Here is a 227,963-nt window from a genome sequence, read left to right on the forward strand (position 1 = left end):
CGTATCGACGAGAGGACCTATCGGTGCCCCCTCTGCGCCGGCCGGACGGACGCGTCGCCAACCCCGCGAACCCCGTGATCCCCGGCTTCCACCCCGACCCCAGCGTCTGCCGGGTCGGCGACGACTACTACCTGGCCTGCTCCAGCTTCGAGTACTTCCCCGGGGTACCCCTCTTCCACAGCCGTGACCTGGTCCACTGGACGCAGATCGGCAACGCCCTGGACCGGCCGGAGCAGCTGCGTCTGTCGGACGCGTGGTCCTCCGGTGGGATCTACGCCCCCACCCTGCGCCACCACGACGGCCGCTTCTGGCTGATCGTCACCAACTGCAGCGAGGGCGGCGGCAACCTGATCGTCACGGCCACCGACCCCGCCGGACCGTGGTCGGACCCCATCCGGGCGCCGGGTGTCCCCGGCATCGATCCCGACCTGGTCTGGGACGAGGACGGCACCTGCTGGTGCACGGTCGCCGGGGTCTCGCAGGTCCGTCTCGACCCCTCCTCCGGGCAGACGTACGGGACACCGCACAAGCTCTGGTCCGGCGGGCCCGGCGCCAAGGCCCCGGAGGCGCCGCACCTGTACCGGATCGGCGACTACTGGTATCTGCTCATCGCCGAGGGCGGCACCGAGCGCGGCCACGGCGTGTCGATCGCCCGCGGCCGTACGCCCAACGGCCCGTTCGAGCCGTGTCCGGCCAACCCGATCCTCACTCACCGAGGGACCGACCACCCGGTCCAGAACACCGGGCACGCCGACCTCGTCCAGGGCCCCGACGGCTCCTGGTGGATGGTGCTGCTCGGCGTCCGACCGGGCGGCGGCACGCCGGGCTGGCACGTGCTCGGCCGGGAGACCTTCCTGGCCCCCGTGACCTGGGTGGACGACTGGCCGGTCGTCGGCGAGGTCGCCCTCGACCTGCCCGAGCTCCCGTGGCCGCTCTCCCCCGGCCCTGCCGAGGAGCACCGGGACGACTTCGAGCTCGCCGAACTGCGACCGTCCTGGATCTCCCTGCGCGACCGACCCGCCGAGCACTGCGCCACGAAGGAGCGCCCCGGATGGCTGACGCTCCGCGCGCGGGGCGACTCGCTGGACGAACCCGACGTGGTGTTCACCGGCCGGCGTCAGCAGCACATGTCGTGCCGGGCGCGCACTCTGGTCGACGCCGCGGAGGGAACCGGTGGCCTCGCCGTACGGCTCGACGAGCGGCACCACTACGGGGTCGAGGTGTCCGGCACGCAGGTCCAAGTGATCGCGCGTGTCGGCTCGTTGCGCACGGTTGTGGCCGCACAGTCCGTACCCGCCGGGCCGGTGGTCCTCTCACTCACGATCACGGACCCACCGCCACCGCACGGCCCGTGCACCGGACCCGACGTCGTCTCCCTCGGCGTCGAGCACCCCGACGGCACGTTCACCGAGCTCGCGGCCCTCGACGGCCGCTACCTGTCGACCGAGGTCGCCGGCGGCTTCACCGGCCGGGTCATCGGCATGTACGCCGCTCAAGGCACCGTCCGCTTCGACTGGTTCGACTACGAGCCCCTCGACAGCTGAACCAAGCCCCCTCCCGAACGGCCGACCGAAAGGCATGCCCCATGAAGGTCATACGGCAACCCGCACACCACCGCAGACGAGGCCCAGGCCGCCTGGCCGGTCTGCTGATGACGCTGCTCGTCGTCCTGGGACTGTCCGGCAGCACCGCGCTCGCGGCGCCCGGCGGCACGGCACAGCAGGCAGGGGCCAAGGTCAAGGTTCCGGCCCGCGCCATGGACGCCGTCGCCGCGATGCAGCCCAGCTGGAACCTGGGCAACACCCTGGACGCGATTCCGGACGAGACGTCCTGGGGCAACCCCAAGGCCACCAGGGAACTGTTCAAGACCATCCGGGCGGAGGGCTTCCGCAGCGTCCGCGTCCCGGTGACCTGGAGCGCACACCAGTCCGCCACCGCGCCCTACACCGTCGACGACGCGTACATGAGCCGCGTCAAGCAGGTGGTCGACTGGGCACAGGCCGAGAACCTCTACGTCGTGCTCAACGTCCACCACGACAACTGGCAGTGGGTCTCGAAGATCTCCACCGACCACGACAAGGTGCTCGCCCGCTACGACGCCCTGTGGACCCAGATCTCCGCCGCGTTCCGTGACGAGCCGCGCACCCTGCTCTTCGAGAGCCTCAACGAGCCGCGCTTCGACGACGCCACGGCCGCGCAGAAGACCCAGCTCATGAACGAGCTGAACACGTCCTTCCACAAGATCGTCCGCGCTTCGGGCGGCGGGAACAAGGGCCGCCTGCTCGTCCTGATCACACAGGAAGGCACCCCCTCCCAGGTCCTCATGGACGACCTGTACACCACGATCAAGTCGCTGCACGACAGCAATCTGGTCGCCACCGTGCACTTCTACAGCTGGTACCCGTTCAGCGTGAACATCGCGGGCGGCACCCTGTACGACGCCGCCGCCCAGAACGACCTCAACGACGCCTTCGCCCGCATGCGCGACACCTTCGTCGCCAGGGGCATCCCCGTCTACGTCGGTGAGTTGGGCCTGCTCGGCTACCCCGACCACAACCATCCCTCCCGCGTCGAGCGGGGCGAGGCGCTGAAGTACTACGAGCACGTCGGATACGCGGCGCGCCTCGTCGGTGTCACCACCGCGCTGTGGGACCCCGGGACTTGGGCCTATCTGAACCGGGAGACCCTGAAGTGGTCGGACCCCGCCCTGATGGCCTGGATCAAGTCGAGCTGGACCACCCGTTCGGCAACGGCCTCCTTCGACAAGGTCTTCTTGGAGAAGAAGGAGCCGATCACGGCCAAGGGGGTCACCCTGAATCTGAACGGGACCACGTTCCGGGGCCTGTGGCACGGTAAGACGAAGCTCGTCGAGGGACGGGACTACACCCTCTTCGACAAGACGCGGCTCGTCCTCACGGCCGGCGCGCTGACCCGCCTGTCGGGCGACCGCGAGTACGGGGTGAACGCCACGCTCCAGGCCCGGTTCTCCCGCGGACTGCCCTGGCAGATCGAGGTGGTCACCTACGACGAGCCGGTGTTGTCGGACGCCACGGGCAAGACCGACGCGCTCACGATCCCCACGCAGTACAAGGGTGACGCGCTGGCGACCATGGAGGCCAGGTACCCCGACGGCAGCTACGCCGGCCCGACGAACTGGACTGTGTACCAGGAGTTCAACGCGACCTTCTCGCCGGACTACCCGAACGGCACGCTCGTCCTGCAGCCCGAGTTCCTGAAGTCGCTGCGCGACGGCGAACTGGTGACACTGACCTTCGACTTCTACAGCGGCAAGAAGGTCATGTATCACGTCAAGAAGTCCGGAGACTCGGTCACCGGCACGCACGTCCCACCCCTCCCCTGACCGACCGCCCCTCGCCCTGGTTGCCGCCTCCCCGGCAACCAGGGCGCCGGCGTCATGCAGCGCGTTGGGCGCTGTCGTCAGCGCGCTGACGTGAGCGGGCCGTTCTCGTCCTTGCCATCATGCGACTCCCCTTCTCGACCACTGGGGCGGGGTCGCGGTGGCAGCGGGGGTGAACTGCCACCAGTTCATGTTGAGGAGGTAGCCGCTGCCGCCGGTGAACCGCAGGTAGAGATCCTGGGTTCCCGTCGCGCCGCTGACCGGGCAGGTCACCGTCCTCCAGGTCTGCCAGCCGCCGGTGTTCGGTACATCGCAACGGCCCACGACCGTCCCGCTCGGGGAGCCCAGGCGCAGTTCGGCGGCGCCGCCGCCGCTGCCCGAGGCCACGCGGGCGGTGAAGGAGGACGCGCCCGGCCCGAAGGCCACGCCCTTGACCTTGATGTAGTCGCCGTTGTCGATCCAGCCGACGTTCATCCCGCCTTCGGTGGACGGTTCGGTCTCGATCCCGGAACCCCAGGCGATCGTCTCGGCCTCCTGGCGCACATACGGATCGAGCGTGCCGGCCTGCGGGGCGCCCGTGGTCGTCATGTTGATCGTCGGGATCGTGCCGTCGGCGTTGTAGGAGAACCTCTCCACCGCGACCGAGCGGGTGAAGCCGCCGCCGCCAGGCAACGCGCCGTTGTGGTAGAAGAAGTATGAATTTCCCTTGAAGTCCACGATCCCGGGGTGGTTGGTGAAGCTGCTGCCCTGGGTGGGCATGACCGTGCCGCGGTAGGTCCACGGCCCGGTCGGGCCGGGCGCCGTCGAGTAGGCGATGAACTCCGAGCAGCACCTGGCCGCGAACACCAGGTAGTACAGGCCGTTCCGCTTGTAGACCCACGGTCCCTCTTCGTACAGGGTGGGGCGGTTGGGGTCGCCGGTGCGGGTACCGAACCCGGCGGTGGTGAGGGGGATCCTGGTGGGGCTGCCCGAGTAGGAGGTCATGTCGGTGTTCAGCCTGACGTACGTCAAGTTCGGGTTGCCCCAGTACAGATAGGCCTGGCCGTCGTCGTCGATGAAGACGGTCGGATCGATCTCACCGTTCTCCACCAGGGGGTGGCCGAGTGCGTCCCGGAACGGTCCGGTGGGGCTGTCGGAGACGGCCACGCCGATGGCCATCCGGCCGGTGGCCCGGTTCGTCACCGGCACGTACCAGTAGAACCGGCCGTTGCGCTGCACGGCCTGTCCCGCCCACGCGTCGGAGGAGGCCCAACTGAAGGTGGTCAGGCTGAGCGGGGAGCCGTGGTCGGTCCAGTTGACCATGTCGGCGGAGGACCACACCCTCCAGTCCTTCATGGTGAAGTAGGTGGAGCCGTCCTCGTCGTGTCCGGTGTAGAGGTAGACCCGTCCGTTGTGGACCAGCGGGGCCGGGTCGGCGGTGTAGACGTGCTGGAAGATGGGGTTGTCGGCGCGGGCCGCGGTGGGCTGCACCGCGGCGGGAACGACGGTGAACGCCAGCAGGAGGCTCACCACCCAGGCTGCTGCCCGGGTGATCCTCGTGCCGGTGTGGGGTAACGATCGAACGGTGCTCATGAGGGCCTCCGGTGGACATCGACTGACGGCTGAGCTGTTGGCCGGTGCGCGAGGCCTCTCAGGCGCGGTTCCACTTCTGGCCCGCCTGTCCGTTGCAGCTCCACAGGACCAGCGGGGTGCCGTTGGCGGTGCCTGACCCGTTGGCGTCGAGGCACAACCCGGCGTGGACGTTGCGGATCGTCCCGTCGGAGCCGATGGTCCACTTCTGGTTGTCCTGGCCGTTGCAGGACCAGGTGATGACCCGGGTGCCGTTGGCGGTGCCCTGGTTGTAGGCGTCCAGGCACTTGTCGCCGAAGACGCGGATCTCACCGCCCGCCCATGTGGTCCACAGCTGGTTGGCGGCCGTGTGGCAGTCCCAGATCAGTGCCGTGGCCCCGGCCGCGGTGGAGGCGTTGTCCACGTCCACACAACGGCCGGAGGCGCTGCCGCGCAGACGTGAGGTGGTGGCAGCCAGCGGGCTGCCACCGCTCACCCGGAACACGGCCACGCCATGCGCGGGGACGCTCGCCGAAATCTGCCCGGACGTGCTGGACGTACCGCCGGTCCACAGATCCGTGAGGGTGAACGGGCCGCCGGAGAGGCCGACTTGAGCGGCCGTGGTGGTGACCGTCGCGGTGCCCGCTCCCCGGTTGAACAGGCCCACCGCGACCGAGCCGTCGGACAGGGGCTTGGCGAACACCTCGGTGCTGCCGTCGTCGCGCACCCTGCGCCCGCCCGCGCCCAGCGGATCCTGGTTCACCGCCAGCAGACGCGGATTGCGCAGGATCGCGCTCACGTCGGCGGACATGGTGCGGATGTCGTTGCCGGCCATCAGCGGTGCGCTCAGCAGTGCCCACAGGGCGAAGTGGGAGCGGGACTCGGTCAGCGACAGGCCGGGACGGCCGACGACCAGCATGTCGGGATCGTTCCAGTGCCCTGGACCCGACTGCGCGGCCAGCGGGGCGGTGACGTCCAGGACGTTGCCGACGCCCATCGGATAGCTGTTGGTGTTGCCGTTCTGCCAGATGTCGAGCAGGTCCTCGGTCGTCCGCCACAGGTCGGCGACCTCGCCCCAGTTGTACGTGGCGCCGGTGATGGCGTGGAAGCTGTTGGGGTTGATGCTGTAGACGATCGGCCGCCCGGTCGCGCGCAGGGCGTCACGCATGAGCGAGAACCGCGCGACCTGCTCGTCACGGGTGCCGCTCGATGAACACCAGTCGTACTTGAGGTAGTCGACGCCCCACGAGGCGAACGTGGCGGCGTCCTGGGTTTCGTGTCCCCTGCTCCCCGTCGACCCGGGATAGGCACCGCTGGTCTGCGCACAGGTGCGTTCGCCCGGCACCTGGTAGATGCCGAACTTCAGGCCCTTGCCGTGGATGTAGTCCCCGAGGGCCTTCATCCCGCTCGGAAACTTGGTGGGATTGGCCCGAAGGTTGCCCGCGGCGTCACGCTGGGGGTCGAACCAGCAGTCGTCCACCACCACGTACCGGTAGCCGGCCTCGCGCATGCCCGAGGACACCATCGCGTCGGCGGCCTGCCGGACCTGCCCCTCGGAGACCCCGCATCCGAAACTGTTCCAGCTGTTCCATCCCAGCGGTGGAGTGAGTGCCGGGCTGCCGGGCGCGGCCGTGGCGGTGGAGTGGACGGCGGCCGTCACGGTCGCGGTGACCGTCAGCACGGCGGCCGCGAAGGTGCGAAGAAGTCGTCTGCCCGATCGTCTGGGCACGGTGGGCTCCTAATCCTTGAGTAAGCGGTTCCGGTTGGCTCCGTCAGGGGCGGCCCGGACTGTTGATGTGGTGCGGTTTGCGGCGGCCTCGTGGGCACCGGGCTGACCCCTCTGGGTTCCTGGTCCTCTGAGACCTTCTGAAAGACCGGTGGCGCCCGGTGTCTTCGGGCCGCTGCGAAACCCACCGGCCTGTGCCGAACGTTGATCGTCGTGGTGCAAGCCCTCCGCACGGTGACCCCCGCGTACTCCGCGAGCCGTTCGAGCTCTGATCGAGACCGGGGCCCGCGCGGTGCGCTGGTGTCGCGAACGGCTGGTGAGATGGCGGACCGTCGAGTCCTGGGATTAGGTCGCCGCGTGGCCCGCACAGGCTTGTCACCTGCGCAAACGCACGATGAGAGGGGAACGGCTTGAGCGTGTTCTGCGGGATCGACTGGGCCGAGTCGCACCACGATGTGGCCCTGGTAGATCAAGACGGCCAGCTGGTGGCCAAGCGCCGCATCAGCGACGACCTCGCCGGCTACCGGCTGCTGCTGGACCTGCTCGCCGAGCACGGCGACAGCCCCGAGACGCCGATACCAGTGGCCATCGAGACCTCCAGTGGCCTGCTCGTGGCCGTCCTGCGCACCGGCCGGCGGAAGATCTTCGCCATCAACCCGCTGGCCGCCGCCCGCTACCGCGACCGTCACGGCGTCTCGCGCAAGAAGTCCGACCCCGGCGACGCCCTGGTCCTGGCCAACATCCTGCGCACCGACATGCACGCCCACCGGCCACTGCCCGACGACAGCGACCTCGCCCGCGCCATCACCGTCCTGGCCCGCGCCCAGCAGGACGCCGTCTGGGCCCGCCAGCAGATCGCCAACCAGATCCGCTCGCTGCTGCGCGAGTACTACCCCGTCGCCCTGGACGCCTTCCTCGGCAAGCAAGGCGGCCTGACCCGGCCCGAGGCCCGCGCGGTGCTCGCCGTGGCGCCGACCCCGAGCACGGCGGCCCGGATGACCCTGCCGCAGCTGCGGGCCGCGCTCAAACGGGCCGGCCGCAGCCGCGGCATCGACGCCGAAGCCGAACGCCTCAAGACCGCCTTGCGGTTCGAGCAGGCCCACCAGCCCACGCTCGTCGAGGAGGCCATGGGTCGACAACTGCTCGCGCTGCTCACACAGTTGGATGCGGCCTGCAAGGCCGTCGAGGACCTCACCGAGGCGGTGGAGGCGTCTTTTCGTCGGCACCCGGACGCTGAAATCCTGCTCAGCTTCCCCGGCATGGGCATCCAGCTCGGCGCCCGGGTGCTCGCCGAGATCGGTGACGACCGCGCGCGGTTCGCCGATGCCCGGGCACTGAAGGCATACGCAGGATCGGCCCCCATCACCCGTGCCTCGGGCAAGAAACGCTTCGTCGGACGCCGCTACATCAAGAACAACCGCCTGACCAACGCCGGCCATCAGTGGGCCTTCGCCGCGCTCACGGCCTCGCCCGGAGCAGCTGCCCACTACCGGCGACGGCGCGACCGCGGAGACTGGCATGCCCAGGCCCAGCGGCACCTGTTCAACCGCATGATCGGCCAGCTCTACCACTGCCTGCAGACCCGGCAGCACTTCGACGAACAGCATGCCTTCACCTCCTCCTCGGCGGATCTGGCCGTAGCGGCTTGACTTCTTAGGCACGTGAGATGTCTTTCAGTGGATAGCTGCGACACATCCATTCCGATATGACACGTGCATGACATTCACGACACTCGCGGGACGTTCGAAATTTCGATGCTTTTTCGGATCGCCGCCGCCACGGATATTAGGCAGGCTGCTCAGCTTGTCAACTCCGTCGACCGTCCCGAGTTTCCTGGGCCTGGTCCGCACGGGAAGCGCAGAACTTCGAAACATTTCGGTTTACGGAACGAATCATGCGAGACATATTGACGGGAGCTCTCCACCCCCTACGATCCAGGATGCTCCCCGGTCGATTACCGTTCGCAATCTCGAACAGAGGGACCGACATTGGACATGTCATGCTCTCGTCAATACATGGACCGCCGTCGGGCCTTGGCCGTCGGCGCCGGCCTGGTCACCGGTGCGTGCCTCCCGCTGACCGGAGCCTCCCCGCCCGCCACAGCCGCTCCCTCCCAGGAGTCGCCCTTCGCGGCCGCCCCGGCGTACGCGAACCCGGTCATCTGGCAGGACTTCGCGGATATCGACGTCATCCGCGTCGGCGCCACCTACTACGCCTCGGCCTCGACGATGCACTACTCGCCCGGGGCACCCGTCCTGCGCTCGTACGACCTGGTGAATTGGGAGATCGCCGGTCACTCCGTGCCCGTCCTCGACTTCGGCGCCAAATACGACCTGAACGGTGCGCGTGGCTACGTCCGGGGCATCTGGGCGTCGTCGCTGGCCTACCGGCCGAGCAACAGGACCTTCTACTGGCTCGGTCAGATCGACTTCGCCAGGACGTACGTGTACACCGCCACCGCCGCCGAGGGGCCGTGGAGCAGACTGACGACGATCAGCACCCCGTACTACGACGCGGGGCTGCTCGTCGACACCGACGACACGCTGTACGTGGCGTACGGGAACACCACCATCAGCGTGGCCCAGCTCTCGCCCGACGGGCGCAACCAGGTCCGCACGCAGCAGGTCTTCACCACACCGTCGAGCGTCGGCACCCTCGAGGGCTCCCGCTTCTACAAGATCAACGGGCAGTACTACATCTTCCTGACCCGCCCGGCCAACGGCCAGTACATCCTGAAATCGTCGGGCGGCCCCTTCGGTCCGTACACGATGCGGCAGGTCCTCCTTGACCTGCGCGGGCCGATCCCCGGCGGCGGCGTCCCGCACCAGGGCGGGCTGGTCCAGACGCAGAGCGGCGCCTGGTACTACCTGGCCTTCGTGGACGCGTACCCCGGCGGCCGGATGCCTGCCCTGGCGCCGGTCACCTGGACCCCGGACGGCTGGCCCGTCGTCCAACTCGTCAACGGCGCATGGGGCACGTCGTATCCCAGCCCGACGGTGCCCACGCCACCCCGCCAGGTCACCCCGATGACCGGCGTCGACACCTTCGACGGTACGAGCCTCAAGCCGCGGTGGGAATGGAACCACAACCCGGACAACACCAAGTGGTCCGTCGACAACGGACTGACCCTGCGGACCGCGACCGTCACCCATGACCTGTACGGGGCCCGCAACACCCTCACGCACCGCATCCAGGGTCCCACCTCCACCGCCACGGTCCAGCTCGACTTCTCGGCGATGCACGACGGCGACCGGGCCGGACTCGCGCTGCTGCGTGACTCCTCCGCCTGGATCGGTGTCCAACGCGAGGGCGGCGCGACCCGGGTGTCCATGGTCAACGGACTGACCATGGACAGCAATTGGAACACCACCGGTACCGGAACCGAGGTCGCGAGCGCCCCCGTCTCCGGCAGCCGCGTCTGGCTGCGCGCGAGCGCGGACATCCGCCCCGGCTCGGCACGCCCCGGCACCTTCTCCTACAGCACCGACGGCACGAACTTCATCCGCCTCGGCCCCTCCTTCTCCATGGGCAACGACTGGCGGTTCTTCATGGGCTACCGATTCGCCCTCTTCAACCACGCCACCCTGGCGCTCGGCGGCGCGGTCCGCGTCCTGCGGTTCGAGCTGTCGACACCCTGATCCCATCCGATCGATCGCACAGCGCAACCCCCCACCCCACCGTACGAGGAGAACCATGAACCCGCTGAAACGGCTCGGCCGTCGCCGAGCCTCGGTGTTATCCCTGCTGGCCGTGGCCGCCCTGGTCACGCCCGGCGCCGCGACCGCCGCCCCCGACGCCGTCCGCGCCTCCACCCTGGGGGCCCAAGCGGCCCAGTCCGGACGGTACTTCGGGACCGCGGTGGCCGCCGGGCGGCTCGGCGACGGCACGTACACCGGGATCCTGGACCGCGAGTTCAACTCGGTCACGCCCGAGAACGAGATGAAGTGGGACACCATCGAGCGCTCTCGTGGCTCGTTCAACTTCGGCCCCGGCGACCAGATCGCCAACCGGGCCGCGTCGCACGGGCAGCGCCTGCGCGGACACACCCTGGTCTGGCACTCCCAACTGCCCAGCTGGGTCAGCTCCATCAGGGACGCCAACACCCTGCGCAGCGTGATGAACAATCACATCACCCAGGTGATGAACCACTACAAGGGCAAGGTCTACGCCTGGGACGTGGTCAACGAGGCCTTCGCGGACGGAGGCAGCGGCCAGATGCGCAGCTCGGTCTTCCGGGACGTCCTGGGCACCGGCTTCATCGAGCAGGCATTTCGCACCGCACGGTCTGCCGACCCGGCGGCCAAGCTCTGCTACAACGACTACAACATCGAGAACTGGAGCGACGCCAAGACCCAGGGCGTCTACCGCATGGTGCGCGACTTCAAGGCGCGCGGTGTGCCCATCGACTGCGTCGGCCTCCAGTCCCACTTCGGGGCGGGCGGACCGCCGTCGAGTTTCCAGACGACGCTGTCGAACTTCGCCGCTCTCGGCGTGGACGTCCAGATCACCGAGCTGGACATCGCGCAGGCATCCACGGCCGCGTACGCGAACACGGTGAGGGCCTGCTTGAACGTGGCACGCTGCACCGGGATCACGGTCTGGGGCATCCGCGACAGCGACTCCTGGCGCAGCGGTGAGAACCCGCTGCTGTTCGACCGGAGCGGCAACAAGAAGCCCGCCTACCAGTCGACGCTCACGGCGTTGGGTGGCAGCGCCGCGGCCCAGCGGACAGGCGCCCCTTCGCCCCGGTCCGCCACGGCACTCCCCTCCTCCTTCCGCTGGAGTTCGAGCGGACCCCTTGTCGCGCCCAAGCCGGACGCGACCCACAGGATCGCCGGGATCAAGGACCCGTCGGTCGTCTACTACAACGGCAAGTACCACGTGTTCGCGAGCACCGCGAGCCCCTCCGGGTACAACCTGGTGTACCTGAGCTTCAGTGACTGGTCGCAGGCCGGCTCGGCCACCCACCACTACCTCGACCGCACGGCCATCGGCGCCGGGTACCGGGCCGCGCCCCAGGTCTTCTACAACACACAGCAGCGCCTGTGGTACCTCGTCTACCAGACCGGCAACGCCTCGTACTCCACCAACCCCGACATCAGCAACCCCAACGGGTGGAGCGCACCCCGCAACTTCTACTCGTCGATGCCGGACATCATCAGGCAGAACATCGGCAACGGCTACTGGGTCGACATGTGGGTGATCTGCGACAGCGCCAACTGCTACCTGTTCTCCTCCGACGACAACGGCCACCTGTACCGCTCCCAGACGACTGTCGGCCAGTTCCCGAACGGCTTCACCAACACCGTCATCGCGGCCCAGGACTCCAAGTACGCCCTGTTCGAGGCGAGCAACGTCTACAAGGTGCAGGGCAGCAACCAATACCTGCTCCTGGTCGAGGCGATCGGCTCGGACGGACGGCGCTACTTCCGCTCCTGGACATCCAGCAGCCTCGCCGGATCCTGGTCACCCCTGGCCGCGTCCGAGAGCAACCCGTTCGCCAAGTCGAGCAACGTGACGTTCCCCGCCGGTACCTGGACCCGGGACATCAGTCACGGCGAGATGATCCGCGCGGGCTACGACCAGACGCTCACGATCCCGGCCTGCAAGCTGCAGTACCTGTACCAGGGCAAGGACCCCAACGCCGGCGGTGACTACGACAACCTGCCGTGGCGACTGGGCCTGCTCACCCAGACCAACTCGACCTGCTGACGGTACGGGCCCCGCACCGCGTGCGGGGCCTTCGCGGACCACAAAGCGCTGCGGGCCGAGGCCAGCCGCGCCCGAAGAAGGACGCGGACCGAGCCTCGGCCCCCTGGTGCCCGCTCAGCCGCCGCTGACCGTCAGGTTGTTGGTGGTGAAGTTGAGTCCGCCGGACGACGAGGTGATCTCATAGCCGAACTGCACGTCGCCGATGATCTCGTTGCCGGGCATCCAGCCCTTGGTGTAGGCGATCCAGTTGAGGATCGGCTTGACGTCCACGGTCCCCGCGTTGGAGTCGGACGTCCGCAGGAACGAGAACACCTGGTTCGACCCGTTGGTGCCCTTGTAGACGTTCCAGTTGTGGCCGCCGAGCGTGACGTTGGCCTGATAGGTGCCGATCGGGCCGACGGCTCCGTTGTAGTTGACCCACAGCATGATCTCGTACTGGTGGTCGTTGTCCCAGATGTCGTACGACGAGTTGTACGCGCCGGACGACGGGACGCTGACGTTGTAGTTGCTGGTGAGCCAGCCGAGGGAGTCGATCGTCTTGTTGATCGTTTTCGTCGAGTTGGCGTAGGACTTGATGCCGCCGGTGTTGGGGTGGTCGGCCCAGACGCCCCAGTTGGTCCCGGAGTTGGCCCAGACGCACTGGCTGCCGGCGCCGGAACCCCAGACGTTGTTGTACAGCTTGTAGCCGTCCAGACCGGTGCTGCCCCACCGGTCGCAGGAGTTCCAGACTGCTGCCGAAGCGGGGGCGGAGGCGAGGCCGACGATGGCACCGAGAGCCATCGTCGGTGCCAGCACGGCCATGCCGACCTTGCGTATCGCGCTTTTTACCATGGTGTCCCTTCCACGGGTGGGGGGAATTGTGGGGGTGCTACCACGCCCACTGACTGAGGACGTGGTCCTCTCCGGCGACGGGATCCATCGGCTGCGCGTCACCGGAAGAAGGTCTGGCAGAAGGACCAGTCGGTGGGGGCGACTGGAGAAGCCTCTCGGGTATCAGTGGGCGCTGCCGTTCTTGTCGATGAGCTGCTTGTACCAGTCGCGCAGTTTGTCGCCGCCGGAGGACTTCCACGTGGAGATGGCGGCCTGCACATCGGACAGCTTGCGGTTGCCGCGCACGTAGTCGATCTCCAGCTGCTCAAACTGGCTTTCGAGGTGGGCGTAGCGGGCCGGCTCGACGATGTTCATGCCGTAGATGGACGTCTTCTTCATGAAGGCCCCCATCCGCTGCTGCCACTCGACCTGCTTGCGGGCGACCTCGGGGAAGTCGGGGTGGGCGAAGTACGGAGCCGGAGCCGCCAGCATGTTCCAGGTGTTGATCACCTCGGTGTTGCCCTGGTCGTTCTTGACCGGCACGCCGTCCTTGACCGTGTAGTGGGTGCCCTCGACGCCGTAGTCGACGAGCATCCGCTCCTTGGTGCCGTAGGGCGCCGCCGCGAAGTTGGCTGCGGCCAGCGCGTTCTCGATCGTCGTCTTCGAGGCGCCCTTGCGGATCAGCGACCAGATGGTGGCGGGCGAGGACGCCCACAACGTGGGGTTGCCGCCGTCCGCGCCGAAGATGTCCATACCCTCGATCTGGAAGTCCGGATGGGCCTCGGCCTGTTCCACGGTCTGGGTGTACCAGGGGGTCATGTCGCCTTCGAAGACCAGGATCTGGCCGGCGGTGAAGCGCTGGCTCGCGTCGCCCGTGCGTGCCTTGTCGTCGGGGTGGACCACGCCCGCGTCGAACAGCTTGCGGGTCCACTCCAGGGCTTCCAGGTACTCGGGCCGCTCCTTGCCGTACCTCAGCTTGCCGTCGTCGTCGATGTTCCAGTCGGGACAGGCACCGAAGATGCTCCCGGAGACCCAGCTCATGTCTCCGCAGGCCCACACCTTGGCCTTGGCGCTGGTGGCCTCCTTGGCCCAACTGAGGAACTCGTCGGCCGACTTGGGGACGGACCAGCCCTTCTTGTCGAAGATGTCCCTGCGGTAGTAGGGCACTATGAAGCTTGCGGGGGCGGTGGGCATCGGTATGCCGCGCAGCGCGCCGCCGAAGATGCCCATGCGCCAGGCGTCGGAGGGGATCGCGGCCAGGTTCGGGTACTTCTTGACCTTGTCGCCCGCCAGGTAGGGGCCGAGGTCCATGAACTTCGCGGTAACCGCGTTCGCGATCTTGCCGACCAGTTCCCAGCTCGGCACGACCACCATGTCGGGAATGGAGCTGGAGGCCAGGACGGCGCCCAGCTTCTGGCCATAGGTGTTGCCGTCCTGGTTCTGCCAGGTGACCTTCGTGCCCGCCGCCGCGTCCAGCGCCGTGTAGTAGGCGCAGCCGGCCTTCGGCGGGGAGCCCCAGAACGGGGACATGATCTTGAAGGGGGCGCCGGTGCCGAGCTTCTCCGGGACCGAGGCCTTGAGGGCCGCGAGGTCGACCTTGCCGGTGTAGCCGGCGGCCGAGCCGTTCTTGGACGGCAGGTCCGGGTTCGCGACCGTGCTGGCGACGAAGGCCGGGAGCAGCTTGTCCGCGGCCTTGCCCGACGTGGTCCCTTCGCGCTCGCCGCTGTCCGAGCCGCCACAGGCGGCAAGCAGCGGCATCCCGCCCGCCACCGCTGCGGTGGCGACCGCGGTGGAGGCGAGGAAGCTTCTCCGGCTCGGCCCGGAAGGACCGGAGGAGGGGGCAGCGGCGTTCGGCGTCATTGCGTCAACCCTTCATGGCGCACCAGGACACCCGGCGGCGGACCGTCGGCTGCGGCGTCGTGACTGGAAATGGCTGAGCGAAAACTGACATCCAATCACTTCGCTGTAGTACGTAGTCGAAGCGCTTCGATGTTGCTGCGAGGTTAAGTGAACACCCAGGGGCGCACAAGGGTCGCTGCCAAGATCCTCCGAGACGGGAAGTCGGCCTACTTCGCGCCCTTGTTGGCACGACGGCATCGATGTCTCGGCATCGATCCTGCGCATGCCGAGCGTCGAAGCGCTTCGAACATGTGACCATTTTATCGCTATGAGATCCCATGTGTCCGCGCGCCCAGACCGCACACGGAGTCGTGGCGTGCCTGGGAGTCGCCGCACAAAAGCCCGGCACCGGAAGGCTTGGGTGCCGGGCTCGGTCGGGTCTGGAAGATCAGCGGGATTCGCCTGGTTTCCGCTGGGTCGCCATCAGTACGGTGACCAGTTCATTCAGCCCGTCGAATCGCCAATCGAAGGTGTCACGGCTCGTGGGCGGGTCCCCGACGGGCCGGTGGACGTAGGCGGTCCGCATCCCCTTCGCCCGGGCTCCGCGCAGGTCCCAGGCGTGGGCGGCCACCATGAGCACGCGGTCCGGCGCGCATCCGGCGGCGTCGAGGGCGAGTTGGTACACCTCCGGGGCCGGCTTGTAGGCCTGGACGGTTTCGGCGGACAAGGCCTGGTGCCAGCGGAGTCCGGCATGGGCGTTGAGCCGTAGCAGAGTGGTGCGTGCGGCGTTGGAGAGCCCGAGTACGGGGAAGTGCCGGGACAGTTGCTCGAGACCGGCCAGGGAATCGCCCCAGGGAGGCAGCCGCTGCCCTGCCGTGGCCAGCCGAGCCACGGCCCGCGGATCGGTGAACCCGGCGCGGGCGGCGACCAGTTGAGCCGCCTCCGCGTCGATGACCGAGGTGTTGGCGTATACGCGGCTTCCTTGGCCGATGCGTCGCTGCTGTCGCTCGCCGTACCGCTGCCACAAGGCGAGCAGTTCGCCGACCTGCTCCTCGCCGGACGCGGGCACCGCTTCACGGATCCCCGCTCGAAGCCCGCTCGGTTCGTCGACGAGGGTGCCGAGGACATCGAAGACGACGACCTCCACGTCGCGGACGGCGGCCATACGGACTCCCGTTCACACCGATGTCACCTACTCGACCGGTGATGATCCTGCCACCCGGAATCATCACCGGTCAAGGCGGTCACGTGCGGCTGGACGTGACCCGGAGCCGGTCAGCCGTTGGCCAGGAGCTCCAGCGTGTCGATCACGCGGTTCGAGAAACCCCACTCGTTGTCGTACCAGGCCACGACCTTCACATGGCGGCCCTCCACGCGGGTCAGGGCCGAATCGAAGATCGACGAGGCGGGATTGCCCGTGATGTCCGAGGAGACCAGCGGGTCCTCCGAGTACTCGAGGACGCCCGCGAGGGGCCCCTCGGCGGCGGAGCGATAGGCCGCCAGTACGTCCTCGCGGGTCACGTCACGCGCGACGGTCGTGTTCAGCTCGACGAGGGAGCCGACGGGGACCGGGACGCGGATCGAGTCACCGGACAACTTGCCGTCCAGGTTGGGCAGCACGAGGCCGATCGCCTTGGCGGCGCCGGTCGTCGTGGGCACGATGTTGACGCCGGCGGCGCGGGCGCGACGGGCGTCGCGGTGCGGGCCGTCCTGGAGGTTCTGCTCCTGCGTATAGGCGTGCACGGTCGTCATGAAGCCGTGCTCGATGCCGGCGAGCTCGTCGAGCACCGAGGCGAGCGGTGCGAGCGCGTTGGTCGTGCACGAGGCGTTGGAGACGATCGTGTGCACGTCCGGGTCGTAGGCGTCGGTGTTGACCCCGTACGCCAGCGTGACGTCGGCGCCGTCCGAGGGGGCACTGACGAGGACCTTCATGGCGCCCGCGTCGAGGTGGGCGCGGGCGGCCTTGGCCGAAGTGAACCGTCCGGTGGCCTCCAGCACGATGTCGATGCCGAGTTCGGCCCACGGCAGCTGCGCGGGTTCACGCTCGGCGAGCACGGTGATGCGACGGCCGTCGACGACCAGGGTGTTCCCGTCGACGGTCACCGGACGGCCGAGTCGGCCGGCCGTGCTGTCGTAGGCGAGCAGCCTCGCGAGGGTGGCGGGCTCGGTGAGGTCGTTGACGGCGACGACCTCCAGGGCGCTGTCGCGTTCGAGGAGCGCGCGCAGCACATTGCGTCCGATGCGGCCGAATCCGTTGATGGCGATGCGAGTCATGAATGGTGTCCCTTCCTTGTGCCCACCAGGCTCGCGCGCGGCATCGACCGCTGACAGTGGCGGGATCGCCATGGTTCAAAAGGATCGCGCCACGCTCGACCGGGAACGGGCCCCTCTGGGAAAGGAGTGGACGGAGCGATGCCCCGGCTTGTAGCTTGCGCTTGACCGCGACGCCGCCCGAGGAGGTGAGACCCATGAACGCTGTATCGATGTGGGTGCTCCCCCTTGCCGTCACGGTCGGGCGATTGACGTAGGTGTCGCCGGGAGTGCCTCCGCAACAAGGCACTCCCGAAAGGCAACACCTATGGACTCTTCGCCATTCTCCGACGCCGATCGCGCGCCCGTGTTCGACGTGATCATTGCCGGGTGCGGACCGACCGGCGCGATGCTGGCCGCCGAACTCCGGCTGCACGACGTGCGGGTTCTTGTCCTGGAGAAGAAAACCGAGCCCGTTCCGTTCGTCCGCATCGTCGGTCTGCACATGCGCAGTCTTGAGCTGATGGCCATGCGGGGACTGCTGGATCGCATGCTCGAACACGGACGAAAGCGTCCGCCGGCCGGATTCTTCGCCGCCATCGACAAACCCGCGCCCAAGGGCCTGGATTCCGCGCACGCCTATCTGCTGGGCATCCCGCAGCCGACGATCGAGCGTCTGCTCGAAGAGCATGCGACCCAACTGGGTGCGCAGGTCAGGCGCGGTGGTGCGGTGGCCGGTCTCGAGCAGGACGCCGAGGGTGTGACCGTCGAGCTGGCCGACGGCCAACAGCTGCGTTCGCGCTATCTCGTCGGCTGTGACGGCGGGCGCAGCACGGTGCGCAAACTGCTCGGCGTCGCCTTCCCCGGTGAGCCCTCGCGGACCGAGACGCTCATGGGCGAGATGCAAGTGGGTGTGCCGCAGGAGGAGATCGCCGCCAAGGTCTCCGAAATCAACAGGACCAACAAGCGATTCTGGCTCCGGCCCTTCGGCAATGGCGCATACAGCGTCGTGGTCCCCGCCGGTGGAGTCAGCGATCGCGCGAAACCGCCCACCCTCGAGGATTTCAGACAACAGCTGCGCACTGTCGCCGGAACCGATTTCGGCGTGCACTCTCCGCGCTGGTTGTCCCGCTTCGGGGATGCCACCCGGCTGGCCGAACGCTATCGGGTCGGGCGAGTGCTGCTGGCCGGCGACGCGGCACACATCCATCCGCCCACCGGCGGTCAGGGTCTGAATCTGGGCGTTCAGGACGCCTTCAACCTCGGTTGGAAACTCGCCGCACAGATCCGCGGCTGGGCGCCGGAAACACTGCTGGACACCTACCAGGCCGAACGCCGTCCGGTCGCAGAGGACGTGCTGGACAACACCCGCGCCCAGATGGAACTGCACTCCACCGAACCGGGCCCGCAGGCCGTGCGCAGGCTGCTCACCGAACTGATGGACTTCGACGAGGTGAACCGCCATCTCATCGAGAAGATCACCGCGATCGGTATCCGCTACGACTTCGGCGAAGGCCCCGACCTGCTCGGCCGCCGCCTGCCCGACCTCGACGTGAAGGGCGGACGCCTCTACGGTCTGCTGCATCGCGGCCGCGGACTGCTGCTGGACCGCACCGAACGCCTGACCGTCGGCGGCTGGGCGGACCGGGTCGATCACCTCACGGACCCCACTGCGGCACTCGATGTTCCCTGCGTTCTGCTGCGCCCCGACGGTCATGTCGCCTGGATCGGCGACGATCAGCAGGACCTGGACGCCCACCTCTCCCGCTGGTTCGGCAAGCCCGCCGAGTGATGTCGTTGGTCGGCCACGGGCGGCCGTGCGTTCATCCACGGCCGTCTGTCGAACATCGGCTCTCAGGGCTACTCGCCCCGGGTGAACGTACGGCGGTACTCGCTCGGCGTCGTCCCCAGGATCCGCTGGAAGTGCGTCCGCAGGTTCGCACCGGTGCCCAGCCCGACGTCGGTCGCGATCTGCTCGACACTCCGCTCCGAACGCTCCAGCAGCTCGCGGGCCATGTCGACGCGGGCGCGCATGACCCACTGCATCGGCGTGTATCCGGTCTCCTCGACGAAGCGCCGTGAGAAGGTGCGCGGCGAGACCGCCGCCTGGCTCGCCAGGAGGTCGAGGGTGAGGGGTTCGTCGAGTCGGTGCAGGGCCCATTCCCGGGTGGCGGCGAAGCGCTCGCCGAGCGGCTCGGGCACGCTGCGCGGCACGTACTGCGCCTGACCGCCACTGCGGTAGGGGGCGGCGACCAGGCGCCGGGCCGCATGGTTGGACGCGGCCACTCCGAGGTCGCCGCGCAGGACGTGCAGACACAGGTCGATGCCGGAGGCGGCGCCGGCCGATGTCAGCACGCTGCCCTCGTCGACGAACAGCACGTTCTCGTCGACCCGGACGAGGGGATGCTTCGCCGCGAGCGCCCTCGTGTAGTGCCAGTGGGTCGTGGCGCGTCTGCCGTCGAGCAGGCCGGTCGCGGCCAGCGCGAAGGCGCCGGTCGAGATGGCGGCCAGCCGCGTGCCCCGGCCGTGGGCCGCGACCAGCGCCTCGACGACGGCCGGCGGCGGGTCCTCCCGGTCCGGGAACCGGTAGCCGGGGATGAAGACGAGGTCCGCCCACGCGAGCGCCTCCGGGCCGTGGGCGACGTGGTACGACAGCCCGTCCCCACCGCTCACCAGCCCCGAGGCCGCGCCGCACAGCCGTACCTCGTACGGCATGCTCGCGCGCGTGCTGAACACCTGCGCGGGGATGCCGACGTCGAGCGGTTTGGCGCCTTCGAGGACGAGAACGGCGACGCGGCGAAGGCGGGAGGCGGACACGGGGACAGGCTACGCGGAGGTCAGGCGTCCTCGATCGTCGCCGTGACGGGCGTGCCGATCTCGACCGTGCGGCTGACCGTGCACAGGCGGTCGTGGGAGGTCTTCACCGCGCGGGGCAGGATGGTGCGGGCCCGGTCGGCGCCCTCTCCGTCGGGGAAGGCGACGGTGAAGGTGACCGCGAGGTCGGTCAGCCGGTTGCCGAGCTCGTCGTTGATCTTGTTTCCGCTCACCTCGACGGAGAAGGCGGTGGGCTCGGCGTGACGGCTGGTGGCGAGATCGACGTCGACCGCCGTGCAGCCGCCGAGCGCCGCGAGGAGCAGTTCGACGGGGGTGAACTCGCTGTCGGAGCCGGTGCCGAAGCTGATCGTGCCGCCGCGGGTGTTGGTGGCGACGAAGTGGCCGGTACTGGTGCGCTCGACCGTGACGGACCGTGCGGAGTTTTCGCTCATGCCGAGGACATTAGTCCGGGGTGCCGAGCGGTGCCCGCGGGCCCGGTACCTTGCCCGGATTGAGCAGGCCGCGAGGGTCGAGGGCGTCCTTGGGCAGGCCGACGCCGTGTTCGCCGGTGACGGTACCGCCGAGGGAGAGAGCGTCGGCGAGGATGCCGAGGGACGGTGACGCGATCCGCGGGCGGTCACCACTCGGCGTCCAGCGCCTCCACCAGCCGGGAGACGGCGCTCAGGTCGGGCACACTGCGCAGCTTGGCCACGGCCTCGCGGCTGCCGAACGCACGCTGCTCGGCCGTCATCGCCGGATCGACCGCGCAATCGGCCTGTACGTACACGTAGTTGAGGTCTGTCGCGAAGAGCATCGAGAACGCGTTCAGCTTCTTGATCACCGCGCGGCCCCCGGCGTCCCGGTAGGCACGCACCAGGCACCGTGCCGCATCGGCGTCGAAGCGGTTGCCGCCCGACCACACGTGGACGGCACGGGCCAGTTCACGCTCCGCGGAGACGGGCCCGGCGTTGTCCCAGTCGAGCAGGACCGGTCCGTCGGGGCCGACCAGGACGTTCTGCGGCCGCATGTCGAGATGGGAGGTCACCACGTCACCGGGAGACGACGGCGAGACATGCCGCGCCAGCTCAACGGCTGTCGTGGCGGCGAACCGGCTCAGCTCCCCCGCCCAGGGCAGACCGGCCCGCTCCACCTTCCCGAGCAGTTCGGCCCAGTCGGACTCCGGGTTGCACCGTTCGTACCAGCCACTCGGTGTCCCGCTCGTGCCCGCTCCCGCCTTGTGCAGGATGGCGAGCGTACGGCCGCACCAGCTCAGGGTCTCCGGGTCCGACGGATCGGCCGCGGTGCCGTCGACCCAGTCGTACAGCTTCACGTAGGAACCCTCGGGGAGCCGTACGACATGGGCGCCGGTGCGGTCGGGCAGGAGACGTGGCGCGGAGATGCCCAGCGTCTCCGCCGCGTCGCGCAGTGCGGACTCGGCGCCGACGTCCGGCTCGTCCTTCTCGAAGAGCAGCTCCTTCACCGCCCAGGCGGTGCCGTTCCCGGACAGCTTCCAGATCTGTCCCAGGGCACCGCGGGCGACAGGCGTCATCGTCCAGTCCCCCGCGCCGAGCGCATAGGCGTCCGCGATGAACTCACCCGTGTCCCGCATACAACTCCCCGCTTCCGCAGCCCAGTTGATCAGAGCCTATCCGCAGCAGCCCGACGGCTTGGCCGAACCGGCTTCCAGACCGCAGAAGCAGGACGCCTCGACGGCTACGTCAGCCGGCGCGGCGGCGATCCGCGGTTGTCCCCGTTCGAGTGGGAGGGCGCCGTAGGCATGGCGGTGTCGGCACACGTGTTGTTGGCGCGCTGCGGAACCGTCCGTGCCTCGCGGGTGCGCGCTCCGTCGGCGGGTTCGCCGGTGCGCAGGTCCTACGGCTGCCGGGGCGTGACGTTCATCAACGCGTCCGCCAACCGAGCTGCGTACGGCGCGTTCCACACCGCGCAGTCCTCGGCGGGCGTCGCCTGCGGGTAGCGGGCGCGGAGGGAGCGCGCAGTCGGGGTCGGCGGCGGCCGTCTTCTCGAAGCAGGCCACGGCCTCTGCATGCTGGAAGACGTATGCCCGCACCAGGCCGATCTGTCCTCAGAACGAACGCAGGTGCCGGAGAGGGGACTGGTGAAACCGTCAGTCCTCTCTCCGGCACCTGCCGGCCGGTGCTAAGCCGTCACACACGGAAGATCTCGAGGAAACTGCTCCAGAAGCCCTTCTTGACCGGCTTCTGCGCCGCGGGCGCGGGGACGCGTGCCGCGGGGGCGGGCTGCGGGACGACGGCCGGGCGGGGCGCGGTGGAGGACCCGTACGCCGATGCCATCCGGGTGGCCGGGGTGGGGCTGAACTGGACGGGGAGGGTGGCCAGGGCGCGGTGGAACGGTCCGGGACGCCACTCCAGTTTCTCGGCGGGGACGCTCAGCACCAGGTCGGGCAGGGCGTTGAGGATCAGCTCGATGGCGGTGACCGCGATGACCTGGGCCGGGCTCTTGGCCGGGCAGGCATGCGGGCCCGCGCCCCAGGCGAGGTGGGCGCCGCGGCTGTGGGCCTGGCCCGACGAGGTGAGCGCCGGGTCGCTGTTGGCCCCGGCAAAGCTGATGACCAGGGGGGAGTTCGCCTGCACCACCACTCCACCGAGGTCGACGTCCTGCACCGGGAAGTGCGTCGCGTAGTTGGCGATCGGCGGGTTGTTGAGCAGGACGTGGTCGAGGGCGTCCTCGATCTGCATGCTCGGCCCGTTGTCGCCCTCCCGGTCGAGGAGCAGCAGGAGGGCGTTGGCGATGAGGTTGCGCTCGGGCTCCACCCCGGCGCCGACCAGCATCACCAGCTGGTCCTTGAGCTCCTCGTCGCTGAGGCCGGCGGGGTGCTGGACCAGCCAGGAGGTGATGTCGTCGCCGGGTTCGCGGCGCTTGAGGGAGACCAGCTCCATGAAGCAGGCGGTGAGTTCGTCGCTGGCGCGCAGCGCGTCCTTGCCGTCGAACATGTCGGCCATCGCGCTCGTGACGCGGTCGCCGATGGCGGCGGGGCAGCCGAAGAGCTTGTTGATCATCAGCAACGGCAGCAGCTTGGCGTAGTCGTTGATCAGGTCCGCCCGGCCCCGCTCGCTGAACTGGTCGATGAGGTAGGCGGCGATCGGTTCGACGTCGCGGCGGATGCGGGTGACGTTGAGCCGGTCGAGGCTCTCGGTGACCGCCTTGCGCAGCCTCAGGTGCTGGGCGCCGTCGGTGAACAGGCAGTTGGGCCGGTACGCCATCATCGGCAGAACGGGGCTGTCGAGGGGAACGCGGCCGTCGTTGAGGGCGGTCCAGCGGCGGCCGTCGCGCGCGAACAGGGAGGGGTTCTGGAGCACCCGCAGGGCCGTCTCGTGTCCGACGACCAGGGTGGCGTCGACGCCGGGGGCCAGTTCTACCGGGCCCGCGGGTCCGTGCGCCCGCAGGTAGTCGTAGACCTTCTGCGGGTCTGCGGCGAAGGAGCCGTCGTACATGGGGCATCTGGCCGCACCGGTGGCGGCCGTGTCGTGAACGTCCATGTCTGTGTCCTTTGGTGGCCCGGACCGTGCGGTCCGGGCGGGGGGTGGTGGTTCAGGCAGCGCGGTCGAGGAGGTGACGCACGAGGGCGATCAGGGCGCGGGCGGAGGAGCGCTGGTCGCGGGCGTCGCAGTAGATGACGGGCGTGTCCGGAAGCAGGTCGAGGGCTTCGCGGATCTCGTCCTCCTCGAAGTGGCTGGTCTGCGAGAAGGTGTTGACGGCGATCGCGTACTCGAGGCCGTACTCGTCGATCAGGTCGATGACCGGGAAGGTCTCCTCCAGGCGTGAGGGGTCGACCAGGAGCAGGGCGCCGAGCGCGCCGCGGGCCATGTCCTCCCACAGCTGCATGAAGCGCTGCTGTCCGGGGGTGCCGAACAGGTACAGCACCAGCTCGTCGCTCAGGGTCAGCCGGCCGAAGTCCAGCGCCACGGTGGTGGTCGCCTTCTCCGGCGCCCCGCGCAGGTCGTCGACGTGCATGGACGCCTGCGTCATCTTCTCCTCGGTGCGCAGCGGAGTGATCTCCGACAGCGACCCGATGAAGGTCGTCTTGCCCACGGCGAAGTGTCCGACCACCAGGATCTTCGCGGCGGTGGTCACCTCGGCGGACACGTAGATGGAGCCGTTCGCCCCGGGGTCAGCCGATGTTGAGGGTTTCGAGTCCATGCAGAACCTTCTCGAGTATCGCTCGGGGAACGTGCTGGGCGGGGGCCGGTTCAGCGCGACGCAGGAGGTGCCCCTGCTCGAATAAATCGGACAGCAGCAGTCGGGCCACGCCGACGGGCAGTCCCAGATGACCGGCGACTTCGGCGACCGACAGGTAGCCGCCCGAACAGAGCTCCCAGATGGCCCGTACCTCGGGTCCGGCCCCGAGCGGCAGGGTCCGGTCGGGGGCCAGGCACACCAGCGTGTGCAGGGCCAGGTCGTCGTCGGAGGGGAGACGACGCCCGCCCGTGATGACGTAGGAGCGGACGAAGTCGCTGGTTACCGGAGCGTCCTCGCCAGGCCAGGTCATGCGTCTACGCCGGTGTTCTGGCGCGGAGTGGCGCTCATCGCCTTGGTCAGCGCGCCCACCGTCTTCTGCATCCGGATCGACATGGCCTCCATGTCGACGTCCAGAGCGGTCGAGACGGCGAGGTAGGAACCGCTGCCCCCGGCGATGAGGAAGATCCATCCGCCGTCGAACTCGATCAGTGTCTGCTTCCAGAGGCCCTTGCCGCCGCCGACGAAGGGGGCGACGCTGCGGCACAGGGACTGCAGGGAGCTCATCGCGGCGGCGTTGCGTTCGGCGTCGTCACGGACGATGCCGTCGGACCGCTGCATCAGCAGGCCGTCCGCCGAGACGAGGATGGCGTGGCGGGCTCCGCGCACCTCGAGCACGTCGTTCAGCACCCACGACAGATCGGGATTCACTGGTTCTGAGGTCCTTCCGTGTTGTCTGAGTCCCGCCCGAGCAGGGTTCCGCGAGCGAATGCCTTGAGCCGCGAGGCGGTCTCTTCGCCGGCCGCGTCCAGGTCGGGTACGTCCGCGCCGGGCGAGGCCACCACGGAGACGGAGCCGTTGCGCCGACGGCGGCGCTTGGGGAGGCCTCCGGCGGTCTGTCCGACGACGAGGGAGGCGACGGGAGTCGGCTTGGCCGCCACGGGCTCGCCCTCGTGGTCGTCGAGTTCGACGGGCGCGGGTGCGGGCACGTCCGCCGTCAGAAGGTTCTCGGGCACCCGGATCACGGCACGCACACCGCCGTAGGGGGAGACCGCGTCGACGGAGACGTGGAACCCGTAGTGGGCGGCGAGCTTCCCGGAGAGGGCGAAGCCGAACTTGGGCGGGTCGCCGAGGCTCGTGATGTCCACGGATCCGCCGGTGGTCAGCAGGGACGCGGCGCGGGCCTTGGTCTCCTGGTCCATACCGAGACCGGCGTCGTCGACGATCAGGCATATCCCGGTGGGTACGGCCTGGATGTTGATCTCGACGGGGGTGCCGGGGGCGCTGTACTTGGTGGCGTTGTCGAGCAGTTCGGCCAGGACCATCGCGACCGGTTCGACGGCGCGGCTGGTGATCGCCACGTTGGCCTGCGAGTGGACCCTGACCCGCTCGAAGTCGCGGATCCGCCCCTGGGCGCTGCGGGCGACGTCGTACACCGAGGCGTCCCGGTCGCGTCGCCCGAGCCACCCGCCGCAGAGCACCGAGATGCCCTTGGTACGGCGGCTGAACTGGCTGCCGGTGTGGTCGACCAGCATCAGGTCGGCGAGGACGGTGTGGTCGTCGCCGTACTTCTGCTGGAGGCCGTCGAGCAGGGCCAACTGCTCCTCGGCCAGGGTCGCCAGGGTGCCGACGGCCGACTTCAGGGTCGCCTTCGTCGCCGACTCGGCGTCCTTGCGCACCTCTTCCAGATCCGCGGCGTGCCGCGCGCTCACCGACGAGTAGGTCGTCTGGAGCTCGGCGAGCTGACCTCGCACACTCGCGACGTCGCCGTGCAGTTTGTTGTTGTTCGCGCGGAGCTGGATGTTGGTTCTCCGTGCGCGCATCACTGCGAAAATCGCAGCGATGAGTACCACGAGCAGGACCCACAGGAGTGGATCTTCGAACAATGACGTCATGAGACTCTCTTCAAGTCGCCTCGCGTCGGGAGACTGACCATGCATGGGCCCCCGGAATTGCCCGCCACTGTGCGGTGCGGGCCTTACCGGCGGACCAACCGTCACTCCTTCACGATGGGGCCGTTTTGGCTGTCCCCCGTACGCGCGTATGACGCGTCATCAGCCTACTGAAAAGTGTAATGATCTTATCAGCCGTCACAGTGTCAACAGGCGTATCAGGGGCCACACTTGACGACTCTCCACAAAGATCCCGCAAAGGCCCCATCGGCCACCGTCAGCAGTCGCCGCCGACCGCCCTCGCCCCGCTCACCGTTCCGTTCATGATCAACGCGCGCAGCCTACCAAGGCTGCGAGAACGCTCTCCGACCCCTCGGTGAAAACTCGTTTGCGGCCGCCGGGGCCGCCCCGGACCCTTGCCGCATGCCCTATCTCCTGCGCGCTGCCGCGCCCACCGACGCGCCGGCCGTCACCGAGTTGCTCAACGAGATCGACCGGATCGAGGTCGGACGGCCCGAGACCGATCTGCACACGGTGGAGTCCGATCTGGGGCACCCCGAGACCGACCTCGACCGCGACTCCTGGCTGGCCTTCGCCGGAGCCCGTCTGGTGGCGTACGCCCTGGTGTGGGACGACTCGAAGGGCGAGCGCATCAGCGCCGACCACTATGTGCTGCCCGACCACCAGCAGGCCGGCGTACTCCTGCTGGAGGCGATCGAGACCAGGGCACTGGAGAAGGCCCGCGCGAACGGCGCCTCGAAGGCCGTACTCCATCTGCACCTCAACTCGGCGCCCACGACCGACCTCGCGCTGATACGGGCGCGAGGCTGGTCGGCAGTACGGCGCTATCACGTACTGGAGCGGGCGCTGCGCAGGAGCGAGGACCGGTCGCCGGAGCCACCCGCGGGCGTGCGGGTGCGGGCCTGCGCCGACGAGGCGGACCGGAAGCAGACCCACGCCCTCTACCAGGCCACGTTCGCCGAGCACTTCGACTTCCAGCCGCGCGAGTACGAACAGTGGCTGCACGACATCCACGCCGACCGGCTCGACTGGTCCCTCGTGTGGCTCGTCTCCACCGAGGACCTCGGGTACGTCGGCTTCCTGATCGCCCGCGACGACCGCGAGGCCATGGGGTGGATCCGCAGCCTCGGCGTCGTCCGCGAGGCCCGCGGCCGTGGCCTCGGCGGACTGCTGCTGCGACAGGCCTTCGCGGCGTTCGCGGCCCGGGGGCGGGACACCGTGGGCCTCGGCGTGGACACCGAAAACGCAACCGGCGCCCCGGAGTTGTACGCCCGCAACGGAATGTCGGTCCATTACGCCGTCGACACCTGGGAAATCGTGGTGAGTTGAATTCCGATGGCCCGCGGGAGACCGCTATTGGTTTGTTCCGCGCAGCAATTCGCAGACAAAGTTCTCCTGAAGTGCACGCATTTTCCGCAAACCTTCCGCGTCGGCGGACTGGGTGATCTGGGCGGTGACCGAAAACGTCAGTGAACGACGGCCGTCGGGGGTGGCCGCGATCAACTGGGTATAACCGAGCGTGTTGCCGGTGTGGCCCAGGACGACGCCGCATCGCGTCTCGTAGCGGAAGAGGGCAAGACCCGCGGAGTTGCGGCCCGGCCCGGCGGGCTCGGACGCGCCCTTGACCCACTGCCGCTGCTGCTCGACGACCTTCCCGCCGTAGAGCCGTCCACCCGCGTAACCCCGGATGAAGTGGGTCATGTCGTTCGGCGTGGAGACGATGCCTCCGGAGGCCCAGACGCCCGACATGCCGATGACCTCGCTGACGTCCTGCGGGGACGCCGACGGGCTCACGTCATAGCCGTGCAGATAGGGCTTCGGCATCCGGTACCCCTGCGGGAGGCTGGTGGAGTGCAGGCTCAGCGGCGCGTAGACGCGTTGACGCAGGAGTTCTTCGTACGGTGTATGCGTCGCCGCCTCCGCCATGAGTGCTACGGCGATGTTGTCCGAGTTCGAGTAGCGGTACTGCGTGCCCGGCTTGAAGAGCAGGGGCTGGTCGGCGATGTAGTCGAGCAGGCGCCGGGAGTCGAAGTGGTGGCGCGGGTCGGCCCGCAGTTCGTCGAGGAACCCTGCGCTCCGGGAGTAGTCCGGCAGACCGCTGGTGTGGTTCAGGAGTTGACGAAGCGTCACTGAACCCCAGGCGGCGGGGAGTTGGGGCAGGCGCTTGCGCAGGGTGTCGTCCAGACGCAGGGTGCGGCGGTCGACCAGGGTGAGGGCGACCGCCCCGCTGAAGGCCTTGGCCGTGCTCGCGATGCGCATGTGGTCGTCGGGGCGTGGCGAGCGACGCGTGCTGATGTCGGCGACGCCGGCGCGCACGACTCGGGTCCCCTTCTCGGCCCGCAGGACGACGACGGCTCCGGGCGGGCCGCCGGGACGGCGCACGAAGTCGTCGAGCTGACGCCGCAGCGTCTGGTTGCCCGAAGCGTCGGCGGCGGTACAGCCCATCGCCGGGGACAGCGCGGCGAGGCAGGCCGCGAGGGCGGACGCCGCTCGCAGGCGGGATCGGCGTAGAGGCATGGAGGCTCCCGGGGTGGGACGTCATATCTCGTCAAGCCTCACCGGCAGCCACGGTCTCCTGCTTCCCGTGCTGCTGCATACGGACCAGTGGCGGGGGCACCGAGTGGTGCCGTGAATTCGCCCCGCCGGGATCAGCGGTCGCCCTTGTTCAACTTAGTTTGCGGGTACAACGGCATCTCCCGGGGCGGTCACCGGGGGTGCGGTCCGATTCGGTTTCCCGGCCCAGGAATGGCTCACGTCGATTTTCGAGGTGCCGCGTCGGCCACCGTTTGGGTGTTCGTCCCGGGTCCGTCGGTCGTGGGCTCGGGGTGCGGCGCCCGGCCGTCCGCTGAGCAGGGGTGGCCGTCCGCCGGTGGAGCTGCGCGGCGGACGGCCACCTCTGCTACTCGTGCGTGCCGGCCGATGTCACATCGAGCGGCGGCTGGTGCGTCGGAGGAGAACGAAGCCGGAGATCAGAAGGATCGCGCCCAGTGCGGCCGGCCACAGCTGGGTGCCGGTCTCGGCGAGACTGCTCTGGCTGCCCTGAGGCTCGGGCTGAGCGGCGACCGGGGGCTGGGCGACGGCTCCGGTGGTGCCGGTTCCGGGGTCGTCGGTCGCGGTGCCGTCCTGGGGGTCGGGCTGGTTCGCCTGGCCGTTGCCGTTGCCGTTGCCGTTGCCGGCCTCGGGTGACGGCGCGGTGGTGCTGTGGGCGGTGGGTGAGCTGTAGGTCTTCGGCTGGTCGGCGGCGGGGGCGGGGGCGGTCGTCTGGTCGCCGGCGGGGGCTTCGGTGGTCGGTGTGGGCTGCTGCTGCGGCTCGCCGTTGTTTCCGGGGGTGTCCTCGGAGCCGTTGTCGTCGCCGTTCCCGTTTCCGGGGTCCTGACTGGCACCGGGGTCCGGGGTGGAGCCGTTGCCGTTGTCGCCACCGGTCTCGCCGTTGCCGTTGTCGCCACCGGTCTCGCCGTTGCCGCCGCCGTTGTTGCCGTTGCCGTTGCCCGGGTCGTCCTGACCTGTGCCCGCGCCACACTGACGGCCGTCGTTGATGCAGCCGACCATCTCGTTCATCAGGTTCTCGTCGAAGACGTTGATGAAGTCGCCGTGGTCGGTGACGGGCTTGTGCAGCTGCTCCGGGAAGGAGTCGACCGCGAACAGCGGAGTCGTGCGGCCGCCGTCGTTCAGGCTCGGCGCGTCGACGTCGTAGACGATCCGCTGGACCAGCTGCGGAATGGCCTTGAAGCCGTTCGGGCAGGTGCCGTCGTTCTGGGCGAACGCCACGTGGGTGCGGTGATTGGCGCTGTCGATGTTGCGGCCGTCCCAGCAGCTCTGGAACTTGAACGTGCGCACCACGTCGCTGCCCTGCGGGCACAGCGGGTACTTGTCCTTCAGCTGCCGGTCCTCGAACCCGGTGCAGCTCCAGGACGCGTTGGCGTTGGCGGTGCCGTTGACGAAGGCCTTGGCGTCGCCGGTGATGATGCGCAGCAGACGCGGCATCGCGGTGACCTTGCTGCGGGGGTTGCCCACGAACGTCAGCGTCACTTCCTTGGGCGTGACGATCTGGCCGGCGTTGCCCTCGATGCCGCCGCCGGGCGAGTTGGCGTCCTGTTCCTGCGTTCCGTTCTGGAGCCGGATCACGGGCCAGTAGTACGTGGACTTGTCGCCCTGGTCGACACAGCTCGTCTCGGCGTTCGCCAGGTCCTGATCGCTCGCGAAGGCGGTGTTGGACTGGTTGCCGATGTAGTCGTGGAAGTGGTGGGCGCCGTTGGAGACACCCGGGGCGACGATGACGTTGTCCGAGTTGAACAGGCCGTTCGCGTTCACACCACAGCTGGTGACGAAGGTGCCACGGGAGGCGTCGCCCTGAGCCGGCGGCGCCTGCGCGGCGGACGGAGCACTGTTGATGTCGGCGTAGTCCGCGGCGACGGGGCCGTTGCCCGCCTGCCCGCCGTTGCCCTGCTGACCGTTCTGGTCCTGGCCGTCGCCCTGCTGGTCGTCGCCCTGCTGACCGTCCTGGTTCTGGCCGTCGCCCTGCTGGTCTCCCTGATCCTGGCCGTCACCCTGCTGCTGGTCCTGACCGTCGCCGTTCTCGTTCTCGGTCTCGCGCAGGGTGCAGCCGGCCATGTCGCCGAGGCCGTCCGGCTGCTCTCCCGTGTTTTCGAGCGCGGCGCTGATGCGCTGGATCGTGGCGGCGCGGTTCTCCTGGAGCGGGGCGACGATACGGCTCTGCGCGGACTCGCGGTCCTGCACCGACGGGTCCTGGAGTTGCTGGTAGGCCTCGGCTATCTGCTGGTCCAGCAGAGCGAGTTCCTTGTCGACGTCCGCCCTAGCCCCGTCCGGGACACTGGTGAGCGTGTCCCCGACGTCCGGGCAGTCGATCGTGACGGCTCCCCACGACGTCTGCTGTGGTGTGCCGCTCTCCGTGGCGGAGGCGTACACATTCACTGCGACCAGGCCACCACCCCCGAGCATCAACGCCACTGCGGCAAAGGTCGCACGTCGTGCGCCGGTCGGTCGTCTGCGATTGCTGCGTCCCACGGAAGTACTCCTGCGCGTGTCGGCTCTCCGGGCATGCAAATCCCTCGCCCCATACGGACGGTGGGCCCGCTGTGTTCAAACGTCTCGGAAATTCACAGCACTCTCATACGGAGCACCGGGTTCCGCCGCCCCCTCCCGAACCTCTGCGCAGGGAAAACGAGGTGACTCGTACACAACTGCGCCCTTACGGTTCTCGTCATGAACAGCGCGAGCCCCCAGCGCCTCCTGAACGTCGTGGACGTCGAAGCGACGTGCTGGCCCGGCTCCCCTCCCCCGGGCGCCGTCAGCGAGATCATCGAGATCGGGCTGACCGTCGTAGACCTGTCGACAGCCGAGCGGGTCGAACGGCACCGGATCCTGGTGCGGCCCGCCCGGTCCGAAGTCAGCGACTTCTGCACGGAGTTGACCGGCCTCACCCAGGACGAGGTCGACGGGGGGCTGCCGTTCCGGGAGGCCTGCCGGTTGCTGGCCGCCGCACACGCCTCCGGCGCGCGACCGTGGGCGAGTTGGGGCGACTACGACCGTCACCAGTTCACCCGGCAGTGCGGGGCGACAAGGACGCCGTATCCCTTCGGCGGGCGCCACACCAACGCCAAAGCGGTCTTCACCGAGGTACACGGCCTGCGCAAGCGCCCCGGGATGGCACAGGCCCTCGGCCTTGCCGGGCTGCCGCTCGAAGGACGCCATCATCGCGGCGAGGACGACGCCTGGAACATCGCCGCGCTGGTGTTGCATCTGGCGGGGCGGGACGGCTGGCCCGCGGAATGAGCGAGCACGTCACCGGGTCCGACGACGGCTCCCTCGTCGTGGCCGCCGCCGTGATCATCCGATCCGGACGCCTGCTCGTCGTCAGCAAGACCGCGGCCCCCGAGGTCTTCTACCTGCCGGGCGGCAAACCGGATCCGGGCGAGGACCTGGAGACGGCACTCGTGCGCGAACTGCGGGAGGAGCTCGGTCTCGTTCCCGTGGCCTTCCGCCCCCTCCAGGAGGTGCGGCACTCGCGGTGCTGGAGCGGATCCCGATGACGATGACGGTCTACGACGCCACGATCACCGGCCTGCCCCGCCCCGCCGCCGAGCTGTCCGCGATGCGCTGGATCACCGGCCAGGAGCCCGACCTCACCTTGGCCCCCGCCGTACGAGACCACGTCCTGCCGCTCCTGAGGACCCGGGGGCTGCTCGACTGAGGCCCCCGGGGCCGCTCGACTGATGTCCCGCCCGGCCGGACCCTGCGGTGACGCCTGGCCGGAGTAGACGCGTCCATGGCCGGAAGCCGAAGTGCGCCTTGGCGGGAGGCCGACCCCTCCCCTGGCCGGGGGCCAACGCTTCCACATCCGGAAGCCGATCCGCCCCAGCCGGACGCCGCCCCATCCACCCCCAGAAGCCGACCTGCCCCCGGCCGCACGCCGCCCCCTGCCGCAGGCTGACACGCCTCCTGACGGAAGGCCACCTGTTCCCTGGCCGGCGGCCAACGCTTCCCACCGCCGGAGTCCGGCACATCCACCGTCGAGGCCCACACATCCACCCGCCAAAGGCCGACCCGCGCCCCAGCCGGACGCCGCCCCATCCACCGCCGGAGGCCGACCTGCCCCCTGGCCGGAGGGCGACGCATCCGCCGACCGAAGGTCGGCCCTCCCCCGCCCCAAGCCGACCCGCCCGGAGACCCGTACACCCACCGCCCGCAGGACAACCTGCCGTGTCGAAGGCGGTGCCCCGGGTACTCGAGGCTCGCCGTCACGGCCCCTCGGGTGCGGGCCGGTGAGGAAGGGGGCACTGATGACGCAGCACGCCGACGACGACGTCGACCGCCACCTGGGCGTCGCCGGACTGCGACTGGCGACGGAGGGCGCCGACGCGCTCGCCTCGACGCTGCCGGTCGACCGCAACCAGGCGATCCTGGAGGCGGCCAAGCAGGTCGGCGCGATCCTGAAGCGGGAAGGGCACCCGTTCGCGCTCGCGGGCAGCGTCGCCGTGTACGCCCATGGCGGCGCTCAGAACCTTCAGCACGACGTCGATTTCGCCATCCTCCCCGAGGACGCGGAGTCCGTGGCCGAGACCCTCCGTGGGGCGGGTCTGGAGGTGCGGACGCCTCCGGAGGACTGGCTGTTGAAGGCCGACTGCATGGGCCAGCAGGTCGACCTGATCTTCGAGCTCGCGCACCAGGAGGTCACCACGGAACTGCTGGCGCGGGCCGACGACCTCTCCGTGGACTCGGTGTTCATGCCGGTGCTGTCCCCGACCGACCTGCTGCACAGCCTGCTGTCCGCTTTCTCCGAGCACCACTGCGACTTCGGGGCGGTCCTGCCGATCGCGCGCGCACTGCGGGAGAAGGTCGACTGGGAGGCCGTACGCAGGGACTGCGGGGACGCGCCGATGCCGGACGCGTTCTTCTACTTCCTGGAACGCCTGGAGGTCATCGAGCCGAGGACGAGGGAGGGACGGCCATGAGCGAGCCGGTGGCGCAACACTCCGAGGAGAACATCGAGTACCGCATCGCCCACCTGCGTGACCGGCTGGCCGCCGAGGAACTCGGCGAGCTGGGGATCCGCGCCGAGGTGCGGGCCGGGGCGGTCGTGATCAGCGGCACGGTGCCCTCCGCGCGGTGCCGGGAGACCGTGCTGCGGACCGTCCGCGAGGAGCTCGCCGGCCTCACCGTGCACACCGATGTGGTGGTGGCGGAGAACGTCACACCCGATCATGCGGAGGAGCTGCCGTGATCCGCGTCGCCGCCGTGGGGGACATCCACATGGGCCCCGAGAGCCAGGGCCTGCTGCGCCCCGCCTTCGACACCCTGCCCGAGTGCGCCGACCTGCTTCTGCTGGCCGGCGACCTCACCCGGCACGGCACGCCGGAGGAGGCCCGGGTGGTGGCCCAGGAGGTGCGCGGTCTCGCGGTGCCCGTCGTGGCGGTCCTCGGCAATCACGACCACCACGACGAGCAGCCCGAGAAGGTCGCCGCGCTCCTGGAGGACGCCGGCGTGCGCGTGCTGGAGGGAGAGGGGACGGTCGTCGAGTGCGGCGACACGCGCGTGGGGATTGCCGGGACCAAGGGGTTCGGCGGCGGGTTCGTGGGCCGCAGCGCCGGGGAGTTCGGCGAGCCGCTGATGAAGGAGTTCGTACGGTACTCACGGCGCTGCGCGGACGGACTGCGCACCGCGCTGGAGGAACTGGACGGGCAGGGCTGTACGACCCGGGTCGCACTCACCCACTTCTCCCCCGTCGCCGACACCCTCGCCGGCGAGCCGCCGGAGATCTATCCGTTCCTCGGCAGCTATCTGCTCGCCGAGGCGATCGACACCGCCGGAGCCGACCTGAGCGTGCACGGACACGCCCACGCCGGCACGGAGCACGGGATGACGGCCGGCGGGGTGCGGGTGCGCAACGTGGCCCAGCCGGTGATCCGGCGGGCGTTCAACGTGTACCACCTGAACACCGACTGACCACCTCGACTGACGGCCCACGCCGACTGACGGTCCACGCCGACTGACGGTCCACGTCGGCTGACGGTGTCTCAACTGCGGACGGACGCCCGGTCGTGGTGCTCCCACGCCTCGTCCCGCAGTTCCGGACGGAGCAGGACCTCCACGGCGGTGCAGGCCAGTGCCTCGGCGGCGGCGAGCATCACCTGACGACCCCGTTCGGAGCCGGCGGCGACGGCGAACTCGAGTGTGTGGTCGGATCCGCCCTCCTCCATGATCGCCACGAACGGATGGATGGCGGGCACCCGACCGCTGGCGTTCCCCACATCGGAGGAACCCAGGTAGACGCCCGGTTCCGGTGGTGTCACCGAGATGCCGGCCACTGCCAGATGCCGGGCGAACCGGGCAGACAGGGCCGTGCTGTTCCGGAAGCGCTCGTACCGCGGTGTCGCGCGTTCCACGGTGACCGTGGTCCCCGTCGCTCGCGCCACCCCCTGGGCGCAGGTCAGCAGCTCCCCCGCCAGGTCCTCCAGGGCGGCCGTCGTCACCGCGCGCAGGCCGAACAGGCCCTCCGCGTACTCGGGGACGATGTTGGTCGCCCTGCCGCCGTCCGTAACGATGCCCTGCACATGCGAGCCCTCGGGCAGCCTGCGTCCGACCACGGCCAGGGTGTTGAACAGCTGGATGAGCGCGGCGAGGGCGTCGATGCCCTCGGTGGGGTTCCCGGTGGGGTGGGCGGAGCGGCCGTGGAACGCAACCCGGTACTGGGCCTGCGCGGTGAGCGGCGCCCACTGCCAACTGTGCACGCCGGGATGGAACATCAGCGCCGCGTCGATGTCGTCGAACACCCCGGCGTCGGTCTCGGCGACCTTGCCTCCGCCGCCTTCCTCCGCGGGCGCGCCGATGGCGCACACGGTGCCCGCGTCCCGATCGAGTACGGCTCGTGCGGCCAGGGCGGCGCCCAGGCCCGCCGCGGCGATCAGGTTGTGCCCGCAGGCGTGGCCGAGGCCGGGCAGGGCGTCGTACTCCAGCATCAGGGCCACCGCGGGCCGGTGCCTCGTACCGGACCGTGCGGTGAACGCGGTGGGCAGCCCGGCCACGTCCCGCTGCACCGTGAACCCCGCCCATTCGAGTTCTCCGCACAGCAGCGCCGCCGCCCGGTGCTCCTCGAAGGCGTACTCCGGGTCGGAGTGCAGCATCCGCGCCATGTCCCACAGCCGACCCGCCCGTGCGGCCACCTCTCCGCGCACCCGCGCGAGCACCTCGTCCACGGCGTCGGTCACATCGGCCTCCTGGGAGCGTCGTACGCCTGCGTCCTGGTGCGGGTTCCATCGAGCGGCCCGCCTTACACCCGGGGCACCGTCACCGGTACCGGGGTCCGGGTACTCAGGAGCGGTCGGCGGCGTTGTCGGGGAGGCCTTCATGAGGCGGACCGGATTGCGGATCCCTGGGGTGCCCGGGTGTCGTACCGGCGGAAGAGCTGCTGCTCCTGCGCGACCTGCGGGCCCCGCACCTGGCCGCCACGGAGAACTCCCTGCACTGGGAGATGCTCGCGCAGGCCGCGCAGGCGACCCGGGACGAACGACTACTGGAGCTGGCGTCGGCGTGTCATCCGCAGACGCTGCGAGCAGATGCGCTGGACGACACGTTGATCAAACAATTGTCCCCACAGGTCCTCACAAGCCTCTGACCAGGCATAGGGAGGGCGGCCGAGGGCACTCGAGGGGCGGAGGTGAACGAACATGGGACACGGAGGAAACGTCATCGACGAGCTGGTGACCGATCACCGCGAGGTCGAGGAGCTGTTCGGGAAGATCGAGGCGCTGGCGCCCGGTGAGAAGAGCCGGAAGGTGTACGCCGATCAGGCCACCATCGAGCTGGTCCGGCACTCGGTCGCGGAGGAGGAGTACCTCTACCCGGCGGTGCGGGAGCACTTGGTCAATGGGAACACCTTGGCGGACCGGGAGATCGAGGACCACTCCAAGGCCGAGCAGCTCATGAAGGACCTGGAGAGGTGCGAGGCTGACGATCCCGGGTTCGACCGGATCGTGGGCGAGTTGATGAGCGAGGTCCGCTCCCACATCGCCGAGGAGGAGCAGACCCTCTTCCCGCAGCTGCGTGTCGCGTGCTCGGACAAGGAGCTGAACGAGCTGGGCGAGAAGGTGCGCCGCGCCAAGAAAATGGCACCGACCCGCCCCCACCCGTCGGCCCCGGACACCCCACCGGCGAACAAGCTGCTCGCTCCGGGGGCCGGCCTGGTCGACCGGTTGAGGGACGCCATGTCGGGCCGGGGCAAGGGCGACTGAACTTGGGGACGCGGCCAGCGACAAGGGCTCTGACAGGGCCCGGCCGACACGGCCGTCACCGGACGCCTCCGGCAGGACGCGGCTGACCCTCGGACATCTTCAGAGGGCCCCGGCATGACACAGCTGGGGCCCTCTGAACGTCACCCGAGGGTTCCGGCAGGCCACAGGCCGACCTCGGTCTCGTCAGCGAGCACCGGCAGGACACCGCGGCCTCGGGCGTCACCAGAAGACTCCGGCACCACACAGCCAACCCCGACCTCATCAGAAGACACCCACAGGACACCACAGCCCCGGACGACACCAGAAGACTCCGGCACCACACAGCCAACCCCGACCTCATCAGAAGACACCCACAGGACACCACAGCCCCGGACGACACCAGAAGACTCCGGCACCACACAGCCAACCCCGACCTCATCAGAAGACACCCACAGGACACCGCAGCCCCGGACGACACCAGAGGGTCGGCGGGACACAGCCGGCCCTCAGAGCGTCGTCAGAGGCCCGCGGCAAGGCACAGCTGGGCCCTCGCAACCTCACCAGAGGCCTCCGGCAGGACGCAGCCGACCTCGCTCTCGTCAGAAGACAGCAGCCAGGCACGGCTGACCTCGGTTTTGTCAGCGGGCACCGGCAGGACACCGCGGCCTCGGGCGTCACCAGAGGGCTCCACAGGACGCGGCTGAGACCCCGCTTCCGTCAGAGGACCGGGCGCACCAGACGGCCTGCCGGGAGCGCAGGCGGACGGCCAGCAGGACCGGCGAGGCTGCGCGCCGGTCGGAGGGGGAGGCGAGGACGTCCGGCGTGTTACACCCTGCCGGCCGCGCTTCAGGCGGCGAGCGTCTCGTCCGACCCCAGTCGGCCCAGCAGCGCGCCCCGGTGCAGGCCGGCCACCGACGCGAGCAGGTCGGGGTGGCGGAGCAGGGCGGCGGCATGCCGGTCCGTCGCGTCCGGGGCGAGCAGGCGGCGGAACACGGTCGGTGTGCCGGTCGTGTGCTCGCCCTCCGCTGTCCCGGCCACCGCCAGCTCGGCCAGGTCGGGGTCGGTGAGCAGACAGGCCGCCCAGCTGGCCACGACCTCGTCCACCCAGCTGCGCCAGGCATGCTCCTCGGCGTCCCGGTCGTCGGCACTGTCCGCGCCGGTGACCCAGTCGAGGCGGGCGGAGCCTCCCGGGCCCGCCATGCCGACCAGCGCGGCGTCCATCGCCGTCGGATAGCGCAGCCACGCGGCCACGGTCACGGCCTGCCGCGCCTGCACCTCGCACAGCGCGGCGGCCAGTGCGCCGCCCGACGGCGGAAAGGCGCGGGTCAGCCAGTGGGCGGTCGCCGCGATGACCGGGGAAAGATCTGCTTGCACTGCCGGGCCGCCCGAGGTGCTGGTGGGAGAGGGGACTGCGCGAAACGGTAGCCGCGGTCCCGCCACGAGGACATGGCTCCGGTCTCCCCCGGCACGTGGCTTCGACCACACCGGCCCGTTCGCGCGCCTACGCCTCCAGCCAGAACCGGGTGCGCCCGAGCCACAGGTCCAGCAGCTCCGAGTCGCCTCGCGTCTCGACCCCCGGCGCCGGGCGGGCGTAGAGGAACAGAAGCAGGTCCGTCACCGGCCCGCGCACCCTCACCGACGCCTCGCCGGTCCCGCGCCGCCATACCGGCCGCTCCTGGGAGAGGTCGAGCAGCCACTCCCCGGCCGACCCCGCGTCGAAGCGCAGGGCACGCCCGGGCCCCAGCACCTCCGGCACCCCCGGCAGGGGTGCGTAGGCCTCGGGAACGGTCGAGAACTCCAGCCACTCCTCCACGGCGTCCACCGCGAGAGACTCCTCGACCTCGAACTCCGCGCCGGTCACGAGCGCCGCGTCGGCGCGGTGCAGCAGGGTCTCGTACGTCATGCGCCGGGCCCAGAACCTCGCGGACTGCTCGACGAGCTGCTCGTCGGCGGGCGTCCACACCGGCATGTCGGGTCCGGCCGCCCGCAGGGTTCCGGCCAGCCGCGCGGCGCCCTCGACGAGCCAGTCGCCAAGGACGGAGTCGTCCAGGTGAGCGTAGGCGGAGGGGTCGTTGACCATGCCGTCGTCGATCGGCTCGGTGGCCCTGGTCCGCACGAGGTCCTCCGCCCACCGATGGTCCCCGCCCACATGCCGCAGCAGCCTGCCGAGGTCCCAGCCGGGGCAGGTGAGCACCGGAGCGGTCGGGTCCGCGCCCTCGACATGGCGGGCGAGCAGGTCGGTCTGGGCGGCGATCGCCTCGCAGTAGTCCTCGAAGCTCAACAACGTTGCCCCCCGCGCTGCACGATTCGTCTTTCCTGCCACCTAACCTGACTCCTTCCAGTACCACCACTGAATAGAGGGAGACACGGCCATGCTGGTCGGGGCGGGGAACACATGGCTTCGGATGGCCCATGTGGCGTTGCTGGCGGGTGTGCTGACGGGCTGTTCGGAGGCCGCAGAGGGGGACGGCTCGAAGGCGTCCGCGCGTCCGTCGGCAACGGCGGAGACCTCCGGTCCGAAGGACACGGCCGCGACCACGGCCGCGACCAGCGGCGGCACGGTCGGCGCCGCCGGCTCGGCATGCGAGCTGCCCGTCACGTTCGACATCGCCAAGAGCTGGAAGGCGGAGGCCGTCGAGGCGCCTCTGAGGCAGGGACCGGTCTCCTTGGCCTGCGAGATCGACGCGAAGCCCGCGGGCAACATCGGCTTCCTCCGCGTATGGGCCGGGACGTCCGGTGACGCCGACACACGGGCCGTGCTGGAAGCGTTCGTCGCGGCCGAGGACGGGGTGACCAAGGAGAAGTACCGCACCTTCACGTCCGGCGGCGTCTCGGGTGTGGAGGTCGCGTACCTGTACTCCAGCGAGCTCCTGGAGGAGACGAAGAAGGAGAGCGCCTTCGCCGTCACCACCGCGGACGGGCCGGTGGTGGTGCACCTCGGCGGGCTCGACACCGAGGAGCACGAGGAGATGCTCCCGGCGTACGAGCTCGCGCGCCGCACCCTGCGCACCGCCTGAGCAGGGGCCGCGGCGTCAGGCCTCCGTTCCGGTGTAGAACGCGATCGTCGCGGCCGTCGTCCTCGTCGCCGTCTCCTGGTCGACGCCGGAGGCGGCGTACGCCTCGCCCCACCCTTCGCCCGAGCCGGTGATGAACGCGCCGCCCTCGGGCGTGGTGTGCCAGGTCGCGGCCTCCTCCTTGCTGAGACCGCCGCCCGCGAGGTGCAGGGCGAGTCCGTAGAGCCCCAGGTCCCAGCCGACTCCGACGGCACCGGGTCCGAACTGGTCCCAGAATTCGTCCGGTACGACGGCCACGTGCTCGAGTTCGAGGACCGTGCGCTCCCCGTTCTCGGGCGTGAGGCGCACTTCGACCTCGCTGAAGCCGGGGTCGGGGCCGTACAGCCAGCTCACCCGCAGCCGCTCGGGTTCCACGCACTCGAGGATCTCGCCGCCGGCGTTGCCCTCCAGCTGGTAGCGGCCGCCGACCTTGAGCTCGCCACTGACCGGCATGAACCAGCGCGCGATCCGCTCGGGAGAGGTCACCGCGTCCCATACGTCGGCGATCTCGGCGTCGTACGTGCGGCGGAGCAGGACCGTCCGGGCCTCGCCGGTCTCGACCTGCCGGGTGCCGACCCGCCGGTGCATACGGTTGATCTCGTCGGCGATCTCACTCATCCTCGTTCACCTCTCCTTGTGTCCTGCGCTCGCGCTTTCCCCGCGCGAGCTCCGTTCCGAGCGCGTCGAGCCGCTGGTCCCAGAAACCCCGGAAGCGCTCCAGCCAGGCGTCCACCTCCCTGAGCGGCGCGGTCTCGACGGCGTACAGCCGCCGAGTGCCGTCGGCGCGGACGGAGGCGAAGCCGCTGTCCCGCAGCACCTTCAGATGCTGCGAGACGGCCGGCTGGGAGATCCCGAACTCGTCCCGGATCACGGCACTGACCTCGCCCGACGCCTGCTCCCCGGAGGCGAGCAGCTCCAATATCCGGCGCCTGACCGGATCCCCGAGTACGTCGAAGGCGTGCACGCGACCCACTATGCCATCCACCACTTATATAAGCCAAGGCTTAAAAAGGAGTCCGGGGCCGCGGAGTGTTCCACGGCCCCGGACGTTTGCCGACGGGTCAGGACGTGCCGGAGAGGGTCACGCCGGTACCCCCTCGGATCGCAGCATGGGATGGTGCGCCGTGACCTCCTCCGGCACGGCGAAGGCATCGGTGAGCGCCAGGGCGTGCGGCGCCAGCGCCGCGACGGTGGCCTCCAGCGCCTCCGGCAGGTAGCGGACCTGTTCGGCGGTCATCCGCTCGTGAGCGAGCAGTTCACCGCTGTGCGCGGCCACGTATCGCAGGGCGAACAGCCGGTGGAGGTGGTCCAGCAGGAGGCCCACCTGCGGGTCGGCGGCCTGCGCGGCCGCGGCGAGGAGTTCCTGGGCGGCCAGCCGGTGAGCGTGGGCGTCGACCAGGGACAGCGCCGCGCCGGAGGCGCCGTTCCAGCGGTCGAGGGGCGAGCCGGCCCGTTTCCCGCGCAGCCGCACACGGGCCCGCTCGTGACGTATTCGCTCCAGGTCCCCCAGCAGGTCGTGCAGGTGGACCGGATCGTGCAGGGACCGGGTGGCCGGAGGCACTTCGCTGAGGGGTCGCGGGGTGAAGCCGCCCAGCAGCATCTCCCCCGCCGCCTTGACCCAGATGACGGTGTTGTCGCCCTCCGCGGTGATCGTGCCCTCGTTGGCCGCGAGCTGACCCGCGATCCCGTTGGAGAGCAACAGGCCCTGTGCGCCGCAGCGTTCCCGGCACTCGGTCATCACGGCCCGGGCCTGCCAGGTGATCCAGCCCTTGGCGATGGCCACGATCCGCTCGGCCTCCTCCCGCTCACCTTCCGCCGCCTGCGCCCACCGCCGTACGACCCCGCGCTGCAGCAAGGTGGCGGCGTAGGTCGTGGCGAGCGCCTCCACGAGCGGGGCGTGGTGGGTGCGATGGGTGAACAGCGGCACGCGCTGTCCGCTGGTCATGCCCGAGGTGACCCGCCGGTGGGCGTGGCGTATCGCGACGGCCAGGGCGTGCCGCGTGACCCCGAGGCTGTAGGCGCTCATGCACAGCTTGCCCATCGTGACGCGGCCGATGGAGCGCAGGAACCGCTTGCGCGGACTCCCCAGGGAGGAGACGAGTTCACCCTCGGCCGTCAGCCGGCCGTGTTCGCCCTGGAGCATGGCCGTCCGCGGCAGCCGCACCCCGTGGAAGGAGGTGGCGCAGTGGTCGACCGGGCTGCTGGCCGTCTGGGGCAGCAACTCCACCTCCACGCCCGGCAGATGGCGGCCGTTGCCGTCGGTCAGCGAGGTCAGGAAGAGAAAGACGCCCTGGTCCTTGCCGTCGATCACCAGACGGGCGGCTACCAGGGCGTCCTTCGGGCCGCCGGCCACGGAGGTGTTGGGCATCCACTTGCGCGCCCCCCGCGTCGGCGTGGTGAGCACGAACCCGCCCGTGGCCCGGTCCAGGGTCGCGGTGGTCTCCAACTGGGGGGCGTCGTTGCCGTGAGCCTGCTCCGTGCACAGGAAGGTGCCGATGCGTTCCATCCGCAGGTACGGCCCCAAGTCCCGTTTCTCGTGGTCGTGTTCGAGCAGACTGCCGAGGAACAGGTTGTAGTGGATGCTGGCCATCGTCGTCATGCCGGCGTCCACCACCCCCGCCCATTCGTGCAGGGCGCTCAGGGCGACCGGGTCACGGGCCAGGGCCTGTGCGTCGGGGACCGCCGCGTTCACCACCCGTAGGCGTTGATAGGACAGTTCCGTGCGCTCCTGATGCGTCAGCCCCTCGTGGTAGGCGAAGACGTCGGAGCTGAACAGGCGGCGCCACGGCTCATGGGTCTCGGCCTGCGTACCGAAGAGCAGATGCCGAAGTGCGATGGTCTCGGTCAGCGGGGGTGACGTTACGGGGAGTTGAGAGGTGATCACAGCGGCAACGTAGCCCGGGGCGCCCCCTGATCACATCATGATCATCACCACGATTGAACACCCGCGCGCGGTGGTAGTTACCCCTTAAACGGCCTCTCTAATACCACAAGCCTCAATCTACACAAGGGTGATTCCCCTCCCAGGCCGCACTTTACGCCCGCGCATCGGAGCTTGACCGAATACCCCCCTCGGCGTGTCGCCATGGCGGGCATGCTCGACGAAAGGCCGGAGAGGCCGACGCACCCGGGGACTCCAACCGCCCCCCCCTCGCAAACAACCTTGACTCGTTGCGCCTCCAAATGTGCGCGGAATCCCCGCAATTGACGGAGAGGGCGGGGACAACGGGGCGAAACGCGTCGACAAGCGCGGCGGTTCACTCCTCGGTGATGTGCATCGGGCGACCAGCGGCGGGCCGGGATTCGGTTCGGCGGCGGCCACGAGGGAGCCCTTCACCTGTTTCTTGCGAGGAGGCTCCGGCGTTCACGCTGAGGAGAAGTCGCATCCCGTGGTGGCGACGCGGAGCGCCGCCGCGTCGGGTTCAGGGCGCGGAGCGCCCGTGCTGGTGTCGCCGAGACGATACGAACGGGTGTGCTGGTGATCGCTGGTCGGGGTGGTGACTGTGGGATGGAGGTGCGTTTGTGCGGCTGTCGTACGTACGGTCCTTCGGAGGGTTCGGCACAGCACAGTGTTCCGGCCGGAGGCCGTGAGGAGGCGAGATGGCGCAGGTGACGGCGGCTGTGGAGGCCGGGCATGCGCGCTACACCTACCGGCTGCGCGTGTCGTCCACCGCCCGCACGGCTCTGGGTGCGGAGTGGGACCGGTGCGCTGGGTGTGGAACGAATGCGTCGCCAAGTCCAGGGCCGTACACCTGCACACCAAGGCGACCGGCGAAAAGGCCACGCGCGGTCCGGCCCAGCTCGACCGGATGCTGACCGAAGCCCGCGCTCGCACGCCGTGGCTGCGTCAGGGCTCATCGGTTCCCCAGCAGCAGGTCATCCGTGACTTCGGCCGCTCCCGCGCCAAGGCGCACAAGGACATCCGCGAGCGTCTGGCCATGGCGCGCCGGGCCGGGATGCCGAAGTGGAAATCCAAACGCGAGGCAGCGCCGACCCTCAACTACACCAAGCGCGGCTTCCGGTTGAAGGACGGCCGGCTGCACCTCGCGGGCGGCATCGTCGTGGCGGTGGTGTGGTCGCGGGAACTGCCGGCCCAGCCGTCCTCGGTGCGCCTGTACCAGGACAGCCTCGGACACTGGTACGCCTCGTTCGTCGTCCCCGCCCACGCCGAACCCCTGCCCAGGACCGGCCGCGTACTCGGCATCGACTGGGGCGTGAAGCAGACCGCGACCACCACGTCCGACGCGCACGACCTCCCCCACGCCGGGCACGGCAGGAAGGCCCGGGCGCAGCTGGCCCGGTACGACCGGATGATGGCCCGCCGCAGACCGAAGAAGGGACAACCGGCATCGAAGGGCTACCGCGAGGCGAAGAAACTGCGGACGAAGGCGCACGAAAAGGTCGCCAGGCAGCGGGAGGACACCGGCCGCAAGTGGGCCAAGAAGGTGGTCCGCGACCACGACGCCATCGCGGTCGAGGACTTCCGCCCGAAGCTCCTGGCCAGGACCACCATGGCCCGCAAGGCCGCTGACGCATCCATCGCCGCCACCAAGGCCGCTCTGATCGAGATGGGCCGCAAACACCGGCGGGACATCCGCCTCGTCCACCCCGCGCACACCACGATGGACTGCGCGCACTGCGATGCGAGAGCCAAGCATCGCCTGCCGCTGGGTGAGCGCACCTACACCTGCACCGCGTGCGGAAACGTGTCCCCCAGGGACAAGAACTCCGCCCGCGTGATGCTCGTCCGGGCTGGTCTCAACCCGGCTGGCGCTGATGGCGCAAAACCTCCCGGAGCGCTGCTCCAAGAGGCGGCCTGAGCCAGGAATCCCCTTCCCCTCAGGGAGGGGAGGATTCAATAGTTGTAGACGCCCGGGACACCCCGAGCAGATCCGCGATGGTCTGCGCGGCGTCCCGCGAGTCGAAGTACCCGTCCTGGTGCAGCTGCCTTACGAGAGCCTTCTTGTCCGCTCTGCTCAGCGACCGGGGTGTGGCGGCGCGCTCCGTGGCCAACTCCTCCACAACCCGCCGCAGTTAGCGCGTGTTGCGGTCCCGCAGGGGCTCCAGGGAGTGCTCGCAGTGCTCGGTCTCCGTGGCGACCAGGTTGGCCAAGTTGGCCAGGGCGAGCGTGACCGGCGACAGCACGGAGACGTCCAGGTTCAGGCACAGGGCCGCGATGTACTCACCCACGGCGTTCCTGAGACCGATGGACGTGCTCTGCACGGGGCGGCCGTCGGGGAACCGGTGCGGGTGGTTCTAGGACGCTCGGGTACTCCGGATCGGCGATGCGCGCCGGCCCCCCGGTTCGGTCGCGGAGTCCCCGACCCGACGGCCGGAGCGGTTGTTCTCGATCACCCGGATCGCGTGCCGCGGATCCCTCAGATCGTGCAGCACCACCTCGCACAGCCCGGGAACCATCCGCCCGAGGGCGCCAGCGATCTTCTCGGCTCACCGATGAGGTGCTCGTCCGCACCGTCGACGACGCCTTCCGCCACCGGCACTCCGCCCCGGAACTTGGATGGACTTGTTATCCAGATCTGGATTTTTAAGCCCAAGATCCTGACCGGCAGGTTGTCCGGCAGGGTGACCGAGGTGTACATATGGGCCGCCCGGGTGCGGGCCGGTGTCCTTGTGGCGCATTCTTGCTGTGTCGCCCGCGGGACGGCGCACGGACGAGGTAGGGCCGATGACTGGGAGCGTCGAGGACGCACACCTGACGGCCGGGCGGCTGACGGCGCTGCTGATCGACGCTTCGACGGAGGCGATCAGTGCGGCCGGCGGCCACGCCGGAGGGGTATACCTGCGCTCCCGCACGCCCGGACTACTGCGGCTCGCCGTTCTGTCGGGGCTGCCCGGACCGCTGTTCCACCCCTGGTGGCGGCTGCATGCCGACCGCCCCTTCCCCGTCGCCGACGCCTACCGGCTCGGTGTCCAGGTGGTCCTGCCGAACGCCACCGAGACCATGCGCCGCTACCCGCAGTTCGCCGCCGGACTGCCGTTCCAGTTCGGCTCGCTGTATGTGCCCGTCGTCGGCGGTTCCACGACCTACGGTGTGCTGACCGTGCTGCGTCCGGCCGTCACCGACGCCGCCGAGGTGCTGTCCGAGCACGACCGGGTGGTGCGCCTCGCCCAGGAGCTGGGGGCGGCGCTGCGGGGCCTGGAGGACGCGCACCCGGACCAGGTCGCCTGGGACGGCGAACCCGTCTGTCTGCGGCCGCCGACCGCCTCCACGTCCTTGGGACGCGCCGGGCGCTTCGCCTGGGACCCCGAGACGGCCGACATCACCCTGGACGAGGACCTGCACACCCTGCTGGGCATGCCGCCCAGTGAGTTTCCCGGCACCGTCGAGGCGTTCGCCGAGGCCGTGGCCCCCACCGACGCGCACCGCATCCTGGCCACTCTGCGGGACACCGCCGCCGGCCGACCTCCCGCACTGCCCCTCTATCTGCGGGCCGAGGACGGCGCGCTGCGCCTGCTGGACCTGTGGAACGCCTACGAGCCGCCGGCCGCACCCGCGGTCCGGGGCGTCGTCGTGGCCCCGGGCCCCGGCCCCACGGCGGACTCGGCGGCCGACCTGCTGCCCGACGGTGTGTTCTGCGTGGACCGGCTGGGCCTGGTCGTCTACGCGAATCCGCGCGCCGCCCAGCTCCTCGGCCGCCCCCGCACCGAGCTGGTCGGCCGCGACCTGTGGGAGTCCGTGCCCTGGCTGCGCCGCCCCGACTTCGAGGACCACCTGCGGGCGGCGCTGCTCGCACCGGACCCGGTCCACTTCCATCTCGTACGCCCGCCCGCGCAGGAGTCCGAGACACGGCCGACTGCTCAGGGCACCGGATCACCGCTGTCCGCTCGGGACGCCGGGACACCGCTGTACGCGGGGGACGCCGGGGCACCGCCATCCGCCCAGGACACCGGGGCACCACCATCCGCGGGGGACGCCGGGACACCACGCTCCGCCCAGGACACCAGGCCACCACAGTCCGCCCAGGACGCCGGGGCACCACCGTCCACCCGGGACACCAGGCCACCGCCGTCGGCCCAGGACACCGGCCCCGCCCAACGGGCGTACGAAGGCGACTGGCTCGCGCTGTCCGTGCACCCCGGTCCGGACCGGCTGACCTGCACGGTCCGGCCCGCGAGCCGGGTGAAGGACAGTCCGGAGGGGCAGGAGACCGCCGAGTTGTCCGAGACGGGCATGAGCCCGCTCGCGCCCCTGTACCGTCCGATCGCTCTGGCCATCGCCCTGACCGAGGCGGTCACCGCCCGGCAGGTGTCCGCCGTCGTGATGCGGGAGCTGCTGCCCGCGTTCGGCGGCCGCAGGCTCGCGATCTACCTCCTCCAGGAACGGCACCTCTACCTGGAATGGGAGACCGGCTTCCCCAAGGGCTTCCTCGCGCCCTTCGAGGGAGTGGACCTGGGCACCCACCTGCCCGGCGTGGAGACCCTCACCACCGGCCGCCCGCTGTTCTTCGACTCGATGGAGCAGCTGACGGCCGCCTACCCCGGTATCCCCCTGGACGCGACCGAGGGCGCCCGGGCCTTCCTCCCGCTGATCGCCTCCGGGCGGGCGGTCGGCTCCTGCATCCTCGGCTTCGACCGGCCGCGCGGCTTCAGCACCGAGGAGCGCACGGTGCTCACCGCGCTGGCCGGACTCATCGCCCACGCCATGGAGAAGGCACAGCGCTACGAGTCGGAGACGGCACTCGCCCGGGGCCTGCAGCAGGCGCTCCTCCCCCGCCGTCTGTCGGCACACCCGCAGCTGGAGACCGCCGGGCGCTATCTGCCGGGTACCGCGGGGATGGAGGTCGGCGGGGACTGGTACGACGTCGTCGAGTCCGGTGACGGCCTGGCCCTGGTCATCGGGGACGTCCAGGGGCACGGCGTGCAGGCGGCGGCCACGATGGGCCAGCTGCGCAGCGCGGTCAGGGCGTTCGCGCTCGGCGACAGGCCGCCGGACGAGGTCATGAGCAGCACAAACCATCTCCTCATCGACCTCGATCCCGGCCTGTTCGCCAGTTGCTGCTACATCCGGCTCGACCCCGCCACCGGGGTGGCCAGGGCCGCCCGAGCCGGCCATCCGCCGCCCCTGCTGCGCAGCCCCGACGGCCGCACGCGGGTCCTGGACCTGCCCGGCGGCGTCGTCCTCGGCGTGGCCCCGAAGGCCCGCTATCCGGTGACCGAGCTCCAAATGGAACCCGGCGCGATCCTGGCGCTCTACACGGACGGGTTGGTGGAACGGCCCGGCAGCGACATCGACGAGGGGATCACCGCCCTGCGGGTGGCCCTGGCGAAGGCCGGCGCTCCGGTGGCCCGTCCGGGGGGACGGTTCCTGGCAAGCGTGGCGGACCGGCTCACGGCGACCGCCCGGCACGCCACGGACCGCCCGGACGACATCGCGCTGCTGCTCGCCACCCGGCGCACCGCACCCCCGCCCGGACCCCACTGAGAAGAGCCTGCCGCTGTCCTCTCACACCACGTGACGCCCCCCGCCTCCCGAGGCGCGGCAGCAACGACCGCCCGGCACGCCCGCACGACATCGCGCCACTGCTCACCACCCGGCGCACCGCACCCCCGCCCCGACCCCACTGAGAAGAGCCTGCCGCTGTCCTCTCACACCACGTGACGCCCCCCGCCTCCCGAGGCGCGGCAGCAACGACCGCCCGGCACGCCCGCACGACATCGCGCCACTGCTCACCACCCGGCGCACCACACCCCCGCCCCGACCCCACTGAGAAGAGCCTGCCGCTGTCCTCTCACACCACGTGACGCCCCCCGCCTCCCGAGGCGCGGCAGCAACGACCGCCCGGCACGCCCGCACGACATCGCGCCACTGCTCACCACCCGGCGCACCACACCCCCGCCCGTACCGCCCCGAGGAGGGTCTGTGGCTGTTCTGTCACACCGTGTGACGCCCCTCGCCTCCTGGGGCGCGGCAGTGTAGACATGGGCACATGGTCCGACTCCCGGGCCGTTCCGGGGGCGGGTCGGCCCGTCGCCCCGGCGGCCCCCGCCCGCCCCAGACACCCGACCCCGCTCACGACCAGCACGAGGGCCCGCTGAGGGGCGGTTCGCCCACGCGGGTGGAGCGGGACGGAGCCCGGACACGACGGTGGCCGGGAGCCCTGCGGGCGGCGGTCGGCGGTCGCAGTGTGGCCGGACAGGTGTTCGTCCTGCAGGTCGTGATCGTCCTGCTGCTCGTCGTGGCCGCGGTGGTCGCCCTGGTGCTCCAGGTGCGGCACGACAGCACCATCGAAGCCCGCAACCGTTCCGTCGCCGTGGCCGAGGCCTTCGCCAACGCGCCGGGCACCGTGGAGGCCCTCAGCTCCCCCGACCCGTCGGCGGTGCTCCAGCCGCGCGCCGAGGCGGCCCGCCGGGCGACCGACGTGGACTTCATCGTCGTCATGAACACCGACGGCATCCGGTACACACACCCCAAGCCGGACCGCATCGGGAAGAAGTTCGTCGGGAACATCGCCCCCGCACTGGCCGGGGGCGTCGTGACCGAGTCCATCACCGGAACCATCGGTCCGCTCGTGCAGGCCGTCGTCCCCGTCAAGGCGGACGACGGGAAGGTCGTCGGCCTGGTGTCGGCCGGCATCACCACGGCGAAGGTGGGCGGCACCGCGAACCAGCAGCTGCCGCTGCTCCTGATGGCCGCCGCCGTGGGACTCGCCCTCGCCACCGGCGGCACCGCGCTGGTCAGCAGACGGCTGCTGCGCCAGACGCACGGTCTGGGTCCGCACGAGATGACCCGCATGTACGAGCATCACGACGCGGTCCTGCACGCCGTCCGGGAGGGCGTGCTCATCGTCGGCGGCGAGGGGCGGCTGCTGCTCGCCAACGACGAGGCGCACCGGTTGCTCGACCTGCCCGCCGACGCCGAGGGCCGGCACGTCATGGACCTCTCCCTGCCTCCCGAGACCGCCGGGCTGCTGTCCTCCGGGCGGATCGCGACCGACGAGGTGCACCGGGTCAAGGACCGGCTGCTGGCGGTCAACCAGCGGCCCACCGACATCCAGGGCGGCCCACCGGGCAGCGTCGCCACCCTGCGCGACTCGACCGAGCTGCGCGCCCTGTCCGGGCGCGCCGAGGCGGCCCGCGAGCGCCTCGACATGCTGTACGACGCCACGGTGGGCATCGGAACGAGCCTGGACGTCACCCGCACCGCCGAGGAACTGGCCGAGCTCTCCGTGCCGCGGTTCGCGGACTTCGCCACCGTCGACCTGTTCGACGCGGTGCTCAGCGGCGGCCAGCCGGAGGCGGCGACCACCCTGCGCCGCACCGCGCTCAGCGGGATCCGTGGGGACGCCCCGCTGTACAAGGTCGGCGAGCGGATCCCCCTGGGCGACTCCGCTCCCCAGGCGCGCGGCATCAGCAGCGGCCGGGCCGTCCTGGAGCCGCGTCTCGCCGAGGCCACCGGGTGGCGCGCGCAGGACCTGGAGCGCTCCGCCCAGGTCATCGAGTACGGCATCCACTCGCTGATCGCCGTCCCCCTGCGGGTCGGCGACACCGTCCTGGGCACCGTCAGCTTCTGGCGCTCGGACAAGCCGCAGCCCTTCGACACCGACGAGGTCGCCCTCGCCGAGGAGCTCGTCACCCGGGCCGCGGTCTCCATCGACAACGCCCGCCGCTACACCCGCGAGCACACCATGGCGGTGACGCTCCAGCGCAGTCTGCTGCCGCGCCGGCTGCCCGAGCAGGACGCCCTGGACATCGCCTACAAGTACCTGCCCGCGCAGGCCGGGGTGGGCGGCGACTGGTTCGACGTACTGCCGCTGTCCGGTGCGCGGGTCGCGCTCGTGGTCGGCGACGTCGTGGGCCACGGGCTGCACGCCGCGGCCACGATGGGGCGGCTGCGGACGGCGGTGCACAACTTCTCCGCGCTCGACCTGCCGCCCGACGAACTGATCGCGCTGCTCGACGAGTTGGTCGCCCGGATCGACCAGGACGAGGCGGAGGAGAGCGGCGACTCCCCCGTCACCGGCGCCACCTGTCTGTACGCCGTCTACGACCCGGTCTCCCGGCTGTGCACGATCGCCCGGGCCGGCCATCCGCCGCCCGCCCTCATCCACCCCGACGGCAGCGTCGAGTACCCCGACGTGCCCGCCGGTCCCCCGCTCGGCCTCGGCGGCCTGCCGTTCGAGACGGCCGACCTGGAACTCGCCGAGGGCAGCCGCCTGGTGCTCTACACGGACGGGCTCGTGGAGGACCGCGAGCGCGACATCGACGTGGGCTTGGAGCTGCTCCGCACGGCCTTGGAGCATGCGGGACCCTCGCCCGAGGACACCTGCCGGGCGGTACTGGACGCGCGGCCGCCGTCCCGCGCCACCGACGACATCGCGCTGATCGTGGCCCGCACCCAGGCGCTCGCCGCCGACCGGATCGCCGAGTGGCAGGTGCCCGCCGACCCCGCGGCCGTCTCGGACGTCCGGGCGGCGGTGTCCCGGCAGCTCGCCCGCTGGGACCTGGACGAGCTCGCGTTCACCACGGAGCTGATCCTGAGCGAACTCGTCACCAACGCCATCCGCTACGGCGGCGACCCCATCCATGTGCGCATGCTGTACGACCGCACCCTGATCTGCGAGGTCTTCGACAGCAGCAGCACCTCACCGCATCTGCGGTACGCGGCGATGACCGACGAGGGCGGCCGCGGCCTCTTCCTCGTCGCCCAGCTCAGCGACCGCTGGGGCACCCGGTACACCCCGGACGGCAAGGTCATCTGGGCCGAACAGCCGCTGCCGTGACCCGGTTTGAGGGCCTTCGACACTCATAAGGTGATCTTATGAGCCCATAGACCGGACCCGCGTACCGACTTAGGCTTGCCTTAGCTTAGGCTTCCCTCGAGTTGATCTGTCACCGCTCGAAGGGAACCTGATCATGCCCCGCCCCCTGCGGGTAGCCATCGTCGGAGCCGGCCCCGCCGGGATCTACGCCGCCGACGCGCTGCTCAAGTCGGATGTGGCCACCGCACCCGGTGTCTCCATCGACCTCTTCGAGCGGATGCCGGCCCCGTTCGGACTGATCCGTTACGGCGTGGCTCCGGACCACCCCCGGATCAAGGGCATCATCACGGCCCTGCACCAGGTGCTCGACAAGCCGCAGATCCGCCTCTTCGGCAACGTCGACTACCCGACCGACATCAGCCTGGACGACCTGCGCGCGTTCTACGACGCCGTGATCTTCTCCACGGGCGCGACCGCCGACCGCGAGCTGCGCATACCGGGCATCGAGCTCGACGGCTCGTACGGCGCCGCCGACTTCGTCTCCTGGTACGACGGCCACCCGGACGTGCCGCGCACCTGGCCCCTGGAGGCCGAGAAGGTCGCCGTCCTCGGCGTCGGCAACGTCGCGCTCGACGTGGCGCGCGTCCTGGCCAAAACGGCCGACGAACTCCTGCCGACGGAGATCCCGCCGAACGTCCACGAGGGTCTCAAGGCCAACAAGGCGCTGGAGGTCCACGTCTTCGGCCGCCGTGGCCCGGCGCAGGCGAAGTTCTCCCCGATGGAACTGCGCGAGCTGGACCACTCCCCCAACATCGAGGTCATCGTCGACCCCGAGGACATCGACTACGACGCGGGCTCGATCGAGACCCGGCGCGGCAACAAGCAGGCCGACATGGTCGCCAAGACGCTGGAGAACTGGGCGATCCGCGATGTCGGCGACCGTCCGCACAAGTTGTTCCTGCACTTCTTCGAGTCGCCCACCGAGATCCTCGGTGAGGACGGCAAGGTCGTCGGTCTGCGCACCGAGCGCACCGCCCTCGACGGCACCGGCAACGTCAAGGGCACCGGCGAGTTCAAGGACTGGGACGTCACCGCGGTCTACCGCGCGGTCGGCTACCTCTCCGACAAGCTGCCCAAGCTGCCCTGGGACCTCGACTCGGGCACGGTCCCGGACGAGGGCGGCCGGGTCATGCAGGAGAGCGGCGAGCACCTGCAGTCGACGTACGTCACCGGCTGGATCCGGCGCGGCCCGGTGGGCCTGATCGGCCACACCAAGGGCGACGCCAACGAGACGGTCTCGAACCTCCTGGACGACTTCGCGAACGACCGTCTGCAGACCCCGGGTTCGCCCGAGCCGGAGGCCGTGGACGCGTTCCTCGGTGAGCGTGGCGTCCGCTTCACCACCTGGGAGGGCTGGTACAAGCTGGACGCCGCCGAGAAGGCGCTGGGCGAGCCGCAGGGCCGCGCACGCGTGAAGCTCGTCGAGCGCGAGGACATGCTGCGCGAGAGCGGCGCCTGATCCGCACGCGACGCCGGTCGTGCCGCGCCTCGCAAGGGCGGCGCGACCTGCGTCGCGCTGTTCAGTCGCGCTGTTCACGGAACCCTCGCCGCCGTCCGGTCGTTCCTTCCGTGTCCGTACGACCGTGCGGGCGGACGGGGACGAACGGGGCGGGTGTGACACGCGTACTGGTCATCGGCGGTGGCATCGCCGGTACGGCGGCGGCTCTGGCGCTGCACAAGGCGGGCTTCGAGACCGCCGTGCACGAGGCCCATCCGGACTCGGCCGAGGACATCGGCGCGTTCCTCACCCTGGCGAGCAACGGCATGCGCGCCCTGGCCCAGTTGGACGCCTCCGCGGCGGTGACGGCGATCGGCTTCCCGCTGACCTCGCTGCGGGTCATGGACGACACAGGCACCGAGATGGCGCAGGCGCCCATGGGCGAGGCCTCCGACCCGCTGCTGCGCTACCGGTGCCTGCGCCGCGGCGACCTCAACACCGCGCTCCAGGCCGAGGCCGCGCGCCGGGGGATCACCGTCCGGCACGGCGCACGGCTCGCCTCCGTCGAGGACGGCCCCGACGGCGTCACCGCGCACTTCGCCGACGGCACCACCGCGACCGGCGACCTGCTGATCGGCGCCGACGGCCTGAACTCCGCCGTACGACAGTCGATCTCGCCCGGGACGCAGCCGTTCTACGCCGGCCAGTACGTCTTCTACGGCTACACGCGCGCCGCGTCCCCTCCCGGGCCGGACGCGTGCATCACCATGGTCCGCGGCAGCGGGTCCGCCTTCGGCTACGCGGTGTCGCCCGACGGGGAGACGTACTGGTTCGCCCGGGTGACCGGAGACCCGCTGCCCGCCGAGGAGTTGGCGCTGGGCACGCCCGCACACTGGCGCGACCTGCTGCTGCCGCTGCTGCGCAAGGACACCACGCCGGCCGCCGACCTCGTCGCGGCAACCGGCGACGACCTGTTGGTCACCCATGCCACCGAGATCCCCACCGGCACCGCCTGGCGTTCCGGGCGGACCCTGCTCATCGGCGATGCCGCCCACGCGGCCTCTCCCGCTACCGGCCAGGGCGCCTCCATGGCCCTGGAGGACGCCGTGATCCTCGCCAAGTCCCTGCGGGACGCGCCGGACACGGATGCCGCACTCGCCCTCTACGAGAGCCTCCGCCGCCCGCGAGTGGAGCACAACATCACCGTCAGCGGCAACATCTCCCGGGGCACTCACACCCCCTCGGTCGCCGCCCGCCCCTCCGACGAGGACCTCGCCCGGCTCCTGGAGTGGGGCGGGGACCTCTGGGCCGAGCGGCAGGTGGAGAAGGGCTAGCGGCTGCGAGGGAGCGACGCCCTCGGGAGAGGCTCGCGGCGGGAAGCTCGGTGGCTTCCCGATTCGCCGGGCCCAGATGGCGGCCGTGACGCACATCTGCCCGGCCGCGTCCGCGGTGCGCCGGCACCTGGAAAACTCCGTGCGGCTCGTCCCCGACCTGACCCGGACGGCGTTCGTCATGCGAGTCGGAGCCCCCTGCTGAGCCGGGCCGGTCACCCCAGCGATGGGCCTTCGTGACGGCCGGCCTCAGCGACACCGAGTGCCGTGGCTTCGCGGAGGGGCCGTGCCGGGCGGCGCCGAGCCCGCTCCGCGGCGCAGCGGGCGGCGCCCCAAGGGCTGCCCCCTCAGGAGAACAGCGCCTGGATGTCCGGCTTCTTGCCGCCGAAGATGCCGTCCTGCTCACCGAGGGCGGCGAGCTTCTCCAGCGAGGCCGTGTCGACCTGGGGCGGCCAGCTCGGGAGGATGAGCTTGGTCAGTACATCGCCGCTGATCTTGGTGTAGACGGTGAGGATCTGCCGGGCCTCGTCCGGGTGGCCGGTGGCGTACTTCAGCGACTCCGTCATGGCCTCGGTGAACTTCTTCACCAGGTCGGGGTTCTGCTGCGCGATCTTCGTCGAGGTGAACCAGGTCGCCACCGTGAGTTTCGGGTCGGTCTCGGCGAAGGGCGAGGCGATGACCCGGGCGCCCTGCGCCTTGGCAACCGTCTGGGCCGGCTCACCCATCCACGCGGCGTCCACACGACCGCCGTCCAGCGCGGCCGGCATCTGGTCGAAGGGGATCTCGACGAACTTCACCTTCGCCGGGTCGCCGCCGTCCTCGCGCACCGACTCGCGGACCGTGGTGTCGCCGATGTTCTGGAGGGTGTTCACGGCGACCGAGCGTCCGGCCAGATCCTTCGCGGACTTCACCGCGCTGTCCTTCTTCACCAGGACACCGGTGACGTCGGCCCCCACCTTGCCGTTGGAAGCGGCCCCGTTGACCACGGACTTCACGGGGACGCCCTTGGTCTGCGCGAGCATCAGGGACGTGGTGTTGCTGAAGCCGAACTGGAACTGACCGCTCACCACTCCGGGAATGATCGCCGCGCCGCCCTGCGCGGTCACCATCTTCAGCTCGATCCCGCGACTGGCGAAGAACCCCTTCTTCTGCCCGAGATAGAGCGGCGCCACGTCGACGATGGGGATGACGCCAACCGTGACCTGGGTCTTCTTCGCTCCGCCCGCGGAGGACGTGCCGCCGCTCCCGGAGTCCGACGATCCGCATCCGGCGGCACCCGCGAGGGTCACCACCGCAACGGCAAGTCCGAGCACACGCCTTTGCATGGGGCCCTCCTGACGAGGCGCCAGAACGCCTCACGACCCGTCCACTGATGTTGTGCACATCATTGACGCCCGCAATGTACACGCCTACTTTCGCCGGTGTCAGTCCCCCCGACCGCAGGAAAATACGGACTGCCCCCCAAGGAGCCCACGTCTCGTGATGCACCGCATCCGCACCCGTACGCTCGTCACCGTCGCGGCACTGCTGCTCGCCGCTCCCCTCACCCCGGCCGCCCACGCCGCCGAGGACGTCCATGTCGAGGGCCAACTGCCGTCCGGCGCGACCTACCTCATGGATGTGCCGGCCGGCTGGAACGGCACGGTCCTCCTCTACAGCCACGGCTACACGCCGTCCGGCGTCCCCAACGCGGCACGCAACGCGCCCGACGACACCACGAAGTCGCTGCTGCTGAAGCAGGGTTACGCGCTCATCGGGTCCTCGTACGCCACCACCGGCTGGGCCGTGACCGAGGCCGTGCCCGACCAGCTCGCCACCCTCGACACGTTCACCGCCCGCTTCGGGCGGGCCGGGCGCACCATCGCCTGGGGCACGTCCTACGGCGGCCTCGTCACGACCGCCCTCGCGGAGCGCCACGCGCACCGTCTCACCGGGTCGCTGTCGATGTGCGGGCTGGTCCAGGGCGGCGTCGCCAACTGGAACAGCACGCTGGATCCGGTCTTCGCGTTGAAGACGCTCCTCGCGCCCGGCTCCGGGATCCGGCTGACCGGACTGCCGAGCCCGGCCGCCGCCACCCAGGCGTCCGACGCCATGGCCGCCGTCCTCACCGAGGCGCAGCAGAGCGCCGACGGCCGGGCCCGTATCGCGCTCGCCGCTGCCCTGCACAACATCCCCGGCTGGAACGACTCTTCACAGCCCCGGCCCGCGCCCACCGACTGGGAAGCCCAGCAGTCCGGCCAGTACCAGGCCGTCGTCGGGCTGGTGAAGTTCCCCGCCTTCGTCTGGCGCCAGGAGGCCGAGTCCCGGGCGGGCGGCACCATGTCGTGGAACTCCGGGGTCGACTACCACGCGATCCTCCGCAACTCCCCCTACCTCAAAGAGGTCAAGGAGCTGTACACGAAGGCCGGCCTCTCCCTGAAGTCCGACCTCAACACGCTCGACAGGTCCCCGCGCACCCACGCCGACAGGAAGGCCGTCGACTGGATGAGCCGTACCAGCTCCTTCACCGGCCGCCTCAGCAAGCCCCAGCTCAACATCCACACCACCGGCGACGCGCTGATCCCGGTACAGTCCGAGAGCGCCTACCGCCGGGCCGCCTCGGCCGCGGGCTCGGCACCCCTGCTGCGACAGCGCTATGTCGACAACGCGGGCCACTGCACCTTCAGCCCCGGCGAGCAGATCGCCGCCCTGCACGCACTGGAGGACCGGATCGCGACCGGCCACTGGACGGGCAGCGAACCCGCCGCCCTCAACTCACGTGCCGCCGAGGCCGATCCGGGATCACCGGCCCGCTATCTCCCGTACGCCCCCGCCCGTTACCCCCGCCCCTACGACCGGGCCCACCCTTCCGACGGCCACCGGACCTAGCCGTCGACGGTCACGGCTCCGAGGTCTCGGACTCGAGTGACGTGCGCGTCGCCTTGCCGTACACGCCGGACTCGTCCTGAAGGACGAAGCGGGTGACCTGGTAGGTGCGCACCGCACTCTGGACCTGCTGGTCGAAGTCGCCGTCGGCTTCCCCGTCGTACATGCCGACCTGCCGGAGGCGGAGCTGGAGTTCGACGACCTCGGGCCCCTGGTCGCCGAGACCGAGGACAGGCGGCCGGCCGCTCGACGCAGTCGGGCCGGGGGCCACCGTGGCGGTGGCGGCGGCGCTCGACGGGATCCCGGTCGGGGTGGCGGTACCCGTGGGGGACGCGCTGTCGCCGGACTCCGCGCTCGGCGAGGAGGAGGGCGGCCGGGACGACTGTGTCGAGATGGCCGTAGGAGAAGAAGCGGTGACGGACGGACCGCTCGACGACGGCTGCGACTCCGGTACACCCGCGCGCACCCCGCCGACCACGGAACCGTCCCGTGCCGGGCCGTCGTAGGTGAAGAACCCGCCGACGAAACCACCCGCGACCAGGACGGCGGCGGCCGCTCCCGCCCCGGCGACGATGACCGTCCGCCGCCTCCGACGGTCGGGGGTGCCGGCGGTCGGGGGCACCTCGGACGACTGCCGCAGAGACTCCTCTTCCGCGTCCGTCGCGACCTCGGTGACTTCACCCAAGTCCCCTGTCAGGCCTGCCGGTTCCGACTCGCCGACCGGGTCCGCCGGTTCCTCGCCGACCTCCACGAAGGGCCGTATGCGCACCGGGTCGAAGTCCTCCGCGGCCGCCGCCTCGGCGGTACGGGACTCGAGGTGGGCCTCGGAGGCGCGGTGCGCGCAGGTGCAGGAGGGAGTGCCGTCCGCTGCCCTGGGCGCCCCGCACTCCGGGCAGACGAGGACTGGTGGTTCACTCACGCGCGTTCCCTCTCCCTACGATCTTCATATCGTAGACAGATATGCCATGCGGAAATTCCACAACTCTTATCGATCTGGAGCCATGGCGTCCGCAGGGCCGAGATTCAGCCATCGCGCGTGAAGGAGAGATGAACGGTGGCGGGCGTGAGGTCCCAACAGCCGGTCAGCGGCAGGGGACTTGGCGGCAAAGGGGTACACGAGACCGCGACAACATGGGGTAACCGGCGGTAACTTCTGTCCCACCCGCTCCATTCACCCGCGCCACTCCGTCAGGAGACACTCCCCATGCGCAGACTCTTCGCCGCCCTGGCGGCGACCACCGCCGTCCTCGGCGGCCTCACCGCGGCCGCCCCCTCCGCCACGGCCGCCGACTCGGGCAGCTTCAGCGTCCTCAGCTACAACGTCGCCGGCCTGCCCGAGGCCGTCTCCAGCGCTTCGACACCCCGCGAGTCGAGCACGACGGCGATCGGCCAGCGCATAGCGCCCTACGACATCGTCCACGTGGAAGAGGACTTCAACTATCACGCCTACCTCTACGCGGGCGACACGAGCCACGCCTACCGCACCCCCACCAGCGGCGGCGCGGGCATCGGCAGCGGCCTCAACACCCTCTCGAAACTCCCCTACGACGGGGACGACTTCGAGCGGGTGCGCTGGAACTCCTGCCAGGTGGACTCGGGCGACTGTCTGACCCCCAAGGGCTTCACCTTCATGCGCGAGCGCCTCGCCGAGGGCGTCTACGTCGACTTCTACAACCTGCACACCAACGCGGGCACCAACGACGGCGACCTCGCCTCCCGCGCCGACAACCTCAACCAGCTCACCGCCTTCATCCAGACCCACTCCGCAGGCAACGCCGTCGTGGTCATGGGCGACACCAATACCCGCTACACACGCTCCGGCGACACCATCGCCGAGTTCGCCGCCGCCAACGGCCTCACCGACCCCTGGGTGAAGCTCATCCGCGGCGGCACCCCGCCCGCCAAGGGCAGCGACGCCCTGGTCTGCGACCAGACGGGCCCCACCGTCCCCAACACCTGCGAGGTCGTCGACAAAGTCCTCTACCGCAGCAGCAAACTCGTTTCGCTGAACGCCACCGCGTACAACAACGAACACGCCAAGTTCCTCACCGACGCCGGGCTGATGCTCTCCGACCACGACCCGATCAGCGTCGGCTTCACCTGGTCACGCAACGCCGCCTACCAGCTCAGCGACCAGTACGGCGGCCCGCACGGCGACTACTACAACGACATCGACAGCGTCCCCGCCGGCGCCCGCGCCACCACCGTCGCCCTGCGCGCCGGCTCCCGCATCGACCAGCTGAGCCTGACCCTGTCCAACGGCACCACCCTCGCCCACGGCGGGACCGGCGGCACCGCGTCCTCCCTCACGCTCGGCAGCGGCGAGTACGTGACCACGGCGAACCTGTGCCAGGCCGAGAAGGACGGCCACACACGGATCTTCTACGCCAGGTTCACGACCAACCTCGGCCGCACCCTGACCGGCGGCACCACCACCTCCGACTGCGTGACCCGCACCGCGCCGACCGGCTGGCAGATCGCCGGGTTCCACGGCCGTGGCGGTGAGGAGGTCGACAAGGTCGGCTTCATCTACACCCAGCGCTGACCCCACTCACCCCGGGGCGCTCCCGCGCCCCGGGGCGCACAGGAATCACAAAAGAGTGGCAGGACGATTGACGCGCTCATGGCCAGGCCCTACTTTCTGATCGATTTACCGAACTCTGTTCGAAATACCGGTCATTGAGGTGCCCCCGCACGCCACCTTGGAGAGCAAGATGAGCGCAAACCCCCACCTGTCCCGCCGCGGCCTCCTGGGCATGACGGCCGCCGTGCCGCTCGCCCTGACGCTCGGCGCGGGCACCGCGCAGGCCGCCGACTCGGCGTACGCGATGGTGTACTTCACCGAGTCGACCAACCTCGGCGACGGCACCGACTACGGCCTGCACCTGGCCGTCAGCCCCGACGGGCTGAACTGGACGCCGCTCAACCAGAACAACCCCCTGGTCACCCCCACCGCCGGCGCCCTCGGACTGCGCGACCCGTTCCTCATGCGCAGGCAGGACGGCACGTTCGTCGTGCTCGCCACCGACCTCAAGGGCACCGACTGGAGCTACAACAGCCAGTACATCCACGTCTGGGACTCCGCCGATCTGCGCACCTTCACCGGCTACCGGCGCCTGAAGCTGCACGACATGACGACCCACAGCTGGGCGCCCGAGGCCTTCTGGGACGCGGGCCGGGGCCAGTACGCGGTCATCTACTCCGCGGTCAACTCCAGCGGCCACAACGTGATCATGGTCAACTACACCAGCGACTTCGTCACCGCCTCGGCCCCGCAGGTGTTCTTCGACCCCGGCTACGACGTCATCGACGGCGACATGGCCGTGGGCGTGAACGGCTACAACTACCTCTTCTTCAAGAAGAACCAGACCCTGGTGAGCGCCAGATCCACCACCCTGAACCCGGGCAGTTTCACGGAGTACAGCGCGGGTGTGGCCCACGGCGGCACCGAAGCCCCCACCGTGGTCAAGTCCCTCAGCTCCGGCACCTGGTGGCTCTGGGGAGACACCTACACGCCCAACGGCGTCTTCTACGCCTGGCAGGCCGGCAGCCTCGCCTCCGGCACCTGGACCGCCCTCGACCAGAAGACCTACACCCAGCCGGTCAACTCCAAGCACTGCGGCATCGCGACGATCACCACGACCGAGTACAACAACCTGCTCGCGAAGTGGGGCGCCCCGGCCTGGAACCGGCTCAAGTCCTACAACTACCCGGCCCGTTACGTCCGCCACCACGACTACGTGGGCCGCATCGACGAGTACCCGGTCGAGCCGTACAAGGACTCCCTGTGGACCCTCGTCCCTGGCCTGGCCGACAGCTCCGGGGTGTCGTTCCGGTCGGTCAACTACCCCGACCGCTACCTGCGGCACTACAACTACGCCCTCCAACTCGACGCCAACGACGGCACGTCGACGTTCGCCGGTGACGCGACCTTCTACCGTACGGCGGGCCTGGCGGACGCGAGCTGGGCCTCCTTCCGCTCGTACAACAACCCGACCCGCTACATCCGCCACTCCAACTACGTCCTGCGCATCGACCCCGTCTCCACCACCACCGAGAAGCAGGACGCCACATTCCGAGTAGGTTACTGATTCAACCGAAAAGCCCCCCTTGGCGCCCCGCGTTGTATACGCTCCAGGTCTTCTTCACGAGACCTTCACAGGGGGGCTTTTCCATGCGCGGAGGACACATAGCCGTGGTCGCGGCCGCAGGCGCGCTGACCATGCTGGCCACGGTCCCGGCCCACGCCGCCGAGTACTCGTCGGCGCTGAAGATCAAGGGCGTCCAGTACGACGCCCCCGGCAGGGACTCCAACAGCTGCGCCACCGGCAACACCGACGAGGAGTATCTGACGATCAAGAACTACTCGCGGACCGCGACGGTGAACCTCAAGGGGTACGTCGTCAGGGACTCCACCAGCACCAACAAGTTCACGTTCACGAAGAACCACACGCTCCAGCCCGGGGACTACGTGAAGCTGCGCGGCGGCCGCGGTACCGACTCCGACGCGAACAACGTCGTCTACCGCAACAACTGCAACTTCATCTGGAACAACGACAAGGACACGATCTACCTCTACAAGCCCTCGGGGGCGCACGCCGACACCCACGCGTACACCAAGAGCGCCAACGACCGGGACGGCAACGGGTACATCACGTACCACGGCTGAGCAGGTCGCGTCCGCTCACGACGGCCAGCGCGGCGGTCAGTGCGACCAGGGCCGCCGCCTGGGTCAGGACACCCACGCGCAACGCGCCGGGCAGGACGTCGAGCCACGGGTAGACCGCGGTGATCCGGACCGCCAGGAGGAGCAGACCCAGCGCCGCGAGAGCCGCGGCCTCTTCGGCGGGGACGCGGTTCTCGCCCCGCGCGCGGTACAGCAGCCAGACGAGGGCCGTCACGAGGTAGCACGTCACGAGCGCCCAGACGGTGTCGACCCCGCCGGGCAGTGCCACCACGGAGCCGCCCATCAGCACGCAGCAGGCGGCGAAGACCAGGCCGGGCGCGCTCATGGGAAGAGCCGCCGGGGGCGCGTCGCGGTGATGGGCCGCACAGAGCGCCAGCGCCGTCGAACAGGCCAGCACGGCGGCCGCGACGACATAGGCGGAGTCCGAGGGGGCGAAGTCGCGAGCCCAGAGATCGACCAGCGGCAACAGCGTCGGCAGGGCCGCCACGAGCGCGGACGTCTGGGCGAGGCGGCGGTGGTCGCGCAGGAGGGCGAAGTAGGCGACCGTCCACAGCAACGGCAGGAACCACTGGGCGGCCGCGACGGCGCCGGCCCACACGCCGTGACCGGTGAAGCCGTCCGTGAACATGTCCCATTGGCTCCCGCCACGGGTCGACGCCCAGGTCAGTCCCAGCACCCGGTCGACCACGGCGGACGCCGCCTGCAGCAGCACGGCGAAGAGCGCGAAGAGGCGGACGGCCGAGCCGAGCACGGCGTAGCGGCGGGGCACGCCGCCCGCGCCGAGCCTGCTGCGCACGGCCAGCGCGACGATGCTCGCCACCTCGCCGAGGGTGGGCCGGCTCTGGTCCTGGGTCTCCTGGTCGACGTCCCAGAGGTAGGTCTCGACCATTTCCTCCTCGCGCTCGCGCCGGTAGTAGGCGGGCAGCAGCCGCAGGACGGAGCGGTAACGGGCCTCGAGCAACGTCGTCATGCCAGACCTCCGGCGAGTCCGTGGCCCGGGGCGGGCGCGCCGGTCGTTCCAGGAGCACTTCCGGGGGTACGCCGCCCGTCGGCGATGCGCTTCTTCGCTGCGCTGGCTCCGGCGGCCAACCGCTCCGCCTCGGCGTCCAGGGCCGCGGTGCCCTCGTCCGTGAGGCGGTAGTAGCGCCGGAGCCGGCCCTGCTGCACCTCCTCGCGGTCCAGCACGATCAGTTCGTCGGCGGTGAGCCGGTCCAGTACGCCGTAGAGGGTGCCGACGCGCATCTGTACGGCCCCTTCGGACAGTTCCTCGACCTCGCGCAGGATGCCGTAGCCGTGCCGCGGCTGATCGGCGAGGGCGGTCAGAACGAAGAACGCCGCCTGTGTCATGTTCCTCGGTGCCATGAAACAAGAATATATCGGCTCCCGATATATTCAGCGAGCCGAAACGCACGATCGGGTGGGAACGGCGAACAGGGCCCGCCTCAATGCGGATGGTGGGCGGGCCCTGTTCGGGAGGTCATTTTGGCGTGCGGGGTCCCGAACGGGGCACGAGTGAAGCGCGGCCGCTCTGTGCGGAACGTGTGCGCCCCGTGTGCGCGGGGCAGATCATGGGTCGGCGGGCACCGCACACCGGACGTGTCCGCCTGCCGGACCCCGCCTGGTCCGTACGGGTCGGCGGCGACGATACTTGGCCCCGGCACGCACCACTCCTTCTCACAGATGGACTCATGTCAAGCACTCCCACGGCACCTTCCACCGTCTGGCTGGCCCGCGGCCGCCATCTCGGATCCGACGCGGCCGACGTCCTGCGCCACACCCTGGAGCGACTGAAGGAGAGCGCGACCCTCGACGACTTCCAGGAGCCGTCCAGGACCGGGGACGACCCGGACCGCGTCTTCGAGGCCCGCTGGCGGGTCGCCGACGAGGTGACCGTCAGGGCCCGGCTCTCGCTCTCCCCCGTGTCGAGCGGCGGACAGGACTGGGTGCTGGCGGCCGAGGCGGAGCAACCGTGGGATCTGCGCTGGCCGTCGCCCGCGACCATGTTCTGGCCCGACAGCGCGGACGTCTTCTGGGACCGTGACGCCGCCACAGGGCTGCGCCTGAGGGACCTGAGCGTGCTGCCCGAGGAGGACAAGGACGTACGGCGACTGCTCCGGCAGGCCGTGCGGGGCAGCTGGGCCGTGCATGTCGTCGTCCACGAGGCCATGACCACCGACCAGCGCGGCCGCCGCCCGCTGGCGGACATGGTCCCGCCCGGTCTGCGCCACCGCGTGGTCGAGCACCGGGCGCAGCCGCACCAGCTGCGGGTCCTGAACTGGGCCGTGAAGGACTTCGGCGTGGAGGTGCCGCGCGGCGGTGCCGTGGTGCTGCCCGGGACGCCGGTGCCGCCCGGCTACGACGGCCAGGACTTCTCCGTACGCAGTGTGTTCCTCGACGGTTCTGAGCCCACCGAGCTCATCGCGACCGTGACGCGCTACGCCATGATGCCCAAGCCGCTGCCGGACGACGCCTGGGCGGCGGTGACCTCTCTGCGGGAGCAGTGGCAGCTGCTGACGCTGCAGGAGGAACTCGCACGCGAGCGCGCGCTCGTGACGATGTACGCCGATGCGCTGGAGGCCATGACGAAGTCCCGGGACCTGTACCGGGAGGCCGCCGAGCGGGCGAACGAGGCGCTGGCGATCTACCGCGAGAACGCCCCGGCACCGGAGCCCCGTGCGGATCCGGAGGCCACCTCGCCGTTGCAGCAGCTCTCCCGGACGTTCGGGCGCTGGAAGGGCACCTTGAAGCCCGCGGCCCGCGACGAGGACTCGGACCAGCAGATCAGCTGAACAGGCAGATCAGCTGAACAGCGGGAAGCGGTCCGCGTCCGCTCCGAGGGCCAGGCGTTCGGGGTCCGTGAGCGGTGTGCGTCCGGTGGCGGCGCGGGCGTAGTGCTCGTCACTTCAGTCGAGCGGAACGGGCCGGCCGAGGAGACCGTCGAGGGTGGCGCGCACCGCGGCCAGGCCGGCCGGGGACGGTCCGACGGCCTCCGGCAGGTCGGTGACGAGGTCGAGGTGGTGGATGGTGGCCTCGACGGCGAGGGTGAGCACGAGGTCCCCGGCCGTCAGCACATGGCCCTGCGTGGCGACCCGCAGATCCGGCCGGGCGTCCGCGGCGGCGTTCACGGCGGCCGCGGTGGTCTCCAGGTACAGGTCGCGCAACTGGCGGAAGTCGAGGAACATGCTGGCGCTCACCCGGTTCCAGCGCCGTCCGTTCGCCGCGCCGGCGGGGTCCGGCGCCCAGTCCCGCCAATAGGTCACGGCGTCCCGGTCGGGCGGTCCCGCCGCGGGCGTGTGCAGGGCGACCAGGGCCCGCTGGGCGTCCCCGGCACAGTGGAAGACCAGGTCGCGCACCGCCCAGCCCGCGCAGCCGGTGGGCCGCCAGGACTCCTCGTCCCCGAGGGGGCGTACGACGACCGCGAAGGCCTCGTAGGCGGCGCGCAAGACGTCTGCGTTCATGGCGCCAGCCTAGGCGGGGCTCTTTTCCCGGGGTGACGGGAGGTGTCGGTGGGCCCGCTGTGGATACGCGGTGGGGACAGCACCTCGGCCCGTCCGGAAGGTCACCGTCATCATGAGCGGCGAGAACAGCGACAACGCCACCTGCTCGGAGACGACGCTCACGGTCAACGGGAAACCCCACACCCTCCTCGTGGACCACCGGCGCGTCCTGCTCGACGTCCTGCGCGAGGATCTGGACCTGTGGGGTGCCAGGAAGGGTTGTGACCACGGTCAGTGCGGGGCCTGCACGGTCCTGGTGGACGGGCGCCGGGTCAACAGCTGTCTGCTGCTCGCGGTCGCCCTGGACGGGAGCGAGGTCCGGACCGTCGAGGGTCTCGGCGGCGACGGGGAGCAACTGCACCCCCTGCAACAGGCCTTCCTCGACCGCGACGCCTTCCAGTGCGGCTACTGCACCCCCGGCCAGCTCTGCTCGGCGCTCGGCATGCTCGACGAGGCCGCGGCGGGCCACCCCTCGCGCGTCACCGGCGAGACGCCGGCCGGCCGCCCCGTACCGCTGGACCGGGACGAGATCCGCGAGCGCCTCAGCGGCAACCTGTGCCGCTGCGGCGCCTATCCACGCATCGTCGACGCGGTCGAGGACGTGATCCGGTGAAGACCTTCGACTACGTACGGGCCACCAGCCCCGAAGAGGCGGCCGAGCTCGTCGCCGCCCGTCCCGGCGCCCGCTACCTCGGCGGCGGCACCAACCTGGTCGACCTGATGAAGCTCGGCGTCGAACGGCCGGAGACGCTCGTCGACGTCAGCCGCCTCCCCCTGGACGAGGTTCAGGAGCTCCCGGACGGCTCGCTGCGCGTCGGCGCCACGGTCCGCAACAGCGACCTGGCCGCCCATCCGGCCGTCCGCGCCCGCTACCCCGCCCTCACCCAGGCCCTGCTCGCGGGCGCCTCGGGGCAGCTGCGCAACGCGGCCACCACGGGCGGCAACCTGCTCCAGCGCACCCGCTGCCCCTACTTCCAGGACGTCTCCAAACCCTGCAACAAGCGGGCGCCGGGCAGTGGTTGCGGCGCACGTGAGGGCGTGCACCGGGACCACGCGGTGCTCGGGCACTCCCCGCACTGCATCGCCACCCACCCCTCTGACATGGCCGTCGCGCTCGCCGCGCTGGACGCCCGCGTCGAGTTGTACGGCACCGAGGGCGCCCGGAGCGTGCCCGTGGCCGCATTCCACCGCCTGCCGGGGGAACATCCCGAGCGGGACACCGAGATCCTCCCCGGCGAACTCGTCACCGGCGTGCTGCTTCCGGCGGCCTCGGCCGGGCTGCCGTCCGCCTATCGCAAGGCCAGGGACCGGGCCTCGTACGCCTTCGCCCTCGCCTCGGTGGCCGCCGTGCTGCGGGTGACGGACGGGGTGGTCGACCAGGCCGGGATCGCCTTCGGCGCGCTGGCGCACCGGCCGTGGCGGGCGCGGCGGGCCGAGCAGGCGCTGGTGGGCGCCGCGCCCACGGCGGCCGCGTTCGAGCACGCCGTCGACCTGGAACTCTCCGCCGCCGAGCCGTTGCGGGACAACGCCTACAAGCTGCCCCTGGCGCGCTCGCTCGCCCTGGACGTCCTGACCCGGCTCACCGCCGCCGCCCGGACCTGAGGAGGACGCCGTGGACGCCACGACCGCCCCTGCTTCCGCCACCGCTCTGGGCGCTCCGGTCGAGCGCCGCGAGGGCCGGGAGAAGGTCACCGGCACCGCCCGCTACGCCGCCGAACAGCCCTGTCCCGGCCGGGCCCACGCCTGGCCCGTGCCCGCCTCGATCGCCCGGGGCCGGGTCACCGGCATCGACACCGCGGCCGCTCTGGCCGTGCCCGGGGTCCTGGCGGTGCTCACCCACCAGAACGCGCCGAGGCTGTCCGAGCCGGAGGACGCCACGCTCGGCGTCCTGCGCGACTCCCGTGTCCCGCACCGCGGTTGGTTCGTCGCCCTGGTGGTGGGCGAGACCCTGGAGGCCGCCCGCGCCGGTGCCGCCGCCGTGCGCGTCGAGTACGCGGTGGAGGACCACGACGTCACCCTCACCGCCACGCATCCGGACGCGTACGCCCCCGAGCAGGCCAACGGCGGATACCCGGGAAACCGTGAACACGGCGACCCCGAGGGCGTGTTCGCGACCGCCGAGGTCCGGGTCGACGTCGACTACCGGGTGCCTCCGCTGCACAACCACCCGATGGAACCGCACGCCACGACGGCCGAGTGGCACGACGGCCGGCTCACGCTGTACACCTCCACCCAGGGCTCCACGGCCGTACGCACCGTCCTGGCCGGCCTGTTCGGCCTCCCGGAGGAACACGTCACCGTTCTCGCCGAGCACGTGGGCGGCGGTTTCGGGTCCAAGGGCACACCCCGTCCGGACGTGGTGCTCGCCGCGATGGCGGCCCGGCACACCGGACGGCCGGTCACCCTGGCGCTCCCCCGCCGCTTTCTGCCCGCCGTCGTCGGCCACCGGGCCCCGACCCTGCACCGACTGCGCCTCGGGGCCCACCCCGACGGACGGCTCACCTCCTTGATCCACGAGGTCACCACCCACACCTCGCGGATCAAGGAGTTCGTGGAGCAGGCCGCCGTACCCGCACGCGTGATGTACGCCGCCGCCGACTCCCGAACGGCGCACCGCGTGGCACCGCTCGACGTGCCCACCCCGTCCTGGATGCGGGCCCCCGGCGAGGCTCCCGGCATGTACGCCCTGGAGTCGGCCATGGACGAACTGGCGACCGAACTCGGCATGGACCCGGTGGAGTTGAGGATCGTCAACGAGCCGGGCACCGAGCCGGACAGCGGCAAGCCCTTCAGCAGCAGGCACCTGGTCGAGTGTCTGCGCGAGGGCGCCCGGCGCTTCGACTGGGCCGAGCGGGACCCACGGCCGTGCTCCCGCACCGAGGGCCCACTGCTGGTGGGGTCGGGGGTCGCGGCCGCCATGTATCCCGTTCTGGTGCAGCCGTCCACGGCGGCGGCACGGGCCCTGCCCGACGGGACCTTCCTGGTACGGATCAACGCCACCGACATCGGCACGGGCGCCCGGACCGTGCTCACGCAGATCGCCGCGGACGCGCTCGCCGTACCGGTGGCCCGCGTGCGGACCGAGGTGGGCAGCAGCGACCTGCCCGCCGCGTCGCTGGCAGGCGGCTCGTCAGGCACCGCCTCCTGGGGCTGGGCGGTGCACGAGGCGTGCACCCGGCTCGCGGATCGCCTCGCCGAAGGGCCGCTGCCTGCCGAGGGGATCGACGTCCGTGCCGACACGGCCGGCCGGGCTGACGCCGACAGCCCCTTCGCCCGGCACGCCTTCGGCGCCCACTTCGCGGAGGTCACCGTCGACACGGTCACCGGCGAGACCCGGGTCCGACGGCTGCTGGGGGTGTATGCCGCCGGGCACATTCTCAACTCCCGTACCGCCCGCTCCCAGTTCGTCGGCGGCATGACCATGGGGCTCGGCATGGCGCTGACCGAGGGCAGCACACTGGACGCCGCGTTCGGTGACTTCGCCGAGTCCGATCTGGCCGCGTACCACGTGCCCACGCACGCGGACGTGCCGGACATCGAGGCGCACTGGATCGACGAGGACGACTCCCGCCTCAACCCGATGGGCAGCAAGGGCATCGGGGAGATCGGCATCGTGGGGACGGCGGCCGCGATCGGCAACGCCGTCTTCCACGCCACCGGCGTGCGCCTGCGCGAGCTGCCTCTCACGCCGGACCGCGTGCTGAGCGGTATCCGGGAGAGGGGCGGCTCTTCAGCGAGCTAGGGCGCCAGCGGAGCGTCGGCGGCCTCACCACGGACCGGCTCCGCCGTTCGCCGCTCCGTGAGGACGCCGTTCGGCGGTGTCGGCGACGCGAGGTGCACCACCAACGCGGTCAGCGCGGACAGGGACGCGCACGCGGCCACCGTCCCCGCGAGCCAGGCCGGCGCGAGCGGCAACTCCAGGGCCCGGGCGAGCCCGTCGGAGCGGAACCGCCCGTCGAGCAACTGGCCCGCGGCCACTCCGGCCGGCACGACGACCGCGAGGACCAGGACCGGAAGGGTGGGCCGGATCATCAGCACGGCGAGCAGGACGCACAGGACCGACACCCCGAGCGCGAATCCGTACACCTGCAGGGACGCCCCGTACTGCTGCACGGGGAAGCACAGGACACCGCAGACCAGCAGCGCCAGGGCGGCGATCCTGCCCGGCCACGCCGGTGCCTTTCGGGGCCACCTCGGGGCTGGGGGATGCGGTGGCGGGGCCGGGAACACGCTCAAACCCGGCATCCAGGGCAGCTCCGGTACGGGCCGTCCCTCCCCGTCGTACGCCTCGTACGACGGCTGCGGGGGCGGCGGGGGCCTTTCCGTCGCCAGCCGTCCGATGAGCTCGACGAGTTCCTCCACGGGCCGGCCGGTCGCCGCCGCGCGCACCGCCTCCTGACCGCAGTGGGGCTGCAGTTCGGACCGGTTCAGCAGGGCCACCAGTCGGGTCACCTCCTCCACCGGACGGGACTCGGCGGCGGCCCGGATCGCCTCGTCGGCGCTGCCCGGGTCCCGTGGTGGCCGGGTCAGCAGGGCGACGAGCCGGGTGACGTCCTCCACGGACCGGTCGACGCCGACGGCGCGCAGGGCCGCACCGGTGGCCTGCGCGTACTGGGGCGACTCTTCCAGCAGGGTGATGAGATGGACGACGTCCTCCAGGGGACGGTCGGCCACGGCGGCACGCACCAGGTCGCCGACGGGATCGCCGTACGAGCCGTCCATCGGTATGGCGGAATCGTTCGGGTGAGCTGCTGACGGGCCGGTGGTCATGCTCTGCTCCAGACAAAGAGTGCGGTCGCTCCTACGCGCCCCCGTCGTGCGAGCGCGACGTTGAGATGACCCATTCGTAAGCGGGTACACGACGCCGTGCCACTCGGATGAGCCATGGGTGTGAGTGCCGACCTTCGGTGAGCCTTAGCGGGGCCGGATGCGGGAATCCGTCAGACAGCGCGCCGCATGGCGCCCGGAGGAGGAGGTCGGCCCGTGGATTCGACCACAGCACTGATCGTCGTCGTCGCGGTGCTCGCAGCGCTGGCGCTGGCGGTGGCCGTGGGACTGCTGGTGCGACTCGTGAGAACCCGGCGCGGTCTGCGACGGGCGGGGCTCCCCACCGGGCCCCGCTGGGTCTTCTGGGGCGCCCTGTTGTACTTCGTCCTGCCCACCGATCTGGTGCCGGACCCGGTGTACCTCGACGACATCGGTGTCCTGCTGCTCGCCCTGCGCACCCTGCGCGGCTCCCCCGCCGACCGGGCGGCGCTGCGGCTCGACGGACGGGACCGGGAGACATCCCGCCGACCGTGATTACGCAGTGTAAGGAAACCAATCACTCGTTCGATTCGTATAAGTCTCTGGAAGCCGAAGGAAGTCGGCTGACCTGACGGCGTCGTGGGGAGAGGCCGTCGGTGAGAGGCAGTACCGGCGAGGGAGAGACGATGCAACCGTTCGCGCTCAACTACGCACGTCCGGCAGCGACGTTGGAGGCGACCACTCCGTACGTCTACGACTCCGGGCTGCAGTTGAACGTGCTCATGGACGGCCGGGTCGCGGCCCGCGACCACGCGCTGATGAGGGAACTGGGGACCACCACCTCCACGGCGGGCTCCAAGACTCACTTCGACGACTGAACACAGGTCGCCGACCGATGACCGTGTTGATTCTTACCTGCGAAGAGGACGTGACGGCCGACATGGTCGTCGTACACCTCAACGCCACGGGGGTACCGGTGGTCCGGCTCGACCCGGCCGACCTGACCGACGGTGTCGCACTGTCCGGGGAGTACGTGCACGGCACCTTCCGCGGCCACCTGTCGGCCGGCGGCCGCCTGGTGGGCATCTCCGGGCTGCGCTCGATCTGGGTGCGCCGCCCGGGCACCCCCGCGGCGCGGGCGGCCGCGCCCTCCGAGTGGCTGACCGAGGAGTCCGCCCAGGCGCTGTACGGCATGCTCCGGGGCAGTGACGCCCACTGGATGAACCACCCCGACGCGGCCCGCCGGGCCCGTCACAAGCCCTGGCAGCTACGGCTCGCCCAGCGCTGCGGACTGCCCGTCCCGGCCACGATCGTGACGACGTTCCCGCAGGCCGCCCGGGAGTTCGCCGAGCGCTATCCCGACCTGGTGGTCAAGTCGGTCTCCGGCGCGCACCCGCAGGACCCGCCGAGGGCGGTGCCGACCAGCCGGGTCGCACCGGACGCCGACTTCTCGGCTGTCGCGTTCGGCCCCACGCTGCTGCAACGGCGGGTCGCCAAACGGGCCGACATACGCCTGACCGTGGTGGGCGAGACCATGCTGGCCGCCCGGAAGCTCACCGGCGACGATGACGAGGTGGACGTCCGTTTCGCCCCGGCCACCTCCTCCTGGCAACCCGTCGATGTCCCGCCGCGGGTGGCCGCCGCCGTCCGGGACTATCTCCGGGCGGCCGAACTGGCTTACGGCGCCTTCGACTTCGCCGAGGACGGGGACGGGACCTGGTGGTTTCTGGAGTGCAATCAGTCGGGACAGTTCGGCTTCGTCGAGGTGGAGACGGGCCAGCCGATCGCGCGCAGCATCGCCGAGTGGCTGGCCAGGCCCGGTCCGGACCCGCGCTCCCGTGCCAACGGGGCGAACACCACGGTGTCCTGAGTTCGGGTCAGTAGGGCCGCGGGGCGGCGGGCGGAAGGGCCGGCACCCATCCCTGACCGGGCGAGGCCGGCCGCTCGGGGACGGGCGGGGGCATGAGGGACTGCAGCGGCCGCATGACGTACTCCAGTTCCCTGCGTACGCGCTCGGCCTCCCTGCGGGTGAGAGCGGGGACGTCGCCGCGCTCGGCGACGAGTCGGTCGTAGATGGGGGAATCCTGGAACACCCGTCAACGCGCCTTTCGTTTTCGCGGGCCCACGCGCATGGGCACGGTTGACGAGTCTAGGCGCCTCCACGCACCGGCGTACGAATTCCGGTGTCGGGCTTGACGGCTCGCGGGCGGTCATGCGCCGGTGGTGGACCCCGGGCGGACGATCATCAGGACGGTCACGGTTGCCCACAGAAGGTTGAAGATGCCGGTGAACATGGCCAGTTGGACGGTGCTGCGGCGTTCGACGCTTCCCTGTCCGGTCAGTTCCTCGAGCAGTTCGCCCTGCCGGGGCAGGACGAAGGCGGCAAGGACTCCGGCGGCCGCGGCGGTCAGCGCCATGGACGTGGTCAGCCATGCGTCGCCCAGGACGCCCATCGCGGCTCCGGTGGCGATGCCGAGGACGGGGACCGCGATGCCGATGCCGGCGTAGACCCGGCAGATGCGGTGCAGCAGCCGTACCGTGCCGACCCCGGCCTCCTCCGCGTGGGCCCGGCGGGCCGCCGGTGGGAACATGCCGGCCGCGACGGTCACCGGCCCCACGGCGACGATGGCGACGAGGACGTGCAGGGTCAGCAGGAACTTGGTCATGGGGTGGCGTGTCCTTCTCCGGTGCGGTCGGCGGTGCCCGCTCACCCTAGGAATGCGCCGGGTGATCACACAGGGGCTGAAACGACAGGTTCCAACGAATTCCCGCCAACGCCTCCGACAGCGGATTCCCATCCGATCCTGTGCTCGTGGCGCTGGCGGGAATCCGCTTATCGTGGCGGTCATGCACTCCGTGGTGATCCTGGTTCTCGACGATGTGGTGCCGTTCGACATGGCGGCACCCATGCAGGTGTTCGACTGGACACGGCTTCCCGACGGCCGCCCCGCCTATCGCGTCCGGCTGTGCGCCGAGTCGCCGGAGGTCCGCGCGGACGGCGGTTTCACCCTGCGGGTCGAGCACGGACTCGACGCCCTCGCGGAGGCGGACACGGTCATCGTGCCGGGCTGCTCCCCCACCGCCGGGCCGCCCTCCCCGCGCGCACTGGCGGCACTGCGCAAGGCCGCGGCGGCCGGCACCCGGATCGCGTCCGTGTGCGTGGGCGCGTTCGTGCTGGCGGAGGCCGGGCTCCTGGACGGGCTGCGCGCCACCACGCACTGGGTGGCCGCGGACGAGCTGGCGCGGCGCTTCCCCGCCGTCGAGGTCCAGCCGGACGTGCTGTACGTCGACAACGGTCAGATCCTGACCTCCGCGGGTGCTGCGGCGGCCCTCGACATGTGTCTGCACATGATCCGCCGGGACCTGGGCTCGGCGGTCGCCGCGCACGCCGCCCGGATGTCGGTGATGCCCCTCGAACGAGAGGGCGGGCAGGCTCAGTTCATCGTGTACGACCACCCGCCGGTGCCCCGGGGGTCGACGCTGGAGCCGGTCCTGGAGTGGGTCGAGGACAACCTCGCCCACGAGATCACCCTGGGGGCGATGGCCGCCCGTTCGGGAATGAGCGAGCGCACCTTCAGCCGCCGATTCCGCGAACAGACGGGCAGCACACCTCTGCAGTGGCTGCTGCGGGCCAGGGTGCGGCGCGCCCAGTACCTGCTGGAGAACACCGGCCACCCGGTCGAACGGATCGCGCGGCAGGCGGGGTTCGGCTCCCCCACGGCGTTCAGGGAACGCTTCCGCCGGGTCGTCGGCACCACTCCGCAGGCGTACCGTGCGGCCTTTCACGCGAAAGAGGCCGTTCCGGCGGGGGCGCGCTCCTGACCGCCCGCCGGTCCGGCCCGGTGTCACCCGGCCAATGGCAGGCTGTTCTCGCCGTCCGGGTCCGCACATCCGGCGGCCGGCAACAGGGCGTCGGCCCTGGCGACCGCTTCACGGACGTCGGTGGTGCCCATCATGACGCACAGTGTGTAACTGACGTCCTCCAGCTCACGAGCCGCCGCCGGTCTCTCCCTCTCCGCCTGAGCGATCCTCAATGACGCATACCGGGTCAGCAGGGTCCTGACGGCTTTCGGGTCCGGAACGAGCACGAAGCGCCCCTCTCTCGAATTTTTCGCTGCGTATGCCCCATCTGCACCGGCTCAATCCCATCCGGTGCCGCCCGGCACGCGATTGGCGCAATACCGTGCGGTCGGACCCGCTTCCCCAAGCGCCGCAAACCGTTGAACAAGGGGCATCCCTCGCACATGAACGGTATACGCCCATGAACCGCTCTGCATGCCTCCTCAGCGCCCTCTACCTCGCGACGAGCACCGGACTGGCCTGGACCGCCGTCCTCGCGCTGCGTCACGACCCCCCGTGGGCCGTATGCCTGTTCGCCGCCGCGAGCCTGGTCCCGGTCATCGCGATCGTGCGGGAGAGCGTGATCTGCGACCAACGGCGTGCCCTGGCCGAAATCGGGAGGCGGGCGGCGGGTCCCGGTGCGGGGGCCGCCGACGACATCGTCCGTGCCGAGCTCGACACCGCGTGCTGTGAACGCTGGTGGACGAGCTGCGGCACCGACCACGACTCGGCGTGCCCCCGCCGGGTGCCCCGGAGCAGCGCTGCGTGACGCCCGGCAGGCGGGCCGGACTCAGGCAACCTGTCCGGCGTATGGTGCGGGGCATCGGACCGTCCAGGCCCGACCGGAGATTCGTCGGCGTGAGGAAACCCGCCCCCACATTCCCGGACCACGCACACGATGCGCGCCGCCGGGTCGTAGGGCGAAAGCGGGCGACCAGGGTGCCCAACACCGTTCGGGACACCCGGCTGAGCACGAATTCTGGCAACAGGACTCACTCCCGCTCGGCCTTTGGGAACGGTAGTTGACCAGCAGGATGAACAGGATGACGCCCGTGCTGGTCCAGAGCCGGGAGATCGGCTGGTGCTGGACGACGGTGTCGATGATGGACGCCGTGATCAGGGGCAGCAGCCACACCGGGCTGTGCTTGACGGTGAACACCGTGGCGGCCGCGGCCAGTCGGCGGCGGTCGGCGCGGAACAGGTAGGCGAGTGTGCGTATCGGGTGTTCGCCCCGGTAGCGGTGGTCGAGCGGTTTCTCCAGCGACGAGGCCATCGTCGGCGGTCCTCCCAGGTTGCCGATGCGAGGGCAAGCGCTGTCTCCTCCTCGTCGGCAAGCGATACACCAGGTGGTGGAGAGGACTCCTACTCGTCCAGAGTGCGGGCGAGTTCCGTGGTGGCGTGGGCGATCGCGGTGTCCTCGTCGGCCATCAGCCGACTGAGGACGCCGCTCTTGGCGCGGACGGCCTGACGGGCCTGGCGCTCCCACACCACGGGGTTCTCCCGGTGGTTGAGCAGCTTGGGGTAGACGGCCGCCGTGCTCTCCCACTGGCGGGCGCCGGCGATGCTCCGCAGCAGCTGGATGACCTCCGCCCGGCAGGTCACCTGGGGCAGTTGGGCGAGTTCCCAGAGGAAGGGGACCGTGGCGGCGGTGGCCTGCTCCACGACGAAGCCGTACTGGCAGATGCGCTTGCGCAGGTCGCCGAGTGCGGCACTGGCGGTGTCGGGGTCACCCCAGGCCACGCTGTTGAGGAGCAGGGGGATGGCCGCGGCGCAGCCGGTGGAGTCCTGGATCTCGGCCCAGGGGACCCGGCTCAGCGCCGCGAGAGGCGTGGTCGGCGCCACCCCTTTCGGGGGCACGGGGCGGCTGGTGCGCTCGTTGCTCGGCTGGTCCGGAGCGGTGCGCATGGCGTGAGACCTTTCCACGGCAGTCATGTCAGGGAGGAGGGGCGGTCGACAGCTTGGCCCAGACGGACTTGCCGGCCGGGGGCCGCGAGGTCCAGCCCCACTCCTGAGCCAGGGCGTCGACGATGTAGAGGCCACGGCCGTGCTCCCGCAGGGCGGTGATGTCGGCGGGCGTGTACGCGGGCGGCTCGTCACCGGGGTCGGAGACGGTCACCAGCAGATGGGCGGGGTCCAGGGACAACCCCAGCCACACCTCGGCCGCACCGCCCGCCGCGGTCCGGGGCACCGCGTGCGCCACGGCGTTGGCCGCGAGTTCGGTGATCACGAGGGTGGCGTCGTCGCTGCGGTGGTCGAGGGACCAGCAGCTCAGCGTCTCGCGGGTGAAGGCGCGGGCCCGGGCGAAACCCTCCCTGCTGCAACTGAGGAGCAGCGCGGCGGTGTCGAGGGGGCCCGGGCGCCGCTGCGCGTCGGCGGGGCCTGGACGCCGCACGGGCTCACCGGCCGGGCCCGCATCACCCGCCTCCGGCACAGCCTGGCTCGGCGGCCGGATCGCGTGATTCGCAGGTGACGACACGGCATCTCCTTGATGCGACGTCAAGACGGGGCGCAACCGCAGGGGTTGACGCTGGAGCTATTATCCACGCTGAAGGCGTCCGCGTGCAATTGCACGAGAAATTGCGCGAAGATTGGGTGGGGCCACGGAGGTTCGCAGTTGTGCACCCCTGTCCCACCCCGCACGGCCGGGCACGGCGCCCGGCGAAGAACGTGAACAGCAAGGAGACTGCAGTGCCACCAGTGCAGAACGGAGTGCGGGCGAGTTCGCTCGACGCCCGCTGGGTCAAGAGCCGGCACAGCAACGCCGAGGGCAACTGCGTCGAAGTGGCCACCCTCGTCGGCGGCGGCGTCGCGCTGCGCAACTCCCGTGATCCCGACGGCCCCGCGCTGGTCTACACACCGGCCGAGGTCGCGGCGTTCCTCGCCGGCGCGAAGGACGGTGAGTTCGACCACCTCCTGTGAGGTGCGGGCCCGAGGTGCCGGTGGCCCCAACTCCCGTGCCGCCACCGGCACCTACGGAATGATGCGGAACGGCCACACTGCGTGCGATAGTGTGAGTCGTCTCTGTGCCGGTTTACTGGGAGTCAGGATGTCTGCCGCGTCCCATCGCACCTCCCGCCTGGAACCGTATCTGGACCGGTCCGAGCCGGCTCCCACCCTGCTGAAGATGCTGGTCGGCGTCCAGTTGGCGGGATTCCGCGAGGATGCCGGGCTCGCCCAGGACCAGGCGGCACGGGCTCTCGGGTTCAGCCCGGCGAAGCTGTCCCGTATCGAGTCGGGCAAGGGCCGCAAGCCCCCGTCGGAGAGCGACGTGCGCGCCCTCCTCCAGCTGTACGGCACCGAGGACTACGAAGCCTCCGTGCTGCTCAAGCTGTTGCAGCGGGCCGGTGAGCCGGGCTGGTGGCAGCGGTACGACAAGCGGCTGATGCCCGAGTGGTTCGACCGGCTGGTCGGGCTGCAGGAGGCCGCCGCGGCCATCCGTACCTTCGAGATCCAGTACGTCCCCGGCCTGCTGCAGACCCCTGACTACACGCGGGCGGTGGTGGAACGCGGGCTGCCGACCGCGGCGGCCGGCGAGGTCGCGCGACGCGTCGAACTGCGCACGCGGCGTGCGCAGCTGCTGCATCGCGCGGACCCTCCGCAGCTGTGGGCGGTGATCGACGAGTCGGTGCTGCTGCGTGTGCTGGGCAGCCGGGAGGTCATGCGGGCGCAGCTGGCGCACCTCGTCGACATGGCCCAGCGCCCCCATGTGACGGTGCAGGTCGTCCCCTTGGACGTGACCAACGCGTCCGCCCCGGCCATCCCGATCACGTACCTCCGCTTCGGGGGCCTCGATCTGCCGGACGTCGTCTACCTGGAGCACATCAAGAGCGCGAACTTCCTGGAGGACCGGGACGAGACGGAGGAGTACCGGCTCGCCCTCGACCGGCTGGCGGACGACGCGCTCGAACCCCGTGATTCGCTGCGGCTGTTGCGGCAGACGATGGAGCAGCGTTACGGCGGCTGAGAACCGCCGCGGGCCCACGTTCTCTCAGTGGTCACGGCCGAACAGGCCTGCCCGGAGGAAGGGTTCGCCGAAGCAGGAGGAGTCGGAAGATCCGGCGCAGGGACGGGGCCGAGTAGGCGAGACCGCCGTCGAGTCGGCCCTGGCGATACATCTCCACGTCCGGCAAAGCCGATCGCATGGCCCCGTCGGCGAAGCGGACGAGGCCAGCGGCCACCGGGTGCGAGGTGCCGTTCCAAAGTGCCAGGTAGCTGACGCGATGGTGCGGCGGCAGATGGTGGAAGCAGCCGGAGTCGTAGATCAGGTCGTAGGGGCAGCCAAGTCCGGTGCCCGGCAGTGCGAAGGCATCGCCGCACACGAAGCGGACGTCGGCCGTCGTCTCGTGCGCACGCTCCCTGGCGACGGCGTCGACCTCGAAGCCGAGGTGCAGCGCGTTGCGGCCCGGCCCGCAGCCCAGGTCGAGGGCGCGGACCGGGGTGATGAGGCCTCGGTCGAGGTACGACCCCAGCTTCTCGTCCGGCCTCGGTCGAGGTACGACCCCAGCTTCTCGTCCGGCCTCGGTCGAGGTACGACCCCAGCTTCTTGTCCGGCTTCGGCACGAAGGAGGGAACGGGCTTGGAGCGGTCCGCGTAAGACCGTGCAGGAGTGGGCCCGGATCGGGCTGTTGCCGAACACGAGTACACCCGGCGCAGGACGTGCCCGCTCGTACCAGGGACGCTCGGGTCCGGGTCAGACGAGTCGGGCGACGCCGCCGAACTCGATCCACTCGTGGGTGAGCTGGCGGGGGGCCACGTCGGAGTCGGGGCGCCAGGTGGAGACCTCCACGAGGCCCGGTTCGATGATCTCCAGTCCCTCGAACCACTCGGCGACGTCCTTCTCCTCACGCACCCGGCCCCAGTGCCCCTGGGTCGCCTGGTCCATGAAGTCGGTGACGAAGTCCCGGACTTCGGGGTCCCCGCTGACCAGCTGGCACATCACCATGAAGCTGCCGGGCGCGAGCCGCTCGCGGACCCGGCAGGCCAGCGCGGCCGGCCCGTCCGTCTCGCTGTCGGGGATGCAGTGCATGACGGAGTTGAACAACACGGCGACGGGCTGCGAGAAGTCGATCAGCCGCTGGGTGTCCTCGTGGTCGAAGATCGCATCGGTCTCCCGCATGTCCGCGTGGATGACGGTGGTGCGCTCGTCCTGCTCGAGCAGCGCCCGGCCGTGGACGAGGACCATCGGGTCGTTGTCGACGTAGACCACGTGCGTGGTGGGGTCGATGCGCTGGGCCACCTGGTGGACGTTGTCCTGGGTGGGCAGGCCGGAGCCGTGGTCCAGGTACTGCCGGATGCCGTAGTCCGTCGAGAGGGTCCGCACCACCCGCTGGAGGAAACGCCGGTTGTTCACGGCGAGCCTGCGGGTGCTGGGGACGACCTTGTCGAGCGCCTCGCAGGCCGCCCGGTCGGCCGCGTAGTTGTCCTTGCCGCCCAGGTAGTGGTCGTACATGCGCGCGGCCGTGGGTACGGAGGCGTCGATCTCCGTGGACAGCTTCTTACCGGTGCTCATCTTTCCCCCAGCTTGTGCCGCCAACTGGCCCGGCAGGACAGGGAGTCCATCCTAGAGACACCACGATCGCCGGTGCCAGTCCGCACGCGCGCCGGGCCACGGAAGAGCGACGTGGCGGACGCGGCGGAAGGCACCGGCGGGGCCGGGCGGGCGAGGGTCAGGCGGTGTCCAGCTCCGCGAGTTCGTCCGCGCCGAGCACGAGATCGGTGGCGGCGAGGGAGTCGCGGATGGTCTCGGGGCGGCTGGCGCCCGGGATCGGCACGACCACCGGCGACTTGGCGAGCATCCAGGCCAGGCAGACCCGCTGCGGGCTCACTCCGTACTTCTCGGCGATCCGGGCGAACGGGGCGTGCGCCGACCCCAGTTCACCCGCGCGGGAGATGCCGCCCAGGGGGCTCCAGGGGAGGAAGGCGATGCCCAGTTCGTCGCACAGCAGCAGTTCCGGTTCGCTGGAGCGGAAGGCCGGGGAGAACTGGTTCTGCACGGAGACCAGTCGGCCGCCGAGGATCTCGTTGGCCAGCCGGATCTGGTCGGGGTTCGCGTTGGAGATGCCCGCGTTGAGGATCTTGCCCTCGTCGAGGAGGTCGCGCACGGCGCCGACGGACTCCTCGTAGGGGACCCGGGGGTCGGGGCGGTGGAACTGGTAGAGCCCGATCGCCTCCACACCCAGTCGGCTGAGCGAGGCCTCGCAGGCCTCCTTCAGATGCCGGGGGCTGCCGTCGAGCGTCCAACTGCCGTCCCCGGGGCGCAGATGCCCGCCCTTCGTGGCGACGAGGACGTCACCGCCGAGGTCGTGGGAGGCGAGGGCCTTGGCGATCAGGGTCTCGTTGTGGCCGACCTCGTCGGCGTCCCGGTGGTAGGCGTCGGCGGTGTCGATCAGGGTCACGCCCGCGTCGAGCGCGGCGTGGATGGTGGCGATGGAGCGTTCCTCGTCCGGCCGTCCCTCGATGGACATGGGCATGGCGCCCAGGCCGATCGAGCTCACTTCGACATCACCGATGCGGCGGGTGTGCATGACCTTGGACCTCTTTCGCCTGTCACGCGGATCTGGGCTCTCATCAGCCTGGCCGCCGCACACGCCGAAGGTCCAATAGAAGAATGAGAACGCATTCAGCGACGGGACTGCTGAATCCCGGACCGTGCCGTTCCCGAGCCGACCGGGTGGCGAGACGCGGTTGCGTGTCCGCCATGTGCGTGTGGCACGCTCACCTCGACCGGCGGATGATCCAGTCCGGTCGTCGTGAGGTTCCGCAGTACGGCGAGAGGCGGCGGCATGCGTATCGGACTGCTCGGCACCGGTCCCTGGGCCAGGATGGCCCACGCCCCCGCGCTCGGCGCGCATCCGGAGCTGGACTTCGCCGGGGTGTGGGGCCGTCGCACGGAGGCCGCCGAGGAGCTGGCCGCCGAGTACGGCACGCGCGCTTACGCCGATGTCGACGCGCTGCTCGCCGACGTGGACGCCGTGGCGGTCGCCCTGCCGCCCGCCGTGCAGGCCGAACTCGCGGTGCGGGCCGCGCGGGCGGGGTGCCATCTGCTGCTGGACAAGCCCCTGGCGACGACGGTCGAGCTGGGGCGGGCGGTGGTCGAGGCCGTCCGCGAGAGCAAGGTCGCCTCGGTGGTCTTCTTCACCTCGCGCTTCCTCACCGAGACCGAGGCGTGGATCGGTGAACAGGTGGGCGTGGACGGCTGGTTCACTGCGCGGGCGGAATGGCTGGGGTCGGTGTTCACCGAAAACAGCCCCTTCGCCGACTCACCGTGGCGGCAGGAGAAGGGCGCCCTGTGGGACGTGGGTCCCCATGCTCTGTCGGTGCTGCTGCCGGTACTGGGCGAGGTGCGTGAGGTGGCGGCGGCCGCGCACGGTCCCGGGGACACCGTCCATCTGGTTCTGAGGCACACCGGGGGCGCGTCGAGCACCTTGACGCTGAGTCTCACGGCTCCGCCGGCGGCCGCGGGAGTCGGCCTCGAACTGCGGGGCGCGGGCGGAGTCGTCCAGCTCCCGGAGTCGTCCGAGGGTGTCGAGGCCGCCGTGCTCCGGGCCGCCGACGGGCTGCTCGCCGCCGCGCGCACCGGGCAGGCACACCCGTGCGACGCCGCGTTCGGTCTGCGGGTCACCGAGATCCTCGTGGCGGCGGAGGCCCTGCTGGACGGCGGTACCGGCGCGCCCACCGCATAGACCGGCCGCTCAGACGCCCGCAGCGCCCCCGTCGAACGGCTCGCCCCTCCACCCGAACCAGGCCCGCTCACCCCACCGAACGACAAAACCGGCGCGCCCACCGCATAGACCGGCCGCTCAGACGCCCGCAGCGCCCCCGTCGAACGGCTCGCCCCTCCACCCGAACCAGGCCCGCTCACCCCGCTGGACGGCGGAAACGGCGCGCCCACCACTTAGACCGGCCGCTCAGATGCCCGCAGCATCCCCGTCGAACGGCTCGTCGCTCCACCGGAACCAAGCCCTGTCACCTTCGATGTGCAGCAGGAACTCGGGCACGGGGCCGCCCGGCGCGTGCAGCGACACACGTCGCCGGACCTCGTCGTAGGCCTCCTCCCACTCCTGCCGTCGCTCCTCGTCGTCCTCCTCCACGAGGGCGAGTTCGCGCGCGAACAGCTCGCGCACACCGGCGAATCCGGGTCCCGCCGTGAAACGGCCCGACAGCCACGGGAAGTCGGCTTCGTCGATCAGGATGTCCCCGACCGGTTCGTCACCGCTGCGTATCTTCCAGACGGCGCCCTCGAACCCCACCACGCCTCCCCGCGCCGAACCGACGATCACCACGCCGACCAGCATGGCACCCGGCACTGACAGCCGGACCGGCTGCCAGTGCCGGACGTGGGCTCAGCCGGCGTGCCGGGGACGGTAGTTCAGGCGTTCCCGTACGACGGGGTAGCCCGCCTTGGCGAAGTTCGCGGCCATGGGGAAGTTCCCCCGGTCCGTCGCGGCGGAGACGAACTCGGCGCCCCGCTCGACCAGATAGTGGGTGCACTCGGCCAGCAGGTCGTAGGCATAGCCGTTCCCCCGGTGTTCCGGCACCACCCCGATGAACCCGATGCAGGGCCCCGACGGATTGTGCGCGGGAATGTGGATCCCGGCCACGTCTCCCTGGGGGGTGTGGGCGATCTGCCACCACTCGCGCGGCGAGGGACACCAGTGGAAGAAGTCGAGTTCCTCCTGGGCGGCCCGGTCGAGTCCGTCCTCCTCGATGGCCTTGAGGGCGTGCGCGTCGAGGGTGGCGGAATGGATGCGCCGCAGCAGGTCGAAGAAGACCGCGTCGTCCGGTTCGGGCCTGAACTCGAGGCGTCCGGGCGGCTCGGGCAGCCCGTGCTCCGGCGTCCACCGGTAGAGGAACCGCTCGACCAGGAGCTCGTATCCGGCCTTCTGTACGGCGGTGAAGCGGGCCTGGGCGGCGGCCCGCAGCTCCGGATCCTCGCGCCAGCCCGCGGGCAGGTTCATCTCGAGCTCGACCTGCCAGGGGGCGGTGCGCAGGAGTTCGGCGCCGGCCTCCTCCTCGCCTTCGGCCACGTCGAACCAGTTGACGTTGAGGGGGGCGGTGTCGTCGGGGCCGCCCCACCAGGCGCCGCGTGCCACGACCTTGCCGTCGCGCAGGGCGACGCGCTTCCAGTCGGGGCGGTGCCGGGTGAGCCGGTGGGACTCACGGGCGCTGAGCGGGTCGGGCAGAGCGTCGAAGAGAGGGGCTTCGCGCTCGTCGAGCGCGCGGATGACCAGGTCGGTCATGGGTGGATTCCTCCGGGATGCGTACTGCGTGGAGCACTCCCGGTCAGACGAGGCACGCCGGGGCGACGGAGAGGGAGCGCTGAATGATGGTGAACTGCACGGCACTCGCCTCCTTCCGCTGGTCTCCGGGCGTGGCGGCTCACGCTACGGGATCTTCGGGACCGGCGTCCATCGGTTTTCGCGGCGCACGTCCGGTCCCCCGGCCTCCGCTTAATCGGTCCTTAAGGCCGGATTAAACGCTGTCCGCTCTGTATGCCGTGGAGCCCGCCGTCCGTACCATCGGGCCTCGTCCACATCGTGAGAGCGCTCTCAATTCTCCGAGGAGACCCCCCACATGACACCTCGTCACCAGCGCCACCTCGGCCGCCGCAAAGTCCTCTTCGCCCTTGGTGGGGTGATGGCGGCCGCACCCGCCGTCGCCGCACTGGCCCCCCACGCCCTCGCCGACGGCAACCGCACCACGGCGGCCGGAGCCCTGCCGCTGACCGTCGTCAACAACACCGGCGCCTTCGACAACGCGAACGTCCACGTCTACATCGTGGGCAACCTGGACGGCAGGCAGGTCCGCGTCACACCGGACGGGACCCTCGCCCCGATCGCCCTGTCCGACAACGGCGCCGACGGCTACACCGACTACGCGATAGGCCTGGCGGGCAGCGGCGGGACCAGCTTGTCCCTCCCCTACCTGTCCGGCCGTATCTACGTGTCCCTGGGCGCGAAGCTGAAGTTCAAGGTCGTCACCGACGGCAACGGCAACCCCGCCCTCCAGTACCCGGCCGGCTGGGTGAGCTCGGACCCCAACTACCCGGTGCTGCACGACTGCGCCGAATTCACGTACAACCCGGCGGGCATGTTCTGCAACACGACCATGGTGGACATGTTCAGCGTGCCGCTGAGCATCCGGCTGACCGGTGCGCGGGACCAGACGACGGGCACCCTGCGCGCCTCCGGGCGGGCCGGTGCCTTCGACGCCGTACGCCGGGCCGAGGAGTTCGCGCCCCTCGTGGTGGACGACACGCGGGTCATCGCGCCGGGTCACGGTCTGGACGCCGGCCTGTTCCCGTCGGACTACCTCGCGCCGTACATCGACGAGGTGTGGAGCACGTACACGGGCAAGGACCTGACCGTCACCACGAACGCGGGCACCTTCACCGGCCGGGTGCGCGGCGGGCAGCTCATGTTCGAGGGGCCCGCGCAGGTGTCCTTCGCCCGGCCGTCGACACGGGACGTGCTCTTCTGCGACGGCACGCTCGCCGCTCCCAACGACGGCACGACAGGGCCGGTCGCCGCGGTGCTCGGTGCCGGGTTCAACCGGTCGACGCTGGTGAGCACCCCCACCCAGCCGACCACCGACCCCGCCTCCTTCTACCGGACCGCTCTGACCAACCACTACGCCAAGGCCATGCACGCGGCCACGGAGGACGGAAAGGCGTACGGCTTCGCCTTCGACGACGTGGCCGAATTCGCCTCGTACGTCCAGGACACGGCGCCGACGGGGATCCGGCTGACGCTCACGCCCTTCTAGAGGTCGGTTCGGGGTGCGGGGCCGGTCGGGTCGTAGCAGCGTAGGGGTGTGAGCGGAGCGCGCGACCGGGACCGGCGGAGCTGGCTGCGGGGCGCGCCGCCGCCGGGGTGGGTGCGGGTACTGCCCGCGGTACTGCTGGCGGGTGTGTGCGTGGCGACCCTCGTCAGCCCCGGTCCGCTCGACATCGGGTTCCTGCTGGGCGCCATCCCGCCGCTGGCCGTGCTGTCGTACGGGCCGGCGGCGACCGCGGTGCTCGGCGTGTCCGTCCTGGTCGTGCTGAACGTGCCGGCCTTCCGGCTGAACGATCCGGGCAGCACGGATGTGCTGACCGTGGGCTTCGTCGCGGCGCTCAGTGTGCTCGTGTCGTTCGTACGGAGTCGGCGGGACGCCCAGCTGGTGACCGAGCGTGCGGTCGCGGAGGCCGCGCAGCGGGCCGTCGTGCCGCCGCTGCCGGGGCGGGTGGGAGGCGTGCGGTGTGCGGGGCTGTACCGGGCCGCGCAGCGCGGGACGCTGGTCGGGGGCGACTTCTTCGACGTCCGGGAGGGGCCCCGCGGGGTGCGGGTGGTCATGGGCGATGTGCAGGGGCACGGGCTGTCGGCCGTCTCGACGGTCGCCTCGCTGCTGGGGGCCTTCCGGGAGGCGGTGCTGGACCGGCCGGATCCCGAGTCGGTGGCCGCGCGGCTGGACCGCAGGCTGGTGGTCGACTCCGGGGTCGTACGGCACTCGGAGCTGTTCGCGACGGCGGTGGTGATGGACTTCGGAGTCGGAGCGCGGACCGTGCGGATCGTGGCGTGCGGGCAGCCCGGCCCGGTTCTGCTGCGTGACGGGCGGGCCGTGGAACTCGACGTCCCGGTGGGCACCCCGCTCGGCCTGGGCCTGTCCGACGCCTCGCCGCCGATCGGGGTCACGGTCCCGCTGCGGCCCGGCGACCGGCTCTTCCTGGCCTCGGACGGGGTCTGGGAGGCGCGGGACGCCGCCGGAGTCTTCTACCCGCTGCTCGACCGGATCACCGGCTTCGCGGGCGACCTCCCGGACCTCGTCGAGGAGGTCTGGGCCGATCTCGTGGGCTACGCCACGGAGCTCCAGGACGACGTCACGATGCTCGTTCTCGCTCCGGGGGATCCGGAGCCCCGCTGACCGCCCCGCCCCCCTCGGTGTCGATGTGCGGCAGCATCCGGTCGAGCCAGTGGGGTGTCCACCAGGCATGCCGTCCCAGCAGGGTCATGACGGCGGGGACCATGAGCAGCCGTACGACGGTCGCGTCGATCAGCACGCTCACCGCGAGGCCCAGTCCGAGCATCTTGACCACGATGTTGTCGCTGACGATGAAGGCCGCGAAGACGCTCACCATGATCAGGGCCGCGCAGGTGATGACCCGGGCGGTGATCTCCAGCGCGTGCGCGACGGAGGCCTTGGCGTTCCCGGTGCGCAGCCAGGCCTCGTGGATCCGGGAGAGCAGGAAGATCTCGTAGTCCATGCTCAGCCCGAAGATGATCGCGAACATCATCATCGGCACATAGCTCTCGATGGGCACCTTGCCGGAGACACCGAGCGCCGGCCCGCCCCAGCCCCACTGGAAGACGGCGACGACGACGCCGTAGGAGGCGGCGATGGACAGGACGTTGAGGACGGCCGCCTTGAGGGCGACGAGCAGCCCGCGGAAGACGGCGAGGATGATCAGGAAGGCGAGGGCGACGACCACACCGATGATCAGCGGCAGCCGGTCGGCGACGATGTCGCGGAAGTCGACCTGGGCCGCGGTCGTGCCGGTGACGTATCCCTTGGCGTCGGTGCCGGTGACCGCGGCGGGCAGGGTGGTGTCGACCAGGCGGTTGGTGAGGTCGGTGGTGGAGGCGCTCTGCGGGGACTGCTTGGAGTAGACGGTGGCGAGCAGGACGTCCCCGTCCTTGGTGGGGGTCAGCTGGGTGACCGTGGCGGCGCCGGACACGCCGCCGAGGGTCTTCTGCGCCTGGGAGGACAGGGACGAGCGCTGGGACGACGGTACGGAGGTCTGGTCGATGACGACGGTGAGGGGGCCGTTGGAGCCGGGGCCGAAGGCGTCGGTCATCCGGTCGTAGGCGCGCCGGTCGGTGAAGGACGTGGGGTCGGCGCCGTCGCCGATGTGACCGAGTTGGAGGGAGAAGACCGGGATGGCGAGGACGACGACGGTTGTCACGCCCGCGGCCAGGAAACGCCACGGCCGCCGCTCGACCCGCTGGGCATAGCGGTGCCACGTCCCCTGCGCCGTCTCGCCCTCGGCGGCGTCGGTCTCGGCGACCGGACGGCGCACCCGGTAGCGGTCGATCCGGGTGCCGATCAGTCCCAGCAGGGCCGGGACCAGGGTCAGGGCGCCCAGGACGGCGGAGACGACCGTGACGGCGGCGGCGAGCCCGAGTTTCGCGATGAACGAGACTCCGGACACGGACAGGCCCGCCAGGGCGATGATCACCGTGCAGCCGGAGACCAGGACGGCTCGTCCGCTGGTGGCGGTGGCCCCGCCGGCCGCGCGCACCGGATCCTTCCCGTCCATCAGGCTCTGGCGGTGGCGGGTGAGCTGGAAGAGCGCGTAGTCGATGCCGACGCCCAGGCCGATCATCGTGGCCAGGGTGGGCGAAACGGTCGCGAAGGTGAACGCCGAGGCCAGCAGGCCGAGGCAGGCGAGCCCCCCGATCACACTGATCAAGGCGGTCACCAGGGGGATTCCGGCGGCGATCACACTGCCGAAGCCGACGAGCAGGACGACGATCGCCACGGCGAATCCGATCAACTCGCTCACCCGGTCGTCGGCGTCGGGCCGCGCGAGTTCGCCGAGCTGTCCGCCGTACTCGACGTCGACGCCGGCCGCCCGCAGGGGCTGTACGGCTTTGTCGACACCGTGGAGGTAGCCGTCGCCCAGGGTCGAGGGCTGGACGTCGAAGCGGACGGTGATGTAGGCCGTCTTCGCGTCCGACGACAGCGGCCCGACCTTCGAGGCGGGCGCGGACAGCGGGTTCTGCACCGACAGGACGTGCGGCAGCTTCTGGAGATCGGTGACGGTCGTGGAGACCTGCGAGCCGAGCGAGGTGAGGGCCTTGTCACCGTCGTGGAGAACGATCTGGCTGCCGTACCCCCCGGCCGCCGGGTCGTGCTTTTTCAGGACGTCCTGGCCCTCCTGCGACTGCACGCCGGGCAGGGAGAAGTTGTCGGAGTAGTCCCCGCCGAAGGACCGGTTCAGGGTCTGCAGGGCGACCAGGGCCACGAGCCAGGCCACCAGGACGATCACGAAGTGTCGGGCGCACCACTCCCCCAGCCTGCGCAGGGCGCCCTTGGGCCTGTTACGGGTAGTGGACATGGTGTCGTCTTCCCTGCCGGCCCCGAGAGATCAGTACTCCCATTACACGCCAGCCGGATCATCCGGGCATCCCGGCACCGACCCGTCAAGGACCGCGGACGGGACCCGCTCCGGACGCTTCCGGATGCAAGGTCGGCCCGGGCGTTGAATGGTGATAGCGGACCCGTTGACACCACCGGGACCGCACAGCGATCCGGATCCGAGGAGCAGAGATCATGCCGACGTCACAGCCCGACGCGTCCCGGTCGTCCGAGGACCGCACCACCCCGGACGACCTGCTCCACACCCGTACCGGCACCGAGGTGTCGCCGGAGGACCTCGTCCTTGCCTCGGGCAAGGACATCACCCCGCGCAGTCTCGAATGGGCCCGGCGCAAGCTGGCGGCGGAGGGCCCGGCAGCGCTCGACAAGCTGCTGCCCTGACCACACCCAGTGGCCGTACGTCAGCCCCCGGACTCCTCGTCCAGGCACAGCACGTCGACCCGCTGCACGAGGTTGTTGGCGAAGCCGCCCCGGTTCCAGGGCTGTTCCAGCGGCTGGGTGTGCCCCTCGGCGTCGGTGGCCCGTGCGCTGAGTACGTACGCGCCGGGCTCCGCGCGCCAGTTGAAGCGCCAGCGCCGCCAGGCCCAGCGGTGACCGGCGTCCGGTTCGAGTTCCGCCTCGTGCCAGGACCGTCCCGCGTCGGTGCTGACCTCGGCACGGGTCACCGGCGCGCACCCGGACCAGGCGCGCCCCTCCAGCGTCACGGCCCCTGGCCGGACGACACGGGCTCGGGACATGAAGTCCGGGAATCCGGGCGGGACGAGCAGGGCGCGCGGCGCGATCCGGGTGACCGGCTCGCCCTCGTCCCCGGGGTGCTGTCGGAGCCGGTAGGCGACGGTCTGCTGGAACCCGGTGAACGGCGTGTCGGTGACGGTGATCTCGCGCAGCCACTTCACCTGGGCCATGCCGTACCAGCCGGGCACGACGAGCCGGAGCGGGTGGCCGTGCTGCGGGGGCAGCGGGGTGCCGTTCATCTCGTAGGCGACCAGTACGTCGGGCTCGGTACCGGTGGCCACGCCGAGGGGCAGGGCCCGCTGGTAGTCCTGTTCGACGCCGCGTTCCACTCCGTGGTCGGCGCCGGTGCACACCACGTCGACGGCGTCGGCCTCCACTCCGGCCTCGGCGAGCAGCAGCCGCAGCGGTACGCCGGTCCACTCGGCGGTGCCGACGGCCTCGACCAGCCAGGGCTGGCTGACCGGGCGGGGTGTGAGCAGGGCCCGACCGTTGCCCGCGCACTCCATCGTCACCCTGGTGGTGACCCGCGGCAGGGAGCGCAGTTCGGCCGGGGTCAGGGTGAGCGGGCGGCGGACCCTGCCTCCGATCCCGAGCTGCCAGGGGGTGTCCTCGGGGACGTACGGGATGTCGTAGTGCGTGAGGACGTAGTGCAGGCCGGGCGGGGTGAGGTCGTGGCGCATCGCCTCGAGCGGCAGACCGTGGTTGCGGGTGGCGAGCGCCAGTTCGTCCCGGCCGATGCCCTCGTCGGGGGCGGCGAGCCGGGCCGGGGTGCTCGTGTCGGCGAGTCGGTGGCCCATGGCCGCATTGTCCCGCGGTCCGGCTGAGCTGTCGCGGTCCGCGCGCCATCTCCGGCAGTCCCAGGACGGCTTCACCGTCAGCTGCGCCGGTTCAGGGGGCGACCGGTTTCCTGCTCACCCTTTCGAAAGGGACCCTGCGGCTGTCAGACTCCCGAGGGTGCCCGACTTCGACATGCTCGTCATCGGATCCGGTCCGGGTGGCCAGAAGGCCGCCATCGCCGCGGCCAAGCTGGGCCACCGGGTCGCCGTCGTCGACCGCCCCGACATGGTCGGCGGGGTCTCCATCCACACCGGCACCATCCCCTCCAAGACCCTGCGCGAGGCGGTGCTGTACCTGACCGGCCTCACCCAGCGCGATCTGTACGGACAGAGCTACCGGCTCAAAGAGGACATCACCGTCTCCGATCTGACCGCGCGCACCCAGCACGTGGTCGGCCGCGAGGTCGACGTGATCCGCAGTCAGCTCTCCCGCAACCACGTCGCCCTCTACGCCGGCACCGGCCGCTTCGTCGACCCGCACACCGTCGCCCTGCGCGAGGTCAACGGTCACGAACGCCTGCTCAGCGCGGAGAACATCGTCATCGCCACGGGCACGCGCCCGGCACGGCCTGACACCGTCGAGTTCGACGGCCGCACGATCATGGACTCCGACAACGTGCTCGCCCTCGAACGCGTCCCGCGCTCCATGGTCATCGTCGGCGCGGGGGTCATCGGGATGGAGTACGCCTCCATGTTCGCCGCGCTCGGCAGCAAGGTGACGGTCGTCGAGAAGCGGGCCGGGATGCTCGACATCTGCGACGTCGAGGTCATCGAGGCGCTGAAGTACCACCTGCGCGACCTGGCCGTGACGTTCCGCTTCGGTGAGACCGTCGCCGCGGTCGAGCGCCACCCCCGCGGCACGCTGACCATCCTGGAGAGCGGCAAGAAGATACCCGCCGACGCCGTGATGTACTCGGCCGGACGGCAGGGCCTGACCGACGAACTCGACCTGGACAAGGCCGGGCTGGCCGCCGACAGGCGCGGCCGGATCACGGTCGACGAGCACTACCGCACCGAAGTGCCGCACATCTACGCCGTGGGAGACGTGATCGGCTTCCCGGCGCTGGCGGCGACGTCCATGGAACAGGGCAGGTCGGCCGCCTACCACGCCTTCGGCGAGCCGGTCGGACAGATGCACCATCTCCAGCCCATCGGCATCTACACCATCCCGGAGATCAGCTTCGTCGGACGTACCGAGGACCAACTCACCGAGGACAGTGTGCCCTTCGAGGTCGGTATCTCCCGGTACCGCGAACTCGCCCGGGGTCAGATCATCGGGGACTCCCACGGCATGCTGAAGCTGCTGGTCTCCCCGGAGGACCGGACCCTGCTGGGCGTGCACTGCTTCGGTACCGGGGCCACCGAACTGATCCACATCGGGCAGACCGTGATGGGCTGTGGCGGCACGGTCGACTATCTGGTCGACGCGGTGTTCAACTACCCGACCCTCGCGGAGTCCTACAAGGTCGCGGCGCTGGACGCCACGAACAAACTCCGCCAGATCGACCGGATCGGGGACTGAACCGACGTCAGGGTTCCTCGGAGGGGTCCTCGACGATGTGCACGGCGGCCTCCTCCGCGCCTGCCGCGCCCGCGTCGATGCCCACGTCGGTGGCGACCTCGTCCTTCGTGGTGGTGGGGTGGGCGCCCTCGTCGGGGGCGACGAGACGGCCGGCGCGGTCGGCACCGGCCTCCGGGTCGATCGGTTCGCCCTCGCCGCCGGGCAGGTCGCCGATCTCGTCGCCGAGGGGCGCGGTCGCCTCGGGGGCCTCCTGGGCGAGGCGTTCGTCGAGGCTCTCCCCGTCGTGCTGTTCGGCCGCGGTGGTGCCGTACCGGGTGACGCCGAGGGGCTTCTCCGGTGGCGAGTAGCCCTCGTCGAGGGTGTCGTCGTAGGTCCGTTCGTCGACGGCGTCCTGGAGGTCGAGCGGGGCCGCGTCCTCCTGCTCCTCGTTGGTTCCGGTGGGCTGGTAGGCGTCGTCGGCCGGCGGCTCGGCGGGTGTCGGTTCGGTGCCCATGGGCTGCCTCCCTCGCGCGTCGCGTGCGGTTCGATGCGGTGTCCTGAACCGCGTTTCCCCGTATGCGCTCTCCAACCTCAAAAGGCTGCCGGAGTAAGGCATTCCACGGCCGGAAGGTTACCCCCCAGTTAATCTTGAAGGGTCAAGGAATACGGCTATCATCACTCGCATACACGGAGTGACCGGTCGTCCACGCAGCGGCCGTACGGTCCCCCGCGCACCCCTTCGGTACCCCTCTCCACCGCCCCTGCCCGAGGCCATCCCTCTCAGTGCCCGGGGCGGAGCCACCCCCACCCCTTTTGTGCCGTACGGTCCCCCTCCGCCGTGCGCCGTGCCCTACCGAAAGCAGCGCAACCATGATCAACAGCAGGGGCAGAGGGCTGCAGGCCAATGCCCTCGGTACCTTCGACACGGTGGTGATGGCCGTCGCGGGCAGCGCGCCGGCGTACTCGATCGCCGCGACCACCGCGGTCCTGGTCGGCTCGGTGGGCCTGGCCAGTCCGGCGGCTCTGCTGTACTGCGCGATCCCCATGCTGGGCATCGCGCTCGCGTTCAGCTATCTCAGCCGGATCGACGTCAACGCGGGCGCCAGTTACTCCTGGGTGGGCCGTACACTCCACCCCTTTCTGGGATTCGTCAGCGGCTGGGCGCTGGTGATCTCGGCGACCATCTTCATGGTGGCCGGCTCGCTGCCCGCCGGTTCGATGACGCTGGCGCTCTTCGACCAGGACCTCGCGGACAACACCGCGCTGTCGACCGTCGTGGGCGCGGCCTGGTTCGTGCTGATGCTGCTCGTGGTGCTCGGCGGTGCCCGACTGACCGTGCGCGCCCAGCTCGTCATGTCCGGCGTGGAGCTCGCGATACTGGCCCTGTTCGCGGTGCTCGCGTTGTTCCACACGGGCAACGCGCGCGCCTTCGACTGGTCCTGGCTCGGCTTCGGCCACTTCGACGGCATGCAGGGTTTCGCCTCGGGGGCGCTGATCGCCGCGTTCTACTACTGGGGCTGGGACGTCACCAGCAACCTGAGCGAGGAGACCCGCAACAGTCGGCGCACAACGGGACTCGCGGGGCTCATCGGGGTCGGCATCGTCTTCCTGCTGTTCGAGGTGTTCACCATCGCGGTGAACGTCATCCTCACCTCGAAGCAGATCGAGGAGAACGATGCCAACGTGCTCGCCGTCCTCGGTGAGGAGATCTGGCCGGGCTGGGGCGGCAAGCTGCTGATCGTCGCGGTGATGCTGTCGACCATCGCCACGCTCGAGACCACGCTGATCCAGGTCACGCGCTCACTGTTCGCGATGGGCCGGGACCGTACGATGCCGTCGGCGCTGGGCCGGGTGCACCGCCGCTGGAACACGCCGTGGGTGGCGATCGTGGTGGTCGGCGCCGTGGCGCTGATGATGTTCATCGCCTCCAACGCCCTGGGCTCGGTGGGCGACATCCTCTCCGACGCGATCTCGGCGATCGGGCTGCAGATCGCCGTCTATTACGGCCTCAGCGGCCTCGCGGTCGTCGTCGCGTACCGCAAGATGCTGCTGAAGTCCCCGGCGGACTTCCTGCTCGGCGGGCTGTGGCCGTTGCTGGGCGCCCTGTTCATGTTCTGGATATTCGTCGAGTCGCTGGGCGAGCTGAGCACGGCCGCGATCACGATCGGCGTCGGCGGGCTCGCGGTGGGCCTGATCCCGATGCTCTGGTACTGGAGGCGGGGCAGCGACTACTACCGGCCCGCGAGGCTTGACGCGAGCCGTACTGTCGAGGCGGACTACGTTCCCGACGGCGGGGCATCCGGGCCTTCACTCGTCCACGACGGTCTCCCCACCGACTTCTGAGGGGTTGTGCGATGGCGAGAGACCGTTTCGCCCCCGAGTTCGACCCCGACTGCGGGGATGTCCCGCTCACCACAGCCCGCCAGGACATCGTCATCGGTCGCTGGCAGGGCCTGCGGGAGCTGTTGCGCGCGACCGGGCCCGAGTGGCTCTCGCGGGGGCACCGGGTGCGGACGCTCGCCCAGGCCTGCGCGGGCAGTTCGACGGTGGAGTCCTGGCTGGCGGCCGAGCCGCACAACGGTGACGCGCTGGTGCTGCGGGCGGCCACGGAGACGGCCAGGGCGTTCAACCTGGCCATCGCCGCGGGCCGGGGTGTGCCGATCGACCAGCGCCGCATCGACGCCGCGGTGATGGCCTGTCTGCAGGCTGCCGAGGCTTTCGTGGACGACCCGACGCCGTGGATCTCCCTGATCTCGGTGGCGCGGCTGTACCCGGCCGGGGTGCGGCGGCAGGAACTGGGCCGCTGGTGGGACGAGTTGCACGGGCGTGACCCGTACAGCGTCGAGGGCCACCTCCAGGTGCTGCACTACTACTCGTCCCGCTGGCACGGCTCGCACGGCCTGATGTACGACTTCGCCCGCGACGCGGCCGGGGTGGCGCCACCGGGATGCGCGCTGCCCGTGCTCGTGCAGTACGCGCGGGTCGAGGAGTACCGGGCCGCGGCGGACGCGACCGAGGACAGGCGGACGTCCGTGGGGCTGGGGCAGCACTGGAAGAACGACGGGGCCGTCAGCGACGTACGGCGCACCTGGCAGCGCTGGATCATGGGCCGCACCGACCACACGGTGGCCCCGGGTGAGCTGCGCGACCTCAACTATCTGACCCACGCGGCCAGCCACGCCGGGCTCCATGAGATCGCCGTCCCACTTCTCGAGATGCTGGACCGCCGGGGCACCCGTACGCCGTGGTCGTACACCGGGGACCCGGAGCGCGAGTTCACGAAGTGGCGCAAGGAGTTCAGGGTGCGGGCCTGAGCGTGTCCCGGTGCGGGTGGCGCGGACCGACGAGGCCCGCACCGCCGGCCGGGTCAGCCGCCGGCCCGCTCCCCCGCCAACCCCGCCGTCCACTTCTCCTCGATCCGGCCGACCTTCCACACCACCAGCGCGACGACCCACGTGGCGAAGAACAACCCCACGATGACGAAGCCCAGGAGGTTGAGGTCGAGGCCGCTGATCCAGTCCCAGAAAGGGCCGTGCAGGCCGAGTTTCCCGGCGAGCAGGCCCAGGAGCTCGACCGTGCCGATGAGGAGGGCCACCGCGACGGACAGGCCGGTGACCGTGAGGTTGTAGTAGACCTTGCGGACCGGCTTCGAAAATGCCCAGCCGTAGGCGAAGTTCATGAAGGAGCCGTCGATCGTGTCGAGGAGGGACATGCCGGCGGCGAAGAGGACCGGCAGGGTGAGGATCGCGTACCAGGGCAGTCCGGAGGCCGCGCCCGACCCGGCCAGGACCAGCAGGGCGATCTCCGTCGCCGTGTCGAAGCCCAGGCCGAACAGGAGGCCCAGGGGGTACATCTGCCAGGGCTTGGTGATCGACTTCATGACACGGCCGAGCAGGCGGTTCATGAAGCCGCGGTTGTTCAGCTGCTCCTCCAGCGCGACCTCGTCGTAGCGTCCGGAGCGCATCCGCCGGAACACCTTCCAGATGCCCACCAGGACGACCAGGTTGACCGCCGCGATCAGATAGAGGAACACGCCCGAGACGGTCGTACCGATCAGCGCGGTCATGTCGTGGAGGCGGGAGTCGTCGTCGCGCACGGGTCCGGCGAGGGCCTTCACACCGAGCGAGAGCAGCAGCGCCAGGACGAAGACGACGCTGGAGTGGCCGAGCGAGAACCAGAAGCCGACCGACAGCGGCCGCTGCCCGTCTCCCATCAGCTTGCGGGTGGTGTTGTCGATCGCCGCGATGTGGTCGGCGTCGAAGGCGTGCCGCATCCCGAGCGTGTAGGCGGTCACGCCGATGCCGATACCGAAGGACTTCTCGCCGACGCCGTAGTGGTGCGGGGCGACGATCGCGACGAGGGTGAACCAGCCGATCACGTGCAGTGCCACCACGACCCCGGCCATGCCGCCCGCCCTGACCCACTCCTGCCGCGTCATGGAGCCACGGACGCGGTGCCATACCGAGCCCCTCGCGGGCCCGGCGGCGGGGAGGAGGGGCGGAGCGGAGTCAGGGGCGGCCGTCATCGGGCGGAGGATCCTTCTTCAGTGGGTACGGCCGCGATCAGCAGCCTTGTGCCATCCTCCGGCACCTGCAAGTCATGTGCAGTAAAGCCCGCGACAGGTCTTCCCCACGACTGGGGAAAGTGCCCTGTCAGGGCGTCGCGTTCGGCCCGTCCGGCCGGTCGCGGCGCTGCTCGACCATCTCGCGGCTGAGGGCTTCGGTCTCCGGCTCGGACAGGCGCTCGAAGCCGTCCTCGGTGATGACGGACACGATGGGGAAGATCCGGCGGTTGATGTCGGGGCCGCCGGTCGCGGAGTCGTCGTCGGCCGCGTCCCACAGCGCCTGGAGCGCGGCGAGGGCGGCCTCGCGGCGGTCGAGTCCCTTGCGGAACAGTTTCTTCAGGGCGCCTCTGGCATACGGCGATCCGGAGCCCTCGGCGTGGAAGCCGGTCTTCTCGTAGAGTCCGCCGGCGATGTCGAAGCTGAAGATGCGGCCGCGTTCGCCCTCGGGCGCGGAGGGGTCGTAGCCGATGAGGAGGGGGACCACGGCGAGACCCTGCATGGCCTGGCCGAGGTTCTGCCGGATCATCCCGGCCAACCGCCGTGCCTTGCCGTCGAGGGTCATGGCGACACCCTCGATCTTCTCGAAGTGCGTCAGTTCGACCTGGTACAGCTTGACCATGTCGAGGGCGAGTCCGACGGTACCGGCGAAGGCGACCGCCGTGTGGTCGTCGGCGGGGTGCACCTTCTCCAGGTCGCGCTGGGCGATGAGGTTGCCCATGGTGGCCCTGCGGTCACCGGCGATGAGGACTCCGTCGCGGTAGGAGAGGGCCAGCACGGTGGTGCCGTGCGGCACTTGGTCCGGTGCGGCCCGCACACCGTCGGGCAGGACGCGGCGGGTGCTGAGCCGTTCGGGGCGGTGGGCCAACAGGAACTCGGTGAAGGACGAGGAGCCCGGGGTGAAGAACTCCTCTCCCAACCGTCCGCCGTGCTCGTTCCATGTCATGGCACTCCCCCTCGCGTCGGGCCGACACCCGAAGTCCTACCAGAGGCACGGGGGGCCGGAAACGCCGGTCGCGCCCACCGCGCCCGGGGGCGACGCCGATCCGCTCGGACGTCATGACGGCCCGTGCTCGCTCACGTTCGGCGCGACGTGGATGTCCATCCCGGCGGCAGGCCGGGTGTGCCAGTCGCGGGCGTAGGCGGGTGGCGAACCGCCGTGGCGGGTGAGGACGGCGACCGGCATTCGGCGGGACGCGCCGACGATCCCGGACTCGGTGCTGTTGGCGTTGTGGCCGAACGCCGCCGCCGAGGTGCACCCGGCGTAGTACGCGACGGGGACCGACAGGTGGCCGGTGAGCAGACAGGGCGGGCGCACCCCGAGGCGGTTCAGCTCGGCCGCGGTACGAGCCCAGTCGCGGTGATCGCGCGTCGTCCGGTGCACCGCGCGCTCCAGCACGGCGTACTGCACCGCCAGATGCCCCGCCAGTCCGATCCCGAGCAGCACCGTTACGACCGGACGCCACCGGCCCGCCGGGGTGGTCGCCAGGTGGAACAGCGCGTCGGCGACCGGGATCGCGAGCAGGGCGTAGGCGGGCAGCAGGAAGCGGGGAGCCGCGTATCCGATCAGGAAGAGGTAGGGCACGGCGGCCGTCGCGGCACAGACCAGCGGGACGAGGGAACCGCGCGTGCGCCCCGCCCGGACCGCGACCGCGAGCCCGACGGCGGCCAGCAGCGGGAGCACGGCCCACCAGGCCATCACGGCGGGGTCCGGCAGCGGCCCGGTGCACGGGCGGCACAAGGCCCGGCCGCCCAGGCTGCGTAACTGGTCGTCGACGGCGAACTGCGGGCCGAGGCCGCCCTGGATGCGGGAGCCCTCATGCAGACGCTCGGCCAGGCCGCCGTAACTGACGTACGCCTCGATCACCCACTGCGCACCGCCCGCCACCAGTCCGGCCACGAGGGCGAGGGCGGACCGCGGACGGCGGCCGACGGCTGCGGCGACAAGCAGCGGGAGGGTGACCCACACGGCGTCGGTGGGCCGCATCCACGCCATGAGCGCAGCGCCCGCCACGACACCCCACAGCGCCCTCGGGCTCTGACGGGCCCGCAGGAAGCAGCCGACCGCGCCCAGCCCGCCGACGGCGACCCAGTAGTTGGGCATGGCCTGGGGGCCGTAGAACAGGGTGATCCACAGGGAGGCGAACAGGGTGCCGCCGACGGCGAGGACGCGGGCCGGGAAGAGGCCGCGCCAGGTGCGCAGGGCCAGGTAGAGGCCGAGGCCGGACAGCACCGCGAGATAGACGCGCAGGAGTTCCGTCGAGGTCGACCAGCTCGCGACCGGCGCCACCAGCAGGGACACGCCGCGGGCGCGCGGGGCGCTGAAGAAGGCGGCCGGGGCCTGGACGCCGACCTGGCTGACGTAGACCGTCTCGTCCCAGCCGAGACCCATGCCGGGGCGGACGAGGACGAGTTGGGCCAGGGTGAAGGCGGCGGCCACCGCGGCGATCAGCCGGCTGCCCCTCTCCCGCCGGGACGCGCCGAAAGCGAGCGATGACGTACGTCTTCGTTCGCCGACCAGCTGGGCGCTGTCGCCGTGAGCCATCGTCCACCCCTCACCCCCGTGTGCCGCGGGGACTGATCCATTACACAAAACATGGACAAAGTAACCCGCGGCAGCGGCGGGTGCAGGGTGGAGTTCGGCCAAGCGGTGCCTGGCCGGATCACGCTCTCGGGGTCAGCGGGGGTGGGGGCTGCGATGCGTCGGCTGGCCGGGGGCCGGGCGGTCCTGCGGTGGTGGGACGGGGCGGACGACCGGCCCGTCGCCGTTGACGGTCACGGCGTCGCCGTGGTGGCGGATCGTCAAAGGAGCACCCGACATCAGCGTGTACGTCGCCTTGTCCGGGCCGATCTCCACCCGCAGACAGCGCCCGAGGAGCTGGAGGTTGAAGGCGAGGCGGCTGAACCGTTCGGGCAGCCGGGGCGCGAAGCGGAGGGAGTCGCCGTCACGGCGCAGACCGCCGAATCCGGCGACGAGGGCCGTCCAGGTGCCGGCGAGGGAGGCGATGTGGAGTCCGTCGCGGGTGTTGTTCTCCAGGTCGGCGAGATCCATCAGCGCTGCCTCGGCCGTGTAGGCGTACGCCAGGGACAGGTGTCCGGCGCGGGCGGCGACGACCGCCTGGACGCAGGCCGACAGGGAGGAGTCCCGTACGGTCAGGGGCTCGTAGTAGGCGAAGTTGCGGGCGATCTGCTCCTCGTCGTGGAACTCCTCGAACCAGCCGCTGCACAGGTACATCGCCAGCACCAGGTCCGCCTGCTTGACGACCTGTTTGCGGTAGATGTCGAAGTAGGGGAAGTGCAGCATCAGCGGGTACTGGTCGGCGCGGGTGCTGTCGAAGTCCCACGGCTGGTACCGGGTGAAGCCCGCGTGCTGTTCGTGCACGCCCAGTTCGTCGTTGTAGGGGATGTGCACGGCCTCGGCCGCGTCCCGCCAGGCGGCGCTCTCCTCGTCGTCCACGCCGAGTGCGGCGGCCTGTTCCGGATGGCGGGCGCAGGCGGCGGCGGCCGCGAGGAGGTTCGCGCGGGCCATGAGGTTGGTGTACGTGTTGTCGTCGGCGATCGCGCTGTACTCGTCGGGGCCCGTGACGCCGTCGATGTGGAAGACGCCGTGGTGGTCGTGGTGGCCGAGCGAGCGCCACAGCCGGGCCGTCTCCACGAGGAGTTCGACGCCGGTGTCGCGTTCGAAGTCCGTGTCCCCGGTGGCCTCGGTGTAGCGCACCACGGCGTCCGCGACGGCGGCGTTGACGTGGAAGGCGGCGGTACCGGCGGGCCAGTAGGCCGATCCCTCCGAGCCCTCGATGGTCCGCCAGGGGAACGCGGCGCCGTTCAGGCCGAGTTGGGCGGCGCGGTCGCGGGCGGCGGGCAGGGTGTGCCGGCGCCAGCGCAGGGCCTCGGCGACGGCGCCGGGCTCGGTGTAGGTGAGCAGGGGCAGGACGAAGGTCTCGGTGTCCCAGAAGGCGTGCCCGTCGTAGCCGGACCCGGTCAGTCCCTTGGCGGGAATGGCCCGTTGCTCCGCGCGGGCGCCTGCCTGGAGTACGTGGAAGAGGGCGAAGCGGACGGCCTGCTGGATCTCCTCGTCGCCGTCGACCTCGACGTCGGCGCGGGCCCAGAAGTCGTCGAGGTAGCCGCGCTGTTCGTCCAGGAGTCCCTCCCAGCCGCTGTGGGCCGCGGCCGCCAGGGCCGCGTCGACCTGGTCGCTCATCGCGGGCCGGGAGCGGGCCCCGGACCAGCCGTGGGCGACCAGCTTCTCCAGCCGCAGCCGCTGTCCCGGCTCCAGGACGGAGGTGACGGTCAGCCGGGCCAGGTCCACCGTCTCCTCGCTGCTGGTGGTGGTGCGCTCGGGTCCTTCGACGACGTGGTCGGCGGCCACGGCGACCCTCAGTCCGCTGTGCCGGGTGCGGTGCACCAGCCGCAGACGGGTGCCGTCGGCGAAGCCCTCCTCGTGCTCCAGCGGCGACTTCAGGGCCTTGGCGGCGCGCGGGTCGCCGTTCGCCCCGGGCAGGCTCTCGTTGCTGACGAGTTCGGACTGGATGACCACGCGAGTGCGGCTGTCGACGGGCTCCACCTCGTAGGCCACGGCGGCGATCGCCCGCTGGGTGAGCGAGACGAGCCGGGTCGAGCGCACCCGTATCCGCGATCCCGCCGGTGAGATCCACTCGCAGGACCGCTCGAGGACGCCCCGGCGCAGGTCCAGGGTGCGTTCGTGGCCGACGAGACGGCCGTAGCGCAGGTCGAAGGGCTCGTCGTCGACGAGGAGCCGCACGATCTTGCCGTTGGTGACGTCGATGACGGTCTGGCCGGACTCCGGATAGCCGTAGCCGGCCTCGGCGTACGGCAGCGGGTGCAGTTCGTGGACGCCGTTGAGGTAGGAGCCGGGCAGGCCGTGCGGTTCGCCCTCGTCGAGGTTGCCGCGCCAGCCGACATGGCCGTTGGACAGGGCGAACACGGACTCGCTCTGGGCCAGGACGTCGAGGTTGAGGGAGGTCTCGCGGACGGCCCAGGGCTCGACGGTGTAGGCGCGGTGGGTGATCACGCGGGGCCTCCCAGTTCGGCGAGGCCCTTCACGACCACGTCGGCGCCGTGCTCGTAGAGGGCGTCGGCCTGTCCGACGCGGTCGAGGCCGACGACGTATCCGAAGCCGCCCGCGCGGCCCGCGTCCATGCCGGCGAGGGCGTCCTCGAAGACGGCGGACCGGGGTGCGTCCAGGCCCAGGTCGTGGGCGGCGGCGAGGAAGGTGTCGGGGTGCGGCTTGCCGGGCAGGTGCCGCTCGGCCGCGACCACGCCGTCGACGCGTACGTCGAAGAGGTCCTCGGCGTCGATCGCGCGCAGCACGTCGCGGCAGTTGGCGCTGGAGGAGACGATCGCGGTGCGCAGACCTTGTGCACGGGCCGCCCGGATGTAGGCCAGGGTGTCGTCGTAGGCCTCGACTCCGTCGGTGCGGATCTTCTCCAGGACGAGGGCGTTCTTGCGGTTGCCGAGGCCGTGGACCGTCTCCGCGCCCGGCGGATCGTCCGGATTCCCGTCCGGCAGTTCGATGCCGCGGGAGGCGAGGAAGGTACGCACGCCGTCGGCCCGCGGCAGACCGTCGACGTACTCGTCGTAGTCGTGGTCGTCGAAGGGCCGGAAGTCCTCGCCGTCGCGTTCCCGCAGGAACGCGTCGAACATCTCCTTCCAGGCGGCCGCGTGCACGACGGCCGTCCTGGTGACGACCCCGTCGAGGTCGAACAGGCAGGCCTTGATCTCTTCTGGCAGACCGAGCTCCGTCATACAGGACACGGTTCCCTGCAAAGCCCTGTGCCAACAGGCGGATTCAGTCGTGCGGGAAGGAGTGGTGCTCGTGGGCCACCAGCCAGCGGCCGCGCTCCTTGCGCAGACCGAAGGTGAGTCTGAGCCGGAAACCGGGGTGTTCGGCGAGTTCCTCCGGGGTGGCGCAGCGCACCAGGGCGTGGGCGTAGGCGACGTCGGAGCCGGCGGTGATGTCGAGGGACTCGATGTCGAAGCAGGCACCCTGGGCCTGCCACGCGAAGAAGGGCGGCCAGGCCGCTCGGTAGGCGGCGAGGCCCCGGATGCCGTGGTGGGGCGGCGGCACGTCGAACATCACGAGGTCCTGGGCGTGGTCGGCGATCACGCCGGCCAGGTCGCCGCGGTGGACGGCCGCGGCCCATCCCGTGATGAGGGCGCGGATCTGCGCCTCGTCGTCCGAGGCGTCGGAGGCGTCGGAGGCGTCGAAGTCCTGGGGCACGGCTGGGGCTCCTTTCTCCCCTTCCGTCCTCCAGGGTGCCTGGCCGACCTGTGGTCGACGAATGACACACTCGGCGTGTGCCGCTGACCTTTGACGACCTCCTGACCCGCGCCCGTTCCCTCGCCGGACCCGAGGGGCGCGCCGTCCTCGGTATCGCCGGTCCCCCCGGCTCGGGCAAGACGACCCTCGCCGAGCATCTGGTGCGGGCGCTGAACGGCTCCGGGGAGCCCTGGGTGGCGCACGTCCCCATGGACGGCTTCCACCTCGCCGACGTGGAGCTGGACCGGCTCGGTCTGCGTGACCGCAAGGGCGCGCCCGAGACCTTCGACGCGGGCGGGTACGCGGCTCTGCTGCGGCGGCTCCGCGAGGAGGTGGACGCCGACGTGGTGTACGCGCCGGGTTTCGAGCGGGTGCTGGAGCAGCCGATCGCCGGGGCGATCCCGGTGCCGCCGACGGCCCGTCTGATCGTGACCGAGGGGAACTACCTGCTGCTGGGCACCGGCGCGTGGACGCGGGTCCGGCCCGCTCTGGACGAGGTGTGGTTCTGCGCGCTCGACGAGGGCGAGCGGGTGCGCCGACTGGTCGCCCGGCACGAGGAGTTCGGCAAGACCCACGAGGAGGCGTCGGCGTGGGTGCTGCGCTCGGACCAGCGCAACGCGGAGCTGGTGGCGGCGACCCGGGACCGGGCCGACCTGGTGGTGCCGATGGCGACACTGCCGCGCGTCGACACCCGGGCGTAAGGCTTTCGAGCTGACGCGAGCGATCCACCTCATGACCACGGAGCTGCACCGCCGTCTGATCGAGGACGCCGCGGAGCAGTAACGGGCCCCACCGGGGAGCGGGTCAGGCTCCTAGACCGGAGAGGGGTTCGGAGTCGTCGATGAAGGCGCGGGCCACGTCGGCCAGGCGACGGTTGTGTGAGCGGGCATAGCCGCGCAGCGCGGTGAACGCCCGCTCCATGTCGATGCCCTGGCGTTCGGCGAGCTTCCCCTTGGCCTGCTCGATCAGCACCCGGCTGTTCAGGGCGGCCTGCAATTGTTCGTTCAGCACGGTGCTGCGCTGGGCGGTGCGTTGTTGCAGCAGGCTGATGGTGGCGACGTCGGCCAGAGCCTGGGCGACGAGGGTCGCGGGCGGGTCGAAGGGGCCGGGCGCGGCGCGGAAGAGGTTCAAGGCGCCCACGGTCTCGTCCCGCAGGCGCATGGGCAGGGCCTGGACGGCGCCGAATCCGCTGCGGTGGGCCGCCGTGACGAAGCGCGGCCAGCGGTCGATCTCCCGGGTCAGGTCAGGGACGATCACCGGTGCGCCGGTGCGGAAACACGTGAGGCAGGGGCCCTCGTCGTTCTGGAGCTGGAAGAGCTCCAGCACACGCACCTGTTCGTCGGAGGCGGCCATGACGCGGAGTTTGCCGTCCCGGTCGGCGAGCAGCACCCCGGCGGCGCTCGCGTCGAGCATGCCGACGCAGCGGTCGGTCAGCAGGCGTAAGAAGTCGATGAGGTCGAAGTCGGCGACCAGGTTGTCGGCCAGCTCGACGAAGGTCTTGGACAGGAGCTGTTGATCCATCGTGGGCACCCTCGATTGAGACTAGTCCCGGCCCGAAGGGGCGGGAAGTACAGCGCGTTCCTCGATCGGCACCAATGCGTCAGGGGTCCTCCCCGGTCTGGTCCGGCTCCGCGTCCGGTGGGAAACGAAGCCGACGGGCCACCACGTCCGCGGCCACGTCGCCCAGTCGGCGTCCCTGCGCGTAGGCGTGGGAGCGGAGCCGGACGAAGGCTTCTTCGATGCCGACGCCGAGCTGGACCGTGATCATCCCGCTGGCCTGGTCGATCTCCGCCCGGTACGCACCCAGGTCCTCGACGGGGCCATCACGCGGCCCGCCCGTCTCGTCGACGCGCGCATCGAGCAGCACCAGCGTCGCGAGATCGGCGAACGCCAGCGCGTCCGCCAGTTCCTCCGCGTTCAACCGGACCGGAACGCGGGCGTACAGGTCCAGGACTCCCGGGCTGATCGCCCCCATCTGCAGAGGGAGCGCGAACACCGCGCGTGCCCCGGCTTCCAGGGCCGCCTCGGCGAACGCCATCCAGCGGTCCTGCAGGTCACGGGTGAGCAGATCGGGTGCCAGCACGGCCGAGCCGTGCAGGAAGGCGTCCACGCACGGCCCCTCGCCCAGAGTGAGCTGGAGCTCTTCCAGTTGCTCGCTGACGCTGTCGGTGCTGCACAGCGGATGGCTCGGCGCGGTCCTGGACATCGCCGACACCCCGGCCCCGCCGACCGGCAGCGCGGCCACGGCCGCGGTGCACACATCCACCACACCGACTCGGGCACGGCGTCGTGCCGCCTGCTCCGCCACCAGCGTCCGAATCCGCTCCGACCGGTTCTCAGGGCCCACCCGGGCCACCGCCTCCCGGTATCGTGACAAGGTCCTCCAGTCTCGCCGCGGTACGTTCCCCGGCGGGAAACACCAGCGCGCGGAACGTGGCGGCGCCCAGGGGCCTGCGAAGCTCTCCGACGTCCAGCCACCCCCAGGAGTGGAGCGCGGCGAGAGCAGCGTGATCGGCCCCGACCACCAACGGGGCGCCGAGCGAGGCCTGGTGGTCGATCAGCAGCCGCTCCTGCACGCGACGGGCGAGACGCCGCTCCTGCGGGTGCGGGCGGATCAGGATGTCACCGAACGCGAAGGCCCTGCCGGACACCGTGAGTTGCCCGACACTGCGCGGCATCACTCCGTCGAGGCCGAGCCACCACGAGCCGTCGCCGCGCACCGGGAATCCGAAGGCGCATCCCATCAGGATGTCCGACTCGGCGATCACCATGGCGAATCCCGGGCGGCCCATGTCCGCGGTGACACGGTTCAGGAAGTCCTGGCGGCCGGGACGGCGGTACGCGTCACCCGGCGCCGTTACCCGGGAGTCCGCGTACAGATCCGCCAGATCCTCACGCATGCCCTCCACCAGCCGACGGTCCAGCTGACGCAACCGCACCGGAGCCTCGGCACAGGGCTCGCCGTCCCCGGACTTCCAAGGCTGTCCCCGCCTGGGCCCGGCCGTCATCGGACATCACCGGAGAGGACAGGTGCAGGGGGGACAGACCGGTGCGATGGGGCTGGAAGGGGCCTGGCCGGGGTGTCGCCGGCAGAAGGTGGCGGGAGGGCGAACCGAGAACCGAGGAGCAGGAACCCGCAGTCGGTGAGGCGGACGATACGCGTGAGCATCGGCGGCGGGTGGTGCAGTCGCAGGGTCCCGCCCGCGGCTGTGGTCTGCTGCGCAGCGTGGAGGAACGTGTTGAGTCCGGTGCAGTCGCAGAAGGTGACGAGGGCGAGGTCGACGTCGATGGTGCGGATGCCGTCGCGCAGGCACCACTCCAGGGACGCGCGCAGCAGGGGAGCCGATTCCAGGTCGATCTCCCCGACCAGGGTGATCAGCGTCCGTGTCCTTCGGTCATGGCGGTAGACGGTGAGTTGCGGCAGGGGCATGACGCCTCGGTTCAGAAGACCACCCGGCAGCGGCTCCGGCGGCGCCGGGGTTCCGGCCACCTGGGCGCGCTCCCGGCAGGGGCGTACGTTCGGCGGAGACAGAGCGAGGCCGGTCCGAAAGCCCGCACAGCAGGCCAGAAGACCACCCGGTTCCCTCCAGGGATGCGCCGGGTGACGGACCACGAGCCCGCTCCCAGCGCCATCTGTGTCGAGCAACGACAAGCCGCCAGGGTCTGGGACGTCTGTACGGCAGCATAGTCCTCGGCGCCGTCCGGCGGGGCCCGGTAACCCGCCTGTTCCCGGCGCCCGGACCAGGGGCCGGTTGTGACGCCGTACTCGGGCATGTCGGACGCGTGGCGCGCTACTGGGCAAGAGATGCGAAACGCGGCGGCCGACGGCCGCCGGGCACGTCAGTCCGTGCACGACCCGAGGAGGTGGCTTCGCATGACGGAACCGAACGGTTCGACCCTGTCCGAACCCGGCCCGGGAGAACCCCGCACCGACCTGGCCACGACACCGCACACCGCACGCCCCCGGCACCAGGAACGGGGGTCCACGGGCGGCCGTCGCGTCTCGATGCCCTGCGCGTGGCCGCGCGTCGGCGAAGCGGTCAGGTCCGGTTGACCCGGCCGGCCACCGAGTGACCGATCAGCAGGTGGACGGCAGCGGGCAGGCCGTAGTTGACCGCGGTGCGCCAGTTGTCCGAGTGGAGCGATGTCCACGATGATGGAGATGACCGTCTCCGCGGGACTTCCGCCGTTGCGTCTGGACATGTCCAACGACCAGCCCTGCCGGCGGAGTCCGAACAGGCTTGGGTGGCCGCGTCGCAGGCGGCGCCGACCGGCTGAGGCGAAGAATGAGACGCCGGGGAGAACCAGCCCGAGACCCGGCGACCAGCCCTTGCGTCCGAGGGAGGTCAGCGGCGCGCCAGTTGCCGTTCGCCTGCCGCGCCGGACTGGTAGGGCAGTCCGTAGTGCTTGAACACCGCTTCCTCCTGCTCGGCGGGCAACACGTCGTCGGTGCCGATCGAAGGGGCCTGCTTCACCAGCGTTCTGACATAGCCGACCCTGAGATAGCCCGGCCCGGCGATCGCGTTGTCGATGGGGACGAAGACCAGACGGTGCCGGGTGGGCAGTCCGGTCCGCACCGTGGCCATGGCAGGCTCGTCGGTGGTGGTGTCCACATAGATCGCCTCCAGGACGCCGATCTTGTGCGACTCGGCGTCGACGACATCGAGGTTGCGCCACTCTCGGACGTCAGCTGCGTGAATCATGACCTCTCCCTACCTGGACGACTTGCCTGGTTGTCGTGAGTCGCGCCCCTGGCCTTCCACATGAAATCGCCGCACCGTACGACGTAGCGCCCGCTGCATCTGCTCCGGGAGCGACTTGCCCTCCCAGGCGGCGACCAGGGACGCGGCCACCTCCGGAAGTTTGGTGTCGCACTGCCGCGAGATGTCGACCAGCAGGTTCCTGGCAGCTCCGCGGCTGCAGGGGGTCAGGACCATCACCATGCCGCGAGCCTGGTCGATGACCGCACGGCCGGCCGGCGCCCGCCGCAGCTGATCGTTCTCGGCGCGCAGTGCGACGAGGTCCTGCCCCGCCGATGCGTTCCCCCACGTGGCCTCGGCCCGCAGGTTCCACCAGTCCTCTTGGAGCACGGTTGTGCGTTGCATGGCCTGTACCTCTTCTCGCGTTCGGCCTCTCGGTCTGGAATGGAGCAGCCCCGGGTCGTGGCTGTCTGCCCAGGGCACGGGTCACCCGTGGCGTTATGTTCCCGACGGTCCTCGCGCCGCCGGCGCGCCCGATTCTGGCGGGTGTAGCGGCGGTCCCAGCGGCTCTGACGATCCCTGCGCTCCCGGTAGTCCTGGTAGTCCCGGGGCCCTCGATAGTCCCCAAGATCGGAACCGTTGCCACGGCTCAGGCCTCCGCCATGACCGCGGCCGTGTCGGGTGGCACCGTAGGCCAGCACCGCCGCGGCCACCCACCAGACGGGATGGAGGAAGCCGAAGCCGAACAGAACGGCGAAGAGGATGAGAAGCAGGACGAACACGGTGGGCCTCCCCGGGAGCGGGACACGGCATCGATACCGGGGACTGGGGCCTCACCGCACAGCTTAGTCCTGCCCGGCGGCTGCGGATACGGCGCGACGTAAGTGCGTCCTGCCCGGCACGGATGGCTACTTGACACCTGTCGGGAAACTGCCGGGAGGGCTAGCGTGCGACGTGCCGCCCCGGCCCCTGGCAGCGTCGCACCGCCAACGCGCTCCCCAGAGGGCGCACCCCGCGCATCGGTGCCGGACCCGCCGCGTCACGAGCGAGGCCGTGCCCGCACGCGCCTCGTCACGAGATCCCGGCGAAGCCCCGATGCGCCTCAAGCGGGCAACGACCTGCCGCCCGCCGCGTCGCAATGCATCCCATACCAGGCGGTACACATGTACGCGCTGATCGTTCCTGCTTCGACTCCCTTCATCCTGCTTGTTGTGGTGATGGCTCTTTCATGGTGGGAAGACCACATCCTGCCGTCGCCGCCGACCGAGCCGGCCGAATCCCCCGCCGAGGCTCCACTCACCCCGGCGCAGCTCCCGGAACTCGCCCGTGTCGACACCACGTTGACAGGGGAGGTTGCCAGGCGTTGACTGGCGGCACGGCGAAGGGCCATGCCGCTCCGGAAGATCGGGGCGAGGCATTCCTCCTCCCCGCTTCGCCCGGACCCCGCGGAATCAAGGAAATCCCCGCGATCTGGAGGCCCGGCGATGATCTGGATTCTTCTCCTTCTGCTGATCCTGGTGGCCTTCGGGTTCGGCTTCACGATGCAGATCCTGTGGTGGGTCGCCGCTGTCCTCCTGGTCGTCTGGATCGCCGCCTTCGCGATGCGTGGGCGCGGCCGTGGCCGCCGCCGGTAGTCCGTTCCGGAGTTCGACGCTGCCCGCAGGAACACACTCACCAGACAAGCAGGAGGCCGGCCATGAGTGTCGGACAGACCATCAAGCACAAGACACAGGCGTTCAAGGGAAGGGTCACCGAACGCATCGGCCGGACCACCCGCACCAGGCGACTGCGGCGCGAAGGCAGGACCGACCGGGTCTCCGGAAACCTGAAGCAGTCCGGCGACAAGGCCAAGGACGCCTTCAAGCCCTGACCACCAACGCCCCGGGTGACGCCCACGCCGGGCGGACACCACCCGGCATGGCATGCCCGAACGCCCGATCAGCCGACAGGAATCGACGGCAATGAAGCAGACCAGCGTGCGAACCGAGAGCCGGAAAGGCCCATCATGATCATCACCGTGATCATCGCCGCGGCCTTCATCGGCCTGGCCGTCCTCCTCTACCCCGGACGTGGACGAACCCGGAGCGGTGGCGGGCAGGGGCTGAAGCGCCGATTCGGCCCCGAGTACGCCCGCGCAGTCGCCGACCACGACGGCGACACCAGGGCCGCCGAACAGGAACTCGGCAAGCGTGTGAAGGAGCACGGCCTCCTCACACAGCAGCCGCTGACGCCCGCGGCCCGCGAGCGCTACATGACGCGATGGGCCGCCGTCCAGGAGCAGTTCGTCGCATCACCGCAGCAGGGCGTCATCGAAGCGGACGCACTGCTGGCCCGCCTGGCAAGGGACCGCGGCTTCCCCGACGGCGAGCGGTTCGAGGACCAGATCGCCGCCCTCTCCGTCCACCACGCCCGCTACGTCCAGGGCTACCGCAGCATGCACACGGCGGCCCACGAACCGAGCGGTACCGAGGACATGCGGGAGGTGATGGCCGACGCCCGAAGCCTCTTCGAAGAACTGGTCACCGAACAACCGGTCAGCCCGCCCCGGCCATCCGCCCCGACGGCCGAGGCAAAGCGGCGTGGCCAATGACCCGGCGTCACGCGAAGGGAAGCAGCACGGGATGTCCCACGACGCCGAATCAAGGTGGCGTTCACGTCGCGGGTGACCGGCCACGAAGCTGTGTGGAGGTTCAACACCACGTACAGCGACGTACGTGAGCTCGCCGGACTGATCTCCCGGCGTTCCGGTGTCCCGGTGACCGGCCTGACCGACCCGTGCCGGCTGTGAAGTGGCGTCGGTCAGGCCGTACTTGGCGATCCAGCCCGGCATCCTGTACCGGCACTTCCCCACCCGGGAAGCGCTGCCGGCGGCTGTGGTGCTGACGCGCTCCGAGGAGCTGGTGGCCCGCCAGGCGGACATCGATCAGGTGTCGCCGATGCCGTCAGGACAGTCGGGATGTTCGAGGTTGCCCTCGGGCGTCAGCCGGGCGAGGCCTGCTCGACGACATCGTCGAGGACGGTGTCGTACGCCTCTGGGGTGGCCATGGCGTGGTTCGTCGGGGTCACACGTCGAGTGCGGGCCGGCGGGCGTGCAGGGCGAGGTTAAGGGTTTGCGGGCCCTGTCCCCCGAGGTAGACACGGTTCCCGGTCGTCGCGTCGGTGCCGCCCACCACGGTGTAGTCCTGACCCGGGTCGTACCGCAGTACCTCGCTCCGGTCCGGCCCGGCGAGGGGTTCGCCCGCCTCGACACCGGCCTCGACGCGGATCTCGTCGTCGCCGACGCGGTAGGTCATCGGTCCGGTCGTCAGGCACCAGCGTCCGTCGCCGATCGGTACGGCGCCCTCGGTCACGCCGCCCGGCCGGAAGGTCAGTTCGAGGGCCCAGGGCACCCGTGGTCCGCTGATGTCGATCCGCAGGTCGGCACCGTCCTCCCGCAGGTCCACCTCGACGCGGGTCGTGTGCGAGACCTCGTCCCGAGGCCGGTCCGGGAAGGCCATCGAGGCCGAGAAGCGTCCGTCGTCCACCAGCCGGTAGACGCCGTCGTCCCGCCTCCGGTCCGGCGGGAGCGGTTGGTAGTAGGCGGCCGTGAGGGTTTCGGTGAGCCGGTAGCGGTTGTCGGCGAGCTGTTCCATGTCGGCCGCGCGGAACGGGCCCAGGTCGAAGAACCCCCGCGAGAGCCGGACCGCGTCGAGGACGGCGCCGCCGGCGAACAGCCGCAGGAAGGTCGGATTGCAGGCGAGGCCCGAGCGGATGCGCCGGTGCTCGGGCACGTCGGAGCCGCCGTACACCACCGTGTGCGCGGTGGCCGAGGCGCGTGCGGCGAGGCGCGCGGTGGTGAGGTACCGGTCGCGCGGAAGGGTCTCCGCGGTCGGGGCCGGCAGGGCGCGGCACAGGTCCGGGGTGAGGAGGGTCTCGGCCAGCAGGTCGGGGTCGTCGATACCGCCGGCGGCCGCCAGCCGCGCCACCCGGGCGAAGTCGCCCCGGCCGGTGCGGATCGCGAGCAGCCGGTAGTGCGGCAGGTAGGGCGCCAGCGGGAACGGGTGGTTCTGGTCCTGGCGTCGCGAGTGGACGGTCTCCACCGTGCCGTCCGGCCCGATCAGGTCCAGGGTCGTGGCGAGATTGCGTTCGACGGCGTACAGCAGGTCGGCACGGCCGAGCACTTCGGCCAGCAGCAACAGCGACGGGTTGGACACATGGGCCGCGTAGTTGGCGCTCCGCTCCGAGTACAGGCCCTCGGCGTCGATGTCGACACCCTCGGCGAGCCACTCCTCGATGCGGCCGAGCAGCCGGTCGTCGGGGAACGACCGGTGCAACCGGGCCAGCGCCGCGCACAGCTCCCAGCGGTGGTTCGGGGTGTGCACCCCACCGGTCAGAAGACTGCCGCGGGCGGCGCCGGCGATCTCGGCGAGCGCGGCCGTGACCTCGCTCAGCTCCGGCCCCGCGCCGGCCGCGAGGACGTGCGCGTCGCACACGTCGTTGACGGTGAAGGCGGAGTCCGGCGGTGACTGCACGTTGTCGCCGCCGGCGAAGAGGCCGGTGGTGGTCTGCGTGGCCCGCAGGGCGCGCAGGTGGGTCATCGCGGCGGCGACGGCCTGCCCGCTGCCGTGCAGTGCCGAGTCCGGGGAACGGTATGCCGCGACCAGGGTCTTCACCCGCCGCGCCAGACCACGGTGCGGCACACCGGCGGGCTCCTCGTCGGGGGCGGCCGCCAGCGGGACGGCCGACCGGTCGGCGGCGCGGGCGACCGCGCGGACGAACTCGTGGTCGAGCGGGGTGGGCAAGGTCAGTCCTTCAGTCCGGCGTTGATGTCGGCGCTCATGACGTAGCGCTGGAAGACCAGGAAGATGGCGATCAGCGGGATCATGGAGATGACCGAGGCTCCGAGCAGTACCGACCAGTTGATGTTCTGCGCGCCGACGATGCTCTGGATGCCGATCTGCACGGTGAACTTGTTGGGGTCGTTGAGCATCAGCAGCGGCCAGATGTAGTCGTTCCAGCGCCACTGGAAGGACAGGATGGCGAGGGTCAGCATGATGGGCCGGGAGAGCGGCACCATGATCCGCAGGAAGATCGACAGCTCGCGGGCGCCGTCGATGCGTGCGGCTTCGACCAGTTCGTCGGGAACCGTCAGGAAGAACTGGCGGAACATGAAGCATCCGGTCGCCGTGAGCACGGCCGGGAGGATGATGCCGGCGAACGAGTTGTAGAGGCCGAGGTTGCGGACCACCAGGAACTCCGGAGCGAGCATGACCTCGCCCGGCAGCATCGTGGTGGCCAGGATGCAGAGGAAGAACGCCTTGAGCCATCTGTTGTCGTACTTGGCCAGCGCATACCCGGTGCAGCAGCTGACACCCACCGTGAGGATCGTCGTGATCACGCACACGAGGGCCGTGTTGATGAAGTACTGGGAGAAGTTGGCGCTGTCCCACGCTGCCCTGAATCCCGACAGGGTGGGGTTGTGCGGGACCAGCGTCAGAGGATAGGAGAACAGGTCGCTGGCCGGCTTGAGGGAGCTGAGGACGAACCACAGCACCGGAAACCCGTACAGGCACGCCATGAGCCACAGCAGTGTCGTCGCGGACACCGCCTGCCGGAGCCCACCGGTGGCCGTCTTGCGGGACCGCTTTTTGGAGACTCGCCGTCCGGAGTCGACGTCGGCCGGGCGCGGGATGTCTGTGGTTGTCATCGGTTCTCCACCCGCCGGTTGACCATCAGCTGGACGACCGCGACGGCCATCAGGATGAGCATGAGCACGAACGACGCGGCGCTCGCGTAGCCGATCTGGCCCCGTTTGAAGCCGGTCTCGTAGATGTACTGGACGAGCAGGTTGTTCGACGTGCCGGGTCCGCCGTTGTTGAGGGCGACGAACACCGGGTACTCCTTCATCGAGTTGATCGTGTTGAGCAGGATGACGATGAACGAGGTGGGCGCGATGCTCGGCAGGGTGATGCTGATGAACTGGCGCCAGGGGCCCGCGCCGTCGAGCGAGGCCGCCTCGTAGTACGAGGTGGGCACGTTCTTGATCGCCGCGATGAACAGCAGCATCGTGAATCCCGTCCAGGCCCAGGCCGCCGCCATCACCACCACGAGCAACGAGAGGTCCGCGTTCGACTGCCACGGAACGGCGTCTCCGCCGAACTTCTCGATGATGTAGTTGACCAGTCCGAAGTTCTCGCCGAACATCCACCGCCACAGGACACCCACCACGATGGGCGACAGCAGCCACGGGATGAAGAAGAGGACGCGGGCGACCGACCCGCCCTTGGCGTGCTTGTTCACCACCAGGTTGGCGGCGAGCAGTGAGACCAGGAAGTTCAGCGGGACGAAGAGGACGGTGTACAGCAGGGTCCGGGTCAGCGCGTCGTAGAACGTGGAGTCCCCGAACAGGTTGTGGTAGTTGTCCAGCCCGACCCACTGGAACACCCCCACGCCCGTGTAGTTCGTGAAGGAGTAGATGAGCCCGATCACCGCAGGCCAGACGAAGAACAGCGAGAAGAGCACGACGTTGGCCGCGATGAGGACGAGCGGCGCAAGGGTGTACTTACTGCGTCTCCTGGGCGGGCTCGTGGACACGTCCGAGGCGCGTTTTGTCATCTTCCTGACTCCGTGCTGGTGGAAGGGATTGCGGTGGGTTCAGGCCATGAGCCCGGGATCACGTGGACCGCCAGGGCCGGGCGACGGGGTCGGGACACCGCCGCCCGGGCGCTTGCGGCCTGCGATCAGCCGCCGACCTGCTGGTTGTAGCCGTCCACGATGTTCTGAAGGGCCTTGTCGGCCGACTGCTGGCCGTTGATCGCCTTGCCGAGCTCCGTCTTGGTCGGGTCCTCGGTGATGGTCTTGCCCTTCAGCACCCAGTTCGTCTGCGCGCTGTTGAAGTAGCCGGAGATCGGGGCGTAGAGCGGGATCTCCTCGTTGTAGAGCTTGAACGCCGCCTGCGCCGCCTCGGACTTGAAGGGATACGTCGGGTTCAGACCGCTCTCGACCGGCAGGAACCCGGACGCCTCGCACAGGGCCTTGTAGTGGGCCGGCTCGTACAGCCAGGACAGGAACTTCGTCGCGGCCTTGGACGCGTCGCCGTTGTTGTTGAAGCCCACCACCATGCCGCCGCTGTTGACGTCACTGGCCTGCACCGGCTGGGCGGGGGTCGGGACGCTCGCCCACTCGAACTTCTTGATGCTGTCCGCGAAGGAGGCGACCTGCCACACGCCGGACCAGTACGCGACCACGTCACCGCTCTGGAACATGGCGGACGGGTCGGCGCCGCTGGTCCACACCGACTTCGGCATGGTCTTGTCGTCGTTCCAACCGACGAAGGTGTTCACGGCCTTCTTGGTCGCCGCGTCCACCGAGAACTTGCCGGAGGAGTCCGCGTGGACGTACTTGCCGCCCATCTCGTACACCATGGCGCGCAGCCGGGACGGCGACTGGTCGAAGGTGAGGGAGTACTTGGCGCCGGTCTTCTCGCGGACCTTGTTCGCCGCCGCGATGAAGTCGGTCCAGGTCCAGGTCTTCGACGGCGAGGCCGGGAAGGAGACGCCCGCCTTCTCGAACAGCGACTTGTTGATGAACAGGCCGGACGCCGTGACGTCCGAGGGGATGGACAGCACCTTCCCGGACGAGTCCTTCGCCAGGAAGTTGGCGTTGATGTTGTTGCTCTTCTTGTTGGCGATGGAGCTGAGGTCGAGCAGCTTGCTCGACCAGATCGGGTCCAGCGCCGGGACGGCGGCGACGTCGGGCAGGGAGTTGGCCTGCGCGGCGTTGTGCAGCTTCGTGGTGTAGCCGTCGTAGGGGATGTTGACGAGCTTGACGGCGACGCCGGTTTCCTTCTTGTACTGCGCCACCATCTTCTTCCAGCCCGCGTCCTGCCCCGGAACCGTGGAGATCCAGAACGTCAGGGACTTGGAGGTGCCGCCCGAGTCGGAACCCCCGCCGCAGGCGGAGAGCAGCATGACACCTGCCGTGGCTACGGCAGCGAGGGGGGCCAGACGGCGCATGCCGCCGCGGCCGAGTCGGCGGGAGCGCCGCACACCTACAGTGGTCATCTTCGATCCCTTTTCGTGGTACGGGACGGAGCACGGCGCCGACGGAGGCGGCACGGGTGCATTGTGCAGGAGGGGTCTGCTTTCCGAGGGCGCGGCCTCGCCCGGCCGCGTCATCCTGAAGAGCGAGGGTCCCCGGCCGTCATGGCCGCTGCCGCACCAGCACGCCCTGGTGCGGTTGCCGTACGTCGAGTACGGGCGGGACGCTCGCCCCAAGCCGACGTCCCGGCCGACTTAGAAAGCGCTTGTCCGGACATTGGCAGACCGAGTCCGAAACCGTCAATGCTTCGTCCGCGCTGCCTGGGTCACGGTTTGGACTCCTCGGGCGACCGCGAGCCGGGCGGCGCCCACGACGGTGCCGAGATCACCGACCTGGCTGCTGACCACCTCGGTGGGCCAGCTGAGCCGCTCCAGCTCGGCCCGCACACCGGGCAGGAGCTGCGGATACGCGCCGGTGCTGCCGCCCAGCACCAGCAGTCCCGGGTCCAGTACGGCGGTCACGGCGGCGGCCAGCCGGCCCACGTCCACGGCGTGTCTGTCGACGACCGCGCGGGCCGCGGCACTGCCCTGTCCGGCGAAGGCGAAGAGCTGCTCGGCCGTGCGGGGGCACGCGCCGTCGGATGCGGGCCAGGCCTCGGCGGCCCGGCGCAGCAGGGACCGGGACCCGATGTAGTCCTCCAGGGCCTCATGGCGGGGCTCCAGGCCGTCGTCCCAGGGGTAGGGCAGCCGGGCGACCTCGCCGGCCGCGCCGTTGGCCCCGGCCAGCACATGTCCTCCCACGACGATGCCCAGACCGATACCGACGCCGATCCGCAGATAGCCGAAGGTGTGACGGCCACGGGCCGCGCCCTCGTGCAGTTCCGCGAGCGCGGCGCAGTTGACGTTGTTCTCGAGGTGGACGGGCACCCCTGGCGGCAGCGCGACGGCCACCGCGTCGAAGACGGGGCCGGCCTTGGCGGTCGCCGGACGCACGGTGCCCTCCTCGGCCCGCGCGGTGACGTCACCGACGGCCACGACGATGGCACGCAGCGGAGCGTCGGACCGCAGCGCGGACAGGGCGTCGCGCACCACGTCGGCGCCCTCCTCCCGGGGGCCGGCGGCCTCGGCGAGGAGGGTGCCGTCCAGGGCGCAGGCGCGGACCCGGGTGACGGCGGGGCCGAGGTCGACGGCGAGCACGGCACCCGCGGCCGGGCCGAGGCGGTAGACGGCGGCGCTGCGGCCCGTACCGCCGGAGGAGGTGCCGGAGTGGGCGGCGAGGTGGACGCCCTCCAGTTCGGCGACGGCGGAGGAGACCGTCGGCTTGGACAGCCGCGCGAGGCTCGCCAGCTGCGGCCGGGTCGCGGTACCGGCCTGGGCCAGCACGGCGAATACGGCGCCGGCGCTTTCGGTCAGACGGGGGGCTCCAGCCACGTCGTGTTCCACACTTCCCCCAGGTCACAGGCCACTCTCCCGGGCCGAACGGCTCGGCGGGAGGCGGCGATGGGTTGCTCCGGCGTCCCGCGTTCCCGCCCGGGGCCCAGGGCCCGGGAAGACGGGTGCGTAACGCCTATTGACACGCACTGTACTTCGTTAGTTAACTTCCTAACGAACGTCACGGTACTCGCCTGCCGTGGTCCGTCAGAGGCCCGTCCCGGGGCTTCCCTAGTTCTCCAACTGCCTTGCCCTCCGGCACGGTTCGCCCACCGTCGCAGCACACAGCGCAACGACGAAAGAGGTTCCGTGCAGGACACCGCACCCCTGGTTGTCGGCATCGACGTGGGCGGCACCAAGACACAGCTCCGCGCGTTCGCGGGCGACACCCTTGTCGCCGATCACGTCCGGTCCAGCAGCGGCTGGCGGCCCCACGACCCGGTGGCCGCCGCCGGGTGGCTGGCCGCACTGACCGCGGACGCACTTCCCGCGGGCGCCCGCCCGTCCGCCCTCGCCGTCGGCGGGCACGCCTGCGAGACCCCGCGCCAGTGCGCCCAGATCCGCACCGCTCTCCAACTCCACTTCGACGCGCCCGCGCTCGTCGTGGGCGACGCCGAACTGCTCGTTCCCGCCGCGGGACTGGACAAGGGGGTCGGCCTGGTGGCCGGCACCGGATCCGTGGCCGTGGGACGGTTCGCCGACGGCACACCGGTCCAGGTCGGCGGCTGGGGCGCGCTCCTGGGCGACGAGGGCGGAGCCGCCGGCCTCGTCCGCGAGGCCGTACGAGCCGTATGGGCGGCGCACGACCGCGGGGAAGAGCCCGACCCGCTGGCGCTCGGCCTGCTGTCCGGGTTCGACGTCCCCGAAGTACCCGCACTCGGCGCCGCGCTGGAGCACGCCTCGGCCGCCTCCGCCGAGTGGGGCCGGCACGCCCCGGCCGTCTTCGCCGCCGCCGAGGCCGGATCCCCGCTCGCCCGCACCGTGATCGCCGAGGCGGGCCGCGCCCTGGCCGGGCTCGTCGAGCGGCTCGCCGCCCGCGGGGTGGTGGTCGACGATGTCGTGGTCGCGGGCAGTACCGTCCTCGCCCAGCCGTCCCTGTACGACGCCTTCGTGTCGGCGCTGGCCGACGGCGTGCCGTCGGCACGGCCGCGTCCCCTGCGGGCGCCGCCGGTGGACGGCGCGGTGGCGATGGCCCGTTCACTTCTGTGACATCCGCCGGTCGCCGAGTCTCCTCCGGTCCGACATGACTCGCCCGTAGATCTTCGCTCGTACGACTTCAGAAAGCGCATTCGGCGCACACGTCGCCTGACGCATCATGAGTCGCATCCGCACCACCGCCCCCGGCCGTACGGCCGCAGAACTCCAGAGAGGCAGATCCATGCCGTCATCCGCCGGGCAACACTCCCCCGCGTCGCTCACCGAACGCGCCGTGAAGCGAAGGGGATTCCTCAAGACGTCCCTGGGCGCCTCGGCCGGCATCCTGGCCGCGCCCACGTTCGCCTCCTGGCTGGGCGCCGCGGACGCCAAGGCCGCCACCGCCCCCGCCGCCTTCGTGGACGACTACAAGTCCAACGTCATGGCGAACCTGACGCCCGAGACCAACGCGGTGGTGCGGGCCCTCGGCGGTTTCGCCCGTATATGGAAGACCGGCGGCGCCTGGAACACCGGCACCCCGCTGCGGCCCGAGGTGCTGCGCGCCAACATGCGCTACTGCGCCCGCATCACCCGGGCGCGCACCGAGGCGCAGGCGAAGGAGGCCTTCCTCTACGACCGCCAGCACCAGAGCTACGCCATGATCGGCGGCCTCGGCCCGCTCGCCGGCCTCTACCGGTCCGGCGCCAAGGCGGTCACCTCGATCACCAGCGCCCCCGACACCACCCCGCCGACCACGATCAGCGACGCCGTACCGGCCGACGCCCCGGCGGGCTCGGCGCTCGGGGCGGGCTCCTACGACTCCTCGCTGGGCCAGGTGGCCAAGCTGGTCGACACCGTGCGCGGCCCGTACGCCTCGGGCAACCCCGGCAAGTACGCCTTCCAGTACCCGCGCCCTTGGCGCATGAACGAGGACAGCGAGGTCGTCGACACGGGCGCGAAGGACGCGCTCGGCTTCCCGGTCTACGACTCGGAGGTGGTCGTCGCCCCCCAGCTGCTGCGCCAGCGCAGCACCTCGCCGGTGGACGACGGCGGCTTCCCCAGCGGCCACACCAACGCCTTCCACCTGGCGGGCCTGGCCTTCGCGTACGCCGTACCGGAGCGCTTCCAGGAACTGGTCACCCGCGCCTTCGAGCTGAGCCACACCCGGATCATGTCCGGCATGCATTCGACGGTCGACGTCATGGGCGGTCGCATCATGGCCACCGCACTGGCCGCCGCCACCCTGGCCGACGCTGCGAACGCCGACCTCAAGGCCGCGGCGCGGGCGCAGGCGCTCACGTACTTCACCGAGCAGACCGGCACCACGGCCGACACGCTCTTCGCCTACGCCCACTCGGACGGCGCAGACGCGTACGCGGACCGGGACGCCAACGCCCGTTCCGTCAAGCCCCGGCTGACCTATGTGCTGAACCGGGACGGCGGCAACAAGCCGTTCACCGTGCCCAAGGGCGCGGAGGTGCTGCTGGAGACGCGGCTGCCGTACCTGGACGCGGCGCAGCGGCGTGAGGTGCTGCGGACCACCGGGCTGCCCTCGGGCTATGTCCTGCTGGACGGCTTCGAGCAGTGGGGCCGGCTCAACCTGTTCGCCGCGGCGGACGGGTACGGCTCCTTCGACTCCGGTGTGACCGTCACGCTGGACGCGGCCTCGGGCGGCTTCCACGCGGCGGACGCCTGGCGCAACGACATCGACGGCTGTGGCGGTCTGACCAAGAGGGGCAGCGGCACGCTCACGCTGACGGGCCACAACCGGTACACCGGCGGCACCGTACTCAAGGAAGGTGCGCTGGTCGCCGGTTCGGCGCACGCGCTCGGCCACGGAGACGTGCGGGTGCAGGGCGGGAAGCTGACGGTGGGCGGCAAGTCGCTGCAGGTCCACGGGACGTACAGCCAGGAGGGCGGCGCGCTGGAGCTGACCCTGCGGTCGGGTCAGGAGCCTGCCCTGGAGGTGACGCGGCGCGCGGTGCTCGGGGCGGGCAGCGTCCTGTCGCTGAAGCTGGACGCGGACAAGCCGCCGACGGCCGGGCGCACGGTCCGTGTCCTGGGCTGCCAGGGACTGCGCGGCCAGTTCGACCGCGTCGAACTGAACTCCGACACGCTGCGGGCCGTACCCGTCTACACGACGGAAGGTCTGTCGGTACGACTCCTGAAGCGGTGACGCCCGCGCGGGGCGGGAGCTGATGCGAGAGTGGCCCTCATGAGGTGCCTCCGGATCGCTCCCGCCGCCGCCCGGCCGGTCTCACCGCGGGGCGGATGATGGCGAGCGAGCAGCAGACGGTCCTGGACCCGGTCCCCGAGTCCGGGGCCCGCGACGACGAGGTGCGGCAGCCACGACCGGCCCGGCGGTGGCTGGTGCCGCTCCTCGTCGTCGTGCTGCTCGGCCAGATGGCCGCCGTCATGGTGACGACCGCCGTGCAGCAGACCCCGACGATCGACGAACCCGTCTACGTGGCGACGGCCGCCGAGTACCTCCACGGTCAGGGCATCCGCTACAACCCCGAGCACCCGCCGCTCGGCAAGCTCGTCGTCGCCGTCGGGGTGGCGGTCGCCGACCCGCACGTGGACACGGCGTTCGACGGGCCCCAGATCGACCTGGGCCCCCACCTGCTGTACGAGTCGGGCAACGACCCCTGGCGGCTGATGTTCTGGGCCAGGCTCCCGGTGATCGTGCTGACGCTGCTGTTCGGCCTTGTCGTGTTCGCCTTCGCCCGGGACCTCGCCGGTAGGGCGGCGGGCCTCACGGGGCTCGCCCTGTACGCCTTCTCCCCCGATGTCGTCGCCCACGGTTCCCTGGCCACGCTCGACGTGCCCATGGCCGGGTTCCTGCTCACCTCGGTGTGGCTGCTGTGGCGGGCCCGCCTGCGGCCACGGCGGTACGTGCCGCTCGCCGGTCTGGCGCTCGGCGCGGCGCTGGCGACGAAGATGAGCGCGCTGCCGGCCGTGCCGGTCCTGCTGGCACTGGCCGCTCTCTCGGTGTGGAGCGCGCGTCGCGGTGACGAGACGCGCCGACGGCTGCTGCGCGTCCTCGCGGGGGCCGCCGTGGTGGCTCTGGCCGCCGTCGCCGTCGTATGGGCCTCGTATCTGGTGGTCGATCCGCGGCTGCGGTGGACGTCCCAGGACCAGGTGCCGGTGGTGCACGGGCTGCGGGGGACCCTCGCCGATCTGCTGCCGTTCCCCCAGGCCTACGCGGACGGGATGCGCCTCCAGTTCCGTTTCGAGAACCACCCGTGGGAGGGCTTCCTGTTCGGGCGGATGTACACCGGGCACCTCTGGTACTACCTGCCGGCGGCACTCCTGGTGAAGACCCCGCTGGGCCTGCTCGCCCTGTGGGCCGCCGGTGCCGTGGTGCTGGTCGCGGTACGGCGGCTGCGGCCCGCCGCGCCGTATCTGCTCGTGCCCGCCGGGGTGCTGCTGGCCTCGGCCATGACGGGGTCACGCGACTTCGGCACCCGGTACGCGCTCTTCCTGCCCATGTTCCTGACGGTGGCCGCCGGGTGCGTGGTGGCGGTGCGCCGACGCCTGGCGAGGGTCGTGACCGGGGCGCTGGTGCTGTTCGTCGCGGTCAGCTCACTGCTGACGTTCCCCTTCTATCTGCCGTACTCCAACGAGGCGTTCGGCGGACCGGCCCGCACCCATCTGCGGCTGCACGACTCCAACGTCGACTGGGGACAGGACCTCGGCCGGCTCGCCGACCGGCTGCGCGAGCGCTATCCGGACGAACGGATCTGGCTCGTCTACAAGGGCAGCGGGCTGCCGTCCGCCTACGGCATCGAGGCGTCCGATCCGCGCGGGGTACCGGTGGAGGACGTGCGCGGACTGCTGGTCGTGTCGGACTCCTCGGTTGCCAAAGCGAAGGGGCGACTGGCCGAGCTGATCGACAGCAGCCGTCCGGTCGACGAGGTCGGTCACTCGATCACGATCTATCGCCGATGATCACCGCACTGGGCGTGGGACCCGTCCGCTCAGCGGATCGCCTGCTGGAATCCCTCGGCGCTCACATGCGGCATCGCCCCGCTCGTCACGCGGTAGCGGCCGTTGGGCACATGGTCGGACCTGGAGATGTGCACGGTGAGCGGGCCCGCCCATTCGTAGCCCTGCCGCTCGCCGTGCCGGGCCAGGCTGTCCGTGAGCGCCTGGCCCACACTGCTGCCCCGGCGCACCAGTTCGTCGTAGGCGAAGTCCGCGAGTTCCACGTCGTAGGCGTTCGGGACCACCACCCGGCTCTCACTGCACACGACCACGTGGCTGTCGCACTCGCGCCGCAGCGCCTCGAGGAGTTCGACGGGCTCCCGGTCGAGGAGCCGCGCCCACAGTGCCTCCCATCCGTGCTCCATGGCCTGTTCCAGCGTGCTCAGCGCACCCATTGCGTCTCTCCTGCCGAAAGATCGGGTTTCGCGTGCGGCGTCATTCCTGGGCGAAGTCGTCGGGCTCCACCCGCGCCTCCTCGAACGCCTCGCGCAGCGTGCGGCCGCTTCCGCCGGGGGCCTGGGGTGTGTCCTCGTCGCCGGTCCGCTGCTCGGGCCGGTCCTTCTCGGGGACGGTCATACGGGACTGCTCCTCGGATGTCGTCGAAGGGTGTGCGCAGGGGCGGGTTCCCGTCCGGCGGCCACGTATCCGTCCCTCCCGGTGGTAGCCGGAAGCTTTCGTACAAGCGCTGGTCATCGGGGGGTGTGAGCTATGTTGACTCCCCGTGGCAGACAAAGGAGGCGCCTCGGTGTCATCGCCGCAGCAGGCACGCGCACAGGCATCCGCGATCACCTCGGGCAAGACCGCACCGGAAGCGGAGGCCGCCCCGGCCTCCCAGCTCAGGACCCTCTTCGACAGGCCCCGGCTCTCCCCGGGGCAGCGACGCATCGCGCAGTACCTGATCGAGCACATCACCGAAGCGGCGTTCCTCTCCATCACCGATCTCGCCGAGCGCGTCGGCGTGAGCCAGCCCTCGGTGACGCGGTTCGCCGCGGCCGTGGGCTTCAGCGGCTACCCCGCCCTGCGGGAGAAGCTCCAGTCGATCGCGCTCAGCACCCTCGCGGGCGGCCCGGTCGCGGACGACGAGTCGCGCGGCAACGAACTCCAGGCCGCGGTCGACGCGGAGATCGAGAACCTGGAGAACCTGCGCCGCGACTTCGCCGACCCCGACCAGATGATCGAGCTCGGCCGCAAGCTGTCCGAGTCGACCCCGCTGACCATCCTTGGCCTGCGCATCTCGGCGTCCCTGGCCGAGTACTTCGCCTATGCGGCACGCCGTATCCATCCCGACGTACGGGTGGTCACCCGCGGCGGCAGTGTCGCCTACGACGCCCTCCTGCAGTCGCGCGAGGCGGGCGGCACCTGGGTGCTCGCGTTCTCGATGCCGCGGCACGCCCAGGAGACCCTCACCGCTCTGCGGGTCGCCCGCAGCGCCGGCCTCAAGGTCGCCCTCGTCACGGATCTGGCACTCGGGCACGTGGCGGACGAGGCGGACGTCCTCTTCACCACCGGCACGGGCTCCCGGCTGGTCTTCGACTCCTACGCGGCACCCGGTGTGATCGCCGCCGCCCTGCTCCAGGCCATGACCGACGCCGACCCCGAGCGCACCCAGGCACGGCTCGAGGAGTACGAACAGATCTCCGACCAGCACCAGTTCTTCCTCAGGGACTGACCCTTCCACCCCGGCCATACGGCTTCACAAGGGGACCATCCGTAATAAATCGAGCATGAATGTTTTCATACTCCTTGCCAAGCGGACGGCATATATAAATACTTCTCACGGATCACCCCGGGGATCACCCCGGGACCCGCCCGCACCCCTGTCCCCGTCCTCACCCCCCACACCGCCCGAGAGGGCTCCTGTACGGACATCCCGAGCCGTCGTCACCTACCCGCGTCGGCGCCCGGGATGTTCGATGGGCCTCGCCTGCACGCGAGCCCTTGGCGGCCCCGGTCATCCCCTAGACCGGGGCCGCACAACCCCTCGCACCACCCGCACGACGCCGTACACCCGGAAGCGAACACCATGCCCCTGACGACCACGCGGACCACCACCCGCACCGGCCCGGACTGGCCGTGCCAGGTCAAGACGCCCGGCAGCTACGACTGGGAGCGCTCCGCGGCCAAGTGGCTGCGCGAACTGGTGCCGGCGCGGTACGCGAGCTACCCGGCCCTGATGCGGCACACCGTACTCCTCGCCCGGCACGCGCAGATCCAGGTCCAGCACGAGATCCGGGTCGCCCGCACCGCACTGCAGACCGCCCGTGCGGACCTGCCGTCGCTCGGGCTGCCGGAGTCGGTCATCGAGCACACGATCAAGCTGTACGCCGCCGAGGTCCTGCAACTCCAGCACATCGCCCGCAGCATCCGCGCGGTCACCCAGGCCCTGGTCGACCACCACCACGGGCGCTGACCCTCCCCGAGGGCATGACCCACGCCGTACGTGGGACCCGTGGTGACCATGAGCACCACCGAAGTACGGCGCGGGGATCCGGTCACGACGGTCCTCACCTGGGAGGTGCGCCCCGGCCGGGAGCAGGAGTTCGAGCGCTGGACCCGCGGGATCACCCGCTGCGCCAGACGGTTCCCGGGCAATGAGGGCGTGTCCTGGCTGCGCCCCGAGGACGGTCACCGCTTCCACGCGGTGCTGCGCTGGTCCGACGCGCACCGGCTCACCGCCTGGCTGGAGTCGGACGAGCGGGCGGCCTGGCACGCACGGATCGACGACATCGCCGTCGAACTCGGCAGCGAACGGCAGTCGACCACCGGCCTCGAGACCTGGTTCAGCCTGCCCGGCACCACGGTGCGGCCCCCGGTCCGCTGGAAGATGGTGCTGACCACGTTCCTCGGCGCCTTCCCCTGCACGCTGCTGATCCAGTGGCTGGTCACGCCCCGCACGGCCGCCTGGCCGCTGCCGGTGCGGGCCGCGGTGTTCCCGGTGGTGCTGCTGCCGGTACTCACGTACCTGGTGATGCCACTTCTGAGCCGGCTGCTGCGAAGGTGGCTGTACCCGCCGCCCGATCACTGACCCCGCCGCGAACCGGGGCGCGCGGCCGGTTCCGTCAACCGGCGGGCTCACCGGTGCGTGGGACGTCTGGTGACAAGGGCACGATCGGCGCGTGGCGCATGTGCGATGCTCAACGCGTGATGAGCGAGTTCACCGACCCTTCACACGCCGGTATCGCGCCCGACATTGCCGCGCTGGCCAAGGTCGTGGCCAGACAACGTGCGGAAATGGACCGGTTGCGGGACCAGGTCGCCACCTCGGCGGTGCTGGAGCGGACCAAGGGCGCTCTCATGGCACTGACCGGGTGCACTCCGGACGCGGCCGGCGAGGAGCTGCTCCAGCGCGCCAAGGCCGGCAACCGCACCCCGCTGGCGGAGTGCTGGATCACCCTCGGCGCCCTGATGCCCCCGCTGCCCGGCGCCGCTCAGGATCCCCGCCCCGCCCACGGTTTTCCCGGCATACCCCTGGCCGCGGTTCCCGGGCCGGCCGGTCCGCGGGCCGTTCGGACCGGCGCCGCCGTCCCCACCGGGCGGGACACCTGCGACCCGGACGACGGCTTCTCCGCGCTCGGCCGCCTCGGCAAGGCCCTCGTCCATGTCGCCACCCCCCAGGACCTGGCCGCTTGTCTCCTGGAGGAACTCGCGGCGGACGTCGACGCCGACGCTCTCCTGCTCTTCCGTTCGCTGCCGGCCGGAGGGCTGGAAATGATCGGCCATGCCGGCATCGAAGCCACCCTGGCCACGCAGTGGGCCCGGGTTCCCCCGCTGAGCGGCATCCCCGCGCTCGACGCACTCCGGGCGCGGGAGCCCTGCTGGCTGGAGGACTTCGCGCGGGACCGGGAGCAGCACCTGCTCATAGGGGACCCGCCCGAGCGCTGGCTGTCCCGCGCCTGGCTGCCGGTGCCGACCGGCGACGGCGTCGATGTCTGCATGGGGATCCTGCGCGTGCGAGGCGGGCCGTTCTCACCACCGGCCCGGCAGCTGCTGCGGGCAGTCGCCCGGCTGTGTGCCGGATGGCTGCGGTCCTTCGGCCCCCGGTCGGAGCGCAGTACCGCCGCTTCGGTCGCCGCCGCCCAGGCCGTGTTCGACTCGCTGCCGGGCTCGGCGATGCTGCTCACGCCGCTGCGTGACCCCTCCGGAGAGGTCGAGGACTACCGCATCGACGCCGCCACCGCGGAGGCGGTCGACGTCGCGGGCCGCACCGGCAGGCAACTGCTCGGCCGACGGATCCTGGAGTGCTTCCCGAGCATGGCGCAGGAGGCGGTGTGGCACGGCTGCCTGCGCACGCTGGCCAGGGGCGAGCCGTTCGAGGGTGAGCCGTTCGCCTACCAGGAGGTCGTGGACGGCACCGCCGCACTGTCCACATACGCGGTGCACTCGGCCCGCCTCGGCGGCGCCCTGGTCGTCACCTGGGTCCGGCACGACTCCTCCGACCGGCAGGAACAGCGGCTGGCGGACGTGCAGCGGCTGGGGAACCTGGGCTGGGTCAACTGGAACCTGGTCACCGACGAGGGCAGCTGGTCCTCCCAGGCGTTCCTCGTCCTGAACCGGGATCCGGCGCTCGGACCGGTCCGGCTCGCCGACCTGCCGGAACTCGCGCTGCCCGAGGACGCCCCCGTGCTGGCCCGGGCCGTGCGCGACCTCGTCCTGACGGGGCGGCAGTTCGACGTCCCGTTCCGGGTCCGGAGCGGCGGCGGCGAGGTCCGCCATCTGCGGATGGTCGCCGAGGTGGTGGCGGACACCGACAACAAGCCCGCCGAGGTGCACGGCTTCGTCCAGGACCTCACCGCGCAGCGCAGCGCCGAGCTGGCCCTGGTCGAGAGTGAGCAGGCCATCGTGACGCAGCACGGCGTGCTGCGCGCCGAGCGCACCCTGGCCGCCCGCCTCCAGCACGCGCTGCTGCCGCTGCCGACCCGGCCGGTCCGCCTCGCCGGGCTGCGGGTCGAAGTGGCCTATCTGCCCGCCCAGTCGGGCATCCACGTCGGCGGCGACTGGTTCAGCGCCATCGAACTGCCCGACGGCGACGCCCTGTTCGTCGTCGGTGACGTCGCCGGCCACGGCATCGACGCCGTGGCCACGATGGCCCAACTGCGCTTCACCGCCAAGGGCATGGTCATCACGGGCTCGTCGCTGACCGGAGCGCTCGCCCGTCTCAACACCCTGCTGCTGCACTCGCGCGACTCCCACGGCACCGCGACCATGGTCCTGGCCCGCTACGACCCCGCTGAGCACTGCCTGGTGTGGGCCCAGGCCGGCCATCCGCCGCCGCTGCTGGTGCGGGACGGAGAGGTGCGGTATCTCCACCGCCCGCTCGGCATGCTGCTGGGGGCGTGCTCCGATCCGAACTTCGAGGAGGCGCGCTGCGTCCTGGAGCCGGGCGACCGGGTCCTCCTTTACACGGACGGCCTGGTCGAGCGCCCCTCGGAGGGCATCGACCGCGGTCTGGACCGGCTCGCCGCGGCGGTCGCGGCACACCACACGGACGAGCCCGGCACCCTGGTCCCGCTGCTGACCTCGGTGCTGGAGGGCGAGCGGCGCGACGACGTCTGCGTCGTGGACATCCGGGTGCCGTCCGGGCCGGAGTGAACCCCCGGGACGCGCACGGTGCTTCGGTCCCGGCTCAGTCCGCCGGGTGGCCGGGCGAGATGGAGGTCGTGTCGGAGAGCCGCAGCAGCTTCGCTCCCCCGGTGTCCTCGCGCTCGCCCCACACCTGGGGCTCCAGGACGAACCCGACGTGGTCACCGCCGTCGGCGCGCAGCACGACCGTGCCGACGAACCAGGCCGCCGCGTCCTCCAGTACGACGGCCCCGCCGGCCTCCTCCCGCCACGGGACCCGGGCGAACTTGTCCGTCCTGTCCCCGGTCTCCCCGCCGAACAGCTCAGCGAGACCACGCTGTTCGCGGGTGAGGAGATGGACGGCGAGGCGGCTCGCGGTGCGGGCGACCCGATAGGTGCGATTGGCCTTCGACAGCCACACCACGTACCGCACGGGCTCGATCGAGCACTGGGAGGCGAATCCGACGAGACAGCCCGCGCGGTCGCCGTCCGTCGCGGCGGTCACGACGCACATGTCGGGGTCGAGCCGGTCGATGAAGGCGTCCATGACCGCCATCCTCTTCGATCAGCCGCCGCCCGTGCGGGACTCCAGGTCGCGTCGTGTGTCGTCGCCGTACACCCCGTCCTCGTCGCCGCGGATGCCGTACCAGAGCTGGAAGCGGGCCACGGCGGCGGTCAGGGTCGAGTCGTAGGTGCCGTCGGTGGAGCCGTTGTCGTAGACGTTCGGGATACGCAGCAGGCGCTCCTGCAGGTCGGTGACTTCGGGGCCGTTGTCTCCCTCGCGGAGGGTGCCGGGCCCGTCGGGGTCGGTGGCGCCGGAGGCGGTCGGGGTGGGTGTGGGGGTCGCGGAGGCGGTAGCGGTGGGCTGCGGGGCCGCCGCCGCGGTGCTCTCTCCACGGTCGGCCAGCAGGAGGGCACCGCCGAAGCCGATCACCGCGGCCGCGGTCACGGCCGCCGCGATCGCCGTGCGGCGCAGTCCGGGCACCCGCCCGCGGGGGATGTCACGGGAGCGGCGGGTGCGGTCGTGGTCCCTGACCGGTGGCAGTTCCTGGGTCGCGTCCTCGGCTCCCGACGGCGGACCGGGCAGCGCGATGGACTCGTATCCGACGGCCGCTCGGGGCGGCAGGTCCTTGAGCAGCTCCGCGAGCGCGTCGGTGCGGCGCGGGCGCAGCACCCGGATGGGTTCGATGGGCTGCCCGTCCGGCGGCGCCCCTCGGTCGGACGGTGTCGGCATCCTGGTCTCCTTCCGTCCCGTGCACACGGGTCTGGGCCGTCCCCCAGGGAGTGATACGGCGCCGCGGGCCCGGGAGTTCAGCGCTTGCGCTCTGTTCGCCCGGGCGTCCGCTCACCTGGACACGGAGGCGAGGAACCCGTGCAGGGATGCCTTCATCACCGCGACGAAGGCGTCCCTGCCCCCGTCGTCGAGGGCGTCCAAGGACAAGTACGGATTGAGGTCCTCCAGCTCGACCAGCAGGAGTGCGCCGTCCGGGGCCCGGCAGGCGTCCACACGCTGGATGCCGTGGCCGAGGGCGTTCCAGTGGATGAAGCGCCGGGCGAACTCCAGGTCCTCGGGGGTGGGCCCGTACGGCTCCAGCGCCCAGCGCCGGTCGGCGTGCGGGGCGTACAGGGCGTACTGGAAGTCGTGGTCGACGAAGTAGAAGGACACCTCGTAGGCGAAGTCGACGCACGGCTGGACGAGGACGTGCCCGTCGATGTGGTCGCGCACCTCGTCGGCGGGCACGATCCGCAGTCCTATGGAGTCGGCGCCGAGTCTGGATTTGACGACGTACCGGTCCGTCACGGGCAGCCGGTCCAGGTCCTCGGCGCGGTCGACGGTCGGGATGACCGGGTACCCCGCGGCTGTGAGGTCGAGCAGGTACTGCTTGCCCGCCATGTCGGCCTTGCCGGACAGGGGGTTGTACACGCGCGTGCCGTTTCGCAGCGCCCGCTCGCGGAAGGCGTCGTACGCCTCCTGGTAGGCCAGGACCGGCCCGCTGTTGCGGACGACGACGGCGTCGAAGCCGTCCGCCAACGCGGACGCGTCCCGGGGATGGCACAGGGCGAGGTCGAAGTCCTCCCTGAGACGCGAGGTGAGGAAGATGTCCTCGTCGCAGTAGCGGCGCCCGCGGGCCTGGTAGGCCAGATCGGTGACGTACAGGAGAGTGGGGCGGGGCATGTGGGCTCCTCGGCGGGCGGGAGCCGATCGTATGCGGCGGCCCTCCTACCGGACAACGCCAGCAACAGCACTCAGTTCCCTCATAGGACTGCACCCAGTGCCATGTGACCGGTTCAGGTGCTACGTTCGCGACCATGAGCTCCACCAAGCCCGCCATGCGGGACGCGCTGGTCGCGGCCGCCTTCCAGCTGTTCCTGGAACGGGGTTACGAGCAGACCACCGTCGACGACATCGTCGCGCTCGCCGGAGTCGGCCGCCGCTCGTTCTTCCGGTACTTCCCGTCCAAGGAGGACGTGGTCTTCCCCGACCACGAGCGCTGCCTGGCCGACATGACGGCCTTCCTGGCGGCGAGCGACCCCGGGTGCGACCCGCTCGAGCGGGTCTGCGAGGCGGTGCGGCTGGTCCTGCGCATGTACACCGAGAACCCGACCTTCTCCGTGCAGCGATACCGCCTCACCAAGCAGGTGCCCGGCCTGCGCGCCTACGAGCTGTCCGTGGTGTGGCGCTACGAGCGCGCCTTCGCGGAGTATCTGCGCGGGCGCCTGAAAGGGCTGCACGACGGGACGCTCCGGGCCGATGTGATCGCCGCCGCCGTGGCCGCGGCGCACAACAACGCCCTGCGCTCCTGGCTGCGCTCGGACGGGCACGGCGACGCGGAGCAGGCGGTGGAGCACGCGCTCGGCTATGTGCAGGCCGCGTTCGGGGCGGCGGGCGCGCCGTCCGCCGACGAGCCGCCGGAGGACGTGGTGGTGATCGTCTCCCGCCGCGGCGCCCCTCTGTGGCGTGTGGTCCAACAGATCGAGTCCACGCTCGAGCGGGACTGAGCCGGACCGGGCGGACGGCACAGGGAACCGTGCCGCCCGCCCAGCGGCCGCTCAGGTCTGGCACTGCGCCGCGCCGGCGGTGGACCAGCCGCTCCAGACGCCCCCGTCGGCGCGGGCGTGTACACGGATCTCGACCTTCACGGGCCCGCACACCCGGGTCGAGCTGCCCACCTCCGCGGGCTCGACGGTCCCCCCTGCCGGGACATAGGTGCGACCACTGCCCAGCTTCACCCAGTGACCACCGTCGACGACCCGGAAGAACGCCTCGGCCCCGTGTTGCGCGCCTTGACGTACGCCGTCATCTCCCGCGTGGAGATGGGGCCTTCCTTGCCGCGCTGGGCACTGATGCAGCCATTGACGGCCACCCGGCCGGTGGACGCGACCGCGCTCAGGACCGTTCCGATACGCCGGACATGAATCTTCACTCCAACGGAAGATGAGGGTACCGAGTACCTTTACGGCCGACACTCAGTGCCATACGCTGAAGCCGTGCACGGTGGCACAGGGAGCCGCGCACGTCCGTGCACGGTTACCCGAGCACGTGGGATTCCGGCCGAGCGCAGGGAGTTGACCAGCGTGTACCACCACTCAGGAAACATTGCTCGTCGGACAGCCGGTTCCGCGACGGGCGTACTCGAGCCCGTCGCCCCGGCCACGGACGCGATCCTCTTCCAGCGCTGCACCTGGTGCGGCACGGCGATGTACCACCGCCTGCTGTGTCCGGTCTGCCAGTGCGGCGACCTGCGCACGGAGCGCAGCGAGGGCGTGGGCACGGTGCGCCACTCCACGGTGGTCCACCGCAACACCCCCGTCGCGCGCAATGTGTCGCTGATCGAGCTGACCGAGGGCTTCGTCGTCCGGGGCCGGGTCATGGGTCCGCCCGCCGCGATCCACAGCGGTGACCGGGTCCGGATGTCGACGGTCAAGGACCCGGTCCGCGGCGAGCCGGTCTTCCAGCTGCTCGACGAGCCCTACCGCGCCTGGCACTGACGAGACGTCAGCCCTTTTCGGCGCACCGGGACTTCGGCCTCACCACACCCCCGGGATCAGATCCCGCACCCGCACGGGCCGCCCCGTCTCGAAGCACCGGTTGGCGGCGAGCCCCACCCCCAGCGCCAGGGCGCCGTCCCGTTCGGTGGCTGTCGGATGGGTCGCGGCACCGGCGTCCTCACGCACCGGACCCCTACCGGGCTCCACGGGCCCGAAGAGCGCGTCGAGCATGCGTGGGTCGCCCCCGCCGTGGGCCTCGTGGGCGGTGACGAGCGGGACGTCGACCGGGGGCTGCCACAGGGGCCGCAGGGTCAGACGCGCGCCGCCCGCGTGGTCGGCCGCGGTGTCCCCGTGCACCGCGCCGCTCGCCGAGGTGACACCGGTCAGGGGTGTCTGCCAGCGGCTCTCCTCCACCTCCAGTTCCAGACGGCCCCCGCTGCCGTTGAACATGACCCGGTAGCCCTCCCACGGGGAGTAGGCGGTGAGGTGGTACGTCATCGTCGCGCCCCGGGTGTGGCGGACGAGGAGCGCCATGTCGTCCTCGATGGTGACGGGCCCGTCGAAGACGTTGCGGTCGCGGACGTATCCGTCGTCCCGCTCGGCGTCCAGGTACAGGGCCCGCAGGGTGTCGTCGGCGGCGAGGTCGAGGGCGAAGGGGTCGTCGGCGGCCGGATCCGCCCCGTGGGCCCGGGTGTAGTCGCGGCGCAGACCGTGGCGTTCGCCCGCCGCACGGCCGTAGAAGCCGAGCCGCCCGAAGCCGAAGACGTCCTGCGGCTCGTCGGCGAGCCACCAGTTGACCAGGTCGAAGTGATGGCTCGCCTTGTGGACCATGAGGCCGCCGCTCAGGTGCTTCTCGCGGTGCCAGCGGCGGAAGTAGTCCGCGCCGTGCCGGGTGTCGAGGAGCCATTCGAAGTGGACGGAGAGGATCTCGCCGATCGCCCCGTCGGCGATCAGGGCGCGGACCTTCTCGTGCACGGGGTTGAAGCGGTAGTTGAAGGCGACGGTGAGGGAGTTGCCGGTGGACCTGACCGTGTCCAGGATGCGGGCGCAGCGGTCCGCGTCGACGGTCATCGGCTTCTCGGTGACCACCCGGCAGCCCGCTTCCAGGGCCGGGACGATGTAGCGGTCGTGCTCGGCGTCGACGGTGGTGACGACGACCTCGTCGATGCCCTCCTTGGTGAGGAGCTCGGTGAAGTGTTCGGGCTGCCACTGGGCGGCGGCGGGTTCGCCGGCCTCGGCGAGCAGCCGGTTGTGGAAGGCCATACGGGTCGGGCTGGGATCGCACAGGGCGGCGACTTGGTGGCCGGGGCGGGCGGCGAGGGCCCGGGTGAACAGCTGTGCGCGGTGGCCGGTGCCGACGACGGCCGCGCGGAGGTGAGGAGTTCGGCTCATGGAAAGCGCTTCCCCCGTCGTGTGATCCGCTAGTCCCCACGACTGCGCTGGCTTGATCGCGTCGCTCGCCCGCGATCGGTGTCTGCGCACAGACAACCCACAGACGCCCCTCCCCCGTCCTAGGTGACGCGAGAGGCGCCCGGGACCGACGGGACGTCTGCGCACGGGGATTTGAGGAGAGAACCATTGATCCGTGCCCGGCGAATATGTGTGACCGCCGTGGCGGTGCTGGCGGCCCTGGCGGGCTCGCCAGTGCTGGCCCAGGCCGAACAGCCGCACAAATCGGGGACGTTGAGCGCGACGGACGACAACCCGCTTCCGCCCGGGTGGCGGATCGACGGGGAGAGCGGGGCGCGTGAGCTGGTCTGGCGGGCGCCGAAGACGGTGCCCATGGGGGATGCGCGGGTCGAGTTCCGCACGGGGGACCGGCTGCTCGGGGTGCCGAAGCCGGCAAGGGACGGGCGGACCTTCCGTCTGGCCCTCGACGAGGCGCGGCCCGCGCAGCTGTCGGATCTTCAAGTGACGGCCGCGGGGCGCCGGTTGGACGCGGCGGACGATGACACGCACAAGTCCGGCCCGCGCGGGGCACGGGTGCCCGCGCAGGCGCCGGCGAACGGCGTTGATCCGGGCAGACCCGGCTCGTACCGCACCGTCACCGGTGAGTACGACCTCGACCCCGTGCGCCTGCCGGGGTTCGCCACTCCGGTCGAGATGCGTGCCCAGGTGGTGGCACCGAAGGGTGCCACCGGCAGCCGGCCGCTCGCGCTGTTCCTGCACGGCCGCCACAGCACCTGCTACAAGCCGGGCACCGAGGACGACATCACCGGCGACTGGCCCTGCGCGGACGGCTACAAGCCGATCCCCAGCGACAAGGGCTACCTGGCCGACCAGCAACTGCTGGCCTCCCAGGGCTATGTGACGGTGTCGATCTCGGCGAACGGCATCAACGCCCAGGACTGGCAGGCCGAGGACGCCGGCGCGCAGGCGCGTTCCTCGCTGGTACGCCAGCACCTCGCCCGCTGGGCCGACTGGTCCGCCCACCGCTCCACCGCCCCGGCCGTGGTGCGCGAGGCCGCGAAGGCCGACCTCTCCCGGGTCCTGCTCGTGGGCCACTCGCGCGGCGGCGAGGGCGTCAACCGGGCCGCCATGGACAGCCTCTACCCGCCGCCCGCCGCCGAGGACGGCTACAAGGGCCCGGTGCGCTGGAAGGTGCGCGGGACGGTGCTCGTCGGACCGACGATCTTCGGCCAGAATCCGGTCGCCGACGTGCCGAACGTGACGCTCCTGCCCGGCTGCGACGGCGATGTGTCGGACCTCCAGGGCGAGGACTTCGTCGACGGGACCCGTGGCGTCAGCCGGGGCACCGCGTTGCACAGCGCGGTCTACATCGTCGGCGCCAACCACAACTACTTCAACAGCGAGTGGACCCCCGGCGTGGCCGAGGCGCCGGCCTCGGACGACTTCTGGACCGACCCCGAGCAGTCGGACCCGGTGTGCTCGCCGGGCGCCGCGACCCGGCTCACCGCCGCCCAGCAGCACAAGGCGGGCTCCACGTACATCGCCGCCGCGGCCCGGCTCTTCCTCGCCGGGGACGACCGGGTACGTCCGCTGCTCGACGGTTCCGGCAAGCGGGCCCCGTCCGCGGACCCGGCCCGGGTGCTGACCCACGCGGTCGGCGGCCGCCGCAGCGGTGGCTTCCTGCCGGACGGCGGGGCGAAGGTGACCGGCGCCCGGCTGTGTTCGGCGATCGATCCCGACCCGGCCGTGGCCTGCCTGGACCCGGAGACCCCCGGATCGTCACCGCACTTCGCGTTTTGGGAGACGGAACAGGAGACCGGCCGCAGCGCGGTGGACCTGAAGTGGTCCGCGCCGGGCACGGCCGCGCGTATCACCCCGGCCAAGCCGCTCTCCCTGCGCGACTCCCAGAAGCTCGCGCTCCGGGTCTTCGTACCGCCGAACACCACCGGCACCAAGTTCGACGTGTCCGTCACCGACGCCTCCGACCGCCGGGTGACGCTGGGTTCGGTCCAGGTGGACGGACTCCCCGGCACCGAGAGCACCGCCTCCTACTGGGCGCAGGAGCTGCGCGTCCCGCTGACGGCGGCGACCCGGGCCGGACTCGATCTCCGGCACGTCAAGTCCCTTGAGCTGACGCCCCGTTCGCCGTCCGGGCGGGCCTGGCTGATGGACGCCTGGGGCTGGGCGCCCGGCACTGCGGCGGTGAAGGCGGCCGCACTGCCGCGCGTCGACGTGGGCCGCACGATCGTCAAGGAGGGCGACTCGGGCACCCGCACCTACCGGATCCCGGTCAAGATCTCCGGGCACGGCAGCGGACAGGTCCGCGTGTACCTCCTCGACCCGGACAGCGGCCGGGCCGAGAACCGCCTCGTGACCGTACGGCCCGGCAGCGACGCGATCGACGTGCCGGTCCAGGTGAAGGGCGACACGGTCTACGGCGACGACGTGGAGCACGACATCGCCGTCAAGGCCGTCCACAACGCCGTCGTCGGCAAGCACCGGGGCGGGCTCACCGTCGAGAACGACGACCCCGAGCCGGTGATCACCCTGTCGCCGGTCGCGGACCGGGTGACCGAGGGAGAGACGCTGACCTGGCGGCTGTCCGTGGACGCGCCCACGGCGGCGGACATCTGGACGCCGGTGCGGGTGCTTCCCGTCACCGAGGGCGCCGAGCTGTCCACCAAGGACGTGGACCCGCAGTGGCTCCAGGACTGGTCGGGTGACGTGCCCGACCCCGAGCGGCCGCTGTCCGACGCGAACCTGTGGGTCTGGCTGAACATCCCGCCCGGGAGCACCAGCGTGGATTTCGTCGTGCCGACCGTGCGGGACCAGGTGGCCGAGCCGACGGAGTCGATGCGCCTCGCGCAGACCGACAGAAACGCCGAGCCGCTGCCCGACAAGCCGGTGCTGACGGGGACGGTGCTCGACACGCCGTAAGCACGATGTACGAGGGTTCGTGAGCACCCTCTTGTGCGGGGTCCGGTGCGACCGGGCCCCGCACTTCACAAGGTCACGCGGATCCCGACCGTCCCGTCCGCTCCGCGACGCAGCCTGCTGCCGAGGAGCGAGAGCCGCCCGACGATGCCGTACTTCCGGGCCAGGAGCTGCCGGAAGCGGGCGGTGGTCGCCGCGTCGCAGATCTCCGCCATGGCCGGGATCTGGTCGCCGGTCGGGTTGCCGCGCAGGTCGCAGGGACCGACGAGAACGTCCGCGCGGGCCCGGATCCGCTTCACCTTCCAGGCGTCGGCGGCCGACCAGACGCCGAGCGTGTCCCCGTCGCGGACCACCCACACCGGGGTGGCGACCGGGGTGCCGTTCTTGCGAAAGCTGGTGAGCAACAGGTACTTGCCCGAGCCGAGCCGCTCCAGCGGCGTGTCGTCCATGACGGAAGTCTAGGCAAACACGTTCGACCCGCACAGACGCGGTACGCGATGGTGGTCGTGGAGCAGGAGATGGGGAGCATGGTCGTGACCTGTAGCCGTGGCGACGAAGAGATCGTGTGCGACGAGTCCGGCTCGGACGGCGAGAACCTCCTGACCGGGAACACGACATGTTCGCGCACGGGAGCGTACGGCTGCCGACGGACGTCGCCGCGGAATGCTTCCGTGAGCTGCGGCATCGGATCCGCTCCCCCGCCGAGGAGTACAAGGCGAACCATCTGGTGCGGGAGAAGCACCGGGCGGTACTGGAGTGGCTGCCGGCGCCCGGCGGGCCGGTCCACGGGCATGCCCACGTCCATCTCATCGACAAGGCGTTCTTCGTCGTGGACCGTGCCGTCGGCCTGCTGCTCGACGGCGACGACGGTGACCGCGGGCTCGACGCCGTCACCCTGTACCGCGCGGGGCCGCACACCCTCGGCGACGCAGGGTGGCAGGACTTCCTCACGGCGGCCCACCGGTTGCTGCGCGTCAGGACCGACCAGGGCCCTTCGGTCCCCGTGGACGCGTTCTTCCGTGTGGTGGACGAGCTACGGCGCGCGGTCGGCCGTACGACCGTGTCGGCGGTCCTCGACCGGCTCGCGGCGGCCCGACCCGCGGCGGAGGACTACCGGGCGCGGATCGCGGCCGCGGGCCCGCCGCTGATTCCGCTGCTCGATCCGCTGCTGCCCGCGGTGGTCGCCACGGTCCGGCACTGGAGTGCGGGCGGTCCGGGCCCGGTGCGGCTGGTGCATGACCGGCAGAACATGCTGACGCCAGAGCGCATGGCCTGGGTCGCGGAGTCGGTGGGGCCGACCGGGGCGGGCCGTGTCGAGTTGCGGCTGGTGGAGGCCAGGCTGGACGTGCGGGCGCAGTCGGCGGACGTCCTCGCCGGAATCGCCCGCAAGGTCGCCTCCGACGAGCTGGGCGGCCGCGGCGACGCACGGCTCACCGCGCTGTTGCGCCCGTACATCGATCCGCGATCCGTGTGGGGCGACGCGCCCAGCTGGGCCCGGATGCGTGGGAATGCGGCCAACACGGGCCTGTGCGTGGCTGGTTGAGACGCCTCAGGAGGATCCGGCGGCACCGGATCACCGGCTGTCGTGAACGCGCCCGGCCCCGGCCACGTATGCAAGGAGGGCACTCAACGACCGGAGGGCCCTGCGGTGCAGACACCGCATTTTCGGGTTCGGGAGCCATGCATGAGGCACGCACGACGACGGGTCGTCCGGCGAGTGACACGGCTGGCGGCAGTCGGCGGACTCCTCCTGGGAGGGGTGATGGTCACGCGCGCCGTCGCGAGCGAGACTCCCCCCAACACCGCCGTGCCGCACACCTACGCCATGGAGGCCGGGCAGACGGGGGCGGATCTGGTGTCGCGGCTCGGCTCCTCCCGTACGGCCGGCACCTGGATCGGCACCGACGGCAAGCCGGTCGTCGCGGTCACCGACGAGCAGGCGGCCGCCGAGGTGCGCGAGGCGGGTGCCAGGGCGAAGGTCGTCGGGCACAGCATGGACGAGCTCAAGTCGGCGGCGAAGACGCTGCGTTCCGCGCCCCGGGTCGCCGGAACCGCCTGGTCCATGGATTACCGGACCAACGAGGTGGTGGTGCAGGGGGACAGCACGGTCTCGGCGTCCGACTGGTCCGCCATGACCAGGGTCGCGGACGGTATCGGCGGCTTCGTCCGCATGGAGCGCACCGAGGGCACCTTCACTCCCCGCCTGAACGGGGCGCAGCCGATCCTGTCGACCGGCGGACGCTGTTCGGCGGGCTTCAACGTGACCAACGGCCAGAGCGACTTCATCCTCACGGCCGGGCACTGCGGTCCCGCCGGTTCGATCTGGTTCGCGGACACCGGGGGCAACAACCAGCTCGGCAAGACGGTCACCCAGAGCTTCCCGGGCAACGACTTCTCGCTGGTGCAGTACGCCAATGGGAAGGCGGGGGAAGGAGCCGGTGTCGTGTTCATCGGCAACGGCAAGGGCGTGCAGATCACCGGCTCGGGCGATCCGTCCATCGGGCAGCGGGTGTTCCGCAGCGGCAGCACCAGCGGGCTGCGCGACGGTCAGGTGACGGGGGTCAACTCGACGGTGAACTACCCGGAGGGCACGGTCACCGGGCTGATCGAGACGAACGTGTGCGCCGAGCCCGGGGACAGCGGCGGTCCGATGTTCTCCGAGGGGATCGCGCTCGGCATCACCTCGGGCGGCAGCGGTGACTGCACCCAGGGCGGTACGACGTTCTTCCAGCCGGTGACGAAGGCGCTGACGGCGCTCGGCATGCAGTTGATCGTGTCGAACCCGGCCGCCGGCGGGGCGTCTCCCGCTCCGTCGGCCACCTCGGCGCAGGCGCAGGGCTCGATCGCTCCCGGTGCGGCCTCTCCCGGCTCCTCGGCGGCGGTGGAGGGTGCACAGGGCACGCCCCTGCTGAGCCGGCTCACGGACACCCGGAATGTCGGGCCCGGTCTGCTGGTCGTCGGGGGAAGTCTGATCGCGCTGGTGGCGACGCGGTACATCCGCTCGGAACAGGATCGCAAAGCGTATCAGCGGTACTACTCGGCGACTTGGGGCTGAGCCGCCGGGTGCTTCATCCCAGACTCAGTAAGACCGTGGCAACCCCCGCCCCCGCGAGGCCCACCACCTGCTTCCTGTTCAGCCGCTCATGCAGCAGGGCGAGTCCGAGGATCACGGGGAGGGCCGGGTAGAGGGAGGCCAGGACGACGGCGACGGCCAGCAGCTGCCGCTGGGCGGCGAACAGGAAGAGCAGGAGTCCGAGGGCCGCGCCCGCTCCGACCAGTACCGCTTGCACGGCTCGTACGGGTGGCAGGCGCAGGCGCCCAGGATTTCGGGCCGCCACGGGCAGCAGGACGAGTACGGCGGCCACCCGTCCCGCGGCCACCGGCCACAGTCCGCCGGCGGCACCGGCCTGCGCGAGGGCGATGTACTGGAGCGCGACGCCGACACTGGCGAGCAGCCCGTCGGGGACTCCTCCGCCGCCGTCCGTACCACCGCCGCAGACCATCCACAGGGCGGGCACCGACAGGACGATTCCCAGCCAGGCCACGGTGGTCGGCCGGTCACCGAGCAGCACTCCGCACACGACGGAGAGGGCGACCCCGGTGACGGCGCTGACGGGCACGACCACGCTCATCGCACCGTGGCTGAGGCCGCGGTTGAGGAAGTGCATGGCGGCGCCGCTTCCGACACCGGAGAGCGCGCCCCAAAGGAGGTCGACGGGGCGTACGGCGTCGGCCGGGAGGAAGAGCGCGGCAGAGGTGGCCAGGAGCAGGCCGCCGATCTGCCCGAGGAAGGTGACGGTGGCGAAGTGGGCGCGGCGGGACAGCAGACCGCCGGTGAAGTCGACGATGCCGTATAAGACCGCTGAGGCCAGTGCGAGGAGAGGGCCCATCCCGTCAGGGGTGCCCAGGGACGGGGCGGTGATGCCCCGCGTCGATCGTCGGGGTCAGGCCGCCCGGACCGGCTGCGGAGCGGCGGCGGCCCACTCCAGGACGAGGCGCTGGTACTCCTCACGCTGCTCGCCGCTCAGTGTCCCGCCCGCCCGGAGCCACAGGGCCCGGATCTCCTCGTTGACCTCGTCGGCCGATCGATCGGTCACGGGTTCAACAGTGGTGGACATGGTGTGAAGCATACGGCTACGGAAGTGAAGGCGCCGTGAGTAATCACACCAGAAAAGGACATAGCGGACCGTGTTGCTGATCACGTCCATCTGTGAAGGCGCGTGTCAAGGGGCGTGACCCGGTTCACACTTCGGCCACACCCAGGACCAGTACCTGGATCGCCAGCACGGCGGCTCCGCGGGCCCAGTCGTGGAAGTCGGACACCCTGGTCTCCAGGTCGACCGGACCGGCCAGGGGGTGGCGGTGGGCGCGGATCGTGTCCTCCACGGTCTTGCCCGCCACGTCCATCAGACCGACACCCTCTCCGGCGAGCATGATCTTCTGCGGCATGGCGAAGTTGGCGATCTGGGCGACCAGGACGCCGAGGGCACGCCCGGCCTCGTCGATGACGCGGGCGGGCATGGGGTCGCCGGCCGCGGCGAGGGCGAGGATCTCCTCGTAGGTGTGGTCGCGGCCGGTGGCGGCATGCACCTGGTAGCGGATGTTGGGAATGGTGAGCAGGGAGACGGCACTGCCGCGGTTGCCGTCGGGCGTGAGGGGCCCGTTGGGGTCGATGATCCAGTGCCGTCCGAAGCCCCGGTCCTCCTCGGCGTAGGGGACGCGCCGGCCGCCCAGGACCAGGCCGTAGCCGATGCCGGCGCCGATGGTGAGGACGACGAAGCGGTCGAGGCCGCGGCCGGCGCCGAACCAGGTCTCGGACTCGACGAGGGCGGCGACGTCGTTCTCGACCACCACCGGCAACCCCGTGCGCTCCTCGACGAGTTCGCCGAGGGGGACGTCCCGCCAGTGCAGGAACGGGGACTCGCCGACCACGGCACGCTCCTGGACGAAGCCGCCGACCCCGATGCCGACGCCGGCGAGCCGCGGGTACGCGCGGGCCAGTTCGCGCGTCATCTCCGCGAGCAGGTCGGCGACTTCGGCTGGGTCATGGCTGACGAGGGGCCGGTCGTGGCGAGCGACGATCTCGCTCCGGAGGGTGGTGACGACGCCGTAGACCATGTCCTCGGTGATCTTGAAGCCGATGAAGGACCGGGACTCGGTGACCACGTCGAGGGGCTGCGACGGGCGCCCCTGGCGCACCTCGGCCGGGGTGCCCGCCTCGGGGACCTCGATCAGCAGACCCGACTCGATGAGCGGCTTGGTCAGCCGGGTGAGGCTGCCCGCGGAGAGGTCGAGGCGGCGGGCGAGTTCGGTGCGTGACAGCGGGCCGTGGACGAGCACCTCGATCGCCACCGAGCGCTCGCCGGTGCTCAGGGGTAGCCAGCTGGCGGCAACTGTGGTCATGAAGGTCAGACTCCCACATGATTTCTTTCGCCATAAAAGCAATGTGACCATGCTACGAGGTCCACGGCGGCCCTGAAAAGATGTTCGCAGGCCCCTTGACGCCTGGATTCTTCCGCGACAAAAGTAAGTGGCCGAGGACGAGCCACCGAAGACGAGGGAGTCTCCCGATGACCATCGCCTCCAGCAGCCCTCCGTCGCGTCTGCCGCTCAGCGGCGCCGAGGGGGCACGGACCGAACCGAGCACGAAACGGGGCTCAGGCGGGTCGAGCGGGGGCGACGGTCGCCTGGCCGCGGTGTTCATCGCCCCGGCCCTGGTGGGCTTCGTGGTCTTCCTGCTCTGGCCGACGCTGCGGGGCATCTATCTGAGCTTCACCCGCTTCAACCTTCTGACCCCGGCGGAGTGGGTGGGCCTCGCCAACTACGACCGGATGATCCACGACCCCATCTTCTGGGAGTCGCTGAAGGTCACCGTCGAGTACGTGGTCATCAACATCGGGGTGCAGACGGTGTCGGCCCTCGCCATCGCCGTCCTGTTGCAGCGCCTGACCCAGTCGGCGGTGCTGCGCGGCATCGTGCTCACGCCGTATCTGATGTCGAACGTGGTCGCGGGCCTGGTCTGGCTGTGGATCCTCGACAACCAGCTCGGCATCGGCAACGAGATCATCTCCGGGCTCGGCTTCGACCGCATCCCCTTCCTCGCGGACGAGACCTGGGCGATCCCGACGATCGCCCTGATCAACGTGTGGCGGCACGTCGGCTACACCGCGCTGCTGCTGTTCGCGGGGCTCATGGCCATCCCGAACGACATGTACGAGGCGGCGAAGGTGGACGGCGCGAGCGAGTGGCGGATGTTCTGGCGGATCACGATGCCGCTGCTGCGGCCGGTCCTGGCGGTCGTCCTGATCATGACGGTGATCGGTTCGTTCCAGGTGTTCGACACGGTCGCCGTGACGACCGCGGGCGGCCCGGCGAACGCCACCAACGTCCTCCAGTTCTACATCTACCAATCGGCCTTCGGCCGCTTCCAGTTCGGCTACGCCTCCGCGATGTCCGTCGCCCTCCTGGTGGTGCTGAGCGCGATCACCGTCCTGCAGTACCGGCTCACCCGGGCCGGCCAGACCGATCTCGGCTGACCCGGAAGGAGTCGACATGGCTGCCGTGACCACCACCACGACCACGACGACACGTGTACGGCCCACCGGGCGCCGCCCCCTCACCCCCGGCCGGGTCCTGGCCTGGACGGCGATGGGTGCGATCGTGCTCGTGACCCTGCTGCCGTTCTACTGGATCCTGCGCACCGCGCTGTCCACCAACTCCGGGCTCGCCGCCCACGCGTCCGACCCCCTGCCGGTGAACCCGACCGGCACCGGGTTCGCCCGCGCCCTGGGCCTGGAGTCCACCAAGGAGGCGATCGCGCAGGGCGGCGCGGGCGGCGGACTGAAGTTCTGGCGCTATCTGCTCAACTCGGTGATCGTCTCCACCCTGGTGACCGTCTGCCAGATCTTCTTCTCCGCGATGGCCGCGTACGCCTTCGCCCGGCTGCGCTGGCGGGGCCGCGACAAGGTGTTCGCGCTCTTCCTGGCCGGGCTGATGGTGCCGACCATCTTCACGCTGCTGCCGAACTTCGTGCTCATCAAGGAACTCGGCCTGATCGACAACCTGTTGGGCATCGCGCTGCCGACGATGTTCATGACGCCGTTCGCGGTGTTCTTCCTCCGGCAGTTCTTCATGAATGTCCCCCGCGAGGTCGAGGAGGCCGCCCTGCTGGACGGCGCCGGGAAGGTGCGGATCTTCTTCCGGGTCCTGCTGCCGATGGCCTCCACACCGGTCCTCACCCTGGCCGTGCTGACGTACATCACGTCCTGGAACGACTACTTCTGGCCGCTGATGGTGTCCTACAGCGACAACTCACGGGTGCTGACCGTCGCACTGGCCATCTTCCGCGCGCAGACCCCGCAGTCCGGCGTCGACTGGTCGGGCCTCATGGCGGCGACGCTCATCGCCGCGCTGCCGATGCTGGTGCTGTTCGGCTTCTTCGCCCGCCGCATCGTGTCCACCATCAGCTTCACCGGGATCAAGTGAGGGACTTGTGATGCGACTTCGTACGCTGACCGCGCTGGCCGGCGCACTGGCCCTCTGTCTGACGGGGTGCGCGGAGGGCGGCTCCGCCGGGTCCTCCTCGAAAACGGTGACGTACTGGCTGTGGGACTCCAACCAGCAGCCCGCCTACCAGGCCTGCGCCAAGGACTTCGAGCAGCAGAACCCCGGACTGCACGTGAAGATCACCCAGTTGGGCTGGGACGACTACTGGACCAAGCTCACCGCGAGCTTCATCGCGGGCACCGAGCCGGACGTGTTCACCGACCACATCCAGAAGTTCGGCCAGTTCGCCGACCTGAAGGTCCTCGAGCCGCTCGACGACGTGGGCATCGACGATTCCGCCTACCAGCCCGGCCTTGCGGCCAACTGGATGGGCCAGGACGGCCACCGCTACGGCGCCCCCAAGGACTGGGACACCGTCGCCCTTTTCTACAACAAGAAGATGACCGACGCGGCCGGGCTCACGCCGGCCCAGCTGAACGATCTGGCCTGGAACCCCCAGGACGGCGGCACCTTCGAGAAGACCGTCGCCCACCTCACCGTCGACAAGAACGGCAAGCGGGGCGACGAGCCGGGCTTCGACAAGAACAACGTCAAGGTGTACGGCCTCGCCACCAACGGCGGCGGGGACGGCGACGGCCAGACCCAGTGGAGCACCTTCACCGCCTCCGCCGGCTGGAGCTACACCGACAAGAAGCGGTGGGGCACGAAGTACCAGTACGACAGCCCCGCCTACCAGTCCGCCGTCAAGTGGTACTTCGGACTGGCGAAGAAGGGCTACATGGCGCCCTTCACCGACTACAACTCCCAGTCCAACCAGGCCAACACCCAGGTCGCGGCAGGAAAGGCGGCCACAGCCTTCGACGGCGCCTGGATGATCTCGACGTACGCGGGGTTCAAGGGCCTCGACATGCGCACCGCCGTCACCCCCGAAGGCCCCACCGGCAAGCGCGCCACCATGATGAACGGCCTCGCCGACTCCATCACCAAGAACGCCCGCAACAAGGACGGCGCCCGCAAGTGGGTGAAGTACCTGTCCTCGGACGAGTGCCAGAAGACGGTGGGCAGTTACGGCATCGTGTTCCCCGCCACCCCTGACGGCACCGCGGCCGCCGTGGCCGCCTACAAGAAGAAGGGGCTCGACGTCACGGCCTTCACCGAGCCGGTCGCCGACAAGAAGGACTTCACGACCTTCTCCTACCCCATCACCAACTACGCCGCCGACGTGTACGCGTTGATGCATCCCGCCATGCAGGACATCTTCGGCAACGGCAGGTCCGTGACCAGCCTCGACCAGACCAACGACCAGATCAACCTGATCCTCTCGCAGTGATTTCGCGACCAGTGAAGGGCACGCACGTCATGACGTTCTCCCTCGGCATCGTCGGCGCCGGCCAGTTCTCCGGCCAGTTCGCCACGCTGTTCCAGGCCCACCCCGGTGTCGGCGACGTCTACGTCACCGATCTGCTGCCCGAGCGGGCCGAGCAGCTCGCCACGGCGCAGGGACTGGCCGGCACCTTCCCCACGTACGAGGCCATGCTGGAGTCGAAGGAGGTCGACGCGGTCGCGATCTTCACCCAGCGCTGGACGCACGGCCCCCTGGTGCTCCAGGGCCTGGACGCCGGCAAGCACGTGTACTCCGCGGTGCCCATGGCCATCACCACCGAGGAGATCTCGGCGATCATCGACGCGGTCCGGGCGACCGGGCTGACGTACATGATGGGCGAGACCAGCCAGTACAACCCGGCGACCGTGCACGCCCGCAACCAGATCGCCGAGGGCGCCTTCGGGCGGCTCTTCTACGCCGAGGGCGACTACGTCCACGACATGGACCTCGGGTTCTACGAGGCGTACCAGTACAGCGGCGGCGAGAAGTGGAAGGAGACCGCCAGCTATCCCCCGCTGCTCTACCCCACGCACGCGGTCGGCGGGGTGCTGGGTGCCTGGCAGACGCACGCGGTGAGCGTGTCGGCGATCGGTGTGGTCGACGACCGCGGGGACGGCGTGTTCGACAAGGAGGTCAGCCAGTTCGGCAACGACTTCTCCAACGCGACCGCGCTGTTCGAGGTGGCGGGCGGCGGGTCGTTCCGTACGAACGAGTTCCGGCGGGTGGGCTATCCCTCCCACATCCGGGAGTCGCGTTTCCGGTTCTTCGGGACCGAGGCGAGCATGGAGCAGCTCGCCACGGTCGCCCTCTGGCAGGACAAGAAGGGTGTGAAGGACATCAGTGAGCTCCTGGAGCCCAAGCCGACCATGGCTCCTGACGATCCGTCACTCCAGCACATCGCGCCGGACCTGCGGGCGGCGTTCACGTCCGGGTCGGCTCCGGTGCACGACCGGGCGCGGCTACCGCGGGAGTTCGACCACCTGCACAACGGCCACGAAGGCAGCCACCACTTCCTGGTGGACGACTTCGTGACCGCGGTGAACACCCGCACCCTGCCGTCGGTGAACGCCTGGGTGGCGGCCCGCTACACCTTGCCGGGCATCATCGCGCACGACTCGGCGCGGCAGGGTGGAGCCAGGCTGGAGATCCCGGACTTCGGGGACGCGCCCGAGGCGTGACCATGGCCTCGTGCCGGGCGCCTGGTGTCTCAGGTGCCCGGCTTGCGGCCGTACACGAAGACGTCGTCGCCGGTCTTGAGCAAGGACCAGTACTTCTTGGCGTCCTTGGGCGTCATGTTGGTGCAGCCGTGCGAGCCCGGCGGGTTCCACATGCTGAGGTTCACCGAGTGGAAGGCCTGGCCGCCGTCGAAGAACTGGCTGTAGGGCATCGGCACGTTGTAGATGTTCGACACATGGTCGATGTCACGCCAGTAGATCTTCTTGAGACCGGTGCGGGTCTCGTAGCCGTTGCGGCCCGTGCGGACCGGGACGGGGCCGTAGACGAGCCGGTCGCCGTCCTGGATCCAGCTCAGCTGGAGGGTGAGGTTGACGCAGGCGATGCGGCCCTTGTTCGTCGGGCACTTGCCGTCCCTGTTGGGGTTGGTGCCGACGGCCTTCTGCTTGTTCATGAGGTCCATCACGCCCCAGGTGACGGATCCGGCGTAGCCGATGTTCGGTGTGATGCCGTGCTTGGTCTGGAAGGCCTTGATCGCCTTGCAGTCGGCGGTGGACTGCCTGCCGTCGACCGGGCGGCCGAGGAACTTCTCGACCTTCTTCTGGTACGGCCCCGCCTGCGTGGTGCAGCTCGCCGCCTGCGCGGGCGCGGCGCCCAGCGCGATGGTCAGCGGTGCGACGAGTCCGGTGATCCCGAGTGCGACGGCACCCCGTCTGCGTATGTCCCCCATGGCCCTGTCCCCTTCGTAAGGTCCTGCGATCTCTACCAGCTAGACGGGTGTGCCTGCCCGTTCGTTGTACCGCTAGGCACGCTGGGACGGAACGGTGACAATGCTCACGACGGAGCGCCCCTGTCCGGATGGACCGCCGCGTGGAATCCGGTGTTGACCGCGGTGAGGCCGCCGTCGACGACCAGCGTGGTGCCGGTGATCCACGCCGCGTCGCGGGAGGCGAGGAAGGCGACGGCTGCCGCGATGTCCTCGGGGTCACCGACCCGGCCGAGAGGATACAGCCGTCGCATCTCGGTGAGCTCGGCCTCGCGCCCTTCCCAGGCGGAGGTGCGGACCGTGCCCGGGACGACCATGTTGACGCGCACCCCGCGGCCGGCCGCGTGCCCGGCGAGGGTGCGGGTCAGGGAGCCGAGACCCGCCTTGGCGGCGCTGTAGGCGTGGTTGCCGAAGTCCTGGAGGCCGTTGACGGAGCCGATGTTGACGATCGCACCGCGACCGGAGGCGACCAGGTGCGGCAGCGCGGCGCGCGAGCAGCGGTAGGGACCACTGAGGGTGATGTCCAGGTCACGCGCCCACTCCTCGTCGGAGTCGTCCTCGAAGAGCGGGGTCTCCGGGGTGCACCGGGCGGCGCTGTTGACCAGGACGTCGAGCGAGCCGAACGCGTCGGCGGCGTGGGCGACGGCCGCCTCGACGGCCGGGCGATCCGCCACGTCGCACTCCAGGGCCTGTGCGGGAAGACCCTCTTCCCGCAGGCGCGCGGCCGTCCTCTCCACGGCCGCCCCGTCCCGGTCGGTCAACAGGACCGCGGCTCCCTCCTCGGCGAGGCGGCGGGCCGTCGCCGCACCGATGCCGCGGGCGGCGCCCGTGACGAGAACTCCGTGTCCCTCAAAGCGCTTGGTGTGCGTCATGAGGCCGAAGGTAGTCCCTCCCCCCGCACGCACCGGCGTCGCAGGGCCCGCCGGATCAGCGGTAGCCGGTCACGTCCGCCGGCTTTCCCGCGTCCTGGACCTCGACCATGTAGCGCCAGGCGTCGGGACGGCTGCCGTCGAGGTCCGTGAAGCCGTACGTCCGGGCGAGCGAGCCGCTGTCGAGGGACTCGCCGTTCCAGCGGGCGACGTCGGGGTCGGCGGCCAGCGCGGCGACCGCGCGGCCCACGTAGTGCGGGGTCTCCGAGATGGCGAAGTGGGGGACACGGTCGAGGGCGTCGCGCCAGGTGTCCTCCCGCACCCCGAAGTTGTCGAGCATCATCTCCGAGCGCAGCCAGCCCGGAGTGAGCGCGACGGCGGTCGCGCCGCGCGGGCCGAGTTCGTGTCCCAGGGCGAAGGCCATGCGGATGACGGACGTCTTGGCGAGGTCGTAGAAGAAGGAGAGACGGTAGTTCTCTCGGTTGTAGGCGTCGGTCCCGTCGGTCATCTCGACGACCAGGCCACCGGGCCGACGCAGCAGCAGGGGCAGGGCGAGGTGGTTGGTGATCGCGTGGGTCTCGATCGCGAGCCTGAGCAGGCGCAGGCCGTTGTCGAGGTCGTGCTCCCACACCGGGCTGTCCCACTCGAAGAGGTGTTCACCGCCCCAGATGTCGTTGACGAGGATGTCGAGACGGTCCTGCTCGTCGGCGATCCGGTCGACGAGCGTGCGGACCTGCGCCGGGTCCAGGTGGTCGGTGGGTACGGCGATGCCCTGGCCGCCGGCCGCGGTGACGAGGTCGGCGGTGTCCTCGATGGTCTCGGGGCGGTCGTACTCGGAGCGGCGGGCGCGGGTGCTGCGTCCGGTGACGTACACGGTGGCGCCCGCCACTCCGAGTTCCACGGCGATTCCGCGTCCCGCTCCCCGGGTCGCTCCCGCGACCAGCGCGACCTTGCCTTGCAACGGCTGTGACATGTCCGACCTCTCGTTGTGCCCGATGTCTCTTCGAGCATGACCGGGAAGCCGGACAACCTCTGTCGTGATTTACGGGCGGGTCACCCGCTCGGCGTCAGTGGCCGCGGTCGATCCATTCCTGGAGGTGCGGGGCCTCGGCGCCGATCGTCGTCGGGTCTCCGTGGCCGGTGAGGACCTTCGTCTCGGGTGGCAGGGCCAGCAGGCGGTCGCGGATCGAGTCGATGATCGTCGGGAAGTGGGAGTAGGAGCGGCCGGTGGCGCCGGGGCCGCCCTGGAAGAGGGTGTCGCCGGTGAAGACGGCGGCGAGGCCCGGGTCGTAGAGGCAGACCGCGCCCGGTGCGTGCCCGGGGGTGTGCAGCACCCGGAGGTCGGCGCCCGCGGCCTCGATGACCTGGCCGTCGCGCAGGTGGGCGTCGGGGTCGCGGTCGGGGTGGGTCTGCTTCCAGAGTGGCAGGTCGTCGGGGTGCAGCCAGATCGTCGCGCCGGTGCGGTCGGCGAGGGCGGGCGCGGCGTCGATGTGGTCGTTGTGGGCGTGGGTGCAGACGATCGCGGTCAGCCTGCGGTCGCCCACGGCTTCGACGATGGCGTCGGCGTCGTGGGCGGCGTCGATGACGATCGCCTCGTGGTCGTCGCCGACGATCCAGACGTTGTTGTCGACGTCCCAGGTGCCGCCGTCGAGGCTGAACTGCCCGGAGGTGACGAGGCGTTCGATGCGGACGGCCATCAGAGCACCACCACCGAGCGCAGGACGTCGCCGTGGTGCATGCGCTCGAACGCCTTCTCCACCTCGTCGAGCTGGATGGTCTCGGTCACGAACGCCTCCAGGTCCAGGCGGCCTTGCAGATGCAGATCGATCAGCATGGGGAAGTCGCGGGAGGGCAGGCAGTCGCCGTACCAGGACGACTTGAGCGAGCCACCGCGGCCGAAGACGTCGAGGAGCGGCAGCTCCAGCTTCATCTCGGGCGTGGGCACGCCGACGAGCACGACCGTGCCGGCGAGGTCGCGGGCGTAGAAGGCCTGCTTGTACGTCTCGGGGCGGCCGACCGCCTCGATGACGACGTCGGCGCCGAAGCCGCCGGTCAGGTCACGGATCGCCTCGACCGGATCCGCGTCCTTCGAGTTGACGGTGTGGGTCGCGCCCATCGTGCGGGCCTTCTCCAGCTTCCGGTCGTCGATGTCGACGGCGATGATCTTCGCCGCGCCCGCGAGGTGCGATCCGGCGATCGCCGCGTCGCCGACGCCACCGCAGCCGATGACGGCGACGGTGTCGCCCCGGCCGACGTTCCCCGTGTTGATCGCGGCGCCGATTCCGGCCATCACTCCGCAGCCCAGCAGCCCCGCGACCGCAGCCGAAACCGAGGCGTCGACCTTGGTGCACTGTCCCGCGGCGACCAGCGTCTTCTCCGCGAAGGCGCCGATGCCGAGGGCGGGCGAGAGCTCGGTGCCGTCGGTGAGGGTCATCCTCTGCTTCGCGTTGTGCGTGTTGAAGCAGTACCAGGGCCGCCCGCGCAGACAGGCGCGGCAGTTCCCGCACACGGCACGCCAGTTGAGGATCACGAAGTCGCCGGGCGCGACATCGGTCACCCCCTCGCCGACCGACTCCACCACGCCGGCGGCCTCATGGCCCAGCAGGAAGGGGAAGTCGTCGTTGATCCCGCCCTGCTTGTAGTGCAGGTCGGTGTGACAGACCCCGCAGGCCTGCACCTGGACGACGGCCTCACCCGGCCCCGGGTCCGGAACCACGATCGTCTCCACCCGCACCGGCTCGTCCTTGCCGGGTGCGATCACTCCGCGTACCTCCTGCGCCATGGCCCTGACCCCTTCTGTCGCCCGGTGTACGTCCCTGCGACCCTACGCGCGACTGATCAGTAACGGCACCGGTTCCAGGAGGCGAAAATACCCCCCGGGGTACCTCTGCTACGGTGGAACACATACCCCCGGGGGTAATTGACCCCGGGGTTGTCGCGAGGAGAGGAGCGCTGTCGTGTACTTCGTCGACACCATCGAGGTGCCCGGCCTGGGCAACCGCGGCTACCTGGCGGGCGGCGCCGGCAGCGCCGTGGTGGTGGATCCGCCGCGGGACGTGGACCGGGTGATCGGGGCAGCCGCCGGGCGCGGGGTCCGGATCACCCACGTCGTCGAGACGCACGTCCACAACGACTACGTGACCGGCGGCCTGGAGCTGGCCCGGATCACGGGGGCCGCCTATCTGGTGCCGGCCGGGGCGCGGGTCGCGTTCGATCGGACGCCGGTCGCCGACGGGGACGTGGCGGAGATCGAGGACGGGCTGGCGCTGCGGGCGCTGGCCACGCCCGGGCACACCCCGCACCACATGGCGTACGTCCTGGAGGCGGCCGGGCGGCCGGTGGCCGTCTTCAGCGGCGGCTCGCTGCTGATCGGCACGGTGGGGCGGCCCGACCTCGTGGAGCCGGCGCTGACCGGCCGGCTGGCCCGGGCCCAGTACGACTCGGCTCACCGGCTGGCCGCGGAGCTGCCGGACGAGACGGCGGTGCTGCCCACGCACGGGTTCGGCAGCTTCTGTTCCGCCACGCAGGCGGCCGGTGGCGCGGCCACGACCATCGGGCGGGAGCGCGGCTCCAACGAAGCTCTGGTCAAGGACGTCGACACGTTCGTCGCCGAGCTGCTCGCGGGGCTGGACGACGTGCCCGCGTACTACGCCCACATGGGGCCACTGAACACGCGGGGGCCCGCCCCCGTGGATCTGACCCCGCCCCGCCAGGCGGACGCCGAGGAGATCGCGGCGCGGCTGGCGGCCGGTGAGTGGGTGGTGGATCTGCGGAACCGGCGCGCGTTCGCCGAGGGGCATGTCGCCGGGGCGTTCAACTTCGAGGCGGAGGGACAGCTCGCCACGTATCTGGCCTGGCTGGTCCCGTGGGGCAGGCCGGTGACGCTCCTGGCTGCCTCGCCCGCTCAACTCGCCCACGCCCAGCGGGAACTGGTCCGCATCGGCATCGACCGGCCCGCCGCCGCGGCGACCGGTTCGCCGTCCGAGTGGGTACGGGAGGGGGAGTCGCCGCGCTCGTTCCCGCGTGGCTCGTTCGCCGAGCTGGCCGCCCGGGGTTCCAACGGAGTCGTGGTGCTGGACGTGCGGAGGGACTCGGAGCGGTCGGGCGGTCACATCCGGGGCTCGCTCCACATTCCGTTGCATCGGCTGCGGGAGAGGCAGTCGGAGATACCGGACGGCACGGTGTGGGTGCACTGCGCGGGCGGGATGCGGGCGGCCATAGGGGCCTCGATCCTCGACGCGGCAGGACGTGACGTGGTCGCCGTCGACGACGCGTTCGCCTCCGCGGCCGCGGCCGGGCTCCCGATGGCGAGGATCACGGCCGAGGAGGCTCACGAGCGGACCGGGGCGGAGGCGGAGGCCGTACTCCTCGACGTGCGTGAGCAGGCGGAGTGGGCGGCGGGGCACGCGCCCGGGGCTGTCCACGCTCCGCTGTCCGAGCTGGCGTCCGGTGGCCGACTGCCCGGGGCCGCGGAGGACCGCCCGGTGGTCACGATCTGCCGCTCGGGCAAGCGGTCCCGGGAGGCGGCCGGGCTGCTCGCGGCGCGGGGAGTGGACGTGGTGGACGTCCTGGGTGGGATGCGGGCCTGGATGGAGGCGGGGCTCGGCGTGGTGGGGGGTTCGTCGGGCGGCCGGTCCGCGCCGGGGAGTCCGCCCGGCGCGAACGGCGGCTCCGACACGGTTCCCGGGGCGGACGGTACGCCCGCCACTGACGGCGACCACGGCACACTTACGGTGACGGACGGTTCGCCCGCCGCCGACGGCGACTCCGACAGGCGTACCGGGGCGGACGGTACGCCGGGTACGTCTCGCGCACACTCCTCGGCGAACGGCTCCTCGGCACCCGGCGGCCCCTCCCCCGCGCCGAGCCCCGTGGCACACGGCACCCCGGCCGCCCGAGCCACGGCCGACGCCCGCCTCACGTGAGCATCCTCGTCCTCGCCCTGCTCGCCGGCGGCCTCACCGGTCTGGCGCTCGGCGCGCTCGGCGGTGGGGGCAGCATGCTCGCCGTGCCCGCGCTGATCTATCTGCTCGGCTTCAGCCCGGCCGCGGCCACCACCGCCGGACTCGTCGTCGTCACCCTCACCTCCGTGACCGCGCTGGTCACCCACGCCCGCGGGGGCGCGGTGCGCTGGCGCGAGGGCGCCCTGTTCGCGACGGCGGGACTCGTGCCCGCGGCGATCGGCGGGGCGGTGTCCGGGCGGCTGCCGGCAGGCGTGCTCACGGGCGCGTTCGCCGTGGTCGCCGCCCTCGCCGCCGTCCGTATGCTCAAGCCGTCGGCATCCGTACGGCCGGACGGTCTGCCGGTGCGCACGAGTCGCGTCGCCCGGGCGGGGGCGGGGCTCGGCGCGGTGACCGGTCTCCTGGGCGTGGGCGGCGGGTTTCTCGCGGTACCGGCCCTGGTGAATGTCGTCGGACTGCGCATGAGAGCGGCCGTCGGGACCAGCCTCCTGGTCATCACCGTCAACTCCCTGGCCGCGCTGGCGGCCCGCGGCGGCACGAGCGTGGACGTCGACTGGGGTGCGGTCGCCCCGTTCGCGGCGACCGCGGTGCTCGGCGCCTGGGACGGCAGGCGCTTGGCCGCCAAGGTGTCGGCAGGCGCACTGCAGCGGACGTTCGCCGTGGCACTGCTGGCCGTGGCCGCGTTCATGCTGGCGGACGCCGTCCGGTGAACGTCACGCCAGGGACAGGAACAGCTTCTCCAGCCGGGCCTTCATCTGCTCCGTCGTCTCCCCGTCGACGCGGTTCCCCTCGGGGTCGGTCAGGCACTGCTGCAACCCGGTCGCGATGATCGCGAAGCCGGCCCGGTCGAGGGCGCGGGAGGCCGCGGCGAGCTGGGTGACCACGTCCTCGCAGTCCCGGCCCTCCTCGATCATCTTGATCACTCCGGAGATCTGACCCTGCGCCCGGCGCAGTCGGTTCAGCACGGACTTGAGCTCATCGCCCTCGAACTGAAGCTCCACCATCACTCCTCTGCATACCCTTGGGGGTATTTTACCTCCTCGGGTCGCCCTCTCGTCCCATCAGCCTCTCAGGAAGGATCACGCACGACATGACCCCCACCGCTCTCGACGCCTCGCAGGCGGGCGCCCGGCTGGACGAACTGACCGTCCTCGACGTCCGCACCCCGGGCGAGTACGCCTCCGGACATCTGCCCGGCGCGCTCAACATCCCCCTGGACCAGATCAGGCGGGCCCTGCCCGCGCTCCGGGAGGTACCCGGCGAACTGCTCGTCGTCTGCGCCTCCGGCGCGCGTGCGCTGAGCGCGTGCGAGGTCCTCTCCGAGCACGGCATACGGGCCCTCTCCCTGACCGGCGGCACACAGGGCTGGGCCGCGGCCGGACAGCGGCTCGACCGGCCAGCCGCGGGCGCCCGTGCCGTCTGGGCCATGGAACGCCAGGTCCGCTTCACCGCGGGCACCGTCGTCCTGGCGGGGCTGGGACTCGGACTCCTGCACCCCGCCTGGCAGTTGCTCTGCGCGGGAATCGCGGGCGGCCTGGTCTTCTCGGCGCTCACCAACACCTGCGGCATGGCCACCCTGTTGGGGAAACTGCCGCACAACCGGACACGGCCCACCGACCTCGACGCGACCCTGGCCGCGCTCGCACACCGCTGACCCCGTCAGTGCGGGAAGTCCGGACGTAGCCTGAAGTCTCCGCACGCCGCCGGGCCCGAAGGAGCACCGTGAGCATCACCGAGACGGAGACCGGCCCGCCGACCTGGCGACTGCTCCTCGGATACGTACGGCCGCACCGGTGGACCCTGCTGGCGGGTGCCGTTCTCTCGCTGCTGACGGGCGCCACCGGTCTGCTGCTGCCGCTGGTGGCCCGGGAGTTGATCGACGACCTGTCCCACGACCGCACGATCACCGGTGCGTTGTTCGTCATGTCGGGGCTGGTGATCACCAACGCGGCGGTGGGCGGGCTGGGTTCGTACGTGCTGCGGCGCACCGCGGAGTCCGTGGTGCTCGGCGCGCGGCGCGCGCTGTCGTCGTATCTGCTGCGCCTGCGCATCGCGGCCGTGGACCGCACCGAACCGGGCGACCTGATGGCCCGGATCACCTCGGACACCACCCTGCTGCGCGAGGTCACCACCGACTCGCTCGTGGGCCTGGGCACCGGCGGGCTCACGCTGGTCGCGACCGTCGTGATGATGGGCCTCGTCGATCCGGTGCTGCTGGGCGTCACGCTGGCGGTCATCCTGGCCGCGGGCACGGTCCTCGGGGTGATCGTGCCCCGCATCAACCGGGCGAGCCGGCAGGCGCAGGACGCGGTCGGGGTGATGGGCGCCTCACTGGAACGCATCCTCGGCGCGCTGCGCACGGTGAAGGCGTCCGGCGCCGAGCACCGCGAGGAACGGACGCTGCACGCGGCGGCCGAGGAGTCGTGGCGGCAGAGCGTGCGGGCCGCCAAGTGGTCGGCGGCGGCAGGCAACACGGCCGGGCTCGCGATGCAGATCGCGTTCATCACCGTGCTCGCGGTGGGCGGGGCTCGGGTCGCGACCGGGGCGATAGACGTCGGCACGCTGGTCGCGTTCCTGCTGTACGTCTTCTATCTGATGTCGCCGATCCAGCAGGTCGTCGGGGCGATCACGCAGTACCAGACGGGGGCCGCGGCTCTCGCCCGCATCCAGGAGGCGCTCCGGCTGCCCGCCGAACCGGCCGCTCAGCCCGCGCCGTTGCCCACCGACGGGGCGGAGCCGGCTTCCGTCGCCTTCTCGGACGTCCGATTCCGGTATGCCGACGATCTGCCGTACGTCCACCACGGGGTGACCTTCGATGTGCCCGCGCGGGGGATGACGGCGTTCGTCGGGCCGTCGGGGGCGGGGAAGACCACGGTGTTCTCGTTGATCGAGCGGTTCTACGATCCCGAGGCCGGGGTCGTCACGCTGGACGGACGGGATCTCTCGGAGTGGGATCTTCCGCAACTCCGGTCCGCGATCGGCTATGTGGAGCAGGACGCGCCCGTGCTGTCGGGGTCGCTGCGGGAGAATCTGCTGCTCGGGAATCCCGAGGCGGACGAGGACGCGGTGTCGCGCGTACTGAAGACGACCCGGCTCGACGGTCTGGTGACCAGGCTGCCCAGGGGGTTGGAGACGCTGGTCGGGCATCGGGGGACCAAGTTGTCGGGTGGGGAGCGGCAGCGGGTGGCGATCGCCCGGGCGTTGTTGAGGCGGCCCCGGCTGTTGCTGCTCGACGAGGCCACGTCCCAGTTGGACGCGGTGAACGAGGCGGCGTTGCGGGACACCGTGGCGGACGTGGCGCGTACGACCACGGTGCTGGTGGTCGCGCACCGGCTGTCCACGGTGACGATGGCGGACCGGATCGTGGTCATGGACGCGGGACGCGTCCGCGCGGTGGGGACCCACGGGGAACTGGTCGCCGGAGATCCGTTGTACGCGGAGTTGGCCGCCACACAGTTCCTGGCGACCGCTGGTTGAGACGCGTCCGCGGCACCGCTGACGGATGCATGCGTCGAGGGCCGCCCGGTCGTCCGGGCGGCCCTCGGTCTCCGTGCGGGAGACTCAGCCTCCGACACCCGGCAGCAGCCCGGTGACGGGGGCGACGAGGTCGGTGAGCTGGTGCAGCTGGTTCAGCTTCTTGACCTGGTCGAGCGCCGCCAGCTGCTCGGAGACGCGCGGGATCTCGTCCTGGTGCTCCGCGGGGATGTCGCTCACCGCGAGCGAGTCGATCACCGAGATCGGGCTGAGCCGCCCGGCGTCCGGGGCGCCCGCGTCGGCCGCGTGCGCGAGGGGGGCGGTGAGGCCGGTGACGCCGACGGCGAGACCGACGGCGGCGACGATACGTCGAGTTGAGATCATGTCTGCAGCAACGCGGGCGGGGTCTCCACCGACACGGCCGCCCGGCGCCGCTCACCCGTCAGGCGGAGCGCCCGGCCTGCGCTTGCCGTGGCCGCCGGGGCGGAGGAGTCTCGAAGAAAGAGGCCCTACGGCCCGCTCCTTGTCGGCCGGGGCCTTCGAAGGAGGTCATCATGGGCACCGCGGCACGACCCGGCTTCGACACCGACATCCTGCGCCAGGGCATCGAAGGACACACCGCGGAGACGCTTCTGTCTCTGTACGCGGACGACGCGGAAATACGCCTCGTCAACCGGAACGCCACACCCAGCAACCCCAAGGTCCTGCACGGCCGTGACGAGATCGGCGCGATGCTGACCGACGTCTACAGCCGCGACATGACCCACAAGCTGGAAGAGTGCGTGGTCCAGGGCGATCGCGCGGCCTACAGCGAGTCCTGCCAGTACTCGGACGGCATGCGCGTCCTGTCCGAGTCGATGGTCACCCTGCGCGACGGCAAGATCTCCGAGCAGATCATCGTCGAGGCATGGGACGAGTAGGAGCCAGAGCCGGGAGGGCCCCGTCACATCACGGCTGACCTGGGCCTTCCCGGCTCGTCCGGGGCGGACTCGGCGGCCACGACCAGCTTCCGCAGCAGGTCCGCGAGTGTTCGCCGCTCTGCCGGGGTGAGTGCCGAGAGCAGTGCGAGCTCACCCGCTTCCTCCGAGGCGACCTGCTGTTCGAACGCGGCGTGCCCGGCTTCGGTGAGCCGGACCCGCACCCGTCGCCGGTCGTCGTCCTCGTGCGTACGGACGATCAGCCCGGCGTCCTCCAGCGGCGTCAGCCGGGCCGACAGGGCTCCCCGGGTCAGTCCGAGGTGGTCGGCGAGGAGCGAGGGGCTCCCGGTGTACGGCGGGCCTAGGCGACGCAGGGTGAGCAGCACCTTGTACTGCCAGTTCCGCAGTCCGTCGGAGTCGAGGGTGTCGCGGCGGGCCTGGGACGCGTACCGGGCCAGGATGGCCAGCCGCGCGAAGATCGCCTCCTTGACGGGATCCATCCAGTCGAGTTCCTTCGCCCACACCTCGACGTGCCGGTCGACCGAATCCCGCATTACCCGCCCCCTGCAATGGTTTTCTTGTGGATGGTTTTTCGTCTGACTACCTTCCCCTGTCATGAAGAACACCACGGGCACAACCGTCGAATTCGACGAACTCCTCGCCTCCGCACGCGAGTTGTCACTGGCGGGACGGTGGGAGCGGGCACTGCGTCTCCTGGACGCGACGACCTGTGACACCGCCGCGGACCGCGCCCGGCTCGCTCTCGCGGCGGCCGAGGTCGCCCTTCAGAGCGACTGGTTCGGCGGTACGGATCTCACGGCCGGCCGTGCCGAGCAGGCGGAGAAGATGTCGTCGGGCGCCGACTGGGATCTGGCCTTCGTCCGGCTGCGGCACGCCTACTTCCGGCTGCTGCGCAGCGAGGGCCACTTCCGGCCCGGTCCCGAGGGCAAGGACCCCGAGGCACTCGCCGGCCTCCGGCGCATCGCGCACGACCTGCGCGAGGACGCCCCGGACGAGGTGCGGCGCGGCTGGGCCTCGATGTACCTGGGGCTGATCGCCGACAATCTCTTCGCCGAGCGTACGGCCGCCCCCGCCCACTACGAGGCCGCCCTGGGCGCCGGTGAGTCGGGCGGCGACGATCTGCTGGTCCGGGAGGCGCTGCGGCATCTCGGCGACCACGACCACGACGCCGGCGATCACGAGGGCGCCCTGGAGCGCTGGCGGCGGGCCACCGCCCTCGGCGCTCGGGCCGGGATGGTCCCCGGCGTGCTCACCCAGCAGATGCTCCTCGCGGTCCTGGCCCGCGACACCGGTGACGAAGCCGGGGCGACCGCGCTGGCACGGGAGATCGCCCGCTGGGCCAAGGCGATCGGCGCCGATCACGTCCACTCCCAGGCGGCCGGCTTCCTCGCGGGGGCGGATCCGACGGCTGCGCCCCAGGAGAGCGGGGCGTGACCGCCGTAGCGCGTCGGCTAATCTGAGGTACGGACCGTGACTGGCGCTGAGGTGGAGCACCACCGGGGAGCGGTCCGCACACCCGATGCCGTGCGCCTGGGCGATTCCTTCGATCGGCTCAGGAGTGGATCATGTCTCAGGCACGGCTCATGGACGGCACCGCGCTCGCCGGGCGCATCCTCGAGGAGACCGCCGAGCGGGCGGCCGACCTCACCGAGCGCACCGGACGGGCACCCTGTCTCGCGACGGTGCTGGTGGGCGACGACCCCGCCTCGGTCACCTACGTCCGGATGAAGCGCAACCGCTGCCGCAAGGCGGGTATCGAGTCGCGGCACGTGGAGCTGCCCGCGGCCACGACCACCGAGGAACTCGTCCGCACACTGCGGGAGTTGTCGGCCGACCCCACCGTGCACGGCATCCTGCTCCAGCACCCGATGGGCCCGCACATCGACGAGCGGGCGGCGTTCGAGGCGATCGCTCCGGAGAAGGACGTCGACGGTGTCACCTTCGCGTCCTTCGCGACGATGAGCTTCGGACTGCCGGGCTTCGTGTCGTGCACGCCCGGCGGGATCATGCGGCTGCTCGACGAGTACGACGTCGACCCGGCCGGCAAGCGGGCCGTGGTCGTGGGCCGCAGCGCGATCCTCGGCAAGCCGGTCGGCATGCTGCTGCTCGCCCGGGACGCCACGGTGACCTACTGCCACTCCCGTACGGCGGACCTGTCGGCGGCCGTACGGGAGGCGGACATCGTGGTCGCCGCGGTGGGCCGGCCCCGGCTGGTCCGGGGCCGGGACATCAAGCCCGGCGCGGTCGTCGTCGACGCCGGGTACAACGCCGGGAACGTCGGTGACGTCGACTTCGACTCCGCGGTGGAGCGGGCCTCGCTGATCACGCCGGTGCCGGGCGGGGTCGGTCCGATGACCATCGCCACGCTGCTGGAGCAGACCGTCGACGCGGCGGTGGCCGCCGCCCGGCAGAGCTAGATCAGTTCAGCGTCCACTTCTGGTTGGCCTGGCCGTTGCACGACCACAGCACCATCTGGGTGCCGTTGGTGGTGCCCGCGTTATAGGCGTCCAGGCAGAGACCGGCGTTGACGTTGGTGATCGTGCCGTCGCTGTTCACGTTCCACTTCTGGTTGTTCTGGCCGTTGCAGTCCCAGATCACGACCTTGGTGCCGTTGGTCGTGCCGAGGTTGTAGGCGTCCAGACACTTGTTGCCGTACACCACGAGTTCCTTGCGCGAGGTGTACGTCCACTGCTGGTTCTGGCCGCCGTTGCAGTCCCACAGCTCGGCCTGGGTGCCGTTGCCGATGGTGTTGTCGTAGAGGTCCAGGCAGCGGCCGGACTGGCTGCCGACGGCGAGGGTGCTGTTGGTGCCGGGCAGCGGGCGGACCGTGATGTCGGCCAGAGTCGGGGCGCCGGTGAAGGTCAGCGTGTTCGAGGAGCCCTTGGACAGGCCGACCTGGACCGAGACGGTGCCCTGGGAGGAGCCGGTCGGCGGGAAGGAGACCGTGGTCGCGCCCTGGCCGTTGACCTTGAGGGTCGCGGTGCGGGCCGCCGAGGTGTTGTTGGTGTAGGCGACGTCGACGGTCTTGATCCCGGTGTTTCCGGCGACCACACCGGTGAAGCTCGAGGTGCCCGTGTACGTGCTGCTCGCCGCCTCCGTGCCGCCGGTGACCGTGAGCATCACCGAACCGCCCGCCGGGACACTGGTGGTGTAACCCGTGCCGTACGAGCCGACGTCGGAGCGCGTCCAGAGGTCACGGACGGTCGCGTTGGCGTTGGTCAGACCGAGGTCGGACCAGCGGACGGTGACGTTCTGGGCGGAGGAGGTGCGGTTGAGGAGGACGACGGCTCGGTTTCCGGTGCCGGAGAGGACCTTGCCGTAGACCTGGAGTCCGGTGGTGTCCTCGGCGACCTTGACGCCCTGGAGACCGCGCGGGTCCTGGTCGACGGCGACGACTTCGGGGTTCTTGAGGATGTTCGCGGTCTCGGTGGTCATGGTGGCCAGGTTGTTGCCGGCCAGGAGCGGGGCTCCGGAGATGGCCCACAGGTTCATGTGGGTGCGGTTCTGTGCGGCACTGAAGCCGTCCATGCCGACCATCAGCATGTCCGGGTCGTTGTAGTAGCCGGTGTGCTGGGCCGTGGGGTGGAGATTCCGGTCGAAGTTCGTCAGCAGGTTCGTCATCGACGGCTTGTTGCCGTAGAAGATGATGTCGTCGTTGGTCCGCCACATCGCGCCCTGCCCCGGGGCCCAGTTCCACGGGTTCTGCCTGCCCCAGTTGCACAGCGACAGGGTCATCGGACGGCCCGTGGTGGCAGTGGCCCTGGCGATCGCGTCGCTGATCGACTGGTAGGTCGTCTTCGCGTCGAGTCCCTCCACGTCACCACCGCACCAGTCGACCTTCACGAAGTCGAAGCCCCACTGGGAGAACTGGAGCATGTCCTGGTCGTAGTGGCCCTCGCTGCCGGAGCCGGGGGCGGCGGGGCGGCCCGTCGGGTAGTAGTAGCCGCAGCCGTCCTTGCCCGCGTCGGTGTAGATGCCGGCCTTGAGGCCCTTGCTGTGGATGTAGTCGGCGATGGCCTTCATACCGCCGGGCCACTCGGACTCGTCGACCGTGATGTTCCCGGCGCTGTCGCGCGTGCCCTGCCACCAGCCCTCGTCGATGTTGATGTACTTGTATCCCGCCGCGGGGAGACCGGAGGCGACGAACGCGTCGACCTGCGCCTTGATCACGGTGTAGTCGATCTTCGCGGCGAAGCTGTTCCAGGACGCCCAGCCCATCGGCGCCGAGGGGACCGCTGTCTGCCGGGTGGTCGCGGCCTCGGCGGGGGTCGGCTGGGCGAAGAGCAGCGCGGCGGTGGCGGTCAGGGCGAGGACGAGAGCACGGACGGCGACGGCTCCGACACGTCCTGTGAGACCTCTGCGGGTCGTCAGCGGCGGGGGGTACATGCGGCTCCTTCTGGCGGGGGGCACCGAACCGGTCGAAATATCGAACGAGGATCGGCGATTCGAACACCATGCGCGCCGAAGCTAGAGTCCCCAGAGGGTGAAGTCAACGGCTGCGACAGGGGTGAACCGGCCGGTGTGAACGGTTCGTTCGCGCGGGACGGTGGGCACGGCGCCATACTGTCCGTCGTGCGGGTCGCGATCATGACAGCGGGTTCCCGGGGCGATGTGGCCCCCTTCACCGGTCTGGGGCACGGCCTGGCGCGGGCCGGACACCAGGTCACCGTGGTGACACACGGCCGCTTCGAGCCGCTGGCGGCGCGGGCCGGCATCGGCTTCCACGCGCTGCCGGTCGATCCCCGGGCGGAGTTGGAGTCCTCGCGCGGCCGGGCCCTGCACCGCAGTACGACCGGCGTGGGCAAGCTGGCGCGGGTGGTCGCGATGGCGCGGGCGCTGGCGGTGGAGATGGCCGACGACCTCGTGGCCGCCGCCCGGGTGAGCGACGCGCTCCTGCTCTCCGTGTCAGGAGCGGGCACGGACGGTGGGCGCGCAGATCCGAGCGGAGGACGGCATGGTCCCCGTGGTGGAAGCGGTGAACCGGCTGGGAAGCTGACGACCGCGCGCCTGGCTGGGCGCGGGGTCACCCTCGAGCGGGCTCCCACCCGGGCGGCTGCAGAATCCCCAGCAGTTGCCGCACCAACTCCTCGACAACCTCGTCCAGGGTCGCGTCCACCCACCCCGCACTCCAGTCGTGCAGCAGCCCGTTCACACTGCCGATGAACCCGGTCGCCGCGAGCCGATAGTCCCGCAGCGCCGCCTCCCCCCTGACCACGGCCCGGTTCGCCTCGGCGCACACCAGATCGACCCAGAGCGCCCGACGGGCCAGCCGCTGCTCCTCCAACCGGGCGCTGACGCCGATGATCTCCACGAACGTGATCCGCACGCGCCGCGGATCGGAGGTGACGTTCGCCGCGTAGGCGCGGAAGATCGCGGCCGCGCGCTCCGCGAGCGGCAGACGGTCCGCATCGGCCACCGCGGCCAGCACGGCAGCCGTCGCCCAGTCGTTGACCTCGAGGTGCAGCTCGGCCAGGACGTCCTCGAGGGTGCGGAACTCCTCGTAGAACTGGCGGGTGGAGAGGCCCGCGGCCTCGCTGAGGGCAGCGACGGTCGTGGCGCGGTAGCCGGGCGCGTCCCCGAAGAGCTGGAGTGCCGCGTCCAGGAAACGGCGGCGCCGCTCGGCCTGCCGCTCCTCGGCTGTCTTGCCGCCGTAGCGACCGGTCGGGGCCCTGAGTCTGCCCGTCACCGCACCTCCCACCCGGGCCGGAGCGTCCGGCCTCCCGTAGAGCCCCAATTTTGTCGTGTACGCAGTCTTGTGGAGAAGGGCCCCCCTTCCTTACTTTGCAGTAAGTTCAATCTGAAAGCACGCGTCTTCAGTTTTGCCACCTTGGCATGCCCCCGTCACGAGCCGCTCCCGAGGGAGACCCGTCATGCCTGTTCCGAGAACCAGACACCTGTGGGCCATGGCCGCCGCCGTCGTCCTGACCGTCACCGCCCCCGCGACCACCGCCTCCGCCGCGGACGCCGCCGCCCTGCGCGAGGTGCTGTTCGTGGCCAACAACTGGGACGGCACGGCCGACGTCATCAAGTCCTCCGGCGACCTGGCGAAGATCGGCCGGGTCAACGTCATCCCCGACAAGGACGCCCGGATGGCGGCGATCAACGCCGATCCGATCAAGTGGATCTACTTCATGGCGATCCGCAACAGCGTCGGCGAAGGCCACGACCAGTTCGCCGACGACATGTACTCCACGCCGGACGGCAAGTCGGTGGTCGTCTCGCGGCCGAGCTTCGCGGACGTGGTGTCGATCGACCTGGCCACCGGAAGCATCAACTGGCGCTTCCCGGTGTCGGGTTACCGCGCGGACCACATGGCGGTCTCCCCCGACGGCACCCGCGTCGCGGTGTCGGCCTCCACCGCGAACACCGTGCACGTGCTGAACATCGACACGGGCAAGCAACTCGGCTCCTTCGCCACCGGCGACAAGCCGCACGAGAACATCTTCACCAAGGACGGGAAGTACATCTGGAACATGGGGATCGGTGACGTGAACACCGACTCCGACGCGCCCTGGCTGGACTGGACTAAGGGCGACCGGCACATCACGGTGGTGGACGCGACCACCTACAAGCAGGTCAAGACGATCGACATGCGGGACAAGCTGAACGCGATCGGCCTCACGGACTACTCCGACGCCGTCCGGCCCGCCGTGTTCTCGCCGGACGAGTCCAAGCTGTACTTCCAGGTGTCGTTCTTCAACGGCTTCTTCGAGTACGACGTCGCCACCGACAAGATCACCCGGACGAAGACGCTCCCGAAGAACCCCGCGACCAGCGACGACCGCACCACCATGGTCAACGACTCGCGCCATCACGGCATTTCGATGAGCCCGGACGGCAGCAAGCTGTGCGTGGCGGGCACGATGGACGACTACGCGACCGTCGTGAACCGCACCACCCTCCAGGAGGGCCCGCTCGTCCCCGCCTCGAAGCCCTACTGGGCCACCGTCAGCGGTGACGGCAAGAGCTGTGTCGTCTCGGAGAGCGGTGCCGACCAGGTCACCGCGATCGACTTCGCGACCGGGCAGAAGACGGTGTCGGTGCCGGTGGGCGACCATCCGCAGCGGGTGCGGCTGGGTCATGTGGCCGCCGCCTGGACGAGCCCCTCCTCCTAGCCGGAACGCGACCCGCGCGGTCCTGGCGGATGACGCAGCCGGGCCGGCCTCCTCCCGGAGGCCGGCCCGGCTGTCCGGGCTGAGCGGGGTCAGCCGAACTTCTGCGCCACCCAGGTCGCGAGCTCCGACCTGGCCGCGCTCAGCAGTGACGCGGAGGGCGCGGTCGTCCGGTTCGTCACCAGCGCGTAGTGCAGGACACCGGAGTCCGAGTCGGTGAGCAGCAGCCGTCGGCTCCCCGTGCCGCCCGGTTCGGGGGCCGCTCCGACCGGGGTCGACGAGCCGTACGCCGGAGGGCCGTAGACCGTGCCCAGGTCGGAGACCACCGTGGTCGTCGAGTTCGGGAAGGACGCGGGCAGGTGGAGTTCGGTGGGCGCGGAGCCGCTTCCCGAGCGCCACACCAGCACCGAGTACTGGCCGGTCCCGACCAGCGACGACATGTTCGGCAGGCTGCTCGGCACCGGGTTCCAGGTCAGGGTGGTGGAACCGTCGCGTGAGCGGTCCTCGTAGGTGAAGGCGAGGGTCGTCCCCGCGGTGGCACTGGGGTAGATCCGGTCGAGGAGCCGGGCGTCCTGGCGGAGCACCGGCGTGCCCGAGTCGTCGAGCTTCACGGCCGACAGGTCCTCGTCGTTCCAGGCGTCGCCCGAGGTGAGGACCTTGTCGGGGTTGTCGTTCATCAACTCGTGGTGGCGGCCGTTGTAGAGGTCCCACTGCCATTGGGTGCCGGAGAGGACCGGCCCCGAACCGGCGGGCGCGGACCACCAGTTGGCGCCCTTCACCCGGGAGTCCAGAGCCTGGTACATGGCCTTGAGGACGGTCGGGGCCTTGCCGGCGGTCGAGCCGTTCAGCGGGTGCCCGAACTCGCTGACCACGGCCGTCGTCCCGGCGGCCGTCGCGCGGTCGCGCACCGTGCCGAAATCGGTGACGTACTGGCCGTCGGAGGCGTTGCCCCACATCAGGATGCCGGAGATGGCCTTCTGGTCGTAGAAGTGGGTGTTGAAGACATACCCGGAGCCGAGCGTGCCCGCGTCGAGAAGGCCACCCTCCTCCTTGCTGACGTTGCCGTTCCAGAAGAGGTTCGGCTCGACCATGGCGGGCTTGTCCGTCCAGCCCGCCGCGTCCATCCGGGCCCGGAACTTCACGTAGAACGGCCAGAGCAGGTCGCGTTCCCAGGTGCGGCTGTTCTGGCCGGAGTCGTAGGTGCCGGCGTAGGGCTCGTTGTAGGGGTCGAAGCCGACCACGCCGGCGAACTCCTCGGTGGCGAGGTTCGCCTTGAGGTACGCCATGGTCTTCTGGGCGGTGACCAGGAAGGAGTCCTGGAGGCCGTGGTTGTTGTGCCAGAAGTCGTACTGGGCGGCCTTGACCGCGCCGTTCTGGGTGATGTTCTGGCCCCACAGCAGGCAGATGCCGCAGGACTCGGCGGGGTAGTTGCCGAGTGCCACGGCCCACGCGGGGGCGCCGTCGCCGGTGTACCAGCTGCCCGAGTTGAACAGCCAGCGGGAGTACAGGTCCTGGTGGAAGTCAGGGTAGACCCGGATGCCCGCGTCGAGGAACGCGCGCATCTGCGCGGTGGCGTTCGCCAGATACGTGGTGTCGACCTGGCCCTTCACCGGTTCCGCGTAGGCCCAGGACAGCAGGAAGCGCACGGAGTTGCCGCCGCCGAGGGTTCTCAGCGCGGTCGCCGACTTCTTGGCGTCGGCGACCGAGGCGAAGGGCAGGCCCTTGTTCTCGGCGAGCTTGGTCTCGCCGGAGACGTTGTAGCCACGCAGCACGACCTCGCGGCCGTTGCCGTCGACGAACCGTCCGTTCTGGACGGTCAGGGGGGTGTCGTCGAAGGAGAGGGAATCGGTGAGGGCGTCGGCGGGGGCGGGCCGGGCGCCCGCGACCGTCAGGAATCCGCAGAGGACAACCAGAACAACGAGCAGACGTGCGCGTTTATTCGGCATGTCCATTACAGTCCGACCATTTCGGTACAACGTCAACACCATCTGACTGATGAGTAAGTTTCACTTTCGTCGCATCTGACGCCTCACCCGCCGACTCGACGCGTCACGTTCAACAGATACTCCTTCCGGTTGAGGGGGTTGTGATCACTGCGTGGGCGACGCGGAACGGTTCCGTGGGAGACCGGCGCGTAGTGGTCGAATCCGCTGTCCAACTCCCCCTCGCCACGGGTGAGTCCGGGCAGGCGCTGCTCCAGTGCGTGCACCCGGGCGGCCGGCACCGCACCCTCCAGGACACAGCGGTCGGCGCGCGTCTCGGTGGTCTGCGGTACGGCCCGCAGCGCGGCCAGCACCGGCAGCAGCGCCCCGAGGGTGTCGGCCGGGGCCTCGATGCGGAACCGGTGCATCGGTTCGTACACCTGGGTGCCCGCCCGGCGCAGCGCCTCGACGAGGACCAGCGGGGTCAGGCCCCGGAAGTCGGCTCCGGTGCTGGACATGCTCTTGTCGAAGCCCTGGTGGGCGTGGCTCTGCCGGGGGCAGTAGCCGGAGTGGGTCATGGTGACCGTGCAGTCGGTGACCTGCCAGCCCTCCAGCCCCTGGTGCAGGGTTTCGCGCACGGTGTCCTCGACGGCCTTGAAGAAGGCGTACGGCATGGCGCCGAGCTCCACCTCCAGCCGGAAGGCCACGCCCGAGCCGACCGGGGCCGGGTCGACGCGCAGGCCGACGGCGGCGAGGAAGGGGTTGGCGTCCTTCTTGATGAACTCGGCGGCCGTTCCCGACCCGGCCGGGCGCTCGATGCACAGGGGCGTGGTCTCGCGGAAGGTGACGTCGAGACCGAACTCCTCGGCGAGCGTGGCCTGGACGACCTCCTTCTGGACCTCGCCGTAGAGGGAGACGGAGGTCTCCTGGCGGACCTCGTCGTGGCGCAGGTCGATCAGCGGGTCCTGCTCGGCGAGCTGGGTGAGGGCGAGGTGGAGGGACCTGGCGTCCGTGTCCGGGCCCGGGACGACGACCGTCTCGAGGGAGGGCGGGGCGAAGAAGTGGCCGTGGGCCTTGCGGGGTTCGCCGAGGGCGTCGCCGATGCGGATGTCGGCCAGGCCCCAGAGCTTGGCGATCCGGTGCGCCGGGACCGCTTCCCGGCGGGTCTCGGTGCCGCCGTCGAAAACGCTGATCGCGGTGATACGGCCCTCGGTGCGCGCCTCGCCGAACGGCACCCGGTCGCGGATGCCGAGCGTGCCGGAGAACAGGCGTGCGTACGCGACCTTCTCCCCCGCCGGGCCCCGGTCGACCTTGAACACGGTGCCGGAGACGGGCCCTTCGGGGTCGCCGTCGGCGGCGGGCAGCAACTCCTTGATGCCGGTGATCAGTTCGGGCACGCCCGCGCCGGTGACCGCCGATCCGAAGTAGACCGGGTGCACCAGGGCCTGCCGGGTCTGCGCGACCAGGGCCCGGTGCAGCAGGTCCGCACCGACCCGCCCCTCGACACAGGCCTCCAGCAGGTCGTCGTCATGGTCCGCGAGAACGTCGTAGGCGCCGATCCCAGGGATGAAGCGGGCCTCCCGCGCGCCGAGTCCGGCGACCGTCCCCATCGGCACGACGGCCGGGGTGAGGCGCTCGGCGATGGCCCGCAGGACACCGTCGTAGCGGGCGCCCCTCCGGTCGATCTTGTTGACGAAGACGAGGGTCGGGATGCGCAGGCGCTGGAGGGTCCGCATCAGGACGCGGGTCTGGGCCTGGACGCCCTCGACGGCCGAGACGACGAGCACGGCGCCGTCGAGCACTCCGAGGACGCGCTCCACCTCGGCGATGAAGTCGGGGTGGCCTGGGGTGTCGATGAGGTTGACGGTCACGTCGTCCACCGCGAAGGAGACGACGGCGGACTTGATGGTGATGCCGCGCCGACGCTCGAGGGCGAGGGTGTCGGTCTGCGTGCTGCCGGCGTCGACGCTGCCGATCTCGTCGATGACTCCGACCGAGTGCAGGAGCCGCTCGGTCAGGCTGGTCTTACCGGCGTCGACGTGGGCGAGGATCCCGAGGTTGAGCAGGTGCACGAAGCGTCATGTCCTTTGGAGAGAGGGAGATTCCTTCCGGGGTGGACATGGACGCAGTGCGCATGACGGCTCCTGGATCGTGCGACGGCAAAGACACGAGAAGTGCAGCAGGCGCGAGCCCCCGACGGCAACGGATTAACGCTCAACCAGTCGCGTCCCCGACCCTCGCCCCCTCGTGCTCCTCGTGGACGTCCGCGGCTCGATGGCGCCGTACGCCGACGCGCTGCTGCGCTTCGCCCACGAGGCGGCCCATGGCGGCCGCAGCACCCGCACCGACGTGTTCACGATCGCCACGCGGCTGACCCGCGTCACCCGCGAGCTCTCGCACCGCGATCCGGACTGACGCGGGGGTACCCGGGTCGGTGAGCTGCTGCGGGAGTCCTGAACCGCTGGGGCAGCGGGGCGCGGCACGCGGGGCGGTCTGGTGGTGCTGTCGGGCGGCCGGGAGCGTGGCGATCCGATGATGCTCGCGGCGCAGATGCGACGCTTGCACCGGCTGGCGCACCGGGTGATCCGGACCGTCCGCGCAAGGCTCGTCCCGGTTACGCGCCCCTGGCCGCCGGGATGGCGGCCGCGCCGGAGCGTCTGACGGCAGTGGTGAAAGGAGCCGACGATGCGTGACATCCTCCCGGTGCTGAACGGCTGGTACACGGCAGGGGTGCCGTTCGGACTGGCCACGGTGGTCTCGATGAGCCGCAGCGCGCCGCGCGATCCGGGCGCGGCCATGGCCGTGGGTCCGGACGACGAGGTCGTCGGCAGTGTGTCCGGCGGCTGTGTCGAGGGGGCCGTGTTCGAGCTGGCCCAGGAGGTCGTGGCGAGCGGCGAGGCCCGCCTGGAGACCTTCGGGTACAGCGACGAGGACGCGTTCGCGGTGGGCCTCACCTGCGGTGGGGAGCTCACGCTGCTCGTACGTCCCGTGACGGCCGCCGTCGATCCCGCGTTCGGCGAGATCGCGGAGTCGGTCGCGGCGGCCCGCCCGGTGACCGTGGCGACGGTGACCGACGGACCCGCACCCCGCGGAGCCACGCTCGCCGTGTGGCCCGACCGGGTCGCGGGCACCCTCGGCACCACCGGCCTGGATGTGGCGGTCACCGCCGACGCGCGCGGCGAACTCGCCCTGGGCGCGACGGGGTCGAGGCACTACGGTCCGCACGGAGAGCGGCGCGAGGACGCGGTCACCGTCTTCCTGCACTCCTTCGCCCCGCCGCCCCGCATGCTGGTCTTCGGCGCGATCGACTACGCGGCCGCGGTCGCCCGGATCGGCGCCTTCCTCGGCTACCGGGTCACGGTCTGCGATGCCCGCCGGGTCTTCGCCACGCCGAAGCGCTTCCCGGAGGGCGTGGAGGTCGTCGTGGACTGGCCGCACCGCTACCTCGGCGGCACCGAGACCGACGAACGCACCGTGATCTGCGTCCTGACCCACGACCCGAAGTTCGACGTGCCCCTGCTGGAGGAGGCGCTGCGCCGGCCCGCGGCGTACATCGGGGCGATGGGCAGTCGGCGTACCCACGACGACCGGATGAAGCGGCTCGCCGAATCGGGGCTGGCCGAGGCCGAGTTGTCCCGGCTGCGCTCGCCGGTCGGCCTCGACCTCGGTGCCCGTACACCGGAGGAGGTCGCCGTGTCCGTGGCCGCCGAGATCGTCGCGCTGCGCTGGGGCGGCAGCGGCGCCCCGCTGACGGCGACGGCGGGGGCGATCCATCCGTCTTCGTGAAGCCTGCCTGGAGGAGGACATGGAACTGCACCACGAGTTCACCGTGCCGGTGTCGAAGACTACGACGGCAAGACCGTGACCGGCTCCGTGAAGGTCAAGGTCGAGCCGATCACTGTGACGTACCGGGGGACCGCCGACGGGTGTGAGTCGCGCTCGAAGGGGTAGGCGACGAGCAACGGGAGAGGGCGTCCGAATCCCTCGCCCCACCTCCGATCGGGAAGGAGGTCCGTGAGAACGCACACTCGTTGCGTCCGGGCCGCTCCCCTGCATTCGGAGCGGCCCGGACCTCATGAGCGCCGGTGTGTCGGTGTCAGGGCTCCGGGCAGCAGAGTCAGCGCCGGCACCGCGGCGGCCGCGTAGAGGCAGGCCGAGCCCAGCGCGACGGCATGGCAGCCCCGCAGGAAAACGCGCCTGGTCGCCGGGCTGCCCCGCGACGGAGCCCGCCACCGCGATGCCGATCGCGGCGACCGTGGGGGGGCAGCAGTCCGCAGCCGGTCCCCCACAGCAGGAACGCCGGCAGCAGATCGACGTATCCCGAGTGGGCCTCGGAGCGGGTCAGCAGTGCGAGCCCGGACGCGGCCACCAGCAGCCCCGCCGCCGCGGGCAGCCGGGGGCCGAACCGGCTGGTGATGCGCCCTCCGACGGGCGCCATGACCGCGAGCGGGGCGAACAGGGGGACGACGGTCAGGCCCGCGAGCAGGGCCGGGCGGTGCTGCACCGACTGGAGGAACAGCATCAGCACGAACAGCGTGACGAGGGTGCACAGGTTCATGATCCCCGCGGTGGTGTTGGCCGCGGTGAAGGCGGGACGCCGCAGGAGCGTGGGCGGCAGCATCGCGTCGTCGCCGCGCCGCAGTTCCGCCGTGGCCAGTACCGCCTGAGCCGCCACGCCGACGGCCGCCGCCGTGAGGACCTGGGGTGAGCCGGCGCCGGAGCGGCCGCCCTCGATGAACGCGTAGGTCGTGGCGAGCAGCAGCACCCCGCCGGACAGCATCCCGGGCAGGTCGAGGGGCCGAGGGGCCTGGCCCGGCCCTCCCTGCTCTCGCGGACGACCGCCGTGGACCACAGCAGGGCGAGCAGCACGACCGGCACGTTGATCAGGAAGACGGCCCGTCGGCCGAGTCCGTCGACGAGGGCACCGCCCACGAGGGGTCCGGCGGGCAGGGCGAGACCGCGGAAGCCCGCCCACACGCCGATCGCCCGGGCCCGGGCCGCGTCGTCGGGGAAGGCCCGGCCGATGAGGGCGAGCCTGCCCGGCAACAGCGGGGGGTGCTCGTGGCCGCCCTGGACCACCCGGGCGGCCACGAGCACCCCCCGCTCTGGGCGAGACCGCAGGCCAGGGAGCCGGCGCCGAAGACGCCGAGGCCGGTCAGCACGACCCGCTTGTGGCCGTACCGGTCCCCGGCCGCGCCGCTGGTAGCACGAGGGAGGCGAGCGCCGGCGCGTATCCGTCGACGACCTCCCCCAGCGGGGGTACCCCCAAGCCCGCCGACGTCGGTGCCGAGATCCGAGCCGATGGCCGGCAGGGCGACGTCGACGACGGTGACGTCGAGCAGCACCAGGAAGTATCCGGCGCACATCACGGCGAGGACGGTGCGCGGCGACCCGGAGTTCCCGGGGGACACCCCGCGTCGGAGCAGCGTTACCGGTGCAGCAGCCCTGTTTCCGTCGTATCAGGCGGCACTGACAGTCCCGGGTGCCCGTGAGCCCTACGGCGACACGATCCGCGGAGGCAGGCGGTGCAGGGTCACGTCCGTGAGGCGGCCGTCGGCCGCGGTCGCCGTCATGTAGGTGCAGTGGGGCTGGCGGCGGCGGTCGGTCGGCGAGCCGGGGTTGAGCAGCCGCAGTCCGCCGGGGGCGGTGGTGTCCCAGGGGATGTGGCTGTGGCCGAAGACCAGGACGTCGGCGTCGGGGTAGCGGGCGGCGCAGCGGGCCTCGCGGCCCTGGGCGGCGCCGGTCTCGTGGACGACGGCGAAGCGCAGGCCGCCGAGTTCGGCGTACGCCACCTCGGGCAGCCGCGCGCGCAGTTCGGGTCCGTCGTTGTTGCCGTAGACCCCGACGAGCCGTGCGCTGCGGCTCTCCAGCAGGTCGAGGGTGGCGGTGTCCACCCAGTCGCCGGCGTGGAGGACGACGTCGGCGTGCGGGAGTTCGGCGAGCAGCGGGGTCGGGAGCTGCTTGGCGCGCTTGGGCAGGTGGGTGTCGGACATCAGCAGCAGACGCACGGGATCACCCTAGAGCGGCTTGCGGCCCACCCCGCACCACATGGGCAGCGCGCCGGGGCCGGAGTCGGCCTCGGGACGCCACTCGGGCAGCTGGACGAATGGACGCGGCGACCTCCTCGGCCCCGATGTCGGCATCCCGGACCACTCGCCAAGACGGCCTGCTGACGCGGGACTTACCCGTCGGCGTTAACATCGGGCCACAAAGCGTCGATCCGTGACGCAAGCCACAAGCCACCCAAGGAGTCCGGACACCGATGCCGGTCAAGGTCAGCGTCGTCATCCCCGTCTACAACCCGGGGAACTACATCGAGGACTGCATCGCCTCGCTGCTCAGGCAGTCACTGCCCCCCGACGAGTACGAAGCGATCTTCGTGGACGACGGTTCGACCGACGACACGCCCGCCCGGCTGGACGCGGTGGCCGCCGAGGTCGCGAACATCAAGGTGATCCACCAGGAGGCATCGGGCTGGTCGGGCAAGCCCCGCAACGTCGGGATCGCCGCCGCCCAGGGCGAGTTCGTCATGTTCGTCGACAACGACGACTACCTCGGCGACGAGGCCCTCGAGCGGATGTACGACTACGCGGTCGCCAACGGCGCCGACGTGGTCGTGGGCAAGATGGCCGGCAAGGGGCGGGGGGTGCCGGTGGAGCTGTTCCGCCGCAACCACCCCCGTGCCACCGTCGACAACGCCCCGCTGATCGACAGCCTGACACCGCACAAGATGTTCCGGCGGGCGTTCCTCGACCGGATCGGCCTGCGCTTCCCCGAGGGCAGGCGCCGGCTGGAGGACCACGTCTTCGTCACGGAGGCGTATCTGCGCGCGGACAACGTCTCCGTGCTCAGCGACTACGTCTGCTACTACCACCTCAAGCGCGACGACGCCTCCAACGCGGGCTTCCAGCGCTTCGACCCCGTGGGCTACTTCCAGAACCTGCGTGAGGCGCTCGACGTCGTCGAGAAGTACACCGAGCCGGGGCCGACCCGCGACCGGTTGTTCCGTCGCTGGTTGCGCAACGAGATGGTCGAGCGGATGCGCGGCAGGCGGCTGCTCGCCGCGCCCGAGGACTACCGCAAGGAGCTCTTCACCGAGATCCGCGGGGTGGTCGTCGAGCGCTTCGGCCCCGGTGTCGCGGCCGGCCTCCAGCCCACCCAGCAGGTCGTCGCCGCACTGATCGCCGACGGCCGGCTCGACGACCTCGTGGCGTTCGCCGAGTGGGAGGCCGCCGTCGCTTCCCAGGTCGAGCCGGACGGCGTCGAGTGGGAGAAGGGTGTGCTGCGGGTCGGCCTGTCCGCCGAGCTCGCGTCCCGCGGTACGCCGATGACGTTCCCCGCCGAGGGCAGCGCCGCCCCGCTCACCGAGCCACCGGCCTCCGTCGAGCAAGCCGTGGACTGGGTCGGCGCCCACAGCATGGCCGGCTTCAAGCGCGCCACGGTCGATCTGCTGCTGCGCGAACGCGCCAGCTCCGCCCAGTACTTCCAGCCGGTGGAGTTCACCCGGGAGACCGTTCCTGCCGAGGACGGCAGGGTGCGGCTGGTGCTGCGGGGCACCGTGGCCGTGGACCCGGCCACCGCGGCCGACGGCGGCCCGCTCGGCGCCGGGCTGTGGGACGTGTTCGTCCGCGTCAAGCTCGGCGGCTGGACCAAGCAGTCCCGGCTGGGCCCGGTCTCCCTCAAGGGGCGTACGGCCGCGGACGCCGGTGTGGCGGGCTGCCGGGTCGTGCTGCCGTACTGGACGGCGAAGCAGGGCACGCTCGCGCTCGACGTCGACACGGCGGGCGAGCGTCTGGAGCTCGGGCGGGTCACCCCCGGGGAGGTCACGATCTCCGGCGGGCGCGTCGAGGTGCCGGTGCCGTTCCACGTGCCCGGTGACACACCGGTGCTGCTGAAGCTCACCCGTGGCTCCGGCGCCGCGTCCGCGGAGGTGCCCGGCACCCTGCGTCCCCAGGGCTCCGCGGCCCTCCTGGAGGCGGAGCTGCCGGTCGCCGATCTGACCGGAGGGCCCTGGCGGGTCGCGCTGAGCCCGGCACCCGACGCGTCGGAGCCCCGCTTCCATCCGCTGGCGTTCGCGCTGCGGGTGAAGGCGGGCAGGGTCCAGGTCGTGACCGTGCGCCCGCCCCGGCCCGCTGCCGGAAAGCGACTGGTCCGCAGGGCGCGACGGGTGGCCGGGAGGCTGGTCGCCGGGCTCCGGGCACGCGGCAGGTAGAAACAGATCCGGGGAGGACGCCGACGCGTCCTCCCCGGTTCACCGCCGATCGCTCAGCCGGCGTCGCTGAGCTGCTTCAGGCTGGTGCGCAGGTGCTCCCAGCTGCGGTCACGCTTGCTGCCGCGGTTGCGGGCGTTCACCAGGGCCTTCCAGAAGGCCGCGTCGATCAGCGTCTCCGGCTTGATCGCCACCGTCCGGTCCAGGACCGTCTCCGGCACCTTCTGCGGGTCGGGGACCACGTACTCCGCGATGATCTCGTCGTACTTGTCCTTGAGCACCGTGCTGCTCGGGTCCGCGCCGAAGACCACGAGCTGGCCGGTGGGCTCGGTGTCGACCAGGACCGTCACCAGGTCGGGCCGGTAGCGGTTCAGGACCTCGATCACCTTGTAGACGTCACCGGTCCAGGCGTTGGTGTGCCGGTCCCGGGCCGCCTCGTCCACGTTGCGCGGCAGCATGTCGTCGAAGACGATCACACTGGCCCAGTCCGAGTACTTCTCGACGTTGATGAAGTCGCGGAGCGCGTACTCGAACAGGTGCATGCCGTCGATGAACGACAGGTCGAGCGTGACGTCCTGCCAGTAGCCGAACGGGCTGCGGTTGCGGACGATGTTGCGCAGCGGGTGACGGCCGCCCTTGAGGTGCTGCAGCGGGTTTTCGCGCGCGAAGAAGTCGTCGCTGGTGGCCTTGGCCAGGTGGACGTCGCAGCGGATCTCCGAGACCACCTTGAACGCCGGGTCGATCGCGATGCTCGGTACCCGGGAGAACGTCAGGCTGCGGCCGTCGTTGACGCCGATCTCCAGGTAGTTGCGGTTCGCGCTGGCTTTGTGGAGCCCCCGCAGGAACTCGTGACGTTTCACTGGGAAATCTCCTTGCGGATGTGTGACAGTGCTTCGTGCAGGGCGGACCGCCGGTCCCGGCGCGAGGCCGGCGCGGCCCCCGTCCACCGGTCGTGCCCGAGGGCACCGATGGCGGGGCGTGGTGCGGGCCCGTCGAGGGCCGCGCTGCTGGTGGGGTCGGCCCGGCAGGGGTCGACCGAGGTGCCGGAAAGCTCCCCGCAGCGGTCCGTACCGGCTCCCCTGGCCAGAACCGGTTCCGTGGAACATACCTGCTGTGAGCTCCCCATGACAGGACTTCGCGCCGAGGAGCGTGATCCTGAGGGAAAGGGCTTGCAAAGCGCGGGAGGACGGAAGGAGGCCTTCCGGGTGAGGGACGCGGTGCTCGGCCCGCCGGAGCGGGCGTGGTCGGCGGCGGGAAAGCTCATGAATGGATCTGCACCTTGCTGTGGTCTCCGAGCACGAGGCGGTGGGCCCTGGGCACGCTCGGCGCCGGGGTCACCTCGACATGGCGGCCGATCAGCGAGGACTCGACCCGGGCCACTCCCTCGATCGAGGCGTCCCGCAGCACGATGGAGTACTCGACCTCGCTGTCCACGATCCGGCAGTCCTGCGCGACGGAGGTGAAAGGGCCGACGTAGGAGTCGCGGACCTCGGTTCCGGCGCCGATGACGGCCGGACCGACGATGCGTGAGCCGGTGACCCGCGCGCCCTTCTCCACGACCACCCGGCCGACCGTCTCGGTCTCCTCGTCGACCTCGCCGTCGATGCGGCGCTCCAGGCCTTCCAGGACCGTCCGGTTGACCTCCAGCATGTCGGTGACGTTGCCGGTGTCCTTCCAGTAGCCCGCGATGACCGTGGAGCGGACGTCGGCGCGCACGTCGATCAGGTGCTGGAGGGCGTGGGTGATCTCCAACTCGCCCCGCCAGGACGGCTCGATGGCCCGTACGGCGTCATGGATCGCCGGTGTGAACAGGTACACGCCGACGAGGGCGAGGTCGCTCTTGGGCTGCTGCGGCTTCTCCTCCAGACCGATCACCTGGCCGTCCGGGCCGAGTTCGGCGACACCGAAGGCGCGCGGGTCGGGCACCTGGGTGAGCAGGATCTGGGCGTCGGGGCGGCTGCCGCGGAACTCGTCGACCAGGTCGGTGATACCGCCGACGATGAAGTTGTCGCCGAGGTACATCACGAAGTCGTCGTCGCCGAGCCAGTCCCGTGCGATCAGCACCGCGTGGGCGAGCCCCAGGGGCTGTTCCTGCGGGATGTAGGTGATGTCCAGACCGAACGTGGATCCGTCGCCGACGGCCTCCTGGATCTCGGCGGCGGTGTCGCCGACGATCATCCCGACCTCGGTGATCCCCGCGTCGGCGAGGGATTCGAGGCCGTAGAACAGGACAGCCTTGTTGGCGACGGGCACCAGCTGTTTGGCCGAGGTGTGCGTGATCGGCCGCAACCGTGTACCGGCCCCGCCGGACAGCACGAGAGCCTTCATCTGCGACACCTTAGCCCGGATCCGGAGGAACCGGCCAAGGCAGGGGGGCGACTTGGGAGTGACGCGGCGTGGACGCTCAGTCCTCGCCGCGGAAGATGTTGCCCTCCCCGGTGCTCACCGTGACGGTTGCGCCCCGGTCCTCGATCGCGGGCAGGCAGGTCCGCAGGTCTCCCTTGCCGTGCAGGCGACGGGTCCTGGACCAGCCCGTCTCGGGCCGGCGTGCGACGGGTTTCTCAACGGTCTGCGAGGTCACGGCGGTTCACCGTCCTTCCATGCCGCCCTCCGGGTCCCCGGGCAGGCTCGGGACAAACGAGCCGGGAGGCCCGTCAGCCCCTCGCCGCCGCACACACATTCGCCGGGGATCGGGCGCACCGGAGCTTGACGGCCGGGCCGAACCGGCCTGCTTGGCTCAGGTGTTGGGCCGCGCGACGCTGATGTCGCCCAGGGCCGATCCCGGATCGCGTTCCATGGCCGCGTCGCCGAGGGCGACGATGCCGACGGGGTGGCCGTGGTCGACGACCGGGATCCGGCGCACGGCGTGTTCGCGCATGAGCTCGATGGCGTGGTCCAGGTCGTCCTCGGGCGTGACGGTCACCAGATCGTCGCTGCACGCGCCGACCACGGTGGTCTGCTCCGGATCGCCGCCGCTGGCGAGGGAGCGCACCACGAGGTCACGGTCGGTGACCAGACCGCGCAGTTCGTCGCCGTCGGTGACCAGGACGGCGCCGAGGTCCTGGTCGCGCATGATCCTGGCAACGGCCGTGACGGAGGTCTGCGGTTCCACGGTGACCGGAGCGCTGGTCATGATGTCGCTGACGTGCTGAGTCATGACGTACCTCTCTTCTGCGGGGTGATGCGCTCCGGGTACCCCGCCTCAGTCGTCCAGTGCGATTTCGCTCCACACCTGCTTGCCGCCGCTGACGGGGACACTCCCCCAGGCCGCCGACACGGCCTCCACGAGGAGGATGCCGCGGCCTCCCGTGGCCTCCCAGCCGATGTTGGTGGGCTTGACGGGGGTGCGGGGCGAGGCGTCGGCGACGGAGACGCGCAGCCGGCCGCCGACGAGGGTGAGGGCGAGGCGGACCTGGCCGCCGGTGTGCACGAGGGCGTTGGTGACGAGCTCGGAGACGACGAGCAGGGCGGTGTCCATCGCGTCCTCGGGGACGCCCCAGACGCGCAGCGTGCGCCGAGTGAAGCGGCGGGCGTGCCGGGCGGCCTCGGGGACCCGCCAGACGGTCCAGCTCTCCCGGAGCGGATGGGTGTCCATGCCGTCGTAGCGCAGCAGGAGCAGGGCGACGTCGTCGCTGCGGCGGGCGCCTCCGAGGAGGGCGTCGGCGACGAGGCCGAGGTGGTCGGGGTCGGAGGCGGCCAGCCCGTGGGCGAGGCGGTTCATGCCCTCGTCGATGTCGGCCTCGGTGGACTCGACCAGGCCGTCGGTGGTCAGGGCGATCAGGGTGCCGGGCTGCAGCCGGAGCGGGGTCATCGGGAAGTCGGCCTGGGCCACCACGCCGAGCGGGGGGCCGCCGTCCGCCTCGGCGATCTCCGTGGTGCCGTCGGGGTGGCGCAGCACCGGCGGCAGATGTCCGGCACGCACGCACCAGGCGGTGCCCTCCTCCAGGTCGAGGTCCAGATAGACGCAGGTGACGAAGAGGTCGGTCTCCAGGTCCATCAGGAGGCGGTTGGCGCGGGCGACGACGACGTCCGGCGAGTGACCCTCGACGGCGTAGGCGCGCAGGGCGGTGCGCATCTGGCCCATGAGGGTCGCGGCGGCGGCGCTGTGGCCCTGGACGTCGCCGATGACCAGGGCGACGTGGTTGTCGAGCAGCGGGATCACGTCGTACCAGTCGCCGCCGAGCTCCAGGCCCGCGGTGCTGGGCAGATAGCGGGCGACGGCGATCGCGCCGGGCAGTTTGGGCAGGCGGCGGGGCAGCAGCTGGCGCTGGAGCATGCCGACGAGTTCGTGCTCGGCGTCCAGGGCGTGGGCGCGCATCAGGGCCTGTCCGGCGAGGCCTGCGGACGCGGTGAGCAGGGCGCGTTCGTCGGGGCCGAAGTGGTGCGGGGTGTCCCAGCCGATGAGGCAGGCGCCGGCCATGCGGCCCGCGGCCGGCAGCGGAAGGACCGCGAGGCCGCCGGGGCCGACGTCGGCGAGGGCGGGTTCGAGGACGGTGCCGGCGGGCCAGATCTGGGCGCGGCCCTCCCGCAGGGCCGTGGCCAGGGTGGGCATGGCCCGCACCGGCGCCTCGGGCCACTCGCTGCGCCACTCCAGGCGCCACAGCTCGGGCCAGGACTCCGGTTCGGGCGGGTCGAGGACGGTGACGACGAGCCGGTCGTTCTCCAGCTCGGCGAGGGCGATCCGGTCGGCCCTGAGCGGGGCGCGGAGCGCGGAGACGACGGCCTGGCTGACGTCGCGGACGGTGCCGGCCATGGCGAGGGCGGCGGCCAGGCGCTGCACGCGTGCCACGTCGGTGACGTCGGAGCGCAGCGTGGAGGCGTCGGCGACGGTGCCCACGAGCTGGGAGGGACGGCCCTCGTCGCCGGGCAGCATGCGGCCGCGCAGCCTGAGCCACTTGGGTGGCCCCGACAGCTGGAGGATGCGGAACTCCAGCTCACGGTCGCCGATGGACATGTGTCCGGCCTCGAACAGGGACATCAGCGAGGGCAGGTCCTCGGGGACGGTCAGGCCGAGCAGGGTCTCGACCTTGCCGTCGAACGCGGCCCGGCTCATGCCGAACAGCTCCAGGATCCCGTCGCCGACCTCGATGCGACCGGTGTCCATGGCGAGGCTGAAGGCGTTGGAGGGCACTTCCGTGCCCTCCACGGCGACCGCGGGGGCGGGGCAGACGATCGCGTCGGCGATCAGTTCGAGGCACTTGCGGTCCTCGTCGCCGAAACCGTGCGGGTCCTCGTTGACGGCGACGAGACAGGCTCGGCCGTCGTCGCCGTGCGCGGGCAGGACGGCCAGGTGGAAGTCCCGCCGGCCCGCCCCGAGGGGCTCCGAGCAGGCGGCGGCTTCCTGCGGGCCGAGGAAGAGCGGCCGGCCCGAGCGGTGCGCGTCGGCGGGCGGGGAGGCGCCGGAGCTCGGATAGCTGTCACGCAGCCCGTAGACCGTTCGGGGGACGCCGGCCGACGCGACGAGACCCAGCAGGTCCCCGTCCTCGCCGGGCGTGTACACGGCGGCGAGGGAGGCCCCGGCGAAGACGAGCGCCTGTTCGAGGACACGGCGCAGCCTTTCGGGCGATCCAGGACCGTCCGTGACCGATGTCAGGGCATTTTCGGCACGCAACGCTCTCGTTCTGCGTCCCGCAGCGCCCTCACTCACCACTTCGCCATTACAGCGCTTATACGGCAGGTGCGCAGCCCCTGTGAGCGTTCCGTGGCGCCTCAGCGGGCAGGCACGCTCGAAACCCTTCGAACACTTCTTGACGCATGCGTTCCGCACGGTGATCTCGTGACAGCCGTGACTGTCCGTGGCCACCGCCCCGCTGGAAGGCTCGTTGGCGGGCCACGGAAGGGGACGCATGGACAAGCGCTACGAGGTGTACGCGCTCGCCGACAGACACTTCTACGAGACGCCCGACCGGATCTCGGCCGGCGAGGCGCCCGTCTACGAGACGGCGCGCCGCGCGGTGCCGGACGGCTGGGACGCGGCACGCATCGGCGACTGGCTGACACTCACGCCGCTCGACCCCGACGGGAAGCTGGTGCCGGGCCCGTCCCAGGGGTGGAAGATCCACGCCTCGGCCACCCGGGCGAACGCGGAACGGATCGCCGCGATCGTGTGGGACTACTGCGTGCCCCGGCGCATCTCGTTCAAGTTCGTCCCGGGCCCGCATCTGCTGCACCTGCGCAACACCAAGTACGCGGCCCGCGACACCAGCGGCAAGTTCGTCACCGTCTACCCGGCCGACGAGAAGCAGCTGCACGATGTGCTGCGGGAGCTGGGCGAGCTCCTGGAGGGCTTCGAGGGGCCGTACATCCTCACCGATCTGCGCTGGTCCGAGGGTCCGCTCTACGTCCGCTACGGCGCGTTCGCGCGCACCTTCGTCGTCGACGACCGCGGCTCACTGGTGCCGGCGGTACGGGACGGCGAGGGCAAGCTGGTGCCGGACCGCCGGGCGCCGTCCTTCCAGGTGCCCGAGTGGGTGACGCTGCCCGCCTTCCTGGAGCCCCACCTGGAGGCGCGCAACACCACGACGGTCGGCGAGCTGCCGTACCGCATCGAGAAGGCGCTGCACTTCTCCAACGGCGGCGGGGTCTACACGGGTACCGACACCCGCGACGGGCGCAAGGTCGTCCTCAAGGAGGGCCGGCCGCACGCGGGACTGGCGGCCGACGGGGCGGACGCGATCGCCCGGCTGGAGCGGGAGAAGGCCGCCCTGGAGCAGGTCGCGGGGACCGGCGTGGTGCCCGAGGTGCGGGACTGGTTCACGCTCGGCGACCACTGCTTCCTCGTCATGGACTTCCTGGAGGGGCGCCCGCTGAACTCGTTCTTCGCCGAGCGGCATCCGCTGCTCACCCCGGACCCCGATCCGCGGGCCGTGGCCGACTACACGGCGTGGGCGGTGCGGATCCACGGAGCGGTGGAACGGGCGGTGGAGGCGGTGCACGCACGCGGGATCGTCTTCAACGACCTGCACGTCTTCAACATCATGGTCGGACCCGACGAGGAGTCGGTCTCCCTGCTCGACTTCGAGGCGGCGGCGCCGGTCGAGGAGAACGGCCGCCAGGTGGTCGCCCACCCCGGCTTCTTCGCCCCGCCGGACCGCAAGGGCATCGACGTCGACCGCTACGCCCTGGCCTGTCTCAGGCTCGCCCTGTTCCTGCCGGTGACCACGCTGTTCGTGGTCGACCGGGGCAAGGCGGCCCATCTGGCCGAGGTGATCCTGCGTCAGTTCCCGGACGTGCCGAAGGAGTTCCTCGACGAGGCGGTCGCGGAGATCACCCGGGACACCGCCACACGGGGCCCGGGAGACGCCGGCGGCGAGCGTGCGGCCTTCCGCGCCGAGATCGCGCCGTCCTTCGTCGAGCCCGGCGACTGGCCCTACAGCCGTGACTCCATGGTGAAGGCGCTCCTCGCCTCGGCCACTCCGGAGCGCGAGGACCGGCTCTTCCCCGGTGACATCACGCAGTTCAACGACGGCGGCGGCCTCGGGCTGGCACACGGCGCGGCCGGGGTCCTGTACGCGCTGGACGCGGTCGGCGCGCAGCGGTACGAGGAGGGCGAGCGCTGGCTCCTGGCCCGCACCGCACCACCCCCGACGGGCACACCGCTCGGGCTCTACGACGGTCTTGCGGGCATCTCCCACGTCCTGGACCGGCTCGGCCACCGGCAGCGCGCCCTCGACCTGGTCGAGCGCGTCCTCGCGGAACGCTGGCAGAACCTGTCCTCCGACCTGCACGGCGGCCTCGCCGGTCTCGGTCTGGTTCTCGGTGAACTGGCCGCCACCACGGGGGAGTCGGAGCTGCGGGAGCGTGCCGCCGAGGCCGCCGACGTCCTCGTACGACGACTCGCGCAGCCCCTCGCCGACACTCCCCAGCGGCGCCGGGCCGGGCTGCTGCGGGGGTGGACCGGGCCCGCGCTCTTCCTGCTGCGGCAGTACGAACGCACCGGTGAGCCCCTGCTGCTGAGGGCGGCGGAGGTGGCGCTGCGGCGGGACCTCGAGTGCTGCGTGACGCACCCCAGCGGCTCGCTCGAGGTCGACGAGGGCTGGCGGACCCTGCCCTACCTCGGTGAGGGAAGTGCCGGCATCGGAATGGTCCTGGACGACTACCTCGCCCAAGGGACCGACCCCGACGGGGAGTTCGAACGGGCGCGGGCCGGGGTTCTGACCGCCGCCACCAGCCGCTTCTATGTACAGCCCGGTCTCTTCCAGGGCCGCGCCGGGATGATCCTGCACCTGGCGCGCACGGACACCCCCGGCGCGACCCGCGAGCGGCTCGCCGAACAGATCGACGGGCTCGGCTGGTTCTCGATGGACTACCAGGGCCAACTGGCCTTCCCCGGCCACCAGATGATGCGCCTGTCGATGGACCTGGGCACCGGAACGGCAGGGTGCCTGCTCGCGCTCGGCGCGGCCCACGCGGCCCCCGGCGCTCCGGTCACCGCGCACCTGCCGTTCCTGCCGCCACCCGGGCGGCCCCTCCTACGCGGTTCCGCGACCTGACGGAGCCGTGACCCAACCCCGTCCCCACGGGTGGACGACACCGAAGAAAGGAAACCGAGATGGCACTTCTCGACCTGCAGACGATGGAGTCCGACGAGCACACCGGCGGCGGCGCGAACAGCACCCTCAGCCTGCTGTCGTGCGTCAGCGCGGCGAGCGTCACGCTCTGTCTCTGACAGGCATCGTGCGCCCATGACTCCGGGCGGTCCACTCCCGCGAGGGAGGGGCCGCCCGGGGTTCTGCACATCTCCGGAAGGCGCCGTATGACGACTCCCACCTCGCCGCGCGCCCCGCACGGCCTTCTGGGTCCGGCCCCCGCCCGCTGTCTGGTCCTGTGCCTGGTGAGCACGGCCGCCACCGGCGCCGGACTGCTGCTGCCGGCCGCCCTCGGCCGCACCCTGGACCTGCTCCTGGCGCAGGCACCGGCGACCTGCTGGGTGCTGTACTGCGCCGCACTGGTCCTCCTCATCGCCCTGCTCGACGCGGCGGAGACCGTGCTCGGCGGCGCCATCGACGCCCGCACCACCGCCTGGCTGCGCCGCCGCCTCACCGGACACGTCCTGGCCGTCGGCCCCCGCGCCACCGCCCGCTTCGGTCCCGGTGACCTCGTCGCCCGCCTCGTCGGCAACGCCGCTCAGGCCGGCACGGCACCGACGGCCCGCGCGGCACTGCTCGCCGCGCTCGCCGGACCGGTCGGCGCCGTGGTGGCCCTCGGCCTCGTCTCGCCCTGGCTCGCGGCCGTGTACCTGGCCGGAGCGCCGGTCCTCGCCCTGCTGCTGCGCGCCTTCGCCCGTGACACCCGGGAATGCGTGACGCGCTACCAGGAGGTGCAGGGCCGGATCGCGCAAGCGCTCTCGGAGGCCGTCGGCGGACACCGCACCATCCGGGCCGCGGGCACGGAGGACCGGGAGACGGCCCGCATCCTGCGCCCGCTGCCCGAGCTGTCGGAGGCCGGTCACCGCATGTGGCAGGTGCAGGGCCGGGCCTCGGGCCAGTCCGTCGCCGTGGCCCCGCTGCTCCAGCTCGGTGTCGTCGCCGTGGCCGGAGTGCTGCTCGCCCGGCACCGGGTCACGGTGGGCGAGGTCCTCGCCGCCTCCCGGTACGCGGTCCTCGCCACGGGGGTCGGCGCCCTGGTGGGACAGCTCGCCGGCCTGGCCAGGGCCCGGGCAGCGGCGGGACGTCTGGACGAGGTCCTCGCGGCGTCCCCCCTCGGACACGGCGAACGCCGGCTGCCGCCCGGTCCGGGGCGGCTGGAACTGCGCGGCGTCACCGCCCTGCGCGGCGCACGTGCCGTGCTCGACGGGGTCGACCTCGTCGTACCGGGCGGGACGACGCTCGCGGTGGTGGGCCGGTCGGGGGCGGGCAAGTCACTGCTCGCCGCGGTCGCCGGCCGGCTCGCCGAACCGGACGCCGGGGAGGTCCTGCTCGACGGGGTGCCGCTGCGCGAGCTCACCCACGACGAACTGCGCCGTTCCATCGGGTACGCCTTCGAACGCCCCGCTCTGCTCGGCGGCACCGTCGAGGAGGAGATCGGTCTCGCCCTCGGGTCCCCCTCCCCCGCCCGTGTCCGGGAGGCCGCCCGCACGGCCCACGCGGACGACTTCGTGCGCCGGCTGCCCGACGGTTACGACACTCTCGTCGCCGACGCCCCACGCTCCGGCGGGGAGTCCCAACGGCTCGGTCTCGCTCGGGCGTTCGCGCACGGCGGCCGCCTGCTCATCCTCGACGACGCCCTCTCCAGCCTCGACACGGTGACGGAGGCCCGCATCGCCGAGGCCCTGGTGAACGGCGGTGCGGGCGGCACCCGCCTGCTCGTCGCCCACCGCACCGCCACGGCGGCCCGCGCGGATGCGGTGGCCTGGCTGGACGGGGGGCGAGTGCGGGCGGTGGGGCCGCACGAGGAGCTGTGGCGGGCGGCGGAGTACCGCGCGGTGTTCGGGAGCGGGCCGGAGCGGACGGACGGCTGGGACGGGGGGCCGTCATGAGCCACGGCCCGGCAGGGCGCCGCGCCCGAGGTCGGCGGCCCGAAGGAGGCCGGGGACGGTGACCGACGGGATCCACGCACGCGGTCTCCGGTTCCTGCGGGCCCGGTGGCGGGTTCTCGTCCGGCTCGGTGGGTGGTCCGTGCTGGAGACCGCGCAGACCTTCCTCACCGGGTACGCGCCCGCCCGCGCCCTGGACGAGGGGTTTCTGGCCGGGCGGCCCGGCGTCGGACTCGCCTGGCTCGGGGTGGCCGGGATCGGGGTGCTCGTGGGCGCCTGGGGGACGGTACGGGTGTACGCCGCCGTCGCCGCGTTGGTCGAGCCGCTCCGGGACGTCCTGGTCGGGCGGGTGGTCGAGCGCGGGGTGCGGGAGGCGGACACGGGGGCGCTGTCCGGGCTGACCCAGCAGGTGGAGATCGCGCGGGACACGTTCGCCGGGCTCGTGATGGTGTCGCGTTCGTTCGTGTTCACGGCCGTCGGCGCCGTCGTCGGACTGGCTTCGCTCGACCCGCTGCTCCTCCTGGTCGTGGTGCCGCCGCTCGCCGCGGGACTGGGCCTGTTCGCGGCCACGCTGCGTCCGCTGGCCCGCCGCCAGGAGGAATACCTCGTGGCCGACGAGGCGCTGGCCGAGGGTCTCGGCAGGGTCTGCCCGGGGCTGCGGGACATCACGGCGGCCGGGGCGGAGGACCGGGTCGCCGCCGGCACGGGCCGACTTGTCGACACCGAGCAGCGAGCCGCGTACTCCCTCGCCCGCTGGTCCGTCCTGCGCGTGGTCTCCCTCGCCCTCGGCGGCCAGCTCCCGATCGTCCTCCTCCTCGCCTGCGCGCCCTGGCTCCTGACGCGGGGCGTCACCACGGGCGCCCTGGTCGGCGCCCTCGCCTACGTCACCCAGTCCCTGCTCCCCGCCCTGCGCAACCTGGTCCACGGGCTGGGAACGAGCGGCTCCCGGCTGGTGGTGGTCCTGCGGCGACTGGTCCGGGAGCCCGCCGCCGAACCGGGCGCCGAGGAGTCGGTCCGGCGGACGGGATCACACGACGCGAACCCTCTGCCCACCCACGCCTGCACCCCCGGCCCGAACGGCGGGAGGCACCCCCTGGCCCACGACCCCGCCGTCACCGCGGGCGCTACGCCGGAGTCGGACGCGGGTACCGAGGAGTCAGCCGAGCGGACGGGATCACACGACGCGAACCCTCTGCCCACCCACGCCTGCACCCCCGGCCCGAACGGCGGGAGGCACCCCCTGGCCCACGACCCCGCCGTGACCGCGGGCGCTACGCCGGAGTCGGACGCGGGTACCGAGGAGTCAGCCGAGCGGACGGGATCACACGACGCGAACCCTCTGCCCACCCACGCCTGCACCCCCGGCCCGAACGGCGGGAGGCACCCCCTGGCCCACGACCCCGCCGTGACCGCGGGCGCTACGCCGGAGTCGGACGCGCGCGACGCCGAGACCGACGACGGCCTCACCGACGCGAGGCCCGCCGACCGGCATGCCGAGCCGGGCCACCGCCTCACCCCGCGCACCCGGGCTCGGGCGGCGGACCACGAGTGCGACACCAGCCCCACCGAGGCCGCCGCCGCACACACCCCCACACGCGAGGCAGCCCCCGACTCCGACACCAGCCCCACCACAGCAGACACCCCGCACCGCACCGCACCGCACCCGACACATCGCACCCCTACCCCCGCCCTCTCCCTCACCTCCGTCTCCTTCGCCTACGGCCCCACCGCCACCCCCGTCGTCGACCGACTCGACCTCGACCTCGCACCCGGCGCCCATCTGGCCGTCGTAGGCCCCAGCGGGATCGGGAAGTCCACGCTCACGGCCCTGATCGCAGGGCTCCTGCACCCCACCGGCGGCATGATCCGGCTCTGCGGGCACCCCGTCCCCTCCCCCGACGCGGCCGCGCTGCGCGTGCTCATCCCGCAGGAGGCGTACGTCCACACCGGCACCCTCGCCGAGAATCTCGGGCATCTGCGGCCGGCCCCGGTGCCCGAGCCGGAGCTGCTCGCGGCTGCCCGGGCGGTCGGACTCACCCCGCTGCTCGAAGCCCTCGGCGGATCTCGGGCGACCGTCGACCCGGCCGCCCTCTCCGCCGGTGAGCGGCAGCTCGTCGCGCTGACCCGGGCCTATCTCTCGTACTCCCCCCTCGTTCTGCTCGACGAGGCCACCTGCCACCTCGACCCGCAGGCCGAGGAACGCGCCGAGCGGGCCTTCGCCGGCCGGCCGGGCACCACGCTGGTCGTCGTCGCCCACCGGATCAGCTCCGCCCGCCGCGCCGGGCGCGTGCTGCTGATGGACGGCCCGCGCACGGCGTACGGCACCCACGAGGAGTTGATGCGCGACTCTCCGGCGTACCGCGAACTCGTGGGCGGCTGGACGGCCGTGGTCCCGAAGCGGTCAGAGCCAGCCCTGCCCCTGGGAGATCCGGATCGCGTCGATGCGGTTGCGGGCCCCGGTCTTGCGGGTGATCGCGGCCATGTAGTTGCGCACGGTCCCGTGGGACAGGCACAGGCTCCCCGCGATCTCCGCGATGGAGGCCCCCTCGGCCGCGAGGGATAACACGCTCAGCTCCCGTCTGGTCAACGGCATCTCGGCGGCCTGGAGGAAGCCGAAGCCCAGCGAGTCGTCGACGAAACGTTTCCCTTCGGCGACCCTCCGGATCCCGCGCGCGAGTCGCTCCGGTGCCGCCCCCTCCTTGTCGACGTACCCGAGCGCCCCCGCCTCGACCGCACGCTTCAACAGCCCCGGCCGATTGGCGCTGGCCATCACGAGCAGGCGCGGCGGACTCCGGTCCGGCTCGCGCAGGGATAACTCGCCCAGCGGCGGAATGCCGTACGCGTCGGAGCAGTCGAGGTCGGCCGCGCAGACGTCGGGACGTACGGCGCGCAGACGGCCGGACGCGGTGTGCCACGGGGTGTCGAACACCCCGAGGTCCGGTTCCCGGCGGAGCCACTCCGCCAGGGCCGATCTCACCAGACACGCGTCGTGCACCAGAAGCACCCGGATCACTGCTCGTCCCCCTCGACTCGCTGTACTTGTTTCCGTGACATGAACGCGTGCCCCATTGTTCGGGTCCTGGACCGCCCTCGGGCGCGAAGAACTGGCCATCAGGATGCGCGGGGGCGCACACAGGGCGCCCGTGTACCGTCGCGCGCTTCCACTGAGGGGGCATGACCCGGGGCCGAGGGGGTAGGCGGTCGCCCTCGCCGTCGCGCGGGCACCCGTGTGTCCGCGCGAGGGAGCGCTCGCCGTGCGGGACCCGCCGTGAGGGGGGAGATTTGATCCCTGGGGGCCCGGCACGCGACAGCGGCCCGCGCCCCTTCCGGGACGCGCCCGTGCGAGGAGGTGGTCGGCGTGTCCGACGGGCATAGGTCCGCCCAGGCACCGGCGAGCGCACGGACCCGGGTGGGACGGCCACTGCTCTCCCTCGCGCTGGCGTCGATGATGGACGAGGTGCACGCCCACTCCGGCGCGGTGTATCTCGTGGCCGCCGACGAACCCGTGCTGGAGATGGCGGTGATGGCCGGCCTGCCGCGGGCGTTCGCGGCGCCCTGGGAGCGGGTGGGGCTGAGCGCGCCGATCCCGGTCGCGGAGGCGGTACGGGAGCGGCGGCTGGTGTGGGTGGGCGGCGAGCACGAGATGGCGCGCCGCTTTCCGCGGATCGCCGTGGTGCTGCCGTATCCCTTCGCGCTGGCCGCGGTGCCGGTGGCGACCTCGGCGAAGGTGTACGGCGCCGTCTTCGTGACCTGGCCCGGTTCGCACCCGCCGGACCTGTCCGACCGGGAGCGGGAACATCTGATCGCGGCCTGCGGACGGCTCGCGGTGCGGCTGGAGCGGGCGGTGGAGGACAACCTGTCGCCGCACGCCGAACCGGATCTGCTGGGCGGGGCCCAGGTCGGCAGCCCGGCCGCGACGCTGGGCACGGTGGAGGCGGCGCGGATGGTGGCGAGGCTGCCGTACGGGCTGTGTTCGCTCGATCTGCACGGCCGGATCTCCTTCGCCAACGCCGCGGCGGCCGAGCTGATCGGTGTCCCGGTCTCCCAGTTGCTGGGCTCGCAGCTGTGGGCGGCGGTGCCCTGGCTCAACGACCCGGTCTACGAGGACCGTTACCGGGCCGCGCTGCTCAGCCAGCACAGCACGTCGTTCGTGGCGCTGCGGCCGCCCGGGGACTGGCTGTCGTTCCGGCTGTACCCGAGCACGACCGGGCTGAGCGTCCGGGTCAGCCGGGCCCGGGCGGTGACGGAGATGAACCGGTCCGGTCCGCAGCCCGGCGACTCGCCGCCCCGACTGGTCACGATCTCGCAGCTGCTGAGCCTGGCCGGGGCGCTGACCGAGGCGGTGGGCGTGCAGGACGTGGTGCAGCTGGTGGCGGACGAGATCGCCCCGGCGGTGGGAAGCCAGGCACTGGTCGTGCTCGGTTCACGGGCGGGGCGGCTGCGCGTGCTCGGGCATCGCGGGTATGCGGACGCGCAGGTCGTGGAGCGGTTCGACGGGCTGCCGCTGTCGGAGCCGACGCCGGGGACGCATGCCCTGACCACCGGGGTGCCGGCGTTCTTCGACTCCCGGGAGCAGTTGGAGCGCCTGTATCCGAGGCGGCACGCCACCCCCGACGGGTTCGAGGCCTGGGCCTATCTGCCGCTGATCGCCTCCGGGCGCCCGGTGGGCACCTGTGTGCTGGCCTACACCGAACGGCACCCCTTCCCCGCGGACGAGCGGGCGGTGCTGACGAGTCTCGGCGGGCTGATCGCGCAGGCCCTGGAGCGGGCCGTGCTGTACGACGCCAAGCACCAGTTGGCGCACGGCCTGCAGGCGGCCCTGCTGCCGCACAGCCTGCCGTCGCTGCCCGGCATCGACGCGGCGGCCCGCTATCTGCCGGCCACGCAGGGCATGGACATCGGCGGCGACTTCTACGACCTGGTGCCGGTGGACGCGCTGGCGGCGGCGGTGATCGGGGACGTGCAGGGACACAACGTGACGGCGGCCGGCCTGATGGGGCAGATCCGGACGGCGGTACGGGCGTACACGACCGTCGGCCAGACACCGGCGGAGGTCATGCGCTCGACGAACCGGCTCCTGATCGACCTCGGCGCCGAGCTGTTCGCCAGCTGCCTGTATCTGCGGCTCGATCCGCGACGGGGGCGGGCCGTCATGGCCCGGGCCGGGCATCCGCCCCCGCTGCTCCGACGGCCGGACGGCCGGGTGCGGGTGCTGGACCTGGCCGGGGGCCCGCTGCTGGGCATCGACGGCTCGGCCGTCTACCCGACGACGGAGGTGGACCTCGCGCCCGGTTCCGTCCTCGCCCTCTACACCGACGGTCTGATCGAGTCCCCCGGTGTCGACATCGAGGACGCGCTCGCCGATCTGGGACGGCAGCTCGCCGAGGCCGGTGACCGTCCGCTCGACGAGCTGGCCGACGAACTGGTCCGGCGCAGCGCGGCCGCACGGGAGCGGATCGACGACGTGGCGTTGCTGTTGCTGCGGGCCGGCGACTGACACGGGCGGAAAGCCGACGGCCCGCCCGATGGAAACACGCCGGTCCGGCCCTCCCGCCGGACGGCCCGCCCGATGGAAACACGCCGGTCCGGCCCTCCCGCCGGAGGGCCGGACCGTTGCACCTCCCGGGCCGGAACCGCGGTGTGGCCGGAAGGTGGTCGTGCGGGCCGGCGTCGGCAGCGGAGGGTGGGGGGTGGGCCGCTGCCGACGCGGCCGGTTCAAGGTGTGGCGTCAGACCGACGGGGTCAGTTGTGCGTCTGGCCCGCGGCATCACCCGCTGCATCGCCCGCGGCGTCGCCCGCGCCGTTGCCGGTCTGCTGGCCGTTGCCGGCCTCTTCGCCGCCGATCACGTCACCGCCGGCCTGCTCGCCGCCGACTTCCTGACCGGCGCCGGCCTCCTCACCGGGGCTCGCGCTTGCGTCGCCACCGGCACCGGCCTCTTCGCCCGCACCGGCCCCGGCGTCGCCACCGGCGCCCGCCTCGTCACCGGCACCGGCACCGGCACCGGCACCGGCACCGGCACCGGCACCGGCCTCCCCGCCGCCGGCCTGGTCGTCGCCCGCGCCCGCGCCGCCGGCCGCGTCACCCGCGCCGAGCGTGGCGCCGACCGCCTGCAGGGCGGTGGTCACCGGCTGGAAGAAGGTCTCGCCGCCGACGGTGCAGTCGCCGCTGCCGCCGGAGGTCAGGCCGATCGCCGAGCCGTCCTGGGTGAACAGCGAACCGCCGCTGTCGCCGGGTTCGGCGCAGACGTCGGTCTGGATGAGCCCGGTGACGGTGCCCTCCGGGTAGTTGACGGTGGCGTCGAGTCCGAGGACCTGGCCGTCGGCGAGGCCCGTGGTGGAGCCCATCCGGAAGACCTGGGCGCCGACCTCGGCGTCCGCGGCCTGGTTGATCGCGACGGTCTGGCCGCCGCCGACGTTGACCTCGCTGGGTGCCTGGGTCGCCGGGTCGTCGTACTTGACCAGGGCGAAGTCGCCGTCGCCGGGGAAGGTGGCCTGGTCGACGGTGGCGACCGGCTGGCCGTCCTGGGTGTCCGACCACTGTTCGGCCGCGACCCCGCAGTGACCTGCGGTCAGGAAGGCGGGGCTGCCGTCACCCGCGGTGACGTTGAAGCCGAGCGAGCAGCGGGCACCGCCGCCGAAGATCGCGTCACCGCCGGAGACGAAGGTCTTGAAGGTGCCGGCCGACTTCTTGATGGTCGCCATGTCGGAGCCGAGGCTCTTCACGGTCGACTCGATGGTGTTCCACTTGTCGCCCGTGACCGTGCTGTCGGCGGTCACGAGAATCTTGTTGGTGCGCGGGTCGACCGCCCAGGACGTGCCCGGGATGGTCGCCTGCTCCTTCAGGGTCTTCGCGCCGGCCGCCAGTTCGGTGAGGCTGTTGTCGACCTCGCGGACCTTCGCACCGGCCTTCTTCGCCTGCACGACGACGTTCTTGTCGCCGGATATGACGTTCACGACGAGCTGCCGGCTGTCGGAGTCGTAGTAGGACCCGGCGAAGGCGTCGCCGAGCATCTTCTCCAACTGCGAGGCGAGGTCCGAGGCGTCCGTCGCCTTCAGAGTCTTCGGCGCGAGGGCCGCCGCGTCGTTCGACGAACCGTCCTGGGACGCGTTGGCGTTGGGCAGCAGAATCGCGGCCGCTCCGAGCGCCACCACAGTGCCTGCCGCGAACGCGGCCTTGCGCTTCGGAATTCGCTTGTGACTCAAACTTCTCGACCTCCTGGGGGACCGGAGTCTGTAACCGCCGTATGGCAGTTGGTTGTTCGGGGCGCCTGGATGGCCATGGGTACGCACGGTGCACGCGGTGCGTTCAATGCCGTTTCTTTACGCCCCGATTGCCACGCCGATTCGGCCACCGGCCGTGCCGGGCGGGCCGCGGGCGGGAAGAATCCCCCATATGACGATGACGCCCGCCGAAGCCGACAAGGTCCTCGCCGACAACTTCGCCCCTTGGGTCCTCGACCTCGGCCTGTCGGTCGAGACGCTCGGCGACGACCATGCGGTCCTGCGACTTCCCTGGTCACAGCGATTGGCGCGGGAGGGCGGCGCGTGGTCGGGCCAGGCCCTGATGGCCGCCGACACCGCCACCGTGATCGCCGTCTCGGCGGCCAGAGGCGCCTGTGGACCGATGACGACAGTGCAGCAGTCCACGAACTTCCAGCGGGCGGTGTCCGGTTCGATGTCCTGATCAAGGCGGTCGTCACCAAGCCGGGCCGCCGCATGGCGTTCGCCGACACGTTCGGCACACGGTCGGCGACGGTCCGTTGTGAAGAGCGCCCCGAATCCCCCCTCCCGCGAATCTGCACATCGAATGCGCAACCAAGTCACCCCGAGCGGAAGTTCTGCACAAGCACGGACCGGCGCCCATGTCATTGGCGAGGTGTGTCGCATTCGCCATGACGACGGCAAGGGTCACTTCACGCCGCCGCAACATCACCTGTGAAGAAGTCGGCACCAAGGCGTGCGCAAGCCTGCACGGATAGAGGCTTCTGTGACTCAAGTTCCCTGGTGAGACGGGTGGTTAATTGGAAGGGCGGAGCCGCCGCGTGCTTTGATCCATCGCACCGCAGGGCCGCCGGGGTTTCCGGAAACGGGATCCGGTGCCCTGCGATTGCGGCCGTCATCTGTCCCCAGAGGGGGCCGCTCCCCCCTTGCGAAATACCCATACGAAGGGAAGTTCCATCATGAACTCCACCCCCCAGGTTGAGACCGTCGAGATCTCGGACGCCGACCTCGACAACGTCTCCGGCGGCCTGCAGCTGAACGCCCTCGGCACCGTCACCGGCCTGGTGGACGGCGTTGCCCCGGTTTCCGGCCTGGTCAACACGGTCGTCGGCACGGTCGAGGGTGCGACCGGTCTGAACACCGGCGCGGTCACCGGCCTGGTCGCCGGCCTCTGATCACCTTTTTCGTGATTTGATCACTATCTTGTGGTCGACCCGTCCCGGAGCCGCAAACCGGCGGTTCCGGGACTCTTGGGTGCCGTAATCAGGCCGGCTCGCGCGAGTCGGTCCTTTCTCATTGGCAGCATTCGCAGCTTTCGCAGGTGAGGGAAGACCCGTGCAGTTCCGCCAACAGGCCCTCGCCAAGCTCCAGTCACCGGAGGAGCTCGACCTTCCGGTGCGCTTCGCCCGTCCGCAGGGCTGGCTGGTGATGTCGGTGACGGTGGTCGTGATGGCCGCCGCCTCCGTGTGGGCGGTGACCGGTTCGGTGGCCTCCACGGTGAGCGCGCCCGCCATCCTCACGCACGGGCAGGGCAGTTACATCCTGCAGAGCCCGGTCGCGGGGCAGGTCACGCAGGTGATCGCCAAGGAGGGCACCCAGCTGCCGGCCAACTCCCCCGTACTGAAGGTCCGTACGTCCGAGGGCGACACCGTCGTCCGCACGGTCGCCGCGGGTCGGCTCACCGCGCTGGCGGCCACCATCGGGCAGATCATCTCGACCGGCGCTAACGTCGCCGCCGTGGAGAAGGTCTCCCACGCCTCCGATCCGATGTACGCCACCGTCTATGTGCCCGCCGAGAACGCGGCCTCCATTCCCGAGGACGCCGCCGTGGATCTGACCGTCTCCTCGGTGCCCAGCCAGGAGTACGGCGTGCTGCGCGGTCATGTGAAGTCGGTGGACCGCTCGGCCCAGTCGGCGCAGCAGATCGCCGCGTTCCTCGGGGACAGCCAGCTCGGCGAGCAGTTCACCAAGGACGGCCGGCCGGTCGCCGTACTCGTGAGGCTGGACAAGTCCAGGAGCACGAAGAGCGGTTACCGGTGGTCCTCCGCCGAGGGCCCGCCGTTCGCCCTCACCTCCATGACCGTGGCCTCGGGTTCGATCCGGCTGGCCGATCAGCGTCCCGTCGATTGGCTGCTGCCGTGAGCACCGCACAGGACACCCGGAGCAGGCGCCGCTCCGCCCCGCCCAGACGCCCGATCCCCAAGGGGAAGGCGAAGACGGTCCGTACGCCGACCGTCCTCCAGATGGAGGCCGTGGAATGTGGCGCCGCCTCTCTCGCGATGGTGCTCGGCCACTACGGCAAGCACGTCCCGCTGGAGGAGCTGCGCATCGCCTGCGGTGTCTCCCGGGACGGCTCGCGCGCCAGCAATCTCCTCAAGGCGGCCCGCAGTTACGGCCTGACGGCCAAGGGCATGCAGATGGACACGGCCGCACTCGCCGAGGTCAAGACGCCGGCGGTGCTGTTCTGGGAGTTCAACCACTACGTCGTCTACGACGGCATGGGCCGCCGCTTCGGCCGCCGCGGTGTCTACATCAACGACCCCGGCAAGGGCCGCCGTTTCGTCCCGATGGAGGACTTCGACGGCAGCTTCACCGGCGTCGTGCTGGTGATGGAGCCCGGCGAGGGCTTCACCAGGGGCGGCCGCAAGCCGGGTGTTCTCGGCGCGATGCCGGCCCGGCTGCGCGGCACCGCGGGCACCATGCCGACGGCGGTGCTGGCGAGCCTGCTGCTGGTGCTGGTCGGCGCGGCCACTCCCGCGCTGAGCCGCACCTACATCGACATGTTCCTGATCGGCGGGCAGACCTCGCTGCTCGGCGTGCTGTTCGCGTCGATGGGGGCCTGTGTGGCCCTCACCCTGGCCCTGACCTGGCTCCAGCAGGCGAACCTGCTGCACGGCCGCATCATCTCCTCGACGCTGTCCAGCGCCCGCTTCCTGCGCCATCTGCTGCGCCTGCCGGTGACGTTCTTCTCCCAGCGCAGCCCGGCCGACCTGGTGCAGCGCCTCCAGTCCAACGACCAGGTGGCCGAGACCCTGGCCCGTGACCTCGCTGCGGCCGGCGTCGACGCCGTGGTCGTCGTCCTCTACGCGATCCTGCTCTACACCTACGACCCCCAGCTCACCTATGTCGGCATCGGTGTGGCCCTGCTGAACGTGGTGGCCATGCGGGTCGTCATCCGCCTGCGGGCGACGCGCACGGCGAAGCTGCGCGCCGACAGCGCCCGCCTCACCAACACCGCCTACACCGGCCTGCAGTTGATCGAGACGATGAAGGCGACCGGCGGCGAGGACGGCTACTTCCGCAAGTGGGCCGGGCAGCACGCCACCACCCTGGAGGAGCAGCAGCGGCTCGGTGTGCCGAGCGCCTGGCTGGGCGTGGTCGCCCCGATGCTGGCCACCTTCAACAGCGCCCTCATCCTCTGGATCGGCGGCATGCGGGCGATCGAGGGCGGTATCTCCGTCGGTCTGCTGGTCGCCTTCCAGGCCCTGGTCACCCGCTTCACCGCGCCGATCACCCGCCTCAACGGCGTGGCCGGCCGCATCCAGGACTTCGCGGCCGACGTGGCCCGGCTGAAGGACGTGGAGAACTTCAAGGCCGACCCGCTCTACGGCCGCCCCGGCGCCGGCGACTCGACGCGCAGGCTGCACGGCCATGTCGAGCTGCAGAACATCACCTTCGGCTACAACCCGCTCGACAAGCCCCTGCTGACCGGCTTCGACCTGACCGTAGGACCCGGCCAGCAGGTGGCGCTGGTCGGCGGCTCCGGCAGCGGCAAGTCGACCGTCTCCCGGCTGATCTCGGGGCTGTACACGCCCTGGGAGGGCGTGATCCGCATCGACGGACAGCGCCTGGACGACATTCCGCGCGGCGCGCTCGCGTCCTCGGTGTCCTTCGTCGACCAGGACGTCTTCCTCTTCGAGGGTTCGGTCCGCGACAACGTGGCGCTGTGGGACCCGTCCATCCCGGACGACGCCGTGGTGGACGCACTGCGGGACGCGGCCCTGTACGACGTGGTGATGCACCGCCCGGGCGGCATCCACAGCAGGGTCGAGCAGGACGGCCGCAACTTCTCCGGCGGGCAGCGCCAACGTCTTGAGATCGCGCGGGCGTTGGTGCGCCGGCCCAGCATCCTGGTCCTCGACGAGGTGACCAGCGCGCTGGACGCGGAGACCGAGCTGGTCGTCATGGACAACCTGCGCAAGCGCGGCTGCGCCTGTGTGGTGATCGCGCACCGGCTCAGCACCGTGCGCGACAGCGACGAGATCGTCGTCCTGCAACACGGCACGATCGTGGAACGCGGGCGGCACGAGGAGCTGGTGGCGCGCGGTGGCGCGTACGCGGCGCTGGTCAAGGAACGGTGACATGACCTCCCCCCAAGACGGTGACCTGGTCCTCAACGCGCTCGGGCAGATGGGCACGCGGGTCGACTGCGCCGGTTTCAGCCGTATCGACCTCGAGGGGCCGCAGGTGCTCTGGCTGGTCGTGTCGGGCGCGGTGGACCTGTTCGCGGTCGACGCCGGACAGCAGGGCCACTGGCACCACCTGGGCCGTCTGGAGCCGGGCGCGCTGCTGCTCGGGCCGGTGGCGGGGCCGGAGCACACCCTGGTGGCACGGCCCCTCAGGGACTGTGTGGTGCACCGCATCGGCCTGCGCGAGCTGTACGAGCCCGCGCACACCCAGACGTGGTCGTACGACGAGTACGGCAACCCCCAGTACGTACCGCCGACGACGAGCCCGCTGGAGTACGCCCTCGCACTCGGAGTGGGCCGGAGCCTGTCCATCCTCTTCCAGGCGCCGATGGCCGACGAGCGGGCCGCCGCCCCGACCGACGACGACGTGTTCTGGATGCAGGTGCCGCCGGGCAGCGTGCAGTACGGCTCGCTCTACGGCGCCGAGGCGGCCGCCGACCTGCTGATGGACCCGGCGGTCTGGCAGTCCATGGTCGACCAGCAGTACCGGCTGCTGACCACGCTGGACCGCTGGATCGAGCAGCTGGAGCGCACCCACGAGACCCGGACGGCCGCGGGTATCAAGGCGGGTGAGGCCGTGCGCGCCCAGGCCGACCGGACCCTGCTGGCGTCCATCGGCAAGTCGAAGCAGCGCACGACGACGGCCGACGCCGACGCGAGTTACGCGGCCTGCAAGCTGGCCGCCGACGCGGCCGGGATCCCGCTCGCCGAGAACGCGCACAGCGGCACCGAGAGCGACCGTCTCGATCCGGTCGAGCGAATCGCCCTCGCCTCCCGCGTCCGGATCAGGTCCGTGCGCCTGGACGGCGGTTGGTGGCGCGACAACGTCGGCCCGCTGGTGGGCCACCGGGCGCTGTCGGGTGCGCCGGTCGCGCTGCTGTGGCGGCGCGGCGGCTATGTGGCCGTTCATCCGGCGACGGGACGCGAGACGCCGATCGAGAAGGACAACGCGGAGGAGTTCGAGCCGCGCGCGGTGATGTTCTACCGCCCGCTGCCCGACCGGAGGCTCAGCCCGCTCGGGCTGCTGCGGTTCAGCATGCGCGGGACCAGCGGCGATGTCACGAACCTGCTGCTCAGCGGTCTGGTGACGGTGGCGATCGGCGCGTTGGTCCCGATCGCGACCGGCAAGGTGCTCGGCGAGTTCGTGCCGAGGGCCCAGACCGCTCTGATCGTGCAGGTGTGTCTGGCCGTGATGGTCAGCGGGGTGGTGACGGCGGCCTTCATGCTGTTGCAGAACCTCACCATGCTCCGTCTGGAGGGCCGTATCGAGGCGACCCTCCAACCGGCCGTCTGGGACCGGCTGCTGAGGCTGCCGACGAAGTTCTTCACCGAGCGTTCGACCGGCGAACTGGCCAGCCAGGCCATGGGCATCAGCTCGATCCGCCGGATGATGGCGGGCATCGGCCCCACCGTCGCCCAGTCGGTGACCGTCGGCGCGATGAACCTGGGACTGCTGTTCTGGTACAGCGTCCCGATGGCGATGGCGGCGATCGGCATGCTGGTCGTCATCGCCGCCGGCTTCCTCGGCCTCGGGCTCTGGCAGGTGCGCTGGCAACGGCGACTGGTCGTCCTCAGCAACAAGCTGAACAACCAGGCCTTCCAGACCCTGCGCGGTCTGCCCAAGCTGAGGGTGGCGGCGGCGGAGAACTACGCGTACGCGGCCTGGGCCTCGGAGTTCGCCCGCAGCCGCGAGCTGCAGCAGAAGGTCGGCCGGATCAAGAACCTCACGTCGGTGATGGGATCGGTCTATCTCCCGCTGTGCACCCTGCTGATGTTCATGCTGCTCGCGGGCCCGGCGCGCGGGTCGATGTCGGCGTCCGAGTTCCTCACCTTCAACACCTCGGTGACGATGCTGCTGACCGCGGTCACCCAGCTCACCGGCGCCTTCGTCTCGGTGGTGGCCGCGCTGCCGTTGTTCGAGGAGATCAAGCCGGTCCTGGACGCGCAGCCGGAGGTGCGCACCGCGAGCACCCGGCCGGGGCCGCTCACCGGCGCGATGGAGGCCCGCAGGCTGTCCTTCCGCTACTCCGAGGACGGTCCCCTGATCCTGGACGACGTGTCCTTCGAGATCCGCCCGGGTGAGTTCGTGGCGATCGTCGGCCCGAGCGGCTGCGGCAAGTCGACCCTGCTCCGGCTGCTGATCGGCTTCGACCGGCCGGTCTCCGGGAGTGTCCTCTACGACGGCCAGGACCTGGCCGCCCTCGACCAGTCGGCGGTGCGCCGGCAGTGCGGTGTCGTCCTCCAGCACGCGCAGCCGTTCACCGGCTCCATCCTGGACGTCATCTGCGGCACCGAGCCGTACACGCCCGAGGAGGCGATGGCGGCGGCCGCAATGGCAGGGCTCGCGGAGGACATCCAGCGGATGCCGATGGGGCTGCACACCATCGTCTCGGGCAGCGGGGCGATCTCCGGCGGCCAGCGTCAGCGGCTCATGATCGCCCAGGCGTTGATCCGGCGGCCGCGGATCCTTTTCTTCGACGAGGCGACCAGCGCCCTGGACAACGACACCCAGCGCACGGTCATCGAGTCCACCAAGGCCCTCAACGCCACCCGGATCGTCATCGCCCACCGGCTGTCGACGGTGCTGGACGCCGACCGGGTGATCGTGATGGAGAACGGCAAGGTCGCCCAGCAGGGGCCGCCCGCACAGCTCCTCGCGGACACGGGCGGCCGGCTGCACGAACTGGTGCGGCGGCAGATGGCGTGAGGGGTCGGCCCGTCCCCGGTCAGTCCATGCCGGGGACCGGTGCGCCGGAGGGGACTCCGGCGTCGACGTACGCCTGGTAGAGCTCCTTCCACTGCGGCTCTTCGAGGCTCCGGCCGTGGGCCCGCGCGTCGAGGCCGGCGAGGCACACGTCCCAGCCGGCGCCGTTGCGGGCGGCGGTGTCGGCGGCGCTCAGCACGTTGGTGAGCGTGAAGCGCGTCCGCTTCTCGTCGAGCGGCTCCAGGTCGAAGTGCAGCTCGTCGCCGCCCCACGCGAAGGAGAGGTGCCGGGGCTCGTCGAGGGCGATGACCCGGCCCGTGGAGTCCTCCATGTGCGGGTCGCCGCTGAACTTGATGGTGCCGCCGGGTCGCAGCTCGATCTCGGCGCGGGACGGGAACCAGTGGGCGAGCTCGTCGGCGTCGGTCACGAACTGCCACACGCGCGCGACCGGGTGGTCGTAGGTGCGGACGAAGCGGACGGCCGGGCCGCCGTCGTCGAGGGTCAGATAGGTGCCGGTGGGGTCTGCGGCCATGGTGGATCAGTCCTTCGGAGCGGTTTCCTCGCGCGTCCTGCCGTACCTGGACCCAGATTACGCATGCCTGCCCTCCCCTCCTCAGCGAAACGTTGCCGTTTCGCTCGAAGTGCTCTAGCCTCCATGTGTACGAAACGGTTTCGTTTATGGGCCGGAGCCCAGCCGACTTTCCCTGGAGTTGTCCCATGTCCCAGAAGACTCTGACCGAGAGCGGACAGGAGGGCGCCGTCGAGGCGCCGACCGACGCTTCGGCCAAGCGGTGGTGGATTCTCGCCGTCGTCGCGCTCGCCCAGTTGATGGTGGTCCTGGACGCCACCATCGTGAACATCGCCCTGCCCTCGGCCCAGGCCGACCTCGGTTTCTCCGACGCCAACCGGCAGTGGATCGTCACGGCCTACGCGCTGGCGTTCGCCTCCCTGCTCCTGCTCGGCGGGCGGATAGCCGACCTCTTCGGCCGCAAGACGGCCTTCCTCATCGGTGTCGTCGGCTTCGCGGCCGTCTCCGCGCTCGGCGGCGCCGCCACCAACTTCGAGATGCTGGTCACCGCCCGCGCGCTGCAGGGCGCCTTCGGCGCGCTCCTCGCGCCGGCCGCGCTGTCCCTGCTCAACACGACGTTCACCGACGCCCGCGAGCGGGCCCGGGCGTTCAGCGTGTACGGCGCCATCGCCGGTGCCGGCGGTGCGGTGGGTCTGCTGCTCGGCGGCGTCCTGACCGACGCGCTCGACTGGCGCTGGACCCTGTACGTCAACGTCGTCATCGCCGTCGTCGCCTTCGCGGGCGGCTGGCTGCTGCTGCACAACCACCGTGACGCCGCGAACTCCAAGCTGGACGTGCCCGGCACGCTGCTGGTGGCCGCCGGTCTCTTCTCCCTGGTGTACGGCTTCTCCAACGCCGAGACGCACGACTGGGGTTCTCCCGAGACCTGGGGCTTCCTGGTCGCGGGCGGAGCGCTGCTGGCCGCCTTCGCCTGGTGGCAGACCCGTGCCGCGCACCCGCTGCTGCCCCTGCGCATCCTGCTGGACCGCAACCGGGCGGCCTCCTTCCTGGCCGTGCTGATCTCCGGCGGCGGCATGTTCGGTGTCTTCCTCTTCCTCACCTACTACCTCCAGCTGAACCTGGGCTTCAGCCCCACCAAGACGGGTGTGGCCTTCCTGCCGATGGTCGCCGCCCTGATGGTGGCGGCCCAGGTCAGCACCACCATGCTGGTCCCCCGGATCGGTCCGAAGGTGGTCATCCCGCTGGGCTTCGCGGTCGCCGCGGTCGGCATGGCCTGGCTGACCGGGATCGGCGTCGGCTCCAGCTACCTGTCCGCCGTACTGCCGCAGCTGATCGTGACCGGCTTCGGCCTCGGCCTGGTCATGCCGCCGGCCATGCAACTGGCCACCGGCGGGGTCGCGGCCGAGGACGCCGGAGTGGCCTCGGCCACCGTCAACGCCATGCAGCAGGTGGGCGGTTCGATCGGCACCGCGCTGCTGAACACGCTGGCCGCGAGCGCCGCCACCGACTACCTGGCCGGCAAGGACCCGACGAACAAGCTGGTCCAGGCCCGGGCGACCATCGAGAGCTACACCACCGCCTTCTGGTGGTCAGCCGGCCTCTTCGCCGTCGGCGCGCTGATCACCTTCCTGCTCTTCCGGCGCGGGGTGCCGGAGCAGGACGCGGACGCCGCACCCGTCGTACACATGTAGGAACCGCAGCAGGAGCCGCTTGGTCCGAGGGGCCGCCGTCAGCAGGGAGACGGCGGCCCCTCTCGTGGTTCTCCGCCAGGTGGCCGGGCGCGCCTACGGGAGATATCGACGCGGCGTGCCGAACCGGTGGCCGAGAGCGACGCCCTGACGGGACGACCGGCGTTGGAGGCGGTCGTCCCTGGGTACCCACACGTCCATGCGGATAAGCGTGGTGGATGTGGGGTCGAACACGGTCCGGCTGGTGGTGGCGGACGCCGAGGGCGGAGTGCCACTGCCGGTGCACACGGCGAAGTGGCGACTGAGACTCTCCGATCATGTACGGCCGGGCGGACCGGTCCCCGAGGAGGCCGTGGAGCGGCTGGTGGAGGCGGTGGAAGGGGCGAGCCGGACCGCCGCCAGGTGGGGTGCGGCCGGGCCGCTGGCCTTCGCGACCGCCATTGTGCGGTCGGCGCCGAACCGTCAGGAGGTGCTGCGCACCGTCCGTACCCGGACCGGTGTCGGGCTGTACACCCTGCCGGGCGAGATGGAGGCGGAGCTCACGTTCCTCGGGGCACGGCGCTGGATGGGCTGGCGTTCGGGGCCGCTCGCGCTGTTCGACATCGGCGGCGGGTCGCTCGAAGTCGCCTTCGGACGCGGCCGGTTGCCGGACTACGTGGCCTCGCTGCCGCTGGGCGCGGGCCGGCTGACCCATGAGTTCTTCGAGGGGCAGGACCCGCCGCCCCCGGAGGCGATGCGGGCACTGCGCCGCAAGGTCCGGCACCAGCTGCGGGACGTGGCGTCGCGGATCCGCTGGGAGGGACCGCGCACCGCGGTGGCCACCTCGCGCACCTTCGAGCAGCTGGGACGGCTGTGCGGCACCCAGCCCGGCCGCCGTGGTCCGTTCGTGGAGCGGCGCATGCACCGCGCCGACCTGCGGGAGGCCATCGACGCTCTGGCCGCCCTCCCGGCCGCGCGGCGGGCCGAACTCCCCGGCATCTCCGCACCGCGCGCCGCGCAGAGCCTGGCCGGTGCGGTGGTCGGGCACACGGCGATGAAACTCACCGGCGTCAGGACCGTCACCATCTGTCCCTGGGCGATCCGCGAGGGGGTCCTGTTGCGGCACATCGAGGACGGCGCCTCCTGGTGGGCCGAGATCGCCCGCCGCAACGAGGAGCACACCCCTCCCCCGGCGCCGGTCCCCCTGCGCATCGCGACCGCCACGACCTGAACGAACAGAAGAAGGGAAGGATCCGCTGACGCCGTCACCGCCAACACCCGGGCGCAGGAGGCGTCCGGGTGTTGGCGGTGACCCACCGGCGGCGCGCCCGGCGGGCGTGCCGCCGGCGACGACGCCCCCGGCCCCCTCCCGACAGGCGGGTGACCTCCCGCTTCACGGGTACCCGGGGCGCATGGATCACGACCGCCGAGAACCTCCGCTGCCGCCGGCCCGGGGCCCGGTCTCCGCCGCCGTCCAGGAGTATCTGCTCGGCGCCGGACCGCTGCCGCGTCACGAGACCGTCGCAGGCGCGGACGTGTACGGCGACGACCTCCAGCTCGCCCTGTACATCTGCTACGAACTGCACTACCGCGGCTTCTCGGGCGTCTCCTCCGACCACGAGTGGGACCCCGGGCTGCTGCGCACCAGGGCGGTCCTGGAACACCGCTTCCTGTCCGCCCTGCGCACGGACACCGCGGTCCACGACAGCGTCGAGGACGCGCTCGCCGGGCTTCTCGTGGAACCGGTCGACGGCACGGGACTCAGCCATTTCCTGAGCAGGGAGGGCGAGCTGTGGCACGTACGCGAATACGCGGCCCAGCGCTCGCTCTACCACCTCAAGGAGGCCGACCCGCACGCGTGGGTGCTGCCTCGGCTGTGGGGCCGGGCCAAGGCGGGCATGGCGGCGGTGGAGTTCGACGAGTTCGGCGGCGGCCGCCCCGACCGCGTCCACGCCCGGCTGTTCGCCGACCTGATGACGGACCTGGGCCTGGACACGACGTACGGGTACTACCTGGAGGCGGCCTGCGCGGAGATGCTCGCGACGGTGAACCTCATGTCCCTGCTGGGCCTGCACCGCAGCCTGCGCGGAGCTCTCGTGGGCCACTTCGCGGCGGTCGAGATCACCTCCTCCCCCGGCTCCCGGCGACTCGCCGAGGCGATGCGCCGCACCGGCGCGGGACCGGCCGCCGAGCACTTCTACGACGAGCACGTCGAGGCCGACGCCGTCCACGAGCAGGTCGTACGCCACGAGGTCATCGGCGGTCTGCTGGCCGAGGAACCGCACCTCGCCCCCGACGTCGCCTTCGGTATCGACGTCACCGGCCTTGTCGAGGACCGTCTCGCCGAACGCCTTCTGCGCGACTGGGCGGACGGACGCTCGTCGCTGCGCACCCCCACGCTTTCCGAAATCCACCATATTTCCTGAATGTCGGGGTACCTGGGCAGCGTGAGATCACTGTTTCCCCCTCTGGTCCTTCCCGGTGTCTACACCCCTCAGGAAGACACCGCGCTCCTGGCCGGGGCCCTGTCCGAAGAGCCCCTGCCACCGGGCGCGGACGTTCTGGACGTGGGCACCGGGACCGGTGCCCTCGCTCTCCAGGCGGCGCGCCGGGGCAGCCGGGTGACCGCGGTCGACGTGTCGTGGCGGGCGGTGTGCACGGCCCGGGCGAACGCCTGGCTGACCGGCGCGCGGGTCCGGGTCCGGCGCGGGAACCTCTTCCACCCCGTGCGGGACCAGTCGTTCGACCTCATCCTGACCAATCCGCCGTACGTGCCGGCGCCGACGGACGCCCGGCCACCGCGCGGAAGGGCGCGGGCCTGGGACGCGGGCCACGACGGGCGGTTCGTGCTGGACCGCGTCTGCCGTGAGGCGCCCGCCCTGCTGCGCCCCGGAGGGGTGCTGCTGATCGTGCACTCCGAACTGAGCGACTCCGGACGGACGGTGGGGCATCTGCGCGCGGCGGGCCTCAAGGCCGCCGTGACCCGCCGGCGCCGCATCGCGTTCGGACCGGTGCTGCGTACCCGGGAGGCATGGCTGCGTGAGCGCGGCCTGCTGTCCGCCGACGCCGCCCACGACGAAAAGGAAGAGCTGGTGGTCGTCCGTGCCGAACTCCCCCTCTGACTCCGACCGTCCGCGCCGCATCCGGGTTCAGCACCGGGGCCCGCTGCTCGTGGAGGGCCCCGTGGAAGTGGAACTGGAGGACGGCAGCACCGTCGTCTCCGACCGCTTCCGGGTGGCTCTGTGCACCTGTCGGCGCAGTCGTCGCTATCCGTGGTGCGACACCAGCCACCGGGAGCGGACCCGCTCCTAGACACGATGCGTCCCTCGCAGGACGCCGGAGTCCGGCTTGAACGCCGGGTTCACGGTGGTGGAGGCGGTCGTCGGGATCGACCTCGCGACGGCGGACTGCCTCGGGGAGCATCTGGACGCGGCGACCGCGATCGACCGGCCCGATGTACCGGTCGACCTGCGACAGTTGTCGTTCCTCGGGTCGGGCGGCTGCGCGTGGCCACCGACGGGCCGCGCCTGCACCGGCTGCTGCGCGCTGCGGCCTGTGGCGCCGATTCCCACTGCTCCTCCAGCTCCCGGGTTCCCGGAGAAGGCGTGAACCGAGGGTCCGGCGGACGGCCCCACTCCGTCCGCCGGCCCTCGGTGCGGGATCACGGGGTTCCGTGAGAGGGACGGCACTCCCCAACTGCGGGCCCCTCGGGCAGGTCACGGCGACCTCGCGATCCCGGTCTCTCAGAACGCGAAGACGCTCGACCCGTAGGAGCTCTTCACGCACTCGTTGGCGAAGGTGCGTTCGTAGGAGACCCGCTTGCCCCGCCATACGCCGTCGACCGTGACCACCACGGGGGCGTACTCCTTGGTGCACAGGGCGTCGGATGTGCCCCCGAGGGCGTCGAAATCCCCTCCCACGGCCCGCAGTTCGGCGCAGGCCAGGGGCGCTGCCGGATGGGTACCCGAGGAGGTCGGGGCGCAGGTCAGGGTCACGGCGCGTTCGGGGGTGACGGTGGCGGCACTGTCGCCATGGCCGAGGGTGAGCACGAGGGCCGAGGGAGCGTAGAGGCCCGAGGCGGCGGCCGGTTCGGCGAGGGCGGCCCCGGTCAGGGGTCCGCAGACGGCGGTGGCCGTGAGGCCGAGGGTCGCTGCCCAGCGCGCGGTGTTCCGCATTGTGTGCATCCTTCCGCTGGATTCGAGGGTGTGCCCTCCGGCTCGGTCGGTGCCGGAGCGGCGAGCGCGAGTCTGCCGAGTCCTGGCCCGAACTTCACATCGACCCCACAACTTTCAGTAACCTTGTGTGTTGAATCAGTGGCGTGAAGTCACATCATCCGAACAGCCGAGCCCCCCAACCGGGCGGTTCTTGATCGCCCGATCCGGCCGGATGGCCTGAATACCCCGCCTCAGCAATAGGCCTGAAACATTCCGCTTCAGCCGTCAGCGCACACCGTCACGGCCTCTTGCGTTCCTGGAGCAATGGAGTAATCGTCATTACATGATTACTGACGAGCAACGAGAGAAGCTGCGCGGCTGGTTCACCGGCCGGTTGCCCGACGACCTCTTCGAGACCTTGGCCGAGGTGGTCGTCGACCGCGAGGAGATCACCGTGATCGGCCGCATACCCGGCCCCCGGCTCACGGAGGACGTCTCGGCGGCCGAGCGGGAGGCGGCCGTGCAGGGCAGGATCCAGGAGTTCCGGGAGCGCACCCGGGACGAGCGCATCGAGGTCGCCCGCGAGGCCGAGCACAAGTTCCGCCGGAAGGTGTCCTGGGGCGTGGAGTGCGACGGCGAGCGCGTCCTGTTCACGCATGTGGCCGCGCCCGTCATGACCCGGCTGCGCCAGCCCGAGCGCCAGGTCCTGGACACCCTGATCGCCGGCGGGGTCGCCCGCAGCCGCAGCGATGCCCTCGCCTGGTGCGTCCGGCTGGTCCAGCGGCACACCGACGACTGGCTCGCCGAGCTGCGCGACTCCCTGGAACACGTCCAGCGGGTGCGGGAGCGGGGTCCGGACAGCGAGGAGGTGGCAGATTCCTCCACCGGAGACCCGGAAGACGGATGACCGTACGGTCGGCACACCCCAGCAGGACGGCAACCGCTCGGCGGCCGTTACTGGTTCACGCCCGGCTGGAACCGGGGCATGACACCGAGGGGGGCGGTCGGCCCGCACGGGAAAGGTGCCGCTGCCGCCGATCACCGGGCCGGGGGCGGTGTCGGTGCCCTCGGCTAGATTGCGGGCATGACCAACTTCGTACTGGTGGCGGGCGCGAGGCTCGGAGCGTCGGCGTGGGACGGGGTCGCGGCCGAGCTGCGCGCGGCCGGGCACGAACCGCGTCCGCTGACGTTGTCGGGCCTCGCCGAGAAGCGGGGCGTGCCCGCGGGACAGCAGACCCATGTGCGGGACATCGTCGACGAGGTGGAGCGGCTGGACCTGCGCGAGGTGGTGCTGGTCGGGCACAGCTATTCCGGCATACCCGTGGGACAGGCAGCCGAGAGGATCGGCGACCGGCTCGCGCGGGTGGTGTTCGTGGACTCCAGCGTGCCCGTCGACGGGGAGTCGTTCCTGTCGGGATGGCCGAGCGACCGCGTCCGCAAGGCGATCGAGGAGAACGACGGCTTCTGGCTGCCCGCGGGCCCGGAGCACTACGCCGGCCAGGGTCTGACGGACGAGCAGATCGCCCGGATCATCGACCGCTCGTCCCCGCACCCGGGCGCGACGCTCTCCGAGCCCGCCGTCCTCACGCGTCCCCTGGGCGAGCTTCCGGCGACCTACATCAAGTGCCTCCTCGACGACGAGGAGCCGATGCCCGTCGTGGCCGAGCTGCTCAAGAGCGAGCGCTGGGAACTGGTCGAGATGGACACCGGCCACTGGCCGATGTTCTCCCAGCCGCGCGAACTGGCCCGGATTCTCGCCGAGTCCGTCCCGGCCTCGGCCCTCCCCTCCTGACCGGCGCCCGCCCGCCGATATCGTCAGCGCACTCGACGACGAGAGGCGGTTCGGACGAATGGCCAAGCACTGGGCGGACTTCCAGTACGAGATCTACCTGGGCGGGATGTCGGGTGCGGTGCCCCGGCTGCCCACCGACCTGACCCGGCTGGAGGAACTCACCGAGCAGCGCCTCGGCCCCGGTCCGGTGGGCTATGTCGCGGGCAGTGCGGGCGACGGCAGTACGGCGCGGGCGAACCGGGCGGCGCTGGAGCGGCGCCGGATCGTCCCGCGCATGCTGCGGGACGTCCACGAACGCGACCTGTCCGTCGAGGTGTTGGGGCGTGTCCTGCCCGCCCCGCTGGCGCTGGCGCCGGTCGGCGTCCTGTCGATCATGCACCCGGAGGCGGAGTCGGCGGCGGCCCGGGCAGCGGCGGCACAGGGCGTGCCGTACATCCTGTCGTCCGCCTCCAGCACGCCCCTGGAGCAGGTCGCCGAGGCGATGGGGGACGCCGAGCGCTGGTTCCAGCTGTACTGGCCGAAGGACCCGCAGGTGGCGCTGAGCTTCCTGAGCCGGGCCAGGGCTGCCGGGTTCACGGCCCTGGTCGTCACGCTGGACACTCCGCTGCTGTCCTGGCGTCCCCGCGATCTCGACCAGGCGTATCTGCCGTTCCTGCACGGCGTGGGCACCGCCAACTACTTCTCCGACCCGGCCTTCCGGGCGGGTCTGGCCAAGCCGGTGCACGAGGACCCCAACGCGGCCGTGCTGCACTTCGTCAGCATGTTCGCGGACCCCGGCAAGACCTGGCCCGACCTCGCGTTCCTGCGGGAGCACTGGGAGGGGCCGATCGTCCTGAAGGGCGTACTGCACCCGGACGACGCCCGCCTCGCCGCCGACGCCGGGATGGACGGGATCGTGGTGTCCAACCACGGCGGCCGCCAGGTGGCCGGGTCGGTCGCGGCGGCCGACGCGCTGCCGCGGGTGGTGGAGGCGGTCGGTGACCGGCTCACGGTCCTCTTCGACAGCGGCATCCGCACCGGGGACGACGTCTTCAAGGCCCTCGCGCTCGGCGCCCGCGCGGTGCTCCTCGGGCGACCGTACGTCTACGGCCTCGGCCTGGACGGACAGCCGGGCGTCGAGCACGTGATCCGCTGTCTGCTCGCGGAACTGGACCTCACGCTCGCGCTCTGCGGACACGCGACACCGGCGACGGTCGGCCCCGACGATCTCATGGAGGGCCCCGCCTGAGGGGAGGCCTCCGTGAGCGGAGGCCTCCCTGGTTCCTAGATCCGGTCCATGAGCTCCGCGGGCCGGGCCTGCGGAGCCTCGCTCCCGGTGACCGACAGCGAGCCGGGGCTTGCGCTGGAGGTCGGGTCGGTCAGCCAGCGCTGCTGGTCCGAGTGGTCGCGGACCTTGACGACGACGTCGGCGCCCGGGTCCCCGGTGGTGGAGGCGAGGGCGAGCTGCTCGTCCCAGCGGGGCAGTAACTCCCCCTGCACGGTGAGGTCGTAGCGCACGTCGTCGGCCCGCTTCGCCCTGTCGCCCGCACAGGTGCCGAGGATGACCACGCCCGCGTCCCCGCGCGAGTCCAGGCACAGCTCCGGATCGGCCTCGCTGCGCAGCAGACCGTCCTTCTCGTACGACCACTGCTGGGTCCGCTCGGCCGAGCAGGCCGCCAGTTCGGTGCCGGCGCCCTCCTTCACCGTGCCCCGGACGTCCAGGCAGAGGTCGGCGGCGGCGTTGCGCAGCCGGGTCACCGCCGGTGCGGTGGGCAGCTGGGCGGTGCCGGGCGTCTGCGTGTCGACACCCGGGGCCGTGTCGCCGCCGGTGGCGCTGGTGGAGGCTGCGGGGTCGGCACCGCCGTCGTGCGACCACAGCCCGGCGGCGAGCATGGCCGCGAGGAGGCCGGCGGAGGTGAGGCCCACTCCGGTGAGCAGCGTCCGTGAGGACCGCAGGCCACCGCCCTCGCCGGGGGCGCGGCGGCCGGGGGTGGGGATGCGCGCGAGGATGCGGCGGCGTTCCGCGCCGTGCCGGCCGGTGCCCCGGCTGCGGGTCTCCGTCCGGGGCGTACGCCCGGCGCGCAGTTCGAGATAGCGACGGGCACCCCAGCCGAGCACCGCCTCGGCGATCAGCACGCCCAAGCCACCCTCGAAATGGCTCAGTTGTTCCGCGGCGGAACGGCAGTAGCGGCACTCGGCGAGATGCTGCTGGACATCCGGCAGCAGGGCTCCGCCGCGGCGAATCGGAACGTCGAGGAGCCGGTTGTAGAAGCGGCAATCCTTGGTCGGCGCGAGTTCCCGATGGGCATGTACACACCCTTCACGGAATTTTTCACGCGCCTGTTCGAGCGCCGCCGACGCGGTGTCGGTGGCCATGCCGAGGAGCGCGGCGGGCACGACAATCGACTCCGCCTCCACCTCGGTGTGCCACAGCAGGCAGCGGGCGAGTCCGGGAAGGGACTGGAATGACCGCTCGGCGAGCTTGCGATTTTCGGGGGTCATGGACTTCGCGGTCCGCATACCGCGGCCGCCGTTCGGTTTCACCAGGTCCGGCAGAACACCGGTGATCCGGTCCTCGGCCGTCCACTCCCTGACCGTGTCCCGCACGGCCACGAGGGTTCTGGGGCGCAGCGCGAGCGCCGGTTCGCCGAGCGCCAGCCGGTCCAGGACCTGGTGGAAGGCGGCCGCGGCCACCATGGATGCGGTCTCGGACGGGGAGGCGAGACAGATGACCGCGTACTCGTGCGCCGGTTTCCAGTGGCGCGCCATGAGGAGCGCGACGGCCTGGGCGGCCTCGCCGTCGGGACGGCCCCTGAGTCGGGCGGCGAGATCCTCGTCGGATTCTCCGGAGGCACCGCCGGGCGGCGGGTAAGGAGGGAGCGGTGGGTGGGGGGTTGGCACTGAGCGGTTTCCTTCCCACAGACATGGGACTCACAGAAGTTCTCGTTGCCGAAAAGAAGTGCCGAACGGGGCATCCCTTTTGGGCGCGGGTGTGGGAAGCACGAATTCGCCGACGCCCCTCCACCCCGGTTCCCCACGGGACGAATGCGACCCGGCCCTTGCCCCCCACATAGGTGGTTCACCCTTGCACAAGTCACTCACGGCCAACAAGGGCACCCGAGCAACATCCGCGCCAATTGAAAGACAGCCAGAGGGAGTCGCAACTGCGTGCGCTCGCACCGGCTTTCGACATTCCACGCGCCCCGTGTGAAACACGCGCACGCGCCGGAGCGCGACGCACGCTCCCTCCGCGCGGCGACCGGTAGTCCACTGGAGGCGGCCCTCCTCGGAGGCCCCGCGCAGGACGGCGGCTCTCCCGCGCGAACCCCCGGCCGCCGACCCCCTTCCTCCCGCCCTCGGTCGGCGGCCCCGGGGGGCGGGACGGTCGCCGTCCGGCCCGGCACTCCGATCCGGAGCCGGATCGGCTGCCGGCCTCAGATCTGCCAGGAGCGCAGCCGGTCCGCCGCCCCGTACACATCGGTCTTGCCGGAGATCAGATCGCGGGCGAGATCGACGAGGGCGCCGTAGGGCGGGTCGATGCCGACGCCGCTGACGAACATGTAGGCCACGGCGGTGGCGCAGGCGAAGCGGGCGTTGGCCGACGGTAAGGGCTTGAGCAGGGCCAGGGTGTGCAGAAGGGCGGCGGCGCGCCAGGCCGGGTCGGAGTCGACGCCCAGGCGGGGCGGGTCGACGCGATGCCGGGCGACGGCCGCGACGAGGGCCGAGAAGTCGTTGATCGTGGGCTGGTCGGGCATGACCTCTTCGTGCCGCTGCAGCAGCCAGGGCACGTCGATGTGAACGACGGACGCCATCGGTCAGCCGACCCGCCCCGCGCCCCTGGCGGCCGGTTCGTCCTCCGGGAAGGCGGCGGCGAACTCGTCGGCGTGGGCGGAGAAGAACCGGCGGAACGCTTCCGCGCCTTCCTTCAGGGCCCGGTGCCGGGCGATGTCGGCCGCGGCGGCCTCCCGTACGAGGGCCTTCATCGACGTACCGCGCTCCTTGGCGATCTGCCGCAGGTCCTCTAGCTCGCGATCGCTGAACTCCACGTTGAGAGCTGGCATGCCTTCACGGTACCGCGCGGGTACTCAATCGTAAATATTCGCAGCTCAAGATAGCTTTCAAGCGGTACCGAAGGGGTGTGAGCACGGTGTCCGATTCCCGCCGGACGAGCGACGACGGACGTCCCACACTCGAAGGCGAGGCGGAAACGACATGGGCACGGCGACCGTGCGCTCCGGTCGGCGGCACGCGCTCGGGATCGTCTTCCACGACGCGTCCTGGCCACCCCGCCCCGGCCTCGATGAGGCGTGGGTCACATTCCGGCCGTCGGATGTCACATCCCGGCGCCCCGCAGGCCTCGCAGTAGTGAGCGCGCTACTGGGAGGCCATACGAGATGTCCGAGATCCCCGTTCCCGACACCGAAGAGGCGACCGGTGTCTTCGTCGAGCACCGGGAGCTGTTGTTCGGCGTCGTCTACAACATGCTGGGCAGCGTCACCGACCCCGAGGACGTGCTCCAGGACACCTGGCTGTCGTGGTCGCGCCGGGGCGCCGGCGGGATCGACAACCCACGTGCCTATCTGGTCCGGATCGCCGTCAACCACGCGCTCCAGCGGCGGGCCGTGGTCAACCGCCGCCGCGAGACGTACGTCGGCCCGTGGCTGCCCGAGCCCCTGGTGACCGACGGGGCGAGCGCCGACGACCCCGCGCTGCGCACCGAGTCCGTGTCGCTGGCGATGCTGGTGGTCCTGGAGTCGCTGTCCCCGCTGGAACGCGCGGTGTTCGTGCTGCACGAGGTCTTCGGTTACGCCCACACCGAGATCGCGGAGATCATCGACCGCACCCCGGCCGCCGTACGGCAGTTGGCGCACCGCGCGCGGGCCCATGTGCACGCCCGCCGCCCGCTGTACGAGGCCCACCCCCGGGTCCGCCGGGAGGCGACCGAACGGTTCGTGCGGGCCGCCCTCGGCGGGGACATCGCGGAGCTGATGGAGGTCCTCGCGCCGGACGTGACGGTGTGGACGGACGGCGGCGGCATGCGCAAGCAGGCCCTGCGTCCGGTGCACGGGCGGGAGAAGGCGGCCCGGCTGCTCAACGGGTACGCGAAGCGGGGCGGGGCGCAGGCCCTGGGCCTGGAGGTGCGCTACCGGCGCGTCAACGGCGACGACGCCGCCGTGCTGTTCGACCACGACTCGCCGTACGCGGTGATCGTCCTGGACCTCACACCGGAGGGCGACCGGGTCTCGAATCTCTTCGTCGTGACCAATCCCGACAAGCTCGCGCATGTGCGGAAGGAGGAGGCGTGACGGCCGTGGAACGCCCGGCGGAGCCGGGGAAGGGCGAGCGGCTGTCCGGCTGGCTCGACGGACGGCTCGGCACCCGCACACTCGGGGCGAAGTACCTGCGCAAGGTCTTCCCGGACCACTGGTCCTTCCTGCTCGGCGAGATCTGTCTGTACAGCTTCGTCGTACTGATCCTGACCGGGGTGTGGCTGACCCTGTTCTTCCATCCGTCGATGAACGAGGTGACGTACCACGGCAGTTACACGCCGCTGAACGGAGTACGGATGTCGGAGGCGTACGCCTCGACACTGGACATCAGCTTCGACGTGCGCGGCGGACTGCTGATCCGGCAGCTGCACCACTGGTCGGCCCTGATCTTCGTCGCCGCGATGCTCACGCACATGATGCGGCACTTCTTCACGGGCTCGTTCCGCAAGCCGCGCGAGGTGAACTGGCTGTTCGGCTGGGCGCTGTTGTTCCTGGGCCTGTTCGAGGGCCTGTTCGGCTACTCGCTGCCGGACGACCTGCTGTCCGGCACCGGCCTGAGGTTCGTGTACGGCGCCACCCTGTCGGTGCCGATCGTCGGGACGTATCTCGCGCTCTTCCTGTTCGGCGGCGAGTTCCCGGGGCACGACATCGTGGCCCGCTTCTACTCGCTGCACATCCTGGTGATCCCCGGCATCATGGCGGCCCTCGTGGTGGCCCACCTGATCCTGGTCGTCCACCACAAGCACACCCAGTTCGCGGGCCCCGGGAAGACCGAACGCAACGTGGTGGGGACACCGTTCTTCCCGGTGTACCTGGCGAAGGCGGGCGGCTTCTTCTTCCTGGTGTTCGGGGCGCTCACCCTCATCGCGGCGGTGGCGAGCATCAACCCGGTCTGGTCGTACGGCCCTTACCGTGCCGACCAGGTCTCCACGGGCGCCCAGCCCGACTGGTACCTGGGGTTCGCGGAGGGGCTGGTGCGCGTGATGCCGGGCTGGGAGGTCACCCTGTGGGGCCACACACTCGTCCTGGGTGTGCTGATCCCGGTCGTGGTCTTCCCGCTCCTCCTCGTCTTCATCGGGGTGTATCCGTTCCTGGAGGCCCGGTTCACCAAGGACGGGCGGGAGCACCATCTGCTGGACCGCCCGCGCAACCGTCCGGTCCGTACGGCGATCGGTGCGTCCTGGATCAGCCTCTATCTGATCCTGCTGGCGGGCGGCGGCAACGACATCGTGGCGACCCGGCTTCATCTGTCGATCAACTCGGTGACGTGGGCCGTGCGGATCGGCGTGCTCGTGGTCCCGGCGGTCGTCTTAGTGGCCACCCGGCGGATCTGCCTGGGCCTTCAACTGCGGGACCGGGAGCTGGTGTTGCACGGCCGGGAGACCGGTGTGATCAAGCGGCTGCCGCACGGTGAGTACGTCGAGGTGCACCAGCCGCTCGATCAGGCCCGGCTCCACACGCTCACCGCGCACGAGCGGCCCGGTGAGCTGGTGGAGCACGCGAACGTCAGCCTTGATCCGCCACGAAGGACGCCATCCGGGTCAGAGCGGAGTTCCAGTTGATGGTGTGCTCGTTGGTCGACCAGGACTGGATGTCGTCGATGTAGCAGAACTGGCCGACACAGCCCTGGAGTTTGCTCTGCGCGTAGGGGTCCTGGATGCCGGAGTTCGGCCCGCCGGCGAGGGTGCCCTTCGGCGGGTTCGGCATGTTCGGGTCGAGCTCGTGGGCGTACCAACGGGCGTGCTGGTTGTGGGAGTTGACCTCGCCGTAGCCGGTCACGTACGAGATGTTCAGCGCGTTGCGCCCGAAGATGTAGTCGATGCCCTGGAGGGCGCCGTCACGGTACTTCGTGGCGCCCGTGATGTCGTAGGCGGTGGCGATGACGATCCCGTTGTGCAGGATCTGGTGGTTGGAGCCCCAGTCGTAGAGGTTGCCTTCCGGGGCGTACGGCATGCCGTACGGGTGGGCCTTCAACGTGGCCAGGTAGCGGTCGGCGCCCTTGACGACCGACTGCCGCACCTTGTCCCGGCCGGGCAGCCTGCTCGGCACCGTCGCCAGGTCCAGCCGGGCCGCCGCGGCCGTGCGGGCCCAGTCGTAGCCGACGGGGGTGAAGATGTCGGCGGTGTGGACCGGCGAGGCGAGCACGTGGTCCTGGAACGCCTTCTCGCCCGTGGTGAGATACAGCTCGGCCGCCGCCCAGTAGAACTCGTCGGTGACGTTGCTGTCGGCGTAGGTGCCGCCTCCGGTGCCGTCGCTCTCCGAGGCGTACAGATCGGGGTGGGCGAGTGCCGCGGCCCAGGCCTTGCGGGCGGCCGCCAGGGCCTTCGCCGCGAACGCCTTGTCGTACGGCTTGTACAGGCGGGCGGCCTGCGCGGCGGTCGCGGCCAGGTTCAGGGTCGCCGCGGTGGACGCCGGGTGCAGTTCACGCTTCTGCGGGTCGTCGCTCGGCATGAGCGGCAGGCCGGTCCACTGCTCGTCGTGGATCTTGTGGTGAGCCATCCCGGCCAGCGGCTGCCCGTCCGGTACCTGCATCTTGAGCAGGAAGTCCAGCTCCCAGCGTGCCTCGTCGAGGATGTCGGGCACCTTGTTGCCGCTCTCGGGGATGGCGAGGGTGCCGTCGCCGAGTTTCGCGGGCTCTCCGGTGCGGGCCAGCAGCTCACGCTCGTACGTGCTCAGCACCTCCCAGGTGGAGATGCCGCCGTTCACCACGTACTTGCCGTGGTCGCCGGCGTCGTACCAGCCGCCGCTGACGTCGAGGGTGTAGTCGCACACCCCCGGCTGGCAGGGCACGTTCTTGTCGCCCTGGTTGGGGGCCACGTTCACGTGCCCGGCTGCGCGTCCGTAGCCCGGGCGCAGGTCGTCGCGGATCGCGATGCCACTGCGCTGGGTGTAGTAGTACTTCGCCGCGTCGAGGCGGAGCTGTTCGTAGGCGCCCGTACCGATGTCGAAGGGCCGGCTGGTCTCGCCGTCCGCGACCAGGGTGAGGCCCGCGCCGCGCTTCTTGTAGGCGCCGAAGTCGATGGAGTGGACGTTCTGCCCGGACGAGACGTCGGTGCCGCGCGGCACGGTCCAGCCGTGGGCGACGACGGTGCCGGAGGCGCTCTTCAGCTGCCAGGGCAGCTTCGTCGTGGCGTCGGTGACCAGGGTGGCGTTCTTCGGCCCGGCGGGCAGATAGGCGACCTGGTTGACGCGCACGCGCGGTCCGGTGTCGGGCTCGTACACCTCGGGCGGGACGCCGCCCAGCAGGGACACATCGTCCATGCAGAAGCGGAACGGGTCGGCGCTGCCGCCGAGTTGGAAGCCGACCTGGCCCTGGGCGGTGTCGACGGGTGAGGTGAACGTGTAGGAGTAGGAGTTCCCGGAGACGCTCAGCTGGGGGCTCACCTCGAAGTAGGTGTCGTAGGGCGCCACTTGCAGCCCCACGATCGCCCGCAGGACGTGCCCTTCGGGCGAACCGTTCGCGGCGAAGGAGAACTTGTACGACTGCCCCTTCACGAGGGTGACGTCGTTCTGGCCGACGGCGGCGTCCCAGCGGTTGGCGGTGCCACCCGGCACGTCCGCGCACAACTGGCCGCCGGACAGGCCGGCGGTGACGTTGCTGCTCGTCCACCAGGGCGCGGTGGTGGTGTCGAAGGTGCCGTTCTTGAGCTGCTCGACCTCGTCGGCGGCGGCCGGGGACACGGGCGAGGCCACAAGTGCCGCCCCCAGCAGGGCGGTCAGGGACAACAGGGCGGTCTTGCGTCTGTTCACGTCCGGTCTCCTCGGGGGAGGTGCGGGCGACGCTCGCGATGGGAGCGCTCCCAACTGACGGTCGCAGGCCATGTTTGTTGCAGGCATGACACTCAGTCAACGGTCCGGACGGGACTGGTTTCCCGTCCGGACCGCTGCCGGTGGGAATCAGCTCCCCGGCACCGCCAGCTTGCTGATGCGTACCGCTCCCCCGGTCTGGCCCGGATACGCGCTGGTCAGCGTGAGCCGGAGCCGGGAGCCGCGGGCGGCGTCGAAGGTGACCACCGTGGGCTCGTCGGAGGCGGTGGCCCAGGCGACCGCGACGCCCTCGGCCGGCACATACCGCCTCCCGTCCCACACCGCGGCCTCCACGGCGGCAGGCAGGCTGTGGGTCGCGCTCAGCGTGAAGGAGACCTCCGCCCGGTCGAAGGTCCTGGTCCGCCCGAAGTCCACGCAGACCCAGTCCTTTGCCCTCGCCCCGCTGAAGGCGGGCAGCAGGGCGGTGGCGGCCTTGCTGAAGGCGTTGGACCAGCCGGTGGCCGGGTCCCCGTCCAGCATGGCGGCTGGGAGGGTGTCCGGTCGGCCGGAGTAACTCGCGTCCACATGCGGGTAGTTCGGGGGCGCCGGATGGTCGGGGGTGAAGGCGGCCGGCTCGGTGACGGCGACCGACCCGGACGGGGTGGTACGCACCTTCGCACGGCCGGCCCGAAGGCCCTCCGCGCTCGCCGTGACCTTCAGGACCCCCGGCTCGGTGCCGGAGCGCACGATCGCGAGGGCCTTTCCATGGAAGGCGGTCCGGGTGGTGGCCTGGTAGCGCTCGGCGCTCTCCTCGCGGCCGTTGTCGAGACCGGCGAGGGAGCCGCCTCTCACCGCGAAGGAGATCAGGTGCTCGGCGTCCGGCACCACCACCCCCCGGGAGTCGACGACGTCCGCCGTGACGAAGACCAGCGAACGGCCGTCCGCGGCGAGCGAATTGCGGTCGGCGGTGAGGCGTACGGCATGGGGCTTGCCGGCCGTGCGCAGCACGTCGGTGGCGACCACCTTGCCGTTCCTGCGGGCCACGGCCTTCAACTCGCCCGGCGCGTAGGGCACTTTCCAGGCCAGATGGAGTTTGCCCGCGCTGCCGTTCGGGCTGGTGTAGCTGCCGGGGTAGGGGCCGTCGGTGAAGGTCTTGTCGTCGCCGGGGGCTTCCGTGGTCTCCAGGTACACCCGGCCGTCGGTGGTCTTCTTGGTGTCGAGGATCCGGGTGCCGAGGGACGTGCCGTTGAGGAACAGCTCGACGGTGGGGACGTTGGCGTACGCCCACACCTCGACCGTGTCGCCCTCCGCGTGGTTCCAGGTCATCGGAACGAGATGGACCATCGGTTCGTCGACCCACTGGCTGCGGAAGAGGTGGTACATGTCCTTCGGGAAGCCGGCGGTGTCGACCGCGCCGAAGAAGGACGCCTTCACCGGGAAGACGTCGTACGGCGTGGGCTCCCCGATGTAGTCGATGCCCGACCAGAGGAACTGCCCGGCGAACCACTTTCGGTCCCGGTCCTTCTTGTGCCCGTACTCGCCGCTCATGGTCCAGGAGGCGAGGTTGTTGTCGTACGACGAGGTCTCCCGTCTGCCCGGCGTGTGGTTCTCGCCGGTGTTGAGGTGCTCGGGCTCCTGGTAGGTGCCGCGGGTCGAGGTCTCGGAGGAGGACTCGGACTCGAAGAGGAAGAGGTGCGGGTAGGCGGCGTGCAGCTGGTCCACCGACTTGGCCGTGTTGTAGTTGAGTCCGAGCCCGTCCAGCTTGGCCAGCATCAGGTCGGCCGCCGAGTCCTTGGCGGGCAGGCGGCGGTACTTGTCGGAGCCGATGATCAGCGGGCGGGTGTCGTCGACGGCCTTGATCGCGGCGATGATCCGGTCGGCCATGGCGAGTCCGGCAGTGGACGTCGAGTCGGGGATCTCGTTGCCGATCGACCACAGCAGCACCGCGGGCGAGTTACGGGCCGCGAGGACCATCTCGGTCGCGTCCCTCTCGCACCACTCGTCGAAGAACCGGCCGTAGTCGTAGCGCGTCTTGCCGGTGCGCCAGCAGTCGAACGCCTCCACCAGCATCACGATGCCCAGTTCCTCACAGACCTGGATCATCTCCGGGGAGGGCGGGTTGTGGGAGGTGCGGAAGGCGTTGACGCCCATCGACTTCATGAGGGTCATCTGTCTGCGGATCGCGTCGATGCTGACGGCCGCGCCGAGGGCGCCCAGATCGTGGTGGAGGTCGACGCCCTTGATCTTGTGGTGGGCGCCGTTGAGATGGAAGCCCTCGTCCGGATCGAAGCGGAAGGTGCGCAGGCCGAACGGGGTGCGGTAGGTGTCGACCAGCTCGCCGTCGCGGCGGAGTTCGGTCTCCAGGGTGTAGCGGTGAGGCTCCGAGATGTCCCACAACCGGGGTTCGGGGACAGGGAGTTCATGGGTCTCCGTCGCCCTCTGCCCGACCGTGATCGTGGTGGCCGTGCGGGCCACGGTCCGGCCCCGGGGGTCCTTGATCCGTGAGCGGATCTCGACCGGCCCCGCCGTGCCGGACTCGTCGACCACCGAGGTCCGCACTCGGACGCGGGCACCCTCGGCGGTGATCTCCGGCGTGGTGACCTGGGTGCCCCAGCGCTCCACGTGCACCGGATCGGTGACGACCAGGCGGGCCTCGCGGTAGATGCCGCTGCCCGAGTACCAGCGGCTGCTGGGGAGCCGGTTCTGCACCTTGACCGCGATCACGTTCTCGGTGGTTCCGTCGGCGTGGAGCAGGTCGGTGAGGTCGAAGGCGAAGCCGGTGTAGCCGTAGGGGTGACGGCCGGCCTCGGTGCCGTTGCAGTAGACGTACGAGTCCATGTAGACGCCGTCGAACTCCACCGAGATCCGCTTGCCGGCGAAGGCGGGCGGCAGGGTGAAGGACAGGCGGTACCAGCCCAGGCCGCCGGGGAAGAAGCCGGTGCCGCTGGTGGTGCCGTTCTCGGTGGTCGGGGCGAGCTCGATGCTCCAGTCGTGCGGCACCGCGATCTCGCGCCACCCCGAGTCGTCGTACCCCGGCGCCGCGGCGTCCGTGTACTCCCCCGTCGGATCGGTGATCCCGCCCGGGTTGACGAGCGCGAAGCGCCAGCCGTCGCGGAGCGCGACGGTAAGGCGGCCGGACGCGTTTCCGGCGGACTCGGCGGCCTGCGCCACCGGCGTGGCCAGCAGCACTCCCGCGGCAGGGGCGGCCGTGGAAGCGAGCAGAACCGATCTGCGCGTGACGGTCATGGCGGCTCTCCCTCATCAGGGACCATAAGTACTCACAACTGATCGTGAACACACAGAATCTGACGACGTGCCACTCAAGTCCGTCAAGGGTGCGGAAAGCGCGTTCTGCCCGGCCGTCCCCTCGGACGGCTCATTCGCCTCCGCGCGCCGCCGCCCCGTACAGATGGGATCGGCGTTCACTGGCGGGCGGGACGCACTAGGCTGGGACTCGATTTGCGCACCTGTTCACTGTGCGTAGGCGCGATGGAGTAGCGACGATGAGGCCGGTGGATCCGTTCGACGATGCCTCGACCGCGCGGGCCGTCATCGACGACCGCGGCGCCGTGGCCAGATGGGGCGTCGGTGCCCGGCGGCTGCTGGGCTACGAGGCCCACGAGGTGCTGGGCCGCCCCGCCGCGGCCCTGCTGGCCGAGCGGGACGCCCTGGCCGCCCTTGTCGGCCCGCGCTGGAGCGGCGATCTCACTCTGCGGCACCGGGACGGCCGCACGGTCCCTGTCCACCTGCTCGCCCTCCGCAGGCCGCCGCTGGGGGACCGGGCCGACTGGCGGGTCGTCGTCCGGCCCGACCACGCGGAGCTCGACCCGCCGGACGACGTGGTGACCGCGGCCGCGCTGGACCAGTCCCCCTGTCCCATGCTGGTCTGCGACGAGCGGCTGCGTCTGCGGTGGATCAACGGCCGGATGGCCGAGCTGATCAGCCTGCCCGACCACGAGGTCAGGGGACTGAGGATCACGGACATCGGCGTCCGCAGTGAGAACGCGGAGGTCGAGGAACTCCTCGCCGAGGTGCTCGCCACCGGGCGGGCACGCGACATCGAGAGGTACGTCCGTCCCAGCGGCTTCAACCGCGCGGCCGGGATGCTGACCCGGATCGCGCCGCTCACCGACGGCTCGGGACGGGTGCGGGGAGCCTGTCTGACCGGCCACGACTTCACCGAGCACTACCTCGCCCGGGAGCGGCTCCGGCTGGTCAACGAGGCGAGCGTGCGTATCGGCACCACCCTCGACGTCACCCGTACGGCTCAGGAGCTGGCGGACGTCTGCATTCCGGCGCTCGCCGACTTCGTGAGCATCGACCTGCTGGACCCGCAGGAGAGCGGCGAGGCCCCGACCGAGCTCGCGGCGCCGGTCGAACTGCGGCGCGCCGCCCACCATTCCGTGGACCCCGGCAATCCGATGGCCGTGATGAAGCCCGGGCACACCGAGGTGTATCCCGCCACCTCACCGCAGGCCGACTCTGTGGTCGCGGGCCGCACCATCGTCGCCACGGTGGCGTCCGGGCGCCTGGACCAGTGGCTCAACTGGAACAGAACCCGCGGCGAGCGGGTCAGGGAGTTCGGCGTCCACTCCACGATGTCCGTACCGATCCAGGCCCGCGGCCAGACCCTCGGGGTCGCGGTCCTCACCCGCTACCGGCGGCCCGACCCCTTCACCCCGGACGATGTGCTGCTGGCCGAGGAGATCACCGCGCGGGCCGCGGTCTGCATCGACAACGCCCGTCGGTTCTCCCGCGAGCGCGAGACCGCCCTCGCCCTGCAGCGCAGTCTGCTGCCCCGTTCCCTGCCGCGCACGGCCGCCGTGGAGGCGGCGTCGCGTTATCTTCCGGCGGCGCGGGCCGGGGTGGGCGGCGACTGGTTCGACGTGATCCCGCTGTCGGGGATGCGGGTCGCGATGGTCGTCGGGGACGTGGTGGGGCACGGCATCCAGGCCTCGGCGACGATGGGCCGGCTGCGCACCGCAGTCCGCACCCTCGCCGACATCGACCTGGCTCCGGACGAACTGCTCACCCACCTCGACGACCTCGTCGTACGGCTGTCCGCGGAGGCCGGCAGCGAGGGCAGTCCCGGCGAGGTCGGGGCCACGTGTCTCTACGCGGTCTACGACCCGGTGTCGCGGCGCTGCACGCTGGCCCGGGCCGGGCATCCGGCGCCCGTGATGCTGACGCCGGGAGGGACGGCACGCGAGGTGGAACTGCCCGCGGGACCGCCGCTGGGCCTGGGCGGGCTGCCGTTCGAGTCCGCCGAGCTGGCACTGCCCGAGGGCAGTGTGCTCTCCCTGTTCACGGACGGCCTGATCGAGTCCCGAGAGCGGGACGTGGGCGCCAGTCACGCCCTGCTGTGCGAGGCCCTGGCCGTTCCCTCCGACTCCTTGGACGAGACCTGCGACCGGCTGCTGCAGGCGGTGCTCCCGCCCGGCGGCTCCTCGGACGACGTGGCCCTGCTGCTGGCCCGCACCCTGGGTCTGCCCGCCTCCCAGGTGGCGACCTGGGACATCCCCGCCGACCCGGCGCTGGTGGCGCCCGTCCGCAAGCAGGTCGTCCAGCAGCTGGATCGCTGGGACCTGAGCGAGGCGTCGTTCACGGCGGAACTGGTGGTGAGCGAGCTGGTGACGAACGCGATCCGGTACGGCGCCCGTCCCATCCGGCTGCGGCTCATCCATGACGCGACCACGCTGATCTGCGAGGTCTCCGACACCAACCACACCGCCCCGCACCTGCGGCGCGCCAAGACCTGGGACGAGGGCGGCCGGGGTCTGCTGCTGGTCGCGCAGCTCACCCAGCGCTGGGGCAGCCGGCACACGGCCGAGGGCAAGACGATCTGGGCGGAGATCGGACTCCTCGACGAGGAGTGAGCGAACTTGTCCGGGCCGTTCCGCATCGGACCCTTATGACGGGGCACAAGGCGCCTTACGCGCGCGTGCGTGAAATCTCCGGGAGTGTGGAGACATGACGATCAGGTGGTCCCTGGGTGTGCGGCGGGCGGCCCTGCTCGCGAGTTCGGTCGCGATGGCCGGTCTGCTGGCGGGCTGCGGCAGCGGCGACGACACGGCGAACGCCCCGCGCACGGAGTCCGGCACGGCGGCTCCCGCGACCGGCACCACGACACCGTCCGACGGCACCGGCAACGCGCCGAGCGGCGTGCCGACCGACGCGGTGAGCAACTCCCTCACCCCGTCGGCAGCGCGGTCCCCGGCCGGCGGAACCCGTTGCCACACCTCCGAACTGAGCGCCTCCGTCGGCCGCAACAACCCGGGCGCCGGGCAGGAGAACTTCCCGGTCGTGCTGACGAACGAGTCGAGCCGCACCTGCACCCTGTACGGCTATCCGGGCACCGCCTTCGTCGACGCGTCCGGCAAGCAGCTGGGACCTGACCCGAAGCGCTCCTCCGCCGAGCCCGAGACCGTGAGGCTGGCGCCCGGCCAGAGCGCCTGGGCCGGATTGTCCTTCGCGAACCCCGAGGTCAGCGGCGCGGGAACGGCCACCCCTGCCGCCCTTGTGGTGACCCCGCCGGACGAGGAGGACCCGCTGAAGGTGGCGTGGACGTCCGGGGCGGTCCCGGTGTCCGGCAACGAGGCGTCGGTCCGGCTGATCCCCTTCAGCCCCGGCACCGGAGCCTGAGCGGGGCAGGTCGCGGTCGGGTGCACTGACCGGCTTCTTACCCCGGCCTGATTTCATGACCAGGCACGATCTGCTCGCGTCCCGAAGGAATTGCCCTGAACACCCCGCTCGCCGAAGCCCTGTCCGTCGCCCTGCTCGTCGCCGTACTCGTGTGGGCGGTCCTGCGCCCTTTCGGCTGGCCGGAGGCCGCGGTCGCGGTCCCGGCGGCGGGGCTCGCGGTCGTCACCGGGGCGATCTCCCCGGACCACGCCTGGGCGGAGGCCGAGCGGTTGGGACCGGTGGTCGGGTTCCTCGCGGCGGTGCTGGTGCTCGCGCACTTCTGTGACGTGGAGGGGCTGTTCCAGGCCTGCGGGGCCTGGCTGGCCCGACGGTCGGCGGGCTCGCCCGGGCGGCTGCTGACCGGTGTGTTCGGGCTGGCGTCGGCGATCACGGCGGTGCTCAGCTTGGACGCCACCGTGGTGCTGCTGACGCCCGTGGTGCTCGTCACCGCCTCCCGGATGGGGGCCCGCGCGAAGCCGCACGTCTACGCGTGCGCGCATCTGTCGAACACGGCCTCGCTGCTGCTGCCGGTGTCGAACCTCACCAACCTGCTGGCCTTCGAGGCGAGCGGGGTGAGCTTCACCCGGTTCGCGCTGCTGATGGCACTGCCCTGGCTGGCGGCGATCGCCGTCGAGTACGTGGTCTTCCGGCGCTTCTTCGCAACCGACCTCACCGTCGTCGACCACTCCCCCGAGCCGTCCGAGGAGCCCGCGCTGCCGCTGTTCGCCCTGGTCACGGTCGGCTGCACGCTGGCCGGGTTCGTGGTGGCCTCGGCGTTCGGCGTCGATCCCGCCTGGGTCGCCTGCGCGGGCGCGCTCGTTCTGGCGGGCCGCGCCCTCATCCGCGGAAAGGCCACCCCGGTCACGGTGGTGCGGGCGGCGGCACCGGCCTTCCTGGCGTTCGTGCTCGCGCTCGGCATCGTCGTGCGCGCGGTCGTCGACAACGGGCTCGCCGACGCCCTGCACCACGTCCTGCCCGACGGGACGGGCATCGTCGCGCTGCTCGGGATCGCCGCGCTGGCCGCCGTACTGGCGAACCTGATCAACAATCTGCCCGCGGTCCTGGTCCTGCTGCCGCTCACCGCCACGGCCGGGCCCGGCGCGGTCCTCGCGGTGCTGCTGGGGGTGAACATCGGCCCGAACCTCACCTACGCCGGATCCCTGGCCACGCTGCTGTGGCGGCGCATCCTGCACCGGGACGACCACGAGGTGGAGCTCGGGGAGTTCACCCGGCTCGGTCTGCTGACCGTGCCGACCGCGCTCGCCGCCGCGGTGGTGGCCCTGTGGGGCTCACTGCAGCTCGTCGGAGCCTGAGCGGGGTCAGCGCCCGCCTCCGTAGCCGCCGCCCCCGTACCCGTAGCCACCGCCGTACCCATAGCCACCGCCGTAGCCGCCGCCGTAGCCGGGCCGGCCGCCCCCGTAGCAGGAGTACGGGTTGGTGGAGCAGTTGGCGCTGGGGTACGGGCTGCTCGGCGGTGTCGGCGTGGCCGTCGGGGTGGCGGACCCCGTCGGGGCCGGTGTGGGCGTCCTGGAGGGCGCGGGGGCGGACTTCGGGGTCGGCGTGGGGCTGCTGTCCGCGTCCCAGTTGACCGCCTCCATCTGGGGGTCGGGCGTCGAGGTGTCGAAGACCCAGCGCTGGGCGGGGCCGTCGTCGCGGTTCTTCAGAACCAGCGCGCCGGACCCGTCGGTGGCGGCCGGGGTCAGCGCGAGGTCCTGGTCCCAGCGCGGTACGAGGGTGCCCTGGAGGGTGAAGTCGTAGCGGACGTTCTTGGCGTCGGGCGAGGTGGCGCCCGTGCAGGCCGCGAGCCGTACCGAGAAGCCTAGGTGGGAGTCCAGGCACAGGTCGGGGTCGGCGGCGCTGCGCAGCAGTCCGTCCGTTTCGTACGTCCACTGCTGGCCCTCGGCCGCGGAACACTCGGCGAGCCCGGTCTCGACGCCCTGGGCGATCTTCTTGCCGACGACGCCGACGCACAGCCCGAACTCGACGTTGTGCAGGCGTCCGCGCAGGTCGCCCTGGCGCGCCTCGCTCGCCCCGGCCCGGGACGGGTCGGTGGTCGAGGAGGCCGTGTCTGAGCCGGGCGCCTCGGAGGGGGCGGCGTCGGCCGGGCCGGTGCCGTCCGAGTGGAACGAGGACCACATGACCAGGGGGAGGACGACGAGCCCGCTCACCGTCAGGACGGCCGCGGTGAGGTTGCGGCGGGAGGTACGGCGAGGGGCCTTGCGGGCGGAGTGGCGGGAGGCGGAGCGCGCACGGCCGCGGGGGCCGGGGGCGGCGGGCGCGGGGCCCGTGGGAGCGGGGCCCTGGGCCGGGGCGGCGGGCGGCATCGGAACGCCGAAGGCCTCACCCGCGAACGCTCCGCTCGGCGCGTGTCGCTGCGCTTCCTCTGCGGCTCCCGCGTCGTCGACGCTCATCCGTGATTCCACGTAGGCGGCGGCACCCCAGCCGAGCACGGCCTCGGCGAGGGCGAGGCCGAGCTGCCCGTTGAACTGGTGCAGTTGGTCGGCGGTGTGCATGCAGTGCCGGCACCGCTGCAGGTGCTCGCGCAGATCGGGGTCGAGCTCGGCACCGCCGCGCCGGAACGTCACGTCGAGCAGCCGCAGATAGTGCCGGCACTCCTGCTCGGGGGCGAGTTCGCGGTGGACCTGGAGGCACTCCTCGCGCAGCCGCTCGCGGGCTCGGCGGAGTTCGACGCCGGCGTCCTCCTCGTCCAGGCCGAGGAGGGCCGCGGGGACCCCGATCGGCTCGGCCTCGACCTCGGTGTGCCACAGCAGGCAGCGGGCCGACTGCTGCAGCCGCTGGAAGGCACCGGACAGCAGGCGCCGCTCGGCGGGAGGCAGCAGGCGGGCCGCGGCTCTGTCGCCGCCCGCCTCGGTTCTCAGCGCGGGGTGGAGCATCTCCCGTCGGCCGTCGGAGTCCCATTCGGCCGCGATCCGACGGACGGTGACGAGCAGATGGGGCCGCCAGGCGGCGGTCGGACCCGTGTGGCGCAGAGATTCGCCGAACAGGCGCGTGAACGCGGCCGTGGTGAGCATGCCCGCGGGACGGGGACCGTCGGTGCACAGCCGCGCGTAGGCGAAGGCGGCTTCCCAGTGCCGGTCGAGGAGTTCACCGACGGGCTGCAGGGCCGGCGTCGTGCCGCTCCACTTCTTGAGCTCGGCGCTCAGCTGCTCGTCCGTGACGTCGTACGGGCGAACCGGAGACGGGTAATTCGACAGGCCTGCGTCACTCACGGCGGCATTTCCTCCCGAGGGCATGCTGGGTTGCATAAAGTCCATACCAATGGGTACGTCCGCCTGGGACAGCTCTTTTGAAGCGTGAAGGGCGTACGGAGGGGTCGAGAGCACACAGGGGGAAAATGTATTGTCCGTGCGCCGACAACGCACACCTTTGCACAGGTCAGCGAGGCGTAACAAGAGATCCCGCGGTTTTGTGCAGAGCGTGCGGCCCGTGGAGGTTTGACGATTGGTCAAGCCCGATGGCCTGGGATTGCCGCACCATTTGGCCGCCGTAATGGGAAACGGGATTCACTTGGTGCGGCACCCTCATCCGCACCAACCATTGAACCGCCACTCCACACCGCCTCGGGATCGCCCCGCGAGGTCACGTCCCAACCATTGGCCCGGTGGCCCGGTACGCCCCGGGCGGAGTCCCGTAGCGGGCACGGAAGACCCGGTTGAAGTGGAAGGGGCTGGCGAAGCCGGAAGCGGCGGCGACGCGTTCCACGGACAGGTCGGTGCTCTCCAGCAGTCGGGCGGCATGGTGCAGGCGCGCCTCGCGCAGTTCCCGCATCGGTGACCGGCCCAGCTGCCGGGAGAAGAGGTGGGCGAACCGGGAGGGCGACAGCGACACTTCGCCGGCGAGCGACCGCACGGTGTGCGGGGCGCCGGGATCGGCCGCGATCAGCTCCTGGGCGCGCCGCACCCGGGGGTCGATGCCGGTCCCGGTCCGGGACCCGCGCGCGGCGCCGGCCGTGAGCAGGACGACCTCCTCCAGCGCGCACAGGGCGAGTTCGCGGGCGGTGGTGCCGTGGGCCACGGCAACGGCGACCCGGTCGTCGGCCGGTGCGGACGCGGGCGGGGCGCTCTCGGGCGGCGTGCCGGTGCCGGTCCAGCGGGCGTCGGTGAGCATCCGGTGGAAGGCCGCCTCGATGCGGGTGCGCGGGCCGTGGGTCCCGGGGTCCGAGGTGACGACGTACATGCCGTCGCCCCTGCCGTGCGGCCCCAGCCAGGCGGTCCAGGACGGTCTGGCTCCGCAGTGCGCCCACCAGAACCGCCAGTGGTCGGCGCCTTGTTGGACGCCGTAGCGGTGCGGGGTGCCGGGGGCGAGCACCACCAGGTCCCCGGCGCCCGCCCCGGTCTCGGTCCGTCCCTGGCGCAGGGTGCCCCGCCCACCCACCGTCCAGGTGAGCAGCCAGCTGTCGGCGCCCCGCGGTCGCTGGACGGCGTAGCCCGGGAGTTCGTCGTAGTGGCCGACGACCACGAGGCCCGGTGGCGGACCGGGGTCGCCGTGGGCGGCAGTCTCGGGCAATCCGTCGGCGGTCACGGGCATCCTCCTCGGGCGGGCTGCGGCCTAGCGTGACGAGTGGAACACATCGCACCAGAGAGGGTCCGCATGACAGTCACAGGCATCGAGACAGGGGTCCGGCAGTTCCAGGAGGACGGCTTCATGGTCGCGCGCGGGTTGTTCGCACGCGACGAGATCGACCGGCTGTGCGGCGAGTTCACGGCACTGCACTCCGGCGGGCCGGTGCCGGGACATTTCGAGCCGAGTGCGCCGGGCGAGTCGACGGACCCGCTGCGGAGGTATCCGCGGGTGATGCAGCCGCACGAGATCAACGACCTCGCGCTGCACCTCCTGCTGGACGCCCGGCTGCGGGAGGTGCTGGAGACGCTGCTCGGGGAGGAGGTGCTGGCCGCGCAGAGCATGTTCTACTTCAAGCCGCCGGGGGCGCGGGGGCAGGCGCTGCACCAGGACAACTTCTATCTGCGGGTCGAACCGGGCACCTGTGTCGCGGCCTGGGTGGCCTGCGATGTGATCGACCGGGACAACGGAGGTCTTGAGGTCGTCCCGGGCACGCACCGGATGGACCTGTTCTGCCCCGAACTCGCGGACTCGCAGGTGTCGTTCGCGCGGGAGTACGTGGCACCGCCACCGGGGCTCGCCGCGGTTCCCGTCGACATGACGCCGGGGGATGTGCTGTTCTTCAACGGGAGCCTGGTGCACGGCTCGCAGCCGAACCGCACGGCCGACCGGTTCCGTCGGTCGTTCATCGGGCACTACGTGGGGGCTTCCACCCAGCGGATCGGGCACTACTACCGGACGTTGTCGATGAGCGGAGCACGGGTGCCACTGCCGGAAAGCGAGGGGGCGGGTCCGTGCGGCACGGAGTTCGCACCGCACGGGCCGCACTAGTCAGCTGTGACCGGCGATCGGACGGGTCGTGTACGGACCCTCCAGCTCCTCGATCTCCTTCTCGCTGAGCTCCAGTTCGACCGCTGCCACCGCGTCCTCGATGTGGTGCGGCTTGCCCGCTCCCACGATCGGGGCGGCCACCGTGTCCTGGGCCAGGAGCCAGGCCAGGGCCACCTGGGCGCGCGGGAC

At 71.0% G+C, this 227,963-nt stretch carries 201 protein-coding genes, 13 pseudogenes and 1 riboswitch (1 of these 215 only partly in view); of the genes and pseudogenes, 105 read left to right on the top strand and 109 right to left on the bottom strand.

Going from position 1 to position 227,963, the window contains the following annotated elements; translation table 11 throughout:
• Positions 1-23: 23 nt before the first annotated feature.
• A complete protein-coding gene (locus tag OG841_RS04025) occupies positions 24-1,544 on the top strand; it encodes a glycoside hydrolase family 43 protein (protein ID WP_328642743.1) in 1,521 nt (506 codons plus the stop codon).
• Positions 1,545-1,585: 41 nt separating this feature from the next.
• Positions 1,586-3,361, top strand: a complete 1,776-nt coding sequence (locus OG841_RS04030) for a cellulase family glycosylhydrolase (protein ID WP_328642742.1) — start codon at positions 1,586-1,588, stop codon at positions 3,359-3,361.
• A gap of 117 nt (positions 3,362-3,478) precedes the next feature.
• Here the strand turns inward: OG841_RS04030 and OG841_RS04035 are convergent, their stop codons facing one another.
• Complete coding sequence (locus OG841_RS04035) at positions 3,479-4,930, bottom strand: glycoside hydrolase family 43 protein (RefSeq protein ID WP_371563482.1); 1,452 nt, start codon at positions 4,928-4,930, stop codon at positions 3,479-3,481.
• Between the two features lie 58 nt (positions 4,931-4,988).
• A complete protein-coding gene (locus tag OG841_RS04040) occupies positions 4,989-6,635 on the bottom strand; it encodes a glycoside hydrolase family 27 protein (protein WP_328642740.1) in 1,647 nt (548 codons plus the stop codon).
• Positions 6,636-7,042: 407 nt separating this feature from the next.
• On the opposite strand from OG841_RS04040, the gene OG841_RS04045 reads away from it, so the two are divergent.
• The 3 genes from OG841_RS04045 to OG841_RS04055 all read left to right on the top strand — a co-directional run bounded on the left by OG841_RS04045 (position 7,043) and on the right by OG841_RS04055 (position 12,344).
• Positions 7,043-8,281, top strand: coding sequence for an IS110 family transposase (locus OG841_RS04045; protein ID WP_328638283.1), 1,239 nt, complete (start codon positions 7,043-7,045; stop codon positions 8,279-8,281).
• 366 nt (positions 8,282-8,647) lie between these two features.
• Positions 8,648-10,270 (top strand): glycoside hydrolase family 43 protein, encoded by a 1,623-nt coding sequence (locus OG841_RS04050; RefSeq protein WP_371563485.1) that lies wholly within the window; start codon positions 8,648-8,650, stop codon positions 10,268-10,270.
• A 55-nt stretch (positions 10,271-10,325) separates the two neighbouring features.
• The gene (locus OG841_RS04055; RefSeq protein WP_371563488.1) at positions 10,326-12,344 is read left to right on the top strand and encodes a non-reducing end alpha-L-arabinofuranosidase family hydrolase; all 2,019 of its coding nucleotides are present in this window, start codon (positions 10,326-10,328) and stop codon (positions 12,342-12,344) included.
• A gap of 114 nt (positions 12,345-12,458) precedes the next feature.
• On the opposite strand, the gene OG841_RS04060 is transcribed toward OG841_RS04055, so the two are convergent.
• The 4 genes from OG841_RS04060 to gap all read right to left on the bottom strand — a co-directional run bounded on the left by OG841_RS04060 (position 12,459) and on the right by gap (position 17,267).
• Positions 12,459-13,175: a glycoside hydrolase family 12 protein gene (locus OG841_RS04060; RefSeq protein WP_365124043.1), complete on the bottom strand. Its 717-nt coding sequence runs from the start codon at positions 13,173-13,175 to the stop codon at positions 12,459-12,461.
• A gap of 162 nt (positions 13,176-13,337) precedes the next feature.
• On the bottom strand, positions 13,338-15,014 hold the full coding sequence (locus tag OG841_RS04065; protein WP_371563491.1) for an extracellular solute-binding protein: 1,677 nt from the start codon (positions 15,012-15,014) through the stop codon (positions 13,338-13,340).
• Positions 15,015-15,441: 427 nt separating this feature from the next.
• A complete protein-coding gene (locus OG841_RS04070) occupies positions 15,442-16,158 on the bottom strand; it encodes a haloacid dehalogenase type II (protein ID WP_371563494.1) in 717 nt (238 codons plus the stop codon).
• Positions 16,159-16,268: 110 nt separating this feature from the next.
• On the bottom strand, positions 16,269-17,267 hold the full coding sequence (gene gap, locus OG841_RS04075) for a type I glyceraldehyde-3-phosphate dehydrogenase (protein WP_328642735.1): 999 nt from the start codon (positions 17,265-17,267) through the stop codon (positions 16,269-16,271).
• 304 nt (positions 17,268-17,571) lie between these two features.
• On the opposite strand from gap, the gene rox reads away from it, so the two are divergent.
• Positions 17,572-19,035: a rifampin monooxygenase gene (gene rox, locus OG841_RS04080; protein WP_371563498.1), complete on the top strand. Its 1,464-nt coding sequence runs from the start codon at positions 17,572-17,574 to the stop codon at positions 19,033-19,035.
• 68 nt (positions 19,036-19,103) lie between these two features.
• Here rox and OG841_RS04085 read toward each other — a convergent pair whose 3' ends face one another.
• The 10 genes and pseudogenes from OG841_RS04085 to OG841_RS04130 form a co-directional block, all read right to left on the bottom strand.
• Positions 19,104-20,060 (bottom strand): GlxA family transcriptional regulator, encoded by a 957-nt coding sequence (locus OG841_RS04085; RefSeq protein WP_365120649.1) that lies wholly within the window; start codon positions 20,058-20,060, stop codon positions 19,104-19,106.
• 20 nt (positions 20,061-20,080) lie between these two features.
• The gene (locus OG841_RS04090; RefSeq protein ID WP_328642732.1) at positions 20,081-20,509 is read right to left on the bottom strand and encodes an OsmC family protein; all 429 of its coding nucleotides are present in this window, start codon (positions 20,507-20,509) and stop codon (positions 20,081-20,083) included.
• 10 nt (positions 20,510-20,519) lie between these two features.
• Positions 20,520-20,696, bottom strand: a pseudogene (locus tag OG841_RS04095) (FAD-linked oxidase C-terminal domain-containing protein); the annotation flags it as partial.
• Complete coding sequence (locus tag OG841_RS04100) at positions 20,695-21,666, bottom strand: phosphotransferase enzyme family protein (RefSeq protein WP_328642731.1); 972 nt, start codon at positions 21,664-21,666, stop codon at positions 20,695-20,697. The gene OG841_RS04100 and the pseudogene OG841_RS04095, both read right to left, overlap by 2 nt.
• A gap of 194 nt (positions 21,667-21,860) precedes the next feature.
• Positions 21,861-22,131 (bottom strand): annotated as a pseudogene (locus OG841_RS04105) (hypothetical protein); the annotation flags it as partial.
• Between the two features lie 91 nt (positions 22,132-22,222).
• Entirely contained in the window at positions 22,223-23,575 is a 1,353-nt protein-coding gene (locus OG841_RS04110) for a cytochrome P450 (protein ID WP_328642730.1), read from the bottom strand.
• 52 nt (positions 23,576-23,627) lie between these two features.
• Complete coding sequence (locus OG841_RS04115) at positions 23,628-24,236, bottom strand: GTP-binding protein (RefSeq protein WP_028807646.1); 609 nt, start codon at positions 24,234-24,236, stop codon at positions 23,628-23,630.
• Positions 24,208-24,585, bottom strand: a complete 378-nt coding sequence (locus tag OG841_RS04120) for a DUF742 domain-containing protein (RefSeq protein ID WP_007386762.1) — start codon at positions 24,583-24,585, stop codon at positions 24,208-24,210. The genes OG841_RS04115 and OG841_RS04120 overlap by 29 nt, the downstream gene beginning before the upstream one ends.
• Entirely contained in the window at positions 24,582-24,983 is a 402-nt protein-coding gene (locus OG841_RS04125) for a roadblock/LC7 domain-containing protein (RefSeq protein ID WP_007386761.1), read from the bottom strand. Before OG841_RS04125 ends, OG841_RS04120 begins: the two co-directional genes overlap by 4 nt.
• Entirely contained in the window at positions 24,980-26,167 is a 1,188-nt protein-coding gene (locus tag OG841_RS04130) for an ATP-binding protein (RefSeq protein WP_328642729.1), read from the bottom strand. The genes OG841_RS04125 and OG841_RS04130 overlap by 4 nt, the downstream gene beginning before the upstream one ends.
• Positions 26,168-26,587: 420 nt before the next feature.
• On the opposite strand from OG841_RS04130, the gene OG841_RS04135 reads away from it, so the two are divergent.
• Positions 26,588-27,514, top strand: a complete 927-nt coding sequence (locus OG841_RS04135) for a GNAT family N-acetyltransferase (RefSeq protein WP_328642728.1) — start codon at positions 26,588-26,590, stop codon at positions 27,512-27,514.
• 24 nt (positions 27,515-27,538) lie between these two features.
• Here OG841_RS04135 and OG841_RS04140 read toward each other — a convergent pair whose 3' ends face one another.
• Positions 27,539-28,702: a serine hydrolase domain-containing protein gene (locus OG841_RS04140; protein ID WP_371563508.1), complete on the bottom strand. Its 1,164-nt coding sequence runs from the start codon at positions 28,700-28,702 to the stop codon at positions 27,539-27,541.
• 405 nt (positions 28,703-29,107) lie between these two features.
• On the bottom strand, positions 29,108-31,144 hold the full coding sequence (locus tag OG841_RS04145; RefSeq protein WP_371570556.1) for a DUF1996 domain-containing protein: 2,037 nt from the start codon (positions 31,142-31,144) through the stop codon (positions 29,108-29,110).
• Positions 31,145-31,408: 264 nt separating this feature from the next.
• Between OG841_RS04145 and OG841_RS04150 the strand changes: the two genes are divergently transcribed.
• From OG841_RS04150 to OG841_RS04175, 6 genes are all read left to right on the top strand, one after another.
• Positions 31,409-31,978 carry an exonuclease domain-containing protein gene (locus OG841_RS04150; protein ID WP_371563511.1) on the top strand — a complete coding sequence of 190 codons (570 nt, stop codon included), beginning with the start codon at positions 31,409-31,411 and terminating at the stop codon, positions 31,976-31,978.
• The gene (locus tag OG841_RS04155; protein ID WP_371563514.1) at positions 31,975-32,235 is read left to right on the top strand and encodes an NUDIX domain-containing protein; all 261 of its coding nucleotides are present in this window, start codon (positions 31,975-31,977) and stop codon (positions 32,233-32,235) included. Before OG841_RS04150 ends, OG841_RS04155 begins: the two co-directional genes overlap by 4 nt.
• Positions 32,232-32,396, top strand: coding sequence for a hypothetical protein (locus OG841_RS04160; RefSeq protein ID WP_371563517.1), 165 nt, complete (start codon positions 32,232-32,234; stop codon positions 32,394-32,396). The genes OG841_RS04155 and OG841_RS04160 overlap by 4 nt, the downstream gene beginning before the upstream one ends.
• Positions 32,397-32,985: 589 nt before the next feature.
• Entirely contained in the window at positions 32,986-33,657 is a 672-nt protein-coding gene (locus tag OG841_RS04165; protein WP_371563520.1) for a hypothetical protein, read from the top strand.
• Positions 33,654-33,926 (top strand): BON domain-containing protein, encoded by a 273-nt coding sequence (locus OG841_RS04170; RefSeq protein WP_328642723.1) that lies wholly within the window; start codon positions 33,654-33,656, stop codon positions 33,924-33,926. The genes OG841_RS04165 and OG841_RS04170 overlap by 4 nt, the downstream gene beginning before the upstream one ends.
• Positions 33,923-34,648 carry a metallophosphoesterase family protein gene (locus tag OG841_RS04175; protein WP_328642722.1) on the top strand — a complete coding sequence of 242 codons (726 nt, stop codon included), beginning with the start codon at positions 33,923-33,925 and terminating at the stop codon, positions 34,646-34,648. Before OG841_RS04170 ends, OG841_RS04175 begins: the two co-directional genes overlap by 4 nt.
• 71 nt (positions 34,649-34,719) lie before the next feature.
• Here the strand turns inward: OG841_RS04175 and OG841_RS04180 are convergent, their stop codons facing one another.
• Positions 34,720-35,910 carry an amidohydrolase gene (locus OG841_RS04180; protein ID WP_328642721.1) on the bottom strand — a complete coding sequence of 397 codons (1,191 nt, stop codon included), beginning with the start codon at positions 35,908-35,910 and terminating at the stop codon, positions 34,720-34,722.
• A gap of 185 nt (positions 35,911-36,095) precedes the next feature.
• On the opposite strand from OG841_RS04180, the pseudogene OG841_RS04185 reads away from it, so the two are divergent.
• Positions 36,096-36,317 (top strand): annotated as a pseudogene (locus OG841_RS04185) (hypothetical protein); the annotation flags it as partial.
• Between the two features lie 52 nt (positions 36,318-36,369).
• Positions 36,370-36,933, top strand: coding sequence for a hemerythrin domain-containing protein (locus OG841_RS04190; protein WP_328642720.1), 564 nt, complete (start codon positions 36,370-36,372; stop codon positions 36,931-36,933).
• An 825-nt stretch (positions 36,934-37,758) separates the two neighbouring features.
• On the opposite strand, the gene OG841_RS04195 is transcribed toward OG841_RS04190, so the two are convergent.
• On the bottom strand, positions 37,759-38,286 hold the full coding sequence (locus OG841_RS04195; protein ID WP_328642719.1) for a hypothetical protein: 528 nt from the start codon (positions 38,284-38,286) through the stop codon (positions 37,759-37,761).
• A gap of 127 nt (positions 38,287-38,413) precedes the next feature.
• Positions 38,414-39,196, bottom strand: coding sequence for a maleylpyruvate isomerase family mycothiol-dependent enzyme (locus OG841_RS04200; protein ID WP_371563525.1), 783 nt, complete (start codon positions 39,194-39,196; stop codon positions 38,414-38,416).
• An 88-nt stretch (positions 39,197-39,284) separates the two neighbouring features.
• On the opposite strand from OG841_RS04200, the gene OG841_RS04205 reads away from it, so the two are divergent.
• Positions 39,285-39,929, top strand: a complete 645-nt coding sequence (locus OG841_RS04205) for a lipoprotein (protein ID WP_371563528.1) — start codon at positions 39,285-39,287, stop codon at positions 39,927-39,929.
• 15 nt (positions 39,930-39,944) lie between these two features.
• Here the strand turns inward: OG841_RS04205 and OG841_RS04210 are convergent, their stop codons facing one another.
• From OG841_RS04210 to OG841_RS04220, 3 genes are all read right to left on the bottom strand, one after another.
• Complete coding sequence (locus OG841_RS04210) at positions 39,945-40,583, bottom strand: SRPBCC family protein (RefSeq protein WP_328642717.1); 639 nt, start codon at positions 40,581-40,583, stop codon at positions 39,945-39,947.
• On the bottom strand, positions 40,576-40,938 hold the full coding sequence (locus OG841_RS04215) for an ArsR/SmtB family transcription factor (RefSeq protein ID WP_371570558.1): 363 nt from the start codon (positions 40,936-40,938) through the stop codon (positions 40,576-40,578). Before OG841_RS04215 ends, OG841_RS04210 begins: the two co-directional genes overlap by 8 nt.
• A 108-nt stretch (positions 40,939-41,046) precedes the next feature.
• The gene (locus tag OG841_RS04220) at positions 41,047-42,849 is read right to left on the bottom strand and encodes an acyl-CoA dehydrogenase family protein (RefSeq protein ID WP_371563532.1); all 1,803 of its coding nucleotides are present in this window, start codon (positions 42,847-42,849) and stop codon (positions 41,047-41,049) included.
• A gap of 716 nt (positions 42,850-43,565) precedes the next feature.
• Here OG841_RS04220 and OG841_RS04225 point away from each other — a divergent pair.
• Positions 43,566-44,785 (top strand): annotated as a pseudogene (locus tag OG841_RS04225) (RNA-guided endonuclease InsQ/TnpB family protein).
• 19 nt (positions 44,786-44,804) lie between these two features.
• On the opposite strand, the gene OG841_RS04230 reads toward OG841_RS04225, so the two are convergent.
• Positions 44,805-44,987, bottom strand: coding sequence for a helix-turn-helix domain-containing protein (locus OG841_RS04230; RefSeq protein ID WP_371563535.1), 183 nt, complete (start codon positions 44,985-44,987; stop codon positions 44,805-44,807).
• A 12-nt stretch (positions 44,988-44,999) separates the two neighbouring features.
• Positions 45,000-45,383 (bottom strand): annotated as a pseudogene (locus OG841_RS04235) (PAS domain-containing protein).
• A 268-nt stretch (positions 45,384-45,651) separates the two neighbouring features.
• Between OG841_RS04235 and OG841_RS04240 the strand changes: the two are divergent.
• From OG841_RS04240 to OG841_RS04255, 4 genes are all read left to right on the top strand, one after another.
• Positions 45,652-48,408: a SpoIIE family protein phosphatase gene (locus OG841_RS04240; RefSeq protein ID WP_371563538.1), complete on the top strand. Its 2,757-nt coding sequence runs from the start codon at positions 45,652-45,654 to the stop codon at positions 48,406-48,408.
• Between the two features lie 505 nt (positions 48,409-48,913).
• Positions 48,914-51,706, top strand: coding sequence for a SpoIIE family protein phosphatase (locus tag OG841_RS04245; RefSeq protein WP_328642713.1), 2,793 nt, complete (start codon positions 48,914-48,916; stop codon positions 51,704-51,706).
• Between the two features lie 133 nt (positions 51,707-51,839).
• Positions 51,840-53,204 carry an FAD-dependent oxidoreductase gene (locus tag OG841_RS04250; protein ID WP_328642712.1) on the top strand — a complete coding sequence of 455 codons (1,365 nt, stop codon included), beginning with the start codon at positions 51,840-51,842 and terminating at the stop codon, positions 53,202-53,204.
• 155 nt (positions 53,205-53,359) lie between these two features.
• A complete protein-coding gene (locus OG841_RS04255; RefSeq protein WP_328642711.1) occupies positions 53,360-54,517 on the top strand; it encodes an FAD-dependent oxidoreductase in 1,158 nt (385 codons plus the stop codon).
• Positions 54,518-54,861: 344 nt separating this feature from the next.
• Here OG841_RS04255 and OG841_RS04260 read toward each other — a convergent pair whose 3' ends face one another.
• Positions 54,862-55,839 (bottom strand): ABC transporter substrate-binding protein, encoded by a 978-nt coding sequence (locus tag OG841_RS04260; protein ID WP_328642710.1) that lies wholly within the window; start codon positions 55,837-55,839, stop codon positions 54,862-54,864.
• A 157-nt stretch (positions 55,840-55,996) separates the two neighbouring features.
• Between OG841_RS04260 and OG841_RS04265 the strand changes: the two genes are divergently transcribed.
• Positions 55,997-57,382: an alpha/beta hydrolase family protein gene (locus OG841_RS04265; protein WP_328643741.1), complete on the top strand. Its 1,386-nt coding sequence runs from the start codon at positions 55,997-55,999 to the stop codon at positions 57,380-57,382.
• A 10-nt stretch (positions 57,383-57,392) separates the two neighbouring features.
• Here OG841_RS04265 and OG841_RS04270 read toward each other — a convergent pair whose 3' ends face one another.
• The gene (locus OG841_RS04270; protein WP_328642709.1) at positions 57,393-58,298 is read right to left on the bottom strand and encodes a peptidoglycan-binding domain-containing protein; all 906 of its coding nucleotides are present in this window, start codon (positions 58,296-58,298) and stop codon (positions 57,393-57,395) included.
• 285 nt (positions 58,299-58,583) lie between these two features.
• On the opposite strand from OG841_RS04270, the gene OG841_RS04275 reads away from it, so the two are divergent.
• From OG841_RS04275 to OG841_RS04285, 3 genes are all read left to right on the top strand, one after another.
• On the top strand, positions 58,584-59,924 hold the full coding sequence (locus OG841_RS04275; protein ID WP_328642708.1) for a jacalin-like lectin: 1,341 nt from the start codon (positions 58,584-58,586) through the stop codon (positions 59,922-59,924).
• A 169-nt stretch (positions 59,925-60,093) separates the two neighbouring features.
• The gene (locus tag OG841_RS04280; RefSeq protein ID WP_328642707.1) at positions 60,094-61,470 is read left to right on the top strand and encodes a glycoside hydrolase family 43 protein; all 1,377 of its coding nucleotides are present in this window, start codon (positions 60,094-60,096) and stop codon (positions 61,468-61,470) included.
• 83 nt (positions 61,471-61,553) lie between these two features.
• A complete protein-coding gene (locus OG841_RS04285; protein ID WP_328642706.1) occupies positions 61,554-62,048 on the top strand; it encodes a lamin tail domain-containing protein in 495 nt (164 codons plus the stop codon).
• On the opposite strand, the gene OG841_RS04290 is transcribed toward OG841_RS04285, so the two are convergent.
• On the bottom strand, positions 62,032-63,036 hold the full coding sequence (locus OG841_RS04290) for a hypothetical protein (RefSeq protein ID WP_328642705.1): 1,005 nt from the start codon (positions 63,034-63,036) through the stop codon (positions 62,032-62,034). The genes OG841_RS04285 and OG841_RS04290 overlap by 17 nt on opposite strands.
• Positions 63,033-63,413: a PadR family transcriptional regulator gene (locus tag OG841_RS04295; protein ID WP_328643740.1), complete on the bottom strand. Its 381-nt coding sequence runs from the start codon at positions 63,411-63,413 to the stop codon at positions 63,033-63,035. The genes OG841_RS04290 and OG841_RS04295 overlap by 4 nt, the downstream gene beginning before the upstream one ends.
• Positions 63,414-63,754: 341 nt before the next feature.
• Between OG841_RS04295 and OG841_RS04300 the strand changes: the two genes are divergently transcribed.
• Complete coding sequence (locus OG841_RS04300) at positions 63,755-64,855, top strand: hypothetical protein (RefSeq protein WP_328642704.1); 1,101 nt, start codon at positions 63,755-63,757, stop codon at positions 64,853-64,855.
• 114 nt (positions 64,856-64,969) lie between these two features.
• Here the strand turns inward: OG841_RS04300 and OG841_RS04305 are convergent, their stop codons facing one another.
• Entirely contained in the window at positions 64,970-65,524 is a 555-nt protein-coding gene (locus OG841_RS04305) for a maleylpyruvate isomerase N-terminal domain-containing protein (RefSeq protein WP_371563547.1), read from the bottom strand.
• Between the two features lie 112 nt (positions 65,525-65,636).
• Between OG841_RS04305 and OG841_RS04310 the strand changes: the two genes are divergently transcribed.
• The 3 genes from OG841_RS04310 to OG841_RS04320 are packed head-to-tail and all read left to right on the top strand — an operon-like array spanning position 65,637 to position 69,305.
• On the top strand, positions 65,637-66,176 hold the full coding sequence (locus tag OG841_RS04310; RefSeq protein ID WP_328642702.1) for a (2Fe-2S)-binding protein: 540 nt from the start codon (positions 65,637-65,639) through the stop codon (positions 66,174-66,176).
• Positions 66,173-67,165: an FAD binding domain-containing protein gene (locus OG841_RS04315; RefSeq protein WP_328642701.1), complete on the top strand. Its 993-nt coding sequence runs from the start codon at positions 66,173-66,175 to the stop codon at positions 67,163-67,165. The genes OG841_RS04310 and OG841_RS04315 overlap by 4 nt, the downstream gene beginning before the upstream one ends.
• 10 nt (positions 67,166-67,175) lie before the next feature.
• Positions 67,176-69,305: a xanthine dehydrogenase family protein molybdopterin-binding subunit gene (locus OG841_RS04320; RefSeq protein WP_328642700.1), complete on the top strand. Its 2,130-nt coding sequence runs from the start codon at positions 67,176-67,178 to the stop codon at positions 69,303-69,305.
• Here the strand turns inward: OG841_RS04320 and OG841_RS04325 are convergent.
• Entirely contained in the window at positions 69,302-70,333 is a 1,032-nt protein-coding gene (locus OG841_RS04325) for a hypothetical protein (RefSeq protein WP_328642699.1), read from the bottom strand. The genes OG841_RS04320 and OG841_RS04325 overlap by 4 nt on opposite strands.
• Before the next feature lie 213 nt (positions 70,334-70,546).
• On the opposite strand from OG841_RS04325, the gene OG841_RS04330 reads away from it, so the two are divergent.
• From OG841_RS04330 to tgmB, 3 genes are all read left to right on the top strand, one after another.
• The gene (locus tag OG841_RS04330) at positions 70,547-70,864 is read left to right on the top strand and encodes a YkvA family protein (protein WP_057613089.1); all 318 of its coding nucleotides are present in this window, start codon (positions 70,547-70,549) and stop codon (positions 70,862-70,864) included.
• Between the two features lie 131 nt (positions 70,865-70,995).
• Entirely contained in the window at positions 70,996-71,187 is a 192-nt protein-coding gene (gene tgmA / locus OG841_RS04335; protein ID WP_031037338.1) for a putative ATP-grasp-modified RiPP, read from the top strand.
• Between the two features lie 17 nt (positions 71,188-71,204).
• Positions 71,205-72,179 carry an ATP-grasp ribosomal peptide maturase gene (gene tgmB, locus OG841_RS04340; protein ID WP_328642698.1) on the top strand — a complete coding sequence of 325 codons (975 nt, stop codon included), beginning with the start codon at positions 71,205-71,207 and terminating at the stop codon, positions 72,177-72,179.
• 7 nt (positions 72,180-72,186) lie between these two features.
• On the opposite strand, the gene OG841_RS04345 is transcribed toward tgmB, so the two are convergent.
• Positions 72,187-72,402: a hypothetical protein gene (locus OG841_RS04345; protein WP_037713967.1), complete on the bottom strand. Its 216-nt coding sequence runs from the start codon at positions 72,400-72,402 to the stop codon at positions 72,187-72,189.
• A 117-nt stretch (positions 72,403-72,519) separates the two neighbouring features.
• Complete coding sequence (locus tag OG841_RS04350) at positions 72,520-72,975, bottom strand: hypothetical protein (protein ID WP_328642697.1); 456 nt, start codon at positions 72,973-72,975, stop codon at positions 72,520-72,522.
• A 181-nt stretch (positions 72,976-73,156) separates the two neighbouring features.
• Between OG841_RS04350 and OG841_RS04355 the strand changes: the two genes are divergently transcribed.
• The gene (locus OG841_RS04355) at positions 73,157-74,131 is read left to right on the top strand and encodes a GlxA family transcriptional regulator (RefSeq protein WP_365120624.1); all 975 of its coding nucleotides are present in this window, start codon (positions 73,157-73,159) and stop codon (positions 74,129-74,131) included.
• 23 nt (positions 74,132-74,154) lie between these two features.
• On the opposite strand, the gene OG841_RS04360 is transcribed toward OG841_RS04355, so the two are convergent.
• Positions 74,155-74,397, bottom strand: coding sequence for a DUF5133 domain-containing protein (locus OG841_RS04360; RefSeq protein ID WP_371563556.1), 243 nt, complete (start codon positions 74,395-74,397; stop codon positions 74,155-74,157).
• A gap of 173 nt (positions 74,398-74,570) precedes the next feature.
• On the opposite strand from OG841_RS04360, the gene OG841_RS04365 reads away from it, so the two are divergent.
• Positions 74,571-74,918: a hypothetical protein gene (locus OG841_RS04365; protein ID WP_328642695.1), complete on the top strand. Its 348-nt coding sequence runs from the start codon at positions 74,571-74,573 to the stop codon at positions 74,916-74,918.
• Between the two features lie 46 nt (positions 74,919-74,964).
• Positions 74,965-75,171 (top strand): annotated as a pseudogene (locus OG841_RS48610) (IS200/IS605 family accessory protein TnpB-related protein); the annotation flags it as partial.
• On the opposite strand, the pseudogene OG841_RS04370 reads toward OG841_RS48610, so the two are convergent.
• The 3 genes and pseudogenes from OG841_RS04370 to OG841_RS04380 form a co-directional block, all read right to left on the bottom strand.
• Positions 75,168-75,422: pseudogene (locus tag OG841_RS04370) on the bottom strand (ABC transporter ATP-binding protein); the annotation flags it as partial. The pseudogenes OG841_RS48610 and OG841_RS04370 sit on opposite strands and share 4 nt — an antisense overlap.
• Positions 75,423-75,511: 89 nt before the next feature.
• The gene (locus OG841_RS04375; RefSeq protein WP_328642694.1) at positions 75,512-76,054 is read right to left on the bottom strand and encodes a hypothetical protein; all 543 of its coding nucleotides are present in this window, start codon (positions 76,052-76,054) and stop codon (positions 75,512-75,514) included.
• 28 nt (positions 76,055-76,082) lie between these two features.
• Positions 76,083-76,625 carry an ATP-binding protein gene (locus tag OG841_RS04380; protein WP_328642693.1) on the bottom strand — a complete coding sequence of 181 codons (543 nt, stop codon included), beginning with the start codon at positions 76,623-76,625 and terminating at the stop codon, positions 76,083-76,085.
• Positions 76,626-76,837: 212 nt separating this feature from the next.
• Here OG841_RS04380 and OG841_RS04385 point away from each other — a divergent pair, with 212 nt between their 5' ends.
• Together OG841_RS04385 and OG841_RS04390 are read left to right on the top strand one after the other, a co-directional pair.
• Positions 76,838-77,068, top strand: a complete 231-nt coding sequence (locus OG841_RS04385; RefSeq protein WP_069759787.1) for a DUF397 domain-containing protein — start codon at positions 76,838-76,840, stop codon at positions 77,066-77,068.
• Positions 77,069-77,195: 127 nt separating this feature from the next.
• Positions 77,196-78,113, top strand: a complete 918-nt coding sequence (locus OG841_RS04390) for a helix-turn-helix domain-containing protein (RefSeq protein ID WP_328642692.1) — start codon at positions 77,196-77,198, stop codon at positions 78,111-78,113.
• A gap of 31 nt (positions 78,114-78,144) precedes the next feature.
• On the opposite strand, the gene OG841_RS04395 is transcribed toward OG841_RS04390, so the two are convergent.
• The 4 genes and pseudogenes from OG841_RS04395 to OG841_RS04410 all read right to left on the bottom strand — a co-directional run bounded on the left by OG841_RS04395 (position 78,145) and on the right by OG841_RS04410 (position 80,673).
• Positions 78,145-78,468 carry a hypothetical protein gene (locus OG841_RS04395; protein WP_371571051.1) on the bottom strand — a complete coding sequence of 108 codons (324 nt, stop codon included), beginning with the start codon at positions 78,466-78,468 and terminating at the stop codon, positions 78,145-78,147.
• Positions 78,469-78,543: 75 nt separating this feature from the next.
• Positions 78,544-78,876 (bottom strand): annotated as a pseudogene (locus tag OG841_RS04400) (hypothetical protein); the annotation flags it as partial.
• Positions 78,840-79,658 (bottom strand): SAM-dependent methyltransferase, encoded by an 819-nt coding sequence (locus tag OG841_RS04405; RefSeq protein ID WP_371563563.1) that lies wholly within the window; start codon positions 79,656-79,658, stop codon positions 78,840-78,842. The pseudogene OG841_RS04400 and the gene OG841_RS04405, both read right to left, overlap by 37 nt.
• Before the next feature lie 157 nt (positions 79,659-79,815).
• Positions 79,816-80,673 (bottom strand): aldo/keto reductase, encoded by an 858-nt coding sequence (locus tag OG841_RS04410; protein ID WP_328642690.1) that lies wholly within the window; start codon positions 80,671-80,673, stop codon positions 79,816-79,818.
• Positions 80,674-80,931: 258 nt separating this feature from the next.
• Here OG841_RS04410 and OG841_RS04415 point away from each other — a divergent pair, with 258 nt between their 5' ends.
• Positions 80,932-81,831: a Gfo/Idh/MocA family protein gene (locus OG841_RS04415; protein WP_371563567.1), complete on the top strand. Its 900-nt coding sequence runs from the start codon at positions 80,932-80,934 to the stop codon at positions 81,829-81,831.
• Positions 81,832-82,056: 225 nt separating this feature from the next.
• Here the strand turns inward: OG841_RS04415 and OG841_RS04420 are convergent, their stop codons facing one another.
• Both OG841_RS04420 and OG841_RS04425 read right to left on the bottom strand, forming a co-directional pair.
• Positions 82,057-82,398 (bottom strand): hypothetical protein, encoded by a 342-nt coding sequence (locus OG841_RS04420; protein ID WP_371570562.1) that lies wholly within the window; start codon positions 82,396-82,398, stop codon positions 82,057-82,059.
• Positions 82,399-82,491: 93 nt separating this feature from the next.
• Positions 82,492-83,388 (bottom strand): GNAT family N-acetyltransferase, encoded by an 897-nt coding sequence (locus tag OG841_RS04425; protein ID WP_328642688.1) that lies wholly within the window; start codon positions 83,386-83,388, stop codon positions 82,492-82,494.
• A 334-nt stretch (positions 83,389-83,722) separates the two neighbouring features.
• Here OG841_RS04425 and OG841_RS04430 point away from each other — a divergent pair, with 334 nt between their 5' ends.
• Together OG841_RS04430 and OG841_RS04435 are read left to right on the top strand one after the other, a co-directional pair.
• On the top strand, positions 83,723-84,913 hold the full coding sequence (locus OG841_RS04430) for a glycoside hydrolase family 64 protein (RefSeq protein ID WP_328642687.1): 1,191 nt from the start codon (positions 83,723-83,725) through the stop codon (positions 84,911-84,913).
• Positions 84,914-84,961: 48 nt separating this feature from the next.
• The gene (locus tag OG841_RS04435) at positions 84,962-86,050 is read left to right on the top strand and encodes a PP2C family protein-serine/threonine phosphatase (protein WP_328642686.1); all 1,089 of its coding nucleotides are present in this window, start codon (positions 84,962-84,964) and stop codon (positions 86,048-86,050) included.
• Here the strand turns inward: OG841_RS04435 and OG841_RS04440 are convergent.
• Both OG841_RS04440 and OG841_RS04445 read right to left on the bottom strand, forming a co-directional pair.
• The gene (locus OG841_RS04440) at positions 86,007-86,981 is read right to left on the bottom strand and encodes an MMPL family transporter (RefSeq protein ID WP_371570564.1); all 975 of its coding nucleotides are present in this window, start codon (positions 86,979-86,981) and stop codon (positions 86,007-86,009) included. The genes OG841_RS04435 and OG841_RS04440 overlap by 44 nt on opposite strands.
• Before the next feature lie 141 nt (positions 86,982-87,122).
• Positions 87,123-88,244: pseudogene (locus tag OG841_RS04445) on the bottom strand (MMPL family transporter); the annotation flags it as partial.
• A gap of 215 nt (positions 88,245-88,459) precedes the next feature.
• On the opposite strand from OG841_RS04445, the gene OG841_RS04450 reads away from it, so the two are divergent.
• Positions 88,460-88,666 (top strand): hypothetical protein, encoded by a 207-nt coding sequence (locus tag OG841_RS04450; RefSeq protein WP_328642684.1) that lies wholly within the window; start codon positions 88,460-88,462, stop codon positions 88,664-88,666.
• A gap of 20 nt (positions 88,667-88,686) precedes the next feature.
• On the opposite strand, the gene OG841_RS04455 is transcribed toward OG841_RS04450, so the two are convergent.
• Positions 88,687-89,817: a sulfite oxidase gene (locus tag OG841_RS04455; protein WP_328642683.1), complete on the bottom strand. Its 1,131-nt coding sequence runs from the start codon at positions 89,815-89,817 to the stop codon at positions 88,687-88,689.
• Between the two features lie 157 nt (positions 89,818-89,974).
• Between OG841_RS04455 and sthA the strand changes: the two genes are divergently transcribed.
• Positions 89,975-91,378 (top strand): Si-specific NAD(P)(+) transhydrogenase, encoded by a 1,404-nt coding sequence (gene sthA, locus OG841_RS04460; RefSeq protein ID WP_328642682.1) that lies wholly within the window; start codon positions 89,975-89,977, stop codon positions 91,376-91,378.
• Positions 91,379-91,385: 7 nt separating this feature from the next.
• Here the strand turns inward: sthA and OG841_RS04465 are convergent, their stop codons facing one another.
• Entirely contained in the window at positions 91,386-91,871 is a 486-nt protein-coding gene (locus tag OG841_RS04465; protein WP_328642681.1) for a DUF5709 domain-containing protein, read from the bottom strand.
• A 356-nt stretch (positions 91,872-92,227) separates the two neighbouring features.
• On the opposite strand from OG841_RS04465, the gene OG841_RS04470 reads away from it, so the two are divergent.
• Both OG841_RS04470 and OG841_RS04475 read left to right on the top strand, forming a co-directional pair.
• Positions 92,228-93,700, top strand: a complete 1,473-nt coding sequence (locus OG841_RS04470; protein ID WP_365120602.1) for an APC family permease — start codon at positions 92,228-92,230, stop codon at positions 93,698-93,700.
• A gap of 11 nt (positions 93,701-93,711) precedes the next feature.
• Positions 93,712-94,671, top strand: a complete 960-nt coding sequence (locus OG841_RS04475) for a hypothetical protein (protein ID WP_328642679.1) — start codon at positions 93,712-93,714, stop codon at positions 94,669-94,671.
• Positions 94,672-94,724: 53 nt separating this feature from the next.
• Here the strand turns inward: OG841_RS04475 and OG841_RS04480 are convergent, their stop codons facing one another.
• The 6 genes from OG841_RS04480 to OG841_RS04505 all read right to left on the bottom strand — a co-directional run bounded on the left by OG841_RS04480 (position 94,725) and on the right by OG841_RS04505 (position 102,159).
• Positions 94,725-95,882 (bottom strand): HoxN/HupN/NixA family nickel/cobalt transporter, encoded by a 1,158-nt coding sequence (locus OG841_RS04480; protein ID WP_371563575.1) that lies wholly within the window; start codon positions 95,880-95,882, stop codon positions 94,725-94,727.
• A gap of 127 nt (positions 95,883-96,009) precedes the next feature.
• Entirely contained in the window at positions 96,010-96,864 is an 855-nt protein-coding gene (gene prcB, locus OG841_RS04485; RefSeq protein WP_371563578.1) for a proteasome subunit beta, read from the bottom strand.
• A 111-nt stretch (positions 96,865-96,975) separates the two neighbouring features.
• Positions 96,976-98,463, bottom strand: coding sequence for a hypothetical protein (locus tag OG841_RS04490; RefSeq protein ID WP_371563582.1), 1,488 nt, complete (start codon positions 98,461-98,463; stop codon positions 96,976-96,978).
• A 132-nt stretch (positions 98,464-98,595) separates the two neighbouring features.
• Complete coding sequence (locus OG841_RS04495) at positions 98,596-100,950, bottom strand: glycoside hydrolase family 65 protein (RefSeq protein WP_371563585.1); 2,355 nt, start codon at positions 100,948-100,950, stop codon at positions 98,596-98,598.
• Positions 100,947-101,684: a beta-phosphoglucomutase family hydrolase gene (locus OG841_RS04500; protein WP_328642674.1), complete on the bottom strand. Its 738-nt coding sequence runs from the start codon at positions 101,682-101,684 to the stop codon at positions 100,947-100,949. Before OG841_RS04500 ends, OG841_RS04495 begins: the two co-directional genes overlap by 4 nt.
• Positions 101,685-101,727: 43 nt before the next feature.
• The gene (locus OG841_RS04505) at positions 101,728-102,159 is read right to left on the bottom strand and encodes a YybH family protein (RefSeq protein WP_371563589.1); all 432 of its coding nucleotides are present in this window, start codon (positions 102,157-102,159) and stop codon (positions 101,728-101,730) included.
• 77 nt (positions 102,160-102,236) lie between these two features.
• Here OG841_RS04505 and OG841_RS04510 point away from each other — a divergent pair, with 77 nt between their 5' ends.
• Positions 102,237-102,899 carry a nucleoside/nucleotide kinase family protein gene (locus OG841_RS04510; protein ID WP_328642672.1) on the top strand — a complete coding sequence of 221 codons (663 nt, stop codon included), beginning with the start codon at positions 102,237-102,239 and terminating at the stop codon, positions 102,897-102,899.
• Between the two features lie 103 nt (positions 102,900-103,002).
• Here the strand turns inward: OG841_RS04510 and OG841_RS04515 are convergent, their stop codons facing one another.
• The 4 genes from OG841_RS04515 to OG841_RS04530 form a co-directional block, all read right to left on the bottom strand.
• Positions 103,003-103,719: a GAF and ANTAR domain-containing protein gene (locus OG841_RS04515; protein ID WP_328642671.1), complete on the bottom strand. Its 717-nt coding sequence runs from the start codon at positions 103,717-103,719 to the stop codon at positions 103,003-103,005.
• Between the two features lie 79 nt (positions 103,720-103,798).
• Positions 103,799-104,575 carry an ANTAR domain-containing protein gene (locus OG841_RS04520; RefSeq protein ID WP_328642670.1) on the bottom strand — a complete coding sequence of 259 codons (777 nt, stop codon included), beginning with the start codon at positions 104,573-104,575 and terminating at the stop codon, positions 103,799-103,801.
• A complete protein-coding gene (locus tag OG841_RS04525) occupies positions 104,535-105,098 on the bottom strand; it encodes a hypothetical protein (protein WP_371563594.1) in 564 nt (187 codons plus the stop codon). The genes OG841_RS04520 and OG841_RS04525 overlap by 41 nt, the downstream gene beginning before the upstream one ends.
• 104 nt (positions 105,099-105,202) lie before the next feature.
• On the bottom strand, positions 105,203-105,628 hold the full coding sequence (locus OG841_RS04530; RefSeq protein WP_328642668.1) for an STAS domain-containing protein: 426 nt from the start codon (positions 105,626-105,628) through the stop codon (positions 105,203-105,205).
• Between the two features lie 444 nt (positions 105,629-106,072).
• Between OG841_RS04530 and OG841_RS04535 the strand changes: the two genes are divergently transcribed.
• Positions 106,073-106,252 carry a hypothetical protein gene (locus OG841_RS04535; protein ID WP_328642667.1) on the top strand — a complete coding sequence of 60 codons (180 nt, stop codon included), beginning with the start codon at positions 106,073-106,075 and terminating at the stop codon, positions 106,250-106,252.
• A gap of 292 nt (positions 106,253-106,544) precedes the next feature.
• On the opposite strand, the gene OG841_RS04540 is transcribed toward OG841_RS04535, so the two are convergent.
• Positions 106,545-106,901, bottom strand: coding sequence for a PRC-barrel domain-containing protein (locus tag OG841_RS04540; RefSeq protein WP_328642666.1), 357 nt, complete (start codon positions 106,899-106,901; stop codon positions 106,545-106,547).
• A gap of 9 nt (positions 106,902-106,910) precedes the next feature.
• Positions 106,911-107,303, bottom strand: a complete 393-nt coding sequence (locus tag OG841_RS04545) for an ANTAR domain-containing protein (RefSeq protein ID WP_328642665.1) — start codon at positions 107,301-107,303, stop codon at positions 106,911-106,913.
• Between the two features lie 758 nt (positions 107,304-108,061).
• Here OG841_RS04545 and OG841_RS04550 point away from each other — a divergent pair.
• The 5 genes from OG841_RS04550 to OG841_RS04570 all read left to right on the top strand — a co-directional run bounded on the left by OG841_RS04550 (position 108,062) and on the right by OG841_RS04570 (position 109,686).
• The gene (locus OG841_RS04550; RefSeq protein WP_328642663.1) at positions 108,062-108,265 is read left to right on the top strand and encodes a hypothetical protein; all 204 of its coding nucleotides are present in this window, start codon (positions 108,062-108,064) and stop codon (positions 108,263-108,265) included.
• 117 nt (positions 108,266-108,382) lie between these two features.
• Positions 108,383-108,532 (top strand): hydrophobic protein, encoded by a 150-nt coding sequence (locus OG841_RS04555; RefSeq protein WP_266393651.1) that lies wholly within the window; start codon positions 108,383-108,385, stop codon positions 108,530-108,532.
• A gap of 62 nt (positions 108,533-108,594) precedes the next feature.
• The gene (locus tag OG841_RS04560) at positions 108,595-108,768 is read left to right on the top strand and encodes a CsbD family protein (protein WP_328642662.1); all 174 of its coding nucleotides are present in this window, start codon (positions 108,595-108,597) and stop codon (positions 108,766-108,768) included.
• A gap of 135 nt (positions 108,769-108,903) precedes the next feature.
• Positions 108,904-109,488 (top strand): hypothetical protein, encoded by a 585-nt coding sequence (locus OG841_RS04565; protein ID WP_328642661.1) that lies wholly within the window; start codon positions 108,904-108,906, stop codon positions 109,486-109,488.
• Between the two features lie 72 nt (positions 109,489-109,560).
• Positions 109,561-109,686: a hypothetical protein gene (locus OG841_RS04570; RefSeq protein WP_328642660.1), complete on the top strand. Its 126-nt coding sequence runs from the start codon at positions 109,561-109,563 to the stop codon at positions 109,684-109,686.
• A gap of 274 nt (positions 109,687-109,960) precedes the next feature.
• Here the strand turns inward: OG841_RS04570 and OG841_RS04575 are convergent, their stop codons facing one another.
• The 5 genes from OG841_RS04575 to OG841_RS04595 form a co-directional block, all read right to left on the bottom strand.
• The gene (locus OG841_RS04575; RefSeq protein ID WP_371563602.1) at positions 109,961-111,679 is read right to left on the bottom strand and encodes a hypothetical protein; all 1,719 of its coding nucleotides are present in this window, start codon (positions 111,677-111,679) and stop codon (positions 109,961-109,963) included.
• Positions 111,680-111,681: 2 nt separating this feature from the next.
• A complete protein-coding gene (locus tag OG841_RS04580; protein ID WP_328642658.1) occupies positions 111,682-112,584 on the bottom strand; it encodes a carbohydrate ABC transporter permease in 903 nt (300 codons plus the stop codon).
• On the bottom strand, positions 112,581-113,492 hold the full coding sequence (locus OG841_RS04585; RefSeq protein WP_328642657.1) for a carbohydrate ABC transporter permease: 912 nt from the start codon (positions 113,490-113,492) through the stop codon (positions 112,581-112,583). Before OG841_RS04585 ends, OG841_RS04580 begins: the two co-directional genes overlap by 4 nt.
• A 125-nt stretch (positions 113,493-113,617) precedes the next feature.
• Positions 113,618-114,940, bottom strand: coding sequence for an extracellular solute-binding protein (locus tag OG841_RS04590; protein ID WP_328642656.1), 1,323 nt, complete (start codon positions 114,938-114,940; stop codon positions 113,618-113,620).
• A 276-nt stretch (positions 114,941-115,216) separates the two neighbouring features.
• Positions 115,217-116,347, bottom strand: a complete 1,131-nt coding sequence (locus OG841_RS04595) for an ROK family protein (protein WP_328642655.1) — start codon at positions 116,345-116,347, stop codon at positions 115,217-115,219.
• A 309-nt stretch (positions 116,348-116,656) separates the two neighbouring features.
• On the opposite strand from OG841_RS04595, the gene OG841_RS04600 reads away from it, so the two are divergent.
• From OG841_RS04600 to OG841_RS04610, 3 genes are all read left to right on the top strand, one after another.
• On the top strand, positions 116,657-117,556 hold the full coding sequence (locus OG841_RS04600) for an N-acetylglucosamine kinase (RefSeq protein WP_371563607.1): 900 nt from the start codon (positions 116,657-116,659) through the stop codon (positions 117,554-117,556).
• 169 nt (positions 117,557-117,725) lie between these two features.
• Positions 117,726-119,657 (top strand): phosphatase PAP2 family protein, encoded by a 1,932-nt coding sequence (locus OG841_RS04605; RefSeq protein WP_328643738.1) that lies wholly within the window; start codon positions 117,726-117,728, stop codon positions 119,655-119,657.
• A gap of 95 nt (positions 119,658-119,752) precedes the next feature.
• Entirely contained in the window at positions 119,753-121,432 is a 1,680-nt protein-coding gene (locus tag OG841_RS04610; RefSeq protein WP_371570567.1) for a phospholipid carrier-dependent glycosyltransferase, read from the top strand.
• 29 nt (positions 121,433-121,461) lie between these two features.
• On the opposite strand, the gene OG841_RS04615 is transcribed toward OG841_RS04610, so the two are convergent.
• Together OG841_RS04615 and OG841_RS04620 are read right to left on the bottom strand one after the other, a co-directional pair.
• Complete coding sequence (locus tag OG841_RS04615; protein WP_328642653.1) at positions 121,462-121,863, bottom strand: DUF3662 domain-containing protein; 402 nt, start codon at positions 121,861-121,863, stop codon at positions 121,462-121,464.
• Between the two features lie 40 nt (positions 121,864-121,903).
• On the bottom strand, positions 121,904-122,044 hold the full coding sequence (locus OG841_RS04620; protein WP_328642652.1) for a hypothetical protein: 141 nt from the start codon (positions 122,042-122,044) through the stop codon (positions 121,904-121,906).
• Between the two features lie 169 nt (positions 122,045-122,213).
• Here OG841_RS04620 and OG841_RS04625 point away from each other — a divergent pair, with 169 nt between their 5' ends.
• The 4 genes from OG841_RS04625 to OG841_RS04640 all read left to right on the top strand — a co-directional run bounded on the left by OG841_RS04625 (position 122,214) and on the right by OG841_RS04640 (position 127,057).
• On the top strand, positions 122,214-123,137 hold the full coding sequence (locus OG841_RS04625) for a MurR/RpiR family transcriptional regulator (RefSeq protein WP_266568397.1): 924 nt from the start codon (positions 122,214-122,216) through the stop codon (positions 123,135-123,137).
• Positions 123,138-123,491: 354 nt separating this feature from the next.
• Positions 123,492-123,878, top strand: a complete 387-nt coding sequence (locus OG841_RS04630; RefSeq protein ID WP_266555816.1) for a hypothetical protein — start codon at positions 123,492-123,494, stop codon at positions 123,876-123,878.
• A 48-nt stretch (positions 123,879-123,926) separates the two neighbouring features.
• A complete protein-coding gene (locus OG841_RS04635) occupies positions 123,927-124,493 on the top strand; it encodes an antibiotic biosynthesis monooxygenase (protein WP_328642651.1) in 567 nt (188 codons plus the stop codon).
• A 119-nt stretch (positions 124,494-124,612) separates the two neighbouring features.
• Positions 124,613-127,057 (top strand): SpoIIE family protein phosphatase, encoded by a 2,445-nt coding sequence (locus OG841_RS04640; RefSeq protein ID WP_328642650.1) that lies wholly within the window; start codon positions 124,613-124,615, stop codon positions 127,055-127,057.
• Between the two features lie 34 nt (positions 127,058-127,091).
• Here the strand turns inward: OG841_RS04640 and OG841_RS04645 are convergent, their stop codons facing one another.
• The 3 genes from OG841_RS04645 to OG841_RS04655 form a co-directional block, all read right to left on the bottom strand.
• The gene (locus OG841_RS04645; RefSeq protein ID WP_328642649.1) at positions 127,092-127,583 is read right to left on the bottom strand and encodes a flavin reductase family protein; all 492 of its coding nucleotides are present in this window, start codon (positions 127,581-127,583) and stop codon (positions 127,092-127,094) included.
• A gap of 9 nt (positions 127,584-127,592) precedes the next feature.
• The gene (locus OG841_RS04650) at positions 127,593-128,261 is read right to left on the bottom strand and encodes a peptidoglycan-binding domain-containing protein (RefSeq protein WP_328642648.1); all 669 of its coding nucleotides are present in this window, start codon (positions 128,259-128,261) and stop codon (positions 127,593-127,595) included.
• 111 nt (positions 128,262-128,372) lie between these two features.
• On the bottom strand, positions 128,373-129,203 hold the full coding sequence (locus OG841_RS04655) for a hypothetical protein (protein WP_328642647.1): 831 nt from the start codon (positions 129,201-129,203) through the stop codon (positions 128,373-128,375).
• 134 nt (positions 129,204-129,337) lie between these two features.
• Here OG841_RS04655 and OG841_RS04660 point away from each other — a divergent pair, with 134 nt between their 5' ends.
• Positions 129,338-130,027, top strand: coding sequence for a TetR family transcriptional regulator (locus OG841_RS04660; protein ID WP_328642646.1), 690 nt, complete (start codon positions 129,338-129,340; stop codon positions 130,025-130,027).
• Between the two features lie 51 nt (positions 130,028-130,078).
• Here the strand turns inward: OG841_RS04660 and OG841_RS04665 are convergent, their stop codons facing one another.
• A complete protein-coding gene (locus tag OG841_RS04665; RefSeq protein ID WP_328642645.1) occupies positions 130,079-130,258 on the bottom strand; it encodes a hypothetical protein in 180 nt (59 codons plus the stop codon).
• 3 nt (positions 130,259-130,261) lie between these two features.
• On the opposite strand from OG841_RS04665, the gene OG841_RS04670 reads away from it, so the two are divergent.
• Both OG841_RS04670 and OG841_RS04675 read left to right on the top strand, forming a co-directional pair.
• Complete coding sequence (locus tag OG841_RS04670) at positions 130,262-130,444, top strand: hypothetical protein (RefSeq protein WP_371563618.1); 183 nt, start codon at positions 130,262-130,264, stop codon at positions 130,442-130,444.
• A gap of 159 nt (positions 130,445-130,603) precedes the next feature.
• The gene (locus tag OG841_RS04675; RefSeq protein WP_328642644.1) at positions 130,604-131,017 is read left to right on the top strand and encodes a Zn-ribbon domain-containing OB-fold protein; all 414 of its coding nucleotides are present in this window, start codon (positions 130,604-130,606) and stop codon (positions 131,015-131,017) included.
• A gap of 39 nt (positions 131,018-131,056) precedes the next feature.
• Here the strand turns inward: OG841_RS04675 and OG841_RS04680 are convergent, their stop codons facing one another.
• Entirely contained in the window at positions 131,057-132,409 is a 1,353-nt protein-coding gene (locus tag OG841_RS04680) for a Gfo/Idh/MocA family protein (RefSeq protein WP_328642643.1), read from the bottom strand.
• 210 nt (positions 132,410-132,619) lie between these two features.
• Between OG841_RS04680 and OG841_RS04685 the strand changes: the two genes are divergently transcribed.
• The gene (locus tag OG841_RS04685) at positions 132,620-135,364 is read left to right on the top strand and encodes a hypothetical protein (protein ID WP_371563623.1); all 2,745 of its coding nucleotides are present in this window, start codon (positions 132,620-132,622) and stop codon (positions 135,362-135,364) included.
• Positions 135,365-135,429: 65 nt separating this feature from the next.
• On the opposite strand, the gene OG841_RS04690 is transcribed toward OG841_RS04685, so the two are convergent.
• Positions 135,430-135,810: a PPOX class F420-dependent oxidoreductase gene (locus OG841_RS04690; protein ID WP_328642641.1), complete on the bottom strand. Its 381-nt coding sequence runs from the start codon at positions 135,808-135,810 to the stop codon at positions 135,430-135,432.
• 167 nt (positions 135,811-135,977) lie between these two features.
• Between OG841_RS04690 and OG841_RS04695 the strand changes: the two genes are divergently transcribed.
• Complete coding sequence (locus tag OG841_RS04695) at positions 135,978-136,904, top strand: hypothetical protein (protein WP_365120557.1); 927 nt, start codon at positions 135,978-135,980, stop codon at positions 136,902-136,904.
• 141 nt (positions 136,905-137,045) lie between these two features.
• On the top strand, positions 137,046-138,416 hold the full coding sequence (locus tag OG841_RS04700) for a S1 family peptidase (RefSeq protein ID WP_365120555.1): 1,371 nt from the start codon (positions 137,046-137,048) through the stop codon (positions 138,414-138,416).
• Between the two features lie 13 nt (positions 138,417-138,429).
• Here OG841_RS04700 and OG841_RS04705 read toward each other — a convergent pair whose 3' ends face one another.
• The 3 genes from OG841_RS04705 to OG841_RS04715 form a co-directional block, all read right to left on the bottom strand.
• Entirely contained in the window at positions 138,430-139,251 is an 822-nt protein-coding gene (locus OG841_RS04705; RefSeq protein ID WP_328642638.1) for an EamA family transporter, read from the bottom strand.
• Between the two features lie 54 nt (positions 139,252-139,305).
• On the bottom strand, positions 139,306-139,491 hold the full coding sequence (locus tag OG841_RS04710; RefSeq protein WP_328642637.1) for a hypothetical protein: 186 nt from the start codon (positions 139,489-139,491) through the stop codon (positions 139,306-139,308).
• Between the two features lie 112 nt (positions 139,492-139,603).
• Complete coding sequence (locus tag OG841_RS04715; protein ID WP_371563628.1) at positions 139,604-140,764, bottom strand: ROK family protein; 1,161 nt, start codon at positions 140,762-140,764, stop codon at positions 139,604-139,606.
• Positions 140,765-140,931: 167 nt separating this feature from the next.
• Here OG841_RS04715 and OG841_RS04720 point away from each other — a divergent pair, with 167 nt between their 5' ends.
• From OG841_RS04720 to OG841_RS04735, 4 genes are read left to right on the top strand one after another with little or no spacing between them, the layout of a single operon-like run.
• Positions 140,932-141,897, top strand: coding sequence for a carbohydrate ABC transporter permease (locus tag OG841_RS04720; RefSeq protein WP_371563631.1), 966 nt, complete (start codon positions 140,932-140,934; stop codon positions 141,895-141,897).
• 16 nt (positions 141,898-141,913) lie between these two features.
• Positions 141,914-142,846 (top strand): carbohydrate ABC transporter permease, encoded by a 933-nt coding sequence (locus OG841_RS04725; protein WP_371563634.1) that lies wholly within the window; start codon positions 141,914-141,916, stop codon positions 142,844-142,846.
• A gap of 10 nt (positions 142,847-142,856) precedes the next feature.
• Positions 142,857-144,197, top strand: a complete 1,341-nt coding sequence (locus OG841_RS04730; RefSeq protein ID WP_371563637.1) for an ABC transporter substrate-binding protein — start codon at positions 142,857-142,859, stop codon at positions 144,195-144,197.
• A gap of 29 nt (positions 144,198-144,226) precedes the next feature.
• Positions 144,227-145,429 carry a Gfo/Idh/MocA family protein gene (locus OG841_RS04735; protein WP_328642633.1) on the top strand — a complete coding sequence of 401 codons (1,203 nt, stop codon included), beginning with the start codon at positions 144,227-144,229 and terminating at the stop codon, positions 145,427-145,429.
• A 29-nt stretch (positions 145,430-145,458) separates the two neighbouring features.
• On the opposite strand, the gene OG841_RS04740 is transcribed toward OG841_RS04735, so the two are convergent.
• The 5 genes from OG841_RS04740 to OG841_RS04760 all read right to left on the bottom strand — a co-directional run bounded on the left by OG841_RS04740 (position 145,459) and on the right by OG841_RS04760 (position 149,841).
• Positions 145,459-146,154 carry a L,D-transpeptidase family protein gene (locus tag OG841_RS04740; RefSeq protein ID WP_328642632.1) on the bottom strand — a complete coding sequence of 232 codons (696 nt, stop codon included), beginning with the start codon at positions 146,152-146,154 and terminating at the stop codon, positions 145,459-145,461.
• 104 nt (positions 146,155-146,258) lie between these two features.
• Positions 146,259-147,062: an SDR family NAD(P)-dependent oxidoreductase gene (locus OG841_RS04745; RefSeq protein WP_371563639.1), complete on the bottom strand. Its 804-nt coding sequence runs from the start codon at positions 147,060-147,062 to the stop codon at positions 146,259-146,261.
• Positions 147,063-147,117: 55 nt separating this feature from the next.
• Positions 147,118-148,032 (bottom strand): SDR family oxidoreductase, encoded by a 915-nt coding sequence (locus OG841_RS04750; protein ID WP_328642630.1) that lies wholly within the window; start codon positions 148,030-148,032, stop codon positions 147,118-147,120.
• 94 nt (positions 148,033-148,126) lie between these two features.
• Positions 148,127-148,756: an MBL fold metallo-hydrolase gene (locus OG841_RS04755; RefSeq protein ID WP_371563642.1), complete on the bottom strand. Its 630-nt coding sequence runs from the start codon at positions 148,754-148,756 to the stop codon at positions 148,127-148,129.
• Positions 148,756-149,841, bottom strand: a complete 1,086-nt coding sequence (locus tag OG841_RS04760; RefSeq protein ID WP_328642629.1) for an S-(hydroxymethyl)mycothiol dehydrogenase — start codon at positions 149,839-149,841, stop codon at positions 148,756-148,758. The genes OG841_RS04755 and OG841_RS04760 overlap by 1 nt, the downstream gene beginning before the upstream one ends.
• A gap of 175 nt (positions 149,842-150,016) precedes the next feature.
• Between OG841_RS04760 and OG841_RS04765 the strand changes: the two genes are divergently transcribed.
• Positions 150,017-151,984 carry an MBL fold metallo-hydrolase gene (locus OG841_RS04765; RefSeq protein WP_371563646.1) on the top strand — a complete coding sequence of 656 codons (1,968 nt, stop codon included), beginning with the start codon at positions 150,017-150,019 and terminating at the stop codon, positions 151,982-151,984.
• Positions 151,981-152,730: a sulfite exporter TauE/SafE family protein gene (locus OG841_RS04770; protein WP_328642628.1), complete on the top strand. Its 750-nt coding sequence runs from the start codon at positions 151,981-151,983 to the stop codon at positions 152,728-152,730. The genes OG841_RS04765 and OG841_RS04770 overlap by 4 nt, the downstream gene beginning before the upstream one ends.
• Positions 152,731-152,733: 3 nt before the next feature.
• Here OG841_RS04770 and OG841_RS04775 read toward each other — a convergent pair whose 3' ends face one another.
• Positions 152,734-153,021 carry a metal-sensitive transcriptional regulator gene (locus OG841_RS04775; RefSeq protein ID WP_028807630.1) on the bottom strand — a complete coding sequence of 96 codons (288 nt, stop codon included), beginning with the start codon at positions 153,019-153,021 and terminating at the stop codon, positions 152,734-152,736.
• Positions 153,022-153,110: 89 nt separating this feature from the next.
• On the opposite strand from OG841_RS04775, the gene OG841_RS04780 reads away from it, so the two are divergent.
• Entirely contained in the window at positions 153,111-153,674 is a 564-nt protein-coding gene (locus OG841_RS04780; RefSeq protein WP_328642627.1) for a rhodanese-like domain-containing protein, read from the top strand.
• 68 nt (positions 153,675-153,742) lie between these two features.
• Positions 153,743-155,497 carry an ABC transporter ATP-binding protein gene (locus tag OG841_RS04785; RefSeq protein WP_328642626.1) on the top strand — a complete coding sequence of 585 codons (1,755 nt, stop codon included), beginning with the start codon at positions 153,743-153,745 and terminating at the stop codon, positions 155,495-155,497.
• Between the two features lie 84 nt (positions 155,498-155,581).
• Here the strand turns inward: OG841_RS04785 and OG841_RS04790 are convergent, their stop codons facing one another.
• Complete coding sequence (locus tag OG841_RS04790) at positions 155,582-155,878, bottom strand: hypothetical protein (RefSeq protein WP_328642625.1); 297 nt, start codon at positions 155,876-155,878, stop codon at positions 155,582-155,584.
• A gap of 170 nt (positions 155,879-156,048) precedes the next feature.
• Here OG841_RS04790 and OG841_RS04795 point away from each other — a divergent pair, with 170 nt between their 5' ends.
• A complete protein-coding gene (locus OG841_RS04795) occupies positions 156,049-156,414 on the top strand; it encodes a nuclear transport factor 2 family protein (RefSeq protein WP_057613012.1) in 366 nt (121 codons plus the stop codon).
• A gap of 23 nt (positions 156,415-156,437) precedes the next feature.
• Here OG841_RS04795 and OG841_RS04800 read toward each other — a convergent pair whose 3' ends face one another.
• Entirely contained in the window at positions 156,438-156,965 is a 528-nt protein-coding gene (locus OG841_RS04800) for a MarR family winged helix-turn-helix transcriptional regulator (protein WP_371563653.1), read from the bottom strand.
• A 61-nt stretch (positions 156,966-157,026) separates the two neighbouring features.
• Between OG841_RS04800 and OG841_RS04805 the strand changes: the two genes are divergently transcribed.
• Positions 157,027-157,866 (top strand): hypothetical protein, encoded by an 840-nt coding sequence (locus OG841_RS04805; protein WP_328642623.1) that lies wholly within the window; start codon positions 157,027-157,029, stop codon positions 157,864-157,866.
• A gap of 26 nt (positions 157,867-157,892) precedes the next feature.
• Positions 157,893-157,975: riboswitch (ZMP/ZTP riboswitch) on the top strand.
• A 22-nt stretch (positions 157,976-157,997) separates the two neighbouring features.
• The gene (locus tag OG841_RS04810; protein ID WP_371563656.1) at positions 157,998-158,849 is read left to right on the top strand and encodes a bifunctional 5,10-methylenetetrahydrofolate dehydrogenase/5,10-methenyltetrahydrofolate cyclohydrolase; all 852 of its coding nucleotides are present in this window, start codon (positions 157,998-158,000) and stop codon (positions 158,847-158,849) included.
• Position 158,850: 1 nt separating this feature from the next.
• Here OG841_RS04810 and OG841_RS04815 read toward each other — a convergent pair whose 3' ends face one another.
• Positions 158,851-160,818: a ricin-type beta-trefoil lectin domain protein gene (locus OG841_RS04815; RefSeq protein ID WP_328642621.1), complete on the bottom strand. Its 1,968-nt coding sequence runs from the start codon at positions 160,816-160,818 to the stop codon at positions 158,851-158,853.
• A 201-nt stretch (positions 160,819-161,019) separates the two neighbouring features.
• On the opposite strand from OG841_RS04815, the pseudogene OG841_RS04820 reads away from it, so the two are divergent.
• Positions 161,020-161,265 (top strand): annotated as a pseudogene (locus OG841_RS04820) (glycosyltransferase); the annotation flags it as partial.
• Positions 161,266-161,455: 190 nt separating this feature from the next.
• On the opposite strand, the gene OG841_RS04825 reads toward OG841_RS04820, so the two are convergent.
• Entirely contained in the window at positions 161,456-162,118 is a 663-nt protein-coding gene (locus OG841_RS04825; RefSeq protein WP_371563658.1) for a TetR/AcrR family transcriptional regulator, read from the bottom strand.
• A gap of 184 nt (positions 162,119-162,302) precedes the next feature.
• Here OG841_RS04825 and OG841_RS04830 point away from each other — a divergent pair, with 184 nt between their 5' ends.
• The gene (locus OG841_RS04830) at positions 162,303-163,547 is read left to right on the top strand and encodes a YncE family protein (protein ID WP_371563661.1); all 1,245 of its coding nucleotides are present in this window, start codon (positions 162,303-162,305) and stop codon (positions 163,545-163,547) included.
• Between the two features lie 89 nt (positions 163,548-163,636).
• Here the strand turns inward: OG841_RS04830 and OG841_RS04835 are convergent, their stop codons facing one another.
• Positions 163,637-165,496, bottom strand: a complete 1,860-nt coding sequence (locus tag OG841_RS04835; protein ID WP_328642618.1) for a cellulase family glycosylhydrolase — start codon at positions 165,494-165,496, stop codon at positions 163,637-163,639.
• Positions 165,497-165,573: 77 nt separating this feature from the next.
• Positions 165,574-167,538 carry a GTP-binding protein gene (locus tag OG841_RS04840; RefSeq protein WP_371563664.1) on the bottom strand — a complete coding sequence of 655 codons (1,965 nt, stop codon included), beginning with the start codon at positions 167,536-167,538 and terminating at the stop codon, positions 165,574-165,576.
• A 175-nt stretch (positions 167,539-167,713) separates the two neighbouring features.
• Here OG841_RS04840 and OG841_RS04845 point away from each other — a divergent pair, with 175 nt between their 5' ends.
• Together OG841_RS04845 and OG841_RS04850 are read left to right on the top strand one after the other, a co-directional pair.
• Positions 167,714-167,881 (top strand): VWA domain-containing protein, encoded by a 168-nt coding sequence (locus tag OG841_RS04845; protein ID WP_371563667.1) that lies wholly within the window; start codon positions 167,714-167,716, stop codon positions 167,879-167,881.
• A 270-nt stretch (positions 167,882-168,151) separates the two neighbouring features.
• Positions 168,152-169,252: an XdhC family protein gene (locus tag OG841_RS04850; RefSeq protein ID WP_371563670.1), complete on the top strand. Its 1,101-nt coding sequence runs from the start codon at positions 168,152-168,154 to the stop codon at positions 169,250-169,252.
• Positions 169,253-169,583: 331 nt separating this feature from the next.
• Here the strand turns inward: OG841_RS04850 and OG841_RS04855 are convergent, their stop codons facing one another.
• The 3 genes and pseudogenes from OG841_RS04855 to OG841_RS04865 all read right to left on the bottom strand — a co-directional run bounded on the left by OG841_RS04855 (position 169,584) and on the right by OG841_RS04865 (position 171,474).
• On the bottom strand, positions 169,584-170,246 hold the full coding sequence (locus OG841_RS04855; protein WP_371571053.1) for a hypothetical protein: 663 nt from the start codon (positions 170,244-170,246) through the stop codon (positions 169,584-169,586).
• Positions 170,246-170,830, bottom strand: a pseudogene (locus OG841_RS04860) (MFS transporter); the annotation flags it as partial. The gene OG841_RS04855 and the pseudogene OG841_RS04860, both read right to left, overlap by 1 nt.
• 131 nt (positions 170,831-170,961) lie before the next feature.
• Positions 170,962-171,474, bottom strand: a complete 513-nt coding sequence (locus OG841_RS04865) for a metallophosphoesterase family protein (protein WP_328642614.1) — start codon at positions 171,472-171,474, stop codon at positions 170,962-170,964.
• A 254-nt stretch (positions 171,475-171,728) separates the two neighbouring features.
• Between OG841_RS04865 and OG841_RS04870 the strand changes: the two genes are divergently transcribed.
• On the top strand, positions 171,729-173,678 hold the full coding sequence (locus OG841_RS04870; RefSeq protein WP_371563673.1) for a glycosyltransferase family 2 protein: 1,950 nt from the start codon (positions 171,729-171,731) through the stop codon (positions 173,676-173,678).
• Between the two features lie 53 nt (positions 173,679-173,731).
• On the opposite strand, the gene OG841_RS04875 is transcribed toward OG841_RS04870, so the two are convergent.
• The 6 genes from OG841_RS04875 to OG841_RS04900 all read right to left on the bottom strand — a co-directional run bounded on the left by OG841_RS04875 (position 173,732) and on the right by OG841_RS04900 (position 179,325).
• Positions 173,732-174,535: a class I SAM-dependent methyltransferase gene (locus OG841_RS04875; RefSeq protein ID WP_328642612.1), complete on the bottom strand. Its 804-nt coding sequence runs from the start codon at positions 174,533-174,535 to the stop codon at positions 173,732-173,734.
• Positions 174,532-174,801 carry a hypothetical protein gene (locus OG841_RS04880; RefSeq protein ID WP_365120148.1) on the bottom strand — a complete coding sequence of 90 codons (270 nt, stop codon included), beginning with the start codon at positions 174,799-174,801 and terminating at the stop codon, positions 174,532-174,534. Before OG841_RS04880 ends, OG841_RS04875 begins: the two co-directional genes overlap by 4 nt.
• 134 nt (positions 174,802-174,935) lie before the next feature.
• Positions 174,936-176,003 carry a glucose-1-phosphate thymidylyltransferase gene (locus tag OG841_RS04885; protein WP_328642611.1) on the bottom strand — a complete coding sequence of 356 codons (1,068 nt, stop codon included), beginning with the start codon at positions 176,001-176,003 and terminating at the stop codon, positions 174,936-174,938.
• 76 nt (positions 176,004-176,079) lie between these two features.
• On the bottom strand, positions 176,080-176,256 hold the full coding sequence (locus OG841_RS04890) for a hypothetical protein (RefSeq protein ID WP_328642610.1): 177 nt from the start codon (positions 176,254-176,256) through the stop codon (positions 176,080-176,082).
• A gap of 156 nt (positions 176,257-176,412) precedes the next feature.
• A complete protein-coding gene (locus OG841_RS04895; RefSeq protein WP_371563679.1) occupies positions 176,413-176,832 on the bottom strand; it encodes a CBS domain-containing protein in 420 nt (139 codons plus the stop codon).
• Positions 176,833-176,877: 45 nt separating this feature from the next.
• The gene (locus tag OG841_RS04900) at positions 176,878-179,325 is read right to left on the bottom strand and encodes a SpoIIE family protein phosphatase (RefSeq protein ID WP_371563682.1); all 2,448 of its coding nucleotides are present in this window, start codon (positions 179,323-179,325) and stop codon (positions 176,878-176,880) included.
• A gap of 196 nt (positions 179,326-179,521) precedes the next feature.
• Here OG841_RS04900 and lanKC point away from each other — a divergent pair, with 196 nt between their 5' ends.
• The 4 genes from lanKC to OG841_RS04920 all read left to right on the top strand — a co-directional run bounded on the left by lanKC (position 179,522) and on the right by OG841_RS04920 (position 186,712).
• A complete protein-coding gene (gene lanKC, locus OG841_RS04905) occupies positions 179,522-182,167 on the top strand; it encodes a class III lanthionine synthetase LanKC (protein WP_328642607.1) in 2,646 nt (881 codons plus the stop codon).
• A 59-nt stretch (positions 182,168-182,226) separates the two neighbouring features.
• Positions 182,227-182,343: a SapB/AmfS family lanthipeptide gene (locus OG841_RS04910; RefSeq protein ID WP_020134771.1), complete on the top strand. Its 117-nt coding sequence runs from the start codon at positions 182,227-182,229 to the stop codon at positions 182,341-182,343.
• A gap of 87 nt (positions 182,344-182,430) precedes the next feature.
• Complete coding sequence (locus OG841_RS04915) at positions 182,431-184,152, top strand: ABC transporter ATP-binding protein (RefSeq protein ID WP_328642606.1); 1,722 nt, start codon at positions 182,431-182,433, stop codon at positions 184,150-184,152.
• 58 nt (positions 184,153-184,210) lie between these two features.
• Positions 184,211-186,712, top strand: a complete 2,502-nt coding sequence (locus OG841_RS04920; protein WP_371563688.1) for an ATP-binding cassette domain-containing protein — start codon at positions 184,211-184,213, stop codon at positions 186,710-186,712.
• Here OG841_RS04920 and OG841_RS04925 read toward each other — a convergent pair.
• Positions 186,635-187,522, bottom strand: a pseudogene (locus tag OG841_RS04925) (response regulator transcription factor); the annotation flags it as partial. The gene OG841_RS04920 and the pseudogene OG841_RS04925 overlap by 78 nt on opposite strands.
• Between OG841_RS04925 and OG841_RS04930 the strand changes: the two are divergent.
• Positions 187,499-189,646 carry a SpoIIE family protein phosphatase gene (locus OG841_RS04930; RefSeq protein WP_371563691.1) on the top strand — a complete coding sequence of 716 codons (2,148 nt, stop codon included), beginning with the start codon at positions 187,499-187,501 and terminating at the stop codon, positions 189,644-189,646. The pseudogene OG841_RS04925 and the gene OG841_RS04930 sit on opposite strands and share 24 nt — an antisense overlap.
• Positions 189,647-189,891: 245 nt before the next feature.
• Here the strand turns inward: OG841_RS04930 and OG841_RS04935 are convergent, their stop codons facing one another.
• The gene (locus OG841_RS04935; RefSeq protein ID WP_371563694.1) at positions 189,892-191,352 is read right to left on the bottom strand and encodes a S1 family peptidase; all 1,461 of its coding nucleotides are present in this window, start codon (positions 191,350-191,352) and stop codon (positions 189,892-189,894) included.
• A 190-nt stretch (positions 191,353-191,542) separates the two neighbouring features.
• Between OG841_RS04935 and OG841_RS04940 the strand changes: the two are divergent.
• The 5 genes and pseudogenes from OG841_RS04940 to OG841_RS04960 all read left to right on the top strand — a co-directional run.
• A pseudogene (locus tag OG841_RS04940) lies at positions 191,543-191,880 on the top strand (PaaI family thioesterase); the annotation flags it as partial.
• A gap of 449 nt (positions 191,881-192,329) precedes the next feature.
• Positions 192,330-192,545, top strand: coding sequence for a hypothetical protein (locus OG841_RS04945; RefSeq protein WP_057612991.1), 216 nt, complete (start codon positions 192,330-192,332; stop codon positions 192,543-192,545).
• Between the two features lie 160 nt (positions 192,546-192,705).
• The gene (locus OG841_RS04950) at positions 192,706-193,512 is read left to right on the top strand and encodes an HlyD family efflux transporter periplasmic adaptor subunit (protein ID WP_328642602.1); all 807 of its coding nucleotides are present in this window, start codon (positions 192,706-192,708) and stop codon (positions 193,510-193,512) included.
• Positions 193,509-195,731 (top strand): NHLP family bacteriocin export ABC transporter peptidase/permease/ATPase subunit, encoded by a 2,223-nt coding sequence (locus tag OG841_RS04955; RefSeq protein WP_371563699.1) that lies wholly within the window; start codon positions 193,509-193,511, stop codon positions 195,729-195,731. Before OG841_RS04950 ends, OG841_RS04955 begins: the two co-directional genes overlap by 4 nt.
• Before the next feature lies 1 nt (position 195,732).
• Positions 195,733-198,546: an NHLP bacteriocin export ABC transporter permease/ATPase subunit gene (locus OG841_RS04960; protein WP_328642600.1), complete on the top strand. Its 2,814-nt coding sequence runs from the start codon at positions 195,733-195,735 to the stop codon at positions 198,544-198,546.
• 19 nt (positions 198,547-198,565) lie between these two features.
• Here the strand turns inward: OG841_RS04960 and OG841_RS04965 are convergent, their stop codons facing one another.
• Complete coding sequence (locus OG841_RS04965) at positions 198,566-199,075, bottom strand: SRPBCC family protein (RefSeq protein ID WP_371563702.1); 510 nt, start codon at positions 199,073-199,075, stop codon at positions 198,566-198,568.
• A gap of 185 nt (positions 199,076-199,260) precedes the next feature.
• Between OG841_RS04965 and OG841_RS04970 the strand changes: the two genes are divergently transcribed.
• The 6 genes from OG841_RS04970 to OG841_RS04995 all read left to right on the top strand — a co-directional run bounded on the left by OG841_RS04970 (position 199,261) and on the right by OG841_RS04995 (position 204,348).
• Positions 199,261-200,763: an MFS transporter gene (locus OG841_RS04970; protein ID WP_371563704.1), complete on the top strand. Its 1,503-nt coding sequence runs from the start codon at positions 199,261-199,263 to the stop codon at positions 200,761-200,763.
• Positions 200,764-200,959: 196 nt separating this feature from the next.
• The gene (locus tag OG841_RS04975; RefSeq protein WP_328642597.1) at positions 200,960-201,970 is read left to right on the top strand and encodes a Ppx/GppA phosphatase family protein; all 1,011 of its coding nucleotides are present in this window, start codon (positions 200,960-200,962) and stop codon (positions 201,968-201,970) included.
• 181 nt (positions 201,971-202,151) lie between these two features.
• The gene (locus OG841_RS04980) at positions 202,152-203,165 is read left to right on the top strand and encodes an iron-containing redox enzyme family protein (RefSeq protein ID WP_328642596.1); all 1,014 of its coding nucleotides are present in this window, start codon (positions 202,152-202,154) and stop codon (positions 203,163-203,165) included.
• Positions 203,166-203,861, top strand: coding sequence for a HemK2/MTQ2 family protein methyltransferase (locus tag OG841_RS04985; RefSeq protein WP_328642595.1), 696 nt, complete (start codon positions 203,166-203,168; stop codon positions 203,859-203,861). It abuts the gene before it with no gap.
• The gene (locus OG841_RS04990; protein WP_059204229.1) at positions 203,842-204,051 is read left to right on the top strand and encodes a CDGSH iron-sulfur domain-containing protein; all 210 of its coding nucleotides are present in this window, start codon (positions 203,842-203,844) and stop codon (positions 204,049-204,051) included. Before OG841_RS04985 ends, OG841_RS04990 begins: the two co-directional genes overlap by 20 nt.
• 36 nt (positions 204,052-204,087) lie before the next feature.
• Positions 204,088-204,348 carry a hypothetical protein gene (locus OG841_RS04995; RefSeq protein ID WP_365120161.1) on the top strand — a complete coding sequence of 87 codons (261 nt, stop codon included), beginning with the start codon at positions 204,088-204,090 and terminating at the stop codon, positions 204,346-204,348.
• A 134-nt stretch (positions 204,349-204,482) separates the two neighbouring features.
• Here OG841_RS04995 and OG841_RS05000 read toward each other — a convergent pair whose 3' ends face one another.
• Positions 204,483-204,914, bottom strand: coding sequence for a protease inhibitor (locus OG841_RS05000; protein WP_328642593.1), 432 nt, complete (start codon positions 204,912-204,914; stop codon positions 204,483-204,485).
• 322 nt (positions 204,915-205,236) lie between these two features.
• Between OG841_RS05000 and OG841_RS05005 the strand changes: the two genes are divergently transcribed.
• The 3 genes from OG841_RS05005 to OG841_RS05015 all read left to right on the top strand — a co-directional run bounded on the left by OG841_RS05005 (position 205,237) and on the right by OG841_RS05015 (position 207,913).
• On the top strand, positions 205,237-205,800 hold the full coding sequence (locus OG841_RS05005; protein WP_365120162.1) for a hypothetical protein: 564 nt from the start codon (positions 205,237-205,239) through the stop codon (positions 205,798-205,800).
• A gap of 177 nt (positions 205,801-205,977) precedes the next feature.
• Complete coding sequence (locus tag OG841_RS05010) at positions 205,978-206,685, top strand: alpha/beta fold hydrolase (RefSeq protein WP_365120164.1); 708 nt, start codon at positions 205,978-205,980, stop codon at positions 206,683-206,685.
• Positions 206,686-206,743: 58 nt separating this feature from the next.
• On the top strand, positions 206,744-207,913 hold the full coding sequence (locus tag OG841_RS05015) for a lactate 2-monooxygenase (RefSeq protein WP_371563714.1): 1,170 nt from the start codon (positions 206,744-206,746) through the stop codon (positions 207,911-207,913).
• A 35-nt stretch (positions 207,914-207,948) separates the two neighbouring features.
• Here OG841_RS05015 and OG841_RS05020 read toward each other — a convergent pair whose 3' ends face one another.
• From OG841_RS05020 to OG841_RS05030, 3 genes are all read right to left on the bottom strand, one after another.
• Positions 207,949-209,565, bottom strand: a complete 1,617-nt coding sequence (locus OG841_RS05020) for an RICIN domain-containing protein (protein WP_328642589.1) — start codon at positions 209,563-209,565, stop codon at positions 207,949-207,951.
• Between the two features lie 533 nt (positions 209,566-210,098).
• The gene (locus OG841_RS05025; RefSeq protein WP_328642588.1) at positions 210,099-210,476 is read right to left on the bottom strand and encodes a toxin Doc; all 378 of its coding nucleotides are present in this window, start codon (positions 210,474-210,476) and stop codon (positions 210,099-210,101) included.
• Between the two features lie 3 nt (positions 210,477-210,479).
• A complete protein-coding gene (locus tag OG841_RS05030) occupies positions 210,480-210,725 on the bottom strand; it encodes a hypothetical protein (protein WP_057612978.1) in 246 nt (81 codons plus the stop codon).
• A gap of 333 nt (positions 210,726-211,058) precedes the next feature.
• Here OG841_RS05030 and sigJ point away from each other — a divergent pair, with 333 nt between their 5' ends.
• Positions 211,059-211,970, top strand: coding sequence for an RNA polymerase sigma factor SigJ (gene sigJ / locus OG841_RS05035; protein WP_371563718.1), 912 nt, complete (start codon positions 211,059-211,061; stop codon positions 211,968-211,970).
• Positions 211,967-213,496: a cytochrome bc1 complex cytochrome b subunit gene (qcrB, locus tag OG841_RS05040; protein WP_328642586.1), complete on the top strand. Its 1,530-nt coding sequence runs from the start codon at positions 211,967-211,969 to the stop codon at positions 213,494-213,496. Before sigJ ends, qcrB begins: the two co-directional genes overlap by 4 nt.
• Here qcrB and OG841_RS05045 read toward each other — a convergent pair.
• Positions 213,441-215,684: a glycoside hydrolase family 9 protein gene (locus tag OG841_RS05045; RefSeq protein WP_371563722.1), complete on the bottom strand. Its 2,244-nt coding sequence runs from the start codon at positions 215,682-215,684 to the stop codon at positions 213,441-213,443. The two genes, qcrB and OG841_RS05045, sit on opposite strands and share 56 nt — an antisense overlap.
• Positions 215,685-215,831: 147 nt before the next feature.
• Positions 215,832-218,927: a glycoside hydrolase family 2 TIM barrel-domain containing protein gene (locus tag OG841_RS05050; protein ID WP_371563724.1), complete on the bottom strand. Its 3,096-nt coding sequence runs from the start codon at positions 218,925-218,927 to the stop codon at positions 215,832-215,834.
• A gap of 257 nt (positions 218,928-219,184) precedes the next feature.
• Between OG841_RS05050 and OG841_RS05055 the strand changes: the two genes are divergently transcribed.
• The 3 genes from OG841_RS05055 to OG841_RS05065 all read left to right on the top strand — a co-directional run bounded on the left by OG841_RS05055 (position 219,185) and on the right by OG841_RS05065 (position 223,675).
• Entirely contained in the window at positions 219,185-221,557 is a 2,373-nt protein-coding gene (locus OG841_RS05055) for a SpoIIE family protein phosphatase (RefSeq protein ID WP_371563727.1), read from the top strand.
• A gap of 94 nt (positions 221,558-221,651) precedes the next feature.
• Positions 221,652-222,323, top strand: coding sequence for a DUF4232 domain-containing protein (locus OG841_RS05060; RefSeq protein WP_328642582.1), 672 nt, complete (start codon positions 221,652-221,654; stop codon positions 222,321-222,323).
• A 95-nt stretch (positions 222,324-222,418) separates the two neighbouring features.
• The gene (locus OG841_RS05065) at positions 222,419-223,675 is read left to right on the top strand and encodes an SLC13 family permease (protein WP_371570572.1); all 1,257 of its coding nucleotides are present in this window, start codon (positions 222,419-222,421) and stop codon (positions 223,673-223,675) included.
• A gap of 6 nt (positions 223,676-223,681) precedes the next feature.
• Here the strand turns inward: OG841_RS05065 and OG841_RS05070 are convergent, their stop codons facing one another.
• Positions 223,682-225,592: an RICIN domain-containing protein gene (locus OG841_RS05070; protein WP_371563731.1), complete on the bottom strand. Its 1,911-nt coding sequence runs from the start codon at positions 225,590-225,592 to the stop codon at positions 223,682-223,684.
• A gap of 370 nt (positions 225,593-225,962) precedes the next feature.
• Complete coding sequence (locus OG841_RS05075) at positions 225,963-226,910, bottom strand: helix-turn-helix domain-containing protein (RefSeq protein WP_328642580.1); 948 nt, start codon at positions 226,908-226,910, stop codon at positions 225,963-225,965.
• A gap of 63 nt (positions 226,911-226,973) precedes the next feature.
• On the opposite strand from OG841_RS05075, the gene OG841_RS05080 reads away from it, so the two are divergent.
• On the top strand, positions 226,974-227,774 hold the full coding sequence (locus tag OG841_RS05080) for a phytanoyl-CoA dioxygenase family protein (RefSeq protein ID WP_328642579.1): 801 nt from the start codon (positions 226,974-226,976) through the stop codon (positions 227,772-227,774).
• Here the strand turns inward: OG841_RS05080 and OG841_RS05085 are convergent, their stop codons facing one another.
• Positions 227,775-227,963 carry the 3' portion of an aldo/keto reductase gene (locus tag OG841_RS05085; protein ID WP_328642578.1) on the bottom strand. Its footprint extends 783 nt past the window's final position, so the window shows 189 of its 972 coding nt (coding positions 784-972); its start codon lies off the right edge, out of view; its stop codon occupies positions 227,775-227,777.

The organism is Streptomyces canus (assembly GCF_041435015.1).
Taxonomy (GTDB): Bacteria; Actinomycetota; Actinomycetes; order Streptomycetales; family Streptomycetaceae; genus Streptomyces; species Streptomyces canus_G.

What these genes read in the sequence shown, in the direction of transcription:
- OG841_RS04610 (WP_371570567.1), top strand. Translation starts at nt 119,753, where the DNA reads ATGATGGCGAGCGAGCAGCAGACGGTCCTGGACCCGGTCCCCGAGTCC.
- OG841_RS04750 (WP_328642630.1), bottom strand. Translation starts at nt 148,032, where the DNA reads ATGTCACAGCCGTTGCAAGGCAAGGTCGCGCTGGTCGCGGGAGCGACC.
- OG841_RS05005 (WP_365120162.1), top strand. Translation starts at nt 205,237, where the DNA reads ATGATTACTGACGAGCAACGAGAGAAGCTGCGCGGCTGGTTCACCGGC.
- OG841_RS04065 (WP_371563491.1), bottom strand. Translation starts at nt 15,014, where the DNA reads ATGACGCCGAACGCCGCTGCCCCCTCCTCCGGTCCTTCCGGGCCGAGC.
- OG841_RS04210 (WP_328642717.1), bottom strand. Translation starts at nt 40,583, where the DNA reads ATGAGTGAGATCGCCGACGAGATCAACCGTATGCACCGGCGGGTCGGC.
- OG841_RS04415 (WP_371563567.1), top strand. Translation starts at nt 80,932, where the DNA reads ATGCGTATCGGACTGCTCGGCACCGGTCCCTGGGCCAGGATGGCCCAC.
- OG841_RS04780 (WP_328642627.1), top strand. Translation starts at nt 153,111, where the DNA reads ATGACCCCCACCGCTCTCGACGCCTCGCAGGCGGGCGCCCGGCTGGAC.
- OG841_RS04965 (WP_371563702.1), bottom strand. Translation starts at nt 199,075, where the DNA reads ATGGCCGCAGACCCCACCGGCACCTATCTGACCCTCGACGACGGCGGC.
- OG841_RS05015 (WP_371563714.1), top strand. Translation starts at nt 206,744, where the DNA reads ATGGCCAAGCACTGGGCGGACTTCCAGTACGAGATCTACCTGGGCGGG.
- OG841_RS04260 (WP_328642710.1), bottom strand. Translation starts at nt 55,839, where the DNA reads ATGCAAAGGCGTGTGCTCGGACTTGCCGTTGCGGTGGTGACCCTCGCG.
- OG841_RS04390 (WP_328642692.1), top strand. Translation starts at nt 77,196, where the DNA reads ATGTCTGCCGCGTCCCATCGCACCTCCCGCCTGGAACCGTATCTGGAC.
- OG841_RS04915 (WP_328642606.1), top strand. Translation starts at nt 182,431, where the DNA reads ATGACGACTCCCACCTCGCCGCGCGCCCCGCACGGCCTTCTGGGTCCG.
- OG841_RS04245 (WP_328642713.1), top strand. Translation starts at nt 48,914, where the DNA reads ATGGTCCGACTCCCGGGCCGTTCCGGGGGCGGGTCGGCCCGTCGCCCC.
- OG841_RS04465 (WP_328642681.1), bottom strand. Translation starts at nt 91,871, where the DNA reads ATGGGCACCGAACCGACACCCGCCGAGCCGCCGGCCGACGACGCCTAC.
- OG841_RS04150 (WP_371563511.1), top strand. Translation starts at nt 31,409, where the DNA reads ATGAACAGCGCGAGCCCCCAGCGCCTCCTGAACGTCGTGGACGTCGAA.
- OG841_RS04580 (WP_328642658.1), bottom strand. Translation starts at nt 112,584, where the DNA reads ATGACAACCACAGACATCCCGCGCCCGGCCGACGTCGACTCCGGACGG.
- OG841_RS04035 (WP_371563482.1), bottom strand. Translation starts at nt 4,930, where the DNA reads ATGAGCACCGTTCGATCGTTACCCCACACCGGCACGAGGATCACCCGG.
- OG841_RS04815 (WP_328642621.1), bottom strand. Translation starts at nt 160,818, where the DNA reads ATGTACCCCCCGCCGCTGACGACCCGCAGAGGTCTCACAGGACGTGTC.
- sigJ (WP_371563718.1), top strand. Translation starts at nt 211,059, where the DNA reads ATGTCCGAGATCCCCGTTCCCGACACCGAAGAGGCGACCGGTGTCTTC.
- OG841_RS04545 (WP_328642665.1), bottom strand. Translation starts at nt 107,303, where the DNA reads ATGCAACGCACAACCGTGCTCCAAGAGGACTGGTGGAACCTGCGGGCC.
- OG841_RS04645 (WP_328642649.1), bottom strand. Translation starts at nt 127,583, where the DNA reads ATGGCGGTCATGGACGCCTTCATCGACCGGCTCGACCCCGACATGTGC.
- OG841_RS05055 (WP_371563727.1), top strand. Translation starts at nt 219,185, where the DNA reads ATGAGGCCGGTGGATCCGTTCGACGATGCCTCGACCGCGCGGGCCGTC.
- OG841_RS04170 (WP_328642723.1), top strand. Translation starts at nt 33,654, where the DNA reads ATGAGCGAGCCGGTGGCGCAACACTCCGAGGAGAACATCGAGTACCGC.
- OG841_RS04530 (WP_328642668.1), bottom strand. Translation starts at nt 105,628, where the DNA reads ATGCCCCTGCCGCAACTCACCGTCTACCGCCATGACCGAAGGACACGG.
- OG841_RS04160 (WP_371563517.1), top strand. Translation starts at nt 32,232, where the DNA reads ATGACGATGACGGTCTACGACGCCACGATCACCGGCCTGCCCCGCCCC.
- OG841_RS04680 (WP_328642643.1), bottom strand. Translation starts at nt 132,409, where the DNA reads ATGAGCCGAACTCCTCACCTCCGCGCGGCCGTCGTCGGCACCGGCCAC.
- OG841_RS04715 (WP_371563628.1), bottom strand. Translation starts at nt 140,764, where the DNA reads ATGACCACAGTTGCCGCCAGCTGGCTACCCCTGAGCACCGGCGAGCGC.
- OG841_RS04110 (WP_328642730.1), bottom strand. Translation starts at nt 23,575, where the DNA reads ATGGACGTTCACGACACGGCCGCCACCGGTGCGGCCAGATGCCCCATG.
- OG841_RS04475 (WP_328642679.1), top strand. Translation starts at nt 93,712, where the DNA reads ATGGCGAGAGACCGTTTCGCCCCCGAGTTCGACCCCGACTGCGGGGAT.
- OG841_RS04800 (WP_371563653.1), bottom strand. Translation starts at nt 156,965, where the DNA reads ATGCGGGATTCGGTCGACCGGCACGTCGAGGTGTGGGCGAAGGAACTC.
- OG841_RS04640 (WP_328642650.1), top strand. Translation starts at nt 124,613, where the DNA reads ATGAGCGAGTTCACCGACCCTTCACACGCCGGTATCGCGCCCGACATT.
- OG841_RS04030 (WP_328642742.1), top strand. Translation starts at nt 1,586, where the DNA reads ATGAAGGTCATACGGCAACCCGCACACCACCGCAGACGAGGCCCAGGC.
- OG841_RS04375 (WP_328642694.1), bottom strand. Translation starts at nt 76,054, where the DNA reads ATGCGCACCGCTCCGGACCAGCCGAGCAACGAGCGCACCAGCCGCCCC.
- OG841_RS04590 (WP_328642656.1), bottom strand. Translation starts at nt 114,940, where the DNA reads ATGACCACTGTAGGTGTGCGGCGCTCCCGCCGACTCGGCCGCGGCGGC.
- OG841_RS04870 (WP_371563673.1), top strand. Translation starts at nt 171,729, where the DNA reads ATGCCGGTCAAGGTCAGCGTCGTCATCCCCGTCTACAACCCGGGGAAC.
- OG841_RS04155 (WP_371563514.1), top strand. Translation starts at nt 31,975, where the DNA reads ATGAGCGAGCACGTCACCGGGTCCGACGACGGCTCCCTCGTCGTGGCC.
- OG841_RS04540 (WP_328642666.1), bottom strand. Translation starts at nt 106,901, where the DNA reads ATGATTCACGCAGCTGACGTCCGAGAGTGGCGCAACCTCGATGTCGTC.
- OG841_RS04240 (WP_371563538.1), top strand. Translation starts at nt 45,652, where the DNA reads ATGACTGGGAGCGTCGAGGACGCACACCTGACGGCCGGGCGGCTGACG.
- OG841_RS04605 (WP_328643738.1), top strand. Translation starts at nt 117,726, where the DNA reads ATGCCGTCATCCGCCGGGCAACACTCCCCCGCGTCGCTCACCGAACGC.
- OG841_RS04280 (WP_328642707.1), top strand. Translation starts at nt 60,094, where the DNA reads ATGAGCGCAAACCCCCACCTGTCCCGCCGCGGCCTCCTGGGCATGACG.
- OG841_RS04975 (WP_328642597.1), top strand. Translation starts at nt 200,960, where the DNA reads ATGCGGATAAGCGTGGTGGATGTGGGGTCGAACACGGTCCGGCTGGTG.
- OG841_RS04740 (WP_328642632.1), bottom strand. Translation starts at nt 146,154, where the DNA reads ATGGGGGACATACGCAGACGGGGTGCCGTCGCACTCGGGATCACCGGA.
- OG841_RS04365 (WP_328642695.1), top strand. Translation starts at nt 74,571, where the DNA reads ATGAACCGCTCTGCATGCCTCCTCAGCGCCCTCTACCTCGCGACGAGC.
- OG841_RS04140 (WP_371563508.1), bottom strand. Translation starts at nt 28,702, where the DNA reads ATGCCTCTACGCCGATCCCGCCTGCGAGCGGCGTCCGCCCTCGCGGCC.
- OG841_RS04165 (WP_371563520.1), top strand. Translation starts at nt 32,986, where the DNA reads ATGACGCAGCACGCCGACGACGACGTCGACCGCCACCTGGGCGTCGCC.
- OG841_RS04835 (WP_328642618.1), bottom strand. Translation starts at nt 165,496, where the DNA reads ATGGACATGCCGAATAAACGCGCACGTCTGCTCGTTGTTCTGGTTGTC.
- OG841_RS04620 (WP_328642652.1), bottom strand. Translation starts at nt 122,044, where the DNA reads ATGACCGTCCCCGAGAAGGACCGGCCCGAGCAGCGGACCGGCGACGAG.
- OG841_RS04880 (WP_365120148.1), bottom strand. Translation starts at nt 174,801, where the DNA reads ATGGGGAGCTCACAGCAGGTATGTTCCACGGAACCGGTTCTGGCCAGG.
- OG841_RS04055 (WP_371563488.1), top strand. Translation starts at nt 10,326, where the DNA reads ATGAACCCGCTGAAACGGCTCGGCCGTCGCCGAGCCTCGGTGTTATCC.
- OG841_RS04130 (WP_328642729.1), bottom strand. Translation starts at nt 26,167, where the DNA reads ATGACGTCATTGTTCGAAGATCCACTCCTGTGGGTCCTGCTCGTGGTA.
- OG841_RS04695 (WP_365120557.1), top strand. Translation starts at nt 135,978, where the DNA reads ATGTTCGCGCACGGGAGCGTACGGCTGCCGACGGACGTCGCCGCGGAA.
- OG841_RS05025 (WP_328642588.1), bottom strand. Translation starts at nt 210,476, where the DNA reads ATGGCGTCCGTCGTTCACATCGACGTGCCCTGGCTGCTGCAGCGGCAC.
- OG841_RS04135 (WP_328642728.1), top strand. Translation starts at nt 26,588, where the DNA reads ATGCCCTATCTCCTGCGCGCTGCCGCGCCCACCGACGCGCCGGCCGTC.
- rox (WP_371563498.1), top strand. Translation starts at nt 17,572, where the DNA reads ATGGACTCTTCGCCATTCTCCGACGCCGATCGCGCGCCCGTGTTCGAC.
- OG841_RS04690 (WP_328642641.1), bottom strand. Translation starts at nt 135,810, where the DNA reads ATGGACGACACGCCGCTGGAGCGGCTCGGCTCGGGCAAGTACCTGTTG.
- OG841_RS04310 (WP_328642702.1), top strand. Translation starts at nt 65,637, where the DNA reads ATGAGCGGCGAGAACAGCGACAACGCCACCTGCTCGGAGACGACGCTC.
- OG841_RS04350 (WP_328642697.1), bottom strand. Translation starts at nt 72,975, where the DNA reads ATGACCAAGTTCCTGCTGACCCTGCACGTCCTCGTCGCCATCGTCGCC.
- OG841_RS04630 (WP_266555816.1), top strand. Translation starts at nt 123,492, where the DNA reads ATGCCCCTGACGACCACGCGGACCACCACCCGCACCGGCCCGGACTGG.
- OG841_RS04455 (WP_328642683.1), bottom strand. Translation starts at nt 89,817, where the DNA reads ATGGGCCACCGACTCGCCGACACGAGCACCCCGGCCCGGCTCGCCGCC.
- OG841_RS05010 (WP_365120164.1), top strand. Translation starts at nt 205,978, where the DNA reads ATGACCAACTTCGTACTGGTGGCGGGCGCGAGGCTCGGAGCGTCGGCG.
- OG841_RS04480 (WP_371563575.1), bottom strand. Translation starts at nt 95,882, where the DNA reads ATGACGGCCGCCCCTGACTCCGCTCCGCCCCTCCTCCCCGCCGCCGGG.
- OG841_RS04515 (WP_328642671.1), bottom strand. Translation starts at nt 103,719, where the DNA reads ATGGATCAACAGCTCCTGTCCAAGACCTTCGTCGAGCTGGCCGACAAC.
- OG841_RS04060 (WP_365124043.1), bottom strand. Translation starts at nt 13,175, where the DNA reads ATGGTAAAAAGCGCGATACGCAAGGTCGGCATGGCCGTGCTGGCACCG.
- OG841_RS04790 (WP_328642625.1), bottom strand. Translation starts at nt 155,878, where the DNA reads ATGATCTCAACTCGACGTATCGTCGCCGCCGTCGGTCTCGCCGTCGGC.
- OG841_RS04090 (WP_328642732.1), bottom strand. Translation starts at nt 20,509, where the DNA reads ATGAGCGAAAACTCCGCACGGTCCGTCACGGTCGAGCGCACCAGTACC.
- OG841_RS04735 (WP_328642633.1), top strand. Translation starts at nt 144,227, where the DNA reads ATGACGTTCTCCCTCGGCATCGTCGGCGCCGGCCAGTTCTCCGGCCAG.
- OG841_RS04290 (WP_328642705.1), bottom strand. Translation starts at nt 63,036, where the DNA reads ATGACGACGTTGCTCGAGGCCCGTTACCGCTCCGTCCTGCGGCTGCTG.
- tgmA (WP_031037338.1), top strand. Translation starts at nt 70,996, where the DNA reads ATGCAACCGTTCGCGCTCAACTACGCACGTCCGGCAGCGACGTTGGAG.
- OG841_RS04295 (WP_328643740.1), bottom strand. Translation starts at nt 63,413, where the DNA reads ATGACACAGGCGGCGTTCTTCGTTCTGACCGCCCTCGCCGATCAGCCG.
- OG841_RS04440 (WP_371570564.1), bottom strand. Translation starts at nt 86,981, where the DNA reads ATGACCGACGCCTTCGGCCCCGGCTCCAACGGCCCCCTCACCGTCGTC.
- OG841_RS04525 (WP_371563594.1), bottom strand. Translation starts at nt 105,098, where the DNA reads ATGCGTGAGGATCTGGCGGATCTGTACGCGGACTCCCGGGTAACGGCG.
- OG841_RS04500 (WP_328642674.1), bottom strand. Translation starts at nt 101,684, where the DNA reads ATGACGGAGCTCGGTCTGCCAGAAGAGATCAAGGCCTGCCTGTTCGAC.
- OG841_RS04405 (WP_371563563.1), bottom strand. Translation starts at nt 79,658, where the DNA reads ATGAGCACCGGTAAGAAGCTGTCCACGGAGATCGACGCCTCCGTACCC.
- OG841_RS05060 (WP_328642582.1), top strand. Translation starts at nt 221,652, where the DNA reads ATGACGATCAGGTGGTCCCTGGGTGTGCGGCGGGCGGCCCTGCTCGCG.
- OG841_RS05030 (WP_057612978.1), bottom strand. Translation starts at nt 210,725, where the DNA reads ATGCCAGCTCTCAACGTGGAGTTCAGCGATCGCGAGCTAGAGGACCTG.
- OG841_RS04615 (WP_328642653.1), bottom strand. Translation starts at nt 121,863, where the DNA reads ATGGGTGCGCTGAGCACGCTGGAACAGGCCATGGAGCACGGATGGGAG.
- OG841_RS04555 (WP_266393651.1), top strand. Translation starts at nt 108,383, where the DNA reads ATGATCTGGATTCTTCTCCTTCTGCTGATCCTGGTGGCCTTCGGGTTC.
- OG841_RS04070 (WP_371563494.1), bottom strand. Translation starts at nt 16,158, where the DNA reads ATGGCCGCCGTCCGCGACGTGGAGGTCGTCGTCTTCGATGTCCTCGGC.
- OG841_RS04325 (WP_328642699.1), bottom strand. Translation starts at nt 70,333, where the DNA reads ATGACCACCGGCCCGTCAGCAGCTCACCCGAACGATTCCGCCATACCG.
- OG841_RS04115 (WP_028807646.1), bottom strand. Translation starts at nt 24,236, where the DNA reads ATGGACTCGAAACCCTCAACATCGGCTGACCCCGGGGCGAACGGCTCC.
- OG841_RS04760 (WP_328642629.1), bottom strand. Translation starts at nt 149,841, where the DNA reads ATGGCGCAGGAGGTACGCGGAGTGATCGCACCCGGCAAGGACGAGCCG.
- OG841_RS04885 (WP_328642611.1), bottom strand. Translation starts at nt 176,003, where the DNA reads ATGAAGGCTCTCGTGCTGTCCGGCGGGGCCGGTACACGGTTGCGGCCG.
- OG841_RS04650 (WP_328642648.1), bottom strand. Translation starts at nt 128,261, where the DNA reads ATGCCGACACCGTCCGACCGAGGGGCGCCGCCGGACGGGCAGCCCATC.
- OG841_RS04710 (WP_328642637.1), bottom strand. Translation starts at nt 139,491, where the DNA reads ATGCTTCACACCATGTCCACCACTGTTGAACCCGTGACCGATCGATCG.
- OG841_RS04980 (WP_328642596.1), top strand. Translation starts at nt 202,152, where the DNA reads ATGGATCACGACCGCCGAGAACCTCCGCTGCCGCCGGCCCGGGGCCCG.
- OG841_RS04550 (WP_328642663.1), top strand. Translation starts at nt 108,062, where the DNA reads ATGTACGCGCTGATCGTTCCTGCTTCGACTCCCTTCATCCTGCTTGTT.
- OG841_RS04300 (WP_328642704.1), top strand. Translation starts at nt 63,755, where the DNA reads ATGTCAAGCACTCCCACGGCACCTTCCACCGTCTGGCTGGCCCGCGGC.
- OG841_RS04850 (WP_371563670.1), top strand. Translation starts at nt 168,152, where the DNA reads ATGCGTGACATCCTCCCGGTGCTGAACGGCTGGTACACGGCAGGGGTG.
- OG841_RS04585 (WP_328642657.1), bottom strand. Translation starts at nt 113,492, where the DNA reads ATGACAAAACGCGCCTCGGACGTGTCCACGAGCCCGCCCAGGAGACGC.
- OG841_RS04535 (WP_328642667.1), top strand. Translation starts at nt 106,073, where the DNA reads ATGACGGAACCGAACGGTTCGACCCTGTCCGAACCCGGCCCGGGAGAA.
- OG841_RS04725 (WP_371563634.1), top strand. Translation starts at nt 141,914, where the DNA reads ATGGCTGCCGTGACCACCACCACGACCACGACGACACGTGTACGGCCC.
- OG841_RS04745 (WP_371563639.1), bottom strand. Translation starts at nt 147,062, where the DNA reads ATGACGCACACCAAGCGCTTTGAGGGACACGGAGTTCTCGTCACGGGC.
- OG841_RS04660 (WP_328642646.1), top strand. Translation starts at nt 129,338, where the DNA reads ATGAGCTCCACCAAGCCCGCCATGCGGGACGCGCTGGTCGCGGCCGCC.
- OG841_RS04805 (WP_328642623.1), top strand. Translation starts at nt 157,027, where the DNA reads ATGAAGAACACCACGGGCACAACCGTCGAATTCGACGAACTCCTCGCC.
- OG841_RS04565 (WP_328642661.1), top strand. Translation starts at nt 108,904, where the DNA reads ATGATCATCACCGTGATCATCGCCGCGGCCTTCATCGGCCTGGCCGTC.
- OG841_RS04985 (WP_328642595.1), top strand. Translation starts at nt 203,166, where the DNA reads ATGTCGGGGTACCTGGGCAGCGTGAGATCACTGTTTCCCCCTCTGGTC.
- OG841_RS04655 (WP_328642647.1), bottom strand. Translation starts at nt 129,203, where the DNA reads ATGCCCCGCCCCACTCTCCTGTACGTCACCGATCTGGCCTACCAGGCC.
- tgmB (WP_328642698.1), top strand. Translation starts at nt 71,205, where the DNA reads ATGACCGTGTTGATTCTTACCTGCGAAGAGGACGTGACGGCCGACATG.
- OG841_RS05050 (WP_371563724.1), bottom strand. Translation starts at nt 218,927, where the DNA reads ATGACCGTCACGCGCAGATCGGTTCTGCTCGCTTCCACGGCCGCCCCT.
- OG841_RS04810 (WP_371563656.1), top strand. Translation starts at nt 157,998, where the DNA reads ATGTCTCAGGCACGGCTCATGGACGGCACCGCGCTCGCCGGGCGCATC.
- lanKC (WP_328642607.1), top strand. Translation starts at nt 179,522, where the DNA reads ATGGACAAGCGCTACGAGGTGTACGCGCTCGCCGACAGACACTTCTAC.
- OG841_RS04355 (WP_365120624.1), top strand. Translation starts at nt 73,157, where the DNA reads ATGCACTCCGTGGTGATCCTGGTTCTCGACGATGTGGTGCCGTTCGAC.
- OG841_RS04275 (WP_328642708.1), top strand. Translation starts at nt 58,584, where the DNA reads ATGCGCAGACTCTTCGCCGCCCTGGCGGCGACCACCGCCGTCCTCGGC.
- OG841_RS04635 (WP_328642651.1), top strand. Translation starts at nt 123,927, where the DNA reads ATGAGCACCACCGAAGTACGGCGCGGGGATCCGGTCACGACGGTCCTC.
- OG841_RS04305 (WP_371563547.1), bottom strand. Translation starts at nt 65,524, where the DNA reads ATGAACGCAGACGTCTTGCGCGCCGCCTACGAGGCCTTCGCGGTCGTC.
- OG841_RS04265 (WP_328643741.1), top strand. Translation starts at nt 55,997, where the DNA reads ATGCACCGCATCCGCACCCGTACGCTCGTCACCGTCGCGGCACTGCTG.
- OG841_RS04120 (WP_007386762.1), bottom strand. Translation starts at nt 24,585, where the DNA reads ATGACCTGGCCTGGCGAGGACGCTCCGGTAACCAGCGACTTCGTCCGC.
- OG841_RS04050 (WP_371563485.1), top strand. Translation starts at nt 8,648, where the DNA reads ATGGACCGCCGTCGGGCCTTGGCCGTCGGCGCCGGCCTGGTCACCGGT.
- OG841_RS04145 (WP_371570556.1), bottom strand. Translation starts at nt 31,144, where the DNA reads ATGCTCGGGGGTGGTGGCCTGGTCGCAGTGAATGTGTACGCCTCCGCC.
- OG841_RS04855 (WP_371571053.1), bottom strand. Translation starts at nt 170,246, where the DNA reads ATGCTGTCCGGCGGGGTGCTGCTGCTCGCCACGACCTACGCGTTCATC.
- OG841_RS04100 (WP_328642731.1), bottom strand. Translation starts at nt 21,666, where the DNA reads ATGCGGGACACGGGTGAGTTCATCGCGGACGCCTATGCGCTCGGCGCG.
- OG841_RS04430 (WP_328642687.1), top strand. Translation starts at nt 83,723, where the DNA reads ATGACACCTCGTCACCAGCGCCACCTCGGCCGCCGCAAAGTCCTCTTC.
- OG841_RS04830 (WP_371563661.1), top strand. Translation starts at nt 162,303, where the DNA reads ATGCCTGTTCCGAGAACCAGACACCTGTGGGCCATGGCCGCCGCCGTC.
- gap (WP_328642735.1), bottom strand. Translation starts at nt 17,267, where the DNA reads ATGACTCGCATCGCCATCAACGGATTCGGCCGCATCGGACGCAATGTG.
- OG841_RS04945 (WP_057612991.1), top strand. Translation starts at nt 192,330, where the DNA reads ATGAACTCCACCCCCCAGGTTGAGACCGTCGAGATCTCGGACGCCGAC.
- OG841_RS05080 (WP_328642579.1), top strand. Translation starts at nt 226,974, where the DNA reads ATGACAGTCACAGGCATCGAGACAGGGGTCCGGCAGTTCCAGGAGGAC.
- OG841_RS04705 (WP_328642638.1), bottom strand. Translation starts at nt 139,251, where the DNA reads ATGGGCCCTCTCCTCGCACTGGCCTCAGCGGTCTTATACGGCATCGTC.
- OG841_RS04700 (WP_365120555.1), top strand. Translation starts at nt 137,046, where the DNA reads ATGAGGCACGCACGACGACGGGTCGTCCGGCGAGTGACACGGCTGGCG.
- OG841_RS04730 (WP_371563637.1), top strand. Translation starts at nt 142,857, where the DNA reads ATGCGACTTCGTACGCTGACCGCGCTGGCCGGCGCACTGGCCCTCTGT.
- OG841_RS05000 (WP_328642593.1), bottom strand. Translation starts at nt 204,914, where the DNA reads ATGCGGAACACCGCGCGCTGGGCAGCGACCCTCGGCCTCACGGCCACC.
- OG841_RS04910 (WP_020134771.1), top strand. Translation starts at nt 182,227, where the DNA reads ATGGCACTTCTCGACCTGCAGACGATGGAGTCCGACGAGCACACCGGC.
- OG841_RS04560 (WP_328642662.1), top strand. Translation starts at nt 108,595, where the DNA reads ATGAGTGTCGGACAGACCATCAAGCACAAGACACAGGCGTTCAAGGGA.
- OG841_RS04450 (WP_328642684.1), top strand. Translation starts at nt 88,460, where the DNA reads ATGCCGACGTCACAGCCCGACGCGTCCCGGTCGTCCGAGGACCGCACC.
- prcB (WP_371563578.1), bottom strand. Translation starts at nt 96,864, where the DNA reads ATGACATGGAACGAGCACGGCGGACGGTTGGGAGAGGAGTTCTTCACC.
- OG841_RS04470 (WP_365120602.1), top strand. Translation starts at nt 92,228, where the DNA reads ATGATCAACAGCAGGGGCAGAGGGCTGCAGGCCAATGCCCTCGGTACC.
- OG841_RS04490 (WP_371563582.1), bottom strand. Translation starts at nt 98,463, where the DNA reads ATGGCTCACGGCGACAGCGCCCAGCTGGTCGGCGAACGAAGACGTACG.
- OG841_RS04970 (WP_371563704.1), top strand. Translation starts at nt 199,261, where the DNA reads ATGTCCCAGAAGACTCTGACCGAGAGCGGACAGGAGGGCGCCGTCGAG.
- OG841_RS04755 (WP_371563642.1), bottom strand. Translation starts at nt 148,756, where the DNA reads ATGGCCGTCCGCATCGAACGCCTCGTCACCTCCGGGCAGTTCAGCCTC.
- OG841_RS04205 (WP_371563528.1), top strand. Translation starts at nt 39,285, where the DNA reads ATGCTGGTCGGGGCGGGGAACACATGGCTTCGGATGGCCCATGTGGCG.
- OG841_RS04285 (WP_328642706.1), top strand. Translation starts at nt 61,554, where the DNA reads ATGCGCGGAGGACACATAGCCGTGGTCGCGGCCGCAGGCGCGCTGACC.
- OG841_RS04190 (WP_328642720.1), top strand. Translation starts at nt 36,370, where the DNA reads ATGGGACACGGAGGAAACGTCATCGACGAGCTGGTGACCGATCACCGC.
- OG841_RS04895 (WP_371563679.1), bottom strand. Translation starts at nt 176,832, where the DNA reads ATGACTCAGCACGTCAGCGACATCATGACCAGCGCTCCGGTCACCGTG.
- OG841_RS04425 (WP_328642688.1), bottom strand. Translation starts at nt 83,388, where the DNA reads ATGACCGACCTGGTCATCCGCGCGCTCGACGAGCGCGAAGCCCCTCTC.
- OG841_RS04720 (WP_371563631.1), top strand. Translation starts at nt 140,932, where the DNA reads ATGACCATCGCCTCCAGCAGCCCTCCGTCGCGTCTGCCGCTCAGCGGC.
- OG841_RS04960 (WP_328642600.1), top strand. Translation starts at nt 195,733, where the DNA reads ATGACCTCCCCCCAAGACGGTGACCTGGTCCTCAACGCGCTCGGGCAG.
- OG841_RS04250 (WP_328642712.1), top strand. Translation starts at nt 51,840, where the DNA reads ATGCCCCGCCCCCTGCGGGTAGCCATCGTCGGAGCCGGCCCCGCCGGG.
- OG841_RS05075 (WP_328642580.1), bottom strand. Translation starts at nt 226,910, where the DNA reads ATGCCCGTGACCGCCGACGGATTGCCCGAGACTGCCGCCCACGGCGAC.
- OG841_RS04795 (WP_057613012.1), top strand. Translation starts at nt 156,049, where the DNA reads ATGGGCACCGCGGCACGACCCGGCTTCGACACCGACATCCTGCGCCAG.
- OG841_RS04410 (WP_328642690.1), bottom strand. Translation starts at nt 80,673, where the DNA reads ATGCACACCCGCCGCATCGGTGATGTCGAAGTGAGCTCGATCGGCCTG.